We start from the raw sequence: 226,531 nt of genomic DNA on the forward strand, positions 1-226,531 counted from the left end.
TCCAGGCGCTGGAGGACGAAGTGGGCGTACCCCTGTTTCTGCGCCACACACGCGCCGTGGAGCTCACCAGCGCCGGCGGCCAGCTGCAGCGCGCCGTGGCGCCCGCGCTGGAGCGCATGGACGCGGCCGTACGCCTGGTGCGCCAGACGGCGGGGCGCAAGAGCGTGGCCATCACCACCTGGGCCAGCTTTGCGTCCATGTGGCTGATCCCGCGCATGGAGGAATTCCAGCGCGACAACCCCGACATCGACATCCGCATCGACGCAACCGACACCATCGTGGACCTGGAGACGGCCGACGTGGACCTGGCCCTGCGCTCCAGCGTGCCCGGCACGCAGACTGCGGGCGCGCAGCGGCTGTTTGGCGAGCAACTGGCGGTGGTGGCCAGCCCCTGGCTCCTCAACAGCATGCCGCCCATCCGCACGCCGGCCGACGTGGCGCAGTTCACGCTCATCGAGGCAGGCGACGCGCACCGCATGCCCTATTTCGAGTGGATCACCTGGCGGCGCTGGTTCGAACTGCACGGCCTGGGGCGGCTGCAGCCCAAGCGCTGGCTGTACTTCAACTACGCGCAGCAGATCGTCCAGGCCGCGCTGGCCGGCCAGGGTCTGGCGCTGGCGCGCATGCCGCTGATCGCGGAAAGCCTCGCCTCGGGCGACCTGCAGGAGGTGCTGCCGGGCCACCGGCTGGACTCTCCGCTGGTGTACTGGCTGGTCGTCGGCCCGCGCAGCGGCCAGCGCCCCGAAATCCAGGCGTTCAGCGCCTGGCTGCTGCTGCAGGCCGAAGCCACGCGCCAAGCCGTCGGCGAAGTGCCGGACACGGACCTGAACGACGACATCTCCTGAGCGCGGCACGGTCGCTCCTCTATTTATAGCGCCTAGCGCGCGATGGGCGGGCGCGTTTGGCTTTTTTTGCACAGGAATGCGTGGCAAACCGCTCACGCAGCCGGGCGCTTCGTCTGACGAAGATCAAGGCCCATGCAAATCCATGCGAATGACATGGTCTTCCCTTATGGGTTGTCACGCAAAGGTCTGCGACCGTCGGCAGGCTATGCCCCGCCCCCGACAACACCAATGGACAGAAGAGAAGACCCTGTATGCCTTTCATGCCCTGGACCGCGGAACTGGAACTTGGCCTGCCCGAAATCGACGACCAGCACCGTCAACTGGTCGCGCTGACCAACGCCCTGCACGATGAACTGAGCGCGGCGAGCCCGCGCCGCAGCGCCGTGGGCGAAATTTTGGAAGGCTTGGTGGACTACACGCACAACCACTTCATCGTGGAGGAGGTGCTGTTCCAGCAGCACGACTACGCCGAGACTCCCGCCCATAAGGCCGAGCATGACGGCTTCACGCGCAAGGCCATGGATCTGCTGACGCGCTTTGACGGCGGGCAGGAGGTCACGCTGGAGGCGCTGGAATTCCTCAAGCAATGGCTGGTGCACCATATCTGCAAGGTGGACCGCGCCTACCTGCCTTTCATGCGCGAGGCGCTGCAGGCGCAACGCACCGTCGCCCTGGCCTGAAAGGGCATGAAAAAAGCCACTGCGCGGAGTGGCTTGGCAAAGCGGGAGCGCGGTCGCGCCCCGCCGGGCGTCAGGCCAGGATAACGCGCGCGAACTTGCGCTTGCCGACCTGCACCACGTAGCTGCCCGCTTCCAGCTTCAGGCCCTTGTCGCTGACCACGCCGCCGTCCACGCGCACGCCGCCGCCGTCGATGAGGCGGTTGGCCTCGCTGGTCGAGGGCGCAAGGTTGGCCTGCTTGAGCAGCGCGCCGATGCCCAGGGGCGCGCCCGCCAGGCGGACTTCGGGAATGTCGTCGGGGATGCCGCCCTTGCTGCGGTTGATGAAATCCTGCTCGGCCGCGTCGGCCAGTGCGGCGCTGTGAAAGCGCGCGGTGATCTCCTTGGCCAGCATCACCTTGGCATCCTTGGGATTGCGGCCTGCCGCCACCTCGGCCTTGAGCGCGGCGATTTCGTCCAGGCTCCTGAACGACAGCAGCGTGTACCAGTCCCACATCAGGGTGTCCGAGATGGAGAGCACCTTGGCGAACATGGAGTTGGCGTCCTCCGTGATGCCGATGTAGTTGTTCTTGGACTTGGACATCTTGTCCACGCCATCCAGCCCCACCAGCAGCGGCATGGTGAGCACACACTGCGGCTCCTGCCCCCATTCTTGCTGCAGATGGCGTCCCATGAGCAGGTTGAACTTCTGGTCGGTGCCGCCCAGCTCCAGGTCGCTCCTGAGCGCTACCGAGTCATAGCCCTGCAGTAGCGGGTAGAGGAACTCGTGCAGGCTGATGGAGCTGCCGTCGGTGAAGCGCTGGTGGAAATCGTTGCGCTCCATCATGCGTGCCACGGTGTACTTGGCCGACAGCTGAATCATGCCGCGCGCACCCAACTGGTCGCACCACTCGCTGTTGTAGCGGATCTCGGTGCGTGCAGGGTCCAGCACCTTGGCCGCCTGGGTGTAGTAGGTTTCGGCGTTGACCTTGATCTGCTCGGCCGTCAGGGGCGGGCGCGTGCTGTTGCGGCCCGATGGGTCGCCGATCAGCGTGGTGAAGTCGCCGATCAGGAAGATGACCTGGTGGCCCAGGTCCTGCAATTGGCGCATCTTGTTGAGCACCACCGTATGGCCCAGGTGGATGTCCGGCGCCGTGGGGTCCAGCCCGAGCTTGATGCGCAGCGGCTGGCCCGTGGCCTCCGAACGCGCCAGTTTCTGGGTCCATTCTTCTTGGGGCAGAAGCTCGTCGACCCCGCGCAGGGAGACTTCAAGCGCCCGTCCTACACCATCGGTCACCGGGAATGTTGTAACAGCAGATTGATTCATGAGGGTTTTTTGGGGTGCCGCCAGGGCCCCAACGACTATACTTCCGGGCACTTTCCAGCCGTGGATTCTAGTGGGCCACCCGTACGCCCGGCGTTCGCTCCCTTCCACTGCACTACGACATTGACAGTGCCTCCCGCCCTTTAAGACCCCTGGCCCGGGGCCTGGAAGCACACAGACGCCTGGGGTAAGACTCTTGAACAACGGCTTGACGACCGCCTGCCTGGTATTGCTCAACCAACTGAAGCAGTCCGTTCAGAAACATCCAAAACGCATCACCGCCGCCGTGGCCACCCTGCTGCTCACCGGCGGCGGCGGTGCCTTCGCAGTGGCTTCGTTCGCGCCCGACCCGGCCGACCTGCCCGTGCGCACCGTCACCCAGGCTGTGCAGTCGCTGGCGGCAGACGAACCGCTGTCGTCGCTGGTGGACATCCCGCAGTACGCGCTGTACCGCTCCGACGTCACCCGCAGCGCCGATACCGCCGAGAGCATCCTGCAGCGCCTGGGCGTGGCAGACCCCGCGGCTTCGGCCTTCCTGCGCAGTGACGCCAACGTGCGGCAGAACCTGCTGGGACGCACCGGCCGCTCGATGTCCGCCGAGACGACCGACGATCACCGCCTCACCCGCCTGACGGCGCGCTGGGCCCCCGACGACAGCGGGAGCTTCAAGCGCCTGGTGGTCGAGCGCCAGCAGGACGGCAGCTTCGCCTCGCGCATCGAGACGGCGCCGCTGACGGTGGGCAGCCGCCTGGCGGGCGGCATCATCCGCAGTTCGCTGTTTGCGGCAACGGATGCCGCCAACATTCCCGACGCCGTCGCCGTGCAGCTGGCAGAGGTGTTCTCCGGTGACATCGATTTCCGGCGCGCCCTGCGCAAGGAAGACCGCTTCTCGGTGGTGTATGAAACCCTGGAGGCAGATGGCGAGCCCCTGCGCAGCGGCCGCGTGCTGAGCGCCGAGTTCCACAATGGCGACAAGACCCACAGCGCCGTCTGGTTCCAGGAGCCGGGAGCCACCAAGGGCTCGTACTACACGCTGGACGGCGAGAGCATGCGCCGCGCCTACCTGTCGTCGCCGGTCGAGTTCTCCCGCGTCTCCAGCGGCTTTGCGATGCGGTTCCACCCCATTCACAAGACCTGGCGCGCGCACCTGGGTACCGATTTCGCGGCGCCGACCGGTACTTCCGTACGCACGGTAGGCGACGGCGTGGTGGATTTCGCCGGCGTGCAGAACGGCTACGGCAACGTGGTGTACATCAAGCACCGCAACCAGCACGTCACCGTCTACGCGCACCTGAGCCGCATCGACGTGCGCAAGGGCGAAAGCGTAGAGCAGGGCCAGAAGATTGGCGCCGTGGGCTCCACCGGCTGGGCCACGGGCCCGCACCTGCACTTCGAATTCCGCGTCGCGGGCGAGCACAAGGACCCGATGGTTATTGCGCGCCAGAGCGAGGCAGCCCAGCCGGTCTCGGCCGCCGCACGTCCGGCATTCGACCGCCTGGCCGGCAACATGCGCGTGCAGCTGTCCTCCGCCGCACAGATCCTGCAAGCCAGCGCCGAGTAACGCCCTTCGCCCATGGATACGCCGCCACGGTGGTTCATCGGGCTGATGTCGGGCACGTCGCTGGACGGCGTGGATGGTGTGCTCGCGCATTTTTCAGGCCAAAAATGCGCTGTAGCCCAGCATGCATCAGCGCCACTAGCTCCTGATTTAAGAGCAGAACTCCTCGCTCTCAACAGCACCGGCCACGACGAACTGCACCGCGCGGCGCTCGCCGCGAATGCGCTGGCGCGTACCTATGCGAAGGTAGTCCACCGTCTGCTGGACCAAGCGGGCCTCACGGCGGCCGCGGTGCAGGCCCTGGGCGCGCATGGGCAGACGGTGCGCCACCGGCCGCAGGCGTTCGATGGCACGGGCTACACGCTGCAACTCAACCAGCCCGCCTTGCTGGCCGAAATCACCGGCATTACCGTCGTGGCCGACTTCCGCAGCCGGGACGTGGCGGCGGGCGGCCAGGGCGCGCCGCTGGTGCCCGCCTTCCACCGCGGCGTGTTCGGCCAAGCCGGACGCACCGTGGCGGTGCTGAACCTGGGGGGCATTTCCAACCTGAGTATCCTGCGGGCCGACGGGACCACCGTGGGGTTTGACTGCGGCCCGGCCAACGCCCTTATGGATCACTGGTGCGAGCGGCATACGGGGCAGCCCTACGACCACGAAGGCGCCTGGGCACGCAGCGGCCATGTCCTGCCCGCCCTGCTGGAGGCGATGCTGGACGAGCCATTCCTCGCCCTTGCGCCCCCCAAGAGCACAGGGCGTGACCTGTTCCATCCGCAATGGCTGGCCACACGCCTTGCGGCCAGCGCCGTGGGCACCGCGCCCCAGGATGTCCAGGCCACCCTTGCTGAGTACACGGCCCTTACGTGCGTCCAGGAGTTGTCACGGCACGCACGGGACTGCGGGCTGTTGATCGTCTGCGGCGGCGGGGCACTGAACCGCTATCTGATGGAGCGCCTACAGCAATTGGCGCCGACGGTTCGCGTCGAAAGCTCGGATCACCACGGGCTGCCTCCCCTGCAGGTCGAAGCGGCTGCCTTCGCGTGGCTGGCGCATCAATGCGTCCACGGCCAGACAGCCAGCTTGCCCGCGGTCACAGGCGCCCGCGGGGAGCGCATCCTCGGCGCCATCTACCCCGCCTGAGCGACCTGCCACGCAGCCATAAAAAAGCCGCCCGTAGGCGGCGGATTCTCATGGGCTGTGCGTCAGTGGTCTTCCACGGAGAAGCTGGAGCCGCAGCCGCATGTCGAGGCGGCATTCGGGTTTTTGATGACGAACTGCGCACCCTGCAGGTCTTCCTTGTAGTCGATCTCTGCACCCACCAGGTATTGGTAGCTCATGGCATCGATGAGCAGTGACACACCGTTCTTGGTCATGGTGGTGTCGTCTTCGTTCGTGATTTCATCAAATGTGAAACCATACTGGAAGCCCGAGCATCCCCCGCCCTGCACGAAGACCCGCAGCTTGAGGTCAGGATTGCCTTCTTCGGCAATCAACTCGGCCACCTTGGCGGCGGCGCTGTCGGTGAAAAGGATGGGGGCGGGCATCTCGGTCGTGGTGTTCTCGGCAACGGCGCTCATGAAGGGCTCCTTGGGTCAGTCTTTGTTTCGATGGTAAGGCATAGCCCCCCAGCGCTCCGTTCACTGTGCGTTTGACGCCAGTTTCAGTGTGGGCTTTTCTTCCAGCAGCAGCGGCGCGGCCGGGCAGAGCTGCCCGGCAATCACCGCGCCCTGGTGCATTTCAAGGGCCTTGTAATGCACGTTACCGGTGATCCGCGCCTTGGGTTGTACCTCCAGCAGCTCCGTAGCATGTACGGGCCCCTCCACCGTTCCGTTGACGATGACATGGGCGGCATGCACCGCACCTTCCACCTTTGCCGATTCGGACACCACCACAATGCTGGGTTCAGCCGAAGACCGCAGGTCGCCGATCACTTCGCCATCCACCCGCAATCCGTCAGCGAACAGCACATCGCCCTGCACGCGCGTTCCTTGCGCAATCAGGCTCTTGATCGGGGGTGGCTTCTTGCGCGAAAACATGTGGTATTCCCTCGGGGTGTAGTAGTCATTACCATGCGGGTCCGCAGCCGGGCCCTATGGCTCTAGTGAAAAAGTCTGGGCGGCGCGCAACGAGGTTCCATCCATCAAGCGCGCGGTCACGGTTTTTACCATGGCGCCCGGCGGCAGGGCCGCCACGCCCTGAACCCGCCGGTACTGCCGGAACTGAAGCGGCTGGATGACCGCTGGAGACGTGGAGGACCACTCCGCCCCGTTCAGCGTGCCCGCCAGCAGCAGTTCCAGCCGGCCCTTGAATTCCGGCGCATTGCGCATGGGCTGCATGGCCAGCACCTGCCAGCGCAACTGCCCACCTCCCTCCAAAGTCTCGGCGTGCAGCCCGCGGATGGTCAGGTTGCCAGGCTTGCCGGTGGGGGTCAGCTTCTCGAAGAAGCCCAGGTCCTCCCGCAGGCTACGGTTGTCGGCTTCGAGTTGCCGCAGTTGCTCCAGCAGGCGATCCATGGCCGCCTGCTCGGCTATGCGCAGGCTGCCCGCGGCTTCCTGCTTTTCGTGCTGGAGACGGTTGTGCTCGCGCAACTGCGACACCTCTGCACGAAGGCGCTGCAATTCCTCCCGGCTGCCCGCGTCCAGCCCGGCGATCCGTTTGCCCAGGTCGAAGGCCCACAGCGTCATGGCCGCGCACAGGCCCAGGACGATGGCCACGGCCGCCCAGCGCAGCGGCCACGGAAGCGCGCTGCGCACGGTAACGCGCGGAGCGGAGATCGTGAGGCGGCGGCGCAGCAGTCGGTAACGCATGGGCAGTGCACGTTTCTTTCAGTGGGATGGTCGCCGCCCGCGGCAACGCCCAAAAACAAAAAACCGCCCCGAAGGGCGGTTTCTGCAGTCTGCAGCACGCCAGGGGCGCTGCAGCATAACGCAAGGCAGTGGCCGAGGCTTAGCGCTTCGAGAACTGCTTGGCTCGGCGTGCGGAGTGCAGGCCGACCTTCTTACGTTCGACTTCACGGGCATCACGCGTCACGAAGCCGGCTTGGCTCAGTGCGGGCTTCAGCGTCGCGTCGTAGTCGATCAGAGCGCGGGTGATACCGTGGCGGGCAGCGCCAGCCTGGCCGGATTCACCACCGCCGTGCACGTTGATCTGGATGTCGAAGGTTTCGACATGGTTGGTCAACGCCAGGGGTTGCTTGGCAATCATGATCGAGGTTTCGCGGCCGAAGTACTGCTGAATGTCTTTGCCATTCACAGTGATCTTGCCGGAACCCTTCTTCAGAAACACGCGGGCGACGCTGGACTTGCGACGGCCGGTGCCATTGTTCCATTCACCAATCATTCAAGGCTCCTTAGATTTCCAGCGCTTTAGGCTGCTGAGCGGTGTGCGGATGTTCCGCGCCGCCGTACACCTTGAGCTTCTTGATCATGGCGTAGCCGAGCGGGCCCTTGGGCAGCATGCCCTTGACGGCCTTTTCCAGCGCGCGGCCGGGGTGCTTGGCTTGCAGATCGCGGAAGTTCGTGGCCGTGATACCGCCGGGATAACCCGAGTGGCGGTAGTACACCTTGTCCAGGGACTTGGTGCCGGTGACCTTGAGCTTGGAGGCGTTGATGATGACGATGTAGTCGCCGGTATCAACGTGAGGCGTGTAAATGGCTTTGTGTTTGCCGCGCAGACGGAGGGCAACTTCGCTGGCTACCCGGCCGAGCACCTTGTCGGTGGCGTCAATCACAAACCACTCGTGCACGACCTCAGCGGGCTTTGCGCTGAATGTGGACATGAGTTTCTCTTTTCTAGAGGTGGTTTGGCGGTCCTTTTCCACGGTCGGTGCTTTTCTGATGAAAGCCTCTTAGGTGGGATGTGCGCTTCGCCGCGGGACCTAAAAATCGCTGCGAAGCCGGCCATTATACAAAATCGACCGCTGCGCAGTGCCCTACTGCGAGTAAAGCTGTCGCCTGCGCTCCTCGGCTTCCTGCCGGCGGCGGTTTTCCACGCAAACGGGATGGTTGGCCAGCCCCGGCTTCTGGCATTGCTCGTGAATGCACAACGGGCGAGCAAAGAAACTGGATGCCTCGCAGGCCTCGTCAGGCCCGGGCACCCTTGCGGGCACCGCAGGGCGTGACGGCGCAGGGGGAGGCGGCGCTGGCTCGGGAGCCGGAACCACAGGCGCGGGCGCTGGGGCAGGCGCGGTCGCCTCGGCAGCCTTGCGCACAAGCCGGGGTTTGGAAACGACCGCCGGCCGGGCCTCAGCCACCGACGCAGCCTCTTGCTGCACTGCCATTGGCGCCGACGCGGGGTCCGCCGCCTCATGCGACACCATCACCACCTCTGCCGGCTCCGGTGCTGGCGCTGGTGACGCAAGTTCCGTGATGATCTCGTTTTCGGGCGTATACCGCGGCGTGCTCTCCCGGCCTCCCCACCACGGACTGCTGGCGATGACCAGCAGCGCCAGGGAGGCAGCCATACCCCACACCAGCCGTGCCCGTCCGCCATGGCCTGCTCTGGCAACACGGGGGCTGATGCATGGCGTGCAGCCTTCTGGGGGCGGGGTGTGCGCGCGTGCGTCTGTTGGCGTGTACCGGTCGGCGCGTCATGTTGCGGCATCTCGCGCGTATCTGCGAAGGCCTGCGTGTCGCCCGCATCGGCAACGGTTTCCGCAAACACGGTTGCAGGCTCCACGGTTGACACCATGAGGTCTGCCGGCGCGCTAACCGGCGCCGCCACAACGGTGGCGGCCTGCGGCCGGGAATCCTGCGGTTGCGACATCGCCGTGAGGTCGATCATCGGGACTGCGACACCCTGCGCATCCTTGCTCGAGGGCTCCACCCAGATGGAGCCCAGTTCGGCACGGAAGTCGAATCCGTCCAGTCCCGCGGGCGCAGCCGTCATGCCCATCGTCTGCAGGAACGCGTCGATCGATTGCGGACGGTCTTGCGGCTGCAGCGCCAGGCATTGCGACACCGCATCGACGAACGGACGCGAGTATTCCACGCCGAACTGCTTGCGCACCGTGCGTGCTACGCGGGAGAACGACACCATGCGGTCACGTATGGCACGCAGAGTAGCGGGCAGCGGCGTGTCGTTGCACAGGCAGCCATGCACGACGGCGCCCAGCGAATACAGGTCGCTCCACGGCCCTTGGTGCAGGTGCGATGCCGCGTCCGTGTACTGCTCTATGGGCGCGTAGTTGACTTTGAGCACGGCCGTGTGCTTCTGGTCCCGGTCGCTGATCGCATGCCGCGCGGCGCCAAGGTCCAGCAGCACTGGTGGGCCATGGTCCTGCAGGAAGATGTTGTCCGGCGAGATGTCGCGGTGCAACGTTTGTCCTTCGTGCAGCACCCGCAACGCGCTGGTGACCGACCACAACACCTTACGCAGCCATTCCTCGGGGGGCGGCGTGCGCATGTGCGCGCGCGCCTGCTTGAGGGTCAAGCCGCTGTACAGGGGCATGACCATGTAGGCCGTGTGATTGGCTTCCCAGAACCGGAAGACCTTCACCAGCGAGGGATGGTCGAACTGCGCCAGCAGGCGCGCCTCGTCCACGAACGAGGCCAGGCCCGCCTGGAAAGACTGCTCGTCCGACGAGGAACGCACCCAGAGCGAATGCCCGTCCGCGCGGCCCGCCAGGGCGGCAGGCATGTATTCCTTGATCGCGACGAAACGCAGCAGGGAATGGTCGAACGCCTGGTACACCATGCCGAAGCCACCCACGCCCAGCAGCGCCACGATCTCGAACTCTCCCAACCGGGTGCCCGCCGGGAGGGCGTCGACGTGGTGCGCGACGCTGGCGGGCGTGAAGCGGGGGGGGAGCGAAGACATGGAGGGTGTTGCGGACAAGGGATGCGGATCAGCGAGGGCAGCGAAGTCTAACGAGGAAGCGGAGGAAGCACCGCGGCACGCCGCAGCGGACGCCATGATGCGCCAGGCAGCCAGGCCGACGCGCAACAAAGCGCATCCTGTCTGCCAAAAACATCACTTCCCGTACCAGTCGGACCCGCATTGTGCCCGCGATGGCGCTGGTTACCATTGGGTGCATGTTCAGTTACCGCCACGCCTTCCACGCAGGCAACCACGCCGATGTGCTCAAGCACACGGTGCTCATTGCCACCTTGCAACACCTTCTACAGAAAGACGCGGCCCTGACCGTTCTGGACACCCACGCCGGCGCGGGCCTGTACCGGCTGGACGGAGACTATGCCTCCACCAGCGCCGAATCCGCGGACGGCATCCTGCGTCTCGTGCCGCCAGCGGCTCTTCCCGCCCTGGCACCCGCGCTGCAGGACTACGTGGACATGGTGCGCGCCTTCAACCAAGGCGATGCCACGCGCGTCTACCCCGGCTCGCCCTTCATCACGCAGCGCCTCTTGCGCGCCCAGGACAAGCTCAAACTGTTCGAGCTGCACCCCACCGACGCCCGCTCCCTCGCAGGCAACATAGCCCAGCTTGAAGCAGGCAGGCAGGTGGCCGTGCTGCAGGAGGACAGTTTTGAGGGTGTCAAGAAATTCATCCCCCCACCGGCCCGCCGCGCGCTTGTACTGTGCGATCCCAGCTATGAAATCAAGAGCGACTACCTGCGCGTGCAGGCGCTGTTGCAGGATGCGCTGAAGCGCTTTGCGACCGGCGTGTATGCCGTCTGGCACCCCATCATTCCGCGGGCGGAGGCGCACGATCTGCCGCGCCGGCTCAAGACGCTGGCCCAGAAGGCGGGCAAGCCCTGGCTGCATGCGACGCTGACCGTGAAATCCAGCAAACTGGCCTCCCCTGCGGACGCCGAAGGCGCGCGCCGGCCCGGCCTGCCGGCCAGCGGCATGTTCGTGGTCAACCCTCCCTTCACGCTGCAGGGCGTGCTGCGCGAGGCGTTGCCGCAAATGGCACAACTGCTGGCCCAGGACCGCAACGCGTCCCACACGCTGGAGGTGGGTTAAGCCCCCGGCCAGCGGCGCCCGCACGATCCCTGGGATGCCGTGGTTTAGCGCCGCCGGGCCCGGCTCTTGCGGGGAGTAGTGCGCGCTGCGCCCTGATTTGTGCGCGCTTGCGCGGCGCCCGCTGGAGCAGCGGCCGGCGAGGCTGCGGGCGTGGACGACGGGTCCAGCTCCGGCAGATCTTCGGGGCAGCTGTCGTCGTCCGGCCCCATGTGCCAGATCTCCACGGGCTTGATGCCCAAGCCCACCATGCCCAGTTCCTGCGCCGCAGCCTGGCTCAGGTCGATGACCCGGCCTGGCGCGAACGGTCCGCGATCATTGACGCGCACCACCACCACCTTGCCGTTGACCAGGCTGCGCACGCATACCCGCGCTCCGAAAGGCAACGTGCGGTGTGCGGCGGTGAGTTCCCCACGGTCAAAACGCTCGCCGCTGGCCGTGCGCCGGCCATGCAGGCTGCCGCCGTACCAGGAGGCCAGCCCGCGCCCGAGCAGCACGCCGCTTTCTTCCTCGTCTTCGCGGCCGCGCTCGATGGCGGTATCGGCTTCACGCGGAGAAGACGGTGCCGAGCGCACCCTGCCCTCCTTGCGAGCCCGCGGCGAGGCCGATACGCCGGAGTCGGATGGGCTGTCCGCCTGCGCGTCCGCCGGTCCCGGCAGCGCCTGCGTCGAGCCAGGTGCTACTACAGAGGGCGCATCGGCGGGTGGCGCTGCGCAACCCGCCAGCACGGCCGCCAACAGCACGCCGACCAACCACCGTCCCATGCGGCCGGGGTGCAAAGGGTCAGAAGTCGCCGCAGCGGGTGATGACGTTGGTCTCAAAACGGCGCAGATCATTGCGTTCACCCGGTGTCAGGTCGGTGCGCGCTCTCTTGGCGGCCAGGATGCGCTTGGACTCCGCGCATTGCAGCGCCTTGCGGCTTTCCTGCTCCTCCTGCGCCAGTTGGGCTTGTTCCTCGCGCTCGCGCTCTGTGCGGCGCTGGCTGCGTGCCTCGCGGCGCTCGCGGTAGTAGCGCGAGGCGGCATCGCTCTCCTCGTCGCTGCAGTCGCGCCGGTATTCACGCTGCATGCCCGCGATGACGTCGTAGCTGGAGCCGTTGGCCGATGCCCCGCGGATGCTGTTTTGCAGCGTGCGGCAGCGCCCGCTCATGTAGCTCTCGTATTCCGGCACCTCGCGCATCACACTGCTGCGCCGGGACGGGGTGGGCGCGTAGCTGCGGGGCTCGACGCGTGGCTCCACCGGTCCCGCCGAGACGGCGGTGGTCACCATGCCTTTGGGGCAGGGGCGCGCCAGGGTATAGACGGCGCCCTGCTCGTCGCGACAGGAATAGCGCGTCTGCGCCGACGCGGGCGATGCCATCGCAAGCGACAGCGTGGTGAACAGCAGGGAGGCAATGACGGGACTCATACCGCAAACGCGCAGGGGAAAGGAGGAAGAGGACGGGAAAAAGCTGCCGATATTACCCACCCCCGCCGCTTCAGAGCCCCAGGCGGTCGCAGATTTCCAACGTGGCCGCGCTCTGGTTCATGGTGTAGAAGTGCAGGCCCGGCACGCCCTCGCGGCGCAGTTGCTCGCACAGGTGCGTGACGACATCCAGGCCGAAGGCGCGAATGCTCGCCACATCGTCACCATAGCCCTGCAGGCGCAGGCGGATCCAGCGCGGGATCTCGGCGCCGCAGGCGTCCGAAAAGCGCAGCAGCTGCGACGCGCCCATGATCGGCATGATGCCCGGCACCACGGGCACGTCCAGCCCCAGGCGGCGCACGTCCTGCACGAAGCGCAGGTAGGCGTCGGCATTGAAGAAGTACTGTGTGATGGCCGAGTCGGCGCCCGCGCGCACCTTGGTGGCAAAGGCCTGCAGGTCGGCATCCGACGAACGAGCCTGGGGATGGACCTCGGGGTAGGCCGCCACCTCGATGTGGAAGTCGCGCCCCGTCTCGGCGCGGATGAACGCCACCAGATCGCTCGCGTAATGGAACTCGCCCCCGATGCCGTAGCCACTGGGCAGGTCGCCGCGCAGCGCAACCAGGCGCTTCACGCCCATGGCTTTCAGCTCGGCGAGCTGCGCGCGCACGCCGTCCTTGGTGGCGCCGATGCACGAGAAGTGCGAGGCCGCGCTCACGCCCTCGGCGAGGATCTCGCGCACCGTGCCGAAGGTGCCCGCCTGCGTGGAGCCCCCCGCGCCGTAGGTGACGGAGCAGAACTCGGGCCGGCGGGCATACAGCTGCTGGCGCACGGCGCGCAGTTTGTCGGCGCCCTCGGGCGTCTTGGGCGGGAAGAATTCAAAGCTGACCGGAAAGGCCGTGGAAAGGCTCATGCCTTCCTCCTTGCATGGATGAAGAACTCGCGGTTGCCGTCGCCCCCCTCGATGGGGCTATCGATCCAGGCCACCACGTGCAGCCCCAGCTCCGTGCAGCAGTCTCGGATGCGCTGCTCCACCTGCGGATACAGCTGCGCATCGCGCACGATGCCGCCCTTGCCCACTTGGCCGGGTTGCAACTCAAACTGCGGCTTGACCAGCATCAGCAGCTGGCCCTCCTCTTTCAACAGCGGCACCAGCGCAGGCAGCACCAGCGTGAGCGAGATGAAGGACAGGTCGCCGGTGACGAGGTCGAACGCCGGCGTGATGTCCACGTCCTCGCACCCGGGGCGGCGGCGGCGCTGCACGGGCAATGAGCCATCGGCGCGTGCCTTGGCCTTGGCGGCGCGCTCAGCCTTGAAGCTCTCGATCTCATGCTCCTTGGCGTCGTCGCTGTCGTCGTACTCATCGTCCACCATGCCGCCGTTGCGCATCCAGGCGTAGGGGGCCTGGGGCTGGGTGTCGTTGTCTTCCGCGTCCTCGATGACTTCGGACAGCGCCACGTCGCAGGCGTTCTGCAGCGCCTCGGGCGTGAGGGCCCGGGCATTCACGCCTTCCACGCAGACCACCCGCGGGTCGGCGCGCAGCCGCTCGTGCAACTGGCCGTGGCCCACGTCCACGCCAATCACCTGGGCAGCGCCATGTGCCAGCAGGCAGTCGGTGAAACCGCCGGTGCTCTGCCCCACGTCCAGGCAGCGCAGGCCAGCCACTTGCAGGCCCGTGGCCGCCAGCGCACCTTCAAGCTTGAGGCCGCCGCGCGAGAGGTACTTGGCCTCCGCAGCGTCCAGCAGCTGCACCTCGACCCCCGCGGGAATGTCGTCGCCGTTCTTGGCCACCTTCTGCCACGGCAGCGTGGGCGCCAGGCGCCACTGCACGCCGGCGGCAATCAACCGCTGGGCCTGCGACCGGGTGGCCGCGTAGCCGCCCTCCACCAGAAATACGTCCGCGCGCATCGCGCTGTCCTCTCATATCGATAGCTGGCAGCGCTTGCAGCGAGCCATTTTCAGCAATATTTCATACTGAAAACGGCTACTGGCAAGCGCAAGCAGCTATGCTTTTTGACAATCAATAGCGGTAGGTGTCGGGCTTGTAGGGGCCCTGCTTCGGCACACCGATGTAGGCGGCCTGCTCGTCGCTCAGCTCGGTCAGCATGGCGCCGACCTTCTTCAGGTGCAGGCGCGCCACCTTCTCGTCGAGGTGCTTGGGCAGCACGTAGACCTTGCCCACGTCGTAGCCCTCGGGGTGGGTGAACAGCTCGATCTGCGCGATGGTCTGGTTGGCGAACGAGTTGGACATCACGAAGCTGGGGTGGCCCGTGCCGCAGCCCAGGTTCACCAGGCGGCCCTTGGCCAGCAGGATGATGCGCTTGCCGTCCGGGAAGATCACGTGGTCCACCTGGGGCTTGATCTCTTCCCATTGGCAGTGCTCTTCCAGCTTGGCGACCTGGATCTCGTTGTCAAAGTGGCCGATGTTGCACACGATGGCCTGGTCCTTCATCGCCTTCATGTGCTCGAAGGTGATGACGTCGCGGTTGCCGGTGGTGGTCACGAAGATGTCGGCCTTGTCGGCCGCCCACTCCATGGTCACGACCTTGAAGCCTTCCATGGCAGCCTGCAGGGCGTTGATGGGGTCGATCTCGGTCACCCACACCTGGGCGCTCAGGGCGCGCAGCGCCTGGGCCGAGCCCTTGCCCACGTCGCCATAGCCCGCCACCACGGCCACCTTGCCGGCGATCATCACGTCGGTGGCACGCTTGATGCCGTCCACCAGCGATTCGCGGCAGCCGTACAGGTTGTCGAACTTGCTCTTGGTCACCGAATCGTTCACGTTGATCGCACGGAACAGCAGCGTGCCCTTGGCCGACATTTCCTTCAGGCGGTGCACGCCGGTGGTGGTCTCTTCGGTCACGCCGATGATCTGGGCGCTCTTGCGGCTGTACCAGGTGCTGTCCTCGGCCAGCTTGGCCTTGATGGCGGCGTACAGGATGCGCTCTTCCTCGCTGCCGGGGTGGGCCAGCACGGAAGCGTCCTTCTCGGCGCGCTTGCCCAGGTGCATCAGCAGCGTGGCGTCGCCGCCGTCGTCCAGGATCATGTTCGGGCCTTCGCCCTCGCTGCCCTTGGGACCGAAGTCGAAGATGCGGTGGGTGTAGTCCCAGTAGTCCACCAGGGTCTCGCCCTTGATGGCGAACACCGGCGTGCCGGTGGCGGCAATGGCGGCGGCGGCGTGGTCCTGGGTGGAGAAGATGTTGCACGAGGCCCAGCGCACGTCGGCGCCCAGGGCCTTGAGGGTCTCGATCAGCACGGCCGTCTGGATGGTCATGTGCAGCGAGCCTGTGATGCGCGCGCCCTTCAGGGGCTGCTTGGCCGCGAATTCCTCGCGGATGGCCATCAGGCCGGGCATTTCAGTTTCGGCGATGCGGATTTCCTTGCGGCCCCAGTCGGCCAGGGAGATATCGGCAATCGCGGAGTCGGCTGGGGACTTGAGAACAGCGCTCATGGTGGTTTCCTTCATGGAGATCTGAAAAAACCGCGCCTGGGGGATGGGACTCACCGCACCGCAAGGCGTGGGTGAGCGTCGTTGCTGGGTATGACTTCCGAGCCTCGCGCCCCGCCGTGCTGGGGACGCTGCAACGCTCCTCGGAAAGTGCAAGATTATACCGGTGCCCCCGCGCCACGCGCCGCGCCGTAGAATCCCCGCCCAATGCCAGGGCGCTCCCGCAGGGTGCGCCCGCCTCTTCTCGCACCGGCCGTCGCGCACCGCACGGCCCTCACCCAGAATCACTGTGTCGTACGCCCCAGAAACCCGGCGCCGCCGGACTTTTGCCATCATCTCCCACCCCGACGCCGGCAAGACCACGCTGACGGAAAAGCTGCTGCTGTTCTCCGGCGCCATCCAGATCGCCGGCGCCGTGAAGGGCCGCAAGGCCAGCCGCCACGCCACCTCCGACTGGATGGAGATCGAGAAGCAGCGCGGTATTTCGGTGGCATCGAGCGTGATGCAGATGAGCTACCGCGACCATGTGATCAACCTGCTGGACACGCCGGGCCACAAGGACTTCTCCGAGGACACCTACCGCGTGCTCACGGCCGTCGATTCGGCCCTGATGGTGATCGACGCGGCCAACGGCGTGGAGGCGCAGACGCGCCGCCTGATCGAAGTCTGCCGCCAGCGCGACACGCCCATCATCACCTTCGTCAACAAGATGGACCGCGAGGTGCGCGACCCGCTCGACATCCTCGACGAGGTGGAGCGCGAGCTGGGCATGCCCTGCTGCCCCATCACCTGGCCCGTGGGCCAGGGCAAGAGCTTCGGCGGCATCATCAACCTGCGCACGCAAAGCATGACGGTCTTCCAGCCCGGCAGCGAAAAGCGCCCGCAGGATTTCGAGGTCATTCCGCTGGCCGATGCCGACAAGCTGCGCGCGCGCTTCGGTCAGGCCTTTGACGACGCACTGGAAAGCATGGAGCTGGCGCAAGGCGCCTCGGCGCCCTGGGACCATGAAGCCTTCCTGGCCGGCAAGCTCACACCGGTGTTTTTCGGCTCGGGCGTGAACAACTTCGGCGTGATGGAAGTGCTGGACGCGGTGGTGGACATGTCGCCCGCGCCCGGCCCGCGCAAGAGCTCGCTCGTCGTCAACAAGCAGACCGTCGAGAAGACCATCCTGCCCGAAGACGAAGGCTTTTCGGGCGTGGTGTTCAAGGTGCAGGCCAACATGGACGCCAACCACCGCGACCGCATCGCCTTCGTGCGCGTGGCCAGCGGCAAGTACACGCCCGGCATGAAGCTCAAGGTGCAGCGCACCGCCAAGGAACTGCGCCCCACTAGCGTGGTCACCTTCATGAGCCAGCGCCGCGAGGCGGTGGAAGAGGCCTACGCCGGCGACATCATCGGCTTCACCACGCACGGCGGCGTGCAGTTAGGCGACACCATCACCGACGGTGCCAACCTGCAGTTCACCGGCCTGCCGTTCTTCGCACCCGAGATGTTCATGACCGTGGTGCTGAAGAACCCGCTGCGCACCAAGCAACTGCAGCAGGGCCTGATGCAGCTGGGCGAGGAAGGCGCCATCCAGGTCTTCAAGCCCGAGGCCGGCGGCAACATGCTGCTGGGTGCCGTGGGCCAGCTGCAGTTCGAAGTAGTGCAGCACCGTCTGAACACCGAATACGACTGCGACATCCGTCTGGAAGCCTGCCAGTACACGGGAGCCCGCTGGATTACCGCCGACACGCCGGCCGAACTGCGCGAGTTCGAGAACGCCTACCCCATGCGCATGGCGCGCGATGCGGCGGACACGCTGGCCTACCTGTGCACGAGCCCATATGACGTACGGCTGGCGCAGGAGCGGTTCCCGAAGATTCATTTCCATCCGCTGCGAGAGCATGCGGGGTTGGCGTTGCAGAACAGTTGACGCGACCCCCATCCGCCATGCACCCTCTTGCCTCATGGGACGAGTTGGCGCGCACGCGCATCACCGGCGTGCTCACCGACATCGACGACACCCTGACCACCGACGGCGCCATCACCGCCGATGCCCTGCAGGCGCTGGCCGACCTGAAAGCCGCAGGGCTGCACGTCATTCCGATCACGGGCCGGCCGGTGGGCTGGAGCGAGCCCTTTGCCGCTGCCTGGCCGGTGGACAGCATCGTTGCTGAGAACGGTGCGGTGGCGCTGCTGCGGGCGCCCCGAAATTTTGACCCAAATGGCCTACAGTCGCCGTCCGATAAGCGCGAGCAGCTATTAAAGTTGTATCAACAGGACGCCACCACGCGCGCCTCCAACTTCGCGCGCATGCAACAGGTGTTGGCCGAGATTGAAGCCGCCGTGCCCGGCGCCCGGCGCGCCACCGACTCGCCCGGGCGCGAGACGGACATCGCCATCGACCACAGTGAATTCACGCACCTGCCCCAGGCGGCCATCGACCAGGCGGTTGCATTGATGCATGCCGCGGGCATGAACGCCACCGTGAGCAGCATCCACATCAACGGCTGGTTCGGCGCGCACAACAAGCTGGAGGGTGCGCGCTGGATCGTGCGCGAGCTGTTCGGGCGCGATCTGGACGCCGAGCTGGAGCGCTGGGTCTACATCGGTGACTCCACCAATGACCAACTCATGTTTGCGCACTTCCCACACAGCGTGGGTGTGGCCAATATTGCGCGTTTCGTGCCCCAACTGCAGCATCTGCCGCGCTATGTGACGCAGGGCGAGCGCGGGGCAGGGTTTGCAGAACTTGCGCAATCCTTGCTCGCCATCAACGATCGCTGACATCGACCGTCCAGGTGCGCGTTGCACTACCAAAACGCCACCGGGGCTTCACAACTCGCCTTCTAAAATGACCCTTTTCACAAAAAGGGTTACACCATGGCAAGGCGCATTCCCGCAATGCTGGCGCTGGCGTTGTTCGCCGGGCTAGCGTGGCAACCCGCGGCGATGGCCCAGGCCGGCCGCAGCAAGGTGGACATCGACACGCGCTTGCAGCAAGCCATGGCGGACCCCAAGCTGGCCGACGAGCTCTACAAGGTCGGCCGCAAGGTCTCGGCGGTGTGCGCCAACTGCCATGGCGACGGAGGCAACAGCACCAAACCCTCGGTACCCAACCTCGCGGGCCAGAACCCGGCCTATCTGTTGGAGCAGGTGCGGCAGTTCGCAGACGGGCGCCGCCGCTACGAGTTCATGGAAGGCATGATCCGCGCGATGAACAGCGACGAGAAGATCGGCATGGTGCTCTTCTACGCCGCGCAGCCCGTCACTCCCAAACCCGTGGCGGACGCAGCGCTGCTGGCCAAGGGGCAGGAGATCTTCGGCAAGAACTGTTTTCGCTGCCATGGCGACATGGGCCGGGGCAACGACCAGATCGCACGCATTGCCGGCCAGCAGACCGACTACCTGCGCAGCACTCTCAAGCGTTACCGCGACGGCCCAAACACGCGCGCCAATTCGATCATGACGCCTAACACCAAGCTCCTCACGGACGCCGACATCGAGTCGCTGGTGGCGTACGTCTCGTCGATGCAGTGAAGCACTGCCCGCTCGGCCGGGACGATCACAGCTTGTACGTGGACAGCAGGATGCTGGTTTCGGTGCGCGCGATGCCCGGCGTGAGCCGAATGCGCGTGAGCGCCAGGTCGAATTCCTCCAGGCTTTGCGCATGCAGCTCGGCCACGATGTCCCAGCGGCCGTTGGTACTGTGCAGCGCGCCGACCAGCGGCTCTCCACGCAGGGCGCGAATCACGTCAGGCGCCGCGTTCCCTTCCACTGCAATGCTCATCCAGGCGCGGATCCGGTGGGGCTCCGACTCGGGGCGCAGCCGCACGGTGTAGCCGACGATGACGCCCTCTTCCTCCAGCCGACGCAGGCGGTTCTGAACGGTGCCTCGGGCCACGCGCAGACGTGCGGCGAGCGCCGCCACCGGCATGCGGGCATCCGCACGCAGCAGGGCAATGATCTCGCGGTCGACGTCGTCCATGTTGCGCATAGTGCCACGGGTTGCTGGCGAAACGCCAGTTTTCTGCGCTTATTGAGCAGTTTGTAGGCTGGCCGCAAGCGCAGGGCCTGTCCACAATGGGGAAACACGTTGGACCGACACCATGACACGCCTCATTGATTTGCCGACCCTTGCTGCCTTCGTGCATGAACGGGGTGCCGCACGCTGCATGACCGAGCTGGCGACCGAGCTTCGCGCCGACTTCCTGCGTTGGGAGTCTTTTGACAAGTCCGCCCGCACGGCCAGCCACAGCCCGCGCGGCGTGATTGAGCTGATGCCCGTGGCTGACGATGCGCTCTACAGCTTCAAGTATGTGAACGGCCATCCCGGCAACCCTGCCAGCGGACTGCCCACAGTGATGGCCTTCGGCGTGCTGGCGGAGGTCCGTACCGGCTATCCGCTGCTGCTGTCGGAGCTGACGCTGACCACGGCGCTGCGCACCGCTGCCACGTCGGCGCTGGCGGCGCAGGCGCTTGCACGACCCGGCAGCCGCCGCATGGCGCTGATCGGCAACGGCGCACAGGCGGAGTTCCAGGCCCTGGCCTTCCACGCGTTGCTGGGCATCCGCGAACTGCGGGTGTACGACACCGACACCGCCGCCACCGACAAGCTGGTGCACAACCTGGCGCACGTCGATAGCCTCACCGTGGAGCGCGCCGCCAGCACGGCCGAGGCCGTGCGCGGCGCGGACATCGTGACCACGGTCACCGCCGACAAGAGCCGCGCCACCATCCTCACTCCCGCAATGGTGGAGCCCGGCATGCACCTGAATGCCGTGGGTGGCGACTGCCCCGGCAAAACCGAACTGCACCCCGATGTGCTGCGCGGGGCGCGCGTGGTCGTGGAATACGAGCCGCAAAGCCGCGTGGAGGGCGAGTTCCAGCAATTGCCCGCGGACCATCCCGTTACCGAGCTTTGGCGGGTACTGCGCGGCGACGCGCCGGGGCGCACGCGGGCCGACGAAGTCACGGTGTTTGATTCCGTGGGCTTTGCGCTGGAGGACTACTCCGCACTGCGCTACCTGTACCAGCAGGCCCAGGCGCGCGGCCTGGGCGTGGATGTGGAGCTGGTGCCCACAGACGACCCCAAGGACCTGTTCGGCCGCACGCGCGGTGCGAGCGTCCAAGGCCGCACGCGGCTGCGGCGCGTGGCTTGACCGCCTCAAGCCAAATCAGGCTCTAACGTGCATCCATCAAGCGCCAGCAGCTATCAAAATAAAAGCAAAAGGCGCCAATGGCGCCTTTTGCCCTTTTGCCCTTTTGCTTTTGTACGCCACCCGGGCAAGCCTGGGCCACGGCCCATCCCACTGGCGCGCCCCGGACCATGGCAGCCGTGGGCCGGGCTCTGCCCTGCCGCCGGCTGCGCCCCCTCCTGCAGCGCAGCGCTGCGAGTGTGGGGGAAGGCGCGAAGCGCCTCAGGGGGTGTGCAGAATCAATGCTGCAGGATCTTGTTGAGGAAGTCCTTGGTGCGCGGCTGACGCGCCTCGGGGTTGCCGAAGAATTCCTCCTTCGAGCAGTCCTCCAGGATCTTGCCGCCCACGTCCATGAAGATCACGCGGTTGCTCACCTTGCGCGCGAAGCCCATCTCGTGCGTCACGCACATCATGGTCATGCCCTCGTGGGCCAGGCCCACCATCACGTCCAGCACCTCGCCGACCATTTCGGGGTCCAGGGCCGAGGTCGGCTCGTCGAACAGCATCACGATGGGGTCCATCGACAGTGCGCGCGCAATCGCCACGCGCTGCTGCTGGCCGCCCGACAGCTGGCCGGGGAACTTGTCCTTGTGCGCCGTCAGGCCCACGCGCTCCAGCATCTTCAGGCCGCGGGCCTTGGCGTCGGTGGGGTTGCGGCCCAGCACCTTGATCTGCGCGATGGTCAGGTTCTCGGTCACCGACAGGTGGGGAAACAGCTCGAAGTGCTGGAACACCATGCCCACGCGGCTGCGCAGCTTGGGCAGGTCCGTCTTGGGGTCGTGCACGGCCACGCCGTCCACGAAGATCTCGCCCTTCTGGAAGGGCTCCAGCGCGTTGATGGTCTTGATGAGGGTGGACTTGCCGGAGCCGGAGGGCCCGCAGACCACCACCACCTCACCCTTCTGGATGTTCGTGGAGCAGTCCGTGAGCACCTGGAAGCTGCCGTACCACTTGGAAACGTTCTTCAGTTCAATCATTGCAATTCCTTGGAACGCCGCTTCAGCGAATGATGGCGATCTTCTTGTGCAGGCGCTTGACCAGCCAGGACAGCGCGTAGCAGAGGATGAAATAGACCACGGCCGCGGCCAGGTAGGCCTCGATCGGGCGGCCATAGTTCTTGCCCGCGATCTCGAAGCCCTTGAGCATGTCGTAGGCACCGATGGCGTACACCAGCGACGTGTCCTGGAACAGGATGATGGTCTGCGTGAGCAGCACCGGCAGCATGTTGCGGAAGGCCTGCGGCAGCACCACCAGGCGCATGTTCTGCCCGTAGGTCATGCCCAGCGCCTGCCCCGCGAACACCTGGCCGCGCGGGATGGACTGGATGCCCGCGCGCATGATCTCGCTGAAGTAGGCGGCTTCGAAGGCGATGAAGGTCACCACGGCCGACACCTCGGCGCCGATGGGGCGACCGATGATCATGGGCACCAGCAGGAAGAACCACAGGATCACCATCACCAGCGGAATCGAGCGCATGCCGTTGACATAGATGGTGGCCGGCACGTCCAGCCACTTCTTGCCCGACAGGCGCATGAGCGCCAGCACCGTGCCCAGCAGGATGCCGCCCACGGTGGCGATCACCGTCAGCACCAGGCTGAAGTACAGCCCCTTGATCACGAAGTTGCTGAACAGCTCCCAGGTGAAGAAGGACCAATCGATATTCAGGTTCATATCAGTGTCCTCCCCCGCCTGCGGCAATCAGGCCCGGCACCCGCGTGCGCTTTTCGATGAACGCCATGATGCGGTTGATGGCAAAGGCCGAGATGATGTACAGCGCCGTGACGGCCAGGTACACCTCGATGCCGCGTGAAGTCTCTTCCTGCGCCTGCATGGCAAACATGGTCAGCTCGGCCACCGAAACGGCAAACGCCACCGACGAGTTCTTGAACACGTTCATGGTCTCGCTGGTGAGCGGCGGGATGATGATGCGAAACGCCATCGGCAGCAGCACGTAGCGGTAGTACTGGAACGTGGTGAAGCCCAGCGCCATGCCCGCATAGCGCTGGCCGCGCGGCAGCGCCTGGATCCCCGAACGCACCTGCTCGGCGATACGCGCCGAGGTGAAGAACCCCAGCGCAAACACCACCAGCACGAAGCCCGGCAGCGACTTCATGGCCGGGAAGATTGACGGCACCACGTGGTACCACACAAAGATGTGCACCAGCAGCGGAATGTTGCGAAACAGCTCGACCCAGGCATTGCCCAGGCGCACCGTCCATGGACGGCCTTCCAGCGTGCGCAGCGTGCCGACCAGTGAACCGACCACCAGCGCAACGGCCAGCGACAGCAAGGAAACGGATACCGTCCAGCCCCAGGCCGACAGCATCCAGTCGAGGTAGGTGATGTCGCCGTTCTTGCCGAAGCAGCTTTGACCGACCTCTTGGGTAATGGTGTCCTGGCAGAACACCTGCCAATCCCAATTCATAGGAGCACCCCTTCTATTCTTCGATCCGTGTTGCCGCGGCGGCACATGGCGGCGCTGGCGCAACAACAAAAAACGCCCCTTCGGGCCCAGAGGCCGAAGGGGCGATGCAATGCAAGCCGATTACTTGACTTCGTACGACTCCATGGGCTTGTCGTTGGGGTGGGCCCATGCGTTCTTCGTGGCTTCGGACAGCGGCAGGCCGATCTTCACGTTGGCCGGCGGGATGGGTTGCATGAACCACTTGTCGTACAGCTTGGCCAGGCTGCCGTCTGCGATCTGGCGCTTGATGGAATCGTCCACGGCCTTCTTGAAGGCGGGGTCGTCCTTGCGCAGCATGCAGGCAATGGGCTCCACCGACAGCACTTCACCCACGATCTTGAAATCGGCAGGGTTCTTGGACTTGGAGATGTTGGCCGCCAGGATGGAGCCGTCCATGATGAAGGCGTCGGCACGGCCCGTCTCCAGCATCAGGAAGCTGTCGGCGTGGTCCTTGCCCATGACTTCCTTGAAAGTCAGGCCATCGGCGCGCTTGTTCTTGCGCAGCGTCTGCACCGACGTCGTGCCGGTGGTGGTGACGATGGTCTTGCCGTTCAGGTCCTTGATGCCGGTAATGCCCGACTTGGCGTTCACGGCGATGCGCACTTCTTCCACGTAGGTGGTCACGGCGAAGGCCACGTCCTTCTGGCGCGCGGTGTTGTTGGTGGTGGAGCCACACTCGATGTCCACCGTGCCGTTGGTCACCAGCGGAATGCGGTTCTGCGAGGTCACCGGCTGGTACTTGATCTCCATGTTGGCCAGGCCCAGCTGCTTCTGGATGTCGGCCAGGATGCGCTCACCCATCTCGGTGTGGAAGCCCACGTACTTGCCGTTGCCCAGGGTGTAGCCCAGGCCCGAGGACTCGCGCACGCCCAGCGTCACGGCACCCGTAGATTTGATCTTGGCCAGGGTGTCGTTGGCCTGTGCGAACGCGCTACCAGCGGCCAGGACGGTAATGGCTGCGGCCAGCAAATGCTTCTTCATGAATATCTCCTTGTGGGTGAAGCGAAAAGCGAAGTGTATTGAAATCGAACGACCGTTCTGGGGAACCGATGGCGGTCAAGCCACGCCCTGCGGCACGTTCAAGACAGGGGCGTATTGTGGGTTCAGAAGGGGACCTGATCGGTAGGGTATTTCCAGAAGTCCCGCAGCAGGTAGCTCACGGGCAGGTTCAGCGCACGGTGGGTAGGCGCAATGGGCTGCATGAACCACTTGTCGTAGATGGCGTTGATCTCATTGCTCACGATCAGGCGGCGCATCTCCTCGTCCACCAACTTCTTGAACTCGGGATCGTTCTTGGGAAGCATGATCGCCAGCGGCTCAGTGGTGACGAAGCGGCCCACCACCTTCAGCGCCTTGGGGTCGGGGCGGTTGGCCGCCAAGCCATACAACAGCACATCGTCCATCACGAAGGCGTCGGCCTGGCCCTTCTCCACCATGACCACCGCGGCCTCATGGTCGGGCGCCTCCACCATCTGGATGCGCATCAGCCGTTCGCGGTTGGCCTGCTCGGCCGCTTTGTAGGGCGTCGTGCCTTTGGTGGACACGAGCTTCTTGCCTTCCAGATCCTCCATGCGCGTCACCGTGCTGGCCGCGGGCACCAGCAGGCGCGCACCCGTGATGAAGTGCGGAATGGTGAAGGCCACATCCTTGCGGCGCTCGGCGTTGTTGGTGGTGGAGCCGCATTCCATATCGGCCTTGCCGGTCTTCACCATCTCAATGCGATTGGCGGGTGTCACCTGCACCAACTGCACCGGCATGTTCTTCATGCCGGTCTTCTTGCGCACCACTTCGGCGATATGCAGGCACAGGTCCAGGGCGTAGCCCATGGGCTTGCCCTCGTGCACGTACGAAAACGGCACCGACGATTCACGGTGCGCCAGCACCAGCGGTCCGCCGCCGCGCACACGCTCCAGCACCCCTTGGGCTTGCGCGCCCACGGCGCAGCACAGCACCACCGCGGCGCCCAGCGCCTTCCATCCTTGCTTGCAATTCATTCAGAGGGTCTCCCTTGTGCATGGCTTAGCAATCTCCGCACCAGGTGCGCGCCATGTTTCGGTGCGACCGTGCGTTGCCACATTTAGTTTCAAAGACTGTAATGTCGCGTGACCACGCAATCCAATGCCAGGGATGTGGGTTTGCATGCAAGACTTGCATGCCAAGTGTGGTGCGCTCGCGTCAGATGGGGTTCTGTCCGGCGCGCGTCTGCAGGTACGTCCACAGGGACTGGGCCAGGCCCTTGGCAGGCTCCTTGCGCGAGGGCTTTTCGCGGTAGGCGCGCACTTCCATCACCATCTGCAGGTCCTGCGCGTCGGGCGGCGCCGCGCTCAGGAGTTTGCGCGAACGCAGTTCCTTCTTCACCGCGCTGTAGGGCAGGAAGGCGACGCCGTGCCCTTCCAGCGCCATGGCCTTCAGGCCTTCGGCCATATCCGTTTCGTACACGCGGTCCAAGTGGATGGCCGTCCCCGCCTGCTTGAGGATCAGCTCCGTCACGCGCCCCAAGTAGGCCCCCGGCGCATACCCCAGGTAGGGCAGCGGCTCGCCAGGCCGGCCCGGCAGGCAAAACAGCGGCTGACCATCAGCGCCCGCCTTGGCGTAGGGGGCCAGGACCTCCTGCCCCAGCGTCACCATCTCGTAACGGTCCGGGTCCAGTTGCAGGGGCTGCGATGGGTGGTGGTAGGAGATGAGCAGATCGCAGCCGCCCTCCACGAGGCGCATCACCGCGTCGTGCACATTCAGGGCGATCAGTCGGCTTTTGAGCGGGCCGAAGTCCGCCCGCAGCGCCGACACCCAGGCCGGGAAAAAAGTGAACGCCAGCGTATGCGGCACGGCGAACTCGATCATGTCGGTGCCCGCGCTGGTGTGCGCGCGCAGCATGGCGCGCGTGTTCTGCAGCGCCTGCAGCACCTCCAGCGCCTGGTCGTACAGCGTGTTGCCCGCGGCCGTCAGCCGCGTGGGGTAGGAACTGCGGTCCACCAGATCGGTGCCGGCCCAGGCCTCCAGCGCCTGAATGCGCCGCGAAAAGGCGGGCTGTGTCACATGGCGCAATTGCGCCGAGCGGCTGAAGCTGCGCGTTTCTGCCAGGCTGACGAAGTCTTCGAGCCATTTGGTTTCCATGGCTCGCATTATCGATGCGCCCAGGCAGGCCTTCTCCCCCTGTTGAGCGCGACTGGGCCGCCCCAGCGCCCTCCTGGGGAACACCCTGCGGCGGAGCACCGTACGTTTGATTGCAAAATAGGCCCTCTCGCGCCCACAGCGCAATCCTTCGACCAGGCCCCTGGTGCACAACACCGGAGGGCAGAGCGGCCAGCCTTTCATGTTCGACTTTTCTGTTCTCTGCCCCCATGTCCTCCCTACCTACCCCCGGGCCGGCCGACGATGCCGCCCCGGATGGCGCGCGCGTCTCTAGCGCCCCCGCCTCCAGCGAACCCCGTTCCCTGCGCATCGAGGACTGGCTCACCGTCATCGTCATGGCGCTGCTGGCGCTGATCACGTTTGCCAACGTGCTCGTGCGCTATTTCACCAATTCGTCCTTTGCCTGGACCGAGGAGCTCTCGGTCTTCCTGATGATCGTGCTGGCCCTGGTGGCTGGCTCTGCCGCGGTGGCGCGCGACCGCCACATCCGCATCGAATTCTTCTGCGACAGCGGCTCCGCAGCCCGCCGCCGCCGGTTGGCGCAACTTGGCGCACTGCTGGTGGCCGTGCTGTTCGCGGTGATCGCCGTGCTCAGCGTGCGCGTGGTCTGGGACGACTACCGCTTCGAAGAAACCTCGCCCGGCATCGGCGTGCCGCAGTGGTGGTACTCGGTCTGGCTGCCCATCCTCTCGCTGCTCATCACCTGGCGCGCCATTGGCCTGCTGATCCGCCGCACGCGCCAGCCGGACGTGGAGTTTCTCGGCAATGACGCAGACGACAACGGAGAGCGCCAGCCATGATCGCCACGCTGCTCTTCGTCGCCTTCCTGGTGCTGATGTTTGTGGGTGTGCCCATCGGTGCCGCCCTGGGGTTGGCCGGCGCCGCCGCCATTGCGCTGGCCAATGCCGAGACGCAATGGTTTGGCCTGCTCGCCGTGCCGCAGAACTTCTACGCCGGGCTGGGCAAGTACCCGCTGCTGGCGATTCCCATGTTCGTGCTGGTGGGCTCGATCTTCGACCGCTCGGGCGTAGCGCTGCGCCTGGTGAACTTTGCCGTGTCCATGGTCGGGCGCGGACCGGGCATGCTGCCGCTGGTAGCGATTGCCGTGGCCATGTTCTTGGGCGGCATCTCCGGCTCGGGACCGGCCAACGCGGCCGCCGTGGGCGGGGTGATGATCGCGGCCATGAGCCGCGCGGGCTACCCCGGTAGCTTCTCGGCGAGTGTGGTGGGGGCGGCCGCAGCCACGGACATCCTCATCCCGCCTTCGGTGGCGTTCATCATCTATTCGGTGCTGGTGCCCGGGGCCTCGGTGCCGGCCTTGTTCGCGGCGGGCATGGTGCCGGGCGTGCTGGCGGGCATTGCGCTCATCGTGCCGGCCGTGTGGATGGCGCGCCGCCACCGCATGGGCCACCTGGAAGCCGACATGCCCCGCCCGCCGTTCTGGCGCAGCCTGCGCGAAGCCTCCTGGGGCCTGGCCGCGCCGGTGCTGATCCTGGGCGGCATGCGCGCGGGCTGGTTCACACCCACCGAGGCCGCCGTGGTGGCCGTGTTCTACGGCCTGTTCGTGGGCATGGTGATCCACCGCACCATTCGGGTGCGCGACCTGTTCACCATCCTGCGCGAAGCGGGCGAACTGTCGGCCGTGATCCTGATCGTGGTGTCGCTGGCGGGCATCTTCGCGTTCTCGCTGTCCACACTGGGCGTGATCGACCCGGTGGCCAACGCCATCGTGAACTCGGGCCTGGGTGAGTACGGCGTGCTGGCGCTGCTGATCCTGCTGCTCATCACCGTGGGCATGTTCCTTGATGGCATCTCCATCTTCCTGATCTTCGTGCCGCTCTTGCTGCCCATCATGCAGCACTACCAGTGGGACCCGGTGTGGTTCGGCGTGATCCTCACGCTCAAGGTGGCGCTGGGCCAGTTCACGCCGCCGCTGGCCGTGAACCTGATGGTCAGCTGCCGCATCGCAGGCGTGCGCATGGAGTCCACCGTGCGCTGGGTCGGCCCCATGCTGCTGGCCATGTTCCTGGTGATGGTGGCCGTGATCGCCTTCCCGCAGCTGGCCCTGTGGCTGCCTGCCCAGCTGGGCTATTGATTCGTTCGCATTTTTTCCAAGGAGACCTGTCCCATGAAACTTCGCACTTTCCTCACTTCCGCCGTCGCCGCTGCTGCGGCCCTTGCCTTCGGCACACCCGCGCTGGCGCAGAACTACAAGAGCGAATACCGCATGTCGCTGGTACTGGGCACCGCCTTCCCGTGGGGCAAGGGCGGCGAGATCTGGGCACAGAAGGTCAAGGAGAAAACCCAGGGCCGCATCAACATCAAGCTCTACCCGGGCGTGTCGCTGATCCAGGGCGACCAGACACGTGAGTTTTCCGCGCTGCGCCAGGGCGTGATCGACATGGCCGTGGGGTCCACCATCAACTGGTCGCCCCAGGTGAAGGCGCTGAACCTGTTCTCGCTGCCCTTCCTGTTCCCCGACTACGCGGCTGTCGATGCGGTCACACAGGGCGAAGTCGGCAAGAGCATCTTTCAGACGCTGGAAAAGGCCGGCGTGGTGCCACTGGCCTGGGGTGAGAACGGCTACCGCGAGATCAGCAACTCCAAGCACGCCATCAAGAGCCCCGCCGACCTCAAGGGTCTGAAGATCCGCGTGGTGGGCTCGCCCCTGTTCCTCGACACCTTCACCGCGCTGGGCGCCAACCCCACGCAGATGAGCTGGGCCGACGCCCAGCCCGCCATGGCCAGCGGCGCCGTGGATGGCCAGGAGAACCCCATCGCCGTGTACCAGGCCGCCAAGCTGCACACCGTGGCACAGAAGCACGTGACCATGTGGGGCTACATGAACGACCCGCTGATCTTCGTGGTGAACAAGGACGTGTGGAACAGCTGGACGCCCGCCGACCGCGAAGCCGTCAAGCAGGCCGCCATCGAAGCCGGCAAGGAAGAAATTGCCATCGCGCGCAAAGGCATGGTCGAGGCCGACAAGCCCCTGCTCAAGGACATCGCCGCCAATGGCGTGACCGTGACGCAGCTGAGCCCCGCCGAGCGCGACGCCTTCGTGAAGGCCACGCGCCCCGTGTTCGAGAAGTGGAAGGGCCAGATCGGCGCCGACTTGGTAAGCGCAGCCGAGAAGGCGATTGCGGCGCGCAAACAGTAAACGGGCAGTAAACGGGCGCCTTACCCCATAGCGCAGGCTCTGTCAGCGCTATCAAATCAAAAGCGGCTAGCGCCCTAACCACGGGCGCTAGCCGCTTTTTTACGCCTCACGCATCAGGGAACGGGATGCTTGACGGCGTTCTTGGCCAGCTTGCGCCGCACGGCAACTTCCAGGTCCACGCCCGCGTGGTCCGCCAGCTGCAGCAGGTACAGCAGCACATCGGCCATCTCGTCGCCCACCCGCTCGTGGGCGGTGGCGTCCTGGGTGAAGGTGCGCGACTGCTCCGGCGTGAGCCACTGGAACAGCTCCTGCAGCTCGGCCGCCTCCACCATCAGCGCCATGGCCAGGTTCTTGGGCGTGTGAAAGGGCTGCCAGTCACGCGCGGCGGCGAAGGCGCGCAGCTCACGCTGCAGGGCGGCGATATCCATGCTCAACGCTCCGTGCTTTCATTTTGATAGCTGCTTGCGCTTTCCACATAAGCGCTACAGCCCGTTTTGGCCATCATTCTTCTGCAACGCCCACATGCGCGCGTAGTGCCCGCCGTGGGCCAGCAGCTGCGCGTGCGTGCCACGCTCGACGATACGGCCGGCCTCCATGACCAGGATTTCGTGCGCGTCCACCACGGTGGACAGGCGGTGGGCGATCACCAGGGTCGTCTTGTTCTGCGCGGCGCTGGCCAGCTCGGCCTGGATGGCACGCTCGTTGGCAGAGTCCAGGGCGCTGGTGGCTTCGTCGAAGATCAGAATGGGCGGGTTCTTGAGCAGCGTGCGCGCAATGGCCACGCGCTGCTTCTCGCCACCGCTGAGCTTCAGTCCGCGCTCGCCCACCATGGTGTCGTAGCCCTTGGGCTGGGCTGCGATGAAGGCATGGATGTGCGCAGCGCGCGCTGCCTGCTCAACCTCAGCCTGGCTGGCGCCGGTGCGGCCGTAGGCGATGTTGTAGGCCACGGTGTCGTTGAACAGCACCGTGTCCTGCGGCACGATGCCGATGGCGCGGCGCAGGCTGTCCTGCGTGACCGTCCGGATGTCCTGCCCCGCGACGGTGATGCGCCCGCCCTGCAGGTCATAGAAACGGTACAGCAGGCGGCTCAGGGTGCTCTTGCCTGCGCCCGAGGGGCCGACCACGGCAACGGTCTTGCCAGCGGGAATCGTGAAGCTCACTCCCTGCAATACGGGCCGTGCGGGGTCGTAGGCGAAGTGCACATCCTCGAAACGCACGGTGGGCGTGTGCAGGTCCGTCAGCGGCTGGGCGCCGGGCGCATCGGCCACCTCCTGCTCCCTGTCCATCAGCGTGAACATCTTGTCCAGGTCGGTCAGGTTCTGCCGGATTTCGCGGTAGATCACGCCCAGGAAGTTCAGCGGGATGTAGATCTGGATCATGAAGGCGTTGACCATGACCAGGTCGCCCAGCGTCATGCGCCCCGCGGCCACGCCCTCGGTGGCGCGCCACAGCATGGCCACCAGCCCCACGGCGATGATAAGCTGCTGCCCGCTGTTGAGCAGCCCCAGGGTGCTGCGGCTCTTGAGCTGGGCCTGCCGCAATTGCTCCAGGCTTTCGTCGTAGCGGCGCGCCTCGAACTGCTCGTTGTTGAAGTACTTGACGGTCTCGTAGTTCAGCAGCGAATCGATGGCCTTGCTGTGCGCGGCCGAGTCGAACTGGTTCGCCTGGCGCCGGAACTGGATGCGCCACTGCGTCACGCCCACGGTGAAGGCGACGTACAGCACCAGCGCGGTGAGCGTGATGACGGCAAACCAGACGTCGAACTGGCGCGCCAGGATGAACAGCACCAGCAGTACCTCGACCAGCGTGGCGGCCAGGTTGAACAGCGCGAACGACACCAGCGACTCGATGCCGCGCACGCCGCGCTCGATGTCGCGCGTCATGCCGCCGGTCTGGCGCTCCAGGTGAAAGCGCAGGGACAGCGCATGCAGGTGCTCGAAGGTCTTGAGCGCGATGGCGCGCGCCGCGCCATGCGTGGCCTTGGCGAACACCAGCTCGCGCAACTCGTTGAACACCGAGTTGGCCAGGCGCAGCGCCCCGTAGGCCAGCAGCAGCCCCACGGGCACCACCAGCAGCGCCGTGGTGCTGCCGGCGGGCAGCGTCATGGCATCGACGAGCCTCTTGAGCAGCAGCGGCACCCCCACGTTGGCCAGCTTGGCGCCGACCATGAAGGCCATGGCCGCGACCACGCGCCATTTGTACTGCCACAGATAGGGCAGCAGGCGCTGCAGAGTGGCCCGGTCGGAACGAACGCGTGGGCTGTCGGAGGCGATGGCTTCGCCGTAGCGGCGCATGATGGACAATCCGTGGAGTCAAGCAAAACCAAAGATTGTGCCCATGTCCCAGGATCGCCCCGCCTCCCACAGCCAGTTGCCCGCCGACAAGGAACTGGTACTCAAGGTGATACCCATGCCCGCCGACACCAACGGCAATGGCGACATCTTCGGCGGCTGGGTCATGGCGCAGGTGGATCTGGCCGGCTCCGTGCTGCCCGCGCGGTACATCCGCGGCCGCATGGCCACGGTGGCGGTGAACGAATTCATCTTCAAGCAGCCCGTGCGCGTGGGCGACCTGCTGTCGTTCTTTGCCGAAGTCACGCGCATCGGCAACACCTCCATGACCGTGCAGGTGGAGGTCTATGCCGAGCACATCCGCACCCAGGGCAGCTACGTGAAGGTGACCGAGGCGTCGCTGACCTATGTGGCCATCGACGAGAACGGCCGCCCGCGCCCCATTCAGAAGCCGGGCGACGAAAGCGTCGCGCCGTAAAAAAACGGGAGCGCCTCACGGCCTCCCGCTGGCGGCGATGGGTGTGCCGGCGTCAGGCCGCGGCCAGCGCGGCCGAGGATGCGGCAGACGACGAACCCGAGGCCGCGCTCATGCGCGCGCCACCACCCAGGCCCACCTCGATCTCGCCGGAGAGCTGGCCACCCTCTTCGATCACCACCTTGCCGTAGCGGATCTTGCCGCTCACCTTGCCGGTGCTGAAGATCACCAGCTTCTGGCGCACGGTGAGCGTGCCGTCGAACTCGCCGTGGATCTCGGCAATGTCGATCTCGGCGGAGCCGCGGAACGCGCCCTGTTCGGTGATCTGGATCACGCGCGAATCCATGGTGGCCTCCACGGTGCCTTCCACGACGAGGGTGTCGCAATCGGTGATCTCCACACCCTTGAGCTTGATGTTGGGGCCCACGGTCAGCTTGCTGCCGCTGCCCTCGGCCGTGGCGCTGGAGGCCGTGGACACAGCGGTTCTGGTTGCGGGAGCGGCGGTTGGGGTGCTTGCGGTGGTGGTGGTGCCGCCCAGCGCTGACGAAGGCTGGCGGGATTGGAAAGTGTCGGGTTCGCGTTTGCCAAAGAAGGGGTTTTGCACGGCCATCGGATCGGATCTCCTAGAAAAGACCCGCAGATGCTAGGAGTTGCCACAGATCAAAACCGCCCCTGTTACGCAAGAACGGTAACCAAACCGTTCGATGGTTGCATGCACTTGCAGGGCTTGCAGCAGCACACAGCGCGTATCCCCCAAACGGCGCGTGCCCGGCGCGGCCGTCTTCGCACGGTCGCGCTAAGAGACGATGTACGCCGCGGCTCCCGCGGACATCAGCTCGCCCTGCGGGCCGAGGAACTCCATGCGCGTGGTGGCCACGCGCGAGCCCAGGCGCAGCACCTCGGCCCGCAGCTCGAAGTGGCTGCCGATGCCGGGGCGCAGATAGTCGATGCGCAGGTCGATGGTGCCCAGCTTGGCGAAGCGGTGCAGGCGGTCCATGGGCGCCTCGTCCATGTGCTTGGCGCCGATGGCGGCCATCACGGCCAAACCGCCCATGGCATCCAGCCCCGCGCTGATGACGCCGCCGTGCAGCCGGTTGTAGGCAAAGTGCCCCACCAGATCGGGACGCATGTCGATGCGCGCCGCGACGGCCGCGGGCTCCAGGCGCGTGATCTTCAGCCCCAACAGGTGGTTGAAGGGAATCTTCTCTTCAAAGATCTGGCGCAGGCCGGCGATGAACTCGGGCTCGAAGGCCACTGGCAGGCTGGCAGGTTTGCTCATGGAATTTTTGCTCTCTTATCAGGAGCTTTTAGCGCTTACTGGATAAGCGCTAGAGCCATTTTTCATTCAGACGCCCGGCCACCCGGTCCAGCAGACACGGTGATCACCCCGGCGCGTAGGGCGAACACGGCATGGATGCCGGCGCCGCCCCCCCGCCCCGTTCGGTGGCGGGGCGGATGTCAGCAGGCGCTGAAATCCGGGCGGCGTTTGTCCATGAACGCGGTGAAGGCCTCGCGGGCGGCGGGCTCGCGCAGCATGCGGCCAAAGCTCTGGCCCTCCTCAGCCATGCGCTCCAACACGGCGGCGGTCTGGCTCTTCTTGAGCAGGCGCTTGGTCTCGATCAGGGCCGACAGCGGCTTGGCCGCGAGCTTGCGCGCCTGGGCCTGGGCCACCATGTTGCATTCGGTCGGCGGCACCACACGGTTGACGAAGCCGACTTCCAGCGCCGCCTCGGCCATGAAGGGCTCGCCCAGCAGCAGCGCTTCGGCCGCGCGGTGGTAGCCCAGCATCTGCGGCGCGAACAGGCTGGAGGCGGCCTCGGGGCACAGGCCCAGGTTCACGAAGGGCATCGAGAACGCCGCGTTGTCCCCCGCGTACACCAGGTCGCAGTGGAACAGCAGGGTCGTGCCGATGCCCACCGCCGGGCCGCACACCGCAGCCAGCACGGGCTTGGGAAAGGTGGCGATGGCGCGCAGAAAGCGGAACACGGGCGCATCCTGCGTGGCGGGTGGCTGCTGCAGGAAGTCGCCGATGTCGTTGCCCGCACTGAAGATGGCCACGTCGCCCTGCAGCACGACCACACGCACCGACGCGTCCTGCGCCGCGGCCTCGAACGCATCGGCCAGCTGCGCGTACATGGCCGTGGTGATGGAATTTTTCTTCTCCACGCGGTTGAAGGTGATGGTGGTCACGCCCTCTTCGGCGTGGACCAGGATGTCTGCGTTCGTTGTACTCATGGGTGTTGCTCCGGGGTCATTCCTTGTAATAAACGATCTGGTGGCTGGTGGCCAGCATGGCGCCGGCCTCATTCCACAGCTGCACGGTCTGGTCGAAAAAGCCGTTGCGAAACTCCTGCGCGCGCGCCTGGCCCAGCAGGTAGCCCGTGCCGGTCTGCGCCAGCAGGTCCGCGCCCGCATGGAAGTACACGGTGATGGACACGGTGCCCGCGGGCACCTGGCGCGCGCGGCGCAGCCACACGCGAGGGAAGAACACATCGGCCAACGCCGCCAGCGCGCAGAAGTCCAGCGCCCGCGCGGGCGCGTCGCGCATCCACAGCTGCGACAGGCTGGTGTCGCCGCTGTCGTCCCACTGTTCGGGCAGCGCGCCGGTCACCGGGCGCATCTCGTAGCGCTGCAGCCATTCCGAGCGGAACGCCGGTTGCACGGGTTTGCACTGCGCCGGCGCGGGGACCTGCGGCATGGGCGTGTCGGCGGCGCCCCAAGTCTCGCGCCGCGCGGCCGTGACCACGGTGGCCGTGGTGGTGACCACGGGCGCGCCGTCCGCCCCCGCCTGCAGGATGGACAGCGTCCAGTGCTGGGTGGAGCGATTGGTGCGCACCGGCGTGGCCTGCAGCGTGAACGGCCCCTCGGCCAGCGCGCCCGCGTAGTTCACCGTGAGCGACAGGGGCTCGCCCAGGCGGTCGGGGTGTTGCATCACGGCCTGCAGCAGCGTGGCCGCGGTGATGCCGCCAAACGGCCCGACCATGTTCCAGTAAGCCGGCGAGGTGTGGCCGGTGTACTGCCCGGCCCCTTCGGAATGGCTGGACGAGAGCGCCAGCGCCGCGTCCAGGGGATGAATGCTGTGGTGCGTAGTCATGGGTGCGAGTGTGCCGTGATTCGGCTCAGCCTGCGGTGGCGGTGGCACCTGCGGTGCCCTGCGGCTGCGCCTGGGCCACCGCCTCCAGCTGCTGCAAGGCGCGGGGCCACAGCGTGTCGCGGAACTGTTCGCGGAAAAATCCAAAGTGCCCGATGCGCCGCGCCTGCGCCTCGTGCGGCGCGATGCGCTCCACGCTGCACGGCGCGTTCGCATACAGCGCCAACAGGCTTTGCGTGCCGCGCCAGGTCATGAGCTCATCGTCCTGCATGGACCAGGCGTGTACCGGAAAGCGCACCGCCGCGTAGCTGCGCTGGGCGGATTCTCCCTCCGCCCCCACGCTGTAGCGCGGGTGCAGGCACCAGCGTCGCCACTGCAGCATCACCCCCGCGGGCAGGTCGCCCACGGCGCGCAGGCGCCGCCCAGGGAAGTAGCCGCACAGCCGCACCGACAACGGCACCAGCACATGCCAGAACGCAGGCATGGCGCGGCGGATGCGGGGTGCGTTGTCGCGCCAGTAGCCGCTGCCCGCGGCGACGCTCAGCAGGCCGCTCACGCGCGCATGCTCGCGCAGCAGCCCGGGCAGCTGCGCGCCCAGGCTGTGCCCCAGCAACAGCAGCGGCTGGCCAGGCAGCGCCTGGGCTGCATGGGCGATCACCGCGTCGTAGTCGCGCGCCCAGTCGAACAGGTTGGCCCGCACCTCGCGCATGCCACCACTCAGCGACTCACCCTGCCCCGGTAGTCGAAGGTGGTGACCCGCAGACCCTGCTGCGCCAGCCAGGCGGCGAACGGCCCATAGAAGGCCTGGCGCACGCCCATGGCGCCGCCAACGACGACGCTGGCGCGCGCAGGGCCGGGCCGTGGCACGTACACGCGCAGCGCCAGCGGCACTGCGCCATCGACCATCAGGGTTTCACTCTGCATGGCTTGTCTCCATGAAGGCGGCCGGTCTGCGCCGGCTTGGCTGCAATCCCCGCGCGCTGCCGCGCGGCAGTGGCGCTTATTTACACGCGCTCGAAGATACCCGCCGCGCCCTGGCCCATGCCCACGCACATGGTGACCATGCCGTACTTGAGCTGCTTGCGGCGCAGCGCATGCACCACGGTGGCCGAGCGGATGGCGCCCGTCGCACCCAGCGGGTGGCCCAGCGCGATGGCACCGCCCATGGGGTTGACCTTGGCCGTGTCCAGCCCCAGCGTGTTGATGACGGCCAGCGACTGGGCGGCGAAGGCTTCGTTGAGCTCGTACCAGCCGATGTCGTCCTGCTTCAGACCGGCATAGCGCAGCGCGGCGGGAATGGCCTCGATCGGGCCGATGCCCATGATAGACGGCGGCACGCCCTTGCTGGCGAAGCTGACGAAGCGCGCCAGCGGCGTGAGGCCGAAGCGCTTGACGGCGGATTCGCTGGCCAGGATCAGCGCGCCGGCGCCGTCGCTGGTCTGCGAACTGTTGCCGGCCGTGACCGTGCCGCGCGCGGCAAACACGGTGCGCAGCTTGGCCAGGCCTTCCAGGCTGGTGTCGGGGCGGGCGCCCTCGTCCAGGCTCACGGTGCGGGTGCTGGCAATGACTTCGCCCGTCTCCAGGTTGGCCGTGCGGTCGGTCACCTCGATGGGCGTGATCTCGTCGGCAAACTCGCCGGCCTGCTGCGCGGCGATGGCGCGGCGGTGCGACTCCAGCGCGAAGGCGTCCTGCGCCTCGCGGCTCACCTTCCACTGCTGGGCCACCTTCTCGGCGGTGAGGCCCATGCCGTAGGCGATGCCCACGTCGCCGTCACGCTCGAAGATGCTGGGCGACAGGCTGGGCGCGTTGCCCATCATGGGCACCATGCTCATGCTCTCCACGCCGGCGGCGATCATCACCTCGGCCTCGCCCACGCGGATGCGGTCGGCCGCCATAGCCACGGCCGACAGGCCCGAGGCGCAGAAGCGGTTCACCGTGATGCCGCCCACGCTGGTGGGCAGGCCCGCCAGCACGGCGCCGATGCGCGCCACGTTCAGGCCCTGCTGCGCCTCGGGGATGGCGCAGCCGCAGATGATGTCCTCGATCGAGGCGGGGTCCAGACCCGGCACCTGGGCCAGCGCGCTCTTGAGCGTGGTGGCCAGCAGGTCGTCCGGGCGGTAGTTGCGGAAAAAGCCCTTGTGCGAACGGCCAATGGGCGTGCGCGTGGCGGCAACGATGTAGGCGTCTTGGATCTGTTTCATGGTTTCTCTCCTCGGGCGGCCTCAGTTACGCACCGGCTTGCCAGTGTTGAGCATGCCCAGGATGCGCTCCTGGGTCTTGGGGTGCTCGATCAGGGCGCAGAACGCCTTGCGCTCCAGCGCCATCAGGTATTCCTCGCTCACCAGCGTGCCGGCGTCCACGTCGCCGCCGCACACCACTTCGGCGATCAGCGTGGCGATGTGCTGGTCATGCTCGCTGATGAAGCCGCCGTCGCGCATGTTGACCAGCGAGCCGCGGATGGTGGCAATGCCGCTGCGCCCCGCCACGGGGAACAGGCGCTTGTGCGGCGCGCGCCAGCCGCCAGCGGCCATGGCCTTGGCTTCGTTGATGGCGACGAACAGCACCTCGTCCTTGTGCGGCACGATGAGGTCGCTGTCGAGCAGGTAGCCGAGCTTCTTCGACTCAAGGGCGCTGGTGCCTACCTTGGCCATGGCCGCGGCGGTGAAGCCTTCGGTCAGGAAGGGCAAAAGGTCCTTGCCGGTGCTGGCGGCGGCGTTCTCGGCCGCGCGGCGGGCGATGTAGGTCAGGCCGCCGGCGCCGGGCACCAGGCCCACGCCCACTTCCACCAGGCCGATGTAGCTTTCCATGTGCGCCACGCGGCGTGCGCTGTGCACGGCCAGCTCGCAGCCGCCACCCAGCGCCATGCCATGGATGGCCGATACCACCGGCACCTGGGCGTAGCGCAGGCGCAGCATCAGGTTCTGCAGCTCATGCTCCACGCCCTCGATGGCGGCAATGCCGGCCACCACGTAGGCAGGCATGGTGGCCTGCAGGTCGGCGCCCACGCTGAACGGCGCGTCGCCCGACCAGATGACCATGCCGTCGTACTCGCGCTCTGCCAGGTCCACGGCCTCCATCAGGCCTTCCATCACGTCGGGGCTGATCGCGTGCATCTTGCTCTGGATGGAGGCGATCAATACCTTGCCATCGAGCGTCCAGGTGCGCAGCGCATCGGTCTCGCTGATGGTGGTGCCGGCCTTGCGCCAGTCGGGCAGGTTGTCCTCGCCCAGCAGTTTCTCGGGGAAGTACTGGCGCTCGTACACCGGCAACTGGCGGCGCGGCACGAACTTGCCTTGGCGCGCGCTCCACGAACCCTGCGCCGTGTGCACGCCGCCGGCATCCGCCACCGGGCCCTTGAACACCCACTCGGGCAGCGGCGCCTTGGACAGCGCCTTGCCCGCGTCAATGTCCTCCTGGATCATCCTGGCCACCTCCAGCCAGCCCGCCTCCTGCCACAGCTCGAACGGCCCCTGGCTCATGCCGAAGCCCCAGCGCATGGCCTGGTCCACGTCGCGCGCGGTGTCGGCAATCGTGGCCAGATGCACCGCAGCGTAGTGGAAGCTGTTGCGCAGGATGGCCCACAGGAACCGGCCCTGCGCGCCTTCGGCATTGCGCAGCAGCTTCAGGCGCTCGGCGGCGGGCTTCTTGAGCATGCGGCCGTACACCTCGTCGGCCTTGGCGCCGGCGGGCACATATTCCTCGCTCTCCAGCTCGAAGCGCAGGATGTCGCGGCCCACCTTCTTGTAGAAGCCCGCCTTGGCCTTCTGGCCCAGGTTGCCCAGCTCGATCAGCTTTTGCAGCACGGCGGGCGTGCCGAAGCTGCCGTAGAACGGGTCGGTCTGCTCGTTCAGGTTGTCCTGCAGCGTCTTGATGACGTGGGCCATGGTGTCCAGGCCCACCACGTCGGCGGTGCGGAAGGTGCCGCTGGAGGCGCGGCCCAGCTTCTTGCCGGTGAGGTCGTCCACCACGTCGAAGGTCAGGCCGAAGTTCTCCACCTCCTTCATCGTGGAAAGCATGCCGGCGATGCCCACGCGGTTGGCGATGAAGTTGGGGGTGTCGTGCGCGCGCACCACGCCCTTGCCCAGGCCGCTGGTCACGAAGGCTTCGAGCTGGTCGAGCACCTCGGGGCGGGTGGTGGGGGTGTTGATCAGCTCCACCAGCACCATGTAGCGCGGCGGGTTGAAGAAGTGGATGCCGCAAAAGCGCGGCTTGATGGCGTCGGGCAGGGCTTCGGACAGCTGGGTGATCGACAGGCCCGAGGTGTTGGACGCCACGATGGCGTGCGGTGCGACGTGCGGCGCGATCTTCTTGTACAGATCGAGCTTCCAGTCCATGCGCTCGGCGATGGCCTCGATGACGAGATCGCACTCGCCCAGCAGCGCCATGTTCTCCTCGTAGTTCGCCTGCTGGATCAGCGCGGCGTCGTCCGCCACACCCAGGGGCGAGGGCTTGAGCTTCTTGAGGTTCTCCACCGCGCGGGTGACGATGCCGTTCTTCGGACCTTCCTTGGCGGGGAGATCGAACAGCACCACCGGCACCTTCACATTGACGAGGTGGGCCGCGATCTGCGCGCCCATCACGCCCGCGCCGAGCACGGCGACTTTCTTCACTTGGAATCGGGACATTTGCTTGTTCCTTGGATGGTGGGATGCGCACGGGGCCGCGCGCCAGGCCCCGTGCCACGCGGGCGGGCCGGCTGCGGCGCCGTGGCGCTCACTGCTTTGCTTACTGCACGCGCTGCCAGGTCTGGGTGCGCCAGAACGGCCCCAGGAAGCCGCGCACCTCCAGCCGCTTGCCGCCGTCGATGGGCTTGAGGCTGGCGCGGTACTCCTTACCGTTTTCGGGGTCGAGGATCTTGCCGCCCTCCCAGACCTCGCGGTCATCGGCCTTCTTGACGCCGCGGATGATCTCCAGCCCCGCGATCGCCTTGCCCTTGCGGTCGTCCTTGCACTCGGTGCACGTGGCGGCCGGGTCGGCGTCCTTTTTGAGGGACTTCTCGATGCGGCCGTTCAGCACGCCGCTGGTTTCGGCAATACGGATCTCGGCCTTGGCCTCGCCCGTCTTGTCGTCCACGCTGCGCCACAGGCCCACGGGGGACATCTGGGCCCATGCAGGGGCCGCGATTGCTGCAAAAATAATAGCTGCTAGCGCTTGTCTCATAAGGCCTCCAGTGCAAAAACGTTCAAAAGTAGCAATGCGTGCAGTCGCTGCCTCAGGCCAGGGCGGCATCGGTGTCCATGAGCACCTTGCTGCCGGCGCGGGCGGTGCGCATCAGCGTGTGGACTTCAGGGAACAGCTTGGCGAAGTAAAAGCGCGCCGTCTGCAGCTTGGCCTGGTAGAAAGGGTCTGTGTTGCCGGCGGCAATCTCGCGCAGCGCCACCTGGGCCATGCGGGCGAACATGTAGCCGAACACCAGGTGGCCGGCCACCCGCAGGTAGTCCACGGCGGCGGCGCCCACCTCATCGGGGTTCTGGAAGCCGCGGAAGCCGATCTCGGTGGTGAACTTGGTCATCTGGTCGCCCAGGTAAGCGATGGGGTTGATGAACTCGGCCATCTTCTCGTTCACGCCTTCTTCGGCCACCAGCTGCCCGACCAGCTTGCCGAACTTCTTCAGCGTGGCGCCGTTGTTGCCCAGCACCTTGCGGCCCAGCAGATCCAGCGACTGCACGGTGTTCGTGCCTTCATAGATCATGTTGATGCGGTTGTCGCGCACGAACTGCTCCATGCCCCATTCCTTGATGAAGCCGTGGCCGCCGAAGACCTGCATGCAGGCGTTGGTGGCAATGTGCCCGTTGTCAGTGATGAAGGCCTTCACGATGGGCGTCAGCAGCGCCACCAGTTCGTCGCTGTCCTTGCGCACCTTCTCGTCGGGGTGGCTGTGGGCCTTGTCCAGCAGCAGCGTGCAGAAAATCTGCAGCGCACGCGCGCCCTCGGCGTAGGCTTTGGCGGTGAGCAGCATCTTGCGCACGTCGGGGTGCACGATGATGGGATCGGCTTCCTTGTCCTTCGCCTTGGTGCCCGACAGACTGCGCATCTGGATACGGTCCTTGGCGTAGGCCAGCGCGTTCTGGAAGGCCACTTCGGTCAGGCCCAGCGACTGGTTGCCCACGCCCAGGCGGGCGGCGTTCATCATCACGAACATCGCGGCCAGGCCCTTGTTGGGCTCGCCCACCAGGGTGCCGATGGCGCCGTCGATGGCAATCTGCGCCGTGGCGTTGCCGTGGATGCCCATCTTGTGCTCCAGGCCCGTGCAGTAGATGGGGTTGCGCTCGCCCAGCGAACCGTCGGCGTTCACCTTGAACTTGGGCACCACGAACAGGCTGATGCCCTTGCTGCCCTTGGGCGCGTCGGGCAGGCGGGCCAGCACCAGGTGCACGATGTTGGAGGTGAAGTTGTGCTCGCCGGCGCTGATGAAGATCTTGTTGCCGGTGATCTTGTAGGTGCCATCGGCCTGGGGCTCGGCCTTGGTGCGCAACAGGCCCAGGTCGGTGCCGCAGTGCGGTTCGGTCAGGCACATGGTGCCGGTCCACTCGCCGCTCGTGAGCTTGGGCAGGTACAGCTTCTTCTGCTCGTCGGTGCCATGGGCGTGCAACGCCTCATAGGCGCCGTGCGACAGGCCGGGGTACATGGTCCAGGCCTGGTTGGCGCTGTTGAGCATCTCGTACAGGCACTGGTTCATCACGAAGGGCAGGCCCTGGCCGCCATAGGCGGTGTCGCACGACAGCGCCGCCCAGCCACCTTCCACGTACTGCGCATAGGCTTCCTTGAAGCCCTTGGGCGTGGTCACCTCGTGCGTCTGCTGGTTCAGCGTGCAGCCCTCGGTGTCGCCGCTGATGTTCAGCGGGAACGCCACGCCGGCGGCGAACTTGCCGGCTTCTTCCAGCACGGCGTTGATCGTGTCGGCATCCACTTCAGCATGCGCGGGCATGGCCTTGAATTCGTCGGTGACCTTGAAGACTTCATGCAGGACGAATTGCATGTCGCGCAGCGGAGGCGTGTAAGTAGGCATGTGGAGACTCCTGGGAAGAAGGAAGGTTGGAAAAGAAGAAAAACCGAAATACGGACGGTGGCAGGACTCAACCGCGGTGGCCAGGCAGCGCGCTGTAGCGCGCCAGGATGTTGTCAAAGCCCGTGTTGGCCCGGTCGATGGAGCCAGGGGTGTGCAGGAAGCGCGCCTCGTAGTGCAGCGCCAGGATCAGGCCGTGGATCTCGAACAGCATCTGGTCCTCGCTGACGTCGTCGCGGATCTCGCCGCATTCCTTGCACTGCTGGATGGCGCGCTTCATCGCGGCCTGCCAGGTCATCACCGAGTTGGCCAGCGCATCGCGCACCGGGCCGGTGCGATCGTCGAACTCCACCGCGCCGCTGATGTAGATGCAGCCGGAGTCGATCTCGATGGAGGTGCGCTTCATCCAGTTGGCAAACAGCGCGCGCAGGCGCGGCACGCCGCGAGGGGCCTGCATCGCGGGGTAGAACACTTCCTGCTCGAATCGCGTGTGGTACTCGCGGATCACCGAGATCTGCAGCTCCTCACGCGAGCCGAAGTGCGCGAACACGCCTGACTTGCTCATGCCCGTCACGTCGGCCAGCGCACCGATGGACAACCCCTCCAGGCCGATGTGCGTGGCCAGGCCCAGGGCGGCATCGATGATGACGGCCTTGGTGTGTTGCCCCTTGTGCAGCGCCCGGCCCTCGCGGCGTGGCGCGCGAACCGTCTTGGTGGGGGAAGGAGAAAGAGACATGAAGCAAAATAAAACGAACGATCGTTCTATTTTGCATAAAACACGCAGGTAACGCCAGTATTTCCAGGCGAGCAGAACGCGCTTCGGGGTAAACCCCTAAGTGGATGATTTATCGAGCCCCACCATCGCGGGGGACCGTGCCAAGGGCGAAATGGTTACCGCGCCTTTCGCGGGTGGTCATGCCATCACGTTTGCCTGCGCCGGCGTTACAGCCACAGTGCCAGAGTGGCGTCCAGGTGTTCCGTCGGCATGCGGCGAAAGCCTGTGCGTGCGTAGCGCTGCAGGCGTCCGCGGATCAAGTCGGACAGTGCGGCCGCCCGCACCTGTGTCTGCACCGTGGGTGTCGCCGAGCCGTCCGCGTCGGCCACGGGCCGTAGGCACTGGCGCAGCGTGGCCTCCACCTTGTCGAAGAACAGGTTCATGCGCTGCTGCAGGCGCTCGTTTTCGAAAACCAGCGCATCCCCCACCATCACGCGCACCATGCCGGGGTTGCGCTCGCCGAATTGCAGCACCATGGCAGTGATGCGCGCCGCGCGCTGCGCGCCCTCAGACTCGCCACCGCGCTCCATGATCTGGTGCACGAGGGTAAAGACGCTCTGCTCGATGAAATCGATGAGCCCCTCGAACATCTGTGCCTTGCTGGCAAAGTGCCGGTACAGCGCCGCCTCGCTCACCTGCAGGCGCGCCGCAAGCGCTGCCGTGGTGATACGCTCGGCCCCGGGCTGCTCCAGCATGGCCGCCAGGGTCTGCAGGATCTGCTCACGCCGCTCGCCCGGCCGCGGCCGGCGGCGCGCGGCGGGCGCGTCGTCGGTGGAGGCTGGCGCGTCAGTAGCAGGCGTGAATTCGGTCATGGGGCAAGGATTGGGGAGGGAGAGCAACAAGTGTGTGCAATTGATTCTCGCACACCACGACTCCAGCGTCGTGACGGCTGCTCGCTGTGCCGCGACCCTTGCAGTTGCTTCCAAAAAAATAGCTGCTAACGCTTGCTGGACAAGCGCTGCAGCCATTTTTGACTCCAATACACCCGGGCCGTGCCCGAAAAGAGCCTAGTGACTCCGGATCATGGTGCCGTAGGCCTGGTCGGTCAGAATTTCCAACAACATCGAATGCGGTACGCGGCCATCAATGATGTGCACGGCATTCACGCCAGCCTTTGCCGCATCCAACGCCCCGCTGATCTTGGGCAGCATGCCGCCGGAGATGGTGCCATCAGCGAACAATGCATCAATTTCGCGCGCCGTCAGGTCAGTGAGCAGCTTGCCTTCCTTGTCCAGCACACCGGGGGTGTTGGTGAGCAGCACCAGTTTCTCTGCCTGCAGCACCGTAGCTAATTTACTCGCCACCACGTCGGCGTTGATGTTGTAGCTTTCGTTTTCCTCGCCAAACCCGATCGGGCTGATGACGGGAATGAAGGCATCGTCTTGCAGCGCCTTGACTACGCTCGGGTCGATCGCCACGATGTCACCGACCTGCCCCACGTCATGTTCGACGCTCGGGTCCTTGTTGTCCACCATCTTGAGCTTCTTGGCGCGGATCATGCCGCCATCGCGCCCCGTGAGGCCCACAGCCTTGCCACCCGCCTGGTGAATCAGGCCCACGATGTCCTGCTGCACCTCGCCGGCCAGCACCCATTCCACGACTTCCATGGTTTCGGCATCGGTCACGCGCATGCCCTGGATGAACTCGCCCTTCTTGCCCAGACGGTTCAGGGCTTGCTCGATCTGCGGGCCTCCGCCGTGCACTACCACCGGGTTCATGCCCACCAGCTTGAGCAGCACCACGTCTTCCGCAAAGTCGGCCTGCAGGGCCGGGTCGGTCATGGCGTTTCCGCCATATTTGATGACCATGGTCTTGCCATGGAACTTGCGGATGTACGGCAGCGCCTGGGCCAGGATCTCAGCCTTGTCGCGCGGCGCAATCGAAAGAAGGTCGGTCATTTGAAGGCTATGCGGCAGTGTGGAACAAAGAGGGCCGAATTGTGCCGCATTCACAAGCTGGGGCTCAGAAGCGCAGCCAGCCAGGCACCTTAAAGCGCACGATAGCCAGATAGGCCCCCACATAGGCCAGTGCAAAGAGCACGATGAACGCAACAAGCACCATGGTCTGGCTCCAGAACAACACGGCGGGCACCATGGACGCCGCCGAAAACATCCACAGATAGGGCGCCGTCTTGCTGTTGCGCACCAGCAGTTCCCGAGCCTCATCTTCAAACAGCGCCGGACGCACGATGCGGCGGAACACCAACTGGTGAAAGTGCAGGGCATCCGCGTGCCCCGGCGACTGCCCCCGCGCCATCTTGCGGTAAATGGAAAAGAAGGTCTCGCACAATGGGTAGACCAGCAGCATCACAGGAAACCAGGGCGATACCAATGTATGTCGCTGCACCAGTGCAACGCAAACCCAGCCAATCACCATGCCCCACACATAGGCACCGCAATCGCCCGCAAAGATCTTGCCTTTGGGGTAATTCCATACCAGGAACCCCGCCGAGGCCCCTGCCAGGCACAGCACCACAACCGCCAACTGCCTGTCACCCAGTTGCAGAGCGACATGTGCAATGGCTAGGCAAGTCAATATGGCAACCGTGCCTGCTAAACCGTTGTAGCCATCGATGATATTGAAGGCATGCGGCAACCCTCCGATGGCAAACGCCGCGAACATCACACCGACGACAGGAAAGGCCAGCAATTGCGCGTCAAGCCAACCGATTCCCAGCCGGGTGACGCTGACTCCGAGAAGCCCACAAAGCAAGACTGCGGAGCCAATAGTGAGAAAAAGGCGATAACCCACGCGTACACGCTGAGTCAAATCCTCCGCCACCCCACCCAAAATGGCGGGTAGTAAGCAGGCCAGCACTGCTAGGCTGGCCGACATCGTCAGCGGGTGGCCCAAGTTAAATCTTTGCGCCGACAAGGCTGCCACAAGCCACCCGGTGGACATACCAAGAAAGATGCCCACCCCCCCGACCCGCGGCGTGTGACCGTGGTGAAAGCGCTGTGGCATGTCAATGCTGTAATGGAGCGCATGACGACGAGCCTGACGCATAAGCAGGAAAACCAGAATCGCTGAGACCATAAAGCTCAGCACCGAAAGAGCAACCATGGAGTGTGTGGGAGGCCACTTAAAATTTCCTTGAAAGAATTACACCATGCCCGTTGCGCCTCCCCACCCATCCACCCCTCCCCCCTCGGTAACTGTTTCCATAGTGAGTCATGGGCAATGGCACCTAGTGTTGCCCCTTCTGTCACAGCTTCAGGAGTTTTGCAGCGCCGAGATCGCCATGGTGGTACTGACCCTCAATATACCCGAACGTATCATTTTTGATACAAATAGTTTCGATTTTCCCTTCAAGTGCATCCGCAATCCCAAACCACAAGGGTTTGGCCGCAACCATAACCAAGCCTTCCAGCACTGCGTAACACCGTGGTTTCTCATTCTGAATCCGGACATCCGCCTAAACGGTTGCCCATTGCAAGTATTGCTGCCCAGGGCCCTGGAAGGCACGGGCTTGCTTGCGCCCCGCGTAGTCGAACCCGGCATGGCGACACCACAACCGCATCGCAGATTCATTACCCCCCCGGAACTGCTCAGTCACCGCCTTGCGTGGCGCGCACCCCCTACGCAGCCGGATTGGGTACCCGGCATGTTCATGCTGGTGCGCCAGCAAGCCTATGCCCAGCTTGGAGGGTTTGACGAACGCTTTTATATGTACTGCGAGGATCATGACTTCTGCCTCCGGCTCCAGTTAACAGGATGGAAGATGCAGGCGGAAGACGACGCCGTTGTTATTCACGAGGCCCAGAGACTAAGCCACTCATCCCTTCGCGCACTGAAGTGGCACCTTGCTAGTTTGGTGAAGACCTGGGCATCTGCAGCATTCTGGCGCTTCGCATTTCGCACACGCGCATGATCCCGCGCCGTTGCGCACAACAGCATATCTGCGCCTGGGACAGGGCATACCTAGGGGGCGCGATAATGAGAGGATGATTACCGTAAGCGGAACTCGCAAGCATCTTCTTCATGCGTCACTAAGCATGGCAATCTGGGCATGGGCAACGTACTGTGTTGGGCAGACCAACACTGCAGCCACGAAGCCAGGACTTGCACTTCCAGCCAACGCCTCCACCAAGAAGGCGGATGAATTTCTAGCAACCCTGCGTCCGCCTACTTCTGTGAATACGCTGGAAAGCGGCAATGATCTGTTGCTGGATTTCCCCGATGTTGCTGCAGCCGGCCCTGTCCGGGTCAAAGCTGTCAGCACCATCCCCAATACGGATGGCATCTGGTTGTTGAGCCTGAGCCCACAGCCGGACAGTGGTGCGGCGCTCTTTGCCGCCGTCACGCTTTCGCCAGCCAGCCTGCCTGATACCACGCTGCTACTCAACCTGACTAAGACACAACCCATACTGCTTGTCGTGAGAGCACGTGGCAGTTACTACGGGCTGCAGCGCGAAATCAAGATCGGAAACCTCGCGCCAGATCTGAAGAAGAAATAATCATGCCAACGACGGGTACCACGTTCATCGACCACCTCCGTGAAAGGAGTCTTCTCGATGAAAAAGGAGCCGCGCAACTGCGCAGTCTTATCCAGGACAAGTTTGATTCCGCTTTGGTGGTTGCGGGCCGGACGGGCATGATCCCAGAGCGCGCGCTGCTTGATGCTTTTACAAGCTACACGGGCTGGAAAGCGATCGACTTCGCCGAGTTGTCAGCACTGGAACATCACATCGCGGAAACCCTTGAAACTCTGCAACTCAAGTCCACTTGGTGCCAAAGTGAAAAGCTGGCTCTCTGGACAACTCCGGACAGCTTGGTTTGCTGCACAAGTGACTTTCCATCGCGCGCAGCCCAGGAAGTACTTCGGATCAAGGCCGAGCAAATCACATTTCCTTTGAGTTGGCGGATTGCGCGCCCGGTCGATATCGAAAACCTTTACGCCGCGATGGCATCGCGCAAGGCAAAAACCATGGTCGCTACCGGTGACCTGGCGCACCTTCGAGAACTCGCAGAAGAAGGGCCTATTGTGGAGCTTGTCAACAGCTTACTCAGCCAAGCGGTAACCTACAGAGCCTCGGATATCCATGTGGAGCCCGGCGAATATGGATTCGTGGCCAGAATCCGGGTCGATGGCGTAATGCGTGATCTCCAAAAGTTCAGTGCAGATCGTTTTGACGCGACCGTATGCCGCATCAAGATTCTTTCCCAATTGGATATTGCCGAGCGACGGCTTCCTCAAGATGGTCGCATGACGGCGAGAATTCACGGTGAAGTTTTCGATGTGCGCGTATCGATCTTGCCAGGCAGTAATGGCGAATCTGTCGTCATGCGCCTTCTACGGCAAGATCGCCCAAGTTACGACTTGGGTGACCTTGGCATGCTGCCTGATCAAGCGGCGCAGTTTCGTAGATGGATTGACACCCCTAATGGAATCGTCCTCGTGACCGGCCCCACAGGCTCTGGCAAGACGACAACCCTCTATACTGCCCTGGACCTCGGCAATGATGGGTTGAAAAAAATCATCACGGTGGAAGATCCAGTGGAATACAAGCTCCACGGGATCACACAGCTCCAAGTTAATGCCGAAATCGGCTACACTTTTGCGTCAGCATTGAGATCCATCCTGCGCCACGACCCCGATGTGATTCTCATTGGCGAAATTCGCGATCAGGAAACCGCTGCCATTGCGGTGCAGTCAGCTCTCACCGGACACCTCGTTTTCTCCACACTGCACACCAACAGCGCTGCAGGAGCCATCACGCGCCTCAGTGACATGGGTGTTGAGCGCTTCCTGCTCGCTTCCAGCCTTCGCGGAATCATGGCTCAGCGACTCGTACGCCGCCTGTGCCCCCACTGCAGCAAACCTGCAGCCCACATCGATCCCGCTCAGCAAACGTTGTTGAATGACACACTGAGCCACTGGCGCGCCATAGCTCCGGACTCTCCGCTGGACATTCAGCCCCGTGAACCTGTTGGCTGTGATGCCTGCATTCATAGCGGTTATTTGGGGCGCATAGCCGTGTACGAAATGTTCGATGTGGATGACACTATTCGCCAACAGATTCTCGACAAGGTAAACGAAACACAGATGGTCCAGGACCTGCGCGCTCGGCATATACGGTCCATGATGCAAGACGGCTTGCTCAAGGTTTGCTCGGGCATTACCACCATCGCAGAAGTGATGACCGTAGGCCCCTAAAAACGGGGATACAGCATGTTCATATTTAAATATCAGGCAACTTCAAGCGATGGCCGACATAGCAAAGGCAAATTGGAAGCACCAGACAGCGATAGCGCACTTGCCATACTGATGGCACAGGGATTCAAGGTATTCGCACTTGAAAAAATATCTCAAGGCGGCACCTCTCAATCTGCGGAGTCTGCAAAACGCCCCTTCCGCCTGAATCATATTTCAAAGCAGCGCATCTCCCACGACGAAATTTTGGTTTGCATTCAGGAGTTGTCGACACTATTGAATGCCGGCATCCCATTGGCCGACGCCTTGCTCAATATTGCCCGAGGCCACGAAAGTCGTCCCCTTGGCGCCGCACTGCAAACCGCATACAGCAGTCTTCGCTCCGGCAGCAGTCTGGCAGTAGCGCTGAAAAACAGCGGCCTCAATCTTCCGGATTATGTACATGAGCTGGTCAAGGCGGGAGAAGAGACCGGGAAACTAGGCGCCTCCTTACAATCCGCATCCCAACAAATGGAGGCCGACGCAAGCTTCCGCCGTGAAACCCGTAATGCACTGACTTATCCCATGGTCTTGATTGCCAGCGGCCTGCTGGCAACGCTCGTGGTCTTCATTTTCGTAGTCCCAAAGTTCGCCAACATACTCACCAATCCCAAGGCAGACATTCCAGTTTTTTCACGTTGGGTTTTGCAATCGGGCCTATGGCTAGTGAACAACAAACTTATGGCAGCTGCCGTTCTTGCTGGTGCAGCAATGGGAATCTGGATGACGCTTTCCCGGCAAGACGTACGTGACAAACTCTGGGAAACCGCAAGCACGCTGCCGGTGATCGGACAGTGGATATCCCACGTGGAACTCGCCCGTTGGGCTAGCATGTTTGCAGTATTGTTGGAGCACCATGTCCCTTTGCTGGACGCCCTCCGCCACTCACAAAACTCCCTGAGCGGACACGGCTGGCGACACAAGGCAGAATTGATCGCGAAAGACGTCAAGACGGGCCACGCACTCGCAGCAGCCATGCAGGCGCATCACTTTCTTGACCCCGTGGGCCTCAACCTCATTCGAGTTGGTGAACAATCCGGGAAGCTCGCGCACACGACTGGTTCACTTGCGCAGATGCACCGTACCCACGCACAGCAGAGCATGAAGCAATTTCTGATTCTGCTGGAACCGGTCACCATTCTGATGGTCTCAGTGCTGTTGGGCGGCATCATGATCAGCGTGATGCTGGCCATCACCAGTCTCACCAACGTGATCTGAGTCGAGCGAACTCCCAACCGCGGTTGGCCCCTCGCACCACCGCCGCGCCGCCCTCTTTTTCGCCTATCACGCCAATCATTGTTTTTACCATGCGCCAGAACACATCGCAGCTCTTGAACTCCAACGCCCCACGTCATCATCGCGGCTTCACCCTGCTTGAGATGCTTGTGGTGATGGTCATCATTGGACTCCTTGCTGGTTTGGTCGGTCCCCGCATCTTCGGCAAAGTGGATTCCAGCAAGGTGCAAACAGCACAAGTGCAGATCAAAATGATCGAGAGCGCCCTTCAAATCATGCGTCTGGATGTGGGGACTCTTCCCGATGGAGAGGCTGCACTGCAATGGCTAGTCCGTGAGCCGGAGGATCCGGCCGTGCGCGCGACCTGGAAGGGTCCTTACCTAGACGGACAGATTCCCGTGGACCCGTGGAACAACCCCTACAAGATTGTTGCGCCCGGCCCTAACGGGAAACCTTTCGCAGTGATTTCCTATGGCGCTGACGGGCGAACGGGCGGCGAGGGGCTGAATGCAGACATCATGGCAAAGTAAGCAACCCTTCTGCGCCAACTGCCCAGCCTCTTTCGCAGGATATCTTCGCGCAGGTGCCAGAGGCTTCACGCTGATTGAAATGATGGCGGTACTGGTTTTGATGGGCCTGCTCACCGCCGTCGTACTCCCCAACTTCGAGCGCTGGTTCTCGGGAGCGCAACAACGGGTGGGAGCCAGTGAGCTGGTTATCAGATTACAAAAACTCTATGCCCGCGCGGCATTACTCGGGCTCAATTTCGAACTTAATTCCGGCACAGCGAGTCAGAAGCTCCCGGATGGTCAGCCTGCGTTTGAACTCCCCTCCGGCTGGGCTATTGCAAATGGCCAAAATCTTGCCATCAGCGCCACCGGTTGGTGCATCGCCAGTTCCATTCAATTCCAGTCGGCCACTCATGCTGTCATCCTGGATGTGAAGGCAGAAAATTGCGACGTTTCAGCACGCCCCGTCGGCTCTCAGCAGTGAGACTCCGGGCAGGCACCCTGCACCGCCCCACGCCAAGGCGAGAGGCGGGCATCAGCCTGCTGGAAGTGCTGGCTGCGCTCGTCATTCTCAGTCTGGGGGCATCTGTCGCCTTCACATGGCTTGGACAAAGTGTCAACGCCATGGGCAGACTCAAGAACGAGGAGGCTAGCCTGCTTGCGCAAAACGAGGCGATGGAGTATCTGCGCTCCATTAACCCCGCCGCAACGCCGGCTGGAGAAATGAAAATGTCCGGCTACCGCCTCACCTGGACCAGTACACCGGTTGGCCCCATGACGCGCACCACCACCCCCCTGGGAACGCCTTCCCGCTACGAAGTCTCGTTGCATGAGCTTGATGTCAAGCTCGACAAAGTAGAGGCCAAGGATCTTCAACCTTGGGTTCATTTTCAGATGCAGCTCGCGGGGTATAAACAGGTGGCAGGCAGCAGCATGAGCATTTTTGGCGCCTCCGGCACGGGGACTGCTCCGTGAGTGCGCGCCACCAGAGCGGATTGACCCTGATTGAGCTATTGGTCACGGTTGTCATCCTGAGTTTCACTGTCGCCCTGATGTCCGGCGCGTTCAACCAGATTGCCCAGATGCTTCGCATCAGCACGGAGCACAGCAACGGCTTCCTGGATCGATGGAACAGGTCACGCGCACTCTACGACATGGTGGCCAACATGGTCATCGACCCCACACTCGAACGGCCATTCACGGGGCAATACCAGCAAATCGACATGGTTACGTTGGCCTTTCCTGGCGGACCGCCTGGAGTGGCACGACCTGCGCGAGTGCAATTGAAAGTCTCGACCGAACCACGCGGCGGCACGGAACTGCTTTTGATCAACCCAACGGCCGACAGACGCACCTCGCCCCAGCGGCTGGTTCTGCTACCGGGGCGCATGGAGTTTCGATTCGTCGACCACCGCGGAAACGAGCACCGCCAATGGCCCCCGACGGGAATGGCCGAGTCCCGTCCCATGCCCTCCGCCATACTGCTGCATGAACTTGACAGCAAAACTCCGCTCTACCGGTTTGCCGCCTATGACGGCCCCCTTGCACCCAACAACAGCGCTTTGGCACAGACGTTTGGCACAGGCCGCTGATACCACCCATGCTGAAGCAGACCAACAAAGGATTTGCGCTCGCAGCCGTCTTGTGGCTCATGGCGGGGCTGTCCATCGTCGTGGCCTTGGTTGCCGACGCTACCAAGGCCACGGCCGAGCGCGTCGCGCAATTGCGTGAACGCACAAGCTTCGTGCGCAGCGCCCTGACTGGCCGCGCCCGGGCAGAATACTGGCTGTCCGCAGCCCGGCCCAGGACAGCGGACTTCTTCGACGGCGTCAATGCGATCATGGCCGACGATACGCCCTACCAAACGGATGCCAGCAGTACGATCGCCCTTCAGGACAGCGGCGGACTCATTGACCTCAACCGGACCGATAGCTCCCTGCTGACCAATTTTCTGATTGGTTGCGGAGTGCCCGCGGAAAAGGCCTCCTATCTGGTGGATGCATTGGCTGACTATGTAGATACCGATCATCTGCAGCGTTTGAACGGCGCAGAGCGAGACACTTACACGGCACACGGCCTGCCGCCACCGCGCAACAGTCCCTTGCTGTCCGAAGCAGAAGTCTGGGATGTATACGGCTGGAAGCCATACCGCCAGGAGTTCGAGCACAACGGCTGCGATCAAAGCCTGACCGTCCACGGGGAGGCCACAATGCTGGGTGCCAGCCTCAACCTCGCCACGGCGCCGAGTCCAGTTCTCAAGGCAGCAGGGCTGAACGAAGAGCTGATTAAAGATATCGTGACCGCACGCGGCGACCCCGACAAAGTGGCAGAGCGTGTTGTCCAGAACAATGAACTCCTGGGAACCGGTGGACTTTTCGGTGGAGCCGGCGGCAAACAGGTCCAAAAAGTACTCAGGGTTACCCACCGCCACCCCACAGGCCCCTGGAAAATGACCTACACCCTGATTCTGGATCCAGAGAACGACGATCGCCCCTGGAGCATCACTCATCCTGTCATGGGATCGGAACTTCCGGCGGTTGGTAAACTTCCCCCTCTTCCTTGGCCCAACCAAGCCCCCCATTCCCAGCCAAGTGATGCTGCAAGAAACTTACCTCTATAACCCCCATGGAGCCGATGTCTTGCTTCGGCGTGCCATTTCCTCACGTCTGCCGGAAACGCTGAAATCCACGCAATTGGTTGTGCCAAGGCGATTGTGTGCATACCAAAGAATAGACTGTGCTGGGGTGCCACGTACCAAGCTGGCCAGTTACGCTAGATTGCAAGCGCAGGCTCATGCCCCCTTTACCGCGCATGGTTCCTGCGCAGTGCGCCAAGGCAACTGGCTGCATATCTGGACGTGGGATGCAGCCGTAGAGACGGCGTTCAGCAAGAAACACAAAGGGAAGACTCCGGCAAAGGTTCTGCCGCAAAGCCTGTACAGCACGCCCCTGGGCAATGGAGTGCAATGGCTTACAACCCCCGGCCTGCCAGGTGGTGAAGCGCAGCTATGGAAGAGCGCCTTCCTCGTGGACTCCATGTGGTTCGACGCCATTCCGCAGGAAGAAGCATGGGTCGCCCGGCTCGCGCAACACCCCGAGCTGAACTCCATCGGCTGGCCCCAGACCCTTGCGCCCACGGGTGGAACCGCTGCACGGTATGGCCAAAGCCCTTGGGGCCGTAACCTCATCCCCTCCAGAGGCCACCGTACCGCAATCCAGTGGAATCACCTGGCGCCCGCCGGCCTCGTGGCTGCCACCGCGACACTTGCCTGCTGGGGCAGCCTCGTCTTCTTCGAGAAAGAGGCCCACCAACAGGCCATCCACAAAGGGATGGAAATCCAGGAACGCCTGATGGCCGAGCTTGAGCCTGCGCAGCGCGCGCGGCAGCGAAGCACCCAAACACTGCAATGGATAGAGTCTGTGCAAGCCCTGTCGCCGGAGCCCACTACCTATAGTCTTGTTGAGAAACTGGCCGGTATTTTCACCCCCCAGGGACTGGTGGTACGGGAGCTGGAAATCAGCGCGCCCACGATACAGGCTACCCTGGTTTCCACCGCGGGTGATTCTCCCCGCCTCACCGCCGTACTGGGCGCGCTGGAAGCGCACCCATGGTTCTATGACGCACGGTTCGTGGACGTGGCTGGCGGCACGGGCTTCAAATTCGCATGGCGCCTTCGCAGCGACGCTGGCTCCATCGCAGCCGGAAAGGTCCATCCATGACCCCTGTCATGCGCCGGCTCATCTGGCTGGCCCTACTCATAGGCGGGTGCTCAGTCATACTCGACTGGCAGGATGACCTGGACAAACTCCGCCCGGAACACGAACGTCTGGAACGCCTGCGCGCCAGAGAGCAAAGCGCCATCTCCGCAATTGACTGGCAGCATGCCTCGCGAGAAGCGGCCCAAGCCCAGCTCGAATGGCTCAACCGCCTGCCGGAAGTCTCCCAGTTGGGCGTTTTCAGGGCAGAGGCCATGGAGACAATGGCCGATCTCTGCAAGCGACTGGACGCGCCCTGCCAGGTGTCCGCCATGGGAGAAACTTCCGCCCAGCGCCCGTCGCCGGCAGACGGAATGCTTTCGAGCGGGACCGCAAGCCGCGCGGCGGGCAGATCCACGGGTACGGGGACACCCAGCGGGCCTGCGGAGCTCCAGGGGCTGCTCACCACCAGCGTACGTATCGCCACACCGCCCGGCAAACATCTCGTCGCATTGCTGCAGGGGATCGAAGACGGTCCCGTCCTGCGCAAGATCGACCGTTTCACCGTGCGCGGAGGCAGGGCAGAAATCGTCGTAAAGACATACGGTCTAGACCAGCAGGCTGCAACAACCTACAAAAGCGCCGCACTGCGCCAAGCCGAAGGCATGGTGGACCTGCCAGGCGCCTCCGCAGGCAAGGCCTCTCAGTGAAATGACCTTAGCATGAAACTCGGAGCAAACCAGATCCTGGCAGTCCTCGTCATAACCTGCGCCCTTGGCGCGGGTGCCTGGTGGGGTAATCACAGTGCCGGCACGCTGGCGCACCAAGTCACGCCCCCCACCCCTGTCGCCAATGGCGCAACCGGCCCCACGGCAGTCAATGGCCCGCAAACACCCCGTCCGCGTCCCATAGCAGACACTTCCGCCGCCCCACTCCAAGCGGGAAGCACGGGGGCGCCGACCCCGGCGGCCGACACCTCAAAACCGGAGAAAATCATCCCCGGCGGCGCAACGACCGCCACTGTCGTGGAACGCATGTGGGAAACGAATGCCAGCAAGGCCTGGCAGGTACGCCCCATCCCTCTGACTCTCCCCAACTGGTTCATCACAGGCGTGATACAGCGGGGCGAGCAAACACAGATAATCGTGCAATTCGACGGAGACCCCCAGCCGCGCTTTCTGAAGATTGGCGACACGCTGCCCGGAGGTGGCAAATTGTCTTGGGTGAGGCCCAATGCCATCGGTGTGATCACGCCAGACAAAAGAATTGTCGGCGTTTCCATTTGGCCGGAAGACCAGTCCGCATCCAAACAGCCGTCTTCCGGTCCCCAGAAAACCGCGAAGCCACGCCGTTGAAAGACAGCTCCGCTGTCAACGCCGGCCTCCACCCTCGTTTTACGCAAGCATTGTTCATGAAGTCACACATCCGCACCAACCCGCATGTCATAGCATTGGCTTGCCTGGCGTTGACCGCGTGCTCCGTGCCCCCCCCCAAGGCACCCAACCCCATCATTTTTGACAGCATTGCAGACGGCCGCACCTCGGGCACGATCGGTAACCAGCCACAGGCGCAGCCCCGCGCAACCCAAATCAGCGCAGGCCCCAAGCCCCCGCCGCCCATTACCGGCAACCTGCGCCCGACCCAACCGAAGACCCAGCCCAGCGAGGAAGCGGGCGACCTCACCGTGTCCGTCGAACAAATGTCGCTGCCGGCGTTCATCCAGGCGATTTATGGTGGCATTCTGCAATTGAATTACTCCGTGGATGCTGCGGTCAATGCGCGCACGGACCTCATCACCTTCCGCACACCCAAGCCCATCAGCGGCGCCCGGCTGACCGAACTATCCGCACAACTGCTCAAAAGCTACGGCATCGCAGTCCAGGACTTCGGGGGCGTGCTGCGCATCGTGCCCAGCACCAGCATCGCCAGCACCCTGCCCCTGGTGCGGCGGGGGCGTGCCCAGCCCACGGTGCCCCAGCCCCTGCGGCCTATCTTCCAATACATCGAAACCGAGGCGGTGCGCCCCCAAAGCCTTCTCGCGCCGCTGAAGAGCATCCTGGGCGACAAGGTCAAGGTAGAAGCCGACAACTCCGGCGGCCTACTGCTCAGCGGCCAGCCGGACGACGTGCAGATCGCTCTGGAACTGGTGCAGGTCTTCGACCAGCCCATGCTGCGCGGTCAGCACAGCAGCCGCATCGTTCCCAGGTTCTGGAGCGCCGAGGAATTCGTGCGCCGTTTGGGCGAAGTGCTGAAGGCCGAGGGCTACAACGTGGGCAATCAGGGGACGGGCGACCCGGTGACCCTGATCGCACTGCCGCCGGTCAACAGTGTCATCGCGTTTGCCGGCTCGCCACAGGTCCTGAAACACATACTCGACTGGGTGCGCGACCTGGACCAACTAAATGTTGCCCAGGCCGGAAGCGCATTCTTCACCTACCCTGTCAAGCATTCGGATGCGCAAGACCTCGCGAAAGCGCTGAACGAGTTGATCAGCGGTGCCAATGCCACACCATCACAACAAGCCGGGGCCGTGCCTGCCGGCGCCGCGGGAACGACTGCAGCGGCTGCACCGGCCCTTGGCAACCGACAGCAACGGCGAGTAGTAGTCAATGGCGCCACCAATTCGCTTATCTTCCAGGGCGGCAGTCAGGAAGACTACCGCCAGTGGCTGACCCTGCTGTCCGAGCTGGACCGACCGGTCAAGTCGGCGCTGATCGACGTGCTGGTGGCGGAGGTGGCACTGAACGATGACAGCAACCTTGGTTTCAGCTGGAAACTGCAGCAACTCGGATCGGGGGCGCAGGCCGTCAGGCTCAGCGGTACCACCTACGACCTCAATGCCAGCGGCTCGGGGCTTGCGGTCAACGCGCTGCTGGGGGGCAATCCGCTGCGCCAGCTGGCCATCAACGCCCTGGCAAGTAACAGCGATTCGCGCGTGATCTCCAACCCCAAGGTCGTGACCCGCAATGGTGAGGCCGCCAACATCAGCGTGGGGCAAGACGTGCCCACGGTTTCCAGCCAGGCCGTGACCACGGGGAGCGCCATCATAGGCAACAACAGCACCGTGGTACCCCAGACGATCCAATACCGCAACACGGGCGTGCTTCTGCGCGTGCGCCCCGTGATCCATGCCGGCGACCGTATCGACCTAGAGGTCAGCCAGGAAGTGAGCAGCGCCGAAACCACGACCACGGGCGTGACCACCTCGCCCACGATCCGCAAACGCTCGGTCGAAACCAAGCTCAGCCTGCGCGACGGTGCCACCGTAATGCTGGGCGGCCTCATTTCCGAAACCAACACCCAGAGCGACAGCGGCGTTCCGCTACTCAAGGACATTCCGGTCCTGGGCTCCCTGTTCAAGTCTGCGACCAAGTCGCGCACGCGCACGGAACTGGTCATGCTGATCACCCCCTACGTGCTGAACGACGTCGAAGACGCGCAGGCGGCCACCGACTCCTACCAGGACACCCTGGGCGCCTGGGCGGACAGTGTGCGCCAGCGGGTCAAGGCCAGCCGCGACGCACGCATCGCCGCGAACCAGCGCAAGGCCGGCATGGAAGCCGCCAGCGAAGCGGCTCGTGGACAAAAGACCGCAGCCCAGCCTGCACCCGCCACACCAGTCCCACCTACCGGGCCAACCGCCGTAACGCCTACGGCAGACGCACCAGCCAGCCCTGCCGACGCGCCACAGGAAGCGCCTGCCGACGACATGGATACCAGCTCCGTCGCGCCCGAGTCATCCCTTGCACCTGGGGAACGCATGATCAACCTGAGCGACCGGCAGCAAGCCCCCGTGGCCGACAATCCGGCCCCATCCGGCGCCCCCACGGAGGCCAATGCGCCGCAACCGCCCGGTAACGCCCAGCCCGCCAACGCCGCAGCCGGCACGCCCGTGACCGGCAAGCCCGCACCGCGGAACATCGGCGGAACCGCCGTTCCCGCGGGGTCGACCCTCGTGGAAGACCCCAAGCTGATCGAAGAAATCTTGAACGCCACCCGCAGGCGCTGAGGCAGAAGCACGCAGCAGGCGCAGAACTCAAGCGCAAACCCATGCACTATTGGCCCGCACTGGACGGCCTGCGCGCGCTGGCCGTCATCGCGGTCATGCTGTTCCATGCCCAGTGGCCGGGGGCCCAGGGCGGATTCCTGGGGGTGGATGTCTTCTTCGTCCTGAGCGGCTTTCTGATCACCGCCCAATTGAGCCTGGAAATTCAGACCACAGGCCGTATTGCGCTATGGGCGTTTTTCATGCGGCGAGTGGTGCGCCTGCAGCCCGCGCTGCTGCTACTGTTGCTGGCCTATGCCGGCTGCGCGGCCTTGACCAATTGGCTGCCGCCGGCGGTTGCCGGCGTCTGGCCTACGGACGTGGCCGTGGTGGCACTGGCCATGGCCCACTGGGCCAGGGCATGGGAATGGCATGCACCGGATTACCTGGGGCACACGTGGTCCCTGGGCATAGAGGAACAGTTCTACCTGCTGTGGGCCGTGGCCATGGCTATGTTTGCACGCTGGCGCGCAGCCCCGGCCACCGTGGCGGGCTGGGCCCTGGCAGGCACCCTGTGCAGCGCGGCCTGGATGGCGGGCCTCCATCTGGCTGGCGCCACGCCATCGCGCCTGTACAACGGGCTGGACACGCGTGCCATGGCCTTGTTGACGGGCTGCCTGCTGGCACAGGCACTCTTACGCTCGCACCCCGGGCGGATATTCATCCACGCCCAGCCCGCTACCGGTGACCAAAGCCGCCAGGCGGCAGACGGCGTGCGCCACCCGTGGGACGCTTATGCAGCCACGGCACTGCTGCTGGGCTGTATGCATGTGCTGTCGTGGCGGCAGCCGGCGATGTTCCTAGTGGGATACTTCATGGTGGCCCTGCTCACGGCCTGGCTGATACGCTGCCTGGTGCTGGCTCCCCGCCAAGCCTGCGCCGCCCTGCTCTCCTGGCCCCCGCTGGTGCGCATAGGCCAATGGTCCTACGGACTGTATCTGTGGCATTACCCCGTATTCAGAATCGCCGAATACCAGGCCGGCAGGTACGGCGTGACGCTGCCAGCCGCCATGCTCCTGGGCGCGCTGGCCACGGTAACTCTGGCAGCCGCCAGCTATCACCTGCTGGAGTTGCCCCTGCGCCGCGGCTACGCGCGCCGCAGGATGCGAGCACTCTCCGGTGCCATGCCCTCGGCCTGACCACTGCGCACAACACGCCATCCACGCCGCCGTCCTCCTTAGCTGGCGAGACGCCTGCAGGATCTCGACCTGCCTTTGGAGCGGGTTCACTGACCTTCCAATTCTCAGTCAATCCATCGAGTGCGTGAAAGCGAAGCCACCAACGCATCAAAGTCACAAGTGATTGAGCAATGGAATAACAACACCCACGCTGCGCAGGCAAATCTGCAGGAAGCACCGCCCCTTCATAGAGAGACCTGTGTCGTGGCAGTTCTTGGAACCCGCCTGCGCACAAATCCCAGATTCCGACTGATTCATCCCCATCACTGCGTGCCCGCAGCATCCAGAAAGCGCGTTAGCAAACTCTCGACCCGCGAGGCACATACCGGATTCACATGCGATGTTGAAGGGGACCTGCCTATGCGGCCCCCTGGTGCAGTGCAGAATGAAAAAAGGGAGCCGAAGCTCCCTTTTTGCATCACAGCTAAAAACTGCGAATTAACGGCTCAGACCGTTGATAGCGTCTTGCGACACAGGCTGTGCGTCGATAGCAGTCGTCGGTACGCGGTTGTTGGTCGTAGATTCGAAATCGACGCCTTGCGCGTTGGAAGTGTCGATCACAGAGTTGCCAACCACCATGTAGCTCTGCACACGCAGCGTGGTACCAGAATTGGACACGATACGCAGACGGTCGCTCATGCCAGCCTTGATGTTACCGACCACTGCGCTGCCACCCGTGGAAGCGTACTGGGTTGCACCATTGCCGAAGGGGTTGGTCGCAGCGGCAGCGTTGACCAGCAGAGCTTCGATCTGCTTGTTGGTCAGGTTCACCACTTCACGCGGCTTCAGGTCGGCCAGCTTACCCCATGCACCGTACGTGCCGTCTGCATAGATGATCTGTGCAAACACGTCGGCTGCCTGGGTTTCGCTGTTGTTGATCAAACGCACGGTCGTGGAAGCGCCGGTGTCACCAAATTTAGCGTACGTGGCGTAGTTACGCACGTCGATCTTGATGCCGCCACCCACGCCGGCCAGATCGGCAGCGCAAACATTGTTCTGCTCGCGCAGATCACCAGCGGTATTCTTGTTCAGCGAAGCGGTCACGTTGAATTGAGCGTTCTGGGGGATCTGGCCCACGCCGTTGACCACGTAGTACAGCTTGGCACCCGCGCCCGTCGTAGCAGCAACGATATCCGCAGCCGACGTCAGCGTGATGGTAGCCACGCCATTCGCGTCAAACGCAGTCACAGTGCCTGGGATCGCCGCGTCACCCGCAGTCAACAGCGCCACGGTGGAGCCAGGAGCCACCCCTGCGGCACCCAGAGGCGAAGCCACGCGGATCACGAGCGGACCGGGAGCAGCAGCCGCAGCAACGGTTTCAATCACACCAGTGTTCAAGATACCAGCGGAGCCAACAGCGAAGTCAGCAGCCAAGAAGTCACCGGCGGCACCGCTTGCCAGGCCATACTGATTGGTGTAATTCAGATCCAGACCCGCTGCGACCTTGCTCAGATCAATGGCGGTAGCGATACGATGCAGACGAGTGGCAGGAACACCCAACGTAGCTACTGCAGCAGCATAGTCAGCAGTTTCTGCGGCCGTGCGCACGAACAGGGTGCGCAGATTCGCAGCATCCACTTGCGACTGCACGCCGCTGGTGAAATTGAAACGCAGGTTTTGCGTGAAGTTCAGGTAGCGACCCACGTTGGAAGCGGCCGGACGCAGATGCTCGGAGTCAGAAACGACACCAGTCATCAGGTCGCGATTACCGTTGTGCGTGGTGTAGTGCTTGAACTCGATGTCGGTGGAGGTCGAGGGAGCGACGCAAGCGGTTTGGCCAGCCACAGCTGCCACGTTGGTCACACCAACGTTCGCCGGAGTGGCGGCGCCAGCGAAGTCGCTGCCGTTGATCGTGAACACGGCGTTATTGATCAGGTTCGTTGCGCTTTGCGGAATCGTGATGTTGAAAACCAGAGTCTGCGCGTCAGCCAAGAAAGCTTGAACTTGGAAGCCTGTCAAAGCGCCAATGGCAACACCGTTCCAGCCAATAGCTGCGTTGGCGCCGTCAGTACCGCTCACGCGCAGCAGCGTCTGCGCTGCAGGCAAAGACACCAGAGTCTGACCATCGGCACCAAAGTTCACGTCGCCACCAGCAGCCTGCCCCAGTGCCCATTGCAGAGTGGTTCCGCTCAGCTTCCACTGCAGTTGCAGACGCTGTTCGTTGTTACGAGCGTCCACGGCACCGGCGAAGGTGTAGGACTTGCTGGGCGCGCGCACCACTTGGGTGTTTGCATAAATCACTTCGGTGGCCAGCGTGGTGGACGACGCGTCGATCTGCCCGGCGTGAGCCGAGCCGGCGACGACAGCCAAGGCACTGGCGACAGCAAAAGCCACTTTGGTAAGTTTCATGAAAAAACCTCTAAAAAAAGTTGGAACTAGTTCAGCTTTCGGGTTCTTGCCAAAGCACTCCCCAGCTAGCCTGAAACCCGGAAGACATTTGGCAGACATCTGGGAGATGCGTAGCGAAGTGTCGTTCGGCCAGCCATTATAGGAAGACTTATGGCGGTGCCAGGGGCATCTTTTTGCAGGACTCACCTCAAACAACAAGGACATTGTTACTTTTACGCCACGCTTTGGCATGCGGGCCAGCCGCTGGCCCAGATTGCCCAGGGGGTGCGCAACACACCCCCATCTGCCAACCATGCACACTTTTGATAACATGTACCGGCTGAGGTCTACGAGCACCTAACTGACGTGCCAACGGCTGTTTTTAGAGCCGGGGCGATGAGGGGTGGCACAGAGTGAGCCCAGCGCTGGGCTCCTATAAAAGCTGGGATGCACCCACTTAAGGATTCAGCACATTCGGGAATTCGGCGTGGCCGCAGGCACCGGCGGCCCATCGCGCGCCAAGCCCTAGCGCACAGACACCCATACCCCCGCGCCGATGAGAGCGGCCCCGTAAAGCGACTGCAGGCGCAGCGGTTCGCCCAGCCACCAATGCCCCAGCAGCGGCACGAAGACGAAGGCCAGTGCTACGAAGGGATAGGCCACGTTCAAGGGGGTCTTGCGCAAAACGGCCAGCCACAGCACTGTGGCGGCAAAGTACACCACCAGCGCCACGATGAGCCATTTGTTGAGCAACACGGCGCCCACCAAGCCCTTGCCCGCAATATCGAGTCCGCCCGCGGCGAACTTGAAGAGCACCTGCCCCACGGCCAGCATGAACACGGTCCCGATAATGGCGGCCAGTCCTGCGAGGCTCATGGCTGGGCCCTCCCAGCTTGCGGATCCTGCTGCTGTTGCAGCACGCCCCGCTGGCGGCGCACGCTGGCGGTGAGATGCAGCGGCCGGACCGGCACGGAGGCCATGTCCACCGCGAAGAAGGCCAGCAGGAACTGCAGCCCCCCCATTAACAGCGCGGCCGACAGAACCACGGTGCCGGCCGGCGTGGCCACCCCCGCCTGGGCCGAGTGCACCCAGTGATAGCCGCCATATACGCACGCAGCGCCCAGCATGACCAGCCCCAGCGGTAGCGCCAGCGAGGCGATGGACATGTTGCGCAGGTAATGGCTGTAGAACACCCGCTTGACGCCGTTGCGCAGATGTTTGACCAAGAATTCACCGACGATCTTGCGGATGCGCAAGCCGCTCACTTCGTCGGCATAGCGCGCCTGCATGGGTACGTCGAGCACGACCGCACCCACAGTGTTCAGCCTGAAAAGCATGTCGGTTTCAAAAAAGTAGCGCCGGCTGATCTTGTCGAACGGCAACCGGCTGGCCACCGCCGCGTGCAAGGCAGTGTAGCCATTGGTGGGGTCAAAGATCTGCCAGTATCCCGTGGAGATTTTGGACATGAACGACAGCACCGCGTTGCCAAAGATGCGCACGCGCGGCATGGCACGAACGTCTTCCAAGTCGAAGAAGCGGTTGCCCTTGGTGTAGTCGGCCTCCCCATGGAGAATGGGCAGGGTGAAGTCGTCCATCAAGGCGGGGTCCATCTGACCATCGCCGTCGATTTTGACCAGCACGTCCATGCCGTCCGCGATGGCTTGGGCATAGCCGGCCATGACCGCCCCACCCACCCCCAGGTTGACCGGATTGAAAAGGACGCGCACCCGAGGATCAGTGCAATGCTGCTGCACATAACGGCCCGAGCCATCTGGGCAACTGTCATCCACCACGTAGATGGCATCTGCATGGGGGCCAATGGCCGCGATCACGCCCAGAATGTGGCGGGTTACCTTGTAGCTGGGGATGATGACGGCGATGCGTGCTGACGCACGCGCGTCACTGCTCGGTGATGTCTGGTTTGACGGCATAAAGGTATCCCGGGCCAGAGGCGAGAAGAAGATCAAAGTAACGGGCGTATTCGGCCGGATCGAAGTCGAACTCCCCGCGGTGCACCAGCAGCAGCGCCACGCCACGCTCGCGCATGCTTTGGCTTACCTCTGACGCGGGCCGCATGTACCAGCGATGGTTGCGAAAGTACGTGAAGGCTGGAAAGCGCGCCTTGCCAAACCAATCGCCCATGAATTGCCCATGGTAGTAGAAGGCGGCATTCTCAAACCCGATGTTCAGCAGACGCGTGCCATATTGCGGCGCCATGGCATTGGCTTTGCTGGCGAGCACATGGGCAGGCTGAGAGGCCAATTGCGCCTGAAACGGCGGCGCTGCAAACCATTGGGTCAGCAACATCCCCCCTGGTATGGCAAGAGCCACCCAGGCCGCAACAGACCCCAGGGCGCGCTTCAGTGCTTGCGGCATGTCGGTGCCCAACTCGGTGGCGCGCCACACGCGGTTCAACGTTGCCACGGCGAGAAGACAGGCAACCGGGAGCACCAGCACCAGATACCGGCTGACCTGCGTCACATAAAACCAAAAGAGGCAGTACATGACCAGCACGGCCCACAGCAGCACCATGGCCCGCGGCAAGACGCGCAAGAACAAAACTGAAGCAAGGCCCAGCCAGACTATTCGCGCCTTCGCATGAGCGAAGGCATCGAAAAAGCGGGTCCACGTCTTTTCCAGACCATGCCGGCCTTGTTCCATGTATTGGCTGATCAGGTCTTCGGCGTTCCAGAGGTGATAGCCGAAGATCGCCCCGCCCGCAGGGTGAATGGGGTCTCCGCTGAACCAATAGCTGCGCAGGTACCAGCCCCCGGCGATGGCAGCGCACACCGCGCCAAACCATAGCGCGGGGCGCAGCCTGCGCGCCAGCACCAGGATAGCCAAGCCCAGCATGGCGGCAAACACTAGTCCCGCGAATTTGATGCCACCTGCCACGCCCGCAAAGACTGCGGCCAGCAGCAGCCACCGCTTGTCCCCAACGTCCCCCCGCTCGTACCAGACAGCGGCGGCCAGCAGGGCCGCCAGACAGAACATTGCCAGTCCGTAGTCCACATAGGCAAAGCCCAGGGTTTCCAGTACCGGCTGGGTTGTGGCATAGGCCAGCGACGCAAATACACCCCACACCGCAGAGCCCAGCATCCATTGAGCGCAGCCCATCAGCCCTATGAGGGTGACGAACACCGGCAGCGTAGCCAGCATCTGCGCCAGCACCGGGCCAGACAGTTGCAGCCCTGCCGCCATGAGCAGTTGCATGTTGGCCGGGAAATAGGGGAAGCGCAGATATTCATCCACCGCCAGGCCATGGTGCCGCATGAACAAGCGCGCCATCGGCAGGTGGTAGGAGGCGTCATCCCAATAGCCGGGGGCATGGCTGGCCTTGAGCATCAACAGACAAAACGCGGCGGCTAGCAGCAAACTTTCTTGCCAGCGTCGACGCTGCCCCTTCGACTTGGCGCATGACATACCCCACCCCCGTCTGGCGCACCATATGTATCCGGCCATGGCTGCCGCAGCCCACGTCAGCGCAACGGTGGCCGGCACCATGATGTGCGCCACCGCCAAAACAGCCAGCAAACCGATCCCTGCCCCCCACCCCAGGGCCTGCGCAAAAAAAAGCTGCAGCAGGGGGGGAATGCGCAATGGCGTCCCCTCCCGCTCCCGTGTGTTGCCCACTCCCATGCCGTACAGGGCCATGCCCATGCCCTGGGCCGCCACGATGGCTGTGCAGGCATACAGGAATGCAAGAAAGTAGGATGGGTTCATGTCAAAAACAGGTGCAGCCGTAGGCCATACAAGATGGCGCAGGCTGAGTGAGCGCGGTTGCGGCGGGGCCGCGCAGAATTGTCGTGCACCCGATTCTGCCTGCGCGGTTCAGCCGCGCGCTTCACCCAGGGCCTCACTCTCGAAGGCCTGTACTTTGGCGGCCAGTTGCGCTTCGGCGCGTGCAATCAGCTCGCTGTAATGGCTGTTTTGCACCCCCCATAACGAGGAATGCAATTCTTCGTGGTGCCCCACCAGGAAAGGCAAGGTGGTGATGACGCGCAAATGTCCGCAATTTTGCAGGTGCCTGTCAATGGTGTTGGTGTGCGGGTCGACGTTGGCGGGATTCCACTGCGCCAGCATCTGCAGCGCAGCAGGAGCGTAAATGTTGTGCACCATGCTGATCATTCGGTCCAGGGTGACGAATACCATGTCGTCGCGGCGTTCAACCCGCAATATCCTGGTGTCCGGATGCACGATGGCGATGAGGCCTGCAAATACGTCCCACTGGCCTTCGCGTTCGGCCAGGTGGGCATCCACCAGGCTCCTGCGACGCGAGTAATCAGGAGGAAATAGGACGTCGTCCTCCATCAACTCCAGTCGTGGCCACCCGGCCTGTAACGCTTTCTGTCCCAGATATTTGTAGCTGAGGGCGCAGCCGATCCATCCAGGAGTTTGCCGGATTCCATCGAACACCTCCACGCCTGCGGGCCTTGCCTGCAGGAAGGCCGAACGCCGTATCGGCGTCTCGGGCAAGCTGAGCGCCAACTGGCGTCCACTCAAGGCCATGGGCTGGGTGAGGCGCTCCCAGGCGCCGTGGTCCATGATGCGCAGCGCATAGAGCGCCCGGTACAACATAAAAAGGAAATGCTGCTCGCTGGCTTCGACTGCCTGGGCTATCGCCGCTTGACGCAGCGCGAACTGCTCGGCGTTGCCGGTCTGGTCGAGGATCTCTGCGATTGCGCTCATCATGGCCCGCGTATCGCCCACGGGGAAAAAATGCACGGCATCAGCCAAGCGTGCATGCTCTTCCATGTCGGCGCTGCTTTCCGACACCACAGGAACCCCGAGCGACAGACATTCATAGATACGCGTGGTTTCCAGCAGCGCCCCTTCATAGTAGTGCAGATTGACCACCACGCGTGCGCTGGCGACGGCCCTGCGCAGAGCCGGCCCGAAGAGATCGCCTTCCACCCGCAGGTTGAAGCGTTCCCGCAGGGCCTGCAGCATGGCCTTTCGGCGCGGCGCGTTCACATCGCCATAGAACAGAACGTCACAAGGCTCGTCGCAGCCCGGCATTTGTTGTCCATGGGCAGCAAGGTAGCCTCCATAGTCAGACAGGCCACCAATCGGAACGAGATAAGTGTGGGGATAGGCTATGCCTTTGCCTTCCAGGAAGGCGAGGTTCGTCTGCGCGTAGTCGAGGACAGCGAGCGAGTTTTCAAGCAATTTCAGGTATTCGGGCGTGAACCAGCGCGAACTCACCGATTGCTCCATCTGAAATGCAATGCGTTTTTCGCCGGGCGGGAGATGCGTGAACATCTGCGGGCAGATGACCACATAGGTGTCCAGCGGAAACTGCGTGGGAGGCTGATCGCATATCTCGACATGCATGTCCGCTTTTTCCAGCGCATTTGCAATGAGGTGTGCAACGAACATCGTGTGCGGTGTTGCCATGACGCCCACCCGCCGCACGGCGCCTTCGCCTGAGGCCGCCGCACGGCTGCGTATCGCCTCCTGGCGCAAAACCCTGGCTCGCGCAATTGCCCCCTGCAAATCGCCGCGCATGGCATAGCGCATGGCATTGCGCACGCGGCGGGTCCAAGCCACAGCGCGCGTGCCTCCCAGCCTGCGCGCCAAACGCCCGGCTGCCCGCAGGCCCGCAGTGGCTCGCCAACTGCGTGAGCCATACACCTGCTGGAGAGTTTGCTGCGCCGCCGTGAGTTGCTGGTGGGTGGCGGCCTGTTGAGCGTTGAGCTGCTCTATGGTTTCTCGCGCCCGCTCCAGCCGGCATTGCTGATCCAGAACGGTCTGGTCTTGCTGCTCGATGTGTTGCGCCGCCTGCTCCAGCCGACGTTGCTGGTCCAGAACGGTCTGGTCTTGCTGCTCGATGTGTTGCGCCGCCTGCTCCAGCCGGCGCTGCAGATCCAGGATGGTCTGGTCTTGCTGTTCGATCCACTGATGCCGCAGTTCACCCGCCTGGGTCAGCGCCACTTCACGTTCATGGGCATCACGCAAGGTGGTTTCAAGCGAAAGGATCTCCACCTGGCGCTCAAAACGCCCTCCCAGCGCAGCAAAAAAATGCCGGATTTCGTCCTGCCCTGCAAGGTTCTCGCACATCGCCAGCAACTCGGGCGGCTGCTGCGCCCCCACCAGCAACACACCCAGTCCATTGCTGTGGGCGAATTCGAACGAGGGGTAGCGTGGCGCAATCTCCGCCCACAATTGGTGCACGCCAAAGTCGTCCCGGTAAACGGCTGTGTCATGAAACAGCACAACGCCCCGGGAGGACATCTTGGGCAACCATGTCTCGAAGTCGTGCCGCACTGCCTCGTAGGTATGCAGGCCGTCAATGTGCAGCAGATCCACGCTGCCATCGGCAAAGCGCGGCAGCGCATCGTCGAATGTCATGCGCAAAAGCGAGGAAAACTCCGAATACTGAGGGTCATGGGCTTTCCTCAAACCTTCATAGATGCTGTTGTCATACACGCCGGCGTGAGCATCTCCTTCCCATGTATCCACGGCGAACGCGCGCGTGGCCAGTTGGTGGTGCCGTATGGATTGGCAGAACGCCAGATAAGAGATACCCGAGTACGCGCCCAACTCGACAAAGGTCTGCGGCTGCAACACTGGGATCAGCCAGAACGCAAACGGTATATGCCCCGCCCAGGGAGCCGGGGCGCAGAGATGGCGGGGCTCCATGAAGGAAGCCGGATTCATGAAATTCATCTAAAGGTTCTGTGCGAATGCTGGTTAAACAAGCTTTGCCGTTTCCAGTGAAATGCGGGTCATCGGTATGCCCACCAAGCCAGCGGCGACGCTGGTGGATTCGGAGCGGAAGGTGATCGCGTCGAATATCCATTGGTGCTGGACATGCTCGTGCTGCGTGCCTTCGGCGATGGCGATCGTGATGCTGTAATCGCCGACAGGTAGCCGCGGCATCTGGAACTCGAACCTGGCACGTAGAAGGTCGCCCGCAGGACAGGCTGGCGGCTGTTGTTCATAGGTCAGGAACGTGTTGTCACCAAACAGGGCCTGCCCCAAACGATCTTTGACGACGAATCCAATAATGGGCCGCAGGAGATCCTGCAGCGCCTGCGCCTCGACCTCAAGCGCCACGTATTCCCCCCCGACGGCCCACGCAAGGGGACGTCCCTGTTCATCGCAAAGGTCCACGCGCAACACCCGGCTTCCACCAAGGCCGAATGAGGGAGCGTCAGGAGAAAAAGTGAAGAGCTGCAAGTCGTTTCGCAGATTGCTGGCATTCAGGTAGGGCAGGCGCTGATCCATGCGCGAGCGGCGGTTCTGCGCGGGCACCTCGGGCAAACCTTCCAATGCGCCAGGAGCAGCCCCACGATCCTCGCCCGACGCATATTGCGTCTGCTGGGCCTCGTAATAGGCCTGCAGATAGTGCTCGCATATATCTTTGGGAGCGCCCGTTTCACGAATAGCGCCAGAATCCAGCCAGATAACATGGCTGCACAAGCCTTTGACGGCGGCGGTGTCGTGACTGACAAAAAGAACCGTACCATGCCGCATAAAGTTGCGCAGGAATCGCATGCATTTCTGGGTAAAAAATGCATCGCCCACGGCCAGCGCTTCGTCAATGATCAGAATATCTGCGTCAACGTGCGCAATGACGGCGAAGGCAAGCCGCACCATCATTCCGCTGGAATATGTTTTGACAGGCTGGTCGATAAATTCACCGATATCGGCGAATGCCTCGATTTCGGCAAACCGCTGCCGCGTTTTCTCCTCACTTTGACCCAGCACACTGGCATTGAAAAAAACGTTTTCCCGCCCGGTGAACTCAGGATTGAAGCCAGACCCAAGTTCCAGCAGCGCGGCTACACGCCCCTGCACTTCGATGCTTCCATGGGTTGGATGTAAGGTGCCGCAGATCATCTGCAGCAAGGTGGATTTACCTGATCCGTTCCGACCGATAATGCCTACCGTCTGACCCTTGCGAACATCAAAGGATACATTTCGGAGCGCCAAAAATTCGCGGAAATAATTATCTCCCCGCAATCCCAGCGCGCGATACAGGCGCGGTATTATGAATTGCTTGAGACGCTGAGCGGGTGTGGCGTATATCTGGAAGCATTTATGCAGATCCTTCACGCGGATGGCAACATCCGATAATGAATGCACTTCATAAGACATCAGCAAATCCCTTACGCGTTTTTTGAAACCAGGCAAAACCCATCCACGCGATACCCAGCGACATGAGGTAAAACAACGCGAGGGTTGACCAATTGGGGACGTTCCCCCATACCAGCACTGCGCGAACCTGCTCTATGAAGAACGAAAGTGGATTCAATTGCATCCAGGGCTGAATCATGGGCGGCAATGCATGCACCGGGAAAAAAACCGGTGAAAGAAAAAGCAGAACCGTCGTGGCAAAAACGACTAGCTGCCCAACATCACGGACAAAAACACCCACGGAGGCCAGCCCCCAGGCGCAGCCCAGCGTCAGCATCAATAACGGGAATGCCACCAGCGGCAAAAGCAGCGCCGTCGCGGGCACCGCCCCATTGACGATCCATTGCGCCCCTAGCAGCACAAGCACGCTGATGAATGCATGAAACGCAGCAGCCACCAGCTGGACTACGGGGAGTATTTCCAAGGGAAATACCACTTTCTTGACGTAATTGACATTCCCCAAAACCAATTGGGGTGCGCGATTGAGCACTTCCGCGAACAGGCCATGAACGATCAAGCCTGCAAATAAAACCACGGCAAACTGACCACGGCTCTCCTGCGCTTCACCCCAGCGCGCCTGGAACACAACCGAAAACACGAATGTGTAGATGCCCAGCATAAGGATGGGATTGAGCACGGACCATAGCAGGCCAATGACTGATCCTTGATAGCGGCCCACGATTTCCCGGTATCCCATGCGCCCGATCAATTGCCGATTGTTCCAGAGGGAACACACCAGACTGCGAAGAGAGGCCGAAGGCTCTGCATGAGGGTTCATATATCGTAGACCTCCGCGTCGGCAAGGGCACTGCCAGCCAAATCCTTGACAGAGAGCTGGATCGCTGTCGTCCCCAGGGATGGCCATCCGATGGCAAGAGTCTTATCGTCCCAGGCGATGCAACGCTCATGCTGGGGTGCGTAGTAGTCCGTGGTTTTGTAGAGGAAATCGGCCGTCTCGCTGAGCACGACGAAGCCATGCGCGAAGCCCGGCGGCACCCAAAGCTGGTGTTGGTTGTCTTCGCTCAGTTCAGCACCCACCCACTGGCCGAAAGTGGGTGAGGTTTTGCGGATGTCCACCGCCACGTCCCATACCGCGCCGCGCACCACGCGCACCAGCTTGCCCTGGGGCTTCTGGATCTGGTAATGGAGACCGCGTAGCACGCCGCGGCAGCTGCGGCTGTGGTTGTCCTGCACGAACTGGTAGCTGGTGCCGGTGGCCTCGTCAAAGGCCCTCTGGTTAAAGCTCTCGAAGAAGAAACCTCGTGTGTCGCCAAAGACTTTGGGCTCGATCAGCACGACATCGGGAATGGCCAGGCGGGTGGTGCGCATCAGTACACCTTTTCTTTCAGCAGTCGTTGCAGGTATTGGCCATAACCGTTCTTGGAGAGCGGCTTGGCAAGTAGTTCGAGTTGGGCTGCGTCGATCCAGCCCTGGCGCCAGGCGATCTCCTCTGGACAGGCGATCTTCAGGCCCTGGCGCTGTTCCAGCGTGGCAATGAACTGGCCCGCGTCAAGCAAGCTGTCGTGCGTGCCGGTGTCCAGCCAAGCGTAGCCGCGGCCCATGATCTCGACGCTCAATTGGCCTTGCTCCAGGTACAGGCGGTTGAGGTCGGTGATTTCCAGTTCGCCGCGCGGGCTGGGCTGGAGCCCCTTGGCCAGTTCGACCACCTGGCTGTCATAGAAGTACAGGCCCGTGACGGCGTAGCTGGACTTAGGCTTCTGGGGTTTTTCCTCAAGGCTCAGCACTTTGCCGCTGGCATCGAATTCGGCCACGCCATAGCGCTCGGGATCGTGCACGTGGTAGGCAAAGACGCTGGCCCCTTGCGGGCGGGCCATGGCATTGGCCAGCAGTTCGTGGAAGTCGTGGCCGTAGAAGATGTTGTCGCCCAGCACCAGCGCGCTGGGGCTGCCGGCCAGGAAGTCTTCACCGATCAGGAAGGCCTGGGCCAGCCCGTCGGGGCTGGGCTGCACGGCGTATTGCAATTGCAGGCCCCACTGGCTGCCGTCTCCCAGCAGTTGCTCAAAGCGCGGCGTGTCCTGCGGGGTGCTGATGATGAGGATCTCGCGGATGCCCGCCAGCATCAGCGTGCTCAGCGGGTAGTAGATCATGGGCTTGTCATACACCGGCAGCAGTTGCTTGCTGATGGCAAGCGTTGCCGGGTGCAGGCGGGTGCCGGAGCCGCCGGCCAGGATGATGCCCTTGCGCGTGGGTGTCGTCATTGCAATGGGGGGTTCGGTCAGAGGATTTCGGTGAGCATGCGCGCCACGCCCTGCTGCCAAGGCGGCAGCACCAGGCCGAAGGTGGTTTGCAGCCGGGTGGTGTCCAAGCGCGAGTTGTGCGGGCGCCGCGCCGGCGCAGGAAAGGCGCTGGTGGGCACGGGCACCACCTCGGTTGCCTTCAATTCAATAGCTGGTTGCGCTTGCCTGGCATGCTCCAGAACGTATTTCGCATAGGAGTGCCAGTTCGTCTCGCCGCTCGCCACGCAGTGGTACAGGCCGCCGTCCCCGGGGCGGCTTTGCAGATGGCGGACGGCATGTGCCGTCACGTCGGCCAGCAGGTCAGCCCCCGTGGGCGCACCCCACTGGTCGTCGATGACGGTGAGGCGCTCGCGCTCGCTGCCTAAGCGGAGCATGGTCTTGGCAAAGTTGCCGCCGCGTGCGGCATAGACCCAGCTGGTGCGTAGGATGAGGTGGTGGCACCCCGTCTGCTGGATGTGCTGTTCGCCCTCCAGCTTGGTGGCGCCATAGACTGACAGCGGAGCCGGCGCATCGGTTTCCACCCAAGGCCGCGTGCCGCTGCCGTCGAACACGTAGTCGGTGCTGTAGTGAACCAGCCAGGCACCCAGGCGCGCAGCTTCTTCTGCCAGCACGCCGGGCGTGGTGGCATTGAGCAGCCGGGCAATCTCGGGTTCGCTCTCGGCCTTGTCCACGGCAGTGTGGGCGGCGGCGTTGACGATGACGTCAGGCCGCAGGGCGCGCACGGTCTCGCGCACGCCTTCCGGGTTGGCAAAGTCGCCGCAGTGCTCGGTGCTGTCGTGGTCCAGCGCGGTGACCCGGCCCAGCACGGCCAGGCTGCGCTGCAGTTCCCAGCCCACCTGGCCGCTCTTGCCCAGCAAGAGGATGTTCATGCCGCAGCACCTTCGTATTGCTTTTGCACCCACTCGCGGTAGGCACCGCTTTGCACCTGGGCCACCCATTCGGGGTGGTCCAGGTACCACTGCACGGTCTTGCGGATGCCGGTCTCAAAGGTTTCCGCGGGCTTCCAGCCCAGTTCGCGCTCGAGCTTGCGCGCGTCGATGGCGTAGCGCCGGTCGTGGCCAGGGCGGTCGGTCACGTAGGTGATCTGCGTCGTGTAGCTCTGGCCGTCGCTGCGCGGGCGCAACTCGTCCAGCAGGGCGCACACGGTGTTGACGATGTCGATGTTGGGCTTTTCGTTCCAGCCGCCTACGTTGTAGGTCTCGCCCAGCCGGCCCGCCTGCAGCACGCGCCGGATGGCGCTGCAATGGTCCTTGACGTACAGCCAGTCCCGGATCTGCATGCCGTCGCCATACACGGGCAGGCTTTTGCCTGCCAGGGCGTTGACGATCATCAGCGGGATGAGCTTTTCCGGAAAGTGCATCGGGCCGTAGTTGTTGCTGCAGTTGGTGGTGAGTACCGGCAGGCCGTAGGTGTGGTGCCAGGCCCGTACCAGGTGGTCACTGGCCGCCTTGCTGGCGGAGTACGGGCTGTTGGGCTCGTAGTTGTGCTCTTCGGTGAAGGCCGCAGCAGCCGGCGCCAGACTGCCATAGACTTCGTCGGTACTCACGTGCAGGAAGCGGAATGCTTCTTTTTGTGTAGCTGGCAGCGCTTGCCAGTAGTGCCTCACGGCCTCCAAAAGCCTGAAGGTGCCGACGACGTTGGTCTGGATGAAGTCCTCGGGGCCGTGGATGGAGCGGTCTACGTGGGATTCAGCGGCGAAGTTGATCACGGCGCGTGGCTGGTGCTCGGCCAGCAGGCGATCCAGCAGCGCACGGTCACCGATGTCGCCCTGCACGAACACGTGACGGCCATCGCCCTGCAGGCTGTCCAGGTTGTGCAGGTTGCCCGCGTAGGTGAGCTTGTCCAGGTTCACCACCGGCTCGTCACCGACAGCCAGCCAGTCGAGCACAAAGTTGGCGCCAATGAAGCCTGCGCCGCCTGTTACCAGAATCATGGGTGGAAATCCTTCGCCAGAACCGTCTGCAGACCGGACTGCCTGCGGGGACAAAGCCTTGGATTATCCCATCGGCATACACATGCCTGTAACAAACTCCCGTGACGGGATTTAGGGTGCTGCACCTACATGCGCATGCTGGAGGGCGCCCACAATCACCACTCAGGCCAATGCACAAGGAGTCTCCTATGCCCCACGTTCCTCCCGACGACGACATCAACCCCGCGCGCGAATTCCCTCGCATGGCCCGGGAGTCCGCACAGCAAATCTGGCTGGCTGGCCTGGGCGCCTTTGCCAAGGCCCAGGCCGAGGGGGGCAAGGTCTTTGAGGCCCTGGTGCGCGAGGGCATGGCACTGCAGCGCAAAACCCAGGACACCGCCCAGGAGCATTGGGGCGAGGCCGCGCAGCGCATGGGGCAGATGGCCTCGGGACTGGGCGAGCGCGCCGCCGGCCAGTGGGACCGGCTGGAGGGCATCTTCGAGGAGCGCGTGTCCAAAGCCCTGCAGCGCCTCGGCGTACCCACCGCGCAGGAAGTGCAGGCCCTGCACGAGCGCATCGATGCCCTCACGCAGGAATTGCAAGCGTTGCAGGAGCGCCAAGCCGACCGCGATGGCGTGACAACCGCGCCGCCGCCGTCGCGCCCATCCACCCACGAGGGTTGAACGACCCTCCGCATCAACCCGGCTGTGCACCCGCGGGCGACTGGAGTAGATTTCCGGAGCACGACAACGCCCCCGATGGGAGGAGACAGCCCATGGCGAAGAAAGCTCCCCGCCGCACCGCCGAGCGCATCCTGGAGTCCAGCCTGGCGCTGTTCAACCGCTTTGGCGAGCCCAACGTCTCCACCACGGCCATCGCCGCGGACCTGCGCATCAGCGCAGGCAACCTCTATTACCACTACCCTGCCAAGGACGAGATCGTCAACGCGCTCTTCGCGCGCTACGACGAGGCGCTGAGCGGTCTACTGCACGCGGGTGCGGACGTGCAGGACGTGGAGGACGCGTGGTTCTTCATGCACACACTGTTCGAGTTGATCTGGCAGTACCGCTTCTTCTACCGCGACCTGAACAACCTGCTGTCGTGCAACCGCCGGCTGGAAGAGCAATTCCCCGTGCTGCTACAAGCCAAGACCGCCGCCATGCACGATCTGCTGCAGGCACTGCGGCGCCGTGGCGCCTTGCAGATGGAACCGGCGGACGCCATGCAGCCTACCGCGACCAGCATGGTGGTGGTGCTGACCTACTGGCTCAGCTTCGAGTATGTGCGCGCCCCGCGCCAGGCGCTGGAACCCGAGAGCGCGCAGGCTGCGCTGCTGCACGGCGCGCGGCATGTGCTGGGGCTGCTCATGCCCTACCTGGAGCCCACCCAGCGTGCGCACCTGGCGCGGCTGGTCGGGGCCTACGACCAGGCCGCTTAACACCCGCGCTGGCGGGCCTTGTCAGACCGGCAGCTCGGCAAACCGGCGCGCCGCGATCTCCAGCAGGCCGTCAAAGATCAGGTTTTCCACCAACTCGAACGGGCGCGTCATGCTTGGTGCCATCTTCCAGCCCGCGCCACCGGTCATCATGCAGGCGGGTTCCTGCCCGCAGTGCTGCCGCAGGTGCTGGTACATGCGCTCCACCGCACCGGCAATGGCATAGGTGCCGCCGCTGGTCAGCGCATCGCTGGTGTTGGATGGGAACAGGCGCACCTCGCCCGTGGGCACGTGCAGCCCCGCGGTGCCGGACTCCAGCGCGCGCAGCATGATGCCGTGGCCGGGCAGGATCAGGCCGCCCAGGAAGCGCCCCTCCGCGTCCAGGGCCTCCACCGTCACGGCGGTGCCCACCATCACCACGATCAGCGGCCGCGCGGGCCCCTGGGCCAGCAGGCGGTGGCGCGCACCGATCATGGCCACCCAGCGGTCCGCGCCCAGGCGGGTGGGATGGTCGTAGCCGTTGATGACGCCGGCTTCCTGCGCCGACGGCACCACCCAGCGCGCGGGCACGTCCCACAGCTCCATCTGCTCGGCCACGCGGCGCTTGACCGCGTCGCCCGCCACCACGCAACCCAGCATATGCCGGGGCGCAGGCAGGTGGGACCACGGGCCCTCGGCCAGACGTTCGATATGGTCCAGGAATTCAGCGCCATGGGCCAGCAGGCCGGCACCAGGCTGCGCTGCGTCGAACAACGCCCACTTGAGACGGGTGTTGCCCACGTCGATGGCCAGGAAAGTCATGGCACGGATTATCCGTTTTTTGCCTTTGCCTCCCGCAGAGCGCCGCAAATGCACGCGCTGCCGCCGGCGCGGGCGTTTTTCCGACATGGCGGTGCCGGACAGTACGGCTATAGTGGTCCCGACCGTTCTGCAACCCCCAAGAAGGAGAGAAAGCCATGGGTCTTTTCAGTTTCATCAAGGAAGCCGGCGAGAAGCTGTTTGGCGGCAAGGACGCGCAGGCTTCCACAGCCGCCGCGCCCACGCAGGCCGAGCTCAACGACAAGGCGGGCAAGGCGATCGAGGCCTACATCGCGTCGCAGAACCTGGGCGTGAGCGACGTGCAGGTCCACTTCGAAGGCCCCGAGGGCAAGGTGACGGTGAAGGGCACCGCACCTACGCAGGCGGCCAAGGAAAAGGTCACCCTGTGCTGCGGCAACGTGGCCAGCGTAACCAGCGTGGACAACCAGATGAGCGTGACCAACCCCGAGCCCGAAGCGCAGTACCACGACGTGGTGCGCGGCGACACGCTGAGCGCCATCGCCAAGAAGTTCTATGGCGACGCCAACAAGTACCCGGTGATCTTCGAGGCCAACAAGCCCATGCTGACCCACCCCGACAAGATCTACCCCGGCCAGAAGCTTCGCATTCCACCGCTGGCCAAGTAAGCCCCGGCAATCTCAAGCCAAAACGGCTGCCAGCGCTTGCACATCAAGCGCTGGAAGCTATTTTTTTGATAGCAAAAAACTGCAACAACCCGCTCAGCCCTGCCGCCACGGCAGGCCGCGAAAGCGCCAGCCGCTGCGCCGGTTGCGCTGGCCGTTTTCGTCCGGCTCGCCCTCGAAGCCTTCCAGGATGTTGTAGGCCGTGATGCCCAGCTCGGTCGCGCGCCGCGCCGCGGCCACAGAGCGCACGCCGCTGCGGCACAACAGCACCGCCGTGCCGCCGGGCGGCACTGCCGCGCGCAGCTGTGCGTCGAAATCGGCATTGGGCTGCATGCCGGGCCATTGCTTCCAGGCCGCGGCCACGGCGCCGGGCACGAAGCCCACCCAGTCGCGCTCGGCATCGGTGCGCACGTCCACCAGCACCGCCTGGCCGGCGCGCACCCATTGCCACGCCAGCGGCGGGCTCACGTCGCCGGCGTAGCCCTCGGCGGGCAGGGGTTGCTCAGAAGCGTGGAGGTCGGGCGTGGGCGTGTTCATGGTGGCCATTCTGGCAGACCATGGCCGCCGCGCGCCCATCAGTCCCAGGGCGGCGCGGGCTGCTCGCGCAGGCTGCGACGCAGCGCGGCGTAGTCGGGCACCACGGTGGCCACGGTATCCCAGAAGCGCGGGCTGTGGTCCATCACGCGCAGGTGCGACAGCTCGTGCGCGACCACGTAGTCGATGATGGCCGGGCGGTAGTGCATGAGCCGCCAGTTCAGCCGGATGGAGCCATCGGCCCGCGCGCTGCCCCAGCGGGTGTTGGCGCTGGACAGGCGCAGCCGCGTCCAGCGCACATCCAGCAGCGGCGCGAAGTGGTGCAGCCGCTCGGTGAAGCAGCGGCGCGCATCGCGCATCAGCCAGGCCTGCACGGCGTCGCGCACCTGGGCGGGCGCGGCGCTGCGCGCCAGGGCGATGCGCAGCGCGCGACCGGTTGCGCCGCCCTGCTCCTCGAGCGCTCCACCGCGCGCGGCGAAGCCGTGCGTAGGGTCCAGCACCACGGTGAGCGGCTCACCCAGGTAGGGCAGCACGGCGCCGTCGCCCCAGACGATGCGCGCGCGCTCTTCCTGCTGGCGGCGCGCCTGCTGCTCGCCAAGCTTGCGCAGGATCCACGGCGCCTTGTCGCGCAGCGCGGCATCCACGCCCGCCAGCGTGACCCAGGAGGGCGCGCGCACGGACAGGCCTTCGGGCCCCACGGTGAAGCCGATGGAGCGCCGGCGCGCACGCTGCAGCGCATAGGCCACCACCGCGTCGCCCAGCAGCACCTCGCGGCTGGCCGCCGGGTGGCGGAACACGGCGGGCGTGAGCAGATCGCCCAGCGGTGGCGCTGGCGCTACTAATAAAGGAGCCTCTGGCGCTTGCTGGACGGGCGCTATCGCCCGTTTCGGCTGTGGCACCCCGGAATCCGGGCTGCTCCCGCCGCCCAGGAAGTCCAGCGCCAGCTGCACCAACCGCTGCATGTCAGCCGGCAGCGGGGGGGTAGGCGTCGGGGTCCAGGCGGCGCATCTCGCCCTCGATCCAGGCCTCGACCTCGCGCATCAGCTCGTCAGGCTTGCGCCCCTCGGTGGGGATGGGCCGGCCGACGGACACGTGCACCACCCCCGGGCGCTTGATGAAGGCCTTGCGCGGCCAGACCGTGGCCGAGGTCACGGCGATCGGCACCACGGGCACGCCGGCGTCGATGGCCAGGCGCGTGCCGCCGCTCTTGTAGTCGCCCTTGGCGCCGCGTTCCGTGCGCGTGCCCTCAGGAAACATGATGACCCAGGTGCCCTTGGACAGCAGGCGGCGGCCCTGCTGCAGCACCTTGGCAAAGGCGCGGGCGCGCTGGCCACGGTCGATGTGGATCATGTCCAGGCTGCCGATGGACCAGCCGAAGAACGGCACGGAAAGCAGTTCCTTCTTGAACACGTAGGCCAGCGGGTGCGGCATGATCGCCGGCATCAGGAAGGTCTCGTAGGTGGACTGGTGCTTGACCAGCAGCACCGCGCCCTGCTGCTCGCCCTGGGGCAGGTGCTCCATGCCGGTGATCTGCGTGCGGATGCCCAGCAGCCAGCGCGCCGAGTCGATGCACAGCTTCAGCCAGGCACGCGCCACGCGGTAGCGCGCCGCCGGGCTGCCGCCCAGCACACGCACCAGCAGGATGCCCAGGGTGTAGGGGACTACGGTGACGACCATCACCAGCAAATGAAGAATGGAGCGGATCAGTGCCATGAAGCAGTTTTCAGTGTTTTTAGCCTCTAGCGCCCATGCAGTAAGCGCCAGCAGCTATCAATTCAATAGTCTTCGCATCACAGGGCCACGGGCAGGCTGGCGCCGTTCTGCGGGGCGATGAAATCCGCCAGCGCGCCCAGGCTGGCATGGGCGCGCGTGCCGGCGGGCCAGCCGGGCGGCAGGCTCTGGCGCGGGTCCAGGTGGGCCGAGCGACCGGTGCAGACCATGTGCAGTTGCGCGCCCAGCTCGCTCGCCGCCTGCAGGTGGGCCGCACTGCTGCCCGCCACCAGAATCTCCTGCCCCTCCGCGCCGTAGCGATCGCGGATCTGCTCCATCAGGCCCGGAGCGGGCTTGCGGCAGTGGCATTGCTCGCTCTCGGTGTGGGGGCAGTAGAACACCGCGTCGATGCGCCCACCCAGCGTGGCCAGCTGCCGGTGCATCTTCGCGTGGATGGCCACCAGGGTCTGCGCATCGAAGAGGCCGCGGCCCAGGCCCGGCTGGTTGGTGGCCACCACCACATGCCAGCCCGCGTGGTTCAGCCGTGCCACGGCCTCCAGCGCGCCAGGTACCGGCACCCATTCGTCGGGCGAGGCGATGAAGCCATCGCCCAGCGCGTTGAGCGTTCCGTCTCGGTCCAGGATGGCGAGTTTCATGGCGCGATTATCAAAGCAACGCTGCCGCGCCGCCCGCGTCCGCCGTCACCGGCGTAACGGTCCAGGCCCCACAGCCGCGCACGGTCACACCGCCAGGCGCGAGAGGTCGGCCACGCGGTTCATCGCCATGTGCAGCTTCTTGAGCAGGCCCTGGCGGTTCAGGCGCAACGCCAGCTCCTCGGCATTGACCATCACGTCGTCGAAGAACGCGTCCACGGGCGCGCGCAGCACGGCCAGGGTTTGCAGGCTGGCGGTGTAGTCGCCGCTGTCGAACTGGGCGTTGGCCTCGGGCACGAAGCGCTGCAGCGCGGCGTACAGGTCCTTCTCGGCGGGCTCTTGCAGCAGTTCCTCATTCACGTGCGGATCCACTTCGCCGGCCTTCTTGAGGATGTTGGTCACGCGCTTGTTGGCCGCGGCCAGCGCGGGCGCCTGCTCCAGCGTGGCGAATGCACGCACGGCCTCGATCTGCCGGGGCACCAGCGCCAGGCGCTGCGGACGCAGGGCAATCACGGCGTCCACCTCCTGGGCGCTGTAGCCCTGCTCGCGCAGGGAGCCAGCCAGGCGGTCGTAGATGAAGTCGGCCAACTGGGCGCTGGTGTCCTCGATCTTGTCGCCGAAAGCCGGCACCGCGCTGGCCAGCAGCGCATCCAGATCCAGCGGCAGCTCCTTCTCGACCAGCATGCGGATCACGCCCAGCGCATGGCGGCGCAGCGCAAACGGGTCGCGGTCGCCCGTGGGCAGGTTGCCGATGCCGAACATGCCCACCAGCGTCTCCAGCTTGTCGGCCAGCGCGACGACCACGCCCACGTTCTCGCGCGGCAGCGCGTCGCCGGCAAAGCGGGGCTTGTAATGGTCCTCGATGGCGTGCGCCACCTCGTCGGGAAGGCCGTCGCTCACCGCGTAGTAGCCGCCCATGATGCCCTGCAGCTCGGGGAACTCGCCCACCATGTCGGTGACCAGGTCGGTCTTGGCCAGCAGCGCGGCGTTGTCCACGCAGGTCAGCAGATAGTCCTGGGCGATCTCGCCTTCCTGAGAGTCCAGCGCCGCGTTGCCTTGCGCAAGCGCCGTGAACAGCTGCGTGGCGATGGCCTTGGCGATATGGCGCACGCGCTCCACGCGTTCGCCCTGCGTGCCCAGCTTGTTGTGGTAGACCACCTTGGCCAGCTGGTCCACGCGGCTGACCAGGGTCTTCTTGCGGTCCTGGTCGAAGAAGAACTTGGCGTCCGCCAGGCGCGGGCGCACCACGCGCTCGTTGCCCTGGATGACGGCGCTGGCGTCCTGCGGGCTGATGTTGCTCACCACCAGGAACTGGTGGGTGAGCTTGCCCTCGGCATCCAGCAGCGGGAAGTACTTCTGGTTGGCCTTCATGGTGAGAATCAGGCACTCCTGCGGCACGGCGAGGAACTCCTTCTCGAATTCGCAGACCAGCACGTTGGGGCGCTCGACCAGCGCCGTCACCTCGTCCAGCAGGGCGGCGTCTTCGATCGGCTGCATGCCACCGCCTACACGGTCGGCGGCCGCCTGCAACTGGCGCGCGATCTCGGCGCGGCGCTCGGCAAAGCTAGCAATCACCGCGCCTTCGCTGCGCAGTTGCTCGGCGTAGCTGTCGGCGCTCTGGATCACGACCGGGTCCACGGAGGCCTCGAAGCGGTGGCCGTGCGTGGTGTTGCCGGCCGTCAGGCCCAGGGCCTGCACGCCCACCAGCACCTCGCTGCCATGCAGCGCCACCAGGCCGTGCGCCGGGCGCACGAAATGCACGCTGGTCCAGCCGTCCTGCAGCTGGTAGCGCATCACCTTCGGGATCGGCAGCTTGGCAATGGCTTCGTCCAGCGCCTTCTGCAGGCCGTCGGCCAGCAGCGCGCCCTTGGCCATGCTTTCAAAGAACAGCACCTCGGCCTTGCCGTCGTGCACGCGCTTGAGCTGCGGCACGCTGGCGGCGTCGGCGCCCAGCGCGGTCAGCTTCTTGAGCAGCGCCGGCGTGGGCTGGCCGCTCGCATCCAGACCCACGGCCACGGGCATGAGCTTTTGCGACACCGCCTTGTCGGCCGCGGCGGGCAGCACTTCGGTGATGTGCGCTGCCAGCCGGCGCGGCGAGGCAAAGGCGGTGAGCTGCGAGTGTGCCGAGGTCAGGCCTTGCGCCTGCAATTGCTCCAGCAGCACGCCCGCGAAGGCATCGCCGAGCTTTTGCAGGGCCTTGGGGGGCAGTTCTTCGACAAACAGTTCGACAAGAAGATTCTGGTGATTCATGGTGTGTTTCTCGCTGCGCGACGCGTGCGCTCAGGCGGCCTTCTTGTTCTGTTGTTCCGCGGCCTTGGCCAGTTCGGCCAGCACTTCGTCGGCATGCGCCTTGGGCGCCATGGGGAAGCCCAGGCGCGCACGGCTGTCCAGGTAGGCCTTGGCCACGGCGCGCGCCAGGTTGCGGATGCGGCCGATGTAGGCGGCGCGCTCGGTCACGGAGATCGCCCCGCGCGCATCCAGCAGGTTGAACGTGTGCGCCGCCTTGAGCACCTGCTCGTAGGCCGGCAGCGCGAGCTGCTCGCCCATCAGGTGGTTGGCCTGCTTTTCATGGGCGCCGAAGGCGGTGAAGAGGAACTCGGCGTCGGAATGCTCGAAGTTGTAGGTGGACTGCTCCACCTCGTTCTGGTGGTACACGTCGCCATAGGTCAATTTCGCGCCATTCGGGCCCTCGGTCCAGGTCAGGTTGTAGACGTTGTCCACGCCCTGCAGGTACATGGCCAGGCGCTCCAGGCCGTAGGTGATCTCGCCCGTGGCGGGCTTGCAGTCGATGCCGCCGACCTGCTGGAAATAGGTGAACTGCGTCACCTCCATCCCGTTGAGCCACACCTCCCAGCCCAGACCCCAGGCGCCCAGCGTGGGGTTCTCCCAGTCGTCCTCGACGAAGCGGATGTCGTTCTTCTTGAGGTCAAAGCCCAGGGCTTCGAGCGAGCCCAGGTACAGCTCCAGGATGTTGTCGGGCGCGGGCTTGAGCACCACTTGGTACTGGTAGTAATGCTGCAGGCGGTTGGGGTTCTCGCCATAGCGGCCGTCCTTGGGGCGGCGGCTGGGCTGCACGTAGGCGGCCTTCCAGGGCTCCGGGCCCAGAGCTCTCAAAAACGTAGCTGTATGCGACGTACCGGCGCCCACTTCCATGTCATAGGGCTGCAAGAGTGCGCAACCCTGGTCGGCCCAGTAGGACTGCAGTTTGAGGATGATTTGTTGGAATGTCAGCATGGCTGTGTGTCTGAGAGAGCGGGCGCGCTCGCACGCGCGAACCGGCAATTTTAGGCGTCCAAGCAAAACGGGGGCCGCAGCCCCCGTCGTACCTGGCCCGAGGCCGTCACTGGCCTTGCCAGCGGCGCAGCACCAAGCTGGCGTTGGTGCCGCCAAAGCCGAAGCTGTTGGACAGCACGTGGGTCAACTGCGCGTCGCGCGTCTGGGTCACCAGCGGCATGGAGCCCAGCAGCGGGTCGGGTGTCTCCACGTTGGCCGAACCGGCGATGAAGCCCTTGTTCAGCATGATCAGGCAGTAGATCGCTTCCTGCACGCCGGTGGCGCCCAGCGAATGGCCGGTGAGCGACTTGGTGCTGGAGAACGGCGGCACGGCCTCGCCGAACACCGCCTGCATGGCACGCACTTCCTGCATGTCGCCCACAGGCGTGGAGGTGCCGTGGGTGTTGATGTAGTCGATGGGCGCGCCCAGGCCTTCCATGGCCTGCTGCATGCAGGCGATGGCGCCGTCGCCCGACGGGGCCACCATATCTTCGCCGTCGCTCGTGGCGCCAAAGCCCACGACCTCACCCAGGATGGTGGCGCCGCGTGCCAGTGCATGCTCCAGGCTTTCTAGCACCACGGCACCGCCGCCGCCGGCGATCACGAAGCCGTCGCGGTTGGCGTCATAGGCGCGCGAGGCCTTCTCGGGCGTGGCGTTGTACTTGCTGGACATGGCGCCCATGCCGTCGAACAGCAGCGACATGCCCCAGGACAGCTCTTCGCCGCCGCCGGCGAACATCACGTCCTGCAGGCCCCAGGCGATCTGCTGCGCAGCGGCGCCGATGCAGTGCGCCGACGTGGAGCAGGCCGAGGTAATGGAATAGTTGATGCCCTTGACCTTGAAGTTGGTCGCAAGGCACGCCGAGACGGTGGAGCTCATGCAGCGCGTGACCTGGTAGGGTCCTACGCGGCGGATGCCCTTTTCGCGCAGCGTGTCGGCCGCCTCGATCTGGTTGGCGGGAGAGCCGCCGCCCGAGCCCATGATGAGGCCGGTGCGCGGGTGGCTGACCTGTTCGGGGGTGAGGCCGGCCTGCTGGATGGCGTCTTCCAGGGCAATCTGCGCATAGGCCGCGGCGTCGCCCATGAAGCGCAGCTGCTTGCGGTCGATGCGCGCCTCGACGTCGATCTCAGGCACGCCCGCCACCTGGCTGCGCAGGCCCAGCTCGGTGAACTGGGGCACGGCCTTGATGCCGGAGCGGCTGGCGCGCAGAGCCTCCTCCACGGTCTGCAGATCGTTGCCGATGCACGAGACGATGCCCGCGCCCGTGATCACCACCCGTTTCTTGGTCATGCTGCGCTTCCCTGTGCGTCGCCTTCGCGCAGGAACAGACCCACGCGCAGGTCGTTGGCCACGTAGATTTCCTTGCCGTCGGCCAGCAGGCGTGCATCGCCGATGGCCATGTTGAGTTTGCGCTTGATGACGCGCTTGATGTCGATTTCGTAGGTCACGAGCTTCACGTCCGGGCCCACCTCGCCGGTGAACTTGACCTCGCCCGCGCCCAGCGCGCGGCCACGGCCCGGCAGGCGCAGCCAGGTGAGATAGAAGCCGATGAGCTGCCACATGGCATCCAACCCCAGGCAGCCGGGCATGACCGGGTCACCCTGGAAATGGCAGGCGAAGAACCACAGGTCGGGCTTGACGTCGAGTTCGGCCACGATCTTTCCCAGGCCATGCGCGCCGCCGTCGGTGTCGATGTGCGTGATGCGATCGAACATCAGCATGGGGGGCAGGGGCAGGCGCCCGCTGTCCGGACCGAACAACCGGCCCTCGCCCGAGGCGATGAGTTGTTCGTACGAGAAGGAATCAGCCATTGTCAATCGTGCTCCAGACGGCCCGTGCCGTCGCGGTAGGTGGTTGTCGTTGATGCAAAAAAATCAGCGCGCGGCCCGCGGCCACGGGCGGCGAAGGCCCTCTATTATCCAGGCTCGCGCGCGCTCTGGCCTGTAACCGTGCCCCGGGAAAGCCCGCTGGCTACCGCGCCGGGATGATCTGGATCAATTTCCAGCCCGCGCCCGCCCTGTGCGCCCGCGCAGGCACCAGGCCAGCCCCGCCACTGCAAACCCGAGCGCCCACAGGGGCCAAAGCCCCCAGCGCGCCACCCACCGGGCGTACGGCGTGGCGGCGCCACCACGCCCCTGCACCTGGGCGCGCAGCACGCCGCGCTGATAAGCCGGCATGCGGTGCGTGACCTGCCCGCGGTGGTCGATCACCGCCGTGGCGCCGGTGTTGGTGGCACGCACCATGGGACGCTCGAACTCCAGCGCGCGCAGACGGCTGATGGCTAAGTGCTGGTCCACCGCCACGGTGTTGCCGAACCAGCCGATGTTGCTCAGGTTCACGAGGATGGTGGGGCTGCTCGCCGGGTCGAGAAAGCGCACGCCGATCTCCTCGCCGAACAAGTCTTCGTAGCAGATATTGGGCGCTATGCGCTCGCCGGCCCACGCCAGCGACGGCTGACCCACCGCGCCGCGGTTGAAGTCGCCCAGGGGGATGTTCATCATCTCGGTGAACCAGCGGAAGAACGGCGGGATGAACTCGCCGAACGGCACCAGGTGGTGCTTGTCGTAGCGGTAGGGCTGCGGCTGCTCGGGCGCAAAGCCCAGCACCGAGTTGGTATAGCCCTCTTCCAAGCTGCCCAGCGGGATGCCCAGCAGCAGCGCCTGGCCGCCTGCGGCATAGCGCTCGGCCATGCCCTCCAAATAGCCGGGCACCAGCTGCTGCGGCAGCAGGGGGATGGCCGTCTCGGGCGCCACCACCAGGCTGGCCTTGGCCGCGTGGATCTGGTCGTAATACCACTGCAGCGCCATCGGCACGCCGCTGCCGGGCTGGAACTTCTCGTCCTGCGGGATGTTGCCCTGCAGCAGCGCCAGTGACAGCGGCGCATGCACGGGCGGCGGGGCACCGCAGCCCTCCACGGCGCAGTGGCGCTGCCAAGCGGCCCCTGCCCCCACGGCCGTGAGCGCGAGGACCAGCGCCCAGGCACGTGCGTTGCGCAGGTCGGCGCGGCGCGCCTGCGCCAGCAACATGGCCAAGAGCGCCGCCGCGGCACCGATGCCGTACACGCCCACGCTGCGCGCCAGCGCGGCCAGGGGCCCCTGCACATGCGCGTAGCCGCCTGCGCCCCACGGAAAGCCGGTCCACCATTGGCCGCGTGCCAATTCCGCCAACAACCACAGCGCAGCAAAAACGATAGCTGCCAGCGCTCTATGGACGGGCGCTAGAGTCCAAAAACATGCAGAAACCGCTGCGTAATAACTGCCGAGGAACGCCGCCAGCCCCAGCACCGCCAGCACGGCCAGCGGCGCGGCCAGTCCCCCATACGTGTGCATGGAGATGAACAGCCACCAGAACGTGCCCGTGAGCCACGCCGTGGCGAACACCCAGCCCAGCAGGCCGGCCCGGCGTGTACCGCCGGCGCCCAGCAGCACATGCGCCCACAAGGCCAGCGACAGGATCTGCAACCACCACAGCGGCTGTCCGCCCCAGGGCCAGGCCAGCGATGCGGCCTGCGCCAGCCCGGCCACCAGTGCCAGCACCCAGGGCAACGGGCCGCGGCGCGGTGCGTGCGCGGCCAGGGGCGGTGCGACGGCCATCAGCGTTCGGACTCGGGCGTGCCCGCCGCCGGTGCGACCTTGAACCAGCGCACCGACCCGCCCTTGGTGTGCATCACCACAAACTGCAGGCCGCCGAGCACCACGGACTCTCCCTTGCGCGGCATGCGGCCCAGCTCATGCGCGATCAGGCCGCCGATGGTGTCAAAGCTCTCATCGGGGTCGCTGCCCTGCAGCGCCACGCCGAAGGCCTCGGCCACGCGCTCCACGGGCGTGTCGCCGCTCACGCGGAAGGTGCGGTCGGCCAGGCCGAAGATGTCGCCCTCGTCCTCGGGGATATCGAACTCGTCCTCGATCTCGCCCACGATCTGCTCGATCACGTCCTCGAACGTCACCAGACCGGCGATGCGGCCGAACTCGTCGATGGCGATGGCCATGTGGTTGCGCGTGTTGCGAAACTCACGCCCCAGGTCATGCAGGCCCTTGCTCTCGGGCACGAACAGCGCCGGGCGCACCAGCGTGCGCACGTTCAGCCCCGGCGAGCGCCAGAGCTTGAGCAGATCCTTGGCCAGCAGGATGCCGATGATGTTGTCGCGCTCGCCCTGGTACACCGGAAAGCGCGAGTGCGCGGTGTGCAGCACCTGGTGCATGAGCTCATCCACCGGCGCGTCGATGTCCAGCATGTCCATGCGTGGCGCGGGCACCAGCACGTCGCCCGCGGTCATCTCGGCCATGCGCAGCACGCGCTCCAGCATCACCCGCGCATCGGCGTTGATGACGTCGTTGTCCTCGGCCTCGGCCAGCGTGGCGATGAGCTCGGCCGTCGAGTCCGGCCCGGGGTTGATGAACTCGACGAGGCGCTGCAGGAACGTGCGCTTGTCCTCCTTGTCGGGGGCGCGCGCAGGGTGGGGGTCGGACACGGGAACGGGTGCAGGTTGTGCAGGGAGTGGATCAGCCCCCAAGGATAGCGGATCGCCCCGCGCACCCGCGGGGCACGCCGGGGGCGCGCCTGCCTACTCGGCGGCCTGGTGGCGGCCGTCGCGCACGCCCTGGCGGATTTCCTGCAGGTCGGCCAGGAAGCGCCAGAACTGCCGCGCCTGCTTCTTGAGCTGGTAGTCCACTTCGCCGAAATGCTCGGCCATGATCTCGGACACGCGCGTGTCGAAGCGCGCGGGCGGCAGCTGCAAGTACGCCTCGGACTCGGATCCGTCGCGGCGCACCGTGGCGCCGGCATTGCGCGCGATCTTGAGCATGGCCGTGTTCTCGGTGAGCGCGTGGATGAACATCATGCTCACGCCGCGGTTGCGCGCCAGCATCACCGCGCGCTCGAACAGCCGCGCGCCGTAGCCGCGCCCGCGCGCCGTGGCCGAGACCGAGACGCCGAACTCGGCGCAGCTTTCGTACTCGCCCGATGGCGCAAACGCCACATGGGCCATGGCGATCAACTCCAGGCGGCGGTTGAAGATGCCGAACACCTCGTCGCGCGAGAAGTCCAGCAACTCGGCGTAGCGGCGCACCTGGTCGTCGTTGGCGGCGTAGCCAAAGCGCAGGTAGCGGTCGCGCGGCTCCAGGCGCAGCAGGTGGGCGGCAATGCGCTCGCGGTGCTGCGGGCCGAGCGAACGGATGGGCACCATCACAGTGTTCATGGCAAAACCTCGGTGGAAGCGTCCCCCGGCGGTGGGGCGCAGCATTTGTCGCCCTGCGTTCCAGGAAGCGCGAAGCCAGTCTTTGGTTGAAAGCATGATGCGGCCGATTTTAGGGTTTTCCCTAGGAATCTGGGGCGCATATGCTGCAATGCAACAAAAAAGTAGGGGAAATCAGGACCAAGGGAAAAACGGCCTCTAGCCCTTATCCAATAAGCGCAAGCAGCTATCAATACAGGACTGCCTCTGTCCGCCACGCGACTGCCGTGCCTTTTTTATCTACACCGGCAGGGCGGTAGTGGCCTTGACCCGGTCCAGCACGAAGCTGGTCTTGCAGTCCTGCACGCTGGGGTGCTTGAGCAGCGTGTCCATGATGAAGCGGCTGTAGTGCGCCATGTCGGCCACCACCACGCGCAGCAGGTAGTCCATCTCGCCGGTGAGCGACGCGCACTCCACCACCTCAGGCCAGGTCTGCACGCTGGCGCGGAACAGGTCCATCGGGTTGCGCTTGTGGCTCTCGGTGTGCTTTTCCAGGCGCACGTTCAGGTAGGCGGTCAGTCCCAGGCCCACGCGCTCGGGGCGTACCAGTGCCACGTAGCGGTCGATCACGCCCTCTTCCTCCAGCCGCTTGGCGCGGCGCAACACGGCGCTGGGCGACAGGCCCACCTGTTCGCCGATCACGTCATAGGTCTCGCGGCCGTTGTCCTGCAGGCGGCGCAGGATGGCACGGTCCAGCTTGTCGAGGGCGGGGGTGCGTTCGCTCATGGCGGCGGATTCTAGGCAAGCGCCGCACGAGACGCACCCGCGTGTTCCCTAACGCGAAATGACTGCACATCGCATTGACGTTGCGCAACATTCCTGCATATCCACACTCAAACCCGTGCGCATTCGCCAGAAACATGAGCCCCGCCCCTCCTACAGTGAAGCGACACACCCTAAGGAGACTGCCGATGACTGCCGCCCTGCCCCTTCGCGCCACCCACGACGCCGACGCCTGGGAGAACCCCATGGGCCTGATGGGCTTCGAGTTCGTGGAGTTCACCTCGCCCACGCCGGGGCTGCTGGAAGCGGTCTTCGAGAAGCTGGGATTCACGCTGGTGGCGCGCCACCGGTCCAAGGACGTGCTGCTGTACCGGCAGAACCAGATCAACTTCATCCTGAACCGCGAACCGGCCAGCCAGGCCGCGTACTTTGGCGCCGAACACGGCCCCTCGGCCTGCGGGCTGGCCTTTCGCGTGAGGGATTCGCACCAGGCCTACCGGCGGGCGCTGGAGCTGGGCGCCCAGCCCATCGAGATCCCCACTGGCCCCATGGAACTGCGCCTGCCGGCCATCAAGGGCATTGGCGGCGCGCCGCTGTACCTGATCGACCGCTTCGAGGACGGCAAGTCCATCTACGACATCGACTTCGACTTCCTGCCCGGCGTGGACCGGCGCCCGGTGGGGCACGGCCTGAACGAGATCGACCACCTCACGCACAACGTGTACCGCGGCCGCATGGGATTCTGGGCCAATTTCTACGAAAAGCTCTTCAACTTCCGCGAGATCCGCTACTTCGACATCCAGGGCGAATACACGGGCCTGACGTCGAAGGCCATGACCGCGCCGGACGGCAAGATCCGCATTCCGCTGAACGAAGAGGCCAAGCAGGGCGGCGGGCAGATCGAGGAGTTCCTGATGCAGTTCAACGGCGAGGGCATCCAGCACATCGCGCTGATCTGCGACTCGCTCGTCGAGGTGGTGGACAAGCTGGGGCTGGCGGGCGTGCCCCTGGCCCCGGCGCCCAACGACATCTATTACGACATGCTGGACACCCGCCTGCCGGGTCACGGCCAGAACGTGGCGGAACTGCAGGCGCGCGGCATCCTGCTGGACGGCACCACGGCCGACGGCACGCCCCGTCTGCTGCTGCAGATCTTCTCCACGCCCATGCTGGGGCCGGTGTTCTTTGAGTTCATCGAACGCCAGGGCAACTACCGCGAGGGTTTCGGCGAAGGCAACTTCAAGGCGCTGTTCGAATCGCTGGAGCGTGACCAGATCCGGCGCGGCGTCCTGCAGACCCAGGCGTGAGCCCTGGGCGCGGCCCGGCCATGGAATGACGCACTGCAACAACGGCTTTCTATACTGAGCGCCCTTTCAAAGAGACTCGGGAGAAATTCAATGTTGCGTCGCCGTCAATTGGTGGGTTCCCTTGCGCTGTGCATGGCTTGCGCCGTACAGGCACAGAACGCATCCGCCCCCATGACCATCGTGGTGCCCTACGCGGCCGGAGGCCCGCTCGACAAGAGCGCGCGCATCCTGGCCGAAGGGGCACAGGCCCAACTCGGGCCCATCCAGGTGCAGAACAAGCCGGGCGCCGGCGGCAACCTGGGCGCAGACACGGTGGCCAAGGCGCCCAAGGGCGGCAACCTGCTGGTGATGGGCGCGGTCGCCACCCATGCCGTGAACCCCTGGCTGTACAAGAATTTCCCCTACAACCCGGTCAAGGATTTCACGCCCATCGTGCTCGTCGCACGCACACCGAACGTGCTGGTGATGAGCGCCGAACGGGCCAAGGCGTTGGATATCAGCACCACCACCGACCTCGTGAAGTACATGAAGGCCCACCCGGACCAGCTCAAGTACGGCTCGGGCGGCAACGGCAGCATCGGCCACATCGCCGGGGAGATGTTCAAGTCGCTCACCAACACGCGCATGCCCCATGCGCCCTTCCAGGGCGCGGGTCCGGCGCTCAAAGCGCTACAGGACGGCGGCGTGGACATCGTGTTCGACAACCTAGCGTCGTCACTTCCGCTGATCCAGGGCGGCAAGCTCAAGGCGCTGGGCGTGACATCGCTGGGCAGCGACGACGCCCTGCCCCACGTGCCCAGCATCAACAGCGAGGTGCCCGGCTTCAACGTGTCCACCTGGTTCGGGCTGTTTGCCCCCGCCACGCTGCCCGCCACCGATGCACAGAAGTACGCCACGGCGTTCTCGAAAGCCATGCACTCGCCGGCCGGCAAGGCGCAGTTCCAGAAGATGGGCCTGACGCCCGAAGAACTCACGCTGGGCGGCTTCGGCAGCTTCGTGCGCTCGGAACTGGGCAAGTACGAATTCCTCATCAAGGCCGCCAAGATCCACATCGACTGAACGCCGTCCTGCACTCCCGCCCGCCGGCCCATACCAGGCCGGCGGTGCACGACGACGGCGTGGTTCCAACAAGGAGACAAGCACCATGGGACAAGCCCCCGTCGTCTACGGACAATCCAGCCGCCCGCCGCGCGGCGACTATTCGCGTGCGCAGGAGGATTACACCTGCGCGCAGAACTTCGCGGCCTACACCGCCGCCGACCACGACACCTACCACCGCCTGTACCAGCGCCAGTCGGCCCAGCTGCAGGGTCTGGCGAGCGAGGCCTTCATCCAGGCCCTGCCGCTGCTGGGCGCCAAGGAGCGCATCCCGCGCTTCGATGACGTGAACGAACGCCTGTACCGCGCCACGCGCTGGGAGCTGGTGGCCGTGCCGGGGCTGATCCCCGAGGTGCCGTTCTTCTCGCTGCTGGCGAACCGCAAATTCCCGGTCACCGACTGGATCCGCACGCCCCAGGAATTCGACTACATCGTCGAGCCCGACGTGTTCCACGACCTGTTCGGCCACGTGCCGCTGCTGTTCAACCCGGTGTTTGCCGACTATGTGCAGCGCTATGGCGAAGGAGGCCTGAAAGCGGCGGGACTGGGCGCCTGCGAGATGCTCTCGCGGCTGTACTGGTACACGATCGAGTTCGGCCTGATCCGCGAGCAAGGCGGGCTGCGCGCCTATGGCGCGGGCATCCTCAGCTCGCGCGGCGAACTGCCCTACGCCGTGCACAGCCCCGAGCCGCAGCGCCTGCCACTGGAGCTGGAACGCACCATGCGCACGCGCTACAAGATCGACACCTACCAGCAGACCTACTTCGTGATCGACAGCTTCGAGCAGCTGTTCGAACTCACGGCGCAGGATTTCGCGCCGATCTACGAACGGCTGCGCGGCCAGCCCGAGTTCGCGGCCGATGCGCGCGAGCCGCTCCCGGCCTGAAGCGCGTCGCCGACACGCTCAGGGCTGCTCGAGCAGCGCCAGGCAGTCCTGCAGCACGCGCGGGTGGAACGCCATCTCGACGTGCGCCACCCCCTCGATGAAGCGGTTGTCCGCGCCCTGCAGCATTGCGGCCGCGGGCGGATAGACCACGTTGTCGCAGTTGGAGTACCAGCACACGAAGACTGCGGCGCGTGCCGGCGGCTCGTCTTGCCCCAACTGGCGCACCCAGGGGCCGTGCAACCGCATCTGCCGGCCATTGGTGCTGCGTGCGCCGCGCGCGGGCCAGGTGCCGTGGTGCGGCGATCCCAGCGTGACGATGCGGTGCACGCGCTGCTCGCTGCCCGGAACGGCGCGCAGCCAGGCGCGTGCGGCCAGACCGCCCATGCTGTGGCCCACGATCAGCGGCGACCGCCCAGTGGCCTCGGCCACGCGGCGCACGGCATCGTCGATGGTGCGGCAGTAATCGTCGATGGAGCCGAAGGCGGGCTCCAGCGTCACGGCCACGAAGGCATGGCCGCGCGCACGCAGCAGCGCCAGCCAAGGCGTCCAGAACCCTCGGTTGCACAGGAAGCCGTGCACCAGCACCACGCCGCGCGGGCCGGGCACGTCCGACGCGCGCGGTGGCAGCCAGTCCGCCACGGCCTGGTGGCGGAACGGCTGCCACCAACCGAAGACCAGGCTGGCCCAGCGTGACTCGGCCCACCAGGCACGCAGCAGCTGCCCGGCGCGCGGACGCGGCGTCGCATCCCCCCGGCAAACCCAGGCCATCAAGAAAAATTGCGGCGCCATGCCCAGGCGGAACATCAGCGGGACCGCGGCCACGCCCGCCAGCGCCAGCGCCGGCGAACGGCCCAAGAACCAGGCCATCCAGCCCGCGATCAACAGCAGATGCACGGCCACCGCCCAGCGTTGCCAACGCGCGTTCGTCATGAAGCTCCCTTGTGGTGGTTGTGGTGTGTCGCTTGGGTGACCTCTGCGGCATCCGGACTAGGACAAGCCCGGTATGGCGCGTCCAAGGCCACTTCCACAATCGGTGCGATCTTGCCCCATACCGCAACGAGGACCCTTGCATGGAACGAATCTGGCTCAAGAACTACCCCGCTGGCGTGCCGCACGACGTGGATGCCGATGCCTACCCCTCGGTGGCGCAGATGCTGGAGGAGTCCTTCCACCGCCACGCCGACAGCCCATTCTCGGTGTGCATGGACCGGTGGATGAGCTACCGCGAACTCGACCGCCTGTCGGCCCGGCTCGGCGCGTGGCTGCAGGGCCAGGGTCTCACACCCGGTGCGCGCGTGGCCATCATGCTGCCCAATGTGCCGCAGTTCGCGGTGACCATGGCCGCCGTGCTGCGCGCGGGCTACACGTGCGTGAACGTGAACCCGCTGTACACCGCGCGCGAGCTGGAGCACCAGCTCAAGGACTCGGGCGCCACGGCCATCGTCATCCTGGAGAACTTCGCGCACACGCTGGCCGAGGTGATCGACCACACGGCCGTGCAGCATGTGGTGATCGCCTCCATGGGCGACCTGCTGGGCGCCTGGTACGGACGCTGGATCACCTTTGCCGTGCGCCACTTGGCCAAGATGGTGCCCGCGTACGAGCTGCCCCTGACGGGCGGGCGCGAAGTGATCAGTTTCAAGCGCGCGCTGGCCCTGGGCGAGCGGCGCACGCTGACCCCGGCGCGCGTCGCGCCCGACACGCCGGCCTTCCTGCAGTACACGGGCGGCACCACGGGCCTGTCCAAAGGCGCAGTGCTCACCCAGCGCAACATCGTCGCCGCGACGCTGCAGGCCGAGGCCTGGTTCACCCCCGCGCTGGGCAAGATCGGCGACCTGAGCCGCGCCAACAGCATTGCCGCGCTGCCGCTGTACCACATCTTCGCGCTCACGCTGTGCCTGCTGGCCATCCGCCAGGGCTCACGCCTGACGCTGATCCCGAACCCGCGGGACATCCCCAAGTTCGTGGAGGTGCTGAAGAAGCGCCCCTTCCACATGCTGCCCGCCGTGAACACGCTGTTCAACGCACTGCTGCAGAACCCGCAGTTCCGCCATCTGGATTTCTCGCAGCTGTGCGTGGCGCAGGCCGGCGGCATGGCCGCGACCGAGGCCACGGCCCAGCAGTGGAAGGCCGTGACGGGCGCCACCATGATCGAAGGCTGGGGCATGAGCGAGACCTGCGCCATCGGCACCAACAACCCGGTGAACAGCACTGCCTTCAGCGGCAGCATCGGCCTGCCGCTGCCGGGCATCGACATCGCCATCAAGGACGACGCAGGCGCGAGCCTGCCCATCGGCTCGGCGGGCGAAATCTGCATCAAGGGCCCCAACGTGATGCCCGGCTACTACAACCAGCCCGAGGAAAATGCCAAGGCCTTCACGCCCGACGGCTTCATGCGCACGGGCGACATCGGCGTGATGGACGAGGAGGGCTACACCCGCATCATCGACCGCAAGAAGGACATGATCCTGGTGAGCGGCTTCAACGTCTTCCCCAACGAACTGGAGCAGGTGGTGGCCCTGTGCCCGGGCGTGCTGGAATGCGCCGCCGTGGGCGTGGCCGACGACAAGCAGGGCGAGGCCATCAAGGTGTTCGTGGTGCGCAGCGACCCCTCGCTGACCGAGGACGACGTGGTGCGCTACTGCCATGAACACCTGACCGGCTACAAGCGGCCAAAATACATCGAATTCCGCGACGAACTGCCCAAGACCAACGTGGGCAAGATCCTGCGACGGGAGCTGCGCGACGGCAAGTGATGCCGCGCTCCGGTTACTCCAATTTTCATAGCTGATGCCGCTTATTCCACTTGCCCTACCGCCGGAAATCATTGTCATCGAGCGCGGCTGGCTGTCGGCCAACAACGTGCTGCTGTTGGGGCGCGACTGCACGGCGCTGGTGGACAGCGGCTACTGCGCCCACGCGCCGCAAACCGTGGCGCTGGTGGAGTCGGCGCTGGACGGGCGTGTGCTGGACCAGTTGCTCAATACCCACCTGCACAGCGACCATTGCGGCGGCAATGCCGCGCTGCAGGCGCGCTGGCCGCAGCTTGCCACCCGCATCCCCCCGGGGCAGTGGGCACAGGTGCAGGACTGGGACCCGGTGGCGCTGAGCTACGTGCCCACCGGCCAGGAGTGCCCGCGCTTTCGTGCCGACGGAGTGTTGCCCCCCGGCACCGAGGTGCAGCTGGGCGACCGCGCGTGGCAGGTGCACGCAGCCCCGGGGCATGACACCCATGCCGTGGTGCTGTTCGAGCCGCACGCCCGCGTGCTGATCTCGGGCGACGCGCTCTGGGAGAACGGCTTCGGCGTGGTGTTCCCCGAACTGGACGGCGAGCAGGCTTTTGCCGAGGTGGGCGCCACGCTGGACCTGATCGAGCGGCTGGATCCGCTCACCGTGATCCCCGGCCACGGCAGCGTGTTTGGCGACGTGCCCGCCGCGCTGGCGCGGGCGCGGCGCCGGCTGGCGGGTTTCGAGGCCGACCCGGTCAAACACGCACGCCACGCGGCCAAGGTGCTGCTCAAGTACAAGCTGCTGGAATGGCAGCAGGCGCCGCTGGCGCAAGTGCATGCCTGGTTGGCGGCCACACCGTACTTCGGCCTGCTGCACCAGCGACACTTTGCGCAGCAGACCGCATCCGTCTGGGCCGAGCAGCTGATGCAGGAACTGGTGGACGCCGGCGCTGCCCGGCGCGAGGGCGGCGCGCTGCTCAACGCCTGATCGCCCTGCCGCCGTGTGCCATCCGGCAGCGGGATATGCGCCAGCATTGGCCGAATGCTTGCCGCGTTGGGCGGGACTTCGCGCGCCCAACCGTGTGTTTGTTGCCAAACCACCACAAAACACCACTGCTGCTGACGTTTCCGCCACTGTGGGCGAGGCATTTTTGCACTTATTGACGCAAACGAGATTGATTCGCAACAATAATCCCTAGCGAATAATTCCAACCTCTCGTTTCCAGCAATGCCCTCCTCCTCCCCTCTCAAGAAACCCAAGAGCCTGCGCATGGCCGCAGCCCTGCTGCCGCTGAGCGCCATCGCCCAGGTGCAGCCCACACCCGCCCCCGTCACCACGCTGCCCACGGTGACGGTGCAGGAGCAGGCCATTGATCCCAACCCCAACGCCGAGGTCGGCGCGCCCTACAAGGCCAAGACCTCCGCCGACACGCGCCACACCCGCCCGCTGGCCGAGACGCCGCAGACCATCCAAGTGGTCACCGGCGAGGCCATCCGCGACTCCGGCGCCACCGACCTCAAGCAGATCCTGGCCGCGCAGCCCGGCATCACCCTGGGCACGGGCGAAAACGGCAACGCCTTTGGCGACCGCTACATCATCCGCGGCCAGGAGGCGCGCTCGGACGTGTTCGTGGACGGCCTGCGCGACCCCGGCATGACCACGCGCGAGAGCTTCGCCATCGAGCAGGTGGAAGTCACCAAGGGCCCCAACTCCAGCTTCGCGGGCCGCGGCTCGGCGGGCGGCGCGGTGAACGCCGTGACCAAGCAGGCCACGCTGGACTATGACTTCACGCGCGTGTCCGCCGGCGTGGGCACCGACAGCCACCACCGCGTGACGCTGGACATGAACAAGGGCTTCACCGACAAGTTCGCCCTGCGCGCCAACGCCCTGACCTCGGGCGAGGACGTGCCGGGCCGCAGCCCCTCGCAGCGCCGCCGCGACGGCCTGGCCCTGTCGGGACTGTGGGAGCTGAACCAGGACCTGTCCGTCACGCTGGACTACTACGGCCTGCGCGCCAAGGACAAGCATCCCGACCTGGGCGGCTACCTCGTGGGCACGGTGCCCAACCGCCGCCCCGCCACGGGCGTGCCGGTGTATGCGCAGAACAGCGACTTCCTGAATTCCGACGTGGACACGGTCACCGCGCGCATCGCCTACCGCTTTGCGCCCGACCTCAAACTCACCAGCCTGACGCGCTACGGCCAGTCGGACAACCGCTACGCCACCACCGGCGCGTCGTTCAACGCCACCGCCCAGCGCCCCGCCATCGACAACGGCCACACCGGCTGGCAGGACGTGAAGTACTTCGCCCACCAGGACAACCTGCGCTGGGACAAGGAGATCGGCGGCCTCAAGCATGAGTTCAATTTCGGCTTCGAGTACACCAACCACCGCGTCAAATCCGGCAACTACCGTGTCACCTCCGCCGGCACACCCAATTGCCGCACCAACGCCACGGCCACCGGCAACAACGGTTTCTGCCTGACCGATGCGAACGGCGCTCCGCTGCCCAACCTGGGCGATCTGGCCGACCGCAGCTACACCCGCAACGCCATGGGCCGCGACTGGCACGTGAAGACGTTCGCGCTATCGGTCATGGATACGGTGGACCTGACGGACCAATGGACGCTTTTCGGCGGCCTGCGCGCCGACCACACCGACCTGAGCCTGTCCACCTTCAACGCCACCACTGGCGCGCAAACCGGCGACTATGGCTACAACGACACGCTGCTCAACGGCCACCTGGGCGTGAGCTACAAGATCAACCCCCTGGGCATGGTCTATGCCAGCTACGGCACCGCGCAGGACATCAACGGCGGCGAATCCGACGTGGGTACCAGTGCCGGCTATGGCGGCCTGGTCGTGGACAGGACCGGCAACGCCAACGCCAAGCCGGAGACTTCGCAAAACCTCGAGGTCGGCACCAAGTGGAACCTGCTGGACGACAAGCTGCTGCTCACCGCCGCGGCCTTTCGCACCACCAAGAAGGACGTGATGGAAGCGGCGCCGACCAGCACCGGCTATGACTCCGCCGGCATGTTCAACACCGGCAAGAACCGCGTGCACGGCATCGAGTTCGGGCTGGCGGGCAACGTGACCAAGCAACTGCAGATGCAGGCCGGCATGGCCTTCATGAAATCCAAGGTGCTGGGTTCGGTGAACCCGGCCAACATCGGCAACCCGCTGTCCAACTTCGCCGACCGCTCCTTCACCGTACAGGGCAAGTACCAGCTCACGCGCGACTTCTCCTTCGGCGCCGTGGCGCGCTACGAGAGCAGCCGCTGCGGCGGCCAGCCCGACACCGGCGCCGGCTACACCAACGGCATGTGCTCGCAGCCGGTGCCCTCGTTCAGCGTGTACGACCTGTTCGCGTCCTACCGCATCAACAAGCACGCCGACCTGCGCCTGAACGTGCTGAACGTGACCGACAAGGACTACTACACCGCCGTGTACCGCTCGGGCGCCTTCCTGTACAAGGGCGACGGCCGCGCAGTGCGCCTGACGCTGAACCTGGACTTGTAATCAAATAGGCTGCTAGCGCTTGATGGACAAGCGCTAGCAGCTATCAAATTTGATGACACCACATATTCCCGCAGGCGTCTGGAACGCCATCGACTACGAACGGCTCGCGCCCCAGCACATGGACGCGGGCCGTCTTGCCTATGTGGCCGGCGGCTGCGGCTGGGACCGCACGGTGGCCGCCAACTGCGCCGCCTTCGCCGCCTGGGCCATCGTGCCGCGCCTGCTGCGCGACGTGCGCGGCGGCCACACGCGGCTCACGCTGGGTGGGCTGGACCTGCCCCACCCGCTGCTGCTGGCCCCGGTGGCGCACCAGCGCCTGGCCCACTCCGAGGCAGAAGTCGCCACCGCCCGCGCCGCCCAGGCCACGGGCACCTGCCTGGTGGCCAGCACGCTGTCGTCGTGCACGCTGGAGGCAATCGCGGGTGCCGCCGGCCCCGCGCGCTGGTTCCAGCTGTACCTGCAGCCCGAGCGAGAACACACGCTCGCCCTTCTGCGCCGCGCCGAGGCCGCGGGCTACCGCGCCATCGTGCTCACGCTGGACGCCAGCATCCAGCTGGCCAGCCGCAGCGCGCTGCAGGCGGGTTTTGTGATGCCCGCCGACTGCACGCCCGCCAACCTGGCGGCCTACCCACCGCCCGCGCCGCCCGTACTGGGCGCGGACGACAGCCGCATCTTCCAGGGCGCCATGCGCCACGCCCCTACCTGGGACGACCTGCGCTGGCTGCTGGGCGAGACCCGCCTGCCTGTGTGGATCAAGGGCGTCATGCACTCCGACGACGCCCGCGCGCTGCAGGCGGCGGGTGCGGCCGGCCTCATCGTCTCCAACCACGGCGGGCGCAGCCTGGACGGCGCGCCCGCGTCCCTGCATCGCCTGCCCGCCGTGCGCGCCGCCGTGGGCGAGGGCTACCCCGTGCTGCTGGACGGCGGCGTGCGCAGCGGCGCCGACGCCTTCAAGGCCCTGGCACTGGGCGCCGACGCCGTGCTCATCGGCCGCCTGCAGATGTACGCACTGGCTGTGGCAGGCGCCCTGGGCGTGGCCCACATGCTGCAGCTGCTGACCGAGGAGCTGCACGCCTGCATGGCCCAGGCCGGCTGTGCCCAGCTCTGCGACATCACCCCCAATTGCCTCACACCGCAACCACCATGCTGATCTCCATCGACCAGGTCCTCTCCAAGACGGAGGTGCGCGACCTCCGCGCCCAACTGGACGCCGCCGCCTGGGACGACGGCGCCGCCACCGCCGGCACGCTGGCCAAGAGCGTCAAGCGCAACCAGCAGATCAACGACGGCAGCGAACTCTGCCAGCGCCTGGGCCAGCACATCCTGCGCCGGCTGAGCAGCACGCCGCTGTTCATCAGCGCCGCGCTGCCGCGCACCATCTACCCGCCGAAGTTCAACCGCTACGCCGACGGCGGCACCTACGGCGCGCACGTGGACAGCGCGCTCATGTTCCTGCCCGGCAGCCACCAGCAGATGCGCACCGACCTGTCGGCCACGCTGTTCCTGGCCGAGCCCGAGGAATACGACGGCGGCGAGCTGGAGGTGGAGGGCCCCTTCGGCGTGCAGGCCGTGAAGCTGGCCGCCGGCGACATGGTGCTGTACCCCTCCAGCAGCCTGCACCGCGTCACGCCCGTCACGCGCGGGGCGCGCGTGGCATCGTTCTTCTGGATCGAGAGCCTGGTGCAGGACGAGGGCGAGCGCACGCTGCTGTTCGACCTGGACCAGTCCATCCAGCAACTCACGCCGCTGGTGGCGCCCGACGACCCGCGCCTGGTACAGCTCACGGGCGTGTACCACAACCTGCTGCGCCGCTGGGCCAGGCCCTGAGCACACCGGCGAACGATCACCGCAACCCATTCCTTCCGGCAAGAAAGAGAGCCCCGCATGACATCCTGGATCCCGCACATCGCCGCCCTGGCGCTCGCCGTCTCGGCCAGCAGCGCCTTCGCCCACGGCAAGGTCACCTGCCCCGAGCATCCCCCCGCCGAATGGCGACCGCACACCGAGCTGGAGCAGAAGCTGGTGAAGGAAGGCTGGACCGTGCGCCGCATGGAAAAGACCGAAACCTGCTACGAGGTCTACGGCAAAGACCCGCAGGGCAAGCGCGTGGAAGCCTTCTTCGACCCCAAGACGCTTGAGCGCGTTCAAGACTGACGGTGCGCGCGCCACCGGCGCACCGCTGCGCGTGTGGGACCGGCCCGTGCGCCTGCTGCACTGGGGCCTGGCCGCGTGCGTGGCCATGGCCTGGTGGAGCAGCGACGACACCGGTCCGCTGCACGAGCGCGTGGGCTACGTGGCCCTGGCCCTGCTGGCCGCGCGCGTGGCGTGGGGATTCTGCGGCAGCCGCTATGCGCGTTTCGCCCAGTTCGTGCGCACGCCGGCGGCCACGCTGGCCTATGCGCGCCTGGCGCTGGCGGGCCATGCGCCGCGCTACCTCGGCCACAACCCGCTGGGCGCCTGGATGGTGCTGGCACTGCTGGCGATCATGGCGTTGCTGGGCTTCACCGGCTGGCTCTACACCACCGACCGGTTCTGGGGCTATGGCTGGCTGGCCCGCCTGCACCAGTCCCTGGGCTGGGCCCTGCTGGCCTGCGTGGCCCTGCATGTGGGCGGTGTGCTATGGACCTGCCTGCAGCACCGCGAGAACCTGGTGCGCGCCATGGTCACCGGCCGCAAGGCGCCGCCGCGGGGTGACGATGTGGCATGAAAAATGGCTCCAGCGCTTACCCTGCAAGCGCTGAAAGCTCCTTCTTATATAGCGCAGCAGGCCCTCAAGGCAGATTCAAGGCAGATCCTTGTTCGGCTCCGGCGCGCGCGCGTCGCGCGGGCCCACGGTGCCCAGCCGGCTCTTGAGCGACTGCGGCTGGCCGGTGAGGATGGCGGCGTAGTTCACCGTGTTGGCCAGCACCTTCTTCACATAGTCGCGCGTCTCGCTGAAGGGCACGTTCTCGGCCCAGATGGCCGCGTCCAGCACCGGGCCGTTGCGCCAGTTGCGCGGGCGGCCCGGACCGGCGTTGTAGGCTGCCGCCGCCAGGGGCATGGAACCGTCGAAGTCGTCCAGCGCCAGCTTCAGATAGGCGGTGCCGATGGTGATGTTGGTGTCGCGGTCGTAGAGCTGCTGGGGGGAGAAGCCCTCCAGGCCGATCTTGCGCGCCGTCCAGCGCGCGGTGGCGGGCATCACCTGCATCAGGCCCGACGCGCCCACGCCCGAGCGGGCATCCATGATGAAGCGGCTTTCCTGGCGGATCAGGCCATAGACATAGGCCGGGTCCAGCCCGATGCCCCGCGCGCGCTCCACCACGGCGGAGCGGAACGGCATCGGAAAGCGCTGCGCCGCGTCGATCACGCCCTTGGTGCGCTCGCTGGTGTTGATGCAGCGGTCCCACACCTCGCGCTGGCAGGCGAAGTCGGCCGCCGCCAGCAGCTCGCGCTCGCCCATGCCGCCAGGGGTGTGCAGGTTGGTGGTGTAGTTCCACTCGCGCACGCCTTCGCTGCGCAGGCCCATCAGGATGGCGTACAGCGCACGGTTCAGGCCGGGGTTGGCGCGCGCGGTGGCTTTTTCTTCCTCGGTCAGCGGTGCGGGCGCCGGGGGCGGCGTGACGCGCTCGCCCAGTTCCTCCAGCGCCAGCTGTTCATAAAAACCCGTGGTGCCGGCGATGCGCGCATACAGCTGGCGCGCAGCCGCGCGATCCTCGTCGCCGGGGCGGTTGGCCATGAGGGCGCGCGCCTTCCAGTACGTCCAGACGCTTTCCTGGCGCGCCGCGGGGCTCATGGCATCGATGCTGCGGCCCACCAGCTTCCATTGCCCGGCCCGCAGCGCGGCGCGCGTGCGCCAGGCCAGCATGTCGTCGGTCAGGTCGGCGTCACGGCCCACGTTGGCGTAGTAGCTGAGCGCATCGGGCGACAGCGCCGTGGCGGCCTGCTTGCCGATCAGGCCCCAGAGCCAGTTGCGCTCCTCGGCCGACAGGTGCGGCCCCCATTTGCTGTCCAGCAGGCTGGCGGCGTTGGCGACATCGCTCATGGCCATGCGGGTCAGCGCCAGCACCACCAGTTCCTGGCGCTCCTTGCCACGCGCCGTGGCGCGGCCCGTGAGGTACTTGGTGGGCGAATCCAGCGCCTCGCGCAGTTGCGGCAGCGCATCGGGCGCGACGATTTCCACCGCCTTGCGCACCACGCGCAGGCGGTTGGCCTCTGCGCCCAGACGCGCCTTGCGCCACACGTCCAGGGGCTTGATTTTCTTGGCGGCCAGCATCTCGGCGGCGGCACTGGAGCAGCCGTCGTCCAGCTCGCGCAGCGCATACCAGTGGCGCAGCATCTCGGCGCCGGCACTCTCGGCGGCAGTACCCTTGATCTGCTCGATCGCGAGCGCGTAGCAATGCACCTCGCGGTCATCGCCCATGCGGAACTGCGGGTGAAATTCTGCGAACTGGTCCCAGTCGCGGCGTTGGCCCAGCAGCAGCAGCCAGTCGTTGCGCAGGCGGTCTTCCTGGTAGGTGCCAGCCCAGCGCTGCAGGAAGGCGGTCACTTCGGAGGGTTGGGCCTCCTCCAGCCGCGCACGCAGTTCCCAGTACGCGGCCCAGGGCTCCAGGGCATGGCCGCGCGCGGCCGGCAGCAGCGCGGCAAGCCGCTGCTTGTCGCCCTTGCGAAAGGCCTTTTGCATCTCCAGAACGGTGTCATCGCCGCGGTTTTGCGCCCCGGCCCACGGCGCGGCGGTGGCCAGCGCAGCGCCGGCGATCAGCGGTGTCAGAATCTTCATCCAAAGCATTGGGGGATTATGTGATGGACAAAGCAGCCCTGCGCCGCGCATTGGTAGAACAGCGCCTGAATCTGCCGGACCGCCTGCAGCGCGCCGACCAGTTGCAACGCGTGATGCGCATCTGGCTGGTGGACCGCCCGGACACCATCATCGGCGCCTACTGGCCGATCAAGGGTGAGTTCGATCCGCTGCCCGCGCTGCACCGCTGGAAGGAAGATGGCGAGTTGCTGGACGAGCCCCAGCTGCGCCGCATCGGCCTGCCCGTGGTGGACAAGGTGCACAAGACGCTCACCTTCCACGCCTGGTATCCCGGCTGCCCCATGGAGGAAGACGCCTACGGCATCCCCAAGCCCAAGGACACCGAGCTCATCCACCCCACGCTGCTGTTCGTGCCCTGCGTGGGCTACGGCCCGGGCGGCTACCGCCTGGGCTACGGCGGGGGCTTCTACGACCGCACGCTGGCGACGCTGCAGCCCCGCCCCGCCACCGTGGGCCTGGGGTTCACCCACGGCTACCTGGACGACTTCGAGCCCGAGGCACACGATCTGCCGCTGGACGCCATACTCAACGACAACGGCGTGGTCTGGCCGGTTTGACGCTTCAAAAACAAGAGCGGTTTACGCTTGGCATACGGTGCTTTCAAGCAAATAACGAGCTCAAACCCTGTGATTACGGGCGCGAGCAGCTCTTTTTAACGTAGCACCACAGCATCAAGGAACCCCTCCATGCTCCAGCTCTACATTGGCAACAAGAACTACTCCTCCTGGTCCATGCGCCCCTGGGTGCTGCTGCGCCAGGCCGGCATCGCGTTCGAGGAAGTGCCCGTGCGCTTTGACAGCTTCGATGCCAATTCGCAGTTCAAGCGCCAGCTCAAGGCCGTCACCCCCGTGGCCAAGGTGCCCGTGCTGGTGGATGGGGACATCACCGTCTGGGACAGCCTGGCCATCGCCGAATACCTGGCCGAGCAGTACCCCGACAAGCATCTGTGGCCCCAGGACAAGGCCGCGCGCGCCCGCGCCCGCAGCGTGGTGGCCGAGATGCACAGTGGCTTCGGCGCGCTGCGCAGCCACTGCGGCATGAACATCGAGGCCCGCCTGCCCGAAGTGGGCGAGATCGTGTGGCGAGACCAGCCCGCCGTGCGCGCCGACGTGCAGCGCCTGGTGGACATGTGGAGCGAGCTGCTGGACCAGCACGGCGGCCCCATGCTGTTCGGCCAATTCAGCATTGCCGACGCGTTCTATGCGCCGGTGTGCATGCGTCTGGCCACCTTTGCCCTGCCCGTGCCTGAACACATCACCGCCTATGTGCAGCGCGTGCAGCAGTTGCCGGGCGTGAAGGCCTGGATCGACGGCGCACTGGCCGAGCAGGACTTCGTGCCGTTCGACGAGCCCTACCGCGCGCGGCGCGGCTAGCCCGCCGGCGCGGTGCCATGAAACTGCACATCCTGTCTGACCTGCACCTGGGCGTGCAGGGCATGGAGCACCCGCGCACCGACGCGGATGTGGTGATCCTCGCGGGCGACATTGCCCGCCCCGCGGCCGCCGTGGCCTGGGCGCAGGGCTTCGCCAAGCCGGTGCTGTACGTGCCGGGCAACCACGAGTTCTACGGCTCCAGCCTGCAGGACACCGCGCAAGAGCTGCGCCGTCTGTGCGAGGGCAGCCCCGTGCACCTGCTGGACAACCGGAGCCTGGTGCTGCAGGGCGTGCGCTTCATCGGCAGCACGCTGTGGAGCGACTTCCGCGTGGCCGGCGATGGCGCCGCCCGCACCGAGGCCATGGCCCAGGCCCAGCAGTTCATGCGCGACTTCAGCCGCATACGCGCGGGTGGTGAAGACGGCGGGGCGCTCTTCACGCCCCAGCATGCGGCCGAACTGTTCGACGCCAACGCCCGCTGGCTGGCGCGCGAACTCGCCCAGCCCTTTGCCGGCCCCACCGTGGTCGTCACCCACCACGCGCCTTCGCCACACAGCATCCACCCGCGCTTTGCGGGCTCGCCCATCAACGCCGCCTTCGTGTCCGACGCACAGGCCCTGGTCGAGGGCAGCGGCGCGCGGCTATGGGTGCATGGGCACACGCACGACAGCTTCGACTACAGGCTGCACGGCACACGCGTGCTGTGCAACCCGCGCGGCTATGCCAAGGATGGGCAGGTGGAGAACGCGCGGTTCAACCCCCACCTGGTTGTAGAGGTGGCGTAACCACCAGTCAGGCCAACGCGCCGAAAGGCCTGCACCACGGCCGACGACACCCACCCACCTGCGTGCCCGCGTTCCGCTGGCCGAGGGCACCATGGCTTTTCACCTGGACAAGCCTGTGGGTTGCGCCTGCAAACCGGCCGCGGTCGCACCGCTGCAAGCGGCGGCCGTGGACGCCGGCATCGACGAGGACGATCCGCGCTGCGAAGAATGCGTCGGCTACTACCACCTGCGCCCTGCCTCGTCCAGCGGGGCGGCAGTCCTGGCGATGACGTGCGGACAGCGGCCGATTCCAGGTTGAATACACTGCCCCCATGCAGATTTACATGGTGGGCGGCGCCGTGCGCGACCGGCTGTTGGGCCGCCCCGTCAATGACCACGACTGGGTCGTCGTCGGCGCCACGCCCGACGACATGGTGGCACGCGGCTACCTGCCCGTGGGGCGCGACTTCCCCGTCTTCCTCCACCCCGAGACGCGCGAGGAATACGCGCTGGCGCGCACCGAGCGCAAGAGCGGGCGCGGCTACCGCGGCTTCGTGGTGCAGACGTCGCCCGACGTGACACTGGAAGAAGACCTGTCACGGCGCGACCTTACTATCAATGCAATAGCTGCCAGCGCTGACTGGACGGGCGCTGAAGACCTGTTCGACCCTTATGGCGGCGCGCGCGACCTGCAGGCGCGGGTACTGCGCCATGTGACCGACTCCTTCCGCGAGGACCCGGTGCGCATCCTGCGCGTGGCGCGCTTTGCGGCGCGTTTCACCGACTTCACCGTAGCGCCCGAGACGATGCAGCTCATGCGCGAGATGGTGCACGACGGCGAGGCCGACCACCTGGTGCCCGAGCGCGTGTGGCAGGAGCTGGCGCGCGGGCTCATGGAGCCGCAGCCCTCGCGCATGTTCGACGTGCTGCGCGACTGTGGCGCGCTGGCCGTGGTGCTGCCCGAGGTCGAGCGCCTGTGGGGCGTACCCCAGCGCCCCGAGTACCACCCCGAGGTGGACACCGGTGTGCACCTGATGATGGTGCTGGACATGGCAGCTCATTTGCAGGCCCCGCTCGCCGTGCGCTTCGCCTGCCTCACGCACGACTTGGGAAAAGGCACCACGCCGCACGACGTGCTGCCGCGCCATATCGGCCATGAGCAGCGCAGCGCGCGGCTGCTCAAGGCCGTGTGCGAACGCTTGCGCGTACCGGTGGAATGCCGCGAACTGGCCGACGTGGTGGCGCGCGAGCACGGCAACATCCACCGCAGCGGCGACCTGGGCGCGGCCGCGCTGGTGCGCCTGCTGGAGCGCTGCGACGCCATCCGCAAACCCGCGCGGCTGGACGAGATCCTGCTGGCCTGTGAATGCGATGCGCGCGGACGCCTGGGTTTTACCGATCGGCCCTACCCGCAGCGCGCGCGCATCAACGCCGCGCTCGCGGCCGTGCAGTCGGTCACCACCAGCAGCGTGGCTGTGCACGCTGCGCAACTGGGCCTGAGCGGCCCCAAGGTGGGCGACATGATTCACGCCGCCCGCGTACAGGCCGTGGCCGACTGGCTTCATGCCACCGCGCAGCCTGCCCCAGAGCCTCAGGGCAACGCTGGCTGAGCACCTGTGGTGCCTGGCCCTGGTGAGGATTCCCGGTGAGGATTGACTGCGGATACGCAGCAACAGCCATCCGTATGGCGAATCGTCAGCACCGCGGCCCCACAACAGGCGCGAGCGCCACGCGAGGGTTGGTTCCGCAGCGCCTTACACCGACTGCACCCAGCGCGCGATATCGGCCGCACCCAGCGCACCAGAGATGCGCGCTGCCTCCTGTCCGCCGCGAAACAGGATCATCGTCGGGATGCTGCGGATGCCGTAGCGCGCCGCGATCGCGGGGTGCGCCTCGGTATCCAGCTTGGCCAGCCGCATGCGCGGCTCCAACTCGCGCGCAGCCTGCGCGAAGGCTGGCGCCATCTGGCGGCAGGGGCCGCACCACGGCGCCCAGAAGTCCACCACCACCGGCAGATGGCTGCGCGCTACGTGCCGGTCGAAGCTGGCCGCATCCAGCGCCAGCGGTTCGCCCGTGAACAGCGGCCGGTGGCAACTGCCGCAGTCGGGCGCACTGCCCAGTTGCGCGGCCTGCACGCGGTTGGTGGTGTGGCAGTGGGGGCAGACGACGTGCAGTGCTTCGGGGGAGCTCATGGAGGACCTCGCGGGGGTTGGCGAAACCAGGCAATTGCGGGTAAGGGGTCAGGTTTTCAATGCCTACGGCCCTGCGGGTAACCGGCCTACAGTGGCCGCGCACGTGCAGGGTTAAGGTTGCGGGCGATGCCCACGCCGCCTCTGCCGACTTCCCGCCACGCCCTGTTCCTCGACTTCGACGGCACGCTGGCCGACATTGCCGCACAGCCGCATGCCGTGCAGCTGCCACCCGGCGTGGTGGACTGCCTGCAAGCACTGCATGTGCGGCTGGAGGGGGCGCTGGCCATCGTCACCGGCCGCACCATGGCCGATATCGACCATTTTTTGGACCCACTGCGCCTGCCCGTGGCCTGCGAGCATGGCGCGCAGTACCGCCTGGGCAACGGGCGCAGCGGCGGCCTGCCGGCGCTGCCACTGCAGCCGCTGCTGGCCGCGCTGCGCCCGCTGATGGCGCAGCACCCCGAGCTGCTGCTGGAGGCCAAGAGCGCCGGCCTGGCGCTGCACTACCGGCAGGCGCCGCAACTGCAGGCGCTGTGCCTGCAGGCGATCACACAGGCGCTGCGCGATGTGCCGGGCGCCGAGTTGCTGCACGGCAAGTTCGTGTACGAGGTCAAGCCCGTGGGGCCGGACAAAGGCCGTGCGATCACGGACTTCATGCGCCTGGCTCCCTTCGCCGGGCGCGCGCCGCTGTTCGTGGGTGACGATGTGACGGACGAAGCCGGCTTTGCCGCCGCGCAGTCGCTGGGGGGCCTGGGCATCAAGGTGGGCGAAGGCGCCACGCGCGCCCACGCGCGGCTGGCCACGCCCGCCGCCGTGCGCCAGTGGCTGCAGCACGCCGTGGGCGAGGAGATCACATGACGAGCAAAGCACCTCACGTGGGCGCCACCGCCATGGCCGCACCGTCGCTGGCGCTGGGAATGATCGGCAATTGCACCATCAGCGCGCTGGTGGATGCGCGCGCCTGCATCGTCTGGAGCTGCATGCCACGCTTTGACGGCGACCCGGTGTTCAATGCGCTGGTCCAGCCCGGCCCCGATGGCAGCCGCTTCGCCATCGAGCTGGAGGACTTCGCCAGCAGCGAGCAGTGGTACGAGCCCAATACCGCCGTGCTGCGCACGCACCTGACCGACGCGCATGGCAATTGCCTGGAGGTGACCGACTTCTGCCCGCGCTTCTTCGCACGTTCTCGCGCCTTCCGCCCCGTGATGCTGGTGCGCCGCGTGCGACCGGTGCGGGGGGCACCACGCATCCGCGTGCTGGTACAGCCGCGCTACGACTGGGGCATGGCCCAGCCCGCCCTCACGCGCGGCAGCAACCACATCCGCTATGTGGGGGGCGACTTCACGCTGCGGCTGAACACCGACGCGCCCGTGGCCTACGTGCTCTCGGGCGAGCCCTTTGTAGCAGGGCGCGAATACAACTTCCTGCTCGGCGCAGACGAAACGCTCTCCGGCGGCATTGGCGACACCGCACGCCACTATGAGCAAGAGACCGTGTCGTACTGGAAGCACTGGACCCAGCGCCTGCATCTGCCGCTGCAGTGGCAGGAGGCCGTGATCCGCTCGGCCATCACGCTGAAGATGTCGCTGTTCGAGGACACGGGCGCCATCGTCGCGGCGATGACCACGAGCATCCCCGAATCCGCGCACAGCGGCCGCAACTGGGATTACCGCTACTGCTGGCTGCGCGACGCGTTCTTCGTGGTGCGCGCGCTCAACAGCCTGTCGGAAGTGGGCACCATGGAGGACTACCTGCGCTGGCTCGGCAACATCGTGGCCAAAACCGGCAGCGGCCACATTCAGCCGCTGTACGGCATCGGGCTGGAGCACGAGCTGCCCGAATCCGTCCTGCCCCACTTGGCCGGCTACCGCGGCATGGGACCGGTGCGCGTGGGCAACCAGGCGGCGGAGCACTTCCAGCACGACGTGTACGGCAACATCGTGCTGGGCGCGGCGCAGTCCTTCCACGACCGGCGGCTGCTGCACCCCGCCGGCGCCGCGGAGTTCGAGCGCCTGGAGCGCGTGGGCGAGCTGGCCGTGCAGGTGTACGGCAAGCCCGACGCGGGCATGTGGGAGCTGCGCACGCGCGCGCGCATCCACACCTCGTCAGCCCTCATGAGCTGGGCGGCCTGCGACCGGCTGGCCAAGATCGCGCGCGCCCTGCAACTGCCCGAGCGCGCCCATTACTGGCAGCAGCATGCGCAGCGCATGCATGGCGAGATCCTGGAGCGCTCGTGGCACGCCAAGCGCCAGGTGTTTGCCGAGAGCTTTGGCGGCAGCGAGCTGGACGCCAGCGTGCTGCTGATGGCCGAGGTGGGCCTGATCCACCCCACCGACCCGCGCTTCGTGAGCACGCTGGACGCCATGGAACACACGCTGTGCGACGGCCCCTTCATGCGCCGCTACGAAGCCGCGGACGATTTCGGCAAGCCCGAGACCGCGTTCAACATCTGCACCTTCTGGCGCATCGATGCGCTGGCGCGCACTGGCCGGCGCGAGCAGGCGCAGGAGATCTTCGAGGCCATGCTGGCCGTGCGCAACCCGCTGGGGCTGCTGTCCGAAGACACCCACGCCGCCACGGGCGAGATGTGGGGCAACTTCCCTCAAACCTATTCCATGGTGGGCATCATCAATGCCGCCATGCGGCTGTCCGCCCCCTGGGACAGCGTGATCTGACCTGGAGCCTTCCTGCATGAGCCGACTCGTCGTCATCTCCAACCGCCTGGCCGACCCGCGCAAGAGCGCTGCCGGTGGCCTGGCCGTGGCCCTGGGCGACGCGCTGGCACGCACGGGCGGCCTGTGGTTCGGCTGGAGCGGCACGGTCACCGCGGACGGCACGCCCGGCGAAGGTGCGCTGCAAACACACCAGGCCGGCAACGTGACCTTGGCCACCGTGGACCTGTGCCAGGCGGACCACGCGGCCTATTACCAGGGCTACGCCAACAGCGTGCTGTGGCCGGTGCTGCACTACCGGCTGGACCTGGCCGACTTCAGCGCCAATTACAGCGAGGGCTACCGCCGCGTGAACCAGATGTTCGCGCGCAAGCTGTTGCCGCTGCTGCGCGAGGACGACGTGATCTGGGTGCACGACTACCACCTGATTCCGCTGGCGGCGGAACTGCGTGCGCTGGGTTGCCGCCAGCGCATCGGATTTTTCCTGCATGTGCCCGTTCCGCCGCCGCTCATCCTCGCAGCGCTGCCGCAACACGAGTGGCTGATGCGTTCGTTCTTTGCCTACGACCTGGTGGGCCTGCAAAGCGAGGCCGACGTCGTCCACTTCACGCGCTACATGGTCAACGAAGCACAAGCCCAGGAACTGGGCGGGCAGCGCCTGCGCGCCTTCAATGCCACCGTGCGCGTGGCGGCCTTCCCCATCGGCATCGATGTGCAGGAGTTCCAGCGCCTGGGTCGCGCACCCGATGCGGTGCAGACCTGCGAAGCCCTGCGCGCGGAGTATTCACGCCGCCAACTGTTGCTGGGCATCGACCGGCTGGACTACTCCAAGGGCATCCCGCACCGCGTGCGCGCCTTCCGCCAACTGCTGGAACGCTACCCTGAGAATGAGCACAGCGCCACCTTGGTGATGATCGCCTCGCCCTCGCGCGACGACGTGCACGCCTATGCCGACCTGCGCCAGGAGCTGGAGGGCCTGTGCGGCGCCATCAACGGCGACTATGGCGATCTGGACTGGATGCCGCTGCGCTACATCCACCGCACCGTTGCGCGCAAACGCGTGCCCGGCCTGTGCCGCGCGGCGCGTGTCGGCCTGGTCACGCCGCTGCGCGACGGCATGAACCTGGTGGCCAAGGAATACGTGGTGGCGCAAGAGCCCGAGGACCCGGGCGTGCTGGTGCTGTCGCGCTTTGCCGGCGCGGCCGAGCAGCTCAAGGAAGCTTTGCTGGTCAATCCCTACGACACCCAGGGCATGGCCGACGCGATCCAGACCGCGCTGCGCATGCCGCTGTCCGAGCGCCAGTGGCGCCATGAACGGCTCATGGAACGCATCCAGCGCCATGACGTGCACTGGTGGCGCAACAGCTTCCTGCAGGCGCTGCGCGACGAGGCTGCGCCGCCGGTCACCGCGCCGGCAGGGGCCGTGGCAGCCTCTTGAGGGTTGTCTGGGTGCACGCGTCCTGCGCGCAGTGGCCTCGCCACGCCCCAGCCTGTCAAGGCCAACCGCTGTGAGTTCAACCGGGTTGCTGCAGCAGAGCCAACGCCGCGTAGTCGCCCACCTGGGCGCCCAGCCCCGCAGGCACCAGCTCTACCCCGGCGGTCAGCGCGGGGAAGTAGCGCGCCAGTTGCGCACGCAGCAGCGGCAGCAGCAGCGCCTGGTGGTGCAGGAACACGGCACCGCCCAGGCTGATGCGCCGCAGGTCCAGCGTGGCCACCAGGTTGTACAGCAGCCGTCCCATCAGCACGCACAGCGCCTGCACTTCGGCCAGCGCGGCCGCGTCACCCACGTCCGCCGCCGCCATCAGTGCGGGCGCCTCCCGGCCCAGGCGGCGCGGCAGCGCACTGCCCGCGACGAGCGACTCCACATCGCCTTGGTTGCCGCAGCCGCACAGCGCCACGTCGCCCCCCATGTCGAGGTCGCCCACGAAGCTGTGGCCGGCATGGCCCGCGTTGCCGTTCTTGCCGCGCAGCACGCAGCCGTCCACGCACAGGCCGACGCCGATGCCGGTGCTCCAGGTCACGTAGGCGCAATCGTCCTCCCCCCGCAGCGCTCCCCACAGCCGCTCGGCCTGCAGCGCGGCCACGGCATCGTTGGCGACATGCACGCGGTCTGCGCCCAGCGCCTGCGCCAACGGCGCCTGCAGCGGCACCCGGGTCCAGTCGTTGCCCAGGCCGCGCGGCGCACCGGCGAGCCCTCCGCAGATGTTGGGATTGACCACTTCGACCATGCCCGCATGTCGCACGAATGGCCCGCAGGACGCCACGCCCACGCCCGCCAGATCCGAACGCGTGATGCCCTGCTGCGTGCAGGCGGCATCCAGCAGCCGCAGCACCTGCTGGGCCAGCGCATCCGGCGCACCGGCCTTGGCGGTAGGCTCCGCCATGCGCGTGAGCAACGCCGGCGGCCCGCTGCCGTTGGCAGGGTCCGCCAGGCACACGGCCACCTTGGTGCCGCCAATGTCCACGCCGGCATGCAGGCCCGGCGACTGGGAGGTAGGAGGTTGCTGCGGCATGGGGCCCATCATGGCGCAACCGCGGCCGCCTCGGCTGTAGGGCAAAAACGTTTATCTCAATTGATAGCTGCCCGCGCTTGTCCAGCAAGGGCTAGCGCCATAAAAGGCTCACAACCATTTGACCGCTAGGCTGAGCAGGAAGCTCAGCAGCACGGTGCTGGCCAGCGGAATGAACCAGTCGCGCCCGAAGAGGCGGAACTGAAAATCCCCCGGCAGCCGGCCCAGCCCCAGGCGGCGCAGCCAGGGGGTGAGCCCGTTGATGAGCACCAGGGCGAGGAAGACGACGAGAAGCCAGCGCAGCATGGGCCGAGTGTAGGCGCCTGCAGCCCGCGTGGCGTGCCGCTAGGGCCTGTGATGGAAGGAGTCGCGAAGCTCATGACAGCCTGCCCATCAAGGCGCGTGACGCAGTGCGTGCGCCCGCACGCACAAGGAACGCAACACCGAGGGGGCTGTCATGAGCTTCCCTTCGGGTTGCCTCGCAAAGGGGCCGTCTGCGGCGTTGCCCGCGCTGGCAAGGCACGAGCCTTGCGGCGCGCAAGCGCCTTGCATCCACCCCCTTTGCGAGGCAACGCGATCCCCTTCCCTAGTGTTCACAGGCCCTAGCGCTGCACGCCCCAGCGTCGCACCGTCAGGCGCTCCAGCGTGTGAAAGCCCAGGTTCTCCACCGCCAGGCCGATGGCGATCACCATGGCGAGGCCCGCGAAAACCTTGTCTGTGTAGAGCTCATTGCGGTTCTGGAAGATGTACCAGCCCAGGCCGCCCTGCCCCGAAGACGCGCCGAACACCAGTTCCGCCGCGATCAGCGTGCGCCAGGCGAAGGCCCAGCCGATCTTCAACCCCGACAGGATGGACGGCAGCGCCGCGGGCACCAGCAGTTGCAGCACATAGCGCAGCCCCTTCAGACCGTAGTTGCGCCCGGCCATGCGCAGCGTTTCGGGCACGCCTTGAAAGCCCGCGTAGGTGTTGAGCGCCAGCGGCCACAGCACGGAATGCACCAACACGAACACCAGGCTGCCCTGGCCCAGGCCGAACCACAGCAGCGCCAGCGGCAGCAGCGCGATCGCCGGCAGCGGGTTGAACATGGCCGTGAGCGTGGACAGCAGGTCGCGTCCCAACTGCGTGGACACGGCCAGCGTGGTGAGCACGAAGGCACAGGCGATGCCCGCGAGGTAGCCCTTGAGCAGCACGGCCAGCGACAGTGCCGTCTTGTGCAGCAGCTCGCCCGAAGCCACGCCCTGTGCGAAGGCCTGCGCGGTCTGCAGGAAGGTGGGCAGTAGCAGGTCGTTGTCCTGCCAGCGCGCAACGGCTTCCCACAGCAGCGCCAGCACGGCCAGGATCAGCGCCTTGCGCAGCGCGCCCTGCCGCCAGAGGCGACGGCCCAGCGGCAGTGGCTGCGCGGGCGCCACGCGGCCGAGCGGAGGCAGGGTGTGCAGCACTTCGGGGCGCACGGGCGGGTGCAGCGCAAAGGGCGCCGCGGGGACGGAAGAGGTTGGAAGGCTCATGGGCAGAGGTCAGGCGAAGGTGGGCGGAACAGGCGCGTGCGGGGCATCGGAAGGTGCGGCGCCGTGCACAGGCTCATCGAACAGCAGCGCATGCACCCGCTGCGCGGTGGCCTGGAAATCGGCGCCGCCCGCGCTGTGCAGACCGTATTGGTGGCAGTTGATCTCGGCACGCAGGCGCCCGGGGTGCGGCGAGAGAATGGCGATGCGACTGCCCACCACCAGCGCTTCCTCGATGGAATGGGTGACGAACACCAGCGTGAAGCGCAACTCGTCCCACAGCGCCAGCAGTTCCTCCTGCATGCGCCGGCGCGTGAGCGCATCCAGCGCCGCAAAGGGTTCGTCCATCAGCAGCACCTGGGGCTGCATGGCCAGCGCGCGGGCAATGGCGACGCGCTGCTTCATGCCGCCCGACAGCTGGTGCGGGTGCACGTCGGCAAACCGGGCCAGGCCCACCTTGTCCAGGTACAGCGCGGCGCGCTCGGCCGCCTCGGCGCGCGTGGCGCGGCGCGAGGCCAGCAGCGGAAACATCACGTTCTCGCGCACGGTCTTCCAGGGCGGCAGCTGGTCGAACTCTTGGAACACCACCACGCGGTCGGGCCCCGGCGCGGTGACCGCCTGGCCCTGCAGGCGCACGACACCCTCGGCGGGCGCGATGAACCCGGCAATGGACTTGAGCAGCGTGGACTTGCCGCAGCCCGACGCGCCCAGCAGCACATAGCGCTCGCCCGCATGCACGTCGAAGGAGACTTGGTGCGTGGCACGCACCACGCGCTCGTGTGTGCGGTAGTCGAGGCTCACGCCCTGCACCTGCAACAGCGGTGCAGGTACTGCTGAGGCCGCACTGACTGGGTGGCTGGCCGGATGGACTGCTGGCTGATGGCCTGGGCTGGCGCCGGGCGGGCCGCCCCAGGCGGTCGCGCCGCTCGCTTCGCCCTGGAATGCGGTGCGCATCAGTTGCCTCCTGCAATGCGCGGATCGTCGAAGAAGTAGTCCTTCAGCGCCACGGGCTGGTGCTTGAGCGCGCCCACGCGGTGCAGAAACTGCCCCAGCCCCAGCGTGTTCTGCGGGCGGATCTGGAACTGCACCTCGGGGTTCTTCAGCACCTGCAGCAGCAGCTGCCGGTCGGTGTTGCCGCCGTGGGTGCGCAGGTAGATGTCGGCCGCCTGCTCGGGCTGCGCGGCAATGAAGCGCGCCGCCTCGTCCAGCGCGTCCAGCAGCGCGCGGTAGGTCTTGGGGCTGTCGTTGCGGAATTTCTCCGTGGCGTAGAGCACCGTGGCCGACGCCGGCCCGCCCAGCACGTCATAGGACTTGAGCACGATGTGCGCGGCTGGGTTGGCGGCCAGTTCCTGCTCCTGGAAGGGCGGGTTGCCGAAGTGCGCGGTGATCTCGGTGCCGCCCTTGATGATCGCCACGGCCGCGTCGGGGTGCGGCAGGGCCACCTGCAGCTTGTCCAGGCGGTTGAATGCCGGGTCGCCCCAGCGCTGGGCGGAGGCCAGCTGCAGGATGCGCGACTGCACCGACACACCCACGGCCGGCAGCGCAATGCGGTCCTGGTCGGTGAAGTCGGCAATGGTCTTGACCGCTGGGTTGTTGCTCACCAGGTAGTACGGGAAGTTGCCCAGCGACGCCACGCCTTTCACATTCTGGCGGCCGCGCGTGCGGTCCCACAGCGTGAACAGCGGGCCTACGCCCGCGCCGGCGATGTCGATGGTGCCTGCCAGCAGCGCATCGTTGATCACGGCGCCGCCCGAGAGCTTGACGAACTCGACCCGGATGTCCACACCCGCAGCCTTGCCGTGCTTTTCGATGAGCTTCTGGTCCTGCGCCACGTTCAGCAGCAGGTAGACGATGCCGAACTGCTGGGCGATGCGCAATTGCCCCTCGGCCGCCTGGGCCACACCGTGCGCGCCCAGCAGCAGGCCAGCGACCGAGCAGAGCACGGCGGCGCGGCGGGTGGCGCGACGCAGGAAACGAAGAAAAAAATGGCGCAGGGGCCCGTGCACCGGGCTGTGCGATTGCGGTGTGGGCGTCGCGGAAGGGAGGGTCGTCATAGGTTCTGTCCTTTTTCAGGCAAAAAGTGGCCCTGGCGCTTGCCCGGCAAGCGCCAACAGCTATCAATTGGTGAGTGTGCGAAGGGGCGGCGGGATCAGCGGGGCGCGTCGCCCTCTACCGTGGTGCGGTAGAGCTTGCGGCGCTCGGTGTCGGGGGTGCCGGCGGCCAGGTGCAGCACCGCGCGGTTGTCCCAGAACACGAGGTCGTGCGGCTGCCACTGGTGGCGGTAGACGAATTCGGGCCGCACGCTGGCAGCGAACAGCTCCTGCAGCAGCGCGCGGCTCTCCTCCTCCGGCAGGTCCAGGATGCGCGTGGTGAAGTGCTCACTCACGAACAGCGCCTTGCGCCCCGTCGCCGGGTGGGTGCGCACCATGGGGTGCACGGCCGGCGCCACCTCGGCGATCTGCGCGGGCGTCAGCCGGGGGCGCCAGGGGTTGCGCTGGCGCAGTTCCTCATAGCGTGCCAGGTAGCTGTGCTCCGCCCGCAGATGAGCGATGCGCTGCTGGGTCGCCTCGGGCAGCGCGTCGTAGGCGGCGTACTGGTCGGCAAACAGCGTGTCGCCACCCACATTGGGCAGCTCCTGCGCATGCAGCAGCGAGCCCAGGCTGGGCTTGTCCTTGTACGACAGGTCCGAGTGCCATAGCGAACCCGCGTCGCCCAGCCCGGTGGGTTCGCCGTTCTCGTCGCGGATGTTGGAGACCACCAGCACCTCGGGGTGGCCCTGCAGCGCGAACTTGCGCTGCACATGGATCTGCAGCGGCCCGAAGCGGCGGCTGAAGGCTACCTGCTGCGCGGGCGTGATGCGCTGGTTGCGAAAGACCAGCACCACATGCTCCCAGTGCGCGCGCAGGATGCGGTCGAAGTCCGCATCGCTCAGCGGCTGGGCCAGGTCCAGCCCGAGCACCTCGGCGCCCAACGGGGCCGGCAGGCGGCGGATCTCAAACTCTTGCGATGCCTGTGAGGGCAGGCCCGGATCGTGGGGTAAAGCGGACATCGTGACAGCTCCTGTGCAGCGGTGGGTGAAGACGTGCAGTCACTGTAGGTGTCGCTTTTTATTTCGAAAAATACTGTTTTCTTGGTTGTTTAACACCAAAACATCTATAGAAACCTCAGAGCCGGTGGCTCCGGTCACCCTGCGCAAAGCCCATGGGCCGCCACGGCGCGCCGGCCCCCACGGCCAGCACCTTGAACAGCTCGCCCATCTCGTGCTCCATCATCAACTTGGCCGCTTGGGCGCGCTGGGTCTGCGTCAACTGCTCCAGTTCGGGTAGCAGACCGCAGTTGATGAGAAAGTGCGCCTGCGTCGTGTAGCCCAGCACCTGCAACCCCGCGTCCTGCGCGGCCAGGGCCATCGCGGTGAAGTTGACGTGCGCGGTGATGTCCTTGAGGCCTACGTCCGCCAGCGGGTCGGAATCCACCTGGTGCCCGCGGTGGCACACCAGCGTGCCCATGTGCCGCTGGGGGTGGTAGTACTCGTCCTCGCCAAAGCCGTAGTCGATCAGGAAGGCCGCGCCGCGCACGAGGTGCTGGGCCAGCGTGCGCATGAAGGCCTCGCCCTGGGGGTGGATCTCGGTGAGGTAGTCGTGCGGGCCCTCGATCTCCACCGGCGGGCGCAGCGGGGTAGGACGGTCTTGCCACACAAAGCTGTTGCCCGACTCGTCCAGGGCCACGCCGCGCTCGTGCCACAGGCCCGCGCGGCGCTGCAGCAGTTGAACGGGCATGGCGTCCAGCACCTCATTGCCCACCACCACGCCCTGCATCTGATCGGGCAGACGGTCGACCCAGTGCACGCGGTCGCCCCAGGCCGCCAGCGTGGCCTGCTGGCGTGCGCGCAGGCTACCCGACAGGTCCACGATGGTGTAGCGCCGCACACGGTCGCCCAACGCGCCCAGCAACTGGGCGGCCAGCGCGCCGCTGCCGGCGCCAAACTCCCAGACCTCGTCGGTGGCGGTGGCATCCAGTGCCTCGCGCACCTGGCGGGCCAGCACGCTGCCGAAGACGGGGGACAGCTCGGGCGCGGTCACGAAGTCGCTGCCGCTGGCGGGCATGGCGCCGAACTTCGGCAGGTCGCCCGCGTAATAGCCCAGGCCCGGCGTGTACAACGCCAGCGCCATGAACCGGTCGAAGCCGATCCAGCCTCCCGCCTCGGCAATGGCCTTGGCGACATGGGTCTGCAGGGCGCTCGGTAAAATTGTGGGTTTGCTCGTCACGCGCCCGATTGTCCCCCCAATGACCTCCCCTCCCCGCCCCCGCACCGTGCTGGTGACAGGCGCCGCCCGGCGCCTGGGCCGCAGCATTGCGCTGGCGCTGGCGGCCGGGGGCTGGCAGGTGGCCGTGCATTACCGGTCTTCGCAACAGGACGCTCTTGAAACCGTAGCTGCTTGCGCAGAACTGTCGCGCGCTAGTGCCCATTTTGATGCTGATTTTGCCGATGAAGCGGCCGTGCGCGCCCTGTTGCCGCGCGTGGTGGCGCACTTCGGTGCGGTGGATGCGGTTGTCAACAGCGCCTCGCTGTTCGAACACGACACGGCCGCCAGCTTCAGCTACGCGCTGCTGGAGCAGCACCTGCGCAGCAACACCGGCGCACCCGTGCTGCTGGCGCAGGCGCTGCATGCCCATCTGGAGCAGCGCGCCGCCGCGGGCGAAGCCGACGTGCAAGGCGCGGTGGTGAACCTGCTGGACCAGAAGCTGTGGAACCAGAACCCGGACTTCCTGAGCTACACGCTCTCCAAGGCCGCGCTGGAAGCCGCCGGCACCATGCTGGCCATGGCGCTCGCGCCGCGCGTGCGCGTGGTGGGCGTGGCGCCGGGGCTCACCCTCACCAGCCATCTGCTGACGGGCGAGCGCTTTGAGCGCATGCACGCACTGAGCCCGCTGGGCCGCTCGTCCACGCCGGAAGATGTGGGCGCCGCCGTGCGTTTCGCGCTGGACAATCGCTCGCTCACCGGCACCACGCTGCTGGTGGACGGCGGCCAGCACCTGATGCGCTTCGAGCGCGACTTCTCCCTGATGTGAACCCGCACGCCCCGCCATGCACACCGCCGCCGGCACCCAGATCCTCACGCTCACCGGTTTGCGCTTCGACGCGAACCTGGGCATCCTCGCGCACGAAAAAAACGCGCCCCAGCCCATCCAGGTGGACGCCGAGCTGAACCTGGGCACCCAGCCCCTGGCGCCGCGCGACGACGACATCCAGCACGTGCTGGACTACCGCAAGGTGCGCCAGATCATCATCGACGAGTGCACGGCCGAGCATGTGAACCTGCTGGAGAGCCTGATCGGCAAGCTGGCCAACCGGCTGATGCAGCTGCCCGGCGTGCTGGGCGTGCGCGTGAAGATCGCCAAACTGGAAATTTTTGATGACTGCGAAGTCGCCATTCGCGTCGAGACAGGACAGTGGTAAACCCATGAACACCGCCAACAACACCCTTCCCACCGCCGCCGACTGGGCCGGCGAAGATGCCGCGCCCGATGCGGCCGACACACGCAAGATCGAGCGCGAGTCCCACAAGCTGGAAAAGCGCCTGTGCCGCGAGGTGGGCCGTGCCATCACCGACTTCAACATGATCGAGGAAGGCGACAAGATCATGGTGTGCATGTCCGGCGGCAAGGACAGCTACACGCTGCTGGACATCCTGCGCAAGCTGCAAAAGCGCGCGCCGGTGAAGTTCGACATCGTGGCCGTGAATCTGGACCAGAAGCAGCCCGGCTTCCCCGAGCATGTGCTGCCGGACTATTTCAAGAGCATCGGCGTGCAGTACCACATCGAGAACCAGGACACCTACAGCGTCGTCAAGCGCGTGGTGCCCGAGGGCAAGACCACCTGCAGCCTGTGCTCGCGCCTGCGCCGCGCCATCCTCTACAAGGTGGCGGACGACCTGGGCTGCACCAAGCTGGCGCTGGGCCACCACCGCGACGACATCGTCGCCACGCTGATGCTCAATATGTTCTACGGCGGCCGCATGAAGGGCATGCCGCCGAAGCTGGTCAGCGACGACGGCAAGCATGTGGTGATTCGCCCGCTGTGCTACGTGCCCGAGAAAGACACGGCGCGCTGGGCGCAGTACCAGCAGTTCCCCATCATTCCCTGCAACCTGTGCGGCAGCCAGGACGGCCTGCAGCGCGTGGCCGTCAACGAAATGCTGCGCGAATGGGACAAGAAGTTCCCGGGCCGCATCGAGAGCATGCTGCGCGCCATGGGCCACGTGGTGACCACGCACCTGATGGACCCCCAACTGCACGACTTCAAGAACGCCAAGGCCACCGGCATTGCCGACCCGAATGGCGACATGGCGTTCGATCACGAGGAATTTCCGGTCGCACCCGCGCTGCCCGGCCTGCAGGTGGTGCAACTGGGCTGAACGCAGCGCCGCGCAACGCCGTACCATCACAGGCGCGGGGCCTGATGCCCCGGGGAGATACCGCCATGGCCTTCCTGCGCCACATTCCTGCCCTTGCGCTGTGCGCCGCGGCCGCACTGCTGGCCGGCTGCGCCGGTCCGCGCCTGGTGGAAAGCGACGTCAGCAGCTTCTCCACCCTCAGCGCCCTGCCCAGCCCACCCACCTACCGCTTCGAGCGGCTGCCCTCGCAGCAGGCGCAGGCCGCAGCGTTTGCACCCATCGAGGCCCAGGCCGAACAGGCGCTTGCGCGCGTGGGCCTGCGCCGCGACGACACCCATCCACGGCTGGTTGCACAGATCGGCGCCGAGGGCGGCTACGCCACGCCGCGCTACTGGCCCTATGCGCCCGATCCGTTCTACGGCCGCTTCGGCTGGGGCCTGGGCTACGGCGGTGGCTGGGGTTTTGGCGGCATGGGCTGGACGATGGACGGCCCGCCCACCCTCTACCACCGCAAGGTCAGTCTGATGCTGCGCGACGCCGCTTCGCAGCAGGTGGTGTACGAAACCTCGGCCGTGTACGAGGACGTGTGGACGGATGATCCCGCCATCTACGGCGTGCTGTTCGACCAGGCGCTCACCGGCTTCCCGCGCCCCCCAGCGGGCCAGCGCAAGGTCCGCACAGAAATCACGCCACAACGCTGACCACCCCACGACCTGAAAGGACCCGCCATGCGAAGCTCCATCCGACACCTTGTTCTGTGCGCCTGCCTGGGCACCGTGAGCCTGGTCGCCCAGGCATCCGGCCTGGGCGACACCCTGCGCGGCGCGACCGGCGGGGGTGCCAGCCCCTCCACGCTCGGCGGCATGTTGGGTGGGAGCGCTGCGCCGTCGGCCCTGTCTGCCATGGGTTTGAGTGGATCGGCCACCCCCAGCAACGCTGCCGGGGTGATCACCTACTGCATGAAGAACAACTATCTGAATGCCGACAAGGCCGCACTGGTCAAACAGCAGCTGCTGGGCAAGATGGGCCTGGGCGCGGCCCAGCCCGAGCCCCGCGACGAGGGCTACCTGAGCGGCCTGTCGGGCATGGTCAGCGGTTCCAACGGCAAGCAGTTCAACCTGAACCGCCTCAAGGGCGACCTGAAGGAAAAGGCCTGCGACTTCGTGCTCGACAACGCCAGTTCCCTGCTCTGACCCCACGCCTGCGCTCTTTTCCATGCACGCCACCCGCATCATCGCCATCCGCCACGGCGAAACCGCCTGGAATGTGGACACCCGCATCCAGGGCCATCTGGACATACCGCTCAACGACACCGGCCTGTGGCAGGCCCGGCAGGTGGGGCAGGCGCTGGCCGACGAAGCGGTGGCCGCCATCTACAGCAGCGACCTGCAGCGCGCCTACGCCACGGCCGAAGCCGTGGCCCGCACCACGGGCGCGCCCCTCACGCCCGTGCCCGGCCTGCGCGAGCGCAGCTTTGGCAGCTTCCAGGGGCGCACCTTCCAGCAGATCGAGACCGAGTCCCCCGAGCAGGCCCTGCGCTGGCGCAAGCGCGATCCCCACTTCGTGCCCGACGGCGGCGGCGAGTCGCTGGACATGCTGCGCGAGCGCATTGCTGTCACGGTGGACGGCATTGCCGCGCGCCACGCCGGCGAGCAGATCGTGCTGGTGGCCCATGGCGGGGTGATGGACGTGCTCTACCGCCTGGCCACGCGGTTGGACCTGCAGGCCCCACGCACCTGGCAGCTGACCAACGCCGCCATCAACCGGCTGCTGTGGACCGAGGGCAACGGCCTCACCCTGGTGGGCTGGGCCGACACGCAACACCTGGAGAACGCGAGCCGCGATGAGATCCACTCCTGAGCATCTGCCCGAACATCTGCGCGCCACCGTCGGGCTGCGCGTGGACCTGATCGACACGCCAGCACTCGTCGTCGACCTGGATGCCATGGAGCGCAACATCCAGCGCATGGCCGAATTCGCGCACAAGCACCAGGTGCGCTGGCGACCCCACGCCAAGATGCACAAGAGCGCCGAGATCGCCCTGCTACTGGAAAAGGCCGGAGCGCGCGGCCATTGCGTGCAGAAGGTGTCCGAGGCCGAGGCGCTCGCCGCCGGCGGCGTGGCCGACCTGTACATCAGCAACGAGGTACTGGGGGGAGCCAAACTATTGCGCGCAGCACGCCTGGCCGCGCAATTGGCCGCCCGCGGCGGCCGGCTGGCCATCGCGGTGGACAGCGAAGAGGGCATCACCCGCCTGTCCGAGGCCATGCGCGTGGCGGGCAGCGACGCTGGCATCGACGTGTTCGTGGAGATCGACGTCGGCCAGGGCCGCTGCGGCGTGCCGCCCGGCCCGGCGGCGCTCGCCCTGGCCCAGGCCGTAGCGGCCCAGCCGCGCCTGCATTTCGCGGGCCTGCAGGCTTACCACGGCAGCGCACAGCACCTGCGCGGCGCGGCCGAGCGGCGCGCGGCCATCGCTCACGCAGTGCAGGCCGCCGCCGACACCCGCGCGCTGATCGAGGCCGCGGATCTGCCCGTGCCGCTGGTCACGGGCTCCGGCACCGGCACGCTGGTGCACGAGGCCGCCAGCGGGGTGTATGGCGAACTGCAGGCCGGCTCGTTCCTCTTCATGGACGCGGACTACGCCGCCAATGAACGCGAAGGCGCCCAGCCCGCCTTCGAGCATGCGCTGTTCGTGAAGACGCAGGTGATCTCTGCGCAGCACACGCACGTGGTGTGCGACGCGGGACACAAGAGCCACGCCATCGACTCCGGCCTGCCCTTGGTCTGGGGCCTGCCGCCAGAGCGCGCCCTGCGCTACGCCAACGGCGGCGACGAACACGGCGTCCTGCACGCAGCTGGCCCCAAGGCGCGCCTGCCGGCCCTGGGCCGCATGCTGTGGCTGGTACCCGGCCACTGTGACCCCACGGTGAACCTGCACGACTACCTGATTGGCGTGCGCGGCGGCCTGGCGCACGGCGTGGTGGAGCGCGTCATCCGCGTGGATGCACGGGGCGCGGTGACGTAAGCGCCACCTGCGATACCCACGCCTATTCACTGCCGCGTAGGCGGTGTGAAACAACAAATGATTAGGTCAAGCACACGGGCGCGTGAGTGCCGCATAGCAGCCTGGAAGTGCTAATAAGAATCTCATGCTTTAGGGGATTGCCCACTTCCGAGCTGAGAGGTTACCCCCAACAATTGCCGCATGTCCGGCAGCCAGATCATCGTCCTCGTCTCCCCGGTATTCCTCGCCCTCATGGCGCTGGAATGGGCCATCGGCCGTTGGCGGGGGCGGCCCGCGCTGCGGCTGGCCGATGCGGTGAGCAGCGTCAGCCTGGGCATGCTCAGCCAGACCAGCGCGGTGTTCACCGTGCTGCTGCGCGTGGGGCTGTACACGCTGGCCTATGAGCACCTGGCGCTGTGGCGCAGCGAGGCGTTCTGGACCACCTGGTACGGCTGGCTCATCGCGCTGGTGTTCTACGACTTCTGCTACTACTGGCTGCACCGCATGGGGCACGAAGTGGCCGTGCTGTGGGCCGCGCATGCGGTGCACCACCAGAGCCAGGACTACAACCTGTCCACCGCGCTGCGCCAGACCAGTTCCGGCGCGGTCCTGGGCTGGGTGTTCTACCTGCCGATGGCGCTTGCGGGCGTGCCGCCGCTGGTGTTCGTGGTGGTGGGGCTGGTCGACCTGCTGTACCAGTTCTGGGTGCATACCGAGCAGGTGGGGCGGCTGGGCTGGTTCGACCGCTGGTTCTGCAGCCCCAGCAACCACCGCGTGCACCACGCCGTGAACGACAGCTACCTCGACAAAAACTACGGCGGCATCCTGATCGTGTGGGACCGGCTGTTCGGTACCTTCAAGGACGAGGACCCGCGGGAGAAATGCGTGTACGGCACGCGCGGCCTGCTCAACAGCTGGGACCCGCTCTGGGCCAACGCCCAGGTGTATGCAGGCCTGCTGCACGACAGCTGGCACGCCCGCCGCTGGGCGGACAAGCTGCGCGTGTGGCTGAAAGCCCCCGGCTGGCGCCCCGCTGACGTGGCGCAGCGCTTTCCCAAGCCGGCCTTCAACCTCCACGACATGCCCCTGTTCGACCCACCCCTGTCCGCGCCGCTGCGCTGGTTTGCCGGCGTGCAGTTCGTGCTGCTGCTGGCGGGTGTCGCGGCATTCCTGTGGCAGGCCGACAGCGCACCGCTGGCGACCAACGCCGTGTGGTTCGCCACGCTGCTGGCCTGCCAGTGGGCGCTGGGCGCGGCCATGCAGGGGCGCATTGGCATGGGGTTGGCGCTGATGATCGAGGCCGGGGCGCTGGCCACGGCGACCAGCGCGCTGGGGTTCACGGCGTGGCACCTGCTGTTCAAGCCGCTGACCATGGCGATTGCTATTGTTTATGTAGCTAATCACGCTTATCCAATGAGCGCTACAGGCCGTTTTGGCTTGAACCGGTCATGCTGGCTGCTGCTGGGCGCGCTGCTGGGTTCGCTGGCGGGCGACGTGTTCCTGATGCTGTCAGAGCACCTGTTCATTCCCGGCCTGGTGAGCTTCCTGCTGGCGCACCTGTGCTACATCGCGCTGTTCAAGCAGGGCGTGGGGTGGTTCGGCCACCGCGGGGCACTCGGGGGTACGCTGGCGCTGGGCATCGGCATGTACGCCTTCCTGTGGCAGGGCGGATTGCCGGCCGCGCTGCGGGTGCCGGTGGCCGTGTATGTGGTGGTGATCGCGCTGATGGCGGCGCAGGCCTGGGGGCGCCACGCGGCGCTGCGCGAGCGCTCGTCGCTTGCGGTGGCGCTGGGCGCGTGCTGCTTCATGCTCAGCGATTCGCTGCTGGCCACCAACCGCTTCGTGCAGCCGCTGCCCTTGTCGCAGCTGTGGGTGCTGGCCACCTACTATGCGGCCCAGGTGCTCATCGTGAGTGGGATGGTCACAGCGCTGACCCGCGGCGCGGCGCACCAAGCCGACGCGCGGACGCAGCCGCTCACCCCCCACGCGGCCTGAGCGATCAGGCGGACTCGAACAGCCCGCCTGCGGCGCGCGGCGGCGCCACGCCCAGGTGGCGGTAGGCGGCCAGCGTGGCCACGCGCCCGCGCGGGGTGCGCTGCAGATAGCCCTGCTGAATCAGGTAGGGCTCGATGACGTCCTCGATGGTGCCGCTCTCCTCGCCGATGCTGGCGGCAATGTTGTCCAGTCCCACGGGGCCGCCGTCGAAGCGATGCACCACGGCCTCCAGCAGCTTGCGGTCCATCACGTCGAAGCCCTGCGGGTCCACGTCCAGCATGGTCAGCGCGCGGTTGGCAATGTCCAGGGTGATGTGGCCCGAACCCTTCACCTCGGCATAGTCGCGCACGCGGCGCAGCAGGCGGTTGGCGATGCGCGGCGTGCCGCGCGAGCGGCGCGCGATTTCCATGCCGCCCTCGGCGTCGATGGGCGCGCCCAGCAAGCCGGCCGAGCGCATGACGATGCGCGCCAATTCATCGGGCGTGTAGAACTCCAGCCGCGCGACGATGCCGAAGCGGTCGCGCAGCGGGTTGGTGAGCATGCCCGCGCGCGTGGTGGCGCCCACCAGCGTGAAGGGCTGCAGGTCCAGCTTGATGCTGCGCGCGGCCGGCCCCTCGCCGATCATGATGTCGATCTGGTAGTCCTCCAGCGCGGGGTAGAGGATTTCCTCGACCACGGGCGAAAGGCGGTGGATCTCGTCGATGAAGAGAACGTCGTTGCGTTCCAGGTTGGTGAGCAGCGCTGCCAGATCCTTGGGCTTTTCCAGCACGGGGCCGCTGGTCTGACGCAGGTTCACGCCCAGTTCGGTGGCGATGATGTGGCTGAGCGTGGTTTTTCCCAAGCCCGGCGGGCCGAACAGCAGCACATGGTCCAGCGCCTCGCCGCGCTTCTTGGCCGCGCCGATGAAGATCTCGAGCTGTTCGCGCGCCTTGGCCTGGCCCACGTACTCCTGCAGCAGCTTGGGGCGCAGCGCACGCTCCAGCGCTTCCTCCTGTGAGGAGGCCGGTGCGGCCGACACCACGCGCTCGCGCGCAGGAGGGGGAGAGGGGGCAAAGTCGTCGGTATGGATCGTCATGCGAAGCGGACCAGGAAGGGCGCGTGCATTGTCCCCCATTCCCCCGCGCCGCCGTGCCGCCCCGCCACCCCGCGCGGGCCAGGGATAGCCGCCTTTCGGTAACATCGCCGCCTTCGCGCGCCGCGCGCGGGCGAGCCCCGTCCCCCTCCCGGACCACTCGAACGCCGCACCCGCCCCTCCCTGTGCGCCGCGCCGCCTCGGCCCGGCGCCCCCTTGCAGCGACAGCCCATGAACACTCCAGCACACCCCTCCTTCCTGAGCCGCATGGCCATCGCCATCGGCAGCTTTTTCGCCATCCTGGGCAACGGCCGCCTGGCCGCCGACATCCAGCGCCTGCGCGCGGGTGAAGCGCTGGCCGCCGACGTGGCGCCACCGGCTCCCCAGGCAGTGCGGGTGGAAGTGCCCGTGGAGAAAATCGTGGAGAAGATCGTCGAGGTCCGCGTGGAGGTGCCCGTCGAGAAAGTGGTGGAAAAGCGCGTCGACGTCGCCACCGACACCGCCGCGCTGCAGCTGCTGGGCCTGCTGCAGCGCGAGGCGCGCCTGGTGGACTTTCTGCAGGAAGACGTGGCGCCCTACTCCGATGCCGAGATCGGCGCCGCCGCGCGCGTGGTCCACGAGGGCTGCCGCAAGGTGCTGCGCGAGCATTTCACCATCGAGGCCGTGCGCCCCGAGGGCGAGGGCAGCCACGTCACCCTGCCGGTCGGCTTTGACGCCACGGCCGTGCGCCTCACGGGCAATGTGCTGGGCCAGGCGCCGTTCACGGGCCAGCTGACCCACCGCGGCTGGAAGGCGACCGCCGTGCGCCTGCCGCAGCTCACCGACCCGCGGGCCGCCGCCGTGCTGGCCCAGGCCGAGGTGGAGCTGTGAACACGGATATGCCCAACACTCCTGAAACCATAGCTGCCAGCGCTTACCCCGCAAGCGCTACAGGCAAAAACAACGCCCAGTACAGCATCGGCATCGATCTGGGCACCACGCACTGCGCGCTGTCGTACGTGGACCGGCACGCCAGCGACGGCGACGCCGTCGTGCAGCAGGTGCTGGATATTCCGCAACTCACCGGACCAGCCAGCGTGGAGGCGCGGCCGCTGCTGCCCTCCTTCCTATACCTGCCGCATGAGAGCGAGTTGAGCGCCGCCGACACGGCGCTGCCCGGTGGCGGCGCAGGCCAGGACGGCGTGGTGGGCGAGCTGGCGCGCACGCGCGGCGCGGCCACGCCGATCCGTCTGGTGTCCAGCGCCAAGAGCTGGCTGTGCCACCCGGGCGTGGACCGGCGTGCGCCCATCCTGCCGCCCGATGCGCCGCCAGAGGTGCCACGCGTGTCGCCCCTGGCCGCATCGGCGCGCTACCTGTCGCACCTGCGCTGGGCCTGGAACCAGGCCCACCCCGAGGCGCCGCTGGAGCAGCAGGACATCACCGTCACCATTCCCGCATCGTTCGACCCGGCCGCGCGCGAGCTGACCGCCGAGGCCTGCCGCGCCGCCGGCCTGGAGCGCCTGACGCTGCTGGAAGAGCCCCAGGCCGCGCTGTACAGCTGGATCCAGGCCAGCGGCGGCGGATGGCGCAAGCAGGTCGCGAGCGGCGACGTCATCCTGGTGGTGGACGTGGGCGGCGGCACCACGGACCTGTCGCTGATCGCGGTGCTGGAGAAGGACGGCGCCCTGGAACTGCAGCGCGTGGCGGTGGGAGAGCACATCCTGCTGGGCGGCGACAACATGGACCTGGCGCTGGCCTATGGCGTGGCGCGTAAGCTGGCCCAGGAAGGCAAGCCGCTGGACGCCTGGCAGACCCGCGCCCTGGCCCATGGCTGCCGCGCGGCCAAGGAGCAGCTGCTGGCCGACGAGGCGCTGCCATCCGTGCCTGTGGTTGTCCCCAGCCGCGGGAGCAAGCTGATCGGCGGCAGCATCCGCACCGAGGTGACGCGCGCCGAAGTGCAGGCGGTGCTGGTCGAGGGGTTCTTCCCGCAGGTGGCCGTGGGCGACAAGCCGCTGACCCGCGCGCGCGGCGCGCTCACGCAACTGGGCCTGCCCTACGCGCAGGACGCGGCCGTCACGCGCCACCTGGCGGCCTTCCTGTCGCGCCAGCTGGATGCCACGGCACAGATCCCTGGCCTGGCCGACAGGCAAGCGGGGGGCGCCAGCTTCCTGCACCCCACGGCCCTTCTGTTCAACGGCGGCGTGCTGAAGGCCCCCCAGATCGCTGAGCGCATCGTCGGTGTCATCAACGGCTGGCTGGCTGCCGAGGGCGCCGCCCCGGCCCGGCTGCTGGAAGGCGCCCAGCTGGACCTGGCCGTGGCACGCGGCGCGGCGTACTTCGGCCATGTCACTGCGGCGGGGCGCGGCGTGCGCATCCGCGGCGGCACGGCGCAAAGCTACTACGTGGGCGTGGAGAGCAACATGCCCGCCATTCCCGGCATGGAGCCACCCCTGAGCGCCCTGTGCCTGGCGCCGTTCGGCATGGAGGAAGGCACCGAGGTCGCGCTCCATGCCCAGGAATTCGGCCTGGTGGTGGGCGAGCCGGTGCGGCTGCGCTTCTTCGGCTCCAGCGTGCGCCGCGGCGACACCGTGGGCACGCTGCTGGACTTCTGGGGGCCCGAAGAGCTGGTGGAACTGCAGGAGATCGAGGCCCACCTGCCCCCCGAGGGCCGCACGCCCGGCGAGGTCGTACCCGTCACCCTGCACGCCCGCGTGACCGATATCGGCACGCTGGAGCTGAGCGCCGTGCCCGTGGGAGGCCACGAGCGCTGGAAGGTGGAGTTCGACGTGCGCGCCCAGACACAGGCCTGACGCCGGCGCCATGCACTGTCTGGTCGTCATCGCGCATCCGCTGGAGGACAGCCTGTGCCAGTCGCTGGCGCAGGAAGCCATCCGCACCCTCACCGCCGCAGGGCACACGGTGCAGGTGGAGGACCTGTGCCGCACGGGCTTCGCGCCCGCGCTCACGGCGGCGGAGCGCCGCAGCTACTACGGCACGGCCTTCGACGGCGGCGCCGTGCAAGCGCAGATCGACCGGCTGCTGCAGGCCGAGGCGCTGGTGCTGGTCTTTCCGACCTGGTGGTTCGGCTTTCCGGCGGTGCTCAAGGGCTGGTTCGACCGCGTATGGGCGCCCGGCGTGGCTTACGACCATGCGACCGACCTGGGGCCCATCCGCCCCAGGCTGCACCGGCTGCGCAGGACACTGGCCATCACCACATTGGGGTCGCCCTGGTGGGTGGACCGGCTGGTGCTGCGCCGGCCTGTGCGGCGCGTGCTCAAGACCGCGCTGCTGGGCACCTGCGCGCCACGCAGTGCCTTCGACATGCTCTCGCTCTACGGCGCCGAGCGCCTGTCCGCCGCCCAGGTGCTGCGGTTCAACGCGCGCATCGCACGCGCGCTGTCTTCATGGGCTTAGCCGGGTGAAACGCTACACCGTCGGCATCGACCTGGGCACCAGCCACACCGCCTGCGCCTATGCGCCGCTGGAAGGCCGCGCGGCGGACATCGCACTGCTGCCCATCCCGCAGCGCCTCTCGGCAGGCGAGGTGCAGGCGCAGCCGCTGCTGCCCTCGGTGCGCTACCAGGCGGCACTCGGCGAGTTGGGCGAGGCGTGGCGACAGCCGTGGCCGCCCCTGGAGGCCACGGACGACACCCCGGCCACCCTCGGCCGCTGGGCGCGCGACCTGGGTGCAGCCGTGCCAGGGCGGCTGGTGGAAAGCGCCAAAAGCTGGTTGTCCCACCCTGGCGTGGACCGCACGGCGCCCATCCTGCCCTGGGGCGCGCCGCAGGACGTGGCCCGGGTCTCGCCGGTGCAGGCCAGCGCGTCGTACCTGGCACATGTGCGCGCGGCATGGGACGCCGCCCACCCCGATGCGCCGCTGCATGCGCAAGACCTGGTGCTCACCGTGCCGGCTTCGTTCGACGAGGGCGCGCGCGCGCTCACGCTGGAAGCCGCACGCCTGGCCGGCTTGCCAGCGCTGCAGCTCTTGGAAGAGCCCAAGGCCGCATTCCACGACTGGCTGGCGCTGCAAGGCGAACAACTGGCCGCGCAATTGGCGGGCTGCCGCCTGGTGCTGGTGGTGGACGTGGGCGGCGGCACCACGGACCTCACGCTGATCCGCGTGGACACGCAGGCCGGCGGCACGCCCCGGCTGACGCGCATCGCCGTGGGAGAGCACCTGATGCTGGGCGGCGACAACATGGATCTGGCGCTGGCGCACCTGCTGGAGCCGCAGTTCGCCGGCGACGGTGGCCACCTGCCCGCCGCGCGGTTACCCGCCGCGCGTTTGCCCGCCGCGCGCTTCGCCCAACTGGTGCAGCGCTGCCGACAGGCCAAGGAGTTGCTGCTGGCCGACGGCGCCCCCGACAGCGCCGCAGTCACGCTGCTGGGCGCGGGCAGCCGCATGCTGGCGCAGACACACACGGCCACGCTCACACGCCCGCAGGTGCTGCAATGCGTGGTGGAAGGCTTTTTGCCGCAGGTGCAGATTGGCGATCGCCCGGCGCGCCGCCAGGGTGCGCTGCGCGGGCTGGGCCTGCCCTACCCCGCCGACGCGGCCATCACGCGCCATCTCGCGCAGTTCCTGGCGCAGCACGCCGGGGGCGACTTGCCCGACACCCTGCTGCTCAACGGCGGGGTATTCCATGCACCGGCGCTGGTGCAGCGGCTCACGGGGGTGCTTGCGCACTGGCGCGGCGCACCGCCCCGCGTGCTGCACAACCCGCATCCCGACTGGGCCGTGGCGCGCGGTGCCGCGGCGTACGGGTTGGCGCAGCATTCATCATCAAATACGCACACAGCCCAGTCAGAGCAAGCGCCAGCAGCTCCTAAAACCATAGTCCCACGCATCGGCGGCGGCTCGGCGCGCAGCTACTGGCTGGTGCTGCCGGGCAAGGCGGGCACTGCGCCGCAGGGCATCTGCCTGCTGCCCCGCGGCACCGAAGAAGGCGTGCGCCTGGTCCTGACGAGCCGGCGCTTCGCGCTGCGGCTGGGCCAGGCCGTGCGCTTCGCGCTGGTGGCGCGCAGCCAGGGCCAGGCGCAGGCCGGGCAGATTGCGCCGCTGGAGGGCGACGGCTGGGCGGAATTGCCGCCGCTGGCCACGGTGCTGCCCGCACCCGAAGGCCGCGCCACCGCCCAGGTGGAGGTGCAGCTGCAGGCCTGCATGACCGAGGTGGGCACGCTGGAGGTGCGCTGCGTGGCAACGCAGGAGGCGGACCAATCCTGGCTGCTGCCCTTTGCCGTGCGCGGCGCGGCGAGCACCGATGGCGCTTCCAAATCGATAGCTACCAGCGCAGAATCGGAAAGCGTCGGCGGCCAAAAAGGCTCGGAGGGTAAAGCCTCACGCCTGCCCCAGGCGCTGGCGCTGATCGACCGCATCTTCGGCACCCAGGCACAGGACGTGGCGCCCAAGGAGGTGCGCCAGCTGCGCCAGTCGCTGGAAAAACTCCTGGGCCCGCGCGCCGGCTGGGACGTTGCCTCGCTGCGCGCGCTGTTCGATGCATTGCTGGCGCGTGCGCGCCGCCGCCGGCGCACGCCCGAGCACGAACGCACGTGGCTCAACCTGGCAGGCTGGTGCTTGCGCCCCGGGGTGGGCGCCGAGCTGGACGCGTGGCGCATCGCGCAGGTCTGGCAGCTCTACCCCCAGGGCCTGGGCCACGGCCAGGACGCCGCCAACTGGACCGAATGGTGGGTGTTCTGGCGCCGTGTGGCCGCGGGTCTGGACGAGGCGCAGCAGATGCAGGTGCTGGAAGCGGTGGCCGGCTGCATGCAAAAGACCGTGCAACGCAGCCAGGGCAAAGCCGCGTGGGGCAGCTACGACGACATGCTGCGCCTGTTCGCCGCCATGGAGGCCGTGCCCTGGCAGTACCGCCAGGAAATGGGCCAGTGGATGCTGCAGCGCCTGCTGCGGCCCGATGAATCCGCACAGACGTGGTGGGCCATCGGCCGCCTGGCCGCGCGCCAGCCGCTGGCAGCCAACGCCCACCGCGTGATGCCGCCCGAGGCCGCGGCCGAGTTTCTGCATGCCACGCTGCGCGAGGACTGGCGCCACAACGAGCATGCCCTGTTCGCCGCCGTGCAGATCGCCCGCATGACCGGCGACCGCGCCCGCGACCTGCCCGACGACCTGCGCACCGAAGTGCTGGAAAAGATGCGCACCGCCCACGCGCCCGCACGCTGGACCGCGCTGGTAGAACAGCCCACGGCCATGGAGGCCGAGGACCAGCAGCGCAGCCTGGGCGACAGCCTGCCGCCCGGGCTGGTGCTGGTGGGTTAGTTGGCCGCCGTCGGATTCAGCCAGCGCCGCAGCGCCGTGCGGTAGCTGGTGTCGAAACGACCGTAATAGTCCACGCCGTCGCGCGCAGCGCAGCTGGCGGTTCCGCCCAGAAGCTGGCCCACCACATAGCGGCGCTCGCCAAACGTCACGAACGCGGCCGAGCCGCTGCTGCCGCCCTCCGTCGTGCCCTCCTGCCAGCCCAGCGTAAGGAAGGTGCCGTCGTCCGCATTACTGGAACGGCAACTGTTGTCCACGCACGTGCTGTAGCGCTGCACGGAGCCCAGGCTGACCTTCTGCAGATCGCCCTGGGGATGGTGCACACCCGCCAGCGCCGTGCCAACGCCCACTCCGCCAAAGTACGAGCCTGCATAGACGATGCCGGCAGGCGCCTGGCTGTTGAGCTGCATGAAGGCCGTGTCCGTGGTGGCCGACGCGTACAGCAGCGCCGCACCGCCGGTGACGCGCACGGCGGCGGGGTTCACGGTGGCGGTGCCGCAGGTGCTGGAACGGTAGAACCAGTCCGTGGTGAGCGTGGACGCCACGGCCTGCGTGGAAATGCAATGGTTGGCGCTCAGGAAGTACGGCGTACCGCTGGACGCCGCATCGTTGAGCAGCGTGCCGGTGCACAGGTAGCTCTTGCCATCGTCGCGAACAAAGATCATGCGCGCCACCGAGCGGCTCTGGTCGTTGAACTCCGGCCGGCAGGTCGCGTCCACGTTGCAACTGCCCGACTCGCCCACCTTCTGGGCAAAGGCCTGCTCGGCCTGTGCGGGCGCCAGCGTGAAATGCGACAGCCGCGGCACGGACAGCCGGACGGCCGCTGGCGAGGCCGCAGCGGGAATCTCCACTTCCAGTGTGGTCTGCGGGCCGCTGAAGTCCGGGCTCCAATAGGTGCGCGCGGTGGTGTCATCCGCACCGCCACGCGCATTGCGCGCGGCCATGTCCTGCAGCTCGGACGCGCGCACCTCCATGGCCCCCGCTCCCTGCTCGCCGTAGAAGCGCAGCACCGCGCCCTCGGGCAGCGACTGCACGAGCACGCCCAGACGCACGCCATACGCTCCGTCGGCCGTGAAGCGCAGCGCTGCGGCCTGCGTGCCCCGCGCCGTCGGTTGCCAGCGCAGCAGGGCCGCAGTGGCCGCGACGGTGGCGGTGTCCGCCACGCTGCGCGCCTCGCCGATCTGCAAGGGCGTTCCGGGAGTGGCGGAGACCACGCCCTTCACGGCCGTGAGCGCGCCGAGGGCGATGGTGCGGGTTGCCTGCGCACTGACGACCGGGCTCACCGGCTGCTGCGAGGTGGCCACCTTGGCCGTGCCGCTGGGGTCGTAGGGCTCGATGCGGTCGCCCGCCACCGGAGGCGCAGGAGAGGGAACGTTGTTGTCGCCCCCACCTCCACCGCAAGCGGACAAGGCCAGCACCAAGGGTATCGCGGCCCATTGCGCCGCAGTTGTTGTCAGTAATTGCATTGCTCTCTCCTCTACGTAAGAACTATTTGGATAGCGACTTCAGCGCCAGCTTGATCCCCTCGCTCACTCCCACATCCGCCGGCAGCGCCTTGAGCGCAGCGGCGGCCTCCTTGTCGTTATAGCCCAGGGCCAGCAGCGCCTGCAGGATGTCGGCCTGGTTGTCGTTGGCCGCATGCGCGCGCACGCCGACGTCCGTGCCCAGCTTGCCTTTCAGCTCCAGCAGCAGCCGCTCGGCGGTTTTCTTGCCGATGCCCGGCACTTTGACCAGGCGCCCTGCTTCCTGCAGCGAAACGGCCTGCGCCAGGTCCGCCACGCCCATGCCCGAGAGGATGGACAGCGCTGTGCGCGGCCCCACGCCGCTGATCTTGATGAGTTCGCGAAACGCCTGGCGCTCCTGCGCCGTACCAAAGCCGTACAGCAGCTGCGCATCCTCGCGCACGATGAACTGCGTGAGCAGGCTCACCCGCTCACCCACGGCGGGCAGGTTGTAGAAGGTGCTCATGCTGACCTGCACCTCGTAGCCCACGCCGTGGCAGTCCACCAGCACCTCGGGGGGGGTCTTTTCCAGCAGCGTGCCGGTCAATTTGCCTATCATGGATGTCCTTTGCCGCGCCGGACACCCGCCGCGGAACTTCGACCGGAATTATCAGCGTGATCCTGCGCCACACCTTCACCCCCCATAACAACACGCGCCTGACCCATCTGTGCGGCCCCGCCGATGTGCACCTGCGCACCATCGAGGCGGCGCTGCAGGTCTCCATCGCCCACCGGCACGAGCAGTTCAAAGTGGACGGCCCCAAGGCCAAGGCCACGCAAGCCATGGAGTTGCTGCAGGCGCTGTACGAGATGGCGGATCGCCCCATCAAGGAAGAACACCTGCAGCTCATGCTGGCCGGCGACGCCAGCATGCAGGGCGATGATGAAGCCAGCGCCATCCAGCTCACCACGCGCCGCGCCGACCTGCGCGCGCGCACGCCCACGCAGGCCACCTACCTGGAAAACATCGCCACGCACGACATCACCTTCGGCATCGGCCCGGCGGGCACCGGCAAGACGTACCTGGCCGTGGCCTGCGCGGTGGATGCGCTGGAGCGCAGCAGCGTGCAGCGCATCGTGCTCACCCGCCCGGCCGTGGAAGCTGGCGAGCGCCTGGGCTTCCTGCCGGGCGACCTGACGCAGAAGGTGGACCCGTACCTGCGCCCACTGTATGACGCGCTGTACGACCTGATGGGCTTTGACCGCGTGCAGAAGGCCTTCGAGCGCAATGCGCTCGAGATCGCGCCGCTGGCCTTCATGCGCGGGCGCACGCTGAACAATGCCTTTGTCATCCTCGACGAGGCGCAGAACACCACGCCCGAGCAGATGAAGATGTTCCTCACGCGCATCGGCTTCGGCGCGCGCGCGGTGGTCACGGGCGACGTGAGCCAGATCGACTTGCCCAAGGGCGCGATGAGCGGCCTGATCGACGCCGAGCGGGTTTTGAAGCGCGTCAAGGGCATCGCCGTCACGCGCTTCACCAGCGCCGACGTGGTGCGCCACCCGCTGGTGGCGCGCATCGTGGATGCCTACGACGCGCAGCGCAGCCGCCGCGGCGCAGGCGAGTAGTCGCCGGCCAAAAGCTCACAAATTCATAGCTGCTCGCGCTTGACTGATAAGCGCTGGAGGCCAAAATGGCTCTGAACCAATTGTCCCTGTCCCTCCAATTCGCACGCGACGCGGAGGCCACCGCGCACCGCGCCACCCTGCCCCGCCACGCGGTCGCGCGCTGGATCCGCCACGCCCTGGCCGTGGATGCCGAGATCACCGTGCGCATCGTGGGCGCCGAGGAAGGCCAGCGCTTGAACCGCGAGTTCCGCCACAAGGACTACGCCACCAACGTGCTCACCTTCGACTACCAGCAAGAGCCCGTGGCCGTGGCCGATCTGGTGCTCTGCGCCCCCGTGGTCGAGCGCGAGGCCCGCGAGCAGAACAAGACGCTAGAGGAACACTACGCCCACCTGCTGGTGCACGGCACGCTGCACGCCCAGGGCTGGGACCACGAAACCAGCGAACAGGACGCGCAGGAAATGGAGGCCTACGAGACCGCCATCCTGCAGGAGTTGGGCTTCGCGGACCCCTACGCGGCATAACTGGCAGGCGCTCACCACCACGGGCGCCGGGGTGCGGAAAGCTGTTTTGCGCCCAGGTCACAAACGCGCCCGCCGGTGCGGCCTAAGATGCCGCGCGACCTGCGTCCTGCAGGTCCGCCTCTCACGCGGCGACCATCTCTTAAGGGAAGAACCCACGCATGGACATCCTGGGCTGGACGACCTCCATCGGCCACTTGGCACTTCTGCTCACCGCCGCGTTCATCGCCGGTGCGCTCAACGCGGTAGCCGGCGGCGGCAGCTTCCTTACCCTGCCCGCGCTGGTGTTCACCGGTGTGCCGCCCGTGGTCGCCAACGCCACCGGCACTGTGGCCTTGCTGCCCGGCTACATGGCCGGTGCCTGGGGCTTTCGGGAAGACATGCAGCCGCCGCCGGGCCTGTCGATGCGCGCCGTGGTCGTGCTGTCGCTCATCGGCGGCTCGGCCGGTGCGGCGCTACTGCTGTTCACGCCCGACGCCACCTTCCGCAAGGTCGTGCCCTGGCTGCTGCTGGCGGCCACGGCACTCTTCGCCTTTGGCCCGCAGCTGCGGCAATGGGCCGGCAAAGCCGGCCATGGCACGCCCTCGGCCCTGAAAGCCGGCGCGGGCATGCTGGCGGTGGCGGCCTACGGGGGTTATTTCAACGGGGGCCTGGGCATCCTGCTGCTGGCGCTGTTCGGGCTGCTGGGGCAGACGCAGCTCAACGCCATGAACGGCATGAAGAACCTCGTGTCGGCCCTGCTCACGGCGATTGCCGTGGCCATCTATGCCGCAGGCGGCATCGTGCTGTGGCCGCAGGCCCTGGTGATGATGGTGGCCGCCACGTTGGGCGGCTATGGCGGCGCGCGCGTGGCACGCCAACTGCCTGCGCCGGTGCTGCGCTGGGGCATTGTGGCCACGGGGCTGGTGATGGCGGGGCTGTTCTTCCTGAAGGGCTGAACCCCGCCCCCAAGGCCCCAGGCGCGCTACAGCAAGCGCGCCTTCACCATCTTGCCTTTGACGCGACCCGCATTCAGCTTGGCGCAGGCCTGGGCCGCGATGGCGCGGTCCACGGCCACGTAGGTGGAAAAATCGTTGACGCTGATCTTGCCGATCTGCTCGCGCGCATAGCCGAAGTCGGCGCACATGGCGCCCATCACGTCGCCGGCGCGGATCTTCTCCCTGCGCCCGCCGATGATTTGGATGGTGCACATGGGTGGCTGCAGTTCGCCCCCTGCCGTGGGGGTGAGTTCATCCACCGGAAAGAACTCGCAGGCACGGCCTTGCAGCAATTCGATCTTGCCCACGCTGCCCATCTCATCCATGCTGACCAGGTTCAGCGCCAGCCCCTCGGCATCGCCACGGCCCGTGCGGCCGATGCGGTGGATGTGCACCTCGGGATCGGGCGTCACATCGACGTTGATCACGGCCGAGAGGTCGGCAATATCGATTCCGCGCGCCGCCACGTCGGTGGCCACGAGCACGCTGCAGCTCTTGTTGGCAAACTGCACCAGCACCTCGTCACGCTCGCGCTGCTCCAACTCGCCAAACAGGGCGAGGGCACTGAATCCCTGGCTCTGCAGCGCAGTCACCACGTTACGGCACTGCTGCTTGGTATTGCAGAAGGCAATGCTCGACGCAGGGCGAAAGTGCGCGAGCATGCGCGCCACCACGTCGACCTTCTCGCGTGCATCCACCTCATACCAGCGCTGCGCGATCTTGCCGGCACCGTGCTGCGCGGCCACCTTCACCATCTGGGGCGCGCGCATGAAACGCTGTGCCAGTCCCGCAATGCCGTCGGGATAGGTGGCGGAGAACAGCAGGGTCTGGCGCTCGGCCGGACACTGGCGCACCACGGTCTCAATATCGGCCAGGAAGCCCATGTCCAGCATGCGGTCGGCCTCGTCAAGCACCAAGGTCTTGAGGTTGGCGATGTCGAGCTTGCCGCGCTCCATCAGGTCCATCACGCGGCCCGGCGTGCCGACCACGATGTGGGCACCGTTCTCCAGCGAAGCAATCTGGCCGCGCGAAGGCACGCCCCCATACACAGTGACGACCTTGATGTTGTCTTGCGCACGCGCCAAGCGGCGGATCTCGGTGGCCACCTGATCGGCCAGCTCGCGCGTGGGGCACAGCACCAGGCCCTGGACGGCGAACCAGCGCGGGTTCAGCCGATCGACCATGGCCAAGCCAAAGGCCGCTGTCTTGCCGCTGCCGGTGCTGGCCTGGGCGATCAGATCCCGGCCCTGCAGGCTGAAAGGCAGGCTGGCGGCCTGGATGGGCGTCATCTGCGCATAGCCCAGCTGCTGCAGGTTGGCCAGCATTTCAGGGGACAGAGGCAGCGATGAGAAGGCGGAGGCGGACGGAGCAGGCGACGCGCCTGAAGAGATGGTCATGGTCGCCAATTATCCCGGCGGCGCTATCCGCAGCGGAAGGGTCACCGGCCCGTCGTTGACCAGGTGCACCTGCATGTCGGCGGCAAAGCGGCCCGTGGCCACCATGGGGTGCACGGCGCGCGCCTGGGCGACGAAGTAGTCGTACAGCCGCTCCCCCTGCGCCGGCGGTGCCGCCTGCGTGAAGCTGGGCCGGTTGCCGCCGCGCGTGTCGGCGGCCAGGGTGAACTGGCTGACGATGAGCAGGCCGCCGCAGGTGCCCTGCCCGTCCAGGTCCTGCACGCTGCGGTTCATCTTGCCGGCCTCGTCGCTGAAAATGCGCAGCTTGAGCATTTTGGCCAGCAGCTTGTCGGCCTGCGCCTCGCTGTCGCCCTGCTCGGCGCACACCAGCGCCAGCAGCCCCGGGCCGATGCGGCCTACGATCTCGCCGGCCACTTCCACGCGCGCCTCGCGCACGCGCTGCAGCAAGCCGATCATGTGCCGGCTCCTCCCGGCGCGGCCGCCTCGGCAGTCTCAAACACCGTAGCCTGCCCCTCGGGCAGCAGTTCGATGGTGGCGCGCAGGCCGGGCACGGCCTGCATCAGGGCCTGCTCGACGGCGGTGCGCTGCTCGGCGGCGTGCCCCAGCGTCCAGTGCGCAGGCACATGCATGTGCAGATCCACGTAATTGCGCGCGCCGGCGCGGCGCGAGGTGAGGCTGTCGAAATACACCACCCCTGCGCTGGCGTGGTTGTGCTCGCCCAACACCGTGAACACGCGCGCCAGCAGGCTGGGCTCCATGGCCTCGTCCATGAGGCCCTGCGAGGCGCGCCAGATCAGCGCTCCCCCTTCGCGCAGGATGTTCAACGCCACCGCGATCGCCACCAGCGGGTCCAGCCACAGCCAACCTGTGGCGCCAGCGGCCAGTAGCCCGCCCACCACGCCGATGGAGGTCCACACATCGGTCATCAGGTGCCGCGCATCGCCTTCCAGCGCCAGCGACCGGTGCACCTGCGCCGCGCGCAGCATGCCCCAGGCCAGCAGGCCGTTGCAGGCCGTGCTCAACAGCGACAGGCCCATGCCCCAGCCCAGTTGCTCCAGCGGCTGCGGGTGCATCAGCCGCAGCACGGCCGCCCAGAGGATGGCGATGCTGGCCCCCACGATGAGAATGCCCTCGAAGCCGGACGAGAAATATTCCGCCTTGTGGTGTCCGTAAGGGTGGTCCTCGTCCGCCGGGCGGCGCGCAATGGTCACCATGGCCAGCGCGAACATCGCGCCCGCCAGATTGACGAACGACTCCAGCGCATCCGACAGCAGGCCCACCGAGCCGCTGACCCACCAGGCCAGCGTCTTGAGCGCGATGGTGAGCAGGGCCACGCCCACCGAGGCGCGCAGCAGGTTGTGGGGCGTCATCCACGCGGGAACGCTCAATGGGCCAGAGGGTGCGGAAGGCATGCAGCGATTATCCCGCCGCCGTGCCGCCCTGCTGGCACACGGCGCCCGGCGCGCCCCGGGACGCGCCTGCTCGCCAAAGGCCAGGCGTTGGGATATAAGCTCCGGGACGGACCGCCCACTGGATATGCCCTCCCCTCGCCCCCCTGCCTCCCCCCCCTGCCCGACCTGGGCCCCCGCGCCAGTGATGCGCTGCTGCGGCTCATCGCCGACTCGGTGCCCGTCATGCTGGCCTACTACGAATCGACCAGCCTGCGCTGCGTGTTCGCCAACCAGCGCTATGCCGCCTTCAGCGGGCAAACGGTGCAGAGCATCATCGGCAAGACGGTGCGCGAGGCGATCGGCGAAAAGGCCTGGCAGGAGATCCTGCCCTACGTGCAGCGCGCGCTGGCTGGGGAGAGCGTTCAGTACACCCGCGAATACGCCGGCCCGCAGGGGCGCGCGCATATGCTGGAGATCAGCCTGCAGCCGCACTTCGGGGTGCGCGAAGGACGCAACGCGATGGTGGGTGCATTCGTGCTCATCAACGACATCACCCACCACTGGGAGGCCGAGCGCGCCGTGCGCCAGAGCGAGGAGCGCATGCGCAAGTTCGCCATCGCTACCGAGGAGGGACTTGCCTTTCACCGCGACGGGCGCATTCTGGATGCCAACGAAGCGCTGCAGCGCATGGTCGGCTATTCGCTGGCCGAGCTCGTAGGCCAGTCCATCTTCGATTTCGCGCTGCCCGAGTACCGCGCGCTGGCCGTGGAATACACGCGCCGCGGCAGCGAGAAGCCCTACGAGCTCGCCATGCGCCACAAGGACGGCCGCGTGATCCCGATCGAGGTGGTGGGCAAGACCATGCCCCAGCAGCAGGGTGACTACCGCGTGGTGGTGGTGCGCGACATCACGGCGCGCAAGCAGGCGCAGGAGCAGGCGCGCTTCCTGGTGCTGCATGACACGCTGACCCAACTGCCCAACCGGCGCCACCTCATGATGCAGCTGGCACGCATGGCGAGTGCCGCGCAGGAGCGGCAGACCCGCGCCGCCGTGCTGTTCATCGACCTGGACCACTTCAAGACAGTCAACGAGTCGCTGGGAAACCAGGCCGGCGACCAGCTGCTGATAGAGATTGCGCGGCGCCTGCAGGACGGAGTGAAGGCCACCGACTTCGTCGCGCGCGTGGGCGGCGACCAATTCATCGTGCTGCTGCCCGACCTGGCCAACCGCGCCGCAGCGGCCGAAGTGGCCGATGCGCTGCTGGCGCGCGTGCGCGCCGAGTTCGCCATCGGTGGCACGCCGCTGTCGCTGTCGCCTTCCATCGGCATCAGCGTCTTTCCGGACGACGGCTACAGCCCCGACGAGCTGCTGCGCCGCGCCGACGCGGCCATGCACCACACCAAGGAAAGCGGGCGGGGCACGCGCATGTTCTATGAACCGGGCATGGAAGGCCAACCCACGGAGCTGCTGCAGCAAGAGCACCTGCTGCGCGAGGCGGTGTTCCAAGGGGCCTTCGCACTGCACTACCAGCCCCAGGTGCGGGTGGCCGACGGCCGGCTGGTGGGCTTTGAGGCGCTGGTGCGTTGGCGACACCCGGTGCGCGGCCTCGTGGGGCCGGATGAGTTCATTCCGCTCGCCGAATCGCGCGGGCTCATCACGCCCATTGGCCGCTGGGTGCTGCACGAAGCCTGTCGCCAGCTCAAGGCATGGCACGACGAAGGGCTGCCCCGGGTGCCGGTGGCGGTGAACCTCTCTGCCATCGAGTTCCGCCAGCGCGACGTGGTGGGCGAGATCGCCCAGGTGCTGCAGTCCGCGGGGCTCGCACCGCAGTACCTGGAGGTGGAGATCACCGAATCCGCCCTCATGCAGCAGGCCGACCACACGCGCGCCACCCTGCAGGCCCTGCAGGCCTTGGGCGTTGCCGTGACAGTGGACGACTTCGGCACGGGCTACTCGTCGCTGGCCTACCTCAAACGCTACCCGCTGGACAAGATCAAGGTGGACCGCTCCTTCGTCACCGACACGCCTGCCGACAGCGAAGACGTGGCCATCGTCACCGCCATCATCCAGCTCGCGCGCAGCCTGCAGCTGCAGCCCGTGGCCGAAGGCGTGGAGACCGCGGAGCAACTCGCGCTGCTGCAGCGCCTGGGCTGCGAACTGGCGCAGGGCTTTGGCATCGCACCGCCCATGGATGCGCAGCGCGCCCGCGAGTGGCTGCGCGCCCAGGCCGAGTGAGCGGCCGGCCTGGCCCGGCCCGGCGCCGTGCCCACGCTGACACATGCGGCGTGGACAATAGGCACCATGGCTCAGATCCCCGCACTTCCCGATCCCACCTTCCACGCGACCGAGACCGAGGCGCTGGCCCAGGTGCAGCGCATCTACCAGCAGCAGATCGACCATCTGCGCAGCGCCATGCAGCGCTTCGTGGCGGGAGAGACGCCCGCCGCACCCGTGCGCGCGTTCTATCCCTTCGTGCGCGTGCAGACCAGCACCGTGGCGCGCGCGCCCACGCACCTGGCCTATGGCTTCGTGGAGGGGCCGGGGCGCTACGAGACCACGCTCACGCGGCCTGACCTGTTCGCCGACTACTACACGGAGCAGCTGCGCCTGTTGCGCGCCAGCCACAACGTCGAGCTGGAAGTGGGCGTGAGCAATCAGCCCATCCCTATCCACTTCTCGTTCGCCGAGCACGACCACATCGAAGGCACGCTCAGCCCCGAGCGGCGCATGCTGATGCGCGACGTGTTCGACCTGCCCGACCTGGAGGCCATGGACGACGGCATTGCCAACGGCACCTGGTCGCCGCGCGCTGGCGAGGCGCAGCCGCTGTCGCTGTTTACCGCGCCGCGCGTGGACTATTCGCTGCACCGCCTGCGCCACTACACCGGCACGCAGCCCGAGTGGTTCCAGAACTTCGTGCTGTTCACCAATTACCAGTTCTACATCGACGAGTTCGTGCGCCTGGGCCATGCCGAGATGGCCAAGCCCGACAGCGAGTACATCGCCTTCATTGAGCCGGGCAACGTGGTCACGCGCCGCACGGGCCTGCCCGCGCAGGTCGGCGACGACCTGGGCGTGGCCCCGGCCCGCCTGCCGCAGATGCCCGCCTACCACCTCGTGCGCGCGGACCGCAGCGGCATCACCATGGTCAACATCGGCGTGGGCCCGAGCAACGCCAAGACCATCACCGACCACATCGCCGTGCTGCGCCCCCACGCCTGGATGATGCTGGGCCACTGCGCGGGCCTGCGCAACAGCCAGCAGCTGGGCGACTACGTGCTGGCCCACGCCTACGTGCGCGAGGACCATGTGCTGGACGAGGAGCTGCCGCTGTGGGTGCCCATCCCCGCGCTGGCCGAGATCCAGATGGCGCTGCAGCAGGCCGTGGCCGACGTGACGCAGATGCCGCAGGACCAGCTCAAGCGCATCATGCGCACCGGCACCGTGGCCAGCACCGACAACCGCAACTGGGAATTGCTGCCCGACAACATGCCCCAGCGCCGCTTCAGCCAAAGCCGCGCAGTGGCGCTGGACATGGAAAGCGCCACCATCGCCGCCAACGGTTTTCGCTTTCGCGTGCCCTACGGCACCCTGCTGTGCGTGAGCGATAAGCCGCTGCACGGCGAGATCAAGCTGCCCGGCATGGCCAACCATTTCTACCGCGAACGCGTGGACCAGCATCTGCGCATCGGCATGCGCGCCATCGACATCCTGCGCGCGGGTGGTGTCCACCGGCTGCACAGCCGCAAGCTGCGCAGCTTTGCCGAGGTGGCGTTCCAGTAGCCGCAGCCATCGCTATTTCATCGATAGCTGCTCGCGCTTATCCCATAAGCGTTTGAGCCGTTTTTTATCAATTTAGAGTAGCAACAGCACTGCGACGAAGGCCAGCGTGTGCAGCACCACGCCGCCGCCGGCCGCCACGGCATAACGCCAGCCCCCGCTGACCAGGGCCGTCACGCATTTGCTGACGGCGTGCACGCTCAGCCCCGCCGCCAGCGCGCTCACCAGGCTGGGCCCCACGGGGTCCAGCGGCCGGCCCTGCGACATGATGGCCGCGGCGGCCGCATGGACGTCGGCCAGCGCCGCCACCAGGGCGCCGGCCAGCAGGCCCGCGTCGCCCCACCAGCCGCGCAGTGCCTGCACCAGCACCTGCACAGCCGTGAGCAGCGCGGCGATCAGCAGCGCGTCGCGCAGCTTGAACAGCGCCGTGCCGTCCACGTCCGCCGGGGCCGGCGCCTCACCCGCGGGCATGCTGCGCAGCAGCGCCCACCCCCAGACCAGCGCCACCACCCCGCCCGCCAGTGCCGGCGCCCACAACCGCACCAGCCACTGGGGCTGCACGGTGGCCGCCACCACCAGGATCTGCGCCATGGTCGCCACGCACGACAGCACGGCCGCGCCCCCCTGCGCGCGCACGGGCTCGCGCCCCTCGCGCACGGCCACGCCCAGGCTGGCGATGGTGGCGGTGCTGGAGATGAAACCCGAGGCCAGCGCCGACAGGGCGTTCGCGCGGCGCGCGTCCATGAGCCGGCGCGCCAGATGCGCCAGCGCCTGGATCACCAGCAGCACCACCACCAGGCGCACCAGCACCTGGGGGTTCAGCGCCTCCCCCCACAGGGGCTGGTTGGGCGCCAGCGGCAATACCAACAGCGCCAGCGCAGCCAGGATCAGCCCGCCCCGCACCTCGCCCTGGCGCAGCCACTCGCGCGAAAACTCGTGCAGCGCCTCACGCGCCGCCAGCAGGCTGGTCACGGCGACGGCCAGCCCCGCCGCCACGGGCAGGCTCTGCGTGCACAGCACGCCGATCAGGTAGGCCAGCAGCAGCGCGATCTCGGTGGTCACGCCGGGGTCTTCGGAGCGGTCGCGCGCATAGGCCACCACGCCCAGCAGCGCAATGAACACCGCGCCCACCGCCACCAGCGCCTCGCTGCCCAGCAGCGCCGCCGTCGCACCCGACACCGCCGCCAGCGTGAACGAGCGCACGCCCGCGAGCGCGCGCAACGGGCCCTGGCCCTTGCGCCGTTCGCGCTCGATACCCATCAGCAGGCCGCTGCCCAGGGCGCCCGCCAGAACGGCCAGCGTGTCCTGGAAGCCGGTTGTGTCCATGGTGTCCATCGTGGTTGGTTGGCTTTGACGATTGGACCATGGAAAGCGGGCATCCAAAGGGCGCCCCGCTCTCAGAAAACTCTGGTTTTGATAGCTATCAGCGCTTGTCAGTAAAGCGCCAGCGCCATTTTTCTCATAAACCTCTGCAATGGCGCGGTCTTCCCCCCACAATCGCGCCATGCAAGTGCTTCTGGAAGCCCGCGACCTGCGCAAGCGCTATGGCACCGCCACCGTGGTGGATGGGCTGTCGTTCGCCATCGCGCCGGGGGAGTGCCTGGGCGTGATCGGCCCCAACGGCGCGGGCAAGACCACCACCCTGCGCATGTGCCTGGGCCTCACGGCGCCCGACGAGGGCAGCGTGCACTTTCACCCTGGCGGCGGCGCTGCGCCGCTCGCCATGCCGCAGGACGCGCTGGCCATCAAGGCCCAACTGGGCGTGGTCACGCAGTTCGACAGCCTGGACCCGGACTTCAGCTGCGCCGAAAACTTGCGCGTGTTCGGCCGCTACTTCGGCCTGAAGGGCGCGGCCATGGCGCAGCGCATCGCGCCGCTGCTGGAGTTCGCCGCGCTCACGGCCAAGGCCGATGCGCGGCCGGGCGAACTGTCGGGGGGCATGCGCCGGCGCCTGTCGCTGGCGCGCGCATTGGTCAACGACCCGCGCCTGCTGTTGCTGGACGAGCCCACCACCGGCCTGGACCCGCAGGCGCGCCACCTGATGTGGGAGCGGCTGCAGCAGCTGCTGCAGGGCGGCAAGGCCATCCTGCTGACGACGCACTTCATGGATGAGGCCGAGCGCCTGTGTTCGCGCCTGCTGGTGCTGGACCATGGCAGCAAGATCGCCGAAGGCACGCCGCGCGCGCTGATCGCCGAGCACCTGGAACCCGACGTGGTCGAGGCCTACGGCCCCGACGCGCTGGCCCTGGCGCAGGATGCGCAGTTGCGTCCGCTGGCGCGGCGTGTGGAAGTCAGCGGCGAGACCGTGTTCTTCTACACGCAGGACGCTCGCCCGCTGCTGCAGGCGCTGTCGGCCCACGGCAGCCTGCGCACCCTGCACCGGCCCGCGAACCTGGAGGATCTGTTCCTCAAGCTCACCGGACGTCAAATCCGCGAGGAAGGCTGACATGCCCACGCCCACCACGCCCAGCCCCTGGCGCGCGCCCGACCTGTCGACGCGCTGGTGGCCCGTGTTCCTGCGCAACCTGCTGGTGTGGCGCAAGCTGGCGGTGCCCAGCCTGCTGGGCAACATCGCCGAGCCGCTGATGTGGCTGGTGGCCTTCGGCTACGGCATGGGGGCGCTGGTGGGACAGGTGCAGGTGGGCGGGCAGAACGTGCCCTACATCCTGTTCCTGGCCAGTGGGTCGATCTGCATGAGCGCCATGAATGCGGCCAGCTTCGAAGCGCTGTACTCGGCCTTCTCGCGCATGCATGTGCAAAAGACCTGGGACGGCATCATGAACGCCCCCATCAGCCTGGACAGCGTGCTGCTGGCCGAGATGCTGTGGGCCGCATTCAAGGCGCTGTTCACCACCACCGCCATCCTGGGGGTGATGCTGGCGCTGGGCATCAGCTACAGCCCCAAGCTGATCGTGGCCTGGCCGGTGCTGCTGTGCGTGGGCATCATGTTTTCCAGCATCGCGCTCATCTTCAATGCGCTGGCCAAGGGCTATGACTTCTTCACCTATTACTTCACGCTGGTGCTCACGCCCATGATGTTCCTGTCGGGTGTTTTCTTCCCGCGCGAACAGCTGCCCACGGCCATACGCCTCGCCTCGGACTGGCTGCCGCTCACCAATGCCGTGGAGCTGGTGCGCCCCCTCTTCATGGACCAGTGGCCGCAGCACCCGCTGCGCCACGGCCTGGTGATCGCCGTGACCACCGTGGCCGCGTACTGGGTGGCCCTGGCGCTCACCCGCAAGCGCTTTCGCGCCTGAGCCTTTCACGCATGCCTACGCTTCTGAGCGCCGAATACATCGCCCTGGTGGACCGGGGCGTCTCCACCATCGTGGCCTCGCGCGACGCGCAGTTGCGCCCCAGCGTGATGCGCGCCGTGGGCGCGCGCATCAGCACCAACGGCCAGCGCATCACGGTCTTCCTGCGGCGAAGCCAGTCACGACAGCTTCTGGCCGACATTGCCACCACCGGCCACATTGCCGTGGTCTTCAGTGACCCGCCCTCGCACCGCACGGTGCAGGTCAAGGCCACCGCCGCCGTGCAACGTGCCGTGCTGCCGGCCGACGAACCCGCGCTGCAAAGCTACCTGTCCGCCATGCAGCATGCCGTGGCCCAGGTGGGCTATGGCCCGCAGTACACCGCGGCCATGCTGAATGCACCACGGGACGATCTGGTGGCAGTGGAGTTTTCGCCCGAAGCCGCGTTCGACCAGACCCCCGGCCCGCATGCCGGCGAACCGTTGCGCAAGGAGCGCCAGCCGTGAACGTGCCGCCCACCCTGCGCTCCATCCGCGCCTGCCTGGAGGGCGCGATTCCTGCCATCATGGCCACCTGCGCCCCCGACGGCACGCCCAACGTGGCCTACATCTCACAGGTGGTCTACGTCGATGAGCAGCATGTGGCCCTGTCGTTCCAGTTCTTCAACAAGACGCGCGCCAACATCCTCGCCAACCCCTATGCCAGCGTGCTGGTGCTGGACCCCGTGACAGCACGCTGCTTTCGCCTGCACCTGCGCTTCTTGCGCACCGAGGCGGAAGGCGCACTGTTCGAGCGCATGCGCGCGCAGCTGGCGGGCATCGCCTCGCACAACGGCATGGAGGGCGTCTTCGAACTCAAGGGATCGGATGTCTACGCCGTCGAGCGCATCGAACCCGTGCCCGGAGAAGGACTGGCGCCCAGCCCCGCGCAACTGCCACGCGCCGATCTGCTGGGCGCCGTGCGCCTGTGCAGCCAGCGCCTGGCACGCTGCACCACGCTCGACGAGCTGCTACAGACACTGCTGGCGGGCCTGCACGAGCATCTGCACGTGCAGCATGCGATGGTGCTCATGCTGGATGCGCAAGCGGGCCACCTGTACACCGTGGCAAGCCATGGCTACACCCATTCGGGCGTGGGCTCGGAGATCAAGCTGGGCCAGGGCGTGATAGGCGTGGCCGCGCGCGAAGCCACGCCGGTACGCATCAGCCACATGACCCATGCCGCGCTGTACAGCCATGCCATGCGCAGCAGCCTGGGACAGAGCGCGCCCGCACACGAAATTCCCTACCCGGGCCTGCCCGCACCGCACAGCCAGCTGGCCGTGCCCCTGTTGAGCTGCGGCCGCACGCTGGGTGTGCTGTTCGTGGAAAGCCCGCTGGACCTGCAGTTCCGCTACCCGGAGGAAGACGCGCTGGTGGCGCTGGCAGGACAGCTGGCCACCGCGATCGACCTGCTGCAGTCGGCCGACGAAGCCACGGAGGCATCGCAAGAAGCCGCGCCCGCGCCGGCGCCGCGGGGGGCGCCGGCGCGGGTGCGGCATTTCGCGGTGAACGACAGCGTGTTCGTCAATGACACCTATCTCATCAAGGGCGTGGCGGGCGCGATCCTGTGGAAGCTGCTGCGCGACCATGAGCGCACCGGACGGCAGGACTTCAGCAACCGCGAACTGCGCCTGGACCCCAGCCTGCGCCTGCCGGGCGTGGCCGACAACCTGGAGGCGCGCCTGCTGTTGCTGCAGCGCCGGCTGCAGGAAAGCGACACCGGCATCCATATCGACAAAACCGGCCGTGGGCGACTGCGGCTGCGCCTGGACGCACCTGCGCAGTTGGAAGAGATGGCCGGCGGTTGAAGGTCGCGCCGCCGCGGCGCTCACTTGATTGGGCGCCGGCGCAGCAACTCGATGTTGGCGCGCTGCTCTGGGGTGAAGGATGCCAGCGCTTTGGTGCGCGAAGCCTTGTCAGCCAGCGATTCCATGGCGAGGAACATGCCCGCGTGCAGTGCGGCATACACCGCCGTGGCGTACTCGATGCTGCTGACCCGGTGGCGGGCCAGCAAGGCACGGATGCGCGGATCCGCATCCAGCTGACGCGCCAACTCCTGAACGGACTGCGCGTCCGGCTCGTCGTCGTCGCCGGGACGTGCGGCTTCTGGCGACGCGGCCTGCAGTGCCTCCATGCGCTCCAGCAACTGGGGCGTGAGCCGAAAGCGTTCAGGGGGCGGGAGGCCCGCAGCCAGGGCACTCGCGCTGGCCACGCAAAGCCAGAATGCAGCCAGGGTATGGCGCAGCAACCCATGGCTCATCGCGCAAGCTCCAAAGCACGTGCCAGTTTGCCCCACTCGCCATCCGACAGGTGCGGACGCATGACACTCAATGCCGTGTCAAAGATGCCGGGAGGCGCATTGCGCCGCATGTCACCGAGCACCATGGCCCGCTCGTTCGGGGTCATGCTGGGCAGCATCCAGCGCAGCGTGACGAGCATCTCGTCCGGCGGTATCGACGCGACCAGCGCACCCTCGATGGCAGCCAGTTCCGCGTCGCTGTAATGCGCCCAGAGCACCGCGTTGTGCGCCGTCTCCTCCAACTGCATGTGCTCGAAGTTGTGTGCCACGAACAGCGCCAGCTGCTGGTACAGCGCATGAGCCACGCGCGCTCGCCGCTCGCGCGGGCATTGCATGAGCTGCTGCGCCGCATCCGCCAGCGCCGCAATCGCCTGACCATGACCATCATGTTCCTGCTCAACCGCGGCGGCGCTGCAAGGTGCATGGCGCTCCATGGCGGGATGCACGTAGGTGTTCTCGTGGTACAGGTGCGCGCGGCAAAAGCTCAGCAGCTGCAGCACGCGTGCGCCGGCCTGGGACAGTTCGAGGTCGTCCTCGGCGTCCACACGACCCAGGCCCACGAGTGTGTCGACCATATAGGCACGCAAGGCCTTGTGGATGAAGGCATAGAGGTCCATGCGCGGTGCGGCGGCATCGGCCTGCGCGAGCGCGGTGATTTCCTGAGGGTTGAACTGCATTGTCGGTTCCGGTTCTTGTGGGTGTTGCGGCTTGGGAGCCTCGCCTTCCCATGCGGCACATCGTGTGTCTCACAGGTGCTGTGCAGTCTAGGAACGGTGCAGCGCGCGTGCTGCTAAAAAACGCTTATGCGAACCCTCAAAATTTCTTAAGCGCGCACTGCCGAACCGGAGCGCGTCATGCAGCCTGGCGCAGCAAGTCCACCGCGCGCTCGGCAATCATCACCGTGGGTGCATTCGTGTTGCCGCTCACAATGCGCGGCATGATGGATGCGTCCACCACACGCAGAGCCTGCAGGCCATGCACACGCAGCTGGGCATCCACCACGTCCAGCGGACCGCAGCCCATGCGGCACGTGCCCACGGGGTGGTAGATGGTGTCGGCCCAGTCGCGGATGAACTGCTCGATCTGTGCATCGCTTTGCGCACGGGACGAATGGGACAGCTCACGCGCGCCCAGGCTGGCCAGGGCGGGCTGCGCCAGGATCTCGCGCATGCGCCGCACGCCGCGCACCAGGCGCTGCATGTCGTCGGGATCACTGAAGAATGCCGGGTCCACCAGCGGAGCGGCCGCCGGGTCGGCGCTGGCCAGCGTCACCCGGCCGCGGCTTCGGGGCTGCAGCAGGCATACATGGCAGGAATAGCCATGGCCCCATGTGGCCTGCCGGCCGTGGTCCAGCAGCTTGCCGACCACGAAGTGCAGCTGCAGGTCGGGCAATGGCTCCTCGGGGCGACTCTTGATGAAGCCGCCAGCCTCGGCGAAGTTGGTGGTCAGCATGCCGCTGCGGTTCGCACGCCACTCCCGCACGCCGCGCAGCACGTTCAGCGCCCCGGGCAGTGACAGGCCGAAGAGGTCCGTCAACCGCGGTGCGTCCATCACCTGCACCACGTCGGGATGGTCGTGCAGATGCGCGCCCACGCCCGGCAGATCGTGCACCACGCCAATTCCGTGGCTCTGCAACTGCGCGCCCGGCCCCACACCCGAGAGCATGAGCAATTGCGGCGATAGCAGCGCCCCCGCCGACAGCAGCACCTCACGCGTGGCGCGCACCTGCTGCGTCTGGCCGCCTCGGCGGTATTCCACGCCCGTGGCGCGCCGGCCCTCGAACAGGATGCGCGTGGCCTGCGCGCCGGTCACCACCTGCAGATTGGTCCGGCCCAGGTGGGGCGTGAGGTAGGCCTTGGCCACGCTGAAGCGTTCGCCCACCCGGTGCGTGACCTGGTAGAGACCCACGCCCTCCAGTTGCGCGCCGTTGAAGTCGTCATTGCGTGGATGGCCAGCCTGCACGCCGGCTTCGACGAAGGCGCGGCTGGCACGCTGCGGCGACTGCAGGTCCGCCACATTCAGCGGCCCGTCCGTGCCGTGCCAGGCGCTTGCACCGCGCTCGTTGTGCTCGGCCCGAAGGAAGTACGGCAGCACGTCGTTCCAGCCCCAGCCTGCATTGCCGGCCGCAGCCCAGTGGTCGTAGTCGCTGGCGTGGCCGCGCGCGTAGATCATGGCGTTGACCGAGCTGGAACCACCCAGCACCTTGCCGCGCGGCTGGTAGCCCCGACGCCCGCCCAGGCCCGCCTGCGGCGTGGTGTGCAGCCCCCAGTTGAAGGCGCCGCTGCGCGCCATCGCGGCCAGCCCCGCCGGGCAATGGATAAGCACACTGGCATCGCTGCCGCCCGCCTCCAGCAGGCACACGCGCACCGTGGGGTCCTCGCTCAGCCGCCCCGCCAGCACGCAGCCCGCCGAGCCGCCCCCGATCACGACATAGTCGAACTCACGCATGCAGTGTCCCCTCGTTGTATGGCGATGCTGCAACGCAGCAGCAGACGCGCGATTGCCGATACCATCACGGCATCGTTTTTTTCTCACTACTACACTTTCAAGGGACATTTATATGACGATTTCGACCGTTGGCATCATCGGCGCGGGCACCATGGGCAACGGCATTGCCCAGGCATGCGCTGTGTCGGGCATCAATGTGGTGATGGTGGACATCTCCGACGCCGCCGTGCAAAAGGGCGTGGCCACCGTAGCAGGCAGCCTGGACCGCCTGATCAAGAAAGAAAAGATCACCGAAGCCGACAAGAGCGCCGCCCTCGCGCGCATCAAAACCTCCACCAGCTACGACGACCTGAAGGCCGCCCAGATCGTGATCGAGGCTGCCACCGAGAACTACGAACTCAAGCTCAAGATCCTCAAGCAGGTGGACGCGCTGGTGGCGCCCGAAGTGATCATTGCGTCCAACACCTCTTCGATCTCCATCACCAAGCTGGCCGCCGCCACGTCGCGCGCAGACCGGTTCATCGGCATGCATTTCTTCAACCCCGTGCCGATGATGGCGCTGGTGGAGATCATTCGCGGCCTGCAGACTTCCGACGCCACGCACGACGCGGTGAAGCAGCTCTCCGAGCGCCTGGGCAAGTCGCCCATCACTGTGAAGAACGCCCCCGGCTTCGTGGTCAACCGCATCCTGGTGCCCATGATCAACGAGGCCTTCTTCGTGCTGGCAGAGGGCCTGGCAACGCCCGAGGACATCGACGCCGGCATGAAGCTCGGCTGCAACCAGCCCATCGGCCCGCTGGCGCTGGCCGACATGATCGGCCTGGACGTGTGCCTGGCCGTGATGGACGTGTACCTGACCGAGTTCGGCGACAGCAAGTACCGCCCCTGCCCGCTGCTCAAGGAGATGGTGGCCGCCGGCCGCCTGGGCCGCAAGACCGGCCGCGGCGTGTACCAGTACTGACCTGACCCAGACCACCTGCCATGCCCGTTCGCAACCCCTTCAAGCACGCACTGGCCGCCGGTCAGGCGCAGATCGGCATCTGGTCCACCCTGCCATCACCCCTGGTCACCGAGCTGATCGCGGGATCGGGCTTTGACTGGGTGCTGCTGGACACGGAACACACGCCCAGCGACGTACCGCTCATGGTGCAGCAGCTGCAGGCCGTGGCCGCCGGCTGCCGGGACCACACGCACGGCGTGGTGCGCCCGGCCTGGAACGACCCGGTGCTGATCAAGCGCTACCTGGACATCGGCGCGCAAACGCTGCTGCTGCCCTTCGTGCAGAACGCGGACGAGGCGCGCGCCGCCGTGGCCGCCATGCGCTACGCGCCGCGCGGCATCCGCGGCATGGGCGGCTCCATGCGCGCCTCGGACTTCGGCCGCGACGCGGCCTATGTACGCGATGCGGAGAACGAGCTCTGCCTGCTGGTGCAGGTGGAGACGGCCGAGGCGCTGGAGCAGATTGAGGCCATCGCCGCGGTGGAGGGCGTGGACGGAATCTTCATCGGCCCGGCCGATCTGTCCGCCAGCATGGGCTTCCCGGGTGATGCCAACCACCCCACGGTGCGCGCCGCGATCGACGACGCGATCCGCCGCATCCGCGCGGCCGGCAAGGCACCCGGCACCCTCGTGGTGGACGAAGCCCGGGCACGCGAATGCCTGGCCCTGGGCGCGCAGTTCGTGGCCGTGGGCATGGACATGCTCCTGCTGCGCCAGGCCGCGGACGGGCTGGCCGCGCGCTTCCGGCCAGGCGCACGCGGGCCCGTGACCACAAGCTACTAAGGTCTGCCACCCCTCTCCAGACGGAGCGGGCTCCCTCGCGTCCAAGCCTCCGGGCCTGGGTGCGTGCAAGACCTCCCTGTCCCAGACAGCCCGTGGGAAATCCCCTGAAAGCAGCCCACACAAGATAGAGCGACCTGCAAGCCCAGCTCCATCTGGAACTGCGCACAATGGTCCTGTGGGTGGAGCACCATTCCATGGGCTGACCTTCACCATCACATCCCTCCTGGTATGACGTGCAATGTCCCCTCTCTATTCCATGGATCTAGCAATTCAATTGCTGTCAATTTAATTGCTGGCAATAATAGAGCCCATGCCCTCCCGCAACACCGCCGCGCCACCCAGCCCGCCCGAGCTACTGCTGGACAACCAACTGTGCTTCGCGCTGTATTCCGCGTCGTTGGCCATGACCAAGCTCTACAAGCCGCTGCTTGACGCCCTGGGCCTGACCTATCCGCAGTACCTGGTGATGCTGGCGCTGTGGGAGCGTGACGGGCTCACCGTCTCCGAGCTGGGCGAGCGCCTGTTCCTCGACTCGGGCACGCTCACGCCGCTGCTCAAGCGCCTGGAAGCCGCAGGCCTACTGGTGCGGCTGCGCGACGTGCAGGACGAGCGCCGCGTGCGCATCACGCTCACCGGCCAGGGGCGTGCGCTGCGTGATGGCGCCCAGCCCATCCCGCACTGCGTGCTGGCCCGCACGCAGTGCACACCCGCCGACATTGGCGCCCTGACCGCGCAGCTCCATGCGCTGCGCGACCGGCTCGTGCAGCCGCAGGCCTGACACCGTTTTCCCTCATGCCCCCGTTGGCGGGGCCTTTGTTCCACTCTGAAAGGATGCACCCATGACCACGCTCGACAAGGTTCTCTACACCGCCCGCGCCCACACCACCGGCGGGCGCGACGGCGCATCGCGCAGCGATGACGGACGGCTGCAGGTCCAGCTGTCCTCGCCCGGCGGCAGCGGCACGGGCACCAACCCCGAGCAGCTTTTCGCCGCCGGCTACTCGGCCTGCTTCATCGGCGCCATCAAGGCCGTCGCCGCGAAGCAAAAGCTGACCCTGCCCCAGGACTTGGCCATCGACGCCGAGGTGGACCTGGGCACGATCCCCAATGCCTACGGCATCGCCGCACGCCTGAAGGTGCACCTGCCCGGCATGGACCGCGCCCAGGCGCAGCAGTTGGTCAACGACGCGCACCAGGTCTGCCCCTACTCCAACGCCACACGCGGCAACATCGACGTGACGCTGACCCTGGCCTGAGGCACCGTAGCGGGCGGCGCAGTTCTCCGCGTTTTCCCTAGTCTGGCGGGATACCCATTGCAAGCGAGCGCTCAGCTTCCGGGTTCATCATGCGCGGTCTGTCCCCCGCTTCGCCTGCATTGCCCGCGCCATGAAGATCGCCCTGCTGTCCGACATCCACGCCAACCTGCCCGCCTTCGACGCTTGCCTGGAGCATGCGCGAGCACACGGTGCACAGCAGTTCGCGCTGCTGGGCGACCTGGTGGGCTATGGCGCGGACCCCGGCCCGGTGCTCGACCGGGCCATGCAACTGGCCGCCGCGGGCGCACTGTGCGTGCGCGGCAACCATGACGCGGCCGCCCTCGCCCCGCCCGCCGTTGCCCAGAACCTGGGCGACCAGAGCGCACAGTGGACCCATCCGCACCTGGACGAGCGCCAGCGTGGCTTCCTGGCCGGCCTGCCGCTGACCGAGCGCCTGGGGCCCGACGCGCTGCTGGTGCACGCCAGCGCCGACGGCCCCGAGCGCTGGCACTACATCACCGACAGCAACGCCGCCGAGCGCTGCATGACCGCCGCCACGCGCATCGACCCGGCCATCCGCTACGTCTTCTGCGGCCACGTGCATGAGCAGGCGCTGTACTTCCTCACGCCCACGGCCAAGCTGATGCGTTTTTCGCCCCAGCCGGGCGTGCCCGTGCCCGTGCCGCCGCACCGCCAGTGGCTGGCCATCGCCGGCTCGTGCGGCCAGCCGCGCGATGGCGACACGCGCGCCATGTACGCCCTGTTCGACCCGGACGCCGCCACCATCACCTTCCAGCGCGTGGCCTACAACCATGCCGCCGCCGCGGCCGCCGTGCGCGCCAGCGGTCTGCCCACGTTCTTTGCCGACCGGCTGGAGCGCGGGCGCTGAGCCCGCCTTTTCCACCCTTCAGGACCAGACGCACCACCGCCCCATGAAGCTGCTCACGCCCGGCACCGAAATCGACGGCTTCGTGGTGCATGAGTGCATCCACGCGGGCGGCATGGCGCACATCTACCGCGTGGGCTATGCCAATGCGTCGCGCGACCCGGGCTTTCCCATGGCCATGAAGATCCCGCGCATGACGGCAGGCGACGGGGCCGAGAACATCGTGGGTTTCGAGGTCGAGCTGACCATCCTGCCCACGCTGTCGGGCCACCACGCGCCGCGCTTCGTGGCGGCGGGTGACCTGATGCGGCTGCCCTACCTGGTCATGGAATACGTGCAGGGCGATACGCTGCAGCATTGGCTGGACGATCGCCCGCCGGGCGACACCGCTGCGCACAGTGCGGAGACCATCGCCCGCATCGGCGGCGCCATGGCGCTGGCCGCGCACAGCATCCACCAGCAGAACGTCTGCCACCTGGACCTGAAGCCCGCCAACGTGCTGCTGCGCCCCGACGGCAGCGTGGTGCTGCTGGACTTCGGCCTGTCCTGCCACGCGCACTACCCCGACCTGCTGGCCGAGGAAATGCGCCAAGCCGTGGGTTCGCCCACCTGGATCGCGCCCGAGCAGGTGGTGGGCGTGCGCGGCGACCTGCGCAGCGACATCTTCGCGATCGGCGTCATGCTCTACGAGATGGCCACGGGCGAACTGCCTTTCGGCTCGCCCACCACACAGGGCGGCATGCGCCAGCGCCTGTGGATGACACCTGCGCCGCCGCGCCAGTACCGCCCCGACCTGCCCGAGTGGCTGCAGGAGGTGATCCTGCGTTGTCTGGAACCCGAAGCCGCGCAGCGCTACCCTTCGGCCGCGCACTTGGCCTTTGACCTGGCCAACCCCGACCAGGTGCCCATCACCGAGCGCGGCCGGCGCCTGCGCGGGCCCGGCGTGGGCGCGCACTTCAAGCGTTGGATCAAGGCTGCGGGCATGCACTACCAGCCCAGCCCGCTGCCGGCGCGCCAGATCGCCGAGGTGCCCATCCTCATGGTGGCAGTGCCGCACGACGACGTGACGGACGCCACGCTGTACTCCTTGCGCGAAGCGGTTGCCCGTTCGCTGGGCATACGCCCCGGCGCGCGGCTGGCCTGCGTGACGGTGATCTCGCCCTCGGCCAGCAGCACGTCCGACAGCACGCGCAGCGAGACCATGCTGCACCGCACGCACCTGGCGCGGCTCAAGCAGTGGGCGGCGGGGCTGGACCTGTCGCGCCACAGCGCCAGCTACCACGTGCTGGAGGCCAGCGACGTGGCCCAGGCCCTGGTCCGCTATGCCGAGGGCAACCGCGTGAGCATGATGATCCTGGGGGCGGCGACGCACGGGCTGCAGTTGCAGCGCTTCATCGACACCGTGCCCATCCGCGTGGCGCGGGATGCCCCCTGCACCGTCATCCTGGTCAAGCAGCAACTGCCTTTCGACGCGCTGGGCCAGTGACCCCGCGGGGCTGCCGCAAGCGTGACAATCACGCCATGACCGCGCCCCACACCGATGACACGCTCCACCCCTACGCCAGCCTCACGCCCGACCTGGTGCTGGACGCGCTGGCCAGCGTCGGCTTGTATGGCGACGGCCGGCTGATGGCCCTGGGCTCCTACGAGAACCGCGTGTACCAGGCCACGCTGGAAGACGGCAGTCGCGTGGTGGCCAAGTTCTACCGCCCGGGGCGCTGGAGCGAGGCGCAGATCCTGGAGGAACACGCCTTCTCCCAGGAGCTGGCCGATGCCGAGGTGCCCGTGGTCGCGCCCCTGCTGCTGCACGGCCGCAGCCTGCACCGGCATGCGGGCTTCGACTTTGCCGTCAGTCCCTGGCGCGGCGGGCGCACGCCCGAGCTCGACGACTTCGAGGTGCTGGAGTGGCTGGGCCGCTACCTCGCACGCATCCACAACGTGGGCGCAGCCCGGCCCTTCGCGCAGCGCCCGGCGCTGGACCTGCAGACGTTGGGCCAAGAGCCGCGCGACTGGCTGCTGGGCGCACAGATTATTCCCCTGGACCAACAGACGGCATGGCGCGATGCCTGCGAACAAGCTCTCGAATTAATAGCTGCTGGCGCTTGTCTATCGGGCGCTACAGGCCAATTTGGCTTGAAATACGCGAGCAACATCCGCCTGCACGGTGACTGCCACCCCGGCAACGTGCTGTGGACGCCCGTGGACGACGCCGGCCACGGCGGCCCGCATTTCGTGGACCTGGACGACGCGCGCATGGGCCCGGCCGTGCAGGACCTGTGGATGCTGTTGTCGGGCGAGCGCCGCCAGCGCACAGTACAGCTATCGGCACTGCTGGACGGCTACGAGCAGCTGCGCCCCTTCGACCGGCGCGAGCTCGCGCTCATCGAGCCGCTGCGCACACTGCGCCTGATCCACTACAGCGCGTGGCTGGCGCGGCGCTGGAGCGACCCGATCTTTCCGATCAACTTTCCCTGGTTCGGCAGCAGCGACTACTGGCGCGGCCAAGTGGACATGCTGCATGAGCAGATCGAGGCCATGCAGGAGCCACCCCTGGTCGCCTGAGGACGGTCAGCCAGCCGGTCGCTGCGGAGCCGGCGAGGCAGCCAGGGACTGCTTCCAGCCCCGCACGATCACATCGGTGAAAAACTGACGGTCCAGCCAGAGCCAGACCAGCACCGGCACCAGCGTGGGCAGTACCAGCACGCCCACCTGGTAGCCGTAGACGATGGCCTCCAGTTGCCACTGTTCCACTCGCAGCATCCGCACATCGAACTGCGCCGCGCCCGCCAGTTGCATGAGCAGGTACATCACCAGGCTGAAGGCCTGCGCAGGCAACAGCAAGACATAGCCCAGCGCCGCGCGGGAGGCCCGCCCCGGCGCACGCGCGGTACCCCAAGCCGCCACCAGCAGGGCGGCAAAGATCGGCAGGCCATAGGCGTAGCGGCCCGGGTCGGCCTCCAGCGTAACTTCGGCCCGGCGCCCGCCGGAGTTGGGTACGGCGATCTCCACCGCGGTGTCCACCTCCATGCGGCCCGGCTGCTGGTGTACGCCGCGCACCCACATGGGTGCCGCCTGTTCCAGCGCCACATGGGAGAGCCATGCCACGGGGTAGGAGAGCCATGGCGAGGCCTTGGTCCACAGCAGCGTCAGCACAATCATGGCGCCAAAGGCATACAGGACAAAGCGCGTGAGCACGGAGGGTCGGCGCGCAGGGGCTCCGGTTTGCACGGGCTTTGTCACGGGGAAATCCTCCTGCGCCTGGGAGCTCAGCGCGGCGACAGGTCGAGCGAGGTGCTCACCTGCCCATGGCCCTTGTCCAGGCGTGGCATCACCAGCGGCATTGGCGGTGCGGGCGGCTCATCGGGTGGCGGCGTATCCTGGGGCGGCTGGGCCTTGGCACCGGCACGGACCCAAAGCAGCCAGACGATCAGCACATCCAGCATGATGAGCCCCTGCCACAGGAATTCGTGCGCAAAGTTGAATACCGCCGTGTTCCACTGGCCCAGGTAGAAGAGGCTGATCACCCGCACCACGTTCAGCGCCTGCACCGCAGCAAAGCCGGCGACCAGCCCCAGCAGTTTGTGGCGCAAGGTGGAAGGAAAGGCGATCACGGCCGCGAACAGGACGATGCAGGCCTCGATCCCGTTGCACCCCGGTTCGATGGACACGCCAAAACCCGTGAGGGTGTTCCACAGCACCTTGCCCTGCGCGCCGGCCGTGGTATCAAACCAGGTGACCAGCCCTGCGCAGATGCGGGCCAACAGCGCCGTCCAGGGCAACTGGACACCGCCAGCGCTATCGACCTGACATGCCTGTCATCGGGTGCTGCGGCAGGGGCTCAGCAGGCTCAGCCCTCACGCTGCAGAGCCCTCTTTGGACCTGCCTAGCCCACCCTGCAACGAACTGCGCGAGGACCGTGCGCCTCCATCAGTCCTGCTTGGCGCCGGATATTTTCACCAGCTTATCGATGATGGGGTTGGACGCCTCAAAGTCCTTGCGGAACTGTGCAGCCCCGCCTTCCACCCCTTCCAGGCCGAAGACCTGCAGGCGGGCCTTCATCGCGGTGGAGTGGATGATCTGCACCGCCTCCTTCTCCAGGCGGGCCAGGATGGGCTTGGGCGTGCCCGCCGGCGCCAGCATGGTGAACCAGGCGATGGTCTTGAACTCCGGGTCGGGAAAGCCCGCCTCGGCCATCGTGGGCACGTCGGGCAAATCGGCCAGTCGCCGGGGGCCCAGGATCGCCAGCGGGCGCAGGCGCTCGGCCTTGATCTGCGGCTGCGCGGCGGCCAGCGTGCCCATACCCCAGGAGACCACGCCCGCAGACAGATCCTGGATGTGCGGCGCCTCGCTCTTGTAGGCCACGTGCGTCATCTCCAGCTTGCGCGAGTCGCTGAGGTAGGCGCTCATCAGGTGGCCGGGCGAGCCGGTCCCGTACGAGCCGTAGTTGATCTTGCCCTTGTTCTGTTGCGCCCAGGCCATGAATTCCTTCATGTTCTTGACGGGCACGTTTGCGTTGACCATCAGCACCAGGCTGGTGGCAGCGATCTGGGTGATGAACTCGAAGTCCTTGCGGATGTCGTACGGCACCTTGGAAAACATGTGGTGCGCGTAGAACACGGGCGTGGAGTACGACACCAGCACCGTGTAGCCATCAGGCGCCGCACGCGCGACCGCATTGGCGCCCAGCATGCCCGAAGCCCCGCTCTTGTTGTCCACCACCACCGGCTGGCCCAGGCGCTTGCCCAGTTCGTCGGCCAGCACGCGGCCCACCACGTCGGTGCCGCCCCCGGCTGCGGCCGGGATCACCATGGTGATGGGCCGGCGCGGATAGTCCTGCGGCGCGGCCGCATTCTGGGCCAGGGCCAGCCCCGAACAGCCCCACACCAGGGCAGAAAAAACCAGCGATGTCTTGATTCCCATGTCACAACCCTTTTTGATCGGCACGCAGGTTTCGATATTCACCATCTGAGGTCCAGACAACCATTAGGGATAGCCTTGATGTGGACCGGGACACGCGGAACCGCCGTGGCGCAAAAAAACCCGGCCTGCTTGCGCAGGACCGGGTGTGGTCGGTCTGTAGAGACGGCCCGGCACAGACCGGGCGCGAGGGTGGCAGGCCCGCCTCAGGCCAGCAGCGCGTTCACGCGCTTCACGTACGCGGCCGGATCCTCAGGCAGGCCGCCCTCAGCGAGCAGCGCCTGGTCGAACAGGATGTGCGCCAGGTCGTGAAAGTGCACGCTGCCGTCCAGCTTCTTGACCAGCGCATGCTCGGGGTTCACTTCCAGCACTGGCTTGGCGTCAGGCGCGCTCTGGCCGGCCTGCTTGAGCAGCCGCGCGAGCTGCGTGCTCATGCCGCCGTCCTGTACCACCAGGCAAGCGGGTGAATCGACCAGGCGCGTGGTCACGCGCACGTCCTCGGCCTTGTCCTTGAGGGCTTCCTTGAGCTTGGCGAGCACGGGCTTGAAGGCCTCGGCGGCCTCCTCGGCGGCCTTCTTCTCGGCCTCGTCCTGCAGCTTGCCCAGATCCACCGCGCCCTTGGCCACGGACTGCAGGGGCGTGCCGTCGAAGTCCTGCAGGTAGTTCAGCGCCCACTCGTCGACGCGGTCGGTCATGAGCAGCACCTCGATGCCCTTCTTCTTGAAGACTTCGAGCTGCGGGCTGTTCTTGGCGGCGGCCAGCGTGTCGGCGGTGATGTAGTAGATGGCCTCCTGGCCCTCCTTCATGCGCGCCTTGTAGTCGGCAAAGGAAACGCTCGGCGTATCCGATGTGGTGGAGGCAAAGCGCAGCAGCTTGGCCAGACGTTCGCGGTTGGCGAAGTCCTCGCCCAGGCCTTCCTTGAGCACGGCGCCGAACTCGGCGTAGAACTGGGTGTACTTGCCTTCCTTGGCCTTGTCCTCGGCGCTGACCACGTCCTGCACGCCATCGGCGCCTTCCGCCGCTGCCTCATGCTTGTCGTGCTTGGCCAGGTCCTCAAGCATGGACAGCACGCGCTTGACCGAGCCGTCGCGGATCAGGCGCACGTCGCGGCTTTCCTGCAGCAGCTCGCGGCTCACGTTCAGCGGCAGGTCGGCGGAGTCGATCACGCCCTTGACGAAGCGCAGGTAGCTGGGCATGAGCGACTCGGCGTCGTCCATGATGAACACGCGCTTGACGTACAGCTTCACGCCGGCCTTCTTGTCGCGGTTCCACAGGTCGAACGGCGCCTTGGCAGGGATGTACAGCAGCTGCGTGTACTCGGTGTTGCCCTCGACGCGGTTATGGCTCCAGGTGAGCGGGTTCTCGAAGTCGTGGCTGATGGACTTGTAGAAGTCCTGGTACTGCTCGTCGGTGATGTCCTTCTTGGGCCGCGTCCACAGGGCGCTGGCCTTGTTCACGGTTTCCCACTCGCCGGTCTTCACCATCTGGCCCGGCTCGCCTTCCTTCTCGCTCTCTTTCCACTCCTCCTTCTCCATGAGGATGGGCAGGCTGATGTGGTCGGAATACTTGCCGATCACCTGCTTGATCTTCCAGGCGTTGAGGAACTCCTCGGCATCTTCGCGCAGGTGCAGGATCACGCTGGTGCCGCGCGCCGCACGCTCGATGGCCTCCACCTCGAAGTCGCCCGCGCCGCCGCTGGCCCAGCGCACGCCTTCGCTGGCGGGCAGGCCCGCGCGGCGGCTCTCGACCGTGATGCGATCGGCCACGATGAAGCCCGAGTAGAAGCCCACGCCGAACTGGCCGATCAGCTGCGCATCGGCCTTCTGGTCGCCCGACAGGCGGTTCATGAAGTCGCGCGTACCGCTCTTGGCGATCGTGCCCAGGTGGTCAATGGCCTCCTGCTCGCTCATGCCGATGCCGTTGTCGGTGATGGTCAGCGTGCGCGCTTCCTTGTCGAAGGACACGCGCACCTCCAGGTTGGGCGCATCCTCGTACAGCGCTGCATTGTTCAGCGCTTCAAAGCGCAGCTTGTCACAGGCGTCCGAGGCGTTGGAGACCAGCTCGCGCAGGAAGATCTCTTTGTTGGAATACAGCGAATGCGTGACCAGGTGCAGCAGTTGCGCCACTTCGGCCTGGAAGGAATGGGTGTGCTTGCTCATAGGTGTTTTTCAAACAAAGGCAACGGGAAAGAAATCACAGGGGATTCAACCATGTTCTCCGGCGCGGCCGGAACGCATGCGCAGGTGGGGGCGCCGCGGCCGGCTTCAAGGGGCGCGGCACGGCGATTTGCCACCAACCGATGCCACGCTGGCCGCATGCCCCAGCGTCGGCGCGATCCTGGGCGCGGTGATCTACAACGCACCGCTGTCGAGCGGCAGCAGCGACTGAACGCCCACCGCAGCCATCAAAAAAGAGAGCGGCTTGCGCTCTCCTTTTCTGCATTTCAAAGGGTTTTGAACTGCAAACGCCCTTTTGGCGAGCGCTAGCAGCTCCTGATTTAATAGCTTAAAAGCGCTCACCCGGCGCCAGATAGCGCCACTGGCCCGGCGGCAGCTTGCCCAGCAGCACCTGGCCGATGCGAATGCGCTTGAGGCCCACCACCTTGAGGCCCACCAGCTCGCACATGCGGCGGATCTGGCGCTTTTTGCCCTCGCGCAGCACGAAGCGCAACTGCTCGGGGTTCTGCCACTCCACCACCGCCGGCTTGAGCTGCTGGCCGTCCAGCGCCAGGCCATGGTTCAGCAGCGCCAGCTTGTCGGCGGGGAAGACGGCGCGCACATCCTGCGCGCGATCGCCGTACTGCACGCGCACCAGGTACTCCTTGTCCACCGTCGAGTCCTCGCCGATGAGCTGGCGCGCCACGCGGCCGTCCTGCGTCAGCACCAGCAGGCCCACGGAGTCGATGTCCAGCCGCCCGCAGGGTGCCAGGCCCTTGAGTTGCGCCGGCGCGAAGCGCGTGCGGCTCTCATCGTCCTTCCAGTGCGTACGTGGGTTGATCAGCGCCACGGCGGGCGTGTGGCCGTCCTCGGCCTGACCGCTCACATAGCCCATGGGCTTGTGCAGCAGGATGGTCACCTGCTGGCGCTGGTGGCCCTGGGCCGCGCGGTCCACGTCGATGCGGTCGTGCGGCCCCACCTGCAGCCCCATGGCCGCCACCTGCCCGTTGACGCGCACCCAGCCCTGGGCGATCCAGTCGTCGGCCTCGCGGCGCGAGCACAGGCCCAGATCGGCCATGCGCTTGTTCAGGCGCATGCGGCCGTCTGCAGGCGCCTGCGCAGCGCCAGCGGGCGCACGGGTGGCAGGAGGGCGCGGCGTGGCCGGCGCGTGCCGGCTCGCCGTACGGGGGGCGCCTGCCGCGCCGCTGGGTGCGGCCGTGCCGGCCGTGCGGCCTGCGGACCGGCCCGGCGCCTTGCCGGTGGCCACAGGTGCTGCGGGCGCGGTCGGCTTGCGCAGCACCAGCCGCGGGCGCAGCGGACTGGGCGAAGCAGAAGCGGACGGCGCAGAAGCGGACGGTGCGGGGGGACGGGCGGGCGTTTCGGGCATGGCGCTATTGTCTCGCGCCGTGGAGCGCGCCGCGCCCCGTCCCCTCTACCGCGCCTTCAGATCATGGCGGCGGGCTCGTTCTCGTCGGCCGGCGCCCTGCGCGGTGAAGCGCGGCGCCGGGGCCCGGGGCGGCCCGCGTCCGCCGGCTCCATCCGCCTGAACAGGCTGGTGCGCAGCGCCTGCAGGTCCAGCACGCGCAGGCCGCCGTACTCCACGCGGATCGCCCCCTGCGCTTCCAGGGTCGCCAGGGCCTCGTTCACACGTTGGCGCGACAGGCCGACCAGGTAGGCCAGCTCCTGCTGGGTGATGCGCAGCACTTCCCCGACGCCCGGGTAGAGCACGGGGTTGAACAGCGCCGCCAGGCTGCGCGCCACGCGCAGGTCGGGGTTGGTGAGGCGGTCGATTTCCCGCGCGGCGATGAACTGCGCCAGGCGCTCGTTAAGCTGGTTCATCACGAAGCGGTTGAAGCCGATGGAATGGTCCAGCAGCCAATGGAAGGTGTCGATGGGCAGGCCCGCCACCACGCTCCTACGCAGGGCCTGGATGTTGTAGCGGTAGGGCTCGCGCTTGACCGCCGTGCCTTCGCCGAACCAGCCGCCGGGGGGCACGCCGGTGAAGGTCATCGTCAACCCGTCGGCGTTGTCCGCGCTCATCTTGAGCAGGCCCTCGACCACCCCAAACCAGTACGTCACCGGCCGGCCCACACGGCACACGTAGTCGCCCGGCTGGGCATCGCCGACGGCCAGCGCGGCCACCGCCCGTTCGCGCTCGGCGGGCTGCAGCAACGCCATCCAGGGAATGCCGCTGAGTTCTTGGGCCGTGGGCGGGCGGCGCCGCTGGTGCAGGGAGGCGTCTTGGCTCATGCGCGCAAGCATGCGGTCAAAGCGCGCCGCGGGGCAGCGGGAATACCACGAACCTACGCCTGGCCGGTCCGAGGTATCGACACACTCGAATGCTATTGATTTAATAGCTGTTGGCGCTTGCTGATTATGGGTTCAAGCCCTGTTTGACTACAAACCCATCACTGCGTCGGCAAGGCATAGCGGTAGCCGCGGAACGCCCACACGGTACGCGCCGGCTCGATGCGCTCCAGCACCAGGCCGGGGGCGGCGGTATCCCCCTCGTGCAGCACCTGGCCGTTGACGATCACCATGCGGTACACGGGATTGGACGAGTAGGTCACGCCCGCGAGCTGCAGGGTGGGCAGTTGCTCACGCACGCTCGCCGGCAGGTCGGCCTGGGCAAAGACGGTTCCCGTCGATTCCTGCGGTGCGGGTGCCGGCGGCGCAGCGCGCGGGGCCGGTGCGGGGGCCGGCGCGCTGCGCTCGGGCCGGGGGGCAGGCGCTTCGGCGCGGGCGGAGCGCTCGGGCGTGGGTTTGGATGCTGGTGCCGGTGCTCGCGCTGGCGCTGGCGTTGGCGTTGGCGTTGGCGTTGGCGTTGGCGTTGGCGTTGGCGTTGGCGTTGGTGTTGGTGTTGGTGTTGGTGTTGGTGTTGGTGTTGGTGTTGGTGTTGGTGTTGGTGTTGGTGTTGGTGTGGTTGCGGGCGCAGTTTCGGGCGCCGGCGCTGCCCCATGGGCCGGCACGGCCATCGGCGCGGCGGAGGCTGGAGCGGCAGGCGCCGGTATCGCGGGGGCGGGCGCAGGCACCACCGCGGCCACCGTCGCACTGGGCGCACGCACCAGCCACCAGGCGCCGGCTGCCGCCCCTACGCCCGCCAGCGCTGCAAGCACCATCCAGGGCAGCCCCCGCGCCGGTGCGGCGCGCTGCACGGTGGGCACCGCCACGGGCGACGTGGGGGTATGCAGGCCGGGCACGCTGCCACGGCCGCGCTCGGCCTGGGCGCGCCGCAGCGCATCAAGAATGTAGGACATGGGTTCAGGCTCCGCTGAGCAAACGCGGCTCCGGCACGCCTGCGGCGCGGTTGAGCAACATCAAGGTCAAGGGACCAGCGCGGCCATCGGGCGTGAGGCCCTGGCCCAGCTGAAATTGGTGGATGCGCGCGCGGCGCGCGGCGGGCGTTGCGGTACGGGCTGCGGCGGTGCCCGCGCCGGCGGCCGCCAGTTGCTGGTCCAGCCAGGCGGCGCCCGCGGCAGTGGCGGTGACGTCGCCCGAATCGGCCAGCTCGGCAGGGGCCTTCCACAGCGTGGCAACCTCGCCGCGCCACAGCGGCGCAAGCTCCGTCACGCGCACCTGCAGCGTCTGGCCCTGCACGCCTTCCAGCGTGGCGGTGCCGTCATCCAGCCGGCGCAGCAAGACCGCCACCTCAGGCGCCAGGGCCTCGCCCTGCGCATCGACCTCGGCGGGCCGCAGCATCAGCAGCACGGGCCGGTCGAGCTGGCGCAGCAGGTTCAGGCTGGCGCGGCGGCTGCGGTAGCAGCGCAGGCCCTCGGACGCCAGCGCGGCGCAGGGGTCCGCGGCGCCGTCGGGCACGCTCGCCTGCCACTGCCGGGCCAGCGCCTGCCAGGCCGCCGGCGCCTGCGCCACGGGCTGGATGGCCAGGAACTGCGCCAACGTCGGCGGGGGCGCTTGCGGGGCCGGCGCGTCGGGTGCAGAAGCAGCCGAGGCGGGGGATGACGCGGGCACGGCCGCAGCCGACGCGGCGATGGCCGGCCTCTGTGTCTGTGTCTGTGCCTGTGTGGAGCCGGCGCCACCGTCTGCGAGCGGCCACCAGCCCAGGGCCCAGGCCAGCCCGCCCAGCGCCGCCGCGCCCACCAGCCCGCCGGTTCCAGCGGCCAGCCAGCGCCCCGCCGCGCCCGGGCGCGCTGTCGCGGGCGCATCGAACACCTCACGCGCGGCGCGGCGCACCATGGCATCGGTCACCTCGCGCACACCCGCGCCGTAAGCACCCAGCAGGGCACGGTCGCACAGCAGGTTGATGCGCCGCGGCACGCCACCCGTCAGCGCGTGCACGCGCGCCAGCGCCCGCTGCTGAAAAGGCAGCGGCCCTTGCAGCCCGGCCACGGCCAGGCGGTGGGCGATGTACTGGCGTGTTTCGTCGGCGCTCAAGGCGTCCAGGTGGTAGCGCGCGATCACGCGCTGCGCGAGCTGCTCCAGCTCCGGCGCCGCCACCATCGCACGCAGCTCGGGCTGGCCGATGAGGATGATCTGCAGCAGCTTGCGCTCGCTGGTTTCGAGGTTGGTGAGCAGGCGCAGTTGTTCCAGCACATCGGGCGCGAGGTTCTGCGCCTCGTCGATGATGAGCACGTTGTTGCGCCCCGCCGCGTGCTGCTGCAGCAAGAAGTCGTTGAGCGGGTCCAGGCAGTCCTTCACGGTCTCCGCTCCCGGTATGGCGGGGCGGTGCGCCACGCCGAATTCGTCGCAGATGGAGCGCAGCAGCTCAGGCACCGTGAGCTTCGGATTGAAGATGTAAGCGACGTTGCACTGCGGCGGAATCTGTTCCAGGAAGCAGCGGCACACCGTGGTCTTGCCGGTGCCGATCTCGCCCGTGAGCAGCACGAAGCCGCCGCCCGCATCCAGGCCGTACAGCAGGTGGGCCAGGGCTTCGCGATGGCGCTCGCTCATGAAGAGGTAGCGCGGGTCGGGCGCGATGGAAAAAGGCGGGTGTTCGAGTCCGAAGAACGGGGCGTACATGGCGGCGAGCATAGCGCCCTCGCCTGTCGCGCCCATGAACCCCTCAGCCTCCCGCGATCACCACCTGTCGAGGGCGGTCAGGGTTAGACCCCTGAGGACTAACCCTTGAATTGTCATCGTAAAGACAAGATAACGTCAAAGTCGTTCCTACCATTGGTTGCAAACCGGCAGCGGACTTCTAGTTTCCCGTGCGCTGCCCTCCACAGACCCTGATAGGAACCGGAATGAAGACCACATTCCCCCATCTACTGCTGCAGCACGCCGCCCAGCGCCCCGACGCTGCAGCACTGCGCGAGAAAGAATATGGCATCTGGCAGACCTGGAGCTGGAAGGACGCCGCGGCCGAGGTGCGCCACATGGCCTGCGGGCTGCTGTCGCTGGGCTTTGCCAAGGGCCAGAACCTGGCGCTGATCAGCGACAACCGGCCACACCTGTACATGGGCTTCGTGGCCGTGCAAAGCGTGGGGGGCGTGCCGATTCCGCTGTACCAGGACGCCGTGGCCGCCGAGATGACCTTCGTCATCCAGGACGCGGAGATTGCCTTCGCGTTTGCCGAAAACCAGGAACAGGTGGACAAGCTGCTGGAAGTGCGCGAATCGGTATCCGGCATCCAGCACATCATCTACGACGACCCGCGCGGCCTGCGCCACTACGACCAGCCGGGCCTCATCAGCACCGCGCAGTTGGTGGCGCGCGGCGCCGAGTGGGACAAGGCCCACCCCGGCGCATGGGATGCCCTGGTGGAGCAGATCGACCCGCAGGACGTGTCGGTGATCCTCTACACCTCGGGCACCACGGGCAAGCCCAAGGGCGTGTGCCAGACGCATGCCAGCTTCATCGCCTCTGCGCAAGGCGCGGTGGAGGTGGACCGCCTGGGCCCGCAGGACAACGTGATTTCCTACCTGCCCCCGGCATGGGTGGGGGACCACCTGTTCTCGCTCGCGCAGTGGATGGTGGCCGGCTTCACCATCAACTGCCCCGAGTCGGCCAGCACCGTCTCCATCGACCTGCGCGAGATCGGCCCCACCTACTACTTCGCCCCGCCGCGCGTGTTTGAAGGCATGCTGACGTCGGTCTCCATCCGCATGGAAGACGCCGCTGCGCCCAAGCGCTGGCTGTTCGAGAAATGCATGCAGCTGGCGCGCCGCGTGGGCTCCGATCTCCTGGACGGCAAGCCCGTGGGCGCAATCGACCGCCTCAAGTACCGCCTGGCCGACCTCGCCATCTACGGACCGCTGCGCAACGTGATGGGCCTGTCGCGCATCCGCGTGGCCTACACGGCAGGCGCGGCCATCGGGCCCGACCTGTTCCGCTTCTTCCGCTCCATCGGAATCAACCTCAAGCAGCTCTACGGTCAGACGGAAACCTGCGCCTACGTCTGCCTGCAGCGTGATGGCCAGGTGGATCTGAACACCGTGGGCCAGGCGGCCCCCGGCATCGAGCTGAAGATCGCCGACAACGGCGAGGTGCTGGTCAAGGGCGTGTCGGTGCTCAAGGAGTACTACAAGCGGCCCGACGCCACCGCCGAGGTGATCGACGCCGAAGGCTACTTCCACACCGGCGATGCCGGCGTGATCGACGCCAACGGCCAGCTGCGCATCATCGACCGCGCCAAGGACGTGGGCAAGACGGCCAGCGGCGCCATGTTCGCGCCCAACTACATCGAGAACAAGCTCAAGTTCTTCCCGCACATCAAGGAAGCCGTCTGCTTCGGCAACCAGCGCGATCAGGTCTGTGCCTTCATCAACATCGACTACGAGGCCGTGGGCAACTGGGCCGAGCGCCAGGGCATCCCTTACGGCGGCTATGTGGACCTGGCCTCCAAGCCCAAGGTGATCGAGCTGATCGCCGACTGCATCTCGCAGGTGAACGCCGACCTGGCCGCCGAAGCTGGCATGGCCGACACGCAGGTCGCGCGCTTCCTGGTGCTGCACAAGGAGCTGGACCCCGACGACGACGAACTGACCCGCACACGCAAGGTGCGCCGCAATTTCATCGCCGAGAAGTACGGCGTGCTGGTGGATGCGCTGTACACGGGCAAGGCCGAGCAGTTCATCGAAACGCAGGTGAAGTTCGAGGACGGGCGCAAGGGCAGCGTGAGCGCCACGCTGAAGATCACCGACGCCAAGACCTTCCCCGCCACCCGGGCGGCCGCCTGACACGCAACGAGGCAGCAGACACATGACCAGCAAGAAGATTGGCGACGTCATCCTCGACGTCAAGAACATCAGCCTGCGGTTCGGCGGCGTCAAGGCGCTCACCGACATTTCGTTCAACGTGCGCGAGCACGAGATCCGCTCGATCATCGGCCCCAACGGCGCGGGCAAGAGCTCCATGCTCAACTGCATCAACGGCGTGTACACGCCGTCCGAGGGCTCCATCACCTTCCGCGGCCAGACGTTCGGCCACATGAACAGCCGCCAGGTCGCCGAGATGGGCATCGCGCGCACCTTCCAGAACCTGGCGTTGTTCAAGGGTATGAGCGTGATCGACAACATCATGACCGGGCGCAACCTCAAGATCAAAAGCAACCTGCTCCTGCAGGCACTGCGCATCGGACCGGCCGAGCGCGAGGAGATCGCCCACCGCGAGAAGGTTGAACACATCATCGACTTCCTGGAGATCCAGGCGCACCGCAAGACCCCCGTCGGCCAACTGCCCTACGGCCTGCAAAAGCGCGTGGACTTGGGCCGGGCCCTCGCCATGGAACCTCAGGTGCTGCTGCTGGACGAGCCCATGGCCGGCATGAACGTGGAGGAGAAGCAGGACATGTGCCGCTTCATCCTGGATGTGAACGACGAGTTCGGCACCACCATCGTCCTCATCGAACACGACATGGGCGTGGTGATGGACATCAGCGACCGCGTCGTGGTGCTGGACTACGGCAAAAAGATCGGTGACGGCGCGCCGGACGAAGTGCGCAACAACGAAGACGTGATTCGCGCCTACCTGGGCACCAGCCACTGAGGGCAAGCAAATGGCATTCTTTCTCGAAACCCTGATCGGCGGCCTGATGGCCGGCATGCTCTACGCGCTGGTGGCACTCGGCTTCGTGCTGATCTTCAAGGCCTCGGGCGTCTTCAACTTCGCGCAGGGTGCCATGGTGCTGTTCGCGGCCCTGGCCATGGCGCGCTTTGCCGAGTGGATCCCGGAGTGGACCGGCATCAGCAACCCCATCGTGGCCAATCTGGCCGCGTTCCTGATCGCAGGTCTGTGCATGTTCGCAGTGGCCTGGTTCATCGAGCGCCTGGTGCTGCGCCACCTCGTGAACCAGGAAGGCGCCACGCTGCTCATGGCCACGCTGGGCATCACCTACTTCCTGGAAGGCCTGGGCCAGACCTTCTTCGGCAGCGACATCTACAAGATCGACATCGGCATGCCCAAGGACCCGGTGTTCCTGCTGGACACCGTGTTCGAGGGCGGCGTGCTCGTGAACAAGGAAGACGTGATTGCCGCAGGCATTGCCGCCGCCCTGGTGGTGGTGCTGAGCATCTTCTTTCAAAAGACCAAGACCGGCCGCGCATTGCGCGCCGTGGCCGACGACCACCAGGCGGCGCAGTCCATCGGCATCCCGCTCAACCACATCTGGGTCATCGTGTGGTGTGTCGCCGGTGTCGTGGCACTGGTGGCCGGGATGATCTGGGGCTCCAAGCTGGGCGTGCAGTTCTCGCTGACCACGGTGGCGCTGCGCGCGCTGCCGGTGGTGATCCTGGGAGGCCTGACCTCGGTGCCGGGCGCCATCATCGGCGGGCTGATCATCGGCGTGGGCGAGAAGCTCTCCGAGGTGTACCTGGGCCCCTTCGTGGGCGGCGGCATCGAGATCTGGTTTGCCTACGTGCTGGCCCTCGTGTTCCTGCTGTTCCGGCCCCAAGGTTTGTTCGGCGAGAAGATCATCGATCGCGTATGACATACGCAATCAACCCGCAGGGTTCTTCGCCGCAGGCGAAGGATGGTCTTCCTGCGAGGGCACACAGTGCCCGCAGCCAAAAGATCATCGCCCTTGGTTGAAAGATTTGGAGTAAATAATGTTCTACCGCGAAAACGGCCAGTTCAAGACCACCTACAAGGCCGACCAGCAGATCTTTCCCATCACCCAGGACCGCATCGCCATCCTGCTGCTGTTGGCCGTGGCCTTCGTGGCGGTGCCCGCGATGGCGTCGGACTACTTCTACCGCGCCATCCTGATCCCGCTGGTCATCATGTCCATGGCCGCGCTGGGCGTGAACATCCTCGTGGGCTACTGCGGGCAGATCTCGCTGGGCTCGGGCGCCTTCATGGCGGTGGGTGCCTACGGGGCCTTCAACTTCTTCGTGCGCTTCCCGGGGATGCCGCTGGTCCCGGCCCTCATCCTGGGCGGGCTGTGCGCCACGTTCTTCGGCATCCTGTTCGGGCTACCCAGCCTGCGCGTGAAAGGGCTGTACCTGGCCGTGGCCACGCTGGCGGCGCAGTTCTTCAGCGACTGGATGTTCCTGCGCATCAAGTGGTTCACCAACAATTCCGACTCCGGCTCGGTCTCGGTCAGCAACCTGCAGGTCTTCGGCATGCCGCTGGACAGCGCCATGGCCAAGTACCTGTTCTGCCTGACGCTCCTGGTGGTCGTGGCCCTGCTGGCCAAGAACCTGGTGCGCGGCGCCATCGGCCGCGAATGGATGGCCATCCGCGACATGGACGTGGCCGCCGCGGTGATCGGCATCCGCCCTATGTACGCCAAGCTCAGCGCCTTCGCCGTCAGCTCCTTCATCGTCGGCATGGCGGGCGCGCTGTGGGCCTTCGTGCACCTGGGTTCGTGGGAGCCGGCAGCGTTCTCGGTCGAGGTGTCGTTCCGCCTGCTGTTCATGGTCATCATCGGCGGCATGGGATCCATCATGGGCGCGTTCTTCGGCGCGGCCTTCATCGTGGTGCTGCCCATCTTCCTGAACCAGTTCCTGCCCGCGGTGGCCGGCCTGTTCGGCGTGGACATCTCCACCGCCGCCGTGTCGCATGCGGAACTGATGATCTTCGGCGCGCTGATCGTGTGGTTCCTCATCGTGGAGCCCCACGGCCTGGCCAAGCTGTGGTCCATCGGCAAGCAGAAGATGCGCGTGTGGCCCTTCCCCCATTGATGCCATTGCAAGGTGTGTTCCGCGCCGACCGGCGCAATTCAGGCGACGTTCCATCCAACCACAAGGAGACAAGACCATGAAATTCACCCGACTCGCTGCGGCCGCCACGGTGGCCTGCACCCTGGCCGGCTTTGCAGGCGGCGCCGCCGCCCAGGCCAAGGAACAGTTCTTCCCCCTGCTGTCGTACCGCACGGGCCCCTACGCCCCGAACGGCGTGCCATGGGCCAACGGCAAGCAGGACTACATCAAGATGATCAACGCGCGCGACGGCGGCGTGAACGGCGTGAAGCTGACCTGGGAAGAGTGCGAGACCGGCTACGCCACTGACCGCGGCGTGGAGTGCTACGAGCGTCTGAAGAGCCGCCCCGGCGTGACGCTGTTCGACCCGCAGGCCACCGGCATCACCTTCGCGCTGACCGAGAAGGCGCCCGTGGACAAGATCCCGCTGATGACGCTGGGCTATGGCCTGTCGGTCGCGCAAGACGGCATGGCCTTCAAGTGGAACTTCCCCTACATGGGCAGCTACTGGACCGGCGCCGACATCCTGATCCAGCACATCGGCAAGAACGCCGGCGGCCTGGACAAGCTCAAGGGCAAGAAGATCGCACTGGTCTACCACGACAGCCCCTTCGGCAAGGAGCCGATCCCGCTGCTGCAGGAGCGCTCCAAGATGCACGGCTTCGAGCTGCAGATGCTGCCCGTGACCGCGCCCGGTGTGGAGCAGAAGGCCACCTGGCTGCAGGTGCGCCAGAGCCGCCCCGACTACGTGCTGCTGTGGGGCTGGGGGGTGATGAACTCCACCGCCCTGAAGGAAGCCCAGGCCACGGGCTACCCGCGCGACAAGATGTACGGCGTGTGGTGGGCCGGTGCCGAGCCGGACGTGCGCGACGTAGGCGATGGCGCCAAGGGCTACCACGCACTGGCGCTCAACGGCCATGGCACGCAGTCCAAGGTCATGCAGGACATCCTCAAGCACGTGCACGGCGCCAACCAGGGCACGGGCCCCAAGGACGAAGTGGGCTCGGTGCTGTACACGCGCGGCGTGATCATCCAGATGCTGGGCGTGGAGGCCGTGCGCCGCGCGCAGGAGCGCTTCGGCAAGGGCAAGGTCATGACCGGCGAGCAGGTGCGTTGGGGCATGGAAAACCTGGCGCTGGACCAGAAAAAACTGGACGCGCTGGGCTTTACCGACCTGATGCGCCCGCTGTCCACCAGCTGCGCGGACCACATGGGTTCTACCTGGGCCCGCGTGCACACCTGGGATGGCAAGCAGTGGAAGTTCTCGTCCGACTGGTACCAGGCCGATGAGCAGGTCATCAAGCCTATGGTCAAGGCCGGCGCGGACAAGTACCTCGCCGACAAGAAGATGTCCCGCCGCGAAGCGGGCGACTGCCAGTCCTAAGGACGTCCCCTGAGGCGCTGCGCGCCATCGCCCTTCTGCTCGGGAAGGGGGATGGCGCCGGTGGTCGGGCAAGACCCGTTCCACGGCGCCCGCTGGCGCGGGTTGCGCCAGGTTCAAGCGGCTGCGCAGGGCAGCCGCCAATCGAGAGGGCTGTGGCGACAGCCCTGCCGATTGGCACCACTACAAGGGCAAGGCTATGGAGTCCAGAAACATCGTTCTCAGCGTCAATGGCATCGAGGTCATCTACAACCATGTGATCCTGGTGCTCAAGGGCGTGTCGCTGCAACTGCCCGAGAAGGGCATCGTCGCCCTGCTGGGCGGCAACGGCGCGGGCAAAACGACCACGCTGCGCGCGATCTCCAACCTGCTCAAGGGCGAGCGCGGCGAGGTCACCAAGGGCAGCATCGAGCTGCGCGGCGAGCAGATCCAGAACCTCTCGCCCGCCGACCTGGTCAAGCGCGGCGTGGTGCAGGTCATGGAGGGGCGCCACTGCTTCGCCCACCTGACCATCGAGGAGAACCTGCTCACCGGCAGCTACACGCGCACCGACAAGGGCGAGATCGCCGCCAACCTGGAGAAGGTCTACAACTACTTCCCGCGCCTGAAGACGCGCCGCACCAGCCAGGCGGCCTACACCTCGGGCGGCGAGCAGCAGATGTGCGCGATCGGCCGGGCCATCATGAGCAACCCCAACATCGTGCTGCTGGACGAGCCCTCGATGGGCCTGGCGCCGCAAATCGTGGAAGAGGTGTTCAACATCGTGAAGGATCTCAACGCCAAGGAAGGCACGACCTTCCTGCTGGCCGAGCAGAACACCAACATGGCGCTGAAGTACGCGGACTACGGCTACATCATGGAAAGCGGCCGCATCGTCATGGACGGCGCCGCGCAGGACCTGGCCAGCAACGAAGACGTGAAGGAGTTCTACCTGGGCGTCGGCGGTGGCGAGCGCAAGAGCTTCAAGGACGTCAAGAGCTACAAGCGCCGCAAGCGCTGGCTGGCCTAATTACTCTCAAATTAATAGCTTCCAGCGCTTTACAGGCAAGCGCTAGAGGCCGATTTTGCCCTAAACCCCTCCCAACGACAGGAGACCCAGGCATGAGCATGTTCTACGACGCCCTGGAAACCCGCGCCCCCGCCGAGCGCGAAGCCGCCCTCATGGCGGCCCTGCCCCGGCAGATCGCCCACGCCCAGCAGGCCAGCCCCGCCTTCGCCGGCATCCTGGAGGGCGTGGACGCCACCACCATCACCGACCGCGCCGCGCTGGCCCGCCTGCCCGTCACGCGCAAGTACGAACTGCTGGAGCGCCAGCAGGCGCAGCGCGGCCAGAATGCGTTCGGCGGCTTCAGCGCCCTTGCATTCGGGCGCCACATGCCCCGCGTGTTCGCCAGCCCCGGCACCATCTATGAGCCCGAGGGCGCACGGCCGGACTACTGGCGCATGGCACGCGCCATGTATGCCGCGGGGTTTCGCCCCGGCGAGCTGATCCACAACAGCTTCAGCTACCACTTCGTGCCTGCCGGATCGATGATGGAGACCGGTGCCCACGCGCTGGGCTGCACGGTCTTTCCGGGCGGCACGGGGCAGACCGAGCAGCAGGTGCAGGCCATGGCCGAACTGCGCCCGGCCGGCTACATCGGCACGCCCAGCTTCCTGAAGATCATCCTCGACAAGGCCCACGAACACGGCGTGGCGCTGCCCAGCGTGACCAAGGCGCTGGTCTCGGGCGAGGCCTTCCCGCCCTCGCTGCGCGACTGGCTGGCCGCGCGCGGCGTGACGGGCTACCAGTGCTACGCCACGGCAGACCTGGGCCTGATCGCCTACGAGACCAGCGCGCGCGAAGGCCTGGTGCTGGACGAGGGCGTGATCGTCGAGATCGTGCGCCCGGGCACCGGCGACCCGGTGCCCGAGGGCGAAGTGGGCGAGCTGGTCATCACCACGCTGAACCCCGACTACCCGCTGATCCGCTTCGGCACCGGCGACCTGTCGGCCGTACTGCCGGGCCAGTGCCCCACGGGCCGCACCAACACCCGCATCAAGGGCTGGATGGGCCGCGCGGACCAGACCACCAAAGTGCGCGGCATGTTCGTGCACCCCGGCCAGATTGCCAGCGTGGTCAAGCGCTTCCCTCAGGTGCAGCGCGCGCGGCTGGTGGTCAGCGGCGAGATGGCCAACGACCAGATGGTGCTGCAGGTGGAGACCACGGAAACCGCCGCAGGCATGGCCCAGCAACTGGCGGAAGCGCTGCGCGAAGTGACCAAGCTGCGCGGCGACGTGCAGATGGTGCCCCCCGGCAGCCTGCCCAACGACGGCAAGGTCATCGAAGACGCGCGCAGCTACCGCTGATGCCCCGCGGGGCGGCCGGCCGGCGCCGTCCGTCGCCACGGCGTCGTGCGCGGCACACAAGCCGCCCGCAGCCGCGTCAACCCCCTGGGGTCAAACGTCGCCCATTTGTCAGGCGGTGCGGCCTCGGGGGTTTCCTTGATGTCCGGCACGCCGTTTCTCTCTATGATTGCGCCTCTTTTCCAAGGAGCATCATGAGAACGACATTCAAGATCGCCGTGGGAGCGGCCGCCATCCTGGCTGCATTCGGCGCATCCGCCCAGGCCTATCCGGTCAAGGACAAGAACATCACCATCGTCGTGCCCTTCTCGGCCGGCGGCCCCACCGACCGCGTGGCCCGTGACCTGGCAGAGGCCCTGCGCAAGCCCCTGGGCGGTGCCACGGTCGTCGTCGAAAACGCCGCCGGTGCAGGCAGCACCATTGGCGCAGCCAAGGTGGCCCGTGCACAGCCGGACGGCTACACCCTGCTGCTGAACCACATCGGCATGGCCACCATCCCCACGCTGTACCGCAAGCTGTCGTTCAACGTGTTGAACGACTTCGAGTTCCTGGGCATCGTCAACGACGTGCCCATGACCATCATCTCGCGCCCGACGCTGGAGGCCAAGAACTACAAGGAATTGGCCACCTGGATTGCGCAGAACAAGGAAAAGGTGAACCTGGGCCACTCCGGCCTGGGCTCGGCCGGCCATCTGTGCGGCCTGATGTTCCAGCACGCGCTGCAGTCGCACATGACGCCTGTGGCCTACAAGGGCGCGGCGCCCGCCATCACCGACCTGATTGGCGGCCAGATCGACCTGATGTGCGACCAGACCACCAACACCACGACGCAGATCGAGGGCAAGAAGGTCAAGGCCTTTGCCGTGACCACCAACCAGCGCCTGACGATGCCGTCGCTCAAGGACTTGCCGACGCTGCAGGAAAGCGGCCTGAAAGACTTCAACGTCTCCGTCTGGCATGGCCTGTATGCCCCCAAGGGCACGCCCGCCGCCGTGCTGACGCGCATCAACGAAGCGCTGCAAGTGGCCGTGAAGGATCCTGACTTCATCAAGAAGCAGGAAGGCCTGGGCGCCGTGGTGGTGGCCGACAAGCGCGTGCTGCCGGCCGAACACAAGAAGTTCGTGCAGTCTGAAATCGAAAAGTGGGGCATGGTGATCAAGGCAGCCGGCACTTACGCCGACTGATCTGCGCCAGCGCGGCGGGCGCGTACGTCCGCCCGCCTTTCCTGCCAACGCCCGGTGCCCGCGCACCGGGCGTTTTTTCATGGGAACTGCGGGTAATCCTGCTGCCCCTGCGCGGCTGCGGCGCCTACAACCGAAGCCTTCTTTCACGCTTTTTGGAAAGACCGCATGCCGCACACATCCACCCCACGCCGCACCCCACCGCGCCGCCAGGCCCTGCACGCCATCGGGGCGCTTCTTGCATTGGGCCTGGGCGCCACGGGCGCCGCGTATGCCCAAGCCAGCCCATGGCCGGCCAAGCCGGTCCGCATCGTGGTGCCGTTCGCCGCCGGGGGGACCACCGACATCCTGGCGCGCGCCATTGCGCCCGAGCTGGGCAAGGCCTTTGGCCAGCAGTTCATCGTGGACAACCGCGGCGGCGCGGGAGGCAACATCGGTGCCGAACTGGTGGCCAGGTCCGCCCCTGACGGCTACACGCTGCTGATGGGCACCGTCGGCACGCATGGCATCAACCGCGCGCTGTACAAGCAGCTGCCCTACGACCCGATCAAGGACTTCGCGCCCGTCACGCTTGTCGCGTCGGTGCCCAACGTGATGGTCATGAACACCGAGAAGGCGCGCAGCCTGGGCATCAACACCGTGCAGGACTTCATCCGCTATGCCCAAGCCAACCCGGGCAAGCTCAACATGGCGTCCAGCGGCAACGGCACCTCGATCCACCTGGCCGGCGAGCTGTTCAAGAGCATGACCGGCACCTACATGCTGCACATGCCCTACCGCGGATCTGCGCCCGCGCTGCTGGACATGGTGGGCGGCAACATGGACGTGATGTTCGACAACCTGCCCTCCTCCATGGCCCATATCAAGGGCGGCAAGCTCAAGGCGCTGGCGGTCACCAGCGCGAAACGCTCCACCGCCCTGCCCGACGTCCCCACGGTGGAAGAGGCCGGCGGCCCCGCGCTCAAGGGCTTCGAAGCAAGTTCATGGTTCGGACTGCTGGCGCCCGCGGGCACGCCGGCCGACATCGTCCAGCGCGTCCAGCAGGAAGTGGCCAAGGCGCTGGCCACCCCTGCCGTCAAGGAGCGGCTGCTGTCCCAGGGAGCGATTCCCGGCGGCAATACGAGCGCCGAATTCGCCAGCCTGATCGACCGCGAGCACCGCAAGTGGGCGCAGGTGGTGAAGGCGTCCGGCGCGAAGGTGGATTGAAGAGCGGATGCGCGCGCCCGCCGGGGCGCGCTGCGCGTCACCAGACCACGTCGCAATCCTCGGCGGCGCTGCGGCGCAGCATGTCGATGAAAGGCGCCGCGCGCTGGCGCAGGCGCACGCCGTCGCCGCGAGGGGCCTCTTCCTCGGTCTGATCGTCCTCGTCCGGGGCGGTGGCCGCTGCAGCGGCCTCTTCAACCGCTACCGCCTCTTCCAGCGCGCGGATGGCGGCAGGAATCTGCGCGGCGGTGATGATGCCGTGCGGCTCATTCGGCGACTTGCCGATGATCTCCAGCAGCTGTTTGCCATTGGGCTCCAGCATGATGACGTCGGCGGTGGCGCGGGATTTGAATTTGAAAAGCATCGAAGTTCCAGGACAAAGGATCAGTGGGTGGCCGCAGGGCCTTCGTACATGTAGGCGCGGCTGAAAGGATAGTCGGACTGCGCACCCTTGAGCACGCCATCTTCCACGTGGCCCGTGGGCCGCACGGCCAGCATCTGGTGCAGCGCGGTCCAGCCGCGCTCGAAGGCCAGGGCGCAGCCCGCCAGGTACAGCCGGTAGGCGCGCAGGGCCTTCTCGCCGCGTTCCTTGCCGTGCTGCGCGACCAGCACGCTGCGCGCCTGGTCCTGACGGGCCTCCAGAGCATCCGACCAGGCCCACAGCGTGCGGGCGTAGTGCGGACGCAGGTTCTCGGTGTCCACCATCTCCAGCCCGGCCCGGGCCATGTCGTGCAGCACCGTGCTCACATGCAGAAGTTCGCCGCCGGGGAAGATGTAGCGCTCGATGAAATCGCCCAAGCCGGCGCCCAGCCGGGGGTTGTCCAGCCCGCCCGACGTGATGCCGTGGTTGAGCAGCAGGCCGCCCGGGCGCAGCAGACGGTGCACGGTGGCGAAGTACCGCTCCATCTGCGAACGGCCCACATGTTCGAACATGCCGACCGAGGCAATCTTGTCGAACGGCTGCTCCACCTGCAGTTCACGGTAATCCAGCAACTGCATGCGCACCCGACCCTGCAGGCCGCGCTCCTCGATGAGCCGCTGCACATGCGCATGCTGGTTGCGCGACAGCGTGATGCCCGTAGCGTGCACGCCATACTCCTGCGCGGCCCACAGCAGCAGCCCGCCCCAGCCGGCGCCAATGTCCAGGAAGCGGTCGCCGGGACGCAGCAGCAGCTTGCGGCAGATGTGGTCCAGCTTGGCCTCCTGTGCCTGGGCCAAGCTCATGTCAGGCGTGCGGTAATAGGCGCAGGAATAGACGCGCCGCGGGTCCAGCCACAGGGCGTAGAAGTCGTCGGACAGGTCGTAGTGGAACTGGATATTGCGTGCGTCATGGGACAGGGTGTGCGCCGCCATCGAACGCGCACGCAGCAACACGCGCTGCCACCCAGTCGCCGGTCCCTCGTGCGTGGGGTTCAGCTTGAGCAGCGCCGCGGCCGCCGTCATCAACTGGCGCATGCTGCCTTCCAACGCCACGCGGCCTTCCACGATGGCCGCGCCCACGTTGCCGATCTCACCCATGGCCAGGGCCACCACGGCCATGCGGTCGCGAAAACGCAACCGCAGGTCGGCATTGGCGTCACCCAGGCGCGCGCCGTCGGGCAGTTCGACAGCCACCCCTACAGGGGAAAGCGCCAGGCTGGCCTCCAGGGAGTGGAGCAGATGCTTCATGGCATGTCCCTCGGTCTCCATGACAACTGCCATTCTTGAAGGGCGCGGGCAGACCCGTCAATGGGCGCTGGCCGACATGCCGGCAAGGTGCTGTCTGACAGGTGCCGCGCGCACCGCCACTGGCAATGCTGCGGCAAAATTGCGGTGAATGTCCCGCCATACATGCGCCAACAGCTCATTTATTAATAGCATATTGGTGTCGCGCCTGGCACACCCCTCGGCCTTGGAAGGGCGATCGCGGCTATGGCCTAATAGGGAGTTTTCACCGTTTTCATTTCAGGAGCCATCATGGGCAACAAAATCGTCACCGAAGCCGACCGCAAGCGCACTCCCCGTCCCACCCCCATGCCCGGCATGGCAGTGACCACCCACGGCCGCGGCCAGCGCGTGAGCCTGGAGCGCGGCGTGGCCACGCGCAGCAAGAAAAACCCTGGCAAGCGCAGCAACAAGGGCGGCTGATCGCCCCTTTTTGCCCGGCTTAGCCTGCAAGCCCTCTTCGGAGGGCTTTTTCATGGGCGGCACTGCACGCCGCCCGTGCCGCACAATCGCCGCATTCCCGCTACCGGAAGGCCCCATGCTTCAGACGCCCGCGCCACTGTCTCCCGAAGATGCCGCCGCGCTGTACCAGGCCCTGCGCGCCGAGGGCATGGCCGACGCCCTCACCACGCTGCACATCGGTGGCGCGCACACGCGGCTGCTGAGCGGCGCCGCAGACGCGCCCGCGCTGCTGCGCACGCTGGACATCGGCGCGCGCGTGACGGCCACCACCTGCTTTGCCCACCAGCCGCCCACGGAGGCCGAGATGGAGCACGCGATCATGCTGGTGGAAGATGCGGTGATGCCGGTGCGCGACCTGCTGGCGCCCGGCTCCACGCTCTACACAGCCGACGGCGGCATACGCCAGATCGCGCTGGCTGCGGGCCTGCCGGCGCAGCCGGAGTTGCGCCTGCCGCTGGAAGCGGTGGAGCACACCTTCAACCGCCTGGCCGCCCTCAGCCTGGGGCGCCCCACCACGCAGGACACCCTTGCGCAGGACAACGCCTTCGCGGCCACGCTGCTCATCCTGCGCGAGTGCCTGCACCATCTGGGGTTTGACTACATCGTGGTCCGGTCCGACGCGGTGGTTTAGGGCCTGTTCACACTATTTTTGCCAGTGCGAATAGCGTGAGCAGGCCTTAAGCCGGCTTTGGGGCGCGCATCAGCCCGCAGCGGGGGGTGTGAACGCGGCGCGCGCGGCCTCTGCCGCAGCGCGTGCGCCGCAGCCCTCCAGGTGGTCGTTGACCAGCCCCATGGCCTGCATGAAGGCATACATGGTGGTCGGACCCACGAAGCTGAACCCACGCTTCTTCAAATCCTTGGACAGCGCCACCGACGCCGCCGAGGTGGTCATCGCACGCACCGCAGGCAGCGTCATGCGCTCGGGCCGCTGCTGCGCGGCCAGGGGCGCATAGCGCCACACATAGTGCGCCAGCGACCCGAACTCGCGGCGCAGCTCCAGCACGCGGCGCGCATTGTTGATGGCCGACTCGATCTTGCCGCGGTGGCGCACGATACCGGCGTTGCCCATCAGCTGGTCCACCTCGGCGGCGCCGAAGTCCGCCAGCGGCTCGGCCTCGAACTGCGCCAGCGCCGCGCGGAACGCCTCGCGCTTGTTCAGGATGGTGATCCACGACAAGCCGGCCTGGAACCCCTCCAGGCAGAGCTTCTCGAACAGGCGGCGCTCGTCCGTCACCGGGAAGCCCCATTCGTGGTCGTGGTAGTGCCGGTACAGCGGGCTGGCGCGGCACCAGAAGCAGCGCGCATGGCCGCCCTCGTCGATGAACAGGCCGCTGGCTTCGTCTGGGGAGGAGGGTTCGGTGGTTTCGAGCATGGGGGCATTGTGGGGGTTGGGTCGCATGGCGCAAGAACGTCTTGCTATGCTTGGCCGCACCCGCCTCCGCCACCATGAGCACATCCACCCCATCGCCCCGGCGCCCGTGGCCGCTGCTGGCAGCCGCGCTGCTGCTGGGCGGCTGCGCCCAGTCGGGCGGCACGTTGGGCTACTACTGGCAGTCCCTGCGCGGGCACCTGGAGATCATGAACGCCGCGCGCCCGGTGCAGGAGTGGATCACCCACCCCGACACCTCCGCGCCGCTGCGCGAGCGGCTGCAGCTGGCCCAGCGCGCCCGGGCGTTCGCGGTGGACGAGCTGGCCCTGCCCGACAATGCCAGCTACCGCCGCTATGCGCGCCTGGACCGCACGGCTGCCGTGTGGAACGTGGTGGCGGCGGGCCCTTATTCGCTCACGCTGCACCGCTGGTGCTTTCCGATCACCGGCTGCATCGGCTACCGCGGCTACTTCGACGAGCCCGGCGCACGGGCCGAGGCCGCGCGCCTGGCGGCCACGGGACTGGAGGTCAGCGTGTACGGCGTACCCGCGTATTCCACGCTGGGCTACAGCAACTGGATGGGGGGCGACCCGCTGCTGTCCACCTTCATCGGCTGGCCCGAGGGCGACTTCGTGCGGCTGCTGCTGCACGAATTGGCGCACCAGGTGGCGTATGCCGAGGGCGATACCGCGTTCAACGAATCCTACGCCACAGCAGTGGAGCGGCTGGGCGTGCAGCGCTGGCTGCAGCAGCACGCCACTCCGGCCACCCGCGCCCAGTTCGCAGCCAGCGAGGAGCGCCGCGCGCAATGGCGCGCGCTGACCCAGGCAACGCGCCAGCGGCTGGCCGAGATTTATGCATCAAATGGGGCTGTAGCGCCCGACCATCAAGCGCTATCAGCTATGAAAAAAGAAGCAATGCAGGACTTCCGCGCGGCCTATGCCACGCTGCGCGCGCGCTGGCTGGCCGCACACGTCCCCGAGGCACAGCTGGCGGCGCTGGACCGTTGGGTGCGCGATGCCAACAACGCCAGCTTCGCCGCGCAGGCGGCTTATGACGAAGGGGTGCCCGCGTTCATGGCGCTGTTCGAGCGCGAGGGGCGCGACTGGCCGCGCTTTCATGCAGCCGTGCGGGCGCTGGCCCAGGCGCCGCAGGCCGAGCGCACAGCCGCGCTGCAGGCGCTGGCGCCACAGCCGCCCCGGGTGGCCCACGGCGGAGGCTGACGTCGCGTTTCCCGCCCCCGCGTGCCTGCTGCGGCTTCGCGGCCTGGGGGACGGTTGGCCCGCACGCTGGCGGGCCCACAGCGCTCAGCCGCGCAGGGATTCGATCAAGTCGATGTACTGCTGCTTGGCCTCGTCGCTGGACGTGCCCTTGAGCTTTTCCCAAGCGTCCCACTTGGCGCGCCCCACGATGTCAGAGAAGCTCGGCTTCTTCTCGGCGTTGTCGCCGGCGGTGGCCTGCTTGTACAACGCATAGATCTTCAGCAGCGTCGGGTTGTCGGGGCGCTCGCTGAGGTTCTTGGAATTGGCCACGGCGGCCTCGAAGGTGGCGTTCAGATCGGACATGGAGTGTCTCCGGTTCAGGGTTGGTATCGCCGCACAGTGTAGTCAAAACACGAACGACCGTTCTTTTTTAAAGCCTCCCCAGGATCACGCCATGCACAGCCCATCCACGGCCTGGAACAGCACCTGCCGCGCCTGGCTGATCACCTGACCCTTCCAGGCGTCGGTGTCGGTGTAGAAGGCCTCGCGCATCTGGGCATGGACCCGCGCGGCCAGGGCGGGCGATGCCTCGGGATGCCGGTGCAGCCAATGGTCCGCCCGCAGCGCCTGCAGCACGGCGGGCGCGGGCTGTGTGCCGAACTCCAGCGTGAGGGCCGTGACCTCCGCCTGCGGGCACTCGTCATAGGCGCTGTGGCACATCAGCCCCGTGAGCGGCGCGGAGGAGGAGGAGCCGTCTTCGGTGGACGTGACCGGCGTGGCGCCGCCCCCGTCCCACCAGCGGCGCGCACGCGCCAGGGCCTGCGCCTCGTCGCGCCCCGCATGGATGCGCTCGCCATGGCCGCTCGGCCCCAGGCCCGTGTGCAGGTCCACCCAGGCGATGCGTTCGGCGCGCGCTCCCTCGCGACGCAGCACGGCGCGCAACGTGCAGTTGCTCCAGGTGGGCGCCGTGCCGCCGAAGTACAGGCCGTCGGGGTGCTGGTACTGCCCGCGGGTGATCGCCGCCTGCAGCGCCTGCAAGCCGTGCGCATTCAGCAGACCCAGCAAGGCCTGCGTATTGGCCTCGCTGGGCGGCCATTCGGGCGGCAACAAAACGGGGTGCAGCGCACTGTAGGCGGGGTTGGCCGGCAACGGCTGGCTGAAGTCCACGAAGTTGCGATTCAGGTCCACGTTTTCGTGTGTCACGCGGCGCAGGTGGGCGAAGCCGTACGGGTTGAGCGCATGCAGGTAGAGCACGGCCACACGCTGCGCCCGTGCCTTGGCGCGCCACTCGCCATCCTGCAGCGCGAACACCTGCACGCCGCTGCCGCACAGGCCCTCCACGCCGTGGCAGCCGCTGCTCACGATGAGCAGACGGGGCGCGTCAAGCGGCCCCTCCCGCACCACGTCCAGCGCCAGCGTCTCGCCATTGGGGCCGCACAGCGGATGCACCTGCGGCTGCAGCGTCAGGCCGGCCACCGCCGCGGCGCCAACAAATTGGGCCCGCGCCTGTGCGTAACTTGCGGCGAACGCCTGCGGGATACCGATCATCGACCCCCCCCCTTTGGACATGTAAAAAAGGCCCCACCGCGCAACGGTGGAGCCTGGGCATGTCAGCCGTGTGAATGCCGCCTCACGGGGACCCGGAACCTCTCAGGCCGTGGGCTGTGCCAGCCATTGGCGCGCCAGTTCCACCCAATAGGTGCCGCCCAGCGGAATCAGCGCATCGTTGAAGTCGTAGCTGGGGTTGTGCAGCGTGCAGGGACCGCCGCCGTGGCCCATGGCGCGGTGGTCGCCGTCGCCGTTGGCGATGAACACATAGGCGCCCGGCTTGGCCTGCAGCATGAAGGAGAAATCCTCCGCGCCCCCGGTGGGCTCCTGCGCCAGCACCTTGTCTTCACCCACGATGCCCACCATGACCTGGCGCGCGAACTCGGCCTCGGCCGGCGAGTTGATGGTGGGGGGGTAATTGCGCACGAACTCGAATTCGCAGCGCGCCTCGAACGCGGCGCAGGTGTGCTCGGCCACCTGCCGCATGCGGCGCTCGATCATGTCCAGCAGCTCGGTGGAGAAGGTGCGCACCGTGCCCTGCAGCTCGCAGCTGTCGGGCACTACGTTGGTGGCCTCGCCGGCGTGGATCATCGTCACCGAGATCACGCCCGCCTCGATGGGCTTCTTGTTGCGGCTGATGATGTTCTGGAACGCCTGCACCATCTGGCAGGCCACGGGCACGGGGTCGATGCCCATGTGCGGCATGGCGCCGTGGCTGCCCTTGCCGCGGATGGTGATCTTGAACTCATTGCTTGACGCCATCACCGGGCCGGGGCTCACGGCAAAGCTGCCGGCCGGCATACCCGGCCAGTTGTGCATGCCGAACACCGCCTGCATGGGGAACTGCTCAAACAGACCGTCCTTGATCATCTCGCGTGCGCCGCCGCCGCCCTCTTCCGCCGGCTGGAAGATCAAATACACGGTGCCGTCGAAGTCGCGGTGCTTGGAGAAATACTGCGCCGCCGCCAACAGCATGGCCGTGTGGCCGTCGTGGCCGCAGGCGTGCATCCGGCCCTGGTGCTTGCTCGCATGGGCGAAGGTGTTGAACTCCTGCATGGGCAGGGCGTCGATGTCTGCGCGCAGGCCCACGGCGCGGCCGCAGGCACCGCCGTCACGGCCGTGCACGATGCCCACCACACCGGTGGTGCCCAGGCCGCGGTGGATGGGGATGCCCCATTCGGTGAGCTTGGCCGCGATCACGTCGGCCGTGCGTACCTCCTGAAAGCACAGTTCGGGATGGGCATGGATGTCGCGCCGCACCTCGGCGATGGCGGCCGCTTCGCGGGCGATGGATTCGATGATGTTCATGGGGATCGGGCCTGTCGTCCTGGGAATGCCACAGTCTAGCCGTGCTCCCCGATCCGCGCCGAAGCGGGCCCGAAGCCCCTGCGACCCGCCGATGGCGCCGGCGGGCGCGGGGCGCTCAGGTGCGCACGCGGCCGTCGCCGGTGAGCATGGACATCTCCACGAAGCGCGAGCCCTCATGGTCGGACGGGCTGAAGTTGACCGTAAAACCGCCCACCGAACCGCGCAGGGATTCCAGCCCCGCCACCAGGCTCTCGCGCGTGAGCTTGCCGCTGGCGTGCGCCTGCGCGTTGCGCAGCCCCTCGATGAAGACGCGCGCGGCCAGGTAGCCCTCCATGCTGGAGTAGTTGGCCTGCACGTTGCCGCCCTTCTTGATGGCCTCTTGGAATTCACGCGTGATCTGGCGCGACTGTTGGTAGGGCGAAGGCACCACCTGCGACACCACCACGCCCGCGCCGTTGGCGCCCAGCGCATCCGCCAGGGCCTGCGTGCCCACGAAGGACACGTTGTAGAACTTGCCGCCGTACCCCGCCTTGCGCGCGGCCAGCACGAACGCCGCACTGGCGGCATAGGCACCGATCTGCACGATGGCCACGGGCTGCGCCGCCACCAGCGGCGCCACGGCAGCCGTCACGTTGGCGGAGTTGCGCGCCACCGTGCCGGTCGCCACGGGCGCCAGCTTGCGCGTGGCCAGTGCGCGGGTCACGGCGTCCAGGCCAGCCTTGCCGTAGGCGTCGTCCTGGTAGAAGACGCCGATACGGTCCAGCCCCAGGTTGGTGAGCTGGCGCACGATGAGCTCGGCCTCGTCTGCGTAGGAGGCGCGCACGTGGAAGGCCAGGCGGTTGAACGGCTGGCGCAGGGATTCCGCGCCCGTGACGGGCGCGAAGAATGGCACCTTGGCCTGCGTGAACAGTGGTTGCGCGGCCAGGCTGGTGGGCGTGCCCACGTAGCCAAAGAGGGCCAGCACGTCCTCATTGATCAGGCGGCGCGTGTTCTCGGCGCAGCGGTCGGGCTCGTAGCCGTCGTCCAGCGAGCGCAGCTCGATGGTGCGCCGCCCGATGCCGCCCTGGGCATTGACCTGGTCGAACGCCAGCTTGGCACCCGCCTGGAACTGCAGGCCCAATTGGCTGGCAGGCCCGGTCAGGGCTGCGGATTGGCCCAGCACAATGCGCGTGTCGCTCTGCGCGCGCGTCAGGGATGCGCCGGTCAGCAGGGCCGCGCCCATCCCTGCCGAGAATTGCCGGCGGCTCAACCGCGTTGAATGCATAGAAAACCCTCAGAGTAAACCATTATTGAAATAAATAAGGCACTGCGTTAAACGGAGTGCCCGGCGCGAAGTTTACCGAAGCCCGTTTCCCCCGGTTCATCCCTCACCAAAGTCCCCACACATGCTCCCGACTCCCGTCCCCGACGCTTCGGCCACCCACCAGGTGCGCGGCGCCTGCCCCCACGACTGCCCCGATACCTGCGCCCTGATCACCACCGTGGAGAACGGCCGCGCCGTGCGCGTACAGGGCAACCCGGCGCATGCGCAGACCGGCGGCGTGCTGTGCGCCAAGGTGTCGAAGTACGCCGAGCGCACCCACCATGCCGAGCGCATCCTCACGCCACTCAAACGCACGGGCCCCAAGGGCAGCGGGCAGTTCACCCCGGTGAGCTGGGACGAAGCGCTGGGGGACATCGCGGCGCGCCTGGCGCACATCGCCGCGCGCGACCCGCAGGCCATCCAGCCTTACAGCTACGCGGGCACCATGGGGCTGGTGCAGGGCGAGAGCATGGACCGGCGCTTCTTCCACCGCCTGGGCGCCTCGCTGCTGGCGCGCACCATCTGCGCCACGGCCGGCGGCGAAGGCCTGGTGCACACGCTGGGTGCCAAGGTGGGAATGAAGGTGGAGTTCTTCGCCGAGGCCCAGCTCATCCTGATCTGGGGCAGCAACTCCATCGGCAGCAACCTGCATTTCTGGCGCATCGCGCAGCAGGCCAAACGCGACGGCGCGCGCCTGGTCTGCATCGACCCGCGCAAGAGCGAGACGGCCGAGAAATGCCATGAGCACCTGCAGCTGCGCCCGGGGACCGACGCCGCGTTGGCCCTGGCGCTGATGCACGAACTGATCGTGCACGACTGGCTGGACCACGACTACCTCGCCCGGCACACGCTGGGCTGGGAGCAACTGCGCGAGCGCGCCCTGCAGTGGCCGCCCGAGCGCGCGGCCGAGGTCTGCGGCCTGCCCGTGGAGCAGATCCGCCGGCTGGCGCACGACTACGGCACCACGCGGCCCGCCGCCATCCGCCTGAACTACGGCGTGCAGCGCGCGCACGGCGGCGCCAACGCGGTGCGCGCCATCGCCAGCCTGCCAGCACTCACGGGCGCCTGGCGCCACCGCGCAGGCGGCGTGCTGCTGTCCAGCTCCGGCAGCTTCCCCGTGGACCGGGCCGCGCTGCAGCGCCCCGGCCTGCTGGCGGGCCGCAGCCCGCGCACCATCAACATGGTGACCATCGGCGACGACCTGCTGCGCGACGCATCGCCCAGCTTCGGGCCGAAGATCGAGGCACTGGTGGTCTACAACAGCAACCCCGTGGCCGTGGCGCCCGACTCCCGCCAAGTGGTGCGCGGCTTTGCGCGCGAGGACCTGTTCACCGTGGTGCTGGAGCACTTCCAGACCGACACGGCCGACTACGCCGACTACATCCTGCCCGCGACCACGCAGTTGGAGCACTGGGACGTGCACCTGGCCTACGGCCACACCGACGTGCTGCTCAACCGGCCCGCGATTGCGCCCCAGGGCCAGGCGCGCAGCAATGCGCAGATCTTCCGCGACCTGGCCGCGCGCATGGGCTTCACCGAACCCTGCTTTGCCGACAGCGACGAGGCACTGTGCCGCCAGGCCTATGGCGACAAGGTGGACTTCGATCTGCTGCTGGAACAGGGCTTCGCGCCCCTGTCCGTGCCCGATGCGCCGTTCGCCGACGGCGGCTTTCCCACGCCCTCGGGCCAATGCGAGTTCTACAGCCAGCGGCTGGCCGACCAGGGGCTGGATCCGCTGCCGGGCTACGTGCCCAACCACGAGGGCGCGGGCACCTCGGCCGACTACCCGCTGGCCATGATCTCGCCGCCGGCGCGCAACTTCCTCAACTCCACCTTCGTGAACTTGCAGAGCCTGCGCGACATCGAAGGCCGCCCGCTGCTGGAGATACACCCCGAAGATGCCGCGGCGCGCGGCATTGCCGACGGCGCCCTGGTGCGCGTGTTCAACGACCGCGGCAGCTACGCCTGCCACGCCGCGCTCAACGGGCGCGCCCGTCCCGGTGTGGTGAACGGCCTGGGCGTGTGGTGGCGCAAGCTGGGCCACAACGGCACCAACGTGAACGAACTGACCAGCCAGGCCCTGACCGACCTGGGCGCAGGGCCCACGTTCTACGACTGCCGGGTACAGGTGGAGCCGCTGGCCTCTTAACTATCAAAAAGTGAGCTGCTAGCGCTTAACTGTCAAGCGCTACAGCCACTTTTGACACCAAACCTCAATCCAGCTTCACGCCCGTGGCGGCAATGACCGGCCCCCAGCGCCGCGCCTCGGCGCGGGCCAGCGCGTGGAACTGCTCGGGCGTGCCGGCCAGCGGTTCCATGCCAAAGGCCCGCATGCGCTCCACCACCTCGGGCGCGGCCAACGCCTGGTTCAGCGCGGCATTCAGCCGTGCGGTGATGGCCGGCGGCAGCCCGGCCGGGCCCAGCAGGCCCTGAAACGCATAGACCTCGGCATCGGCCACGCCCACCTCTGCCAGCGTGGGCACGTGCGGCAGCGCGGCCGCACGCCGGGCGGCGCCGATGGCCAGCGCCCGCACCTTGCCCGACTGGATCACCGGCAGGCCGGCCGCAAGGTCCAGGAACATGCAGGGCACCTGGCCACCCATCACGTCCTGCACCGCCGGGGCCGCGCCGCGGTAGGGAATGTGCGTAAGGAACGTCTGTGTGCGGTGCTTGAACAACTCCATCGCCAGGTGGTGCGGCGAGCCGTTGCCGGGCGAGGCGTAGTTCACCTGGCCGGGGCGGGCCTTCACATAGGCCAGGAAGTCCTGGAAGGTCTGCGCCGCGAACGCCGGATTCACTACCAGCACCAGAGGAAAGCGCGACAGCCCGCCGATGTACGTGAAGTCCTTGTCCGGGTGGAAGGGCAGCCGGCGGTACAGGTGCTCGTTGTAGGCCAGCAGCGCGTTGTCCGCCGACATGACGGTGTAGCCGTCCGGCTTGGCGGTGGCGACGATCTGGCTGCCGATGTTGGTGGACGCGCCAGGCCGGTTGTCCACCACGATCTGCTGGCCCAGCCCGCCGCGCATGGCCTCGGCCACGGTGCGCGCCAGCACGTCGGTGCCGCCGCCCGCCGGGTAGGGCACCACCCAGCGGATGGGTTGGCTGGGATAGCCCGTGTCGGCGCGTGTCCACGGCGCCGCCGCCGTGGCGGCACAGGCCGCCAGGAAGGTTCTGCGTTCCATCGGTTGTCTCCTTGCTCTTTTATTGATAGCTACTTGCGCTTGGTGGGCGAGCGCTACGGCCCAAAATGACCTCAAACTACTGCGGCGCGGCAATGGTCTGGTCAATGGCGCCGAACAGGCTCTGGCCGGCCTTGTTCTTCATCTCGATGCGGATGGTGTCGCCATAGCGCATGAACTCCGTGCTGGGCTGGCCGTCCTGGATGGTCTCGATGCAGCGCTTTTCGGCAATGCAGCTGTAGCCCTTGGCCCAGTCCTTGTTGCTCACCGTGCCGCTGCCCACGATGGAGCCGGCGCGCACATTGCGTGTCTTGGCGATGTGCGCGATGAGCTGGCCGAAATGGAAGGTCATCTCCGGCCCCGCGTCGCACATGCCCACCTTGCGGCCGTTCCAGGTGGACTGCAGCGTGAGGTGCACGCGCCCGCCCTGCCAGGCGTCGCCCAGCTCGTCCAGCGTCACCGCCACGGGGCTGAAGGCCGTCGCCGGCTTGGACTGGAAGAAACCGAAGCCCTTGGCCAGCTCCGCCGGGATCAGGTTGCGCAGGCTGACGTCGTTGGCCAGCATCACCAGGCGGATGCCGTCCAGGGCCTGCTCCGGGCTGGCGCCCATCTTCACGTCGCCGGTGACGACGGCGATCTCCGCCTCGAAGTCGATGCCCATGGCCTCGCTGGGCACCACCACGTCGTCGCAGGGGCCGATGAAGTCGTCGCTGCCGCCCTGGTACATGAGCGGATCGGTGTAGAAGCTGGCGGGCACCTCGGCATTGCGCGCCTTGCGCACCAGCTCCACGTGGTTGATGTAGGCCGAGCCGTCCGCCCACTGGTAGGCGCGCGGCAGCGGCGCCATGCACTGCTGCGGATCGAAGGGGAACGGATGGCGCGCGCGGCCGGCATTGAGCTGGTCGTACAGGTCCTGCAACTGGGGCGCCATGAAGTTCCAGTCGTCCAGCACCTGCTGCAAGCGGCTGGCAATGCCGGTCGCATAATGGGCCGTGCCCAGATCGCGCGACACCACGACAAGCTGGCCGTCGCGCGATCCGTCTTTGTAGGTGGCAAGTTTCATGGGCCTGGGTCTCCGGGTGAATGCATCGCCTGCGCCGCGCGAGCTCTCTCGCTTGGCACAAATTACGATCCAGTAAATTGATTTAACTAAACAAAACTCCAAAATTCTAGTGCAGATGGACAAGGAACGCGTCGGCATTCAGTCGGTGGAGGTCGGGTTCGCGCTGCTGGACGCGCTGTCGCGCGCCCGCGGGCCGCTGATGCTCAAGGACTTGGCGCAGGAGGCCGGCATGAGCGCCGCCAAGGCCCACCGCTACCTGGTGAGCTTTCAGCGCCTGGGCCTGGTGGTGCAGGACGCCCGCAGCGCCCGTTACGACCTGGGCCCTGCGGCACTCAAGTTAGGGCTTGCTTCGCTGGCACGCCTGGATGCCATGCGGCTGGCGCGCGAGCGCATGGCGCCACTCATGGATGCGCTGGGCCACACGCTGGCGCTGGCCGTCTGGGGCAACCATGGACCGACCATCGTGCACTGGGAGGAGGCACCACGCGCGCTCACGGCCAACCTGCGCCTGGGCGACGTGATGCCGCTGCTCAGCTCCGCCACGGGCCGCTGCTTTGCGGCCTACCTGCCACGCGAGAAAACCGCCGCGCTGCTGGCCGAGGAACTCGCGCTCGCCACCCGCCAGGGCCGCGCCGACCTGCCGCACGACGAGGCCGGCGTGCAGGCACTGCTGCGCGAGGTGCGCGAGCGCCGCTGCGCGCGGGTGCTGGACACGCTGCTGCCGGGCATCCACGCTTTCTGCGCACCCGTGTTCGACGCCGGCGGCCACCTGGCCCTGGCCATCACCACCCTGGGCCCCGCCGCCACATTCGACGCCGCCTGGGGCGGCGCGATAGAGGCCCGGCTGCGCGCCGCGGCGGAGCAGCTCTCGCGCGACCTGGGTCACGCCGCCACACCCGGCTGAACGCATGCCGCGCCGCGCCCTGCTGCTGCTGACCGCCGTGGTACTGGCCCTGCACTGGCTGGTACTGGTCGGGTTGCCGCTGGGCGGCACGGACCAGGGCGCGCCGCAGCGGCTGGCCTTCCATACGCGGATGGTGGAGCCCCCGCCTCCACCGCCGCCTCCCCCGGAACCCCAGGCCGCGCCAGTGCCGCCGCCGGCCCCCAAGCCGCGCCCCCGTCCCGTGCGCAAGCCACCGCCGCCGCCCGTGGAGGCACCGCCCCCCACGCGGCACGCCGAGCCTGTACCTGTCATGGAAGCGCCTGCGCAAGCCGCACCCTCGCCCGCGGAGCCCCCTGCCGAGGTGCCGGCCGATTCCTCCACCCCAAACCCCGAAGTGTCGGCGGACGCCGCGGCGCCCCAGGCACCCTCCGCCCCCCTCTCCCCGGCCAGCGATCCGGCCATGCCCGCAATGGCCGAAGCCTCCAGCGCGTCCGCGCCAGCCGCCGCATCGCAGCCGGCGCAGGAAGCGCCCGCGTTGACCGCGGGCGTGGAAATCCTGCCCCCTGGCGCCGCGGGTGCCGTGGCCGGCACCGAACCGCCCCCGGTACGCCTGCCGCCCTCGGCGCGGCTAGCGTTCGACGTGACGGGCGAGGTGAAGAAGTTCCACTACAACGCCAGTGCCGAACTGCTGTGGCGCCAGGACGGTACGCAGTACGAGGCGCGCCAGCAGATCAAGGCATTCCTGCTGGGAGCGCGCTCGCAAAGCAGCGTGGGCCAAATCACGCCGCAAGGACTGCGCCCCACGCGCTTCGGCGACAAGTCGCGCAGCGAGCGCGCAGCGCATTTCGACTTCGAGCGCGGCGAGGTGATCTTCAGCGCCAACGCCCCGCGCGCGGCCATTGGCAGCGGCGCCCAGGACCGGCTGAGCGTGTTCATCCAGCTGGGCGCCCTGCTGGCCGCCGCTCCCGAACGCTATCCCCCCGGCACCCGGATCACGCTGACCACCGTGGGTGCGCGCAGCGCCGAGCGCTGGACCTTCACCGTGGAAGGGCCGCAAACGCTGGAGCTGCCCGCCGGCAGCACGCCCGCGCTCAAGCTGCAGCGCCTGCCCCGCCCCGACCAGCGCTACGACCAGAAGGCCGAACTCTGGCTGGGCACGGACATGGGCTATCTGCCGGTGCGCATCCGCCTCACGCAGGCCAACGGCGACTTCGCCGACCTGTCCCTGAGCCATCACGACACGCCCTGATGCCGGCATTTGCCGCGGGCGTCGGGCGCGTTCCGGCGTGGGACAAGGCCGCGACCGCGCACGAAGGCCGTCACGGCCCCTTTTCCGTGGAATACTGGTCCCAGCGGCGGGGCGCGGGGGCTTGAACTCTGCCGATCCGCTGCAATCTGACAGGCATACCGATAGGGGGACACGCCATGAATATGCTCTACGACTCCGACTCCTTTGTGGTGGTCCACATGCTGGCAGACGCAACCCCCGACAGCGCCAGCGACGCCGCCACGCCCGCCGTTCCACAACTGGTGCGCCATGGCTTCGAGATCGTGGACAAGCGCTCCGGCAAGGAGGTGTACCTGGATGGCTCCTGGGCCGAAATGTTCCAGCAGCAGATCCTGGCCTGGCAGCGCAACACGCCCACCCAGGAAGAGGTGGAGGACACGCTGGATGGCTACGTCGGGCTCGCGCAGAACCCGGTGATCGTGCACTGACGCGGCACGAGAGTTTCGGGGGCCAGGCCCCCGTTGCGGTCCGCCCCCGGCGGGTCGCCGCCCCGTGAGGGGCACAGCGCGCCGTGGCCTAGGCCACGGCGCCTTCTTTTTGGGGGCCTCCCGCTGACGCACAGCGGCGCGCAGCCGCCCGTCCGATCCAGATGAAAAATGGCTCTAGCGCTTATCCATCAAGCGGTAGCAGCTCATATTTCAATAGTAATCAACGCACGCCGCGGCGACGCGCCATCTCCTGCCCCATGGACTGCTGTGCGGGGTCGTCCAGCAGCGCGCGCGCGGCGGGATAGATGCGGTCGTCTTCATGGCGCAGGTGATCGTCGTAGCACTGCGCAAACCGGTCCAAGGCCGTCTCGTGCTGCGGCGTGAACGCCTGCACGGCCCCGTCGGCCAGCGCCTGCAACCCCACGCGCGCCGCAGCCCAGCGTTCGGCCATCAGCACATGGTCCCGCTGCAGCTGGCGCACCAGGTCCGTCAGCGCGGCGTCGCCACCGGCCAGCAGGGGCGGGAAGACGTGGAGTTCCTCGTCCTCGTGGTGCAGCGGGGCCGCGATGTCGAAATAGCGCAGCACGTCGCGCGCCGCCTGGCGGGCGGAGTCATCGCAGGCGTGCGTCTTGAGGTAGTCGCGCAGGCGCTGCAGCAGGTCCAGCGAGCGGCGTACGCGGTCATGGCAGGCGCCCAGCATCTCGAACGGCTCGTCAAAGCCCGCGCCTGGCGTGTGCAGACCGGGCAGGGACACACGGCTGGCCATGGCGTCAGCCCAGCCGCACGGGCTGGCCGTCGCGGTTGAAGGGCAGATAGGCGCTGAAAGCGCCCGTTTTCACGGCCTCCACCATGCGGCGCAGCACCTTGTCGGCGTCGTCGTCGGACGGCGCCTGCGCCGCCGTGCCCGACAGCGCCGCGGTGAACACCAGGCGCCAAGGCTGGCCCGGCTGCTCGAACTGCTGCGACTCGCGCACCAGCGCGTCGAACGACTCCAGCTCCTCGGGCAGCTTGTCTACGCACATCAGCGGCACCAGCACCCCGCCCTCGCCCTGCGCGAAGCGCTCGCGCTGCTCCGGCGTGGCCTCGTCGGGCAGCTCTGTGCCAGCAAACACGAACAGCAGGCGCTGGCGCTCGCGGTGGCTGCGCGCGGCGCGCAGCAGGTCGTCAAAACTGTTGATCTCGGTTTTCACTTGCATTCATTCCCCTTGTTGCGGCCAAGGCTGCACGCCCCGGCCGGGCACCAGCGTGCCCACATACTGCGCCGGCACGGGCCGCGCGCGCACGGGCTTGCGCGACACGACCGTTCCCACGCTCACGAAACACAGCGCGCGCTCGCCTTCGCTCAGCGCGAACAGCCCGCGCAGCGCCTGCGACTGCAGCGCCTTGCCGCTGGTGAGCGCCGAGCCAAAACCCAGCGCGGTCGCCATGAGCAGCAGGTTCTGCACCGCGCAACCCGCGGACACCAGCCGCTCACTGGGTGCGATCTCGGGATCGCCCCCGCATTCGTCCACCACCACCAGCAGCAGCACGGGCGCGCGCAGGGCCTTCTCGCGCGCCTGCTCCTGCTGCTCGGGCGTGGCCTGCGCGTCGCGCTCGCGCAGCGCATCGGCAAACGCCTGGCCCAGCGCCGCGCGGGCCGCGTCGGGCACCAAGACAAAACGCCAGGGCAGCAGACAGCCATGGTCCGGCGCATGCGCGGCCGCGGCCAATATGGCCTGCAGCTGCGCGGCGTCCGGCCCCGGCGCGCCCAGCCGCTTGGGCAGGATGGTCTGGCGCGCCTGCAGCAGCGCGGCGGCCAGTTCCGCCGTGGCGGCGGCATTGTTCAAGGCCTGTGGAGGCACCGGTCTCTCCTGTTCCATGGCATTCACCCCGGCCGGCCATCGGCGCGCAGCCGGCCATACCAGCCGATGAGGCGCAGGCCCCACACCGCCATGATGCCAGCCCACAGCAGGGCCGCGACGGCCAACAGCACGGGCGACCAGGGCAATGGCGCGCTCGCCGCCAGCCGCACCACGGTCGCCAGTTGCAGCACCCAGAACAGCGTCCAGACCAGGCGATCCGCCACCAGCGCGCGGCCGCCATGGCCGCAGGACACGCGCGTGACCATGGCGAGCATGAGCGAGCCCAGGCACCCCATGGTGAGCGCATGCAGCGCGCCCAGTTCCCCGGCAGCGCTGCCGTAGAGACCCTGCACCCCGTGCGCCAGGCCATGGCCCACGAAGGCCAACCCCAGCCAGATGAAGCCGATGTGCAGCATGGCCAGCAGGCGCTGCGCCAAGCTCTGCAGCAGGCCCCAGCGGTAGGCCAGCCACAGCAGCACGGCCCCCACCGACAACTCCAGCGCGCCACGCACCAGCAGCCCGCCCGTGTCGAGCGCTGGCGCCCAGCCAAGCCACGGCAGCCAGATGGCGAGCGCCTCGGCCACCACCGCGGCAAGCATCAGCCACAGGACCCAGAAAGGGCGCCATGCCTGCACCATGGGCAGCACGGCCGAGGTGAAGAAAGGAATCATGCGGTGGGCCACCACCGCGAAGACCGCGGCCACGAACCCCCACAGCCCGGTCAGCACCCAGGCACGCGCCAGGTCGCCACGGCCGGCGGCCAGGCTCAGCCCCAGCGCCGCGATGCACACGCAGCCCACCAGGCAGGCCGCGGCAATGGCGCGCGCATGCAAACGGTCCTGCAGCGTGCTGCGCTGGACCAGGCGGATGAAAAGCACCGTCATCCACGCCAACCCGAGGAACGCGGCAGCGCAGCCGGCGAGCGCCGCCAACAGCCCCCAGGAACCGCCGGCGAGCCACACCAGCCAGCCGCCGGCCTGCAGCAGCAGGGGCGGCATGACGCGGGAGACCGGCCAGGGCTCGACATGCAGCCACTTGGGTCCCGCGGTGAAAAGAAAGCCGGCGAAAAACAGCGGCATGAAGCCAAACGTCATCACCGCCGCGTGCACCAGCGACGGCGCCACACCGTATGGCAATGCCAGCGCCCCGCTCACGCGGTCGATCTGCACCAGAGCCCACCACAGGCCCGAGGCCATGAGCAGCAGCATCGCCAGGAAGAACCCCAGCCGGTGCGGCGCCAGCATGAGGTAGCGCGGCCGCCAGCGCCGGTCCAGCCGCGCCAGCGCCTCGGCCGAGGGCCGGCCCGGCGCGGCGGGCTCGCTGCGCAGGGGCACGGTGCGGCGCCGCACTTCAGTCATGGGCGTGGGCCTCGCCCAGTGTGGCCAGCGTGCACCTCAGTCCACCAGCACTTGCCCATCATGTTCCACATACGGCGCATACGGGCCCGTGCCGCTGCTCTTGGCCTTGGACGCCGCCACGAAGCCGCCGGTGGCCACGTCAAACACGTGGACCTCGCCCTCCTCGATCACGTAGTGCCAGCCATGCAGCGCAATGCTGCCGTCCTCGACGCGGCGGCGCACCATGGGGTACTCCATGAGGCGTTCCAGTTGCAGCACCACGGCGCGCTGCTCGGTGCGGCGCAGGGCTTCGGGGCCGGGCTGCACGGGCAGCGCGGCCTCACGGCCCAGGTCCAGCCAGCGCTGCAGGTTGCGCGCCTCGGGCGAGACCTCGCCATACAGCGCCTTGATGGCGCCGCAGTGGCTGTGGCCGCACACGACGATACGGCTCACATGCAGTTCGAGCACCGCGAACTCGATGGCGGCGGCCGTGCCATGGTGGCCGTAGGAGCCGTCGTAGGGCGGCACGAAGGCCCCCACGTTGCGCACCAGGAACAGCTCGCCCGGTCCTGCCCCCGTCAGCAGGTAGGGCAGCAGACGGGAATCCGAGCACCCGATGAACAGGGTCGTCGGGTGTTGCCCCTCGTCCACGAGCGTCTGGAATTGCTCGCGGTATTGGGGGAAGGCATCCAGATGGAAGCGGCGCAGCCGTTGCAGCAGCTCGTCGTCAGGCATGGGTGTCTCCCCTGCCTGGCGCTACTGCACCAGCGGCGTATCGGCCGCATCGAGGTGCACGCCCTCGACCTCGGCCTCGCCCGCCAGCAGCTGCAGGTACTGGCGCAATGCGTTGACCCAGGCCTGCTGGCGCAGCATGAGCGCCACGCTGGCGCGCACCTGCTCGAAGGGCAGCTCTTGGCCCGGCTGGCGCTCGCACACCTCGACCACGTGCAGGCCGAAGCGGCTGTGCACCAGGCGCGAGAGCACGCCCACTTCCTGCGTGCCGAACACCTCGCGCGCGAACTCGGGCGCGCAGTCCTCGGCCGACAGCCAGCCCAGATCGCCGCCCTCCTGCCCGCTGGGGCAGTTGGACCACTGGCCCGCCGCGGCGGCAAAGCGCGCGCCGTCATCGTCAGCGCAACGCAGGTCCAACAACACGCCTTCGGCGCGCTGGCGCAGCAGCTTCACATCCACCCCCGGGGTGACCGCGAACAGCACGTGGCGCATCCGCACGCGCTCGCCCTGCCCGCCCAGCGTCGGGTGGGCGGCGTGGTAGCGGCGGCAGGCCTCCTCGGAGGGCTCGGGCACTTGCAGGGCCTGGTCGAGCAGGCGCTCGATGGCCTGCGATGCCTCGGCGCTGGTGGCGCCGTCCAGGCCCGGCGCGTCGTCTTGCGACAACAGCCCCTCGCGCTGCGCCTGCTGGCGCAGCAGCTCGGTGCAGGCGCGCTGGCGCAGTGCATCGGACGGCAGGATCTCGCCGTCGGCGTGCAGAGGCACGCCATTGATGCGGGCCACCGGGGCGGCGTCTTCCTGTGGGAGGTTGTCGGTGCTGCCGGCGCAGCCGCAGCCGCCCGATCCGCAGGTGGTGTTGCTCATGGGGTTCTCCTGGAGGCTGAGAGGCCGAAAGCCGATTTCAAACGAAATTAGCCTCCAGCCCGCTACCAGCAAGCGCTGGTAGCTATTTACTTCATAGCGCGTTGCGATTGCCCGGCTGGTTGTGGCCTGCGGGCAGGTTCATGCGGCGGGCGCGCACCAATTGGTACGGGCGCGTGATGTAGGCCAGTGTGCCAAACCCGCTCCACACGTGCACCAAGCGGGTGAACGGGAAGATCAGGAACACGGTCATGCCCAGGAACATGTGCGCCTTGAACACCCAACCGGCATTGGCCAACAGTTCCACGGCGCCGCCGCGGAAGGTGACGATGCGTTGCGCCCATTCGGCCAGCAGCATCATCATGGAGCCGTCCAGGTGCTGCGCCGACAGCGGAATGGTCGCCAGGCCCAGGGCCAACTGCACCCACAGCACCCACAGCAGCAGGATATCGCTGGTCTTGGAGGTGGCGCGGATACGCGCATCCGTCAGGCGGCGGTGCAGCAGCAGCGTCACGCCGATGAAGCCCAGGGTGCCGGCGACGCCGCCCACAACCATGGCCATGATCTGCTTGGCGCCTGCGCTCATGAAGGGCTCGTACAGCGCGTGCGGCGTGAGCATGCCCACGAAGTGGCCGAAGAACAGGACCAGCACGCCCACGTGGAACAGGTTGCTGCCCCAGCGCAGGCTGCCGCGGCGCAGCAGCTGCGAGGAGTCGCTCTTCCATGTGTACTGGTCGCGGTCGAAGCGCGCCCAGCTGCCGATGAAGAAAACGGCCAGACAGATGTAGGGGTACAGGCCGAACAAGAGGTTGTCGATCCAGGCGGTCATACCGAGGCTCCTTGGGACGAGTTGGCGCGTGCGTTGCGCACGAAATGCAGGGGTTGGGGCTGGTCCGGGCGGTTCTGGCCGCGGGTGGCGCAGCCGTCGAATGCCTCGGGCTCGGCCCAGGCGTCGTCCAGGCCCGGCTCGGGCACGATGGCGACGGCCTGCACGCGCTGGCCGGCGACTTCGAGCACCGCCGCGATCACGCAGGCGTAGGGGTTGCCCTTGCTGGTCAGCGCGGTGAACAGCGCATTGAGGATGTGCGCCATCTCGCCGAGGAATTCGCGCGCCACGGCCGGCGGCTGGGTGGAGGCGAACTCCAGCACCACCGCCAGATGGTCGGGCAGTTCCTGCGCGTCGAACTGCAGGCCGGCCTTCTCGTAGGTCTGCATCAGGTCGATGAGCGCGGGGCCGCGCTCGCGCGAGTCGCCGTGCACGTGCTCGAACAGGTGCAGCGAAGTCTGCCGGCCGCGGTCGAAGGTGTCGACGTAGCGCGCCTCGGCATCGTAGGGCTCCATGGCACACAGCTGGCGGCACAGGGCTTCGATCTCCTGCATGCGCGCCTCGGGCAGGGCGCGCTCCAGCCGCAACGCGTCCAGCAGTGCCGGCGCGTTCGCACGCAGCGCGGCATCGGGATAGCCCAGCAGGTGCGCCAGCGCACGCAGCGTCAGGCGCAGGGATTCAGGCGTTTTCTGGAACATGGCAATTCTTCCTTTCGCCTCAGACCGTGGCCTTGATGGGGATGGTGCGTCGCTTCTTGCCACCGAACATGCTCACGTCCGTGGAGCCGTCGGAGCAGCCGTTGCCGAACGAGAAGCCGCAGCCGCCGCGCAGGTCGAATGCGTTCTCGGCGTACTCGCGGTGCGCCGAGGGGATGACGAAGCGGTCTTCGTAGTTGGCGATCGCCATGACCTGGTACATGTCTTCCACTTCATGCACCGTGAGCCCCACCTGCTGCAGCACGGCCAGGTTCTGCTGGCGGTCCACATGCATGCCGCGCTGGTAGGCGCGCATGGCCAGCATGCGCTCCAGCGCCCGCACCACGGGGCCGGTGTCGCCGGCGGTGAGCAGGTTGGCCAGGTACTGCACGGGGATGCGCAGCTGCGACACGTCGGGAATCTCGCCGTTCACGCCCAGGTGGCCGGCGTTGGCCGCCGAGGTGATGGGCGACAGCGGCGGCACGTACCACACCATGGGCAGCGTGCGGTACTCGGGGTGCAGCGGCAGTGCGATCTTCCAGTCCACGGCCATCTTGTAGACGGGGCTGTTCTTGGCGGCTTCCAGCCAGGCGTCGGAGATGCCGTCGGCTTTGGCCTGGCGGATCACGTCCGGGTCGTTGGGGTCCAGGAAGATGTCCAGCTGCGCCTCGTACAGGTCGCGGTCGCGCTCCACGCTGGCGGCTTCCTGGATGCGGTCGGCGTCATACAGCAGCACGCCCAGGTAGCGGATGCGGCCCACGCAGGTCTCGGAGCACACCGTGGGCTGGCCCGCCTCGATGCGCGGGTAGCAGAAGATGCACTTCTCGGCCTTGCCGGTCTGCCAGTTGTAGTAGATCTTCTTGTAGGGGCAGCCCGAGACGCACATGCGCCAGCCGCGGCACTTGTCCTGGTCGATCAGCACGATGCCGTCTTCCTCGCGCTTGTAGATCGAGCCCGAGGGGCACGATGCCACGCACGCCGGGTTCAGGCAGTGCTCGCACAGGCGCGGCAGGTACATCATGAAGGTGTTCTCGAACTGGCCGTACATGTCCTTCTGGACCTGCTCGAAGTTCACGTCGGCGCTGCGCTTGGAGAACTCGCCGCCCAGGATTTCCTCCCAGTTCGGGCCCCATTCGATCTTTTCCATGCGCTGGCCCGTGATCAGGCTGCGCGGGCGCGCCGTGGGCGCGGCCTTCATCTCGGGCGCCGACTGCAGGTGGTCGTAGTCGAAGGTGAAGGGCTCGTAGTAGTCGTCGATCTGCGGCAGGTTAGGGTTGGCGAAGATGCGCATGAGCAGCTTCCACTTGCCGCCCTGGCGGGGGGCGATGGAGCCGTCCGGGTTGCGCACCCAGCCGCCGTTCCACTTGTCCTGGTTTTCCCATTCCTTGGGGTAGCCGATGCCGGGTTTGGTCTCGACGTTGTTGAACCAGGCGTATTCCACGCCGGGACGGCTGGTCCAGACGTTCTTGCAGGTGACGGAACAGGTGTGGCAACCGATGCACTTGTCCAGGTTCAGCACCATGCCGATTTGTGCGCGAATTTTCATCGTGTCTCTCCTTATCGCTCAGGCGTGGGCGGCGCTGGTGGATGCCTCGTCGTCCATCCAGTCGACGCGGCGCATCTTGCGCACCAGCACGAACTCGTCGCGGTTGGTGCCGATGGTCCCGTAATAGTTGAAGCCGTAGCTGTACTGCGCGTACCCGCCGATCATGTGCGTGGGCTTCAGCACCACGCGCGTGACGGAGTTGTGGATGCCGCCGCGCGTGCCCGTGATCTCCGAGCCGGGGGTGTTGATGATCTTTTCCTGCGCGTGGTACATGAGCACCATGCCCGGGTTCACGCGCTGGCTGACCACCGCACGGGCCGCAATGGCGCCGTTGGCGTTGAACAGCTCCACCCAGTCGTTGTCCACGATGCCGCCGCGCTTGGCGTCGTCCTCGCTGAGCCAGATCACCGGGCCGCCGCGGTTGAGCGTGAGCATGTGCAGGTTGTCGCTGTACGTGCTGTGGATGCCCCACTTCTGGTGCGGCGTGATGAAGTTCAGCGCGATCTCGGGATTGCCGTTGGGCATCTTGCCCTCGACCTCGTGCAGTGCCTTCAGGTGCACCGGCGGACGGTAGCTCACGAAGCCCTCGCCAAAGTCGCGCATCCAGGGGTGGTCCTGGTAGAACTGCTGGCGACCGGTGAGGGTGCGCCATGGGATCAGCTCATGCACGTTGGTGTAGCCGGCGTTGTAGCTGACCTTCTCGCTCTCCAGCCCGCTCCAGGTGGGCGAGCTGATGATCTTGCGCGGCTGCGCCTGGATGTCGCGGAAACGGATCTTCTCGTCCTCGCGGTGCAGCGCCAGGTGCACGTGTTCGCGTCCGGTCTGCTTGCCCAGGGCCTCCCAGGCCTTGCAGGCCACGTGGCCGTTGGTCTCGGGGGCGAGCATCATCACCACTTCGGTGGCGTCAATATCGCTCACGATGCGCGGACGGCCCTGCGTGACGCCTTCCTCGCGCACGCGGCCGTTGAGGTCGCCCAGCTGCGCCACTTCGGTCTCGGTGTTCCAGGCAATGCCTTTACCGCCGTTGCCGACCTTGTCCATCAGCGGGCCCAGGGCCGTGAAGCGCTTGTAGGTGTTGGGGTAGTCGCGCTCGACCACCGTCACCTGCGGAGCGGTCACGCCGGGAATCAGGTCGCACTCGCCGCGCTTCCAGTCCTTCACGCCGTAGGGCTGTGCCAGCTCGGCCGGGGTGTCGTGCATGATCGGCGTGAGTACGACTTCCTTTTCCACGCCCAGGTGGCCCACGCAGACTTCGCTGAAGGCCTTGGCGAAGCCCTTGTAGATCTCCCAGTCGCTGCGCGACTGCCACGCAGGGTCGACGGCTGCCGACAGCGGGTGGATGAAGGGGTGCATGTCGCTGGTGTTGAGGTCGTTCTTCTCATACCACGTCGCCGTGGGCAGCACGATGTCCGAATACAGGCAAGTCGTGCTCATGCGGAAGTCCAACGTCACCAGCAGGTCCAGCTTGCCTTCGGGCGCCTGGGCATGCCACTTCACCTCGGTGGGCTTGGCCTCGTCCTTGCCCAGGTCCTTGCCCTGCACGCCGTTGGTGGTGCCCAGCAGGTGCTTGAGGAAGTACTCATGCCCCTTGCCCGACGAGCCCAGGATGTTGGAGCGCCACACGAACATGTTGCGCGGCCAGTTCATCGGGTTGTCGGGGTCCTCGCAGCTCAGCGTGAGCGAGCCGTTCTTGAGCGACTGCACCACGTAGTCCTTGGCGTCCATCCCCTTGGCGGCAGCATCCCGCACCACTTGCAGCGGGTTGGTCTGCAGCTGCGGCGCGCTGGGCAGCCAGCCCATGCGCTCGGAGCGCACGTTGAAATCGATCATCGATCCCTGGTAGGCCTTGGCATCCGCCAGGGGCGATAGCACTTCCTCGACGCCCAGTTTCTCGTAGCGCCACTGGTCGGTGTGGGCGTAGAAGAAGCTGGTGGAGTTCTGCTGGCGCGGCGGGCGGATCCAGTCCAGCGCGAAGGCCAGCGCGGTCCAGCCCGTCTGCGGGCGCAGCTTTTCCTGGCCCACGTAGTGCGACCAGCCGCCGCCGCTCTGGCCGATACAGCCGCACATCATCAGCATGTTGATGATGCCGCGGTAGTTCATGTCGCAGTGGTACCAGTGGTTCATGGCCGCGCCGATGATCACCATGGACTTGCCGTGGGTCTTGTCGGCGTTGTCGGCAAACTGGCGCGCGATGGCGATCACCTGGTCGCGCGGCACGCCGGTAATGCTCTCCTGCCACGCCGGGGTATAGGGGGCGTTGGCGTCGTAGCCTCCGTCCTTCTCCTCGCCCTGCAGGCCGCGCAGGATGCCGTAGTTGGCCACCTGCAGGTCGAACACCGTGGCCACGGCCACGCGGCCCTGCACGCCCTCGCCCTGCAGGTCGAGGTGGGTGATGGGCACACGGCGCACGATCACGTCGCCGCCCTGGTCGTTGGCCTCGAAGTTGGGTGTCTCGATGCCGCCGAAGTACGGGAAGGCGACATCGGTCACCTGGTGCTCTTGCGCCCCGTCTTCCAGCACCGACAGCTTGAGCTGCACGTCGTTGCCCGTGCGCGCCTCCTTGGACTCCAGGTTCCACAGGCCCTGGTCGTCACGGCCGTCCTTGCCCCAGCGGAAGCCGATGGAGCCATTGGGCAGCGCCACCTTGCCGTCGGTACCGTAGGCCACGGTCTTCCAGTCGGGGTGGTTGGTCTGGCCCAGCTTGTCGCCGAAGTCGCTGGCGCGCACATAGCGGTCGGGGACCATCACCGTGCGGCCATCCGGCAGCGTCTTCTCCTTGAGCACCACCAGCAGCGGCAGGTCGGTGTAGCGGCGCGCGTAGTCGTCGAAATACGCCGAGCGCTTGTCGAAGTAGAACTCCTTGAGGATCACGTGGCCCATGGCCATGGCCACGGCGGCGTCGGTGCCTTGCTTGGGGTGCAGCCACAGGTCCGCCAGCTTGGCCACCTCGGAGTAATCGGGCGTCACGGCCACGACCTTGGCGCCCTTGTAACGCACTTCGGTGAAGAAGTGCGCATCGGGCGTGCGCGTCTGGGGCACGTTGGAGCCCCAGGCGATGATGAAGTTGGAGTTGTACCAGTCGGCCGACTCGGGCACGTCGGTCTGCTCGCCCCACACCTGCGGGCTAGACGGAGGCAGGTCACAGTACCAGTCGTAAAAGCTCATCGGCACGCCGCCGATCAGGTTCAGGTAGCGGCTGCCGGCAGCGTACGAAATCATCGACATGGCCGGGATCGGCGAGAAGCCGATGATGCGGTCCGGCCCGTGCTTCTTGATGGTGTAGACGTTCGCCGCAGCGATCATCTGGTTGACCTCGTCCCAGGTGCTGCGCACGAAGCCGCCCAGGCCGCGTTGCTTCTGCCATTCGCGGCGCGCGCTGTCGTTCTCGACGATGGCGGCCCAGGCGTCCACGGGGCTCTTGGCGATGGCCAGTGCGGCACGCCAGTGCTTGAGCAGGCGGCCACGCACCATGGGGTATTTCACGCGATTGGCGCTGTACAGGTACCAGCTGTAGCTGGCGCCGCGTGCGCAGCCGCGGGGCTCATGGTTGGGCAGATCGGGACGCGTGCGCGGGTAGTCGGTCTGCTGTGTTTCCCACGTGACGATGCCGCCCTTGACGTAGATCTTCCACGAGCAACTGCCCGTGCAGTTCACACCGTGGGTGGAGCGCACGATCTTGTCGTGCGCCCAGCGGTCGCGATAGGCGTCTTCCCATGTACGGTCTTCGCCGTTGGTCTGGCCGTGGCCCTGCGAGAAGGTTTCGCGCGGCTGCGCAAAGTACGAGAGACGGTCTAGGAAATGGCTCATCGTGGGACTCCTTGGAAATCGTTGTAGTGGCGTGGCTCAGCAGGGCATCTCTGCATGCTTGCGAGAGTAGTACCACCAAGTGATGATGATGCAGAGAACATAGAAAACGGCAAACATCCACAGCGCGAATTCGGGACCGCCCGTCGCGGCGATGGAGCTGCCATAGCTCTTGGGAATGAAGAAGCCCCCGTAGGCGCCCAGCGCTCCGGCGAAGCCCACCGCGGCCGCGCCTTCGGTGTTGCCGTCCTTGATGGCCTGGGCGCGCGATGCTTCGTCATCGGTGCGCAACTCGCGCAGCTTCTGGGCCAGAAAGATCACGGGGATCATGCGGAAGGTGGAGCCGTTGCCGATGCCGGTGGTGAAGAAGAGCACCAGGAACATCAGGAAGAAGCCCGTGAAGCTGCCTTCAGCCGGGCCAAAGGGCAGCGCAAAACCGCCCGAGCCCTTGGGCAGGAAGAATAGAACGCCTACCACGGCCAGCGCCATGACGAGGAAGTTCCAGACCGTGACCCGGGCACCGCCCACCTTGTCGGCCAGCCAGCCGCCGAACGGACGCACCACGGCGCCCACCAGCGGACCCAGCCAGGCGTAGGCCAGGGGGTTGACTTCAGGGAAGAGCGCCTTGATCAGCAGCGGAAAGCCCGCGGCAAAACCGATGAACGAACCGAAGGTGCCCAGGTACAGCACGCACATGATCCAGTTGTGCTTGCGCTTGAAGATGGCCGCCTGCGCGGCGAAGCTGGCACGCGCATCGGCAATGTCGTTCATGCCGAACCAAGCCGCCACCGCGGCCAGTGCGATCCAGGGCACCCAGATGAAGGCGGCGTTCTGCGCCCACACCATTTGCTCCTGGCCATTCTTCACGATGGTCTGGGGCTCCCCGCCAAAGATACCGAAGATGCCTGCCGTAATGACCAGCGGGCTCAGGAACTGCACCACCGACACCCCCAGGTTGCCCAGGCCGGCGTTCACACCCAGCGCGGAACCCTTGCGCTCCTTCGGGAAGAAGAAGCTGATGTTGGCCATGCTGGAGCTGAAGTTGCCGCCGCCCAGGCCGCACAGCAGCGCCAACAAAAGCATGGTGGGGTAGCTGGTGGTGTTGTCCTGCACCGCATAGCCGATGCCGATGGCGGGGACCAGCAGCGACGCGGTGGACAGCGCAGTCCAGCGGCGGCCGCCGAAGATGGGCACCATGAAGGAATAGAAGATACGCAGCGTGGCGCCGGACAGCGCCGGGGCGGCAGCCAGCCAGAACAGCTGGTTGGTCGAATACTTGAAACCCAGTGCCGGCAAGTTCACGGCGACCACACTCCAGACCTGCCAGATGGCGAAGGCCAGGAACAGTGCGGGCACCGAGATCCAGAGATTGATCTTGGCGACAGCCTCGCCCTCTCGCGCCCAGAAGGACTTGTCCTCGGGGGTCCAGAGCGTGAGCACCCGGCCTTTGCGGCCGCTGCCTTGCGAAACGGTGTTGGTGGACATGTGGGATCTCCGGTGGGGATCAGTGGGCAGCCGGGGCGGCGTTGTGAGACTTCATCACGTCGGTGCGGCGCACCTCGGTGAAATACATCCAGATCAACGAAACCCATACCACGCCGTACATCAGCATGAAGGCACTGGAGCGGATGCCCGTCCAGTCCATGAGCATGCCGAACAGGATGGGCAGGATGAAGCCGCCCATGCCGCCCGCCAGGCCCACGATGCCGCTGATGGCGCCGATGTTCTTGGGGTAGTCGTCGCTGATGTACTTGAACACGCTGGCCTTGCCGAAAGCCCAGGCGATGCCCAGGACGAACATCAGCGCGGTGAACATGTATACGTTCAAGCCGACGTGCAGGGTGGTGGGTCCGTTGACGGTCTGGATGGTGAAGTCGGTCTGCGGGTAGGACAGCAGGAACAGGCAGATCCAGCTCACCCACATCACCCACCAGGTCACGGAGTGCGCACCGAACTTGTCGGACAGCACGCCGCCAATGGCGCGCAGCACGCCACCCGGCAGCGAGAAGCAGGCTGCCAGCAGCGCCGCCACACGGATGTCGAGGCCGTACTCACCGACGTAGTACTGCACCATCCACAGGGAAAGCGCCACATAGCCACCGAACACGATGCTGTAGTACTGGCAGTACTTGAGCACCTTGGGGTCCTTCAGTGCCTTGAGCTGTTCGCCAAAGGACACGTTGCTGGGCACCAGGTGTGCCGGGTCGCTGTGGCTGAACAGCCAGAACAGCACCAGCGTACCGAGCATGATGGCGGCATACACATGCGGCACGGCCGCCCACCCGAAGGCCACCAGGATCACGGGCGCCACGAACTTGTTCACGGCCGCGCCCGAGTTGCCCGCGCCATACACGCCCATGGCCGTGCCCTGGCGGTGCTTGGGGAACCACCGGGCCACGTAGGGAGTACCGACCGAGAACGAACCGCCGGCCAAACCGACGAACAGGCCGATCACGAGGAAATGCCAGTATTCGGTGGCGTAACCCATCATCCAGATGGCGGGAACGGTGGCTGCCATGAGCAACGCCATCACGATGCGGCCGCCGTAGCGGTCGGTCCAGATACCCAGCGGCACGCGCACCAGCGAGCCCGTGAGCACGGGCATGGCCGTGAGCAGGCCGAACTGGGTGGAGCTGAGGTTCAGCATCTTCTTGATCGGGATCCCGATGACGCCGAACATCATCCAGACCATGAAGCAGACGGTGAAGGCGAGCGTGCTGACGATGAGCACTGACCAGGCTTTGCGGGTATGGCGTGGATCTTCGCCGATGGTTGAGGCGCTCGGCGCGGCGCGCTGGGGCAGTTGAGCCATTGCAGATGTCCTCTCTTGGGTACGGTGCAATGGTCCCGCAACTGGCCGTGCCTGCACATCCTTCGCTGGGACACCGCGGGCGGTGCAAAAGGACGAGGGCGGCCTATGCCGCCCTACTCCCTAAGAACTATGCCGGGCTCTGGGGGTTATTCCGTGAGGCGGTGGCGGTCCGAGGCGTAGACCGCCGCCTGCACGCGCGAGGACAGTCCCAGCTTGCGCAGAATGTGCTGCACATGGATCTTCACGGTGGTCTCGGCAATGTCGAGCGCACGTGCGATCTCCTTGTTGCTGAGACCGCGCGCAATCTCGCGCAACACGTCTTCTTCGCGCGGCGACAGCACCGACGCGGGCTCTTCCTCTTCGGGCAGGGGCTCGGGCGTGGGCGCCCCCTGGGACTGGAACGCCGCCACCAGCTTGCCCATCATTTCGGGGCTGACCACCGGCTCGCCGCGTGCAGCCCGCCGTATCGCCTGCGCAAGCAGGTCACCGTCAATGGACTTGAGCAAATACCCCTGCGCGCCGTTGCGCAAGGCGGCCGCCAGATCCTGCCCATCTTCGCTCACCGTGAGCATCAACACGCGGCTGCCCTGCGACGCCTCGCGCAGGCCGGCGATGGCGTCCACGCCGCGCACACCGGGCAGGTGGTTGTCCAGCAGGATCACGTCGGGGCGCAGCGCAGGCAGCAGACGCAATGCCTCCGCGGCGTCCCCGGCCTCGCCCACCACGCGCAGGTCCGGCTGCTGGGACAGCAGCGCCACCAGTCCGCGGCGCAGCAAGGTGTGGTCATCGATCAGGAAAAGCGTGGTGGGAGCATTCATGCGGCGGCGGAAGAAACAAGGGAGAGGGGCAACGCAGGCTCCTCGCGGGTGGTTGGTGGCAGCTCCAGGACTACGCAGGTGCCACCGCCGCCGGGGCGCGAAACCAGCTCCAGATGCGCACCGATGCGCTGCGCGCGTTCACGCATGATGCCCAGGCCCACATGCAGCGAATCGGGTGGCACGCTGTCCGGGTCGAACCCGCGGCCATCGTCCTGCACCTCGAAGCGCCAGCGGGGGTGGCGCTGCACCCGCAGCTCCACACGGCGTGCATCGGCGTGCTTGCGCACGTTGGACAAGGCCTCCTGCAGGATGTGCAGCACCTGGATCTGCACGTCCTGCGCCAGCGGCAGGCCGTGCCCCGCCATGCTCAGCGCCGTGGCCGCGCCGGTCTGGTGTTCGAACTTCGAGAGCGTGGCGCGCAGCGCCGCTTCGATGTCCTCGTCCTGCGTGCGCGTGCGAAAGTGCACCAGCAGCTCACGCACGTCGGCATAGCATTCGCGCACACCGGTATCCAGCTCCGCCATGCTGCGGTCACGCGCCTCGGTGTTGCCCTTCGCCACCGCGTCGCGCAGCAGCTGGGTTTGGATCTTGAGAAAGGCCAGCGACTGCGCGATGGAGTCGTGCAATTCGCGCGCAATGAGGCTGCGCTCCTGCGCCACCGCTGCCTCGCGCTCCAGCGCCGAGGCGCGCAGGCTTTCCATGGAAGTGGCCAAGTGATGCGCCATGGTGGACAGCAGCTCGCGCATCTCCGCCGACAGCTCCAGCGGACTGCGATACAGCAGCGTGACCTCGCCCAACAGGCGCTGGTGCATCTGCACCGGGATACTCACCACCGTCTCGAAGCCGGCCTCGCGGCAATGCGGCAACTGCAGGCCCCCGGCAGGCATGATCGGAATCACACGCATGCGCGCCTGGCCCTGCGCCTGTCCGCATTCGCAGGCGCCGGTGACCACGCAGTGCTCATGTTCCACCAGCGACTGGGGCAGCCCGTCGGAGGCCAGCAGCACGTAGCGCTCGTTGGCTTCGTCCGACCAGCGCACGGCCGCCGCGTCGCACCCCGCCACGCGGCGGATCTGCTGCACGAAACCCTGGGTCAACTCTTCCAGGCTCCCCGCCTCCGCCGCAAGGGCGCTGACCGCATACAACGCCGCCAGGCGCTGGTTGCGCACTTCGATGGTGGCGGTCTTTTCGCGTACCTTGCGCTCCAGGTCCTCGTGCGAGGTCTGCAGCGCATGGGCCATGAGGTTGAAACCCGCCGTCAGCTGGCCGAACTCGTCGTCTGCTTCCACCTCCAGGCGCGTGCCCAGGTCGCCCTTGCGCAGCCGCGCCAGGGCCTGTTGCAGCCGCGTGACGGGGTTGAGTACGAGCAGGTAGCTCAGCGCCATGAAGGCCACAGCCGAGCCGATGGCCAACGCCACCATGAACAGGTGGAACAGATGCAGCACCGCCGTGAGGCGCACGATCTGGATCTCGATGGCCTCGACGAAGCTGTCCAGGTCCAGCACGAAGGCATCGGCGCGCGCCACGGCCGAGGCGGTGCTTTCATAGCGCGCGGCGGCTTTCCAGTCGTTTTCGATGAGCAGCCACTGCCGGCGGATGTGTTCGTAGCGCTCGCGCGTGTCATCGCTCCAGGGCACGAACAGCGGCCGGGCGGGGTCACCCGTGCGCAGCAACTCCAGCCCTTCGTTGAAGCGCGCTTCCAGCCGCGCAAATTCCTGGGGCGACTCGTTCTGCTGGGCCAGCACCATGCGCAGCATGTTCATGCGCAGGCGACCCGCCTCGTTCACCGCAGCGGCGCCCCCCTCCAACTTCCAGGTCACCCACAGCGTGAAGCCGATGGATGCCAGCGCCACCAGCAGGAACACCGTGCCCATGGCCAGCAGCTTGGTGGACAGCGTGGACTTGTTGCGCATGGCGGCAGTGTAGGCACGCGCTTTTGAAATGTCTTGATGGAAGTCAAGTTTGCTCAAGCCTACGGCCGCGGCATACAAGCGAAAACATGCTTCCGCGCGCTACCATCAAGCGCAAACAGCTATCATATTGATAGTGAACGCCCTGATGTTGCCAGGGCGTTCCGGTCTGCTCAGCCGCAGCTGCCCAGGGCGCCGCACTGGGTGCAGTAGTCGCAGCCGTCCTTGCGGATCACGGCGTGGGCACCGCACTCATTGCACTTCTTGCCGGCCATGGCCGGAGGCATGCCGGTCGCGGGCGCTGCGGCGGGCTCGTCCAGCGGCAGCACCTGCTGCTGCGGCATGGCACGCTGGGCCAGGATGTTCTGCACGGCATACGCGATGGCGGCCACCTCGGAGTCGTGCCACAGCGGCACGTGGGTGCCGTCGGCCTTCTGGTGCGTGCCCAGGCGCACGGGGCCACGGTCCCAGGCGACCTTGCGCATGTCGGACAGCGCGCGCTCCAGGAAGCCGCCGCGCGCGGCCAGCGACAGCAGGCGCATGCTGGAGGTGATCCACTGCTGCGATTCGCCGCTCTGCCCCACGGGCATGAAGAACTCGATGGCGCGGTCCACCGTGCCGCCGCGCCCGTCAGGCACGGGCAGGAAGGAGACGATCAGGTACAGCGTCTTGTGGCCTTCCTGCGTCCAGTACTCCAGCTTCTCCGCCACGGCCGACAGGCCGCCTGTGGGACGGCTCTCGATCATGGTGCGCATGGGGTCCACCACCACCGGGGCGGGCGCGGCCTCGGGTGCGGCGGCGGGGGCCGGTGCTGCGGCGGGCGTGACTTCCAGCACGGCGCCCAGGATGCTGTTGGGCCGGTAGGTGGCCAGGCCCTTCAGGCCCGAGTGCCAGGCCTGCATGTACAGGCCCTTGAAATCGGCGTAGGGGTAGTCCTCGGGCACGTTCACGGTCTTGGAGATCGCCGTGTCCACGAAGGGCTGCACGGCCTCCATCATGGCCACGTGGTCGGCGGCCGCCATGTCCATGGCGCTCACGAAGTACGCAGGCAGATGGTTCACGTCGCCGCCCAGCGTCTTGTACAGACGCCAGGCGTAGTCCTCCACCACGTACTCGCTCTTGCTGCCGTCGGCCTCGCGCTTGCGGCGCGTGTAGCTCCAGGAGAACGGCGGCTCGATGCCGTTGGAGGCGTTGTCGGCGAAAGCCAGACTCACCGTGCCCGTGGGCGCGATGGACAGCAGATGGCTGTTGCGGATGCCGTGCTTGCGGATGGCCTTCTGGATGTCCGCGGGCAGGCGGCTGGCGAAGGTGCCCTTGGCCAGGTAGCCATCGGCGTCGAACTTGGGGAATGCGCCCTTTTCCTTCGCCAGTTCCACCGACGCGCGGTAGGCCGCGTTGCGCATGCGCTCGGCGATCTGTACCGCCATGTCGCGCCCTTCCTGGCGGTCGTAGCGCTTGCACAGCATGGCCAGCGTGTTACCCATGCCCGTGAAGCCCACGCCGATGCGGCGCTTGGCCGCCGACTCGGCCTGCTGCTGCGGCAGGGGCCAGAAGGTCACGTCCAGCACGTTGTCCAGCGCGCGTACCTGGGTGGCCACGGCCTGCTCGAAGGCATCGAAGTCGAACGACGCCTCGCCATGCAGCCCAAACGGGTTGCGCACGAAGCGTGTGAGGATGATCGGGCCCAGGTCGCAGCAGCCGTAGGGCGGCAGCGGCTGCTCGCCACACGGGTTGGTCGCCTGGATGGTCTCCGTGTAGTGCAGGTTGTTGTCGGTGTTGATCTGGTCCAGGAACAGGATGCCGGGCTCAGCGAAGTCGTAGGCCGACTTCATGATCGTGTCCCACAATTCGCGCGCGCGCACCGTGCGGTACACCCACTGGCCGTCGGCACGCTGGTGTGCGCCCTGGGCCTGCAGCTCCGCACCGGGCGCGGCGCCATGCACCAGCTCCCAATCACGGTCCTGCTCCACCGCCTCCATGAAGGCATCGGGCACGCCCACGGACACATTGAAATTGTTCCAGCGGCCCGGCGTACGCTTGGCGGTGATGAAGTCCAGCACGTCCGGGTGGTCGATGCGCAGCACGCCCATCTGCGCGCCGCGGCGCGCGCCCGCACTCTCCACCGTGGAGCAGGACTGGTCGAAGACGTTGATGTAACTGCAGGGGCCCGAGGCCATGGAGGCCGTGCCCTTCACCAGCGCGCCGCGCGGGCGGATACGCGAGAAGTCGTAGCCCACGCCGCCGCCGCGGCGCATGGTCTCGGCGGCCTCGCGCAGGGCCTCGTAGATGCCGGGGTAGCCCGCGTCGTCCACGCCCTGGATGCAGTCGCCCACGGGCTGCACGAAGCAGTTGATGAGGGTGGCCTGGATGTCGGTGCCGGCAGCGCTCATGATGCGCCCCGCCCCGATGGCGCCGGCACGCAGGTTGTCCAGGAAGCGCGCCTCCAGGGCCTGGCGCATGTCCTCGCGCTCGACCGAGGCCAACGCCCGCGCCACGCGGCGGAACAGATCCTCGACATCGCTCTCGCCGTCTTTGAAGTATTTCTCCTTCAGCACATCCATGCTGATGGGTTGTGTAGACAGGGCGGGGGCAAGGTCGGTGATTTCACGCTGCATGGAGGGGCTCCGAAAGGATCTAACTGACGTGCACGCCGCGACCCAAGCGCGGCGGCAATTCTCGATTTTCACACCGCGCGGGACGCTTCGCCGCGAACCTTACATGAAGACCCTGCGAAGTCGTTGTCGCCTCGGCGGTTACGCGGCCGTGCAGCCCAGTTGTGCCCTCCGTTTCCTGTAGCACGCCAGCCGCCCGTGGCGCGGCCCGCCGCAAATTACGGCCCAAAGCGCTCCTCATGCAAGTCGCATTTACGCCCGGTTGCAATGCCGCCACGTCCTACCATTGGGCATGCCAACCCTACCGCTGTACCGCTTTCTGTTCGCCACGCTGGCTCTGGCATTCGCCGCCGGCTGTACCACACTTCTGGAGCAGTCGGCACCAACCACCGCGGGCAACGCCGCCTGGGACGCCCAACTGGAGCGCTGGCCGCCCGTGGACGCCCTGCTGCTGGGCGAGCAGCATGATGCCGCCGCCCACCAACAGTGGCAGCGGCACACGGTCCAGTGGCTCGCCGCGCGCCAGCGCCTTGCGGCCCTGGTGTTGGAGATGGCGCCCGAAGGCGCGGGCACCGATGGCCTGCCGCCGGACGCGGACGCTGCCCAGGTGCGCGCCGCGCTGCAATGGGATGAACAGGCCTGGCCCTGGGACCGCTATGCGCCGGTGGTGATGGCTGCCGTGGCCGCGGGCGTGCCGGTGCGCGGCGGTAACCTGCCGCGCAGCCAGATGCCGCAAGCCATGCGCGACGCGGCGCTGGACACGCACCTGCCTCCCGCCGCGCTGGCGCGCCAGCGCACCGCGATCGAGGAGGGCCACTGCGGCCTGGTGCCGGCGCAGCGGCTGATGCCCATGGTGCGCATCCAGTTGGCGCGGGACGCCCGCATGGCGCGCGCAGTGCAGGCCGCCCACCGCCCCGGCCGCACGGTATTGCTGGTGGCGGGCTTCGGCCATGTGCAGCGCAGCCTGGGCGTGCCCACGTGGCTGCCGAGTGATTTCACGTCAAAAGTGGCAATAGCCCAAGCGGGACAAGCGCGAGAAGCTATTGAAAGCGAAGCGGATTACATCCACCGCACGCCGGCGCTGACGCCCCACGACCCGTGCGCGGAGCTGCGCGAGCGCTGGCCCGGCCCGCCGTCCGCGCCGTAGCGGACGCCGGCCCCAGCCCGCGCTCGCTCAGCCCGCCATGCCGTTGTGCGCCTGCAGCAGCCGGGCGAACTCCTCCGCCGGCAAGGGACGGCTGCACAGGTAGCCCTGGTAGGCGTCGCAGCCGCGCTCGCGCAGGAACGCCAGCTGCTGCGGCGTCTCCACCCCCTCGGCCAGCACCGACAGCCCCAGGCTGTGCCCCATGGCAACGATGGCAGCGCTGATGGCCATGTCGTCGGCGCTGCGGGGAATGTCGCGGATGAAGCCCTGGTCGATCTTGAGCACGTCGATGGGAAAGCGCTTGAGGTGCGCCAGGGACGAATAGCCGGTCCCGAAGTCGTCCACCGCCATGCGCACGCCCAGCTGCTGCAGGCGTTGCAGCACGGCGCGGATCTCGTCGGGCCGCTCGGCCAGCACCGACTCGGTCAGTTCCAGCTCCAGGCAGCGGGCCGGGAAACCGCTGGCCTTGAGCGCCTCGGCGGCGCAGGCGGCCACGTCGGTCAACTGGAACTGGCGCGGCGAGAGGTTGATGGCCAGGCGGATCTCCGGCAGGCCGTCGGCGCGCCAGCGTTGGCCCTGCTCGCAGGCGGCGCGCATCACCCACTGGCCCAGCGGGCCGATCACGCCCGAGGTCTCGGCCACGGGGATGAAGCGCGCGGGCGAGATCATGCCCTCCTGCGGGTCCAGCCAGCGCACCAGCGCCTCGGCCCCCATGATCCGGCCGGTGGCGATGCATACCTGCGGCTGGTAGTACAGCCGCAGGTGCCCCTGCGCCAGAGCCACGCGCAGCCGCGCCTCGATTTCCAGGCGCTCGCGCGCGGCCTGGATCAGCGATTCGTCAAAGAAGCAATACGCGCCGCGCCCGCGGGCCTTGGCGCCGTACACCGAGGAATGCGCGCCCTGTAGCAGCGCCTCGGTGGTCCGCGCATGCGCGGGGAACATGCAGATGCCCACGCTCACGCCCACCACCACCTCGATGCCATCGGGCGTGCACCATGGCGTGCTGGCCGCGGCGATCAGGTGCCGCGCCACGGCTGCCGCGCCGTCCGCATGGCGCAGGTGGCGGGCCAGCACGGCGATCTCGTCGCCGGCCAGCCGCCCCAGCAGATCGCCCGGGCGCAGGCTCTGCTCCACCTGGCGGGTGATGTGCCTGAGCACCTCATCGCCTACGGCGTGGCCATAGCTGTCGTTCACGTCCTTGAAGCGGTCCAGGTTCAGGAGCAGCAGGGCCATCTGCTCGCCGCTGTCCTGTGCCTGGCGCACGGCGCTGTCGAGCTGCTCGCCAAACCAGGCGCGATTGGGCAGGCCGGTCAGCGGGTCGCAGTGCGCCAGAAACTCCAGGCGCTGGTGCTGGGCCTTTTCCTCGGAGATGTCGGTGAACATGCACACGTAGTGCGTCACCGCGCCGTCCGCGCCGCGCACGGCCGAGAGCGACATGCGCTCCGGGAACACCTCGCCGTTCTTGCGCCGGTTCCAGATCTCCCCCTGCCAGTGGCCCGTCTGGCGCATGGTGTCCCACATGGCCTCGTAGAACGCCGGTCCGTGCCGCCCCGACTTGAACACGCGCGGGTTCTGGCCCAGCAACTCTTCCTCGGTATAGCCCATGAGCCGCGTGACGGCCGGGTTGACCGAAAGGATGCGGCCGTCGGCATCGGTGACCACCACGCCTTCGATGGTGTTATCCACCACCGTGGCCGCCAGGCGCCAGCGCTGTTCGCTGAGCGCCTGCGCGTCGCGCGCGGCATGCACTTCGCGCAGGGACTGCAGTACGCACACCAGGTGGTCGGGCTCGCTCTCCAGGGCCAGCACATGGCTCACGGTGCACAGCACGGGCAGCTGCGATCCATCGCGCTGGTTGCGGCACCAGCGCTCGCCCTGGTAATGGTCGATCTCGCCGGCGCGCAGCCGCTGCAGTTGCCGCTGTGCCCAATCGCTGTCGTGCGGGCGCACCAGCGTGCGGAAGTCGACCTGCGGCAGCGGCTCGTGCGGCGCCACGCCCAGCCATTCACGCAGGCGTTCATTGGCCCACACCAGGCGGCCGTCCATGCTCAGCCGCGCCATGCCGGCGGGCGCGTGGCGCAGCACCTGCTCCACCCGGCGCGCCAGGGTGCGCCGGCTCCCGCCCCGGCGCCAGCGCAGCAAGAGCCAGCCCAGCAGAGCACCCGCCAGCACGGCGTCCAGCCCGCTCTTGTACTGCAGCAGGGTCTGCAGCGCCTGCGGCTCCAGGGGCAGATACTGCAAGGCGGCCGCACCCGCCCAGGCCCAGGCCGCACCCATGGCAACAACGGCCAGCGCCAACATCCAGCGGCCCTGCAGGGGCCTCCACGAGGGCCTGCGGCCCGCGCCTTTACTCAGCAATCCACACTCCTGAAGGGGCCTCGCGTGCTGCGACAATCGCAGCATATGACCCATTCCTACATCCTGACACTGTCCTGCCCCGACCGGCTCGGGCTGGTGCACGCCGTCTCCGGCTTCCTGCTGGACCACGGCGGCAACATCGAGGAAGCCGCTCAGTACAACGACCAGGGCACCGGCCTTTTCTTCATGCGCGTGCAATTCGCATGCGAGTCCACCGACGAAGCCACCCTCAAGGCCGAACTGGCCACCTTTGCCGAAGAGCACAGCATGCGCTGGAGCCTGCATGCCACCAGCGCGGCCATGAAGACCGTGCTGATGGTCAGCAAGGAAGGCCACTGCCTCAACGACCTGCTGTTTCGCTACAAGAGCGGTCTGCTGCCCATCGACATCCGCGCCATCATCAGCAACCACCGCGACTTCTACCAGCTCGCGGCCAGCTACAACATCCCTTTCCACCACATCCCCGTCACCGCCGCCACCAAGGCGCAGGCCGAGGCCAAGCAGTACGAGATCATCCAGGCCGAGGGGGCCGAACTGGTGGTGCTGGCGCGCTACATGCAAGTGCTGTCCAACGACCTGTGCACCAAGCTGTCGGGCCGCGCGATCAACATCCACCACAGTTTCCTGCCCAGCTTCAAGGGCGCCAAACCCTATTACCAGGCGCATGACCGCGGCGTGAAGCTGATTGGCGCTACCGCCCACTACGTGACGGCCGACCTCGACGAGGGGCCGATTATCGAACAAGATGTTACAAGAGCAGATCACACGGATACCGTGGAAGATCTCACCGCCCGTGGACGCGACACCGAAAGCCAGGTGTTGGCGCGCGCCGTGAAGTGGCACAGCGAGCACCGCGTGCTGCTCAACGGCCACAAGACCGTCGTCTTCCGCTGAACCCGCCCTGCCCCACACGCCGCCATGGCCACGCAATCCCTTTCCATCGCGGCCAAGGCGGCCCTGGACGCCGCCAGCCTGCGGCGCATCCCGCCCATCCAGTGCCTGCTGACCTTCGAGGCGCTGGCGCGCCTGCGCAGCGTGACGCAGACGGCCGATGAGCTGTGCGTCACCCCCAGCGCCGTAAGCCACCGCGTCAAGCAGCTGGAGCAGATCCTGGGCACGCGGCTGTTCGGGCGGGCCGACTTTTCCCTGACCACCGACGGCAGCGCCTATCTGGCCCATGTGCGCGAGGGGCTCACCGCGCTGCAGCGCTTCCCAGGCACGGCAGTGGCGCCGGGCAAGCGCCGGCTGAAGATCGCGGTCACCCCCACCTTCGCGCGCGCCTTGCTCATCCCGCGGCTGCGCCAGTTCACCGAGACCTACCCCGAGATCGACCTGGCCCTGCAGGTCTCCATCCCGCTGCTGGACGTGGTGGCGGAGGACGCGGACCTCGTCGTGCGCTACGGCCCCGGCCACTACGCCGACATGGAGCATGTGGAGATCGCACGCGACGTGCTCACGCCCCTGGCCTCGCCCGGCTTCGTGCGCGAGCACGGCCCCTTCGAGCGCCCCGAGGACCTGGAAGGCCTGCCCCTGCTGCGCAGCCCGCTGGAGCCCTGGCGCAGCTGGTTCGCGGCCGTGGGCCTGGCCTGGGCCGAGCCCAACGAAGGCTCGCAATTCAACGACGTGGGCCTGATGTGCGACGCCGCCGCGGCGGGCATGGGCGTGGCCCCGGTACGGCTCAAGCTCGCCGCGCCCTGGCTGGACCAGGGCACACTGGTACGCCTGTTCGACACCGACGCCCCCAGCCCCTACGCGCACTACCTGTGCTGGCGCACCGGCACCATGGACCGCTGGGAATGCGCGGCCTTCGCGGACTGGCTGCGCCGCACGCTGGGGTAACCCCGCAAGCGGCGCGGCCGTGCGCAAGCCAATTTCTATAAGCCAAATCAGGCTCTAGCGCTTATCCATCAAGCGCCAGTAGCTATTAATAACGCAGCAATTGGCGCAACACGGCTCACGCCCGCCTGCAAGAAAACTCACGCCGCGCGCGCACGCCATGGCCTACAGTCACGCCATGCCCAGCCCCACATCCACCGAACGCGCCCAGCGCCAGGCCGAGGTCGTGCAGGCCCTGTCGGCCTGCGTGCCACAGCATGCGCTGCTCTGGCAGCCCGAGGACACCACGCCTTACGAATGCGACGGCCTCACGGCCTACCGCCAGCGCCCGCTGGTCGTGTGCCTGCCCGAGACGGAAGGCGAAGTGCAGGCCGTGCTGAAGACCTGCCACCGCCTGGGCGTGCCCGTGGTGGCGCGCGGCGCTGGGACGGGCCTGTCGGGCGGCGCCATGCCGCATGCCATGGGCGTGACGCTGTCGCTGGCCAAGTTCAACCGCATCCTGGACCTGGACCCGGTCGCCCGCACGGCGCGCGTGCAGTGCGGCGTGCGCAACCTGGCCATCAGCGAGGCCGCCGCGCCCTACAACCTGTATTACGCCCCTGACCCCAGCAGCCAGATCGCCTGCACCATCGGCGGCAACGTGGCCGAGAACTCCGGCGGCGTGCACTGCCTGAAGTACGGCCTGACGGTGCACAACGTGCTGCGCGTGCGCGGCTACACCATGGAGGGCGAGCCCATCACCTTCGGAGCCGAGGCGCTGGACGCGCCCGGCTACGACCTGCTGGCCGCCGTGATCGGCAGCGAGGGCATGCTGGCCGTGGCATTGGAGGTCACCGTCAAGCTGGTGCCCAAGCCGCAGCTGGCGCGCTGCATCATGGCCAGCTTTGACGACGTGCGCAAAGCCGGCGACGCCGTGGCCGCGGTGATCGCCGCCGGCATCATCCCCGCCGGCCTGGAAATGATGGACAAGCCCATGACCGCCGCCGTGGAGGACTTCGTCAAGGCCGGCTACGACCTGACGGCCGAGGCCATCCTGCTGTGCGAGTCCGACGGCACGCCCGAGGAGGTGGAGGAAGAGATCGCGCGCATGAGCGAAGTGCTGCGCGGCTCGGGCGCCACGGCCATCTCGGTCAGCACCAGCGAGGAAGAGCGCATGCGCTTTGGAGCGGGCGCAAGAACGCCTTCCCCGCCAGCGGCCGCATCAGTCCCGACTACATGTGCATGGACTCCACCATCCCGAGGAAGCGCCTGGCGGACATCCTGCTCGCCATCCAGGAGATGGAGAAGAAATACCAGCTGCGCTGCTGCAACGTGTTCCACGCGGGCGACGGCAACCTGCACCCGCTGATCCTGTTCGATGCCAACGACCCCGACCAGCTCCACCGCTGCGAGCTGTTCGGCGCCGACATTCTGGAAACCAGCGTGGCCATGGGCGGCACCGTGACGGGCGAGCACGGCGTGGGGGTGGAAAAGCTCAACTCCATGTGCGCGCAGTTCACCGTGGAGGAGAACGCGCAGATGTTCGCGCTCAAGGAGGCGTTCGACCCGCAGGGCCTGCTCAACCCCGGCAAGGTGATCCCGACGCTGAACCGCTGCGCCGAGTACGGCAAGATGCTGGTGCGCAACGGCAAGATGAGCCACGCCAACCTGCCGCGCTTCTGACGGCCACCACGCGCGCTCGCGCCCTGGGCTGACAGCGCGGCGCGCAACGAGGTGCCAGCATGGCGCTTTTACCCCTGACAAGGAGGTGCGCCATGCCCGTGTTGTCCCCGTTCCCGTTTCGACTTCCCCGCCGTCTGGCGCCGCTGGGTCTGTGTGCCCTGCTGGCCAGCGGCGCCAGCGCCGTGCAGGCGCAGGCCGACAGCGCGCCCCGCCCGGCCGTGCTGCCGCCCGTGCAGACGGCCGGCGCGCTGCACTACCAGTGCGGCGGCATCGGCACGGACGAATCCACCGCCATGCGCGCAGCCATGAAGGACTACCCCCTGTCGCTGCTGTTCGCGCGAGCGGATGGCGCCTACGAGGCCAACGTCGACGTGCGCATCACCCCGCAAGGCGGGGGCGACGCGATGCAACTGCGCGCCGGCGGCCCCGTGTGCCTGCTGCAACTGCCTGCGGGCAGCTACCGTGTGGAGGTACAGGGCGCCGGCCAGAACCACAGCCGCACCGTGCAAGTGGGCCGGGCGCCGCAAACGCTGGATTTTCGGTTCTAAGCAAAATCGGGTCTTAGCGCTTATCCAGTAAGCGCTAGCAGCTACCAATTAGATAGCACTCACAGCCCAGCCACCGCCGCCCACAACGCACCCGCATGCGAGACGGCGAACAGCAGCAGCCCGATGCAGCCGCCCACCACGGTGCCGTTGATGCGGATGTACTGCAGGTCGCTGCCGATGTGCAGTTCCACCAGCCGCGCCATCTCCTGCGCGTCCCAGCGCTGCACCGTGGCGCGGATGTGTTCGGCCACCGACTGCGCCACATCGGGCGCAAAGGTGGCGGCCCACAGTTCCAGGCGCACGTTCAGGCGCACGCGCAGCGCCGCATCACCCGCGAGCGACAGCCCCAGCCACTGCCCCATGTCGGCCACGCGCGCGGACAATGCCGAGTCTTCGTTCATCAGATCGTCGCGCAGCTTCTGGCGCAGGTCGCTCCACAGATCGCGCACATAGCGGCCCAGCACTTCGTCGTTCTGCAGGTAACCGCGCACCTCGTCGCCGCGGCGCGCCCAATCGGGGTCGGTCTGCAGGCGGGCGATGAGGCGCTGCACGGCGCCGTCCAGCGCCTCGCGCAGCTCGTGCTGCGGGTCCTCGGCCACCGCCTTGAGCAGGGTGTCCACGGCGTGCGTGATGGCCGAGGCGCCCTTGCCCGAGAGCCAGTCGGTGGGCAGCACCTTCTGCTTGAGCGGATGCTCACGCTTGATCCACTGCAGCAGCGTGTCGGCCACGAAGGCGCGCGTGTCCTCGGATCGCACCATGCCGCCCAGGCGCTCCAGCAGGTCGTCCAGCAGCGCCTGGTGCCGGCCTTGGTAGGTGAGCGCGCCCAGCGCCGACGCCATGGAGCGCGACAGGTCGATCTTGCCCACCAGCGTGCGCGCGGCCTGGCTCAGGAAGGCCTGGATCTTCGCGTCCTCCACCGTGTCCAGCGCGGTCAGCGCCAGCCTGGCCACCTGCCTGCCCAGCAGGCGCGCGTTGGCTGGTGCCGTGAGCCACTGCGCCAGCATGTTGGCCGGATCGTGGCGGCGGATCATGGTCACGAGCGAAGGCGCGTCCAGGAATTTGTCGCGCACGAACACCGCCAGGTTGCCGCCGATGCGGTCCTTGTTGCGCGCAATGATGTCGGTGTGGCGCTGCACCAGCGGCAGCGGGATGCGCCGAAACAGCGCCGACACCGCAAACCAGTCGGCCAGGGCGCCCACCATGGCAGCCTCCGCCACGGCGCGCACGCAGGCCACGCCCAGACTGGGTGGAAAGAAATAGGTCAGCGCAAAGACGACGACCACTGCCAGCAGCAGGCCGGTGGCCTGGCGCTTGGCCCGGGACAGCTGGGAGGCACGGCCCGCGAGCGCGGCCGGCTCGGCCGAAGCCGCGGCCTGCGCACCAGGCTCCAGGGGGGACGCATGCATGCGGGAAAGCATAGCCGCGCACCGCGGCCCACGCCACCCCGCGGTTGTAGGAGATGGACGCTTTTGCGCCGCCGGCCAGCAGTCAGCGCGCTGGCGCGACCTGGTCCAGCGCCGCGGCCAGGTGGCCCACCGTGCGGTCCACGTTGTGCCACTTCTCCAGGCCGAACAAGCCCAGGCGGAAGGTCTGGAAGTCCGCACCCTCGCCGCATTGCAGCGGCACGCCCGAGGCGGTCTGCAGCCCCGCCTCGGCGAACTTCTTGCCGCTCTGGATGCCGGGATCGGTGGTGTAGCTCACCACCACGCCCGGTGCCTCGTAGCCCGCAGCCGCCACACTGGGAAAGCCCCGCGCCTGCAGCAGCGCGCGCACCTTGGCGCCGAGTGCGATCTGCTCGTCGCGCACCTTGGCAAAGCCGTAGTCGCGCGTTTCCAGCATCACGTCGCGCAGGCGCACCAGCGCATCGGTGGGCATGGTGGTGTGGTAGGCGTGCTGGCCCTTCTCGTAGCCCTCGGCGATCTGCATCCACTTCTTGAGGTCGCACGAGAAGCTGGAGCTCTGCGTCTGCTCGATCGCCTCGCGCGCGCGGGCCGACAGCATCACCATGGCGCAGCAGGGCGAGCCGCTCCAGCCCTTTTGCGGCGCGGAGATCAGCACGTCCACACCGGTCTTTTCCATGTCCACCCACATGGCGCCGGAGGCCACGCAGTCCAGCACGAACAGCGCGCCCACCTCGTGCGCGGCGTCGCTCACGGTGCGCAGGTAATCGTCGGGCAGCAGGATGCCACTGGCCGTCTCCACATGCGGGGCGAAGACCACCTTCGGCCGCTCGGCGCGGATGGCGGCGGCCACCTCGCTCGCCGGGCAGGGCACCCATGGCGCCTGTGGACCGTCGCCCTGGCGGCGCGCCTGGCAGACCACGGCACCACCGCCCAGCCCGCCGGCGTCGAAGATCTGGCTCCAGCGGTAGCTGAACCAACCGTTGCGCACGATGAGCACCTTCTCGCGGTTGGCGAACTGGCGTGCCACGGCCTCCATGCCGAAGGTGCCGCTGCCGGGCACGAGCACCGCCGTGTGCGCGCGGTAGACCTCCTTGAGCGTCGCCAGGATGTCTTGCATCACGCCCACGAAGCGGCGCGACATGTGGTTGAGCGCACGGTCGGTATAGACCACCGAGAATTCGAGCAGGCCATCGGGATCGACATCGGGCAGCAAACCGGGCATGAGGGAATCTCCGTCAAAACTAGATGACGGCCAGCTTATCAGGCCGGGTAGTGGCGCGCACCGAAGATGCCGCTGCCCACGCGCACCATGGTGCTGCCGGCGCGCACCGCGGCCTCCAGGTCGCCGGTCATGCCC

Annotated in this window: 210 protein-coding genes, 3 pseudogenes and 1 riboswitch (2 of these 214 running past the window's edge); of the genes and pseudogenes, 98 read left to right on the plus strand and 115 right to left on the minus strand. The window is 66.9% G+C overall.

All coding sequences use genetic code 11. The features are described from left to right. Together BA022_RS12125 and BA022_RS12130 are read left to right on the plus strand one after the other, a co-directional pair. A protein-coding gene (locus BA022_RS12125; protein ID WP_088887650.1) for a LysR substrate-binding domain-containing protein crosses the window boundary here: on the plus strand, window positions 1–845 show its 3' portion. Its footprint begins 166 nt before the window's first position; 845 of the gene's 1,011 nt are visible here — the last part of the coding sequence; the start codon falls outside the window, past its left edge; its stop codon occupies window positions 843–845. Window positions 846–1,096: 251 nt separating this feature from the next. After that, on the plus strand, window positions 1,097–1,525 hold the full coding sequence (locus tag BA022_RS12130; protein ID WP_088887651.1) for a bacteriohemerythrin: 429 nt from the start codon (window positions 1,097–1,099) through the stop codon (window positions 1,523–1,525). Window positions 1,526–1,595: 70 nt separating this feature from the next. Here BA022_RS12130 and tyrS read toward each other — a convergent pair whose 3' ends face one another. Beyond that, window positions 1,596–2,828, minus strand: a complete 1,233-nt coding sequence (tyrS, locus tag BA022_RS12135; RefSeq protein WP_088887652.1) for a tyrosine--tRNA ligase — start codon at window positions 2,826–2,828, stop codon at window positions 1,596–1,598. Window positions 2,829–3,021: 193 nt separating this feature from the next. Between tyrS and BA022_RS12140 the strand changes: the two genes are divergently transcribed. Both BA022_RS12140 and BA022_RS12145 read left to right on the plus strand, forming a co-directional pair. Further along, window positions 3,022–4,386, plus strand: coding sequence for a M23 family metallopeptidase (locus BA022_RS12140; protein WP_011804084.1), 1,365 nt, complete (start codon window positions 3,022–3,024; stop codon window positions 4,384–4,386). 12 nt (window positions 4,387–4,398) lie between these two features. Next, entirely contained in the window at window positions 4,399–5,520 is a 1,122-nt protein-coding gene (locus BA022_RS12145; RefSeq protein ID WP_088887653.1) for an anhydro-N-acetylmuramic acid kinase, read from the plus strand. A gap of 62 nt (window positions 5,521–5,582) precedes the next feature. Here BA022_RS12145 and erpA read toward each other — a convergent pair whose 3' ends face one another. The 6 genes from erpA to BA022_RS12175 form a co-directional block, all read right to left on the minus strand. Then, complete coding sequence (gene erpA / locus BA022_RS12150) at window positions 5,583–5,957, minus strand: iron-sulfur cluster insertion protein ErpA (RefSeq protein ID WP_011804082.1); 375 nt, start codon at window positions 5,955–5,957, stop codon at window positions 5,583–5,585. Window positions 5,958–6,017: 60 nt separating this feature from the next. Continuing rightward, entirely contained in the window at window positions 6,018–6,416 is a 399-nt protein-coding gene (locus BA022_RS12155) for a bactofilin family protein (RefSeq protein ID WP_011804081.1), read from the minus strand. A gap of 54 nt (window positions 6,417–6,470) precedes the next feature. Next, window positions 6,471–7,187 (minus strand): DUF6776 family protein, encoded by a 717-nt coding sequence (locus tag BA022_RS12160; protein ID WP_012655620.1) that lies wholly within the window; start codon window positions 7,185–7,187, stop codon window positions 6,471–6,473. Window positions 7,188–7,326: 139 nt separating this feature from the next. Next, the gene (gene rpsI, locus BA022_RS12165) at window positions 7,327–7,719 is read right to left on the minus strand and encodes a 30S ribosomal protein S9 (protein ID WP_011804080.1); all 393 of its coding nucleotides are present in this window, start codon (window positions 7,717–7,719) and stop codon (window positions 7,327–7,329) included. Between the two features lie 10 nt (window positions 7,720–7,729). Further along, window positions 7,730–8,158 (minus strand): 50S ribosomal protein L13, encoded by a 429-nt coding sequence (rplM, locus tag BA022_RS12170; protein WP_011804079.1) that lies wholly within the window; start codon window positions 8,156–8,158, stop codon window positions 7,730–7,732. A 539-nt stretch (window positions 8,159–8,697) separates the two neighbouring features. Continuing rightward, window positions 8,698–10,197 (minus strand): serine/threonine protein kinase, encoded by a 1,500-nt coding sequence (locus BA022_RS12175; RefSeq protein WP_228403589.1) that lies wholly within the window; start codon window positions 10,195–10,197, stop codon window positions 8,698–8,700. Window positions 10,198–10,412: 215 nt separating this feature from the next. Here BA022_RS12175 and BA022_RS12180 point away from each other — a divergent pair, with 215 nt between their 5' ends. Further along, complete coding sequence (locus BA022_RS12180) at window positions 10,413–11,303, plus strand: 23S rRNA (adenine(2030)-N(6))-methyltransferase RlmJ (protein ID WP_088888608.1); 891 nt, start codon at window positions 10,413–10,415, stop codon at window positions 11,301–11,303. 44 nt (window positions 11,304–11,347) lie between these two features. On the opposite strand, the gene BA022_RS12185 is transcribed toward BA022_RS12180, so the two are convergent. The 5 genes from BA022_RS12185 to ahcY form a co-directional block, all read right to left on the minus strand. Continuing rightward, a complete protein-coding gene (locus BA022_RS12185) occupies window positions 11,348–12,064 on the minus strand; it encodes a septal ring lytic transglycosylase RlpA family protein (RefSeq protein ID WP_228403592.1) in 717 nt (238 codons plus the stop codon). 19 nt (window positions 12,065–12,083) lie between these two features. Then, window positions 12,084–12,707: a DUF4124 domain-containing protein gene (locus BA022_RS12190; RefSeq protein ID WP_228403594.1), complete on the minus strand. Its 624-nt coding sequence runs from the start codon at window positions 12,705–12,707 to the stop codon at window positions 12,084–12,086. A 70-nt stretch (window positions 12,708–12,777) separates the two neighbouring features. Beyond that, window positions 12,778–13,617 (minus strand): methylenetetrahydrofolate reductase [NAD(P)H], encoded by an 840-nt coding sequence (metF, locus tag BA022_RS12195; RefSeq protein WP_012655616.1) that lies wholly within the window; start codon window positions 13,615–13,617, stop codon window positions 12,778–12,780. Next, the gene (locus BA022_RS12200; protein ID WP_088887655.1) at window positions 13,614–14,612 is read right to left on the minus strand and encodes a TlyA family RNA methyltransferase; all 999 of its coding nucleotides are present in this window, start codon (window positions 14,610–14,612) and stop codon (window positions 13,614–13,616) included. Before BA022_RS12200 ends, metF begins: the two co-directional genes overlap by 4 nt. Window positions 14,613–14,724: 112 nt before the next feature. After that, window positions 14,725–16,155: an adenosylhomocysteinase gene (gene ahcY, locus BA022_RS12205; RefSeq protein ID WP_088888610.1), complete on the minus strand. Its 1,431-nt coding sequence runs from the start codon at window positions 16,153–16,155 to the stop codon at window positions 14,725–14,727. A gap of 66 nt (window positions 16,156–16,221) precedes the next feature. Continuing rightward, window positions 16,222–16,303: riboswitch (S-adenosyl-L-homocysteine riboswitch) on the minus strand. A gap of 138 nt (window positions 16,304–16,441) precedes the next feature. Here ahcY and BA022_RS12210 point away from each other — a divergent pair. From BA022_RS12210 to BA022_RS12220, 3 genes are all read left to right on the plus strand, one after another. After that, window positions 16,442–18,067, plus strand: a complete 1,626-nt coding sequence (locus BA022_RS12210; protein ID WP_088887656.1) for a peptide chain release factor 3 — start codon at window positions 16,442–16,444, stop codon at window positions 18,065–18,067. Window positions 18,068–18,084: 17 nt separating this feature from the next. Continuing rightward, entirely contained in the window at window positions 18,085–18,921 is an 837-nt protein-coding gene (locus BA022_RS12215; RefSeq protein WP_088887657.1) for an HAD-IIB family hydrolase, read from the plus strand. A 96-nt stretch (window positions 18,922–19,017) separates the two neighbouring features. Beyond that, entirely contained in the window at window positions 19,018–19,674 is a 657-nt protein-coding gene (locus BA022_RS12220; RefSeq protein WP_011804069.1) for a c-type cytochrome, read from the plus strand. A gap of 25 nt (window positions 19,675–19,699) precedes the next feature. On the opposite strand, the gene BA022_RS12225 is transcribed toward BA022_RS12220, so the two are convergent. Continuing rightward, window positions 19,700–20,131: an Lrp/AsnC family transcriptional regulator gene (locus BA022_RS12225; protein WP_088887658.1), complete on the minus strand. Its 432-nt coding sequence runs from the start codon at window positions 20,129–20,131 to the stop codon at window positions 19,700–19,702. 112 nt (window positions 20,132–20,243) lie between these two features. Here BA022_RS12225 and BA022_RS12230 point away from each other — a divergent pair, with 112 nt between their 5' ends. Further along, window positions 20,244–21,296 carry an ornithine cyclodeaminase gene (locus BA022_RS12230; RefSeq protein WP_088887659.1) on the plus strand — a complete coding sequence of 351 codons (1,053 nt, stop codon included), beginning with the start codon at window positions 20,244–20,246 and terminating at the stop codon, window positions 21,294–21,296. 275 nt (window positions 21,297–21,571) lie between these two features. On the opposite strand, the gene BA022_RS12235 is transcribed toward BA022_RS12230, so the two are convergent. The 6 genes from BA022_RS12235 to BA022_RS12260 all read right to left on the minus strand — a co-directional run bounded on the left by BA022_RS12235 (window position 21,572) and on the right by BA022_RS12260 (window position 26,910). Further along, a complete protein-coding gene (locus BA022_RS12235) occupies window positions 21,572–22,309 on the minus strand; it encodes an amino acid ABC transporter ATP-binding protein (RefSeq protein ID WP_088887660.1) in 738 nt (245 codons plus the stop codon). 22 nt (window positions 22,310–22,331) lie between these two features. Continuing rightward, window positions 22,332–23,003, minus strand: a complete 672-nt coding sequence (locus BA022_RS12240; RefSeq protein WP_011804065.1) for an amino acid ABC transporter permease — start codon at window positions 23,001–23,003, stop codon at window positions 22,332–22,334. Between the two features lies 1 nt (window position 23,004). Beyond that, entirely contained in the window at window positions 23,005–23,757 is a 753-nt protein-coding gene (locus BA022_RS12245) for an amino acid ABC transporter permease (RefSeq protein WP_011804064.1), read from the minus strand. Window positions 23,758–23,877: 120 nt separating this feature from the next. Then, window positions 23,878–24,777, minus strand: a complete 900-nt coding sequence (locus tag BA022_RS12250) for a transporter substrate-binding domain-containing protein (RefSeq protein ID WP_012655608.1) — start codon at window positions 24,775–24,777, stop codon at window positions 23,878–23,880. A 122-nt stretch (window positions 24,778–24,899) separates the two neighbouring features. Then, the gene (locus BA022_RS12255) at window positions 24,900–25,790 is read right to left on the minus strand and encodes an amino acid ABC transporter substrate-binding protein (RefSeq protein ID WP_088887661.1); all 891 of its coding nucleotides are present in this window, start codon (window positions 25,788–25,790) and stop codon (window positions 24,900–24,902) included. Between the two features lie 181 nt (window positions 25,791–25,971). Further along, window positions 25,972–26,910 (minus strand): LysR family transcriptional regulator, encoded by a 939-nt coding sequence (locus BA022_RS12260; protein ID WP_011804061.1) that lies wholly within the window; start codon window positions 26,908–26,910, stop codon window positions 25,972–25,974. A gap of 227 nt (window positions 26,911–27,137) precedes the next feature. On the opposite strand from BA022_RS12260, the gene BA022_RS12265 reads away from it, so the two are divergent. Genes BA022_RS12265 through BA022_RS12275 form a run of 3 tightly spaced genes read left to right on the plus strand, consistent with a single transcriptional unit; the run spans window position 27,138 to window position 30,088 of the window. Then, complete coding sequence (locus BA022_RS12265) at window positions 27,138–27,728, plus strand: TRAP transporter small permease (protein ID WP_012655605.1); 591 nt, start codon at window positions 27,138–27,140, stop codon at window positions 27,726–27,728. Continuing rightward, on the plus strand, window positions 27,725–29,023 hold the full coding sequence (locus tag BA022_RS12270; protein ID WP_088887662.1) for a TRAP transporter large permease: 1,299 nt from the start codon (window positions 27,725–27,727) through the stop codon (window positions 29,021–29,023). Before BA022_RS12265 ends, BA022_RS12270 begins: the two co-directional genes overlap by 4 nt. 33 nt (window positions 29,024–29,056) lie before the next feature. Continuing rightward, window positions 29,057–30,088 carry a DctP family TRAP transporter solute-binding subunit gene (locus BA022_RS12275; protein WP_011804058.1) on the plus strand — a complete coding sequence of 344 codons (1,032 nt, stop codon included), beginning with the start codon at window positions 29,057–29,059 and terminating at the stop codon, window positions 30,086–30,088. Between the two features lie 113 nt (window positions 30,089–30,201). Here BA022_RS12275 and BA022_RS12280 read toward each other — a convergent pair whose 3' ends face one another. Together BA022_RS12280 and BA022_RS12285 are read right to left on the minus strand one after the other, a co-directional pair. Beyond that, complete coding sequence (locus BA022_RS12280; RefSeq protein ID WP_011804057.1) at window positions 30,202–30,516, minus strand: nucleotide pyrophosphohydrolase; 315 nt, start codon at window positions 30,514–30,516, stop codon at window positions 30,202–30,204. A 54-nt stretch (window positions 30,517–30,570) separates the two neighbouring features. Beyond that, window positions 30,571–32,382 carry an ABCB family ABC transporter ATP-binding protein/permease gene (locus tag BA022_RS12285; protein WP_088888611.1) on the minus strand — a complete coding sequence of 604 codons (1,812 nt, stop codon included), beginning with the start codon at window positions 32,380–32,382 and terminating at the stop codon, window positions 30,571–30,573. Window positions 32,383–32,425: 43 nt separating this feature from the next. Here BA022_RS12285 and BA022_RS12290 point away from each other — a divergent pair, with 43 nt between their 5' ends. Continuing rightward, the gene (locus tag BA022_RS12290) at window positions 32,426–32,857 is read left to right on the plus strand and encodes an acyl-CoA thioesterase (protein ID WP_041838784.1); all 432 of its coding nucleotides are present in this window, start codon (window positions 32,426–32,428) and stop codon (window positions 32,855–32,857) included. Between the two features lie 52 nt (window positions 32,858–32,909). On the opposite strand, the gene BA022_RS12295 is transcribed toward BA022_RS12290, so the two are convergent. From BA022_RS12295 to BA022_RS12360, 14 genes are all read right to left on the minus strand, one after another. Beyond that, entirely contained in the window at window positions 32,910–33,464 is a 555-nt protein-coding gene (locus BA022_RS12295; RefSeq protein ID WP_047349319.1) for a bactofilin family protein, read from the minus strand. Window positions 33,465–33,650: 186 nt separating this feature from the next. Next, window positions 33,651–34,133 (minus strand): thioesterase family protein, encoded by a 483-nt coding sequence (locus BA022_RS12300; protein WP_088887663.1) that lies wholly within the window; start codon window positions 34,131–34,133, stop codon window positions 33,651–33,653. A 179-nt stretch (window positions 34,134–34,312) separates the two neighbouring features. Next, window positions 34,313–35,089 carry an enoyl-CoA hydratase gene (locus BA022_RS12305; RefSeq protein WP_012655597.1) on the minus strand — a complete coding sequence of 259 codons (777 nt, stop codon included), beginning with the start codon at window positions 35,087–35,089 and terminating at the stop codon, window positions 34,313–34,315. A 16-nt stretch (window positions 35,090–35,105) separates the two neighbouring features. Next, window positions 35,106–35,948 (minus strand): acyl-CoA thioesterase, encoded by an 843-nt coding sequence (locus tag BA022_RS12310; RefSeq protein ID WP_011804051.1) that lies wholly within the window; start codon window positions 35,946–35,948, stop codon window positions 35,106–35,108. 25 nt (window positions 35,949–35,973) lie between these two features. After that, on the minus strand, window positions 35,974–36,726 hold the full coding sequence (locus BA022_RS12315; RefSeq protein WP_088887664.1) for an alpha/beta fold hydrolase: 753 nt from the start codon (window positions 36,724–36,726) through the stop codon (window positions 35,974–35,976). After that, entirely contained in the window at window positions 36,663–36,869 is a 207-nt protein-coding gene (locus BA022_RS19685; RefSeq protein WP_088887665.1) for a hypothetical protein, read from the minus strand. Before BA022_RS19685 ends, BA022_RS12315 begins: the two co-directional genes overlap by 64 nt. Window positions 36,870–36,949: 80 nt before the next feature. Next, window positions 36,950–38,146, minus strand: coding sequence for an acetyl-CoA C-acyltransferase (locus tag BA022_RS12325; RefSeq protein WP_011804049.1), 1,197 nt, complete (start codon window positions 38,144–38,146; stop codon window positions 36,950–36,952). 21 nt (window positions 38,147–38,167) lie between these two features. Beyond that, entirely contained in the window at window positions 38,168–40,570 is a 2,403-nt protein-coding gene (locus tag BA022_RS12330; protein ID WP_088887666.1) for a 3-hydroxyacyl-CoA dehydrogenase/enoyl-CoA hydratase family protein, read from the minus strand. A gap of 100 nt (window positions 40,571–40,670) precedes the next feature. Beyond that, on the minus strand, window positions 40,671–41,105 hold the full coding sequence (locus tag BA022_RS12335; protein WP_088887667.1) for a DUF2147 domain-containing protein: 435 nt from the start codon (window positions 41,103–41,105) through the stop codon (window positions 40,671–40,673). A 52-nt stretch (window positions 41,106–41,157) separates the two neighbouring features. Next, window positions 41,158–42,954, minus strand: a complete 1,797-nt coding sequence (locus tag BA022_RS12340) for an acyl-CoA dehydrogenase C-terminal domain-containing protein (protein ID WP_012655593.1) — start codon at window positions 42,952–42,954, stop codon at window positions 41,158–41,160. 67 nt (window positions 42,955–43,021) lie between these two features. Continuing rightward, window positions 43,022–43,687, minus strand: coding sequence for a TetR/AcrR family transcriptional regulator (locus tag BA022_RS12345; RefSeq protein ID WP_012655592.1), 666 nt, complete (start codon window positions 43,685–43,687; stop codon window positions 43,022–43,024). A gap of 206 nt (window positions 43,688–43,893) precedes the next feature. After that, window positions 43,894–44,538 (minus strand): nucleoid occlusion factor SlmA, encoded by a 645-nt coding sequence (slmA, locus tag BA022_RS12350; RefSeq protein WP_088887668.1) that lies wholly within the window; start codon window positions 44,536–44,538, stop codon window positions 43,894–43,896. Between the two features lie 195 nt (window positions 44,539–44,733). After that, window positions 44,734–45,624 carry an acetylglutamate kinase gene (argB, locus tag BA022_RS12355; protein WP_011804042.1) on the minus strand — a complete coding sequence of 297 codons (891 nt, stop codon included), beginning with the start codon at window positions 45,622–45,624 and terminating at the stop codon, window positions 44,734–44,736. A gap of 64 nt (window positions 45,625–45,688) precedes the next feature. Continuing rightward, entirely contained in the window at window positions 45,689–46,789 is a 1,101-nt protein-coding gene (locus tag BA022_RS12360; protein ID WP_088887669.1) for a glycosyltransferase family 4 protein, read from the minus strand. Between the two features lie 178 nt (window positions 46,790–46,967). Between BA022_RS12360 and BA022_RS12365 the strand changes: the two genes are divergently transcribed. The 14 genes from BA022_RS12365 to BA022_RS12425 all read left to right on the plus strand — a co-directional run bounded on the left by BA022_RS12365 (window position 46,968) and on the right by BA022_RS12425 (window position 60,543). Next, window positions 46,968–47,597, plus strand: coding sequence for a glycosyltransferase (locus BA022_RS12365; RefSeq protein WP_228403596.1), 630 nt, complete (start codon window positions 46,968–46,970; stop codon window positions 47,595–47,597). A 124-nt stretch (window positions 47,598–47,721) separates the two neighbouring features. After that, the gene (locus BA022_RS12370; protein ID WP_148665181.1) at window positions 47,722–48,183 is read left to right on the plus strand and encodes a hypothetical protein; all 462 of its coding nucleotides are present in this window, start codon (window positions 47,722–47,724) and stop codon (window positions 48,181–48,183) included. A gap of 2 nt (window positions 48,184–48,185) precedes the next feature. Next, complete coding sequence (locus BA022_RS12375; protein ID WP_088887672.1) at window positions 48,186–49,883, plus strand: GspE/PulE family protein; 1,698 nt, start codon at window positions 48,186–48,188, stop codon at window positions 49,881–49,883. Window positions 49,884–49,898: 15 nt separating this feature from the next. Then, a complete protein-coding gene (locus BA022_RS12380) occupies window positions 49,899–51,137 on the plus strand; it encodes a type II secretion system F family protein (protein ID WP_088887673.1) in 1,239 nt (412 codons plus the stop codon). A gap of 113 nt (window positions 51,138–51,250) precedes the next feature. Further along, window positions 51,251–51,685: a type II secretion system major pseudopilin GspG gene (gspG, locus tag BA022_RS12385; RefSeq protein WP_335583071.1), complete on the plus strand. Its 435-nt coding sequence runs from the start codon at window positions 51,251–51,253 to the stop codon at window positions 51,683–51,685. After that, window positions 51,663–52,148: a prepilin-type N-terminal cleavage/methylation domain-containing protein gene (locus BA022_RS12390; protein ID WP_088888612.1), complete on the plus strand. Its 486-nt coding sequence runs from the start codon at window positions 51,663–51,665 to the stop codon at window positions 52,146–52,148. The genes gspG and BA022_RS12390 overlap by 23 nt, the downstream gene beginning before the upstream one ends. 140 nt (window positions 52,149–52,288) lie before the next feature. Continuing rightward, window positions 52,289–52,639, plus strand: a complete 351-nt coding sequence (locus BA022_RS12395; RefSeq protein WP_228403598.1) for a hypothetical protein — start codon at window positions 52,289–52,291, stop codon at window positions 52,637–52,639. 20 nt (window positions 52,640–52,659) lie between these two features. After that, entirely contained in the window at window positions 52,660–53,256 is a 597-nt protein-coding gene (locus BA022_RS12400; protein ID WP_187305966.1) for a hypothetical protein, read from the plus strand. 8 nt (window positions 53,257–53,264) lie between these two features. Further along, window positions 53,265–54,284: a type II secretion system minor pseudopilin gene (locus tag BA022_RS12405; RefSeq protein ID WP_088887677.1), complete on the plus strand. Its 1,020-nt coding sequence runs from the start codon at window positions 53,265–53,267 to the stop codon at window positions 54,282–54,284. Window positions 54,285–54,489: 205 nt separating this feature from the next. Further along, window positions 54,490–55,383 (plus strand): PilN domain-containing protein, encoded by an 894-nt coding sequence (locus tag BA022_RS12410; protein WP_088887678.1) that lies wholly within the window; start codon window positions 54,490–54,492, stop codon window positions 55,381–55,383. Further along, a complete protein-coding gene (locus BA022_RS12415) occupies window positions 55,380–56,069 on the plus strand; it encodes a hypothetical protein (protein WP_148665183.1) in 690 nt (229 codons plus the stop codon). Before BA022_RS12410 ends, BA022_RS12415 begins: the two co-directional genes overlap by 4 nt. A 12-nt stretch (window positions 56,070–56,081) precedes the next feature. After that, a complete protein-coding gene (locus BA022_RS19200; RefSeq protein WP_148665184.1) occupies window positions 56,082–56,714 on the plus strand; it encodes a hypothetical protein in 633 nt (210 codons plus the stop codon). Window positions 56,715–56,770: 56 nt separating this feature from the next. Continuing rightward, a complete protein-coding gene (locus BA022_RS12420) occupies window positions 56,771–59,368 on the plus strand; it encodes a type II secretion system protein GspD (protein ID WP_088887680.1) in 2,598 nt (865 codons plus the stop codon). 41 nt (window positions 59,369–59,409) lie between these two features. Continuing rightward, complete coding sequence (locus tag BA022_RS12425) at window positions 59,410–60,543, plus strand: acyltransferase family protein (RefSeq protein ID WP_088887681.1); 1,134 nt, start codon at window positions 59,410–59,412, stop codon at window positions 60,541–60,543. A 477-nt stretch (window positions 60,544–61,020) separates the two neighbouring features. On the opposite strand, the gene BA022_RS12430 is transcribed toward BA022_RS12425, so the two are convergent. The 11 genes from BA022_RS12430 to rfbB all read right to left on the minus strand — a co-directional run bounded on the left by BA022_RS12430 (window position 61,021) and on the right by rfbB (window position 75,243). Continuing rightward, a complete protein-coding gene (locus tag BA022_RS12430) occupies window positions 61,021–62,931 on the minus strand; it encodes a hypothetical protein (RefSeq protein WP_088887682.1) in 1,911 nt (636 codons plus the stop codon). Window positions 62,932–63,435: 504 nt separating this feature from the next. Further along, on the minus strand, window positions 63,436–63,786 hold the full coding sequence (locus BA022_RS12435) for a DMT family transporter (protein WP_088887683.1): 351 nt from the start codon (window positions 63,784–63,786) through the stop codon (window positions 63,436–63,438). Further along, the gene (locus BA022_RS12440; RefSeq protein WP_088887684.1) at window positions 63,783–64,841 is read right to left on the minus strand and encodes a glycosyltransferase family 2 protein; all 1,059 of its coding nucleotides are present in this window, start codon (window positions 64,839–64,841) and stop codon (window positions 63,783–63,785) included. The genes BA022_RS12435 and BA022_RS12440 overlap by 4 nt, the downstream gene beginning before the upstream one ends. Continuing rightward, window positions 64,810–66,633, minus strand: coding sequence for a DUF8201 family protein (locus tag BA022_RS12445; protein WP_088887685.1), 1,824 nt, complete (start codon window positions 66,631–66,633; stop codon window positions 64,810–64,812). The genes BA022_RS12440 and BA022_RS12445 overlap by 32 nt, the downstream gene beginning before the upstream one ends. Window positions 66,634–66,741: 108 nt before the next feature. Next, a complete protein-coding gene (locus BA022_RS19565) occupies window positions 66,742–69,570 on the minus strand; it encodes a class I SAM-dependent methyltransferase (RefSeq protein WP_187305967.1) in 2,829 nt (942 codons plus the stop codon). A 33-nt stretch (window positions 69,571–69,603) separates the two neighbouring features. Next, a complete protein-coding gene (locus tag BA022_RS12455; protein ID WP_088887687.1) occupies window positions 69,604–71,013 on the minus strand; it encodes an ABC transporter ATP-binding protein in 1,410 nt (469 codons plus the stop codon). Next, the gene (locus tag BA022_RS12460; RefSeq protein ID WP_088887688.1) at window positions 71,003–71,830 is read right to left on the minus strand and encodes an ABC transporter permease; all 828 of its coding nucleotides are present in this window, start codon (window positions 71,828–71,830) and stop codon (window positions 71,003–71,005) included. The genes BA022_RS12455 and BA022_RS12460 overlap by 11 nt, the downstream gene beginning before the upstream one ends. Then, window positions 71,827–72,381, minus strand: coding sequence for a dTDP-4-dehydrorhamnose 3,5-epimerase (gene rfbC, locus BA022_RS12465; RefSeq protein ID WP_088887689.1), 555 nt, complete (start codon window positions 72,379–72,381; stop codon window positions 71,827–71,829). Before rfbC ends, BA022_RS12460 begins: the two co-directional genes overlap by 4 nt. After that, on the minus strand, window positions 72,381–73,271 hold the full coding sequence (gene rfbA / locus BA022_RS12470; protein ID WP_088887690.1) for a glucose-1-phosphate thymidylyltransferase RfbA: 891 nt from the start codon (window positions 73,269–73,271) through the stop codon (window positions 72,381–72,383). Before rfbA ends, rfbC begins: the two co-directional genes overlap by 1 nt. Window positions 73,272–73,288: 17 nt before the next feature. Further along, on the minus strand, window positions 73,289–74,179 hold the full coding sequence (rfbD, locus tag BA022_RS12475; protein WP_088887691.1) for a dTDP-4-dehydrorhamnose reductase: 891 nt from the start codon (window positions 74,177–74,179) through the stop codon (window positions 73,289–73,291). Next, entirely contained in the window at window positions 74,176–75,243 is a 1,068-nt protein-coding gene (rfbB, locus tag BA022_RS12480) for a dTDP-glucose 4,6-dehydratase (RefSeq protein WP_088887692.1), read from the minus strand. The genes rfbD and rfbB overlap by 4 nt, the downstream gene beginning before the upstream one ends. Window positions 75,244–75,431: 188 nt before the next feature. Here rfbB and BA022_RS12485 point away from each other — a divergent pair, with 188 nt between their 5' ends. Further along, entirely contained in the window at window positions 75,432–75,905 is a 474-nt protein-coding gene (locus BA022_RS12485) for a phasin family protein (RefSeq protein ID WP_088887693.1), read from the plus strand. 92 nt (window positions 75,906–75,997) lie between these two features. Then, the gene (locus BA022_RS12490) at window positions 75,998–76,660 is read left to right on the plus strand and encodes a TetR/AcrR family transcriptional regulator (protein WP_088887694.1); all 663 of its coding nucleotides are present in this window, start codon (window positions 75,998–76,000) and stop codon (window positions 76,658–76,660) included. A 21-nt stretch (window positions 76,661–76,681) separates the two neighbouring features. Here BA022_RS12490 and BA022_RS12495 read toward each other — a convergent pair whose 3' ends face one another. Further along, on the minus strand, window positions 76,682–77,458 hold the full coding sequence (locus BA022_RS12495; RefSeq protein WP_088887695.1) for a type III pantothenate kinase: 777 nt from the start codon (window positions 77,456–77,458) through the stop codon (window positions 76,682–76,684). A 155-nt stretch (window positions 77,459–77,613) separates the two neighbouring features. Between BA022_RS12495 and lysM the strand changes: the two genes are divergently transcribed. Continuing rightward, window positions 77,614–78,102, plus strand: coding sequence for a peptidoglycan-binding protein LysM (gene lysM / locus BA022_RS12500; protein ID WP_047350082.1), 489 nt, complete (start codon window positions 77,614–77,616; stop codon window positions 78,100–78,102). 93 nt (window positions 78,103–78,195) lie between these two features. On the opposite strand, the gene BA022_RS12505 is transcribed toward lysM, so the two are convergent. The 12 genes from BA022_RS12505 to BA022_RS12560 form a co-directional block, all read right to left on the minus strand. Then, entirely contained in the window at window positions 78,196–78,645 is a 450-nt protein-coding gene (locus BA022_RS12505; RefSeq protein ID WP_418236088.1) for a rhodanese-like domain-containing protein, read from the minus strand. A 29-nt stretch (window positions 78,646–78,674) separates the two neighbouring features. Beyond that, window positions 78,675–79,595 (minus strand): M48 family metallopeptidase, encoded by a 921-nt coding sequence (locus tag BA022_RS12510; RefSeq protein WP_088887696.1) that lies wholly within the window; start codon window positions 79,593–79,595, stop codon window positions 78,675–78,677. A 1-nt stretch (window position 79,596) separates the two neighbouring features. Next, on the minus strand, window positions 79,597–80,346 hold the full coding sequence (locus tag BA022_RS12515) for a lysophospholipid acyltransferase family protein (protein WP_088887697.1): 750 nt from the start codon (window positions 80,344–80,346) through the stop codon (window positions 79,597–79,599). A gap of 77 nt (window positions 80,347–80,423) precedes the next feature. Beyond that, window positions 80,424–80,999, minus strand: coding sequence for a D-glycero-beta-D-manno-heptose 1,7-bisphosphate 7-phosphatase (gene gmhB / locus BA022_RS12520; RefSeq protein WP_012655568.1), 576 nt, complete (start codon window positions 80,997–80,999; stop codon window positions 80,424–80,426). A gap of 84 nt (window positions 81,000–81,083) precedes the next feature. Then, a complete protein-coding gene (gene glyS, locus BA022_RS12525) occupies window positions 81,084–83,246 on the minus strand; it encodes a glycine--tRNA ligase subunit beta (RefSeq protein WP_088887698.1) in 2,163 nt (720 codons plus the stop codon). 30 nt (window positions 83,247–83,276) lie between these two features. Beyond that, complete coding sequence (glyQ, locus tag BA022_RS12530; protein ID WP_011803986.1) at window positions 83,277–84,230, minus strand: glycine--tRNA ligase subunit alpha; 954 nt, start codon at window positions 84,228–84,230, stop codon at window positions 83,277–83,279. 106 nt (window positions 84,231–84,336) lie between these two features. Then, the gene (gene fabB, locus BA022_RS12535; protein WP_011803985.1) at window positions 84,337–85,560 is read right to left on the minus strand and encodes a beta-ketoacyl-ACP synthase I; all 1,224 of its coding nucleotides are present in this window, start codon (window positions 85,558–85,560) and stop codon (window positions 84,337–84,339) included. Further along, window positions 85,557–86,081, minus strand: coding sequence for a bifunctional 3-hydroxydecanoyl-ACP dehydratase/trans-2-decenoyl-ACP isomerase (gene fabA / locus BA022_RS12540; protein ID WP_012655566.1), 525 nt, complete (start codon window positions 86,079–86,081; stop codon window positions 85,557–85,559). Before fabA ends, fabB begins: the two co-directional genes overlap by 4 nt. 183 nt (window positions 86,082–86,264) lie before the next feature. After that, window positions 86,265–87,863 (minus strand): apolipoprotein N-acyltransferase, encoded by a 1,599-nt coding sequence (gene lnt, locus BA022_RS12545; protein ID WP_088887699.1) that lies wholly within the window; start codon window positions 87,861–87,863, stop codon window positions 86,265–86,267. After that, on the minus strand, window positions 87,863–88,741 hold the full coding sequence (locus BA022_RS12550) for an HlyC/CorC family transporter (protein WP_088887700.1): 879 nt from the start codon (window positions 88,739–88,741) through the stop codon (window positions 87,863–87,865). Before BA022_RS12550 ends, lnt begins: the two co-directional genes overlap by 1 nt. 93 nt (window positions 88,742–88,834) lie before the next feature. Then, a complete protein-coding gene (locus BA022_RS12555) occupies window positions 88,835–89,563 on the minus strand; it encodes a GNAT family N-acetyltransferase (protein ID WP_041838783.1) in 729 nt (242 codons plus the stop codon). A 180-nt stretch (window positions 89,564–89,743) separates the two neighbouring features. After that, entirely contained in the window at window positions 89,744–90,229 is a 486-nt protein-coding gene (locus BA022_RS12560; protein ID WP_011803980.1) for an Lrp/AsnC family transcriptional regulator, read from the minus strand. 185 nt (window positions 90,230–90,414) lie between these two features. Here BA022_RS12560 and hppD point away from each other — a divergent pair, with 185 nt between their 5' ends. From hppD to phhA, 3 genes are all read left to right on the plus strand, one after another. Continuing rightward, window positions 90,415–91,533, plus strand: coding sequence for a 4-hydroxyphenylpyruvate dioxygenase (gene hppD, locus BA022_RS12565; protein ID WP_088887701.1), 1,119 nt, complete (start codon window positions 90,415–90,417; stop codon window positions 91,531–91,533). Between the two features lie 90 nt (window positions 91,534–91,623). Beyond that, on the plus strand, window positions 91,624–92,592 hold the full coding sequence (locus tag BA022_RS12570) for a Bug family tripartite tricarboxylate transporter substrate binding protein (RefSeq protein WP_088887702.1): 969 nt from the start codon (window positions 91,624–91,626) through the stop codon (window positions 92,590–92,592). 85 nt (window positions 92,593–92,677) lie between these two features. Further along, entirely contained in the window at window positions 92,678–93,517 is an 840-nt protein-coding gene (phhA, locus tag BA022_RS12575) for a phenylalanine 4-monooxygenase (protein ID WP_011803977.1), read from the plus strand. Between the two features lie 18 nt (window positions 93,518–93,535). On the opposite strand, the gene BA022_RS12580 is transcribed toward phhA, so the two are convergent. After that, window positions 93,536–94,447 (minus strand): esterase/lipase family protein, encoded by a 912-nt coding sequence (locus BA022_RS12580; RefSeq protein WP_088887703.1) that lies wholly within the window; start codon window positions 94,445–94,447, stop codon window positions 93,536–93,538. A 140-nt stretch (window positions 94,448–94,587) separates the two neighbouring features. Here BA022_RS12580 and BA022_RS12585 point away from each other — a divergent pair, with 140 nt between their 5' ends. The 8 genes and pseudogenes from BA022_RS12585 (at window position 94,588) to BA022_RS12615 (ending at window position 102,476) form a co-directional block, all read left to right on the plus strand. Beyond that, window positions 94,588–96,273 (plus strand): AMP-binding protein, encoded by a 1,686-nt coding sequence (locus BA022_RS12585; protein WP_088887704.1) that lies wholly within the window; start codon window positions 94,588–94,590, stop codon window positions 96,271–96,273. A 34-nt stretch (window positions 96,274–96,307) separates the two neighbouring features. Beyond that, window positions 96,308–97,234 (plus strand): MBL fold metallo-hydrolase, encoded by a 927-nt coding sequence (locus BA022_RS12590; RefSeq protein WP_088887705.1) that lies wholly within the window; start codon window positions 96,308–96,310, stop codon window positions 97,232–97,234. Window positions 97,235–97,516: 282 nt separating this feature from the next. After that, window positions 97,517–97,933 (plus strand): annotated as a pseudogene (locus BA022_RS19665) (TonB-dependent receptor plug domain-containing protein); the annotation flags it as partial. Window positions 97,934–98,089: 156 nt separating this feature from the next. Continuing rightward, window positions 98,090–99,769: a TonB-dependent receptor gene (locus BA022_RS12595; RefSeq protein WP_418236221.1), complete on the plus strand. Its 1,680-nt coding sequence runs from the start codon at window positions 98,090–98,092 to the stop codon at window positions 99,767–99,769. Between the two features lie 52 nt (window positions 99,770–99,821). Further along, on the plus strand, window positions 99,822–100,919 hold the full coding sequence (locus tag BA022_RS12600) for an alpha-hydroxy acid oxidase (RefSeq protein ID WP_041838782.1): 1,098 nt from the start codon (window positions 99,822–99,824) through the stop codon (window positions 100,917–100,919). Then, window positions 100,913–101,596, plus strand: a complete 684-nt coding sequence (locus tag BA022_RS12605; protein ID WP_088887707.1) for a Fe2+-dependent dioxygenase — start codon at window positions 100,913–100,915, stop codon at window positions 101,594–101,596. Before BA022_RS12600 ends, BA022_RS12605 begins: the two co-directional genes overlap by 7 nt. Before the next feature lie 57 nt (window positions 101,597–101,653). Then, window positions 101,654–101,923 (plus strand): PepSY domain-containing protein, encoded by a 270-nt coding sequence (locus tag BA022_RS12610; RefSeq protein ID WP_011803970.1) that lies wholly within the window; start codon window positions 101,654–101,656, stop codon window positions 101,921–101,923. Continuing rightward, window positions 101,904–102,476, plus strand: a complete 573-nt coding sequence (locus BA022_RS12615) for a cytochrome b/b6 domain-containing protein (RefSeq protein WP_088887708.1) — start codon at window positions 101,904–101,906, stop codon at window positions 102,474–102,476. The genes BA022_RS12610 and BA022_RS12615 overlap by 20 nt, the downstream gene beginning before the upstream one ends. Window positions 102,477–102,551: 75 nt before the next feature. Here BA022_RS12615 and BA022_RS12620 read toward each other — a convergent pair whose 3' ends face one another. Further along, window positions 102,552–104,534: a lytic transglycosylase domain-containing protein gene (locus BA022_RS12620; protein ID WP_088887709.1), complete on the minus strand. Its 1,983-nt coding sequence runs from the start codon at window positions 104,532–104,534 to the stop codon at window positions 102,552–102,554. Between the two features lie 14 nt (window positions 104,535–104,548). Between BA022_RS12620 and BA022_RS12625 the strand changes: the two genes are divergently transcribed. From BA022_RS12625 to BA022_RS12645, 5 genes are all read left to right on the plus strand, one after another. Next, window positions 104,549–105,121, plus strand: a complete 573-nt coding sequence (locus tag BA022_RS12625) for a 5-formyltetrahydrofolate cyclo-ligase (protein WP_011803967.1) — start codon at window positions 104,549–104,551, stop codon at window positions 105,119–105,121. 129 nt (window positions 105,122–105,250) lie between these two features. Continuing rightward, window positions 105,251–105,937, plus strand: a complete 687-nt coding sequence (locus tag BA022_RS12630) for a glutathione S-transferase family protein (RefSeq protein WP_047350066.1) — start codon at window positions 105,251–105,253, stop codon at window positions 105,935–105,937. Window positions 105,938–105,954: 17 nt separating this feature from the next. Continuing rightward, entirely contained in the window at window positions 105,955–106,722 is a 768-nt protein-coding gene (locus BA022_RS12635; protein ID WP_088887710.1) for a metallophosphoesterase, read from the plus strand. A gap of 91 nt (window positions 106,723–106,813) precedes the next feature. Then, a complete protein-coding gene (locus BA022_RS12640) occupies window positions 106,814–107,020 on the plus strand; it encodes a hypothetical protein (RefSeq protein WP_088887711.1) in 207 nt (68 codons plus the stop codon). A 13-nt stretch (window positions 107,021–107,033) separates the two neighbouring features. Beyond that, window positions 107,034–108,311, plus strand: a complete 1,278-nt coding sequence (locus BA022_RS12645) for a multifunctional CCA addition/repair protein (RefSeq protein ID WP_088887712.1) — start codon at window positions 107,034–107,036, stop codon at window positions 108,309–108,311. A gap of 144 nt (window positions 108,312–108,455) precedes the next feature. On the opposite strand, the gene trxC is transcribed toward BA022_RS12645, so the two are convergent. Further along, a complete protein-coding gene (trxC, locus tag BA022_RS12650; protein ID WP_011803963.1) occupies window positions 108,456–108,893 on the minus strand; it encodes a thioredoxin TrxC in 438 nt (145 codons plus the stop codon). A gap of 126 nt (window positions 108,894–109,019) precedes the next feature. Between trxC and otsB the strand changes: the two genes are divergently transcribed. From otsB to otsA, 3 genes are read left to right on the plus strand one after another with little or no spacing between them, the layout of a single operon-like run. After that, entirely contained in the window at window positions 109,020–109,751 is a 732-nt protein-coding gene (gene otsB, locus BA022_RS12655; RefSeq protein ID WP_088887713.1) for a trehalose-phosphatase, read from the plus strand. Beyond that, window positions 109,748–111,568, plus strand: coding sequence for a glycoside hydrolase family 15 protein (locus tag BA022_RS12660; protein WP_088887714.1), 1,821 nt, complete (start codon window positions 109,748–109,750; stop codon window positions 111,566–111,568). Before otsB ends, BA022_RS12660 begins: the two co-directional genes overlap by 4 nt. A gap of 16 nt (window positions 111,569–111,584) precedes the next feature. Continuing rightward, entirely contained in the window at window positions 111,585–113,003 is a 1,419-nt protein-coding gene (gene otsA, locus BA022_RS12665; RefSeq protein WP_088887715.1) for an alpha,alpha-trehalose-phosphate synthase (UDP-forming), read from the plus strand. Between the two features lie 76 nt (window positions 113,004–113,079). On the opposite strand, the gene BA022_RS12670 is transcribed toward otsA, so the two are convergent. From BA022_RS12670 to BA022_RS12700, 7 genes are all read right to left on the minus strand, one after another. Further along, window positions 113,080–114,090, minus strand: coding sequence for an ROK family protein (locus BA022_RS12670; RefSeq protein ID WP_088887716.1), 1,011 nt, complete (start codon window positions 114,088–114,090; stop codon window positions 113,080–113,082). Between the two features lie 96 nt (window positions 114,091–114,186). After that, a complete protein-coding gene (locus BA022_RS12675; RefSeq protein ID WP_011803958.1) occupies window positions 114,187–114,381 on the minus strand; it encodes a DUF2905 domain-containing protein in 195 nt (64 codons plus the stop codon). Window positions 114,382–114,677: 296 nt separating this feature from the next. Then, window positions 114,678–115,580: an ABC transporter permease gene (locus BA022_RS12680; RefSeq protein ID WP_088887717.1), complete on the minus strand. Its 903-nt coding sequence runs from the start codon at window positions 115,578–115,580 to the stop codon at window positions 114,678–114,680. A gap of 9 nt (window positions 115,581–115,589) precedes the next feature. Next, a complete protein-coding gene (locus BA022_RS12685) occupies window positions 115,590–116,531 on the minus strand; it encodes an ABC transporter ATP-binding protein (RefSeq protein WP_088887718.1) in 942 nt (313 codons plus the stop codon). Continuing rightward, window positions 116,531–117,631, minus strand: a complete 1,101-nt coding sequence (locus BA022_RS12690) for an ABC transporter substrate-binding protein (protein ID WP_228403600.1) — start codon at window positions 117,629–117,631, stop codon at window positions 116,531–116,533. The genes BA022_RS12685 and BA022_RS12690 overlap by 1 nt, the downstream gene beginning before the upstream one ends. Before the next feature lie 95 nt (window positions 117,632–117,726). Next, window positions 117,727–118,626 (minus strand): TauD/TfdA dioxygenase family protein, encoded by a 900-nt coding sequence (locus tag BA022_RS12695; RefSeq protein WP_088887719.1) that lies wholly within the window; start codon window positions 118,624–118,626, stop codon window positions 117,727–117,729. A 115-nt stretch (window positions 118,627–118,741) separates the two neighbouring features. Beyond that, entirely contained in the window at window positions 118,742–119,842 is a 1,101-nt protein-coding gene (locus BA022_RS12700) for a class I SAM-dependent methyltransferase (protein WP_418236089.1), read from the minus strand. 19 nt (window positions 119,843–119,861) lie between these two features. Here BA022_RS12700 and BA022_RS12705 point away from each other — a divergent pair, with 19 nt between their 5' ends. The 8 genes from BA022_RS12705 (at window position 119,862) to BA022_RS12740 (ending at window position 126,971) form a co-directional block, all read left to right on the plus strand. Continuing rightward, entirely contained in the window at window positions 119,862–120,647 is a 786-nt protein-coding gene (locus tag BA022_RS12705; protein ID WP_088887720.1) for an SDR family oxidoreductase, read from the plus strand. 16 nt (window positions 120,648–120,663) lie between these two features. Then, entirely contained in the window at window positions 120,664–121,035 is a 372-nt protein-coding gene (locus BA022_RS12710) for a dihydroneopterin aldolase (protein WP_011803955.1), read from the plus strand. Window positions 121,036–121,039: 4 nt separating this feature from the next. After that, on the plus strand, window positions 121,040–121,993 hold the full coding sequence (ttcA, locus tag BA022_RS12715; RefSeq protein ID WP_088887721.1) for a tRNA 2-thiocytidine(32) synthetase TtcA: 954 nt from the start codon (window positions 121,040–121,042) through the stop codon (window positions 121,991–121,993). A gap of 65 nt (window positions 121,994–122,058) precedes the next feature. Further along, window positions 122,059–122,673 (plus strand): DUF4136 domain-containing protein, encoded by a 615-nt coding sequence (locus tag BA022_RS12720; protein WP_088887722.1) that lies wholly within the window; start codon window positions 122,059–122,061, stop codon window positions 122,671–122,673. A 27-nt stretch (window positions 122,674–122,700) separates the two neighbouring features. Further along, window positions 122,701–123,165, plus strand: a complete 465-nt coding sequence (locus tag BA022_RS12725) for a YjjA family protein (protein WP_088887723.1) — start codon at window positions 122,701–122,703, stop codon at window positions 123,163–123,165. A gap of 22 nt (window positions 123,166–123,187) precedes the next feature. Next, a complete protein-coding gene (locus BA022_RS12730; protein WP_011803951.1) occupies window positions 123,188–123,832 on the plus strand; it encodes a histidine phosphatase family protein in 645 nt (214 codons plus the stop codon). Then, window positions 123,816–124,997, plus strand: a complete 1,182-nt coding sequence (locus BA022_RS12735; RefSeq protein WP_088887724.1) for a DSD1 family PLP-dependent enzyme — start codon at window positions 123,816–123,818, stop codon at window positions 124,995–124,997. Before BA022_RS12730 ends, BA022_RS12735 begins: the two co-directional genes overlap by 17 nt. 180 nt (window positions 124,998–125,177) lie before the next feature. Next, entirely contained in the window at window positions 125,178–126,971 is a 1,794-nt protein-coding gene (locus BA022_RS12740) for a lysoplasmalogenase family protein (protein ID WP_088887725.1), read from the plus strand. 4 nt (window positions 126,972–126,975) lie between these two features. On the opposite strand, the gene ruvB is transcribed toward BA022_RS12740, so the two are convergent. Next, entirely contained in the window at window positions 126,976–128,046 is a 1,071-nt protein-coding gene (ruvB, locus tag BA022_RS12745; RefSeq protein ID WP_011806788.1) for a Holliday junction branch migration DNA helicase RuvB, read from the minus strand. 228 nt (window positions 128,047–128,274) lie between these two features. Here ruvB and BA022_RS12750 point away from each other — a divergent pair, with 228 nt between their 5' ends. Genes BA022_RS12750 through BA022_RS12765 form a run of 4 tightly spaced genes read left to right on the plus strand, consistent with a single transcriptional unit; the run spans window position 128,275 to window position 134,296 of the window. Then, the gene (locus tag BA022_RS12750; RefSeq protein WP_088887726.1) at window positions 128,275–128,913 is read left to right on the plus strand and encodes a DUF2760 domain-containing protein; all 639 of its coding nucleotides are present in this window, start codon (window positions 128,275–128,277) and stop codon (window positions 128,911–128,913) included. An 8-nt stretch (window positions 128,914–128,921) separates the two neighbouring features. Then, complete coding sequence (locus tag BA022_RS12755; RefSeq protein WP_088887727.1) at window positions 128,922–130,832, plus strand: Hsp70 family protein; 1,911 nt, start codon at window positions 128,922–128,924, stop codon at window positions 130,830–130,832. Between the two features lie 10 nt (window positions 130,833–130,842). After that, complete coding sequence (locus tag BA022_RS12760) at window positions 130,843–131,436, plus strand: NAD(P)H-dependent oxidoreductase (RefSeq protein ID WP_088887728.1); 594 nt, start codon at window positions 130,843–130,845, stop codon at window positions 131,434–131,436. A gap of 4 nt (window positions 131,437–131,440) precedes the next feature. Then, the gene (locus tag BA022_RS12765; protein WP_088887729.1) at window positions 131,441–134,296 is read left to right on the plus strand and encodes an Hsp70 family protein; all 2,856 of its coding nucleotides are present in this window, start codon (window positions 131,441–131,443) and stop codon (window positions 134,294–134,296) included. On the opposite strand, the gene BA022_RS12770 is transcribed toward BA022_RS12765, so the two are convergent. Then, the gene (locus BA022_RS12770) at window positions 134,293–135,759 is read right to left on the minus strand and encodes a trypsin-like serine peptidase (protein ID WP_088887730.1); all 1,467 of its coding nucleotides are present in this window, start codon (window positions 135,757–135,759) and stop codon (window positions 134,293–134,295) included. The two genes, BA022_RS12765 and BA022_RS12770, sit on opposite strands and share 4 nt — an antisense overlap. Window positions 135,760–135,781: 22 nt before the next feature. Beyond that, window positions 135,782–136,354, minus strand: coding sequence for a Holliday junction branch migration protein RuvA (ruvA, locus tag BA022_RS12775; protein WP_088887731.1), 573 nt, complete (start codon window positions 136,352–136,354; stop codon window positions 135,782–135,784). Between the two features lie 56 nt (window positions 136,355–136,410). On the opposite strand from ruvA, the gene BA022_RS12780 reads away from it, so the two are divergent. From BA022_RS12780 to BA022_RS12790, 3 genes are all read left to right on the plus strand, one after another. Further along, complete coding sequence (locus tag BA022_RS12780; RefSeq protein ID WP_041838940.1) at window positions 136,411–137,364, plus strand: PhoH family protein; 954 nt, start codon at window positions 136,411–136,413, stop codon at window positions 137,362–137,364. Window positions 137,365–137,429: 65 nt separating this feature from the next. Continuing rightward, window positions 137,430–137,888, plus strand: a complete 459-nt coding sequence (gene ybeY, locus BA022_RS12785; RefSeq protein ID WP_011806796.1) for an rRNA maturation RNase YbeY — start codon at window positions 137,430–137,432, stop codon at window positions 137,886–137,888. Between the two features lie 158 nt (window positions 137,889–138,046). Next, window positions 138,047–138,823 (plus strand): sulfite exporter TauE/SafE family protein, encoded by a 777-nt coding sequence (locus BA022_RS12790; protein WP_011806797.1) that lies wholly within the window; start codon window positions 138,047–138,049, stop codon window positions 138,821–138,823. A 26-nt stretch (window positions 138,824–138,849) separates the two neighbouring features. On the opposite strand, the gene dbpA is transcribed toward BA022_RS12790, so the two are convergent. Genes dbpA through BA022_RS12805 form a run of 3 tightly spaced genes read right to left on the minus strand, consistent with a single transcriptional unit; the run spans window position 138,850 to window position 141,689 of the window. Then, window positions 138,850–140,259 carry an ATP-dependent RNA helicase DbpA gene (dbpA, locus tag BA022_RS12795; protein WP_088887732.1) on the minus strand — a complete coding sequence of 470 codons (1,410 nt, stop codon included), beginning with the start codon at window positions 140,257–140,259 and terminating at the stop codon, window positions 138,850–138,852. 9 nt (window positions 140,260–140,268) lie between these two features. Then, complete coding sequence (gene dtd, locus BA022_RS12800) at window positions 140,269–140,733, minus strand: D-aminoacyl-tRNA deacylase (protein ID WP_011806799.1); 465 nt, start codon at window positions 140,731–140,733, stop codon at window positions 140,269–140,271. After that, a complete protein-coding gene (locus tag BA022_RS12805) occupies window positions 140,730–141,689 on the minus strand; it encodes a cation diffusion facilitator family transporter (RefSeq protein WP_088887733.1) in 960 nt (319 codons plus the stop codon). Before BA022_RS12805 ends, dtd begins: the two co-directional genes overlap by 4 nt. Window positions 141,690–141,911: 222 nt before the next feature. On the opposite strand from BA022_RS12805, the gene BA022_RS12810 reads away from it, so the two are divergent. After that, entirely contained in the window at window positions 141,912–143,903 is a 1,992-nt protein-coding gene (locus tag BA022_RS12810) for a putative bifunctional diguanylate cyclase/phosphodiesterase (RefSeq protein ID WP_236884919.1), read from the plus strand. Between the two features lie 66 nt (window positions 143,904–143,969). After that, window positions 143,970–145,451, plus strand: a complete 1,482-nt coding sequence (locus tag BA022_RS12815) for an AMP nucleosidase (RefSeq protein ID WP_012655520.1) — start codon at window positions 143,970–143,972, stop codon at window positions 145,449–145,451. Between the two features lie 72 nt (window positions 145,452–145,523). On the opposite strand, the gene BA022_RS12820 is transcribed toward BA022_RS12815, so the two are convergent. Then, window positions 145,524–146,774, minus strand: coding sequence for an MgtC/SapB family protein (locus BA022_RS12820; RefSeq protein ID WP_228403604.1), 1,251 nt, complete (start codon window positions 146,772–146,774; stop codon window positions 145,524–145,526). Between the two features lie 178 nt (window positions 146,775–146,952). Here BA022_RS12820 and BA022_RS12825 point away from each other — a divergent pair, with 178 nt between their 5' ends. The 4 genes from BA022_RS12825 to BA022_RS12840 are packed head-to-tail and all read left to right on the plus strand — an operon-like array spanning window position 146,953 to window position 150,551. Next, window positions 146,953–147,894: an ATP-binding cassette domain-containing protein gene (locus BA022_RS12825; protein WP_088887734.1), complete on the plus strand. Its 942-nt coding sequence runs from the start codon at window positions 146,953–146,955 to the stop codon at window positions 147,892–147,894. A gap of 1 nt (window position 147,895) precedes the next feature. After that, window positions 147,896–148,705: an ABC transporter permease gene (locus BA022_RS12830; protein ID WP_012655518.1), complete on the plus strand. Its 810-nt coding sequence runs from the start codon at window positions 147,896–147,898 to the stop codon at window positions 148,703–148,705. A gap of 11 nt (window positions 148,706–148,716) precedes the next feature. Next, window positions 148,717–149,208 carry a hypothetical protein gene (locus BA022_RS12835; protein ID WP_088887735.1) on the plus strand — a complete coding sequence of 164 codons (492 nt, stop codon included), beginning with the start codon at window positions 148,717–148,719 and terminating at the stop codon, window positions 149,206–149,208. Beyond that, the gene (locus BA022_RS12840) at window positions 149,205–150,551 is read left to right on the plus strand and encodes a GAF domain-containing protein (protein WP_088887736.1); all 1,347 of its coding nucleotides are present in this window, start codon (window positions 149,205–149,207) and stop codon (window positions 150,549–150,551) included. Before BA022_RS12835 ends, BA022_RS12840 begins: the two co-directional genes overlap by 4 nt. Window positions 150,552–150,571: 20 nt before the next feature. On the opposite strand, the gene BA022_RS12845 is transcribed toward BA022_RS12840, so the two are convergent. The 3 genes from BA022_RS12845 to BA022_RS12855 form a co-directional block, all read right to left on the minus strand. After that, the gene (locus BA022_RS12845) at window positions 150,572–151,003 is read right to left on the minus strand and encodes a hypothetical protein (RefSeq protein ID WP_088887737.1); all 432 of its coding nucleotides are present in this window, start codon (window positions 151,001–151,003) and stop codon (window positions 150,572–150,574) included. Further along, window positions 151,000–151,719 (minus strand): hemerythrin domain-containing protein, encoded by a 720-nt coding sequence (locus BA022_RS12850; protein WP_088887738.1) that lies wholly within the window; start codon window positions 151,717–151,719, stop codon window positions 151,000–151,002. The genes BA022_RS12845 and BA022_RS12850 overlap by 4 nt, the downstream gene beginning before the upstream one ends. Before the next feature lie 175 nt (window positions 151,720–151,894). After that, on the minus strand, window positions 151,895–153,490 hold the full coding sequence (locus BA022_RS12855; protein WP_088887739.1) for a GMC family oxidoreductase: 1,596 nt from the start codon (window positions 153,488–153,490) through the stop codon (window positions 151,895–151,897). A gap of 112 nt (window positions 153,491–153,602) precedes the next feature. Here BA022_RS12855 and BA022_RS12860 point away from each other — a divergent pair, with 112 nt between their 5' ends. The 7 genes from BA022_RS12860 (at window position 153,603) to BA022_RS12890 (ending at window position 159,976) form a co-directional block, all read left to right on the plus strand. Further along, window positions 153,603–154,451: a 3-hydroxybutyryl-CoA dehydrogenase gene (locus BA022_RS12860; RefSeq protein WP_088887740.1), complete on the plus strand. Its 849-nt coding sequence runs from the start codon at window positions 153,603–153,605 to the stop codon at window positions 154,449–154,451. 20 nt (window positions 154,452–154,471) lie between these two features. Next, window positions 154,472–155,272 carry an HpcH/HpaI aldolase family protein gene (locus BA022_RS12865; RefSeq protein WP_088887741.1) on the plus strand — a complete coding sequence of 267 codons (801 nt, stop codon included), beginning with the start codon at window positions 154,472–154,474 and terminating at the stop codon, window positions 155,270–155,272. Between the two features lie 310 nt (window positions 155,273–155,582). After that, window positions 155,583–156,050, plus strand: a complete 468-nt coding sequence (locus tag BA022_RS12870; protein ID WP_088887742.1) for a MarR family winged helix-turn-helix transcriptional regulator — start codon at window positions 155,583–155,585, stop codon at window positions 156,048–156,050. Between the two features lie 61 nt (window positions 156,051–156,111). Beyond that, window positions 156,112–156,528, plus strand: a complete 417-nt coding sequence (locus BA022_RS12875; RefSeq protein WP_011803942.1) for an organic hydroperoxide resistance protein — start codon at window positions 156,112–156,114, stop codon at window positions 156,526–156,528. A gap of 130 nt (window positions 156,529–156,658) precedes the next feature. Then, complete coding sequence (locus BA022_RS12880; RefSeq protein ID WP_088887743.1) at window positions 156,659–157,417, plus strand: metallophosphoesterase family protein; 759 nt, start codon at window positions 156,659–156,661, stop codon at window positions 157,415–157,417. 43 nt (window positions 157,418–157,460) lie between these two features. Continuing rightward, complete coding sequence (locus BA022_RS12885) at window positions 157,461–158,900, plus strand: bifunctional serine/threonine-protein kinase/universal stress protein (RefSeq protein WP_088887744.1); 1,440 nt, start codon at window positions 157,461–157,463, stop codon at window positions 158,898–158,900. Window positions 158,901–158,935: 35 nt separating this feature from the next. After that, window positions 158,936–159,976 (plus strand): serine/threonine protein kinase, encoded by a 1,041-nt coding sequence (locus tag BA022_RS12890; protein ID WP_088887745.1) that lies wholly within the window; start codon window positions 158,936–158,938, stop codon window positions 159,974–159,976. A 6-nt stretch (window positions 159,977–159,982) separates the two neighbouring features. Here the strand turns inward: BA022_RS12890 and BA022_RS12895 are convergent, their stop codons facing one another. The 8 genes and pseudogenes from BA022_RS12895 to BA022_RS12930 form a co-directional block, all read right to left on the minus strand. Further along, window positions 159,983–160,654 carry an exosortase H-associated membrane protein gene (locus BA022_RS12895; protein WP_088887746.1) on the minus strand — a complete coding sequence of 224 codons (672 nt, stop codon included), beginning with the start codon at window positions 160,652–160,654 and terminating at the stop codon, window positions 159,983–159,985. 26 nt (window positions 160,655–160,680) lie between these two features. Further along, window positions 160,681–161,193 (minus strand): annotated as a pseudogene (xrtH, locus tag BA022_RS12900) (exosortase H); the annotation flags it as partial. A 148-nt stretch (window positions 161,194–161,341) separates the two neighbouring features. After that, window positions 161,342–162,334 carry a Bug family tripartite tricarboxylate transporter substrate binding protein gene (locus BA022_RS12905; RefSeq protein ID WP_011803936.1) on the minus strand — a complete coding sequence of 331 codons (993 nt, stop codon included), beginning with the start codon at window positions 162,332–162,334 and terminating at the stop codon, window positions 161,342–161,344. Window positions 162,335–162,537: 203 nt separating this feature from the next. Continuing rightward, window positions 162,538–164,490 (minus strand): molecular chaperone HtpG, encoded by a 1,953-nt coding sequence (htpG, locus tag BA022_RS12910; protein ID WP_012655504.1) that lies wholly within the window; start codon window positions 164,488–164,490, stop codon window positions 162,538–162,540. Window positions 164,491–164,836: 346 nt separating this feature from the next. After that, window positions 164,837–165,874, minus strand: coding sequence for a pseudouridine synthase (locus BA022_RS12915; protein ID WP_335583072.1), 1,038 nt, complete (start codon window positions 165,872–165,874; stop codon window positions 164,837–164,839). 56 nt (window positions 165,875–165,930) lie between these two features. Further along, complete coding sequence (locus BA022_RS12920; RefSeq protein ID WP_172205710.1) at window positions 165,931–166,737, minus strand: Crp/Fnr family transcriptional regulator; 807 nt, start codon at window positions 166,735–166,737, stop codon at window positions 165,931–165,933. A gap of 158 nt (window positions 166,738–166,895) precedes the next feature. Beyond that, the gene (locus tag BA022_RS12925; RefSeq protein WP_088887749.1) at window positions 166,896–167,744 is read right to left on the minus strand and encodes a general secretion pathway protein GspB; all 849 of its coding nucleotides are present in this window, start codon (window positions 167,742–167,744) and stop codon (window positions 166,896–166,898) included. Between the two features lie 4 nt (window positions 167,745–167,748). Then, entirely contained in the window at window positions 167,749–169,464 is a 1,716-nt protein-coding gene (locus tag BA022_RS12930) for an ExeA family protein (RefSeq protein WP_088888617.1), read from the minus strand. 224 nt (window positions 169,465–169,688) lie between these two features. Between BA022_RS12930 and BA022_RS12935 the strand changes: the two genes are divergently transcribed. The 9 genes from BA022_RS12935 to BA022_RS12975 all read left to right on the plus strand — a co-directional run bounded on the left by BA022_RS12935 (window position 169,689) and on the right by BA022_RS12975 (window position 180,698). Continuing rightward, window positions 169,689–171,623 carry an AMP-dependent synthetase/ligase gene (locus BA022_RS12935; RefSeq protein WP_041835859.1) on the plus strand — a complete coding sequence of 645 codons (1,935 nt, stop codon included), beginning with the start codon at window positions 169,689–169,691 and terminating at the stop codon, window positions 171,621–171,623. Window positions 171,624–171,645: 22 nt separating this feature from the next. Then, a complete protein-coding gene (locus tag BA022_RS12940) occupies window positions 171,646–172,431 on the plus strand; it encodes an ABC transporter ATP-binding protein (RefSeq protein ID WP_011803929.1) in 786 nt (261 codons plus the stop codon). A gap of 10 nt (window positions 172,432–172,441) precedes the next feature. After that, the gene (locus tag BA022_RS12945; protein WP_012655498.1) at window positions 172,442–173,371 is read left to right on the plus strand and encodes a branched-chain amino acid ABC transporter permease; all 930 of its coding nucleotides are present in this window, start codon (window positions 172,442–172,444) and stop codon (window positions 173,369–173,371) included. A gap of 118 nt (window positions 173,372–173,489) precedes the next feature. Next, window positions 173,490–174,566, plus strand: a complete 1,077-nt coding sequence (locus BA022_RS12950) for a branched-chain amino acid ABC transporter permease (RefSeq protein ID WP_012655497.1) — start codon at window positions 173,490–173,492, stop codon at window positions 174,564–174,566. A 76-nt stretch (window positions 174,567–174,642) separates the two neighbouring features. Continuing rightward, window positions 174,643–175,968: an ABC transporter substrate-binding protein gene (locus BA022_RS12955; RefSeq protein ID WP_012655496.1), complete on the plus strand. Its 1,326-nt coding sequence runs from the start codon at window positions 174,643–174,645 to the stop codon at window positions 175,966–175,968. A gap of 196 nt (window positions 175,969–176,164) precedes the next feature. Continuing rightward, window positions 176,165–176,974, plus strand: coding sequence for an ABC transporter ATP-binding protein (locus BA022_RS12960; protein WP_012655495.1), 810 nt, complete (start codon window positions 176,165–176,167; stop codon window positions 176,972–176,974). A gap of 92 nt (window positions 176,975–177,066) precedes the next feature. Further along, complete coding sequence (locus tag BA022_RS12965) at window positions 177,067–178,314, plus strand: phenylacetate--CoA ligase family protein (RefSeq protein WP_088887750.1); 1,248 nt, start codon at window positions 177,067–177,069, stop codon at window positions 178,312–178,314. Between the two features lie 191 nt (window positions 178,315–178,505). After that, a complete protein-coding gene (locus tag BA022_RS12970; protein ID WP_011803923.1) occupies window positions 178,506–179,495 on the plus strand; it encodes a tripartite tricarboxylate transporter substrate-binding protein in 990 nt (329 codons plus the stop codon). Window positions 179,496–179,660: 165 nt separating this feature from the next. Beyond that, window positions 179,661–180,698, plus strand: a complete 1,038-nt coding sequence (locus BA022_RS12975) for a Bug family tripartite tricarboxylate transporter substrate binding protein (protein ID WP_012655492.1) — start codon at window positions 179,661–179,663, stop codon at window positions 180,696–180,698. 37 nt (window positions 180,699–180,735) lie between these two features. On the opposite strand, the gene BA022_RS12980 is transcribed toward BA022_RS12975, so the two are convergent. Together BA022_RS12980 and BA022_RS12985 are read right to left on the minus strand one after the other, a co-directional pair. Continuing rightward, complete coding sequence (locus BA022_RS12980) at window positions 180,736–181,059, minus strand: DUF1840 domain-containing protein (RefSeq protein ID WP_011803921.1); 324 nt, start codon at window positions 181,057–181,059, stop codon at window positions 180,736–180,738. A 20-nt stretch (window positions 181,060–181,079) separates the two neighbouring features. Continuing rightward, window positions 181,080–182,363: a class I SAM-dependent methyltransferase gene (locus tag BA022_RS12985; RefSeq protein WP_088888618.1), complete on the minus strand. Its 1,284-nt coding sequence runs from the start codon at window positions 182,361–182,363 to the stop codon at window positions 181,080–181,082. A gap of 288 nt (window positions 182,364–182,651) precedes the next feature. On the opposite strand from BA022_RS12985, the gene BA022_RS19330 reads away from it, so the two are divergent. After that, window positions 182,652–182,822 (plus strand): hypothetical protein, encoded by a 171-nt coding sequence (locus tag BA022_RS19330; protein ID WP_012655490.1) that lies wholly within the window; start codon window positions 182,652–182,654, stop codon window positions 182,820–182,822. Window positions 182,823–182,937: 115 nt separating this feature from the next. Next, window positions 182,938–183,492 (plus strand): hypothetical protein, encoded by a 555-nt coding sequence (locus BA022_RS12990; RefSeq protein ID WP_228403607.1) that lies wholly within the window; start codon window positions 182,938–182,940, stop codon window positions 183,490–183,492. A 69-nt stretch (window positions 183,493–183,561) separates the two neighbouring features. On the opposite strand, the gene BA022_RS12995 is transcribed toward BA022_RS12990, so the two are convergent. Beyond that, on the minus strand, window positions 183,562–184,233 hold the full coding sequence (locus BA022_RS12995) for a DNA-3-methyladenine glycosylase I (RefSeq protein ID WP_088887752.1): 672 nt from the start codon (window positions 184,231–184,233) through the stop codon (window positions 183,562–183,564). A 74-nt stretch (window positions 184,234–184,307) separates the two neighbouring features. On the opposite strand from BA022_RS12995, the gene BA022_RS13000 reads away from it, so the two are divergent. Then, window positions 184,308–185,453 (plus strand): aminopeptidase, encoded by a 1,146-nt coding sequence (locus BA022_RS13000; protein ID WP_088887753.1) that lies wholly within the window; start codon window positions 184,308–184,310, stop codon window positions 185,451–185,453. Between the two features lie 84 nt (window positions 185,454–185,537). Here the strand turns inward: BA022_RS13000 and BA022_RS13005 are convergent, their stop codons facing one another. The 4 genes from BA022_RS13005 to BA022_RS13020 all read right to left on the minus strand — a co-directional run bounded on the left by BA022_RS13005 (window position 185,538) and on the right by BA022_RS13020 (window position 189,552). After that, window positions 185,538–185,795, minus strand: a complete 258-nt coding sequence (locus BA022_RS13005) for an acyl-CoA-binding protein (protein ID WP_088887754.1) — start codon at window positions 185,793–185,795, stop codon at window positions 185,538–185,540. 84 nt (window positions 185,796–185,879) lie between these two features. After that, window positions 185,880–186,980 (minus strand): M14 family metallopeptidase, encoded by a 1,101-nt coding sequence (locus BA022_RS13010; protein ID WP_088887755.1) that lies wholly within the window; start codon window positions 186,978–186,980, stop codon window positions 185,880–185,882. Between the two features lie 102 nt (window positions 186,981–187,082). Next, window positions 187,083–188,288 (minus strand): M20 aminoacylase family protein, encoded by a 1,206-nt coding sequence (locus BA022_RS13015; protein ID WP_088887756.1) that lies wholly within the window; start codon window positions 188,286–188,288, stop codon window positions 187,083–187,085. Between the two features lie 115 nt (window positions 188,289–188,403). Continuing rightward, a complete protein-coding gene (locus tag BA022_RS13020) occupies window positions 188,404–189,552 on the minus strand; it encodes an ABC transporter substrate-binding protein (protein ID WP_011803912.1) in 1,149 nt (382 codons plus the stop codon). Window positions 189,553–189,673: 121 nt separating this feature from the next. Between BA022_RS13020 and BA022_RS13025 the strand changes: the two genes are divergently transcribed. Next, window positions 189,674–191,740 (plus strand): molybdopterin-containing oxidoreductase family protein, encoded by a 2,067-nt coding sequence (locus tag BA022_RS13025; protein ID WP_088887757.1) that lies wholly within the window; start codon window positions 189,674–189,676, stop codon window positions 191,738–191,740. A gap of 64 nt (window positions 191,741–191,804) precedes the next feature. Here BA022_RS13025 and BA022_RS13030 read toward each other — a convergent pair whose 3' ends face one another. Then, window positions 191,805–192,773 (minus strand): Bug family tripartite tricarboxylate transporter substrate binding protein, encoded by a 969-nt coding sequence (locus BA022_RS13030; protein WP_088887758.1) that lies wholly within the window; start codon window positions 192,771–192,773, stop codon window positions 191,805–191,807. Between the two features lie 76 nt (window positions 192,774–192,849). Next, on the minus strand, window positions 192,850–193,833 hold the full coding sequence (locus tag BA022_RS13035) for a fumarylacetoacetate hydrolase family protein (protein ID WP_011803909.1): 984 nt from the start codon (window positions 193,831–193,833) through the stop codon (window positions 192,850–192,852). A gap of 115 nt (window positions 193,834–193,948) precedes the next feature. Here BA022_RS13035 and BA022_RS13040 point away from each other — a divergent pair, with 115 nt between their 5' ends. The 3 genes from BA022_RS13040 to BA022_RS13050 all read left to right on the plus strand — a co-directional run bounded on the left by BA022_RS13040 (window position 193,949) and on the right by BA022_RS13050 (window position 196,432). After that, a complete protein-coding gene (locus BA022_RS13040; protein WP_088887759.1) occupies window positions 193,949–194,737 on the plus strand; it encodes an IclR family transcriptional regulator in 789 nt (262 codons plus the stop codon). A 4-nt stretch (window positions 194,738–194,741) separates the two neighbouring features. Further along, a complete protein-coding gene (locus BA022_RS13045) occupies window positions 194,742–195,965 on the plus strand; it encodes a DUF3108 domain-containing protein (RefSeq protein WP_088887760.1) in 1,224 nt (407 codons plus the stop codon). 176 nt (window positions 195,966–196,141) lie between these two features. After that, the gene (locus BA022_RS13050; RefSeq protein ID WP_011803906.1) at window positions 196,142–196,432 is read left to right on the plus strand and encodes a BTH_I0359 family protein; all 291 of its coding nucleotides are present in this window, start codon (window positions 196,142–196,144) and stop codon (window positions 196,430–196,432) included. Between the two features lie 220 nt (window positions 196,433–196,652). Here the strand turns inward: BA022_RS13050 and BA022_RS13055 are convergent, their stop codons facing one another. The 15 genes from BA022_RS13055 to BA022_RS13125 form a co-directional block, all read right to left on the minus strand. Further along, window positions 196,653–197,198 carry a hemerythrin domain-containing protein gene (locus BA022_RS13055; RefSeq protein ID WP_088887761.1) on the minus strand — a complete coding sequence of 182 codons (546 nt, stop codon included), beginning with the start codon at window positions 197,196–197,198 and terminating at the stop codon, window positions 196,653–196,655. A gap of 4 nt (window positions 197,199–197,202) precedes the next feature. After that, complete coding sequence (locus BA022_RS13060; RefSeq protein ID WP_011803904.1) at window positions 197,203–197,628, minus strand: hypothetical protein; 426 nt, start codon at window positions 197,626–197,628, stop codon at window positions 197,203–197,205. After that, window positions 197,629–198,291 carry a nitroreductase family protein gene (locus tag BA022_RS13065; RefSeq protein ID WP_088887762.1) on the minus strand — a complete coding sequence of 221 codons (663 nt, stop codon included), beginning with the start codon at window positions 198,289–198,291 and terminating at the stop codon, window positions 197,629–197,631. A 5-nt stretch (window positions 198,292–198,296) separates the two neighbouring features. After that, window positions 198,297–199,631: an NnrS family protein gene (locus tag BA022_RS13070; RefSeq protein ID WP_088887763.1), complete on the minus strand. Its 1,335-nt coding sequence runs from the start codon at window positions 199,629–199,631 to the stop codon at window positions 198,297–198,299. Between the two features lie 36 nt (window positions 199,632–199,667). After that, window positions 199,668–200,345, minus strand: a complete 678-nt coding sequence (locus BA022_RS13075) for a carbonic anhydrase (protein ID WP_011803901.1) — start codon at window positions 200,343–200,345, stop codon at window positions 199,668–199,670. Window positions 200,346–200,366: 21 nt separating this feature from the next. Then, a complete protein-coding gene (locus BA022_RS13080) occupies window positions 200,367–201,203 on the minus strand; it encodes a peptidylprolyl isomerase (protein WP_088887764.1) in 837 nt (278 codons plus the stop codon). A gap of 91 nt (window positions 201,204–201,294) precedes the next feature. Beyond that, window positions 201,295–202,029 (minus strand): respiratory nitrate reductase subunit gamma, encoded by a 735-nt coding sequence (gene narI / locus BA022_RS13085; RefSeq protein ID WP_012655473.1) that lies wholly within the window; start codon window positions 202,027–202,029, stop codon window positions 201,295–201,297. Next, complete coding sequence (gene narJ / locus BA022_RS13090; protein ID WP_088887765.1) at window positions 202,026–202,724, minus strand: nitrate reductase molybdenum cofactor assembly chaperone; 699 nt, start codon at window positions 202,722–202,724, stop codon at window positions 202,026–202,028. Before narJ ends, narI begins: the two co-directional genes overlap by 4 nt. A gap of 19 nt (window positions 202,725–202,743) precedes the next feature. After that, window positions 202,744–204,267: a nitrate reductase subunit beta gene (gene narH, locus BA022_RS13095; protein ID WP_012655471.1), complete on the minus strand. Its 1,524-nt coding sequence runs from the start codon at window positions 204,265–204,267 to the stop codon at window positions 202,744–202,746. A gap of 18 nt (window positions 204,268–204,285) precedes the next feature. Then, window positions 204,286–208,074: a nitrate reductase subunit alpha gene (locus BA022_RS13100; RefSeq protein ID WP_012655470.1), complete on the minus strand. Its 3,789-nt coding sequence runs from the start codon at window positions 208,072–208,074 to the stop codon at window positions 204,286–204,288. A 36-nt stretch (window positions 208,075–208,110) separates the two neighbouring features. Continuing rightward, window positions 208,111–209,556, minus strand: coding sequence for a NarK family nitrate/nitrite MFS transporter (locus tag BA022_RS13105; RefSeq protein ID WP_012655469.1), 1,446 nt, complete (start codon window positions 209,554–209,556; stop codon window positions 208,111–208,113). Window positions 209,557–209,575: 19 nt separating this feature from the next. Beyond that, a complete protein-coding gene (locus tag BA022_RS13110; RefSeq protein ID WP_012655468.1) occupies window positions 209,576–210,883 on the minus strand; it encodes an MFS transporter in 1,308 nt (435 codons plus the stop codon). Window positions 210,884–211,029: 146 nt separating this feature from the next. Further along, a complete protein-coding gene (locus BA022_RS13115; RefSeq protein ID WP_088887766.1) occupies window positions 211,030–211,701 on the minus strand; it encodes a response regulator in 672 nt (223 codons plus the stop codon). Beyond that, window positions 211,698–213,614: a type IV pili methyl-accepting chemotaxis transducer N-terminal domain-containing protein gene (locus tag BA022_RS13120; RefSeq protein ID WP_088887767.1), complete on the minus strand. Its 1,917-nt coding sequence runs from the start codon at window positions 213,612–213,614 to the stop codon at window positions 211,698–211,700. Before BA022_RS13120 ends, BA022_RS13115 begins: the two co-directional genes overlap by 4 nt. A 170-nt stretch (window positions 213,615–213,784) precedes the next feature. Next, on the minus strand, window positions 213,785–216,226 hold the full coding sequence (locus BA022_RS13125) for an adenosylcobalamin-dependent ribonucleoside-diphosphate reductase (RefSeq protein WP_088887768.1): 2,442 nt from the start codon (window positions 216,224–216,226) through the stop codon (window positions 213,785–213,787). A 289-nt stretch (window positions 216,227–216,515) separates the two neighbouring features. Here BA022_RS13125 and BA022_RS13130 point away from each other — a divergent pair, with 289 nt between their 5' ends. Then, on the plus strand, window positions 216,516–217,370 hold the full coding sequence (locus BA022_RS13130) for a ChaN family lipoprotein (protein ID WP_088888619.1): 855 nt from the start codon (window positions 216,516–216,518) through the stop codon (window positions 217,368–217,370). A gap of 27 nt (window positions 217,371–217,397) precedes the next feature. Here the strand turns inward: BA022_RS13130 and BA022_RS13135 are convergent, their stop codons facing one another. After that, window positions 217,398–219,770 (minus strand): putative bifunctional diguanylate cyclase/phosphodiesterase, encoded by a 2,373-nt coding sequence (locus BA022_RS13135; RefSeq protein WP_418236090.1) that lies wholly within the window; start codon window positions 219,768–219,770, stop codon window positions 217,398–217,400. Between BA022_RS13135 and purU the strand changes: the two genes are divergently transcribed. The 4 genes and pseudogenes from purU (at window position 219,771) to BA022_RS13155 (ending at window position 223,771) form a co-directional block, all read left to right on the plus strand. Then, window positions 219,771–220,619, plus strand: coding sequence for a formyltetrahydrofolate deformylase (gene purU / locus BA022_RS13140; protein ID WP_011803889.1), 849 nt, complete (start codon window positions 219,771–219,773; stop codon window positions 220,617–220,619). Between the two features lie 24 nt (window positions 220,620–220,643). Further along, window positions 220,644–221,564, plus strand: coding sequence for a LysR substrate-binding domain-containing protein (locus tag BA022_RS13145; protein ID WP_012655462.1), 921 nt, complete (start codon window positions 220,644–220,646; stop codon window positions 221,562–221,564). 175 nt (window positions 221,565–221,739) lie between these two features. Beyond that, window positions 221,740–223,223, plus strand: a pseudogene (locus BA022_RS13150) (FAD-linked oxidase C-terminal domain-containing protein). A 92-nt stretch (window positions 223,224–223,315) separates the two neighbouring features. Then, window positions 223,316–223,771 carry a hypothetical protein gene (locus tag BA022_RS13155; RefSeq protein WP_012655460.1) on the plus strand — a complete coding sequence of 152 codons (456 nt, stop codon included), beginning with the start codon at window positions 223,316–223,318 and terminating at the stop codon, window positions 223,769–223,771. Window positions 223,772–223,830: 59 nt separating this feature from the next. Here BA022_RS13155 and BA022_RS13160 read toward each other — a convergent pair whose 3' ends face one another. From BA022_RS13160 to BA022_RS13170, 3 genes are all read right to left on the minus strand, one after another. Further along, window positions 223,831–225,177: a DUF445 domain-containing protein gene (locus BA022_RS13160; protein ID WP_371814840.1), complete on the minus strand. Its 1,347-nt coding sequence runs from the start codon at window positions 225,175–225,177 to the stop codon at window positions 223,831–223,833. Between the two features lie 82 nt (window positions 225,178–225,259). Next, window positions 225,260–226,396, minus strand: a complete 1,137-nt coding sequence (locus tag BA022_RS13165) for an aminotransferase class V-fold PLP-dependent enzyme (RefSeq protein ID WP_012655458.1) — start codon at window positions 226,394–226,396, stop codon at window positions 225,260–225,262. Window positions 226,397–226,434: 38 nt separating this feature from the next. Continuing rightward, window positions 226,435–226,531 carry the 3' end of a YggS family pyridoxal phosphate-dependent enzyme gene (locus BA022_RS13170; RefSeq protein ID WP_088887771.1) on the minus strand. It continues 620 nt past the right edge of the window, so the window shows 97 of its 717 coding nt (coding positions 621–717); the start codon falls outside the window, past its right edge; the stop codon is at window positions 226,435–226,437.

The sequence above is a fragment of the Diaphorobacter nitroreducens genome (assembly GCF_002214645.1).
Lineage (GTDB): Bacteria > Pseudomonadota > Gammaproteobacteria > Burkholderiales > Burkholderiaceae_C > Diaphorobacter > Diaphorobacter nitroreducens.

Excerpts from the sequence above, each read along its gene's own strand:
- BA022_RS12130 (WP_088887651.1), top strand. The coding sequence starts at position 1,097 with ATGCCTTTCATGCCCTGGACCGCGGAACTGGAACTTGGCCTGCCCGAA.
- tyrS (WP_088887652.1), bottom strand. The coding sequence starts at position 2,828 with ATGAATCAATCTGCTGTTACAACATTCCCGGTGACCGATGGTGTAGGA.
- BA022_RS12145 (WP_088887653.1), top strand. The coding sequence starts at position 4,399 with ATGGATACGCCGCCACGGTGGTTCATCGGGCTGATGTCGGGCACGTCG.
- erpA (WP_011804082.1), bottom strand. The coding sequence starts at position 5,957 with ATGAGCGCCGTTGCCGAGAACACCACGACCGAGATGCCCGCCCCCATC.
- BA022_RS12155 (WP_011804081.1), bottom strand. The coding sequence starts at position 6,416 with ATGTTTTCGCGCAAGAAGCCACCCCCGATCAAGAGCCTGATTGCGCAA.
- BA022_RS12160 (WP_012655620.1), bottom strand. The coding sequence starts at position 7,187 with ATGCGTTACCGACTGCTGCGCCGCCGCCTCACGATCTCCGCTCCGCGC.
- rpsI (WP_011804080.1), bottom strand. The coding sequence starts at position 7,719 with ATGATTGGTGAATGGAACAATGGCACCGGCCGTCGCAAGTCCAGCGTC.
- rplM (WP_011804079.1), bottom strand. The coding sequence starts at position 8,158 with ATGTCCACATTCAGCGCAAAGCCCGCTGAGGTCGTGCACGAGTGGTTT.
- BA022_RS12175 (WP_228403589.1), bottom strand. The coding sequence starts at position 10,197 with ATGTCTTCGCTCCCCCCCCGCTTCACGCCCGCCAGCGTCGCGCACCAC.
- BA022_RS12180 (WP_088888608.1), top strand. The coding sequence starts at position 10,413 with ATGTTCAGTTACCGCCACGCCTTCCACGCAGGCAACCACGCCGATGTG.
- BA022_RS12185 (WP_228403592.1), bottom strand. The coding sequence starts at position 12,064 with ATGGGACGGTGGTTGGTCGGCGTGCTGTTGGCGGCCGTGCTGGCGGGT.
- BA022_RS12190 (WP_228403594.1), bottom strand. The coding sequence starts at position 12,707 with ATGAGTCCCGTCATTGCCTCCCTGCTGTTCACCACGCTGTCGCTTGCG.
- metF (WP_012655616.1), bottom strand. The coding sequence starts at position 13,617 with ATGAGCCTTTCCACGGCCTTTCCGGTCAGCTTTGAATTCTTCCCGCCC.
- BA022_RS12200 (WP_088887655.1), bottom strand. The coding sequence starts at position 14,612 with ATGCGCGCGGACGTATTTCTGGTGGAGGGCGGCTACGCGGCCACCCGG.
- ahcY (WP_088888610.1), bottom strand. The coding sequence starts at position 16,155 with ATGAGCGCTGTTCTCAAGTCCCCAGCCGACTCCGCGATTGCCGATATC.
- BA022_RS12215 (WP_088887657.1), top strand. The coding sequence starts at position 18,085 with ATGCACCCTCTTGCCTCATGGGACGAGTTGGCGCGCACGCGCATCACC.
- BA022_RS12220 (WP_011804069.1), top strand. The coding sequence starts at position 19,018 with ATGGCAAGGCGCATTCCCGCAATGCTGGCGCTGGCGTTGTTCGCCGGG.
- BA022_RS12225 (WP_088887658.1), bottom strand. The coding sequence starts at position 20,131 with ATGCGCAACATGGACGACGTCGACCGCGAGATCATTGCCCTGCTGCGT.
- BA022_RS12230 (WP_088887659.1), top strand. The coding sequence starts at position 20,244 with ATGACACGCCTCATTGATTTGCCGACCCTTGCTGCCTTCGTGCATGAA.
- BA022_RS12235 (WP_088887660.1), bottom strand. The coding sequence starts at position 22,309 with ATGATTGAACTGAAGAACGTTTCCAAGTGGTACGGCAGCTTCCAGGTG.
- BA022_RS12240 (WP_011804065.1), bottom strand. The coding sequence starts at position 23,003 with ATGAACCTGAATATCGATTGGTCCTTCTTCACCTGGGAGCTGTTCAGC.
- BA022_RS12245 (WP_011804064.1), bottom strand. The coding sequence starts at position 23,757 with ATGAATTGGGATTGGCAGGTGTTCTGCCAGGACACCATTACCCAAGAG.
- BA022_RS12250 (WP_012655608.1), bottom strand. The coding sequence starts at position 24,777 with ATGAAGAAGCATTTGCTGGCCGCAGCCATTACCGTCCTGGCCGCTGGT.
- BA022_RS12255 (WP_088887661.1), bottom strand. The coding sequence starts at position 25,790 with ATGAATTGCAAGCAAGGATGGAAGGCGCTGGGCGCCGCGGTGGTGCTG.
- BA022_RS12260 (WP_011804061.1), bottom strand. The coding sequence starts at position 26,910 with ATGGAAACCAAATGGCTCGAAGACTTCGTCAGCCTGGCAGAAACGCGC.
- BA022_RS12265 (WP_012655605.1), top strand. The coding sequence starts at position 27,138 with ATGTCCTCCCTACCTACCCCCGGGCCGGCCGACGATGCCGCCCCGGAT.
- BA022_RS12270 (WP_088887662.1), top strand. The coding sequence starts at position 27,725 with ATGATCGCCACGCTGCTCTTCGTCGCCTTCCTGGTGCTGATGTTTGTG.
- BA022_RS12275 (WP_011804058.1), top strand. The coding sequence starts at position 29,057 with ATGAAACTTCGCACTTTCCTCACTTCCGCCGTCGCCGCTGCTGCGGCC.
- BA022_RS12280 (WP_011804057.1), bottom strand. The coding sequence starts at position 30,516 with ATGGATATCGCCGCCCTGCAGCGTGAGCTGCGCGCCTTCGCCGCCGCG.
- BA022_RS12285 (WP_088888611.1), bottom strand. The coding sequence starts at position 32,382 with ATGCGCCGCTACGGCGAAGCCATCGCCTCCGACAGCCCACGCGTTCGT.
- BA022_RS12290 (WP_041838784.1), top strand. The coding sequence starts at position 32,426 with ATGTCCCAGGATCGCCCCGCCTCCCACAGCCAGTTGCCCGCCGACAAG.
- BA022_RS12295 (WP_047349319.1), bottom strand. The coding sequence starts at position 33,464 with ATGGCCGTGCAAAACCCCTTCTTTGGCAAACGCGAACCCGACACTTTC.
- BA022_RS12300 (WP_088887663.1), bottom strand. The coding sequence starts at position 34,133 with ATGAGCAAACCTGCCAGCCTGCCAGTGGCCTTCGAGCCCGAGTTCATC.
- BA022_RS12305 (WP_012655597.1), bottom strand. The coding sequence starts at position 35,089 with ATGAGTACAACGAACGCAGACATCCTGGTCCACGCCGAAGAGGGCGTG.
- BA022_RS12310 (WP_011804051.1), bottom strand. The coding sequence starts at position 35,948 with ATGACTACGCACCACAGCATTCATCCCCTGGACGCGGCGCTGGCGCTC.
- BA022_RS19685 (WP_088887665.1), bottom strand. The coding sequence starts at position 36,869 with ATGCAGAGTGAAACCCTGATGGTCGATGGCGCAGTGCCGCTGGCGCTG.
- BA022_RS12325 (WP_011804049.1), bottom strand. The coding sequence starts at position 38,146 with ATGAAACAGATCCAAGACGCCTACATCGTTGCCGCCACGCGCACGCCC.
- BA022_RS12330 (WP_088887666.1), bottom strand. The coding sequence starts at position 40,570 with ATGTCCCGATTCCAAGTGAAGAAAGTCGCCGTGCTCGGCGCGGGCGTG.
- BA022_RS12335 (WP_088887667.1), bottom strand. The coding sequence starts at position 41,105 with ATGAGACAAGCGCTAGCAGCTATTATTTTTGCAGCAATCGCGGCCCCT.
- BA022_RS12340 (WP_012655593.1), bottom strand. The coding sequence starts at position 42,954 with ATGCCTACTTACACGCCTCCGCTGCGCGACATGCAATTCGTCCTGCAT.
- BA022_RS12345 (WP_012655592.1), bottom strand. The coding sequence starts at position 43,687 with ATGTCTCTTTCTCCTTCCCCCACCAAGACGGTTCGCGCGCCACGCCGC.
- slmA (WP_088887668.1), bottom strand. The coding sequence starts at position 44,538 with ATGACCGAATTCACGCCTGCTACTGACGCGCCAGCCTCCACCGACGAC.
- argB (WP_011804042.1), bottom strand. The coding sequence starts at position 45,624 with ATGACCGACCTTCTTTCGATTGCGCCGCGCGACAAGGCTGAGATCCTG.
- BA022_RS12360 (WP_088887669.1), bottom strand. The coding sequence starts at position 46,789 with ATGGTTGCTCTTTCGGTGCTGAGCTTTATGGTCTCAGCGATTCTGGTT.
- BA022_RS12365 (WP_228403596.1), top strand. The coding sequence starts at position 46,968 with ATGGTGGTACTGACCCTCAATATACCCGAACGTATCATTTTTGATACA.
- BA022_RS12370 (WP_148665181.1), top strand. The coding sequence starts at position 47,722 with ATGGCAATCTGGGCATGGGCAACGTACTGTGTTGGGCAGACCAACACT.
- BA022_RS12375 (WP_088887672.1), top strand. The coding sequence starts at position 48,186 with ATGCCAACGACGGGTACCACGTTCATCGACCACCTCCGTGAAAGGAGT.
- BA022_RS12380 (WP_088887673.1), top strand. The coding sequence starts at position 49,899 with ATGTTCATATTTAAATATCAGGCAACTTCAAGCGATGGCCGACATAGC.
- BA022_RS12390 (WP_088888612.1), top strand. The coding sequence starts at position 51,663 with ATGCAGACATCATGGCAAAGTAAGCAACCCTTCTGCGCCAACTGCCCA.
- BA022_RS12395 (WP_228403598.1), top strand. The coding sequence starts at position 52,289 with ATGGGCAGACTCAAGAACGAGGAGGCTAGCCTGCTTGCGCAAAACGAG.
- BA022_RS12405 (WP_088887677.1), top strand. The coding sequence starts at position 53,265 with ATGCTGAAGCAGACCAACAAAGGATTTGCGCTCGCAGCCGTCTTGTGG.
- BA022_RS12415 (WP_148665183.1), top strand. The coding sequence starts at position 55,380 with ATGACCCCTGTCATGCGCCGGCTCATCTGGCTGGCCCTACTCATAGGC.
- BA022_RS19200 (WP_148665184.1), top strand. The coding sequence starts at position 56,082 with ATGAAACTCGGAGCAAACCAGATCCTGGCAGTCCTCGTCATAACCTGC.
- BA022_RS12420 (WP_088887680.1), top strand. The coding sequence starts at position 56,771 with ATGAAGTCACACATCCGCACCAACCCGCATGTCATAGCATTGGCTTGC.
- BA022_RS12425 (WP_088887681.1), top strand. The coding sequence starts at position 59,410 with ATGCACTATTGGCCCGCACTGGACGGCCTGCGCGCGCTGGCCGTCATC.
- BA022_RS12430 (WP_088887682.1), bottom strand. The coding sequence starts at position 62,931 with ATGAAACTTACCAAAGTGGCTTTTGCTGTCGCCAGTGCCTTGGCTGTC.
- BA022_RS12435 (WP_088887683.1), bottom strand. The coding sequence starts at position 63,786 with ATGAGCCTCGCAGGACTGGCCGCCATTATCGGGACCGTGTTCATGCTG.
- BA022_RS12440 (WP_088887684.1), bottom strand. The coding sequence starts at position 64,841 with ATGCCGTCAAACCAGACATCACCGAGCAGTGACGCGCGTGCGTCAGCA.
- BA022_RS12445 (WP_088887685.1), bottom strand. The coding sequence starts at position 66,633 with ATGAACCCATCCTACTTTCTTGCATTCCTGTATGCCTGCACAGCCATC.
- BA022_RS19565 (WP_187305967.1), bottom strand. The coding sequence starts at position 69,570 with ATGAATCCGGCTTCCTTCATGGAGCCCCGCCATCTCTGCGCCCCGGCT.
- BA022_RS12455 (WP_088887687.1), bottom strand. The coding sequence starts at position 71,013 with ATGTCTTATGAAGTGCATTCATTATCGGATGTTGCCATCCGCGTGAAG.
- BA022_RS12460 (WP_088887688.1), bottom strand. The coding sequence starts at position 71,830 with ATGAACCCTCATGCAGAGCCTTCGGCCTCTCTTCGCAGTCTGGTGTGT.
- rfbC (WP_088887689.1), bottom strand. The coding sequence starts at position 72,381 with ATGCGCACCACCCGCCTGGCCATTCCCGATGTCGTGCTGATCGAGCCC.
- rfbA (WP_088887690.1), bottom strand. The coding sequence starts at position 73,271 with ATGACGACACCCACGCGCAAGGGCATCATCCTGGCCGGCGGCTCCGGC.
- rfbD (WP_088887691.1), bottom strand. The coding sequence starts at position 74,179 with ATGAACATCCTCTTGCTGGGCAAGAGCGGCCAGGTGGGCTGGGAACTG.
- rfbB (WP_088887692.1), bottom strand. The coding sequence starts at position 75,243 with ATGATTCTGGTAACAGGCGGCGCAGGCTTCATTGGCGCCAACTTTGTG.
- BA022_RS12485 (WP_088887693.1), top strand. The coding sequence starts at position 75,432 with ATGCCCCACGTTCCTCCCGACGACGACATCAACCCCGCGCGCGAATTC.
- BA022_RS12490 (WP_088887694.1), top strand. The coding sequence starts at position 75,998 with ATGGCGAAGAAAGCTCCCCGCCGCACCGCCGAGCGCATCCTGGAGTCC.
- BA022_RS12495 (WP_088887695.1), bottom strand. The coding sequence starts at position 77,458 with ATGACTTTCCTGGCCATCGACGTGGGCAACACCCGTCTCAAGTGGGCG.
- lysM (WP_047350082.1), top strand. The coding sequence starts at position 77,614 with ATGGGTCTTTTCAGTTTCATCAAGGAAGCCGGCGAGAAGCTGTTTGGC.
- BA022_RS12505 (WP_418236088.1), bottom strand. The coding sequence starts at position 78,645 with ATGGCCACCATGAACACGCCCACGCCCGACCTCCACGCTTCTGAGCAA.
- BA022_RS12510 (WP_088887696.1), bottom strand. The coding sequence starts at position 79,595 with ATGCAGCGGTTGGTGCAGCTGGCGCTGGACTTCCTGGGCGGCGGGAGC.
- BA022_RS12515 (WP_088887697.1), bottom strand. The coding sequence starts at position 80,346 with ATGGCACTGATCCGCTCCATTCTTCATTTGCTGGTGATGGTCGTCACC.
- gmhB (WP_012655568.1), bottom strand. The coding sequence starts at position 80,999 with ATGAAACTCGCCATCCTGGACCGAGACGGAACGCTCAACGCGCTGGGC.
- glyS (WP_088887698.1), bottom strand. The coding sequence starts at position 83,246 with ATGAATCACCAGAATCTTCTTGTCGAACTGTTTGTCGAAGAACTGCCC.
- glyQ (WP_011803986.1), bottom strand. The coding sequence starts at position 84,230 with ATGCTGACATTCCAACAAATCATCCTCAAACTGCAGTCCTACTGGGCC.
- fabB (WP_011803985.1), bottom strand. The coding sequence starts at position 85,560 with ATGACCAAGAAACGGGTGGTGATCACGGGCGCGGGCATCGTCTCGTGC.
- fabA (WP_012655566.1), bottom strand. The coding sequence starts at position 86,081 with ATGGCTGATTCCTTCTCGTACGAACAACTCATCGCCTCGGGCGAGGGC.
- lnt (WP_088887699.1), bottom strand. The coding sequence starts at position 87,863 with ATGGCCGTCGCACCGCCCCTGGCCGCGCACGCACCGCGCCGCGGCCCG.
- BA022_RS12555 (WP_041838783.1), bottom strand. The coding sequence starts at position 89,563 with ATGCTTTCAACCAAAGACTGGCTTCGCGCTTCCTGGAACGCAGGGCGA.
- BA022_RS12560 (WP_011803980.1), bottom strand. The coding sequence starts at position 90,229 with ATGAGCGAACGCACCCCCGCCCTCGACAAGCTGGACCGTGCCATCCTG.
- hppD (WP_088887701.1), top strand. The coding sequence starts at position 90,415 with ATGACTGCCGCCCTGCCCCTTCGCGCCACCCACGACGCCGACGCCTGG.
- BA022_RS12570 (WP_088887702.1), top strand. The coding sequence starts at position 91,624 with ATGTTGCGTCGCCGTCAATTGGTGGGTTCCCTTGCGCTGTGCATGGCT.
- phhA (WP_011803977.1), top strand. The coding sequence starts at position 92,678 with ATGGGACAAGCCCCCGTCGTCTACGGACAATCCAGCCGCCCGCCGCGC.
- BA022_RS12580 (WP_088887703.1), bottom strand. The coding sequence starts at position 94,447 with ATGACGAACGCGCGTTGGCAACGCTGGGCGGTGGCCGTGCATCTGCTG.
- BA022_RS12585 (WP_088887704.1), top strand. The coding sequence starts at position 94,588 with ATGGAACGAATCTGGCTCAAGAACTACCCCGCTGGCGTGCCGCACGAC.
- BA022_RS12590 (WP_088887705.1), top strand. The coding sequence starts at position 96,308 with ATGCCGCTTATTCCACTTGCCCTACCGCCGGAAATCATTGTCATCGAG.
- BA022_RS12595 (WP_418236221.1), top strand. The coding sequence starts at position 98,090 with ATGAACAAGGGCTTCACCGACAAGTTCGCCCTGCGCGCCAACGCCCTG.
- BA022_RS12600 (WP_041838782.1), top strand. The coding sequence starts at position 99,822 with ATGACACCACATATTCCCGCAGGCGTCTGGAACGCCATCGACTACGAA.
- BA022_RS12605 (WP_088887707.1), top strand. The coding sequence starts at position 100,913 with ATGCTGATCTCCATCGACCAGGTCCTCTCCAAGACGGAGGTGCGCGAC.
- BA022_RS12610 (WP_011803970.1), top strand. The coding sequence starts at position 101,654 with ATGACATCCTGGATCCCGCACATCGCCGCCCTGGCGCTCGCCGTCTCG.
- BA022_RS12620 (WP_088887709.1), bottom strand. The coding sequence starts at position 104,534 with ATGCTTTGGATGAAGATTCTGACACCGCTGATCGCCGGCGCTGCGCTG.
- BA022_RS12625 (WP_011803967.1), top strand. The coding sequence starts at position 104,549 with ATGGACAAAGCAGCCCTGCGCCGCGCATTGGTAGAACAGCGCCTGAAT.
- BA022_RS12630 (WP_047350066.1), top strand. The coding sequence starts at position 105,251 with ATGCTCCAGCTCTACATTGGCAACAAGAACTACTCCTCCTGGTCCATG.
- BA022_RS12635 (WP_088887710.1), top strand. The coding sequence starts at position 105,955 with ATGAAACTGCACATCCTGTCTGACCTGCACCTGGGCGTGCAGGGCATG.
- BA022_RS12640 (WP_088887711.1), top strand. The coding sequence starts at position 106,814 with ATGGCTTTTCACCTGGACAAGCCTGTGGGTTGCGCCTGCAAACCGGCC.
- BA022_RS12645 (WP_088887712.1), top strand. The coding sequence starts at position 107,034 with ATGCAGATTTACATGGTGGGCGGCGCCGTGCGCGACCGGCTGTTGGGC.
- trxC (WP_011803963.1), bottom strand. The coding sequence starts at position 108,893 with ATGAGCTCCCCCGAAGCACTGCACGTCGTCTGCCCCCACTGCCACACC.
- otsB (WP_088887713.1), top strand. The coding sequence starts at position 109,020 with ATGCCCACGCCGCCTCTGCCGACTTCCCGCCACGCCCTGTTCCTCGAC.
- BA022_RS12660 (WP_088887714.1), top strand. The coding sequence starts at position 109,748 with ATGACGAGCAAAGCACCTCACGTGGGCGCCACCGCCATGGCCGCACCG.
- otsA (WP_088887715.1), top strand. The coding sequence starts at position 111,585 with ATGAGCCGACTCGTCGTCATCTCCAACCGCCTGGCCGACCCGCGCAAG.
- BA022_RS12670 (WP_088887716.1), bottom strand. The coding sequence starts at position 114,090 with ATGATGGGCCCCATGCCGCAGCAACCTCCTACCTCCCAGTCGCCGGGC.
- BA022_RS12675 (WP_011803958.1), bottom strand. The coding sequence starts at position 114,381 with ATGCTGCGCTGGCTTCTCGTCGTCTTCCTCGCCCTGGTGCTCATCAAC.
- BA022_RS12680 (WP_088887717.1), bottom strand. The coding sequence starts at position 115,580 with ATGAGCCTTCCAACCTCTTCCGTCCCCGCGGCGCCCTTTGCGCTGCAC.
- BA022_RS12685 (WP_088887718.1), bottom strand. The coding sequence starts at position 116,531 with ATGCGCACCGCATTCCAGGGCGAAGCGAGCGGCGCGACCGCCTGGGGC.
- BA022_RS12690 (WP_228403600.1), bottom strand. The coding sequence starts at position 117,631 with ATGACGACCCTCCCTTCCGCGACGCCCACACCGCAATCGCACAGCCCG.
- BA022_RS12695 (WP_088887719.1), bottom strand. The coding sequence starts at position 118,626 with ATGTCCGCTTTACCCCACGATCCGGGCCTGCCCTCACAGGCATCGCAA.
- BA022_RS12705 (WP_088887720.1), top strand. The coding sequence starts at position 119,862 with ATGACCTCCCCTCCCCGCCCCCGCACCGTGCTGGTGACAGGCGCCGCC.
- BA022_RS12710 (WP_011803955.1), top strand. The coding sequence starts at position 120,664 with ATGCACACCGCCGCCGGCACCCAGATCCTCACGCTCACCGGTTTGCGC.
- ttcA (WP_088887721.1), top strand. The coding sequence starts at position 121,040 with ATGAACACCGCCAACAACACCCTTCCCACCGCCGCCGACTGGGCCGGC.
- BA022_RS12720 (WP_088887722.1), top strand. The coding sequence starts at position 122,059 with ATGGCCTTCCTGCGCCACATTCCTGCCCTTGCGCTGTGCGCCGCGGCC.
- BA022_RS12725 (WP_088887723.1), top strand. The coding sequence starts at position 122,701 with ATGCGAAGCTCCATCCGACACCTTGTTCTGTGCGCCTGCCTGGGCACC.
- BA022_RS12730 (WP_011803951.1), top strand. The coding sequence starts at position 123,188 with ATGCACGCCACCCGCATCATCGCCATCCGCCACGGCGAAACCGCCTGG.
- BA022_RS12735 (WP_088887724.1), top strand. The coding sequence starts at position 123,816 with ATGAGATCCACTCCTGAGCATCTGCCCGAACATCTGCGCGCCACCGTC.
- BA022_RS12740 (WP_088887725.1), top strand. The coding sequence starts at position 125,178 with ATGTCCGGCAGCCAGATCATCGTCCTCGTCTCCCCGGTATTCCTCGCC.
- ruvB (WP_011806788.1), bottom strand. The coding sequence starts at position 128,046 with ATGACGATCCATACCGACGACTTTGCCCCCTCTCCCCCTCCTGCGCGC.
- BA022_RS12750 (WP_088887726.1), top strand. The coding sequence starts at position 128,275 with ATGAACACTCCAGCACACCCCTCCTTCCTGAGCCGCATGGCCATCGCC.
- BA022_RS12755 (WP_088887727.1), top strand. The coding sequence starts at position 128,922 with ATGCCCAACACTCCTGAAACCATAGCTGCCAGCGCTTACCCCGCAAGC.
- BA022_RS12760 (WP_088887728.1), top strand. The coding sequence starts at position 130,843 with ATGCACTGTCTGGTCGTCATCGCGCATCCGCTGGAGGACAGCCTGTGC.
- BA022_RS12770 (WP_088887730.1), bottom strand. The coding sequence starts at position 135,759 with ATGCAATTACTGACAACAACTGCGGCGCAATGGGCCGCGATACCCTTG.
- ruvA (WP_088887731.1), bottom strand. The coding sequence starts at position 136,354 with ATGATAGGCAAATTGACCGGCACGCTGCTGGAAAAGACCCCCCCCGAG.
- ybeY (WP_011806796.1), top strand. The coding sequence starts at position 137,430 with ATGGCTCTGAACCAATTGTCCCTGTCCCTCCAATTCGCACGCGACGCG.
- BA022_RS12790 (WP_011806797.1), top strand. The coding sequence starts at position 138,047 with ATGGACATCCTGGGCTGGACGACCTCCATCGGCCACTTGGCACTTCTG.
- dbpA (WP_088887732.1), bottom strand. The coding sequence starts at position 140,259 with ATGACCATCTCTTCAGGCGCGTCGCCTGCTCCGTCCGCCTCCGCCTTC.
- dtd (WP_011806799.1), bottom strand. The coding sequence starts at position 140,733 with ATGATCGGCTTGCTGCAGCGCGTGCGCGAGGCGCGCGTGGAAGTGGCC.
- BA022_RS12805 (WP_088887733.1), bottom strand. The coding sequence starts at position 141,689 with ATGCCTTCCGCACCCTCTGGCCCATTGAGCGTTCCCGCGTGGATGACG.
- BA022_RS12810 (WP_236884919.1), top strand. The coding sequence starts at position 141,912 with ATGCTGGCCTACTACGAATCGACCAGCCTGCGCTGCGTGTTCGCCAAC.
- BA022_RS12815 (WP_012655520.1), top strand. The coding sequence starts at position 143,970 with ATGGCTCAGATCCCCGCACTTCCCGATCCCACCTTCCACGCGACCGAG.
- BA022_RS12820 (WP_228403604.1), bottom strand. The coding sequence starts at position 146,774 with ATGGACACAACCGGCTTCCAGGACACGCTGGCCGTTCTGGCGGGCGCC.
- BA022_RS12825 (WP_088887734.1), top strand. The coding sequence starts at position 146,953 with ATGCAAGTGCTTCTGGAAGCCCGCGACCTGCGCAAGCGCTATGGCACC.
- BA022_RS12830 (WP_012655518.1), top strand. The coding sequence starts at position 147,896 with ATGCCCACGCCCACCACGCCCAGCCCCTGGCGCGCGCCCGACCTGTCG.
- BA022_RS12835 (WP_088887735.1), top strand. The coding sequence starts at position 148,717 with ATGCCTACGCTTCTGAGCGCCGAATACATCGCCCTGGTGGACCGGGGC.
- BA022_RS12845 (WP_088887737.1), bottom strand. The coding sequence starts at position 151,003 with ATGAGCCATGGGTTGCTGCGCCATACCCTGGCTGCATTCTGGCTTTGC.
- BA022_RS12850 (WP_088887738.1), bottom strand. The coding sequence starts at position 151,719 with ATGCAGTTCAACCCTCAGGAAATCACCGCGCTCGCGCAGGCCGATGCC.
- BA022_RS12855 (WP_088887739.1), bottom strand. The coding sequence starts at position 153,490 with ATGCGTGAGTTCGACTATGTCGTGATCGGGGGCGGCTCGGCGGGCTGC.
- BA022_RS12860 (WP_088887740.1), top strand. The coding sequence starts at position 153,603 with ATGACGATTTCGACCGTTGGCATCATCGGCGCGGGCACCATGGGCAAC.
- BA022_RS12865 (WP_088887741.1), top strand. The coding sequence starts at position 154,472 with ATGCCCGTTCGCAACCCCTTCAAGCACGCACTGGCCGCCGGTCAGGCG.
- BA022_RS12870 (WP_088887742.1), top strand. The coding sequence starts at position 155,583 with ATGCCCTCCCGCAACACCGCCGCGCCACCCAGCCCGCCCGAGCTACTG.
- BA022_RS12875 (WP_011803942.1), top strand. The coding sequence starts at position 156,112 with ATGACCACGCTCGACAAGGTTCTCTACACCGCCCGCGCCCACACCACC.
- BA022_RS12880 (WP_088887743.1), top strand. The coding sequence starts at position 156,659 with ATGAAGATCGCCCTGCTGTCCGACATCCACGCCAACCTGCCCGCCTTC.
- BA022_RS12885 (WP_088887744.1), top strand. The coding sequence starts at position 157,461 with ATGAAGCTGCTCACGCCCGGCACCGAAATCGACGGCTTCGTGGTGCAT.
- BA022_RS12890 (WP_088887745.1), top strand. The coding sequence starts at position 158,936 with ATGACCGCGCCCCACACCGATGACACGCTCCACCCCTACGCCAGCCTC.
- BA022_RS12905 (WP_011803936.1), bottom strand. The coding sequence starts at position 162,334 with ATGGGAATCAAGACATCGCTGGTTTTTTCTGCCCTGGTGTGGGGCTGT.
- htpG (WP_012655504.1), bottom strand. The coding sequence starts at position 164,490 with ATGAGCAAGCACACCCATTCCTTCCAGGCCGAAGTGGCGCAACTGCTG.
- BA022_RS12915 (WP_335583072.1), bottom strand. The coding sequence starts at position 165,874 with ATGCCCGAAACGCCCGCCCGTCCCCCCGCACCGTCCGCTTCTGCGCCG.
- BA022_RS12920 (WP_172205710.1), bottom strand. The coding sequence starts at position 166,737 with ATGAGCCAAGACGCCTCCCTGCACCAGCGGCGCCGCCCGCCCACGGCC.
- BA022_RS12925 (WP_088887749.1), bottom strand. The coding sequence starts at position 167,744 with ATGTCCTACATTCTTGATGCGCTGCGGCGCGCCCAGGCCGAGCGCGGC.
- BA022_RS12930 (WP_088888617.1), bottom strand. The coding sequence starts at position 169,464 with ATGTACGCCCCGTTCTTCGGACTCGAACACCCGCCTTTTTCCATCGCG.
- BA022_RS12935 (WP_041835859.1), top strand. The coding sequence starts at position 169,689 with ATGAAGACCACATTCCCCCATCTACTGCTGCAGCACGCCGCCCAGCGC.
- BA022_RS12940 (WP_011803929.1), top strand. The coding sequence starts at position 171,646 with ATGACCAGCAAGAAGATTGGCGACGTCATCCTCGACGTCAAGAACATC.
- BA022_RS12945 (WP_012655498.1), top strand. The coding sequence starts at position 172,442 with ATGGCATTCTTTCTCGAAACCCTGATCGGCGGCCTGATGGCCGGCATG.
- BA022_RS12950 (WP_012655497.1), top strand. The coding sequence starts at position 173,490 with ATGTTCTACCGCGAAAACGGCCAGTTCAAGACCACCTACAAGGCCGAC.
- BA022_RS12955 (WP_012655496.1), top strand. The coding sequence starts at position 174,643 with ATGAAATTCACCCGACTCGCTGCGGCCGCCACGGTGGCCTGCACCCTG.
- BA022_RS12960 (WP_012655495.1), top strand. The coding sequence starts at position 176,165 with ATGGAGTCCAGAAACATCGTTCTCAGCGTCAATGGCATCGAGGTCATC.
- BA022_RS12965 (WP_088887750.1), top strand. The coding sequence starts at position 177,067 with ATGAGCATGTTCTACGACGCCCTGGAAACCCGCGCCCCCGCCGAGCGC.
- BA022_RS12970 (WP_011803923.1), top strand. The coding sequence starts at position 178,506 with ATGAGAACGACATTCAAGATCGCCGTGGGAGCGGCCGCCATCCTGGCT.
- BA022_RS12975 (WP_012655492.1), top strand. The coding sequence starts at position 179,661 with ATGCCGCACACATCCACCCCACGCCGCACCCCACCGCGCCGCCAGGCC.
- BA022_RS12980 (WP_011803921.1), bottom strand. The coding sequence starts at position 181,059 with ATGCTTTTCAAATTCAAATCCCGCGCCACCGCCGACGTCATCATGCTG.
- BA022_RS12985 (WP_088888618.1), bottom strand. The coding sequence starts at position 182,363 with ATGAAGCATCTGCTCCACTCCCTGGAGGCCAGCCTGGCGCTTTCCCCT.
- BA022_RS19330 (WP_012655490.1), top strand. The coding sequence starts at position 182,652 with ATGGGCAACAAAATCGTCACCGAAGCCGACCGCAAGCGCACTCCCCGT.
- BA022_RS12990 (WP_228403607.1), top strand. The coding sequence starts at position 182,938 with ATGCTTCAGACGCCCGCGCCACTGTCTCCCGAAGATGCCGCCGCGCTG.
- BA022_RS12995 (WP_088887752.1), bottom strand. The coding sequence starts at position 184,233 with ATGCTCGAAACCACCGAACCCTCCTCCCCAGACGAAGCCAGCGGCCTG.
- BA022_RS13000 (WP_088887753.1), top strand. The coding sequence starts at position 184,308 with ATGAGCACATCCACCCCATCGCCCCGGCGCCCGTGGCCGCTGCTGGCA.
- BA022_RS13005 (WP_088887754.1), bottom strand. The coding sequence starts at position 185,795 with ATGTCCGATCTGAACGCCACCTTCGAGGCCGCCGTGGCCAATTCCAAG.
- BA022_RS13010 (WP_088887755.1), bottom strand. The coding sequence starts at position 186,980 with ATGATCGGTATCCCGCAGGCGTTCGCCGCAAGTTACGCACAGGCGCGG.
- BA022_RS13015 (WP_088887756.1), bottom strand. The coding sequence starts at position 188,288 with ATGAACATCATCGAATCCATCGCCCGCGAAGCGGCCGCCATCGCCGAG.
- BA022_RS13020 (WP_011803912.1), bottom strand. The coding sequence starts at position 189,552 with ATGCATTCAACGCGGTTGAGCCGCCGGCAATTCTCGGCAGGGATGGGC.
- BA022_RS13025 (WP_088887757.1), top strand. The coding sequence starts at position 189,674 with ATGCTCCCGACTCCCGTCCCCGACGCTTCGGCCACCCACCAGGTGCGC.
- BA022_RS13030 (WP_088887758.1), bottom strand. The coding sequence starts at position 192,773 with ATGGAACGCAGAACCTTCCTGGCGGCCTGTGCCGCCACGGCGGCGGCG.
- BA022_RS13035 (WP_011803909.1), bottom strand. The coding sequence starts at position 193,833 with ATGAAACTTGCCACCTACAAAGACGGATCGCGCGACGGCCAGCTTGTC.
- BA022_RS13040 (WP_088887759.1), top strand. The coding sequence starts at position 193,949 with ATGGACAAGGAACGCGTCGGCATTCAGTCGGTGGAGGTCGGGTTCGCG.
- BA022_RS13045 (WP_088887760.1), top strand. The coding sequence starts at position 194,742 with ATGCCGCGCCGCGCCCTGCTGCTGCTGACCGCCGTGGTACTGGCCCTG.
- BA022_RS13050 (WP_011803906.1), top strand. The coding sequence starts at position 196,142 with ATGAATATGCTCTACGACTCCGACTCCTTTGTGGTGGTCCACATGCTG.
- BA022_RS13055 (WP_088887761.1), bottom strand. The coding sequence starts at position 197,198 with ATGGCCAGCCGTGTGTCCCTGCCCGGTCTGCACACGCCAGGCGCGGGC.
- BA022_RS13060 (WP_011803904.1), bottom strand. The coding sequence starts at position 197,628 with ATGCAAGTGAAAACCGAGATCAACAGTTTTGACGACCTGCTGCGCGCC.
- BA022_RS13065 (WP_088887762.1), bottom strand. The coding sequence starts at position 198,291 with ATGGAACAGGAGAGACCGGTGCCTCCACAGGCCTTGAACAATGCCGCC.
- BA022_RS13070 (WP_088887763.1), bottom strand. The coding sequence starts at position 199,631 with ATGACTGAAGTGCGGCGCCGCACCGTGCCCCTGCGCAGCGAGCCCGCC.
- BA022_RS13075 (WP_011803901.1), bottom strand. The coding sequence starts at position 200,345 with ATGCCTGACGACGAGCTGCTGCAACGGCTGCGCCGCTTCCATCTGGAT.
- BA022_RS13080 (WP_088887764.1), bottom strand. The coding sequence starts at position 201,203 with ATGAGCAACACCACCTGCGGATCGGGCGGCTGCGGCTGCGCCGGCAGC.
- narI (WP_012655473.1), bottom strand. The coding sequence starts at position 202,029 with ATGACCGCCTGGATCGACAACCTCTTGTTCGGCCTGTACCCCTACATC.
- narJ (WP_088887765.1), bottom strand. The coding sequence starts at position 202,724 with ATGTTCCAGAAAACGCCTGAATCCCTGCGCCTGACGCTGCGTGCGCTG.
- narH (WP_012655471.1), bottom strand. The coding sequence starts at position 204,267 with ATGAAAATTCGCGCACAAATCGGCATGGTGCTGAACCTGGACAAGTGC.
- BA022_RS13100 (WP_012655470.1), bottom strand. The coding sequence starts at position 208,074 with ATGAGCCATTTCCTAGACCGTCTCTCGTACTTTGCGCAGCCGCGCGAA.
- BA022_RS13105 (WP_012655469.1), bottom strand. The coding sequence starts at position 209,556 with ATGTCCACCAACACCGTTTCGCAAGGCAGCGGCCGCAAAGGCCGGGTG.
- BA022_RS13110 (WP_012655468.1), bottom strand. The coding sequence starts at position 210,883 with ATGGCTCAACTGCCCCAGCGCGCCGCGCCGAGCGCCTCAACCATCGGC.
- BA022_RS13115 (WP_088887766.1), bottom strand. The coding sequence starts at position 211,701 with ATGAATGCTCCCACCACGCTTTTCCTGATCGATGACCACACCTTGCTG.
- BA022_RS13120 (WP_088887767.1), bottom strand. The coding sequence starts at position 213,614 with ATGCGCAACAAGTCCACGCTGTCCACCAAGCTGCTGGCCATGGGCACG.
- BA022_RS13125 (WP_088887768.1), bottom strand. The coding sequence starts at position 216,226 with ATGCAGCGTGAAATCACCGACCTTGCCCCCGCCCTGTCTACACAACCC.
- BA022_RS13130 (WP_088888619.1), top strand. The coding sequence starts at position 216,516 with ATGCCAACCCTACCGCTGTACCGCTTTCTGTTCGCCACGCTGGCTCTG.
- BA022_RS13135 (WP_418236090.1), bottom strand. The coding sequence starts at position 219,770 with ATGCTGCGATTGTCGCAGCACGCGAGGCCCCTTCAGGAGTGTGGATTG.
- purU (WP_011803889.1), top strand. The coding sequence starts at position 219,771 with ATGACCCATTCCTACATCCTGACACTGTCCTGCCCCGACCGGCTCGGG.
- BA022_RS13145 (WP_012655462.1), top strand. The coding sequence starts at position 220,644 with ATGGCCACGCAATCCCTTTCCATCGCGGCCAAGGCGGCCCTGGACGCC.
- BA022_RS13155 (WP_012655460.1), top strand. The coding sequence starts at position 223,316 with ATGCCCGTGTTGTCCCCGTTCCCGTTTCGACTTCCCCGCCGTCTGGCG.
- BA022_RS13160 (WP_371814840.1), bottom strand. The coding sequence starts at position 225,177 with ATGCATGCGTCCCCCCTGGAGCCTGGTGCGCAGGCCGCGGCTTCGGCC.
- BA022_RS13165 (WP_012655458.1), bottom strand. The coding sequence starts at position 226,396 with ATGCCCGGTTTGCTGCCCGATGTCGATCCCGATGGCCTGCTCGAATTC.